The organism is Peribacillus suis, from assembly GCF_059384845.1.
On sequence record NZ_CM182019.1, the window covers coordinates 288358 to 519043 of the forward strand.

Annotated in this window: 192 protein-coding genes, 13 tRNA genes, 10 rRNA genes, 2 pseudogenes and 7 riboswitches (2 of these 224 running past the window's edge); of the genes and pseudogenes, 172 read left to right on the forward strand and 45 right to left on the reverse strand. The window is 42.3% G+C overall.

What is annotated here, in order from left to right; translation table 11 throughout:
- From cshA to AC503W_RS01460, 3 genes are all read left to right on the forward strand, one after another.
- Window positions 1-782, forward strand: partial view of a degradosome RNA helicase CshA gene (gene cshA / locus AC503W_RS01450; RefSeq protein WP_402875995.1) — the 3' portion only. 709 nt of this gene lie to the left of the window's left edge; the window shows 782 of its 1491 coding nt (coding positions 710-1491); its start codon lies beyond the left edge, outside the window; the stop codon is at window positions 780-782.
- Window positions 783-998: 216 nt separating this feature from the next.
- Window positions 999-1472 carry a PH domain-containing protein gene (locus AC503W_RS01455; protein WP_402959807.1) on the forward strand — a complete coding sequence of 158 codons (474 nt, stop codon included), beginning with the start codon at window positions 999-1001 and terminating at the stop codon, window positions 1470-1472.
- Window positions 1465-2925: a PH domain-containing protein gene (locus AC503W_RS01460; RefSeq protein WP_494915758.1), complete on the forward strand. Its 1461-nt coding sequence runs from the start codon at window positions 1465-1467 to the stop codon at window positions 2923-2925. The genes AC503W_RS01455 and AC503W_RS01460 overlap by 8 nt, the downstream gene beginning before the upstream one ends.
- A gap of 31 nt (window positions 2926-2956) precedes the next feature.
- On the opposite strand, the gene AC503W_RS01465 is transcribed toward AC503W_RS01460, so the two are convergent.
- Complete coding sequence (locus AC503W_RS01465; protein WP_402875990.1) at window positions 2957-3547, reverse strand: rhomboid family intramembrane serine protease; 591 nt, start codon at window positions 3545-3547, stop codon at window positions 2957-2959.
- 105 nt (window positions 3548-3652) lie between these two features.
- Here AC503W_RS01465 and acpS point away from each other — a divergent pair, with 105 nt between their 5' ends.
- The 14 genes from acpS to AC503W_RS01535 all read left to right on the forward strand — a co-directional run bounded on the left by acpS (window position 3653) and on the right by AC503W_RS01535 (window position 14993).
- Entirely contained in the window at window positions 3653-4006 is a 354-nt protein-coding gene (gene acpS, locus AC503W_RS01470; RefSeq protein ID WP_494915766.1) for a holo-ACP synthase, read from the forward strand.
- 236 nt (window positions 4007-4242) lie between these two features.
- A complete protein-coding gene (locus AC503W_RS01475) occupies window positions 4243-5247 on the forward strand; it encodes a LolA family protein (RefSeq protein WP_402875986.1) in 1005 nt (334 codons plus the stop codon).
- A gap of 245 nt (window positions 5248-5492) precedes the next feature.
- Window positions 5493-6650 carry an alanine racemase gene (alr, locus tag AC503W_RS01480; RefSeq protein WP_427689134.1) on the forward strand — a complete coding sequence of 386 codons (1158 nt, stop codon included), beginning with the start codon at window positions 5493-5495 and terminating at the stop codon, window positions 6648-6650.
- 162 nt (window positions 6651-6812) lie between these two features.
- The gene (locus AC503W_RS01485) at window positions 6813-7094 is read left to right on the forward strand and encodes a CopG family ribbon-helix-helix protein (RefSeq protein WP_034306380.1); all 282 of its coding nucleotides are present in this window, start codon (window positions 6813-6815) and stop codon (window positions 7092-7094) included.
- 7 nt (window positions 7095-7101) lie between these two features.
- Window positions 7102-7452, forward strand: coding sequence for a type II toxin-antitoxin system PemK/MazF family toxin (locus AC503W_RS01490; protein WP_402876030.1), 351 nt, complete (start codon window positions 7102-7104; stop codon window positions 7450-7452).
- Window positions 7453-7865: 413 nt separating this feature from the next.
- On the forward strand, window positions 7866-8699 hold the full coding sequence (locus AC503W_RS01495; protein ID WP_494915770.1) for an STAS domain-containing protein: 834 nt from the start codon (window positions 7866-7868) through the stop codon (window positions 8697-8699).
- Entirely contained in the window at window positions 8696-9052 is a 357-nt protein-coding gene (locus AC503W_RS01500) for an STAS domain-containing protein (RefSeq protein WP_402875980.1), read from the forward strand. Before AC503W_RS01495 ends, AC503W_RS01500 begins: the two co-directional genes overlap by 4 nt.
- 3 nt (window positions 9053-9055) lie before the next feature.
- The gene (locus tag AC503W_RS01505) at window positions 9056-9457 is read left to right on the forward strand and encodes an anti-sigma regulatory factor (RefSeq protein ID WP_402875978.1); all 402 of its coding nucleotides are present in this window, start codon (window positions 9056-9058) and stop codon (window positions 9455-9457) included.
- Window positions 9458-9465: 8 nt separating this feature from the next.
- Window positions 9466-10476, forward strand: coding sequence for a PP2C family protein-serine/threonine phosphatase (locus AC503W_RS01510; RefSeq protein ID WP_494915771.1), 1011 nt, complete (start codon window positions 9466-9468; stop codon window positions 10474-10476).
- 62 nt (window positions 10477-10538) lie between these two features.
- Window positions 10539-10871, forward strand: coding sequence for an anti-sigma factor antagonist (locus tag AC503W_RS01515; protein WP_402875975.1), 333 nt, complete (start codon window positions 10539-10541; stop codon window positions 10869-10871).
- Window positions 10868-11341 carry an anti-sigma B factor RsbW gene (gene rsbW, locus AC503W_RS01520; RefSeq protein ID WP_402875973.1) on the forward strand — a complete coding sequence of 158 codons (474 nt, stop codon included), beginning with the start codon at window positions 10868-10870 and terminating at the stop codon, window positions 11339-11341. Before AC503W_RS01515 ends, rsbW begins: the two co-directional genes overlap by 4 nt.
- Window positions 11319-12107: an RNA polymerase sigma factor SigB gene (sigB, locus tag AC503W_RS01525; RefSeq protein WP_402875971.1), complete on the forward strand. Its 789-nt coding sequence runs from the start codon at window positions 11319-11321 to the stop codon at window positions 12105-12107. The genes rsbW and sigB overlap by 23 nt, the downstream gene beginning before the upstream one ends.
- A gap of 62 nt (window positions 12108-12169) precedes the next feature.
- On the forward strand, window positions 12170-12715 hold the full coding sequence (locus tag AC503W_RS01530) for a PP2C family serine/threonine-protein phosphatase (protein WP_402959825.1): 546 nt from the start codon (window positions 12170-12172) through the stop codon (window positions 12713-12715).
- 100 nt (window positions 12716-12815) lie between these two features.
- Window positions 12816-14993: a Tex family protein gene (locus tag AC503W_RS01535; protein ID WP_494917243.1), complete on the forward strand. Its 2178-nt coding sequence runs from the start codon at window positions 12816-12818 to the stop codon at window positions 14991-14993.
- A 75-nt stretch (window positions 14994-15068) separates the two neighbouring features.
- Here the strand turns inward: AC503W_RS01535 and cmpA are convergent, their stop codons facing one another.
- Window positions 15069-15188, reverse strand: a complete 120-nt coding sequence (gene cmpA, locus AC503W_RS01540; RefSeq protein ID WP_402875969.1) for a cortex morphogenetic protein CmpA — start codon at window positions 15186-15188, stop codon at window positions 15069-15071.
- Between the two features lie 85 nt (window positions 15189-15273).
- Here cmpA and AC503W_RS01545 point away from each other — a divergent pair, with 85 nt between their 5' ends.
- From AC503W_RS01545 to tsaD, 22 genes are all read left to right on the forward strand, one after another.
- Entirely contained in the window at window positions 15274-15753 is a 480-nt protein-coding gene (locus tag AC503W_RS01545; RefSeq protein WP_402875966.1) for a SprT family protein, read from the forward strand.
- Window positions 15754-15884: 131 nt separating this feature from the next.
- Window positions 15885-15959 (forward strand) — tRNA-Asn (locus AC503W_RS01550).
- A gap of 7 nt (window positions 15960-15966) precedes the next feature.
- Window positions 15967-16057 (forward strand) — tRNA-Ser (locus tag AC503W_RS01555).
- 16 nt (window positions 16058-16073) lie between these two features.
- Window positions 16074-16145: transfer RNA gene (locus AC503W_RS01560), tRNA-Glu, on the forward strand.
- Window positions 16146-16169: 24 nt separating this feature from the next.
- Window positions 16170-16245, forward strand: a tRNA-Asp gene (locus tag AC503W_RS01565).
- A gap of 81 nt (window positions 16246-16326) precedes the next feature.
- Window positions 16327-16401, forward strand: a tRNA-Gln gene (locus tag AC503W_RS01570).
- 10 nt (window positions 16402-16411) lie between these two features.
- A tRNA-Lys gene (locus tag AC503W_RS01575) sits at window positions 16412-16487 on the forward strand.
- Between the two features lie 15 nt (window positions 16488-16502).
- Window positions 16503-16584, forward strand: a tRNA-Leu gene (locus AC503W_RS01580).
- Window positions 16585-16639: 55 nt separating this feature from the next.
- A tRNA-Leu gene (locus AC503W_RS01585) sits at window positions 16640-16725 on the forward strand.
- Between the two features lie 18 nt (window positions 16726-16743).
- A tRNA-Arg gene (locus AC503W_RS01590) sits at window positions 16744-16820 on the forward strand.
- Between the two features lie 7 nt (window positions 16821-16827).
- Window positions 16828-16904 (forward strand) — tRNA-Pro (locus AC503W_RS01595).
- A 32-nt stretch (window positions 16905-16936) separates the two neighbouring features.
- A tRNA-Gly gene (locus AC503W_RS01600) sits at window positions 16937-17010 on the forward strand.
- A 103-nt stretch (window positions 17011-17113) separates the two neighbouring features.
- Window positions 17114-18664, forward strand: a 16S ribosomal RNA gene (locus AC503W_RS01605).
- 173 nt (window positions 18665-18837) lie between these two features.
- Window positions 18838-21771: ribosomal RNA gene (locus AC503W_RS01610) — 23S ribosomal RNA — on the forward strand.
- A 64-nt stretch (window positions 21772-21835) separates the two neighbouring features.
- Window positions 21836-21951, forward strand: a 5S ribosomal RNA gene (gene rrf, locus AC503W_RS01615).
- A gap of 33 nt (window positions 21952-21984) precedes the next feature.
- Window positions 21985-22058, forward strand: a tRNA-Met gene (locus AC503W_RS01620).
- A gap of 193 nt (window positions 22059-22251) precedes the next feature.
- Window positions 22252-22367: ribosomal RNA gene (gene rrf / locus AC503W_RS01625) — 5S ribosomal RNA — on the forward strand.
- Together the 16S, 23S and 5S rRNA genes with 13 tRNA genes alongside form the textbook arrangement of a ribosomal RNA operon.
- Window positions 22368-22401: 34 nt before the next feature.
- Window positions 22402-22475: transfer RNA gene (locus AC503W_RS01630), tRNA-Met, on the forward strand.
- 220 nt (window positions 22476-22695) lie between these two features.
- Complete coding sequence (gene tsaE, locus AC503W_RS01635) at window positions 22696-23151, forward strand: tRNA (adenosine(37)-N6)-threonylcarbamoyltransferase complex ATPase subunit type 1 TsaE (RefSeq protein ID WP_402875439.1); 456 nt, start codon at window positions 22696-22698, stop codon at window positions 23149-23151.
- Window positions 23148-23840, forward strand: a complete 693-nt coding sequence (gene tsaB / locus AC503W_RS01640; RefSeq protein WP_402959443.1) for a tRNA (adenosine(37)-N6)-threonylcarbamoyltransferase complex dimerization subunit type 1 TsaB — start codon at window positions 23148-23150, stop codon at window positions 23838-23840. Before tsaE ends, tsaB begins: the two co-directional genes overlap by 4 nt.
- 25 nt (window positions 23841-23865) lie before the next feature.
- On the forward strand, window positions 23866-24318 hold the full coding sequence (rimI, locus tag AC503W_RS01645; RefSeq protein ID WP_402959490.1) for a ribosomal protein S18-alanine N-acetyltransferase: 453 nt from the start codon (window positions 23866-23868) through the stop codon (window positions 24316-24318).
- Complete coding sequence (gene tsaD / locus AC503W_RS01650) at window positions 24315-25331, forward strand: tRNA (adenosine(37)-N6)-threonylcarbamoyltransferase complex transferase subunit TsaD (RefSeq protein ID WP_402875442.1); 1017 nt, start codon at window positions 24315-24317, stop codon at window positions 25329-25331. The genes rimI and tsaD overlap by 4 nt, the downstream gene beginning before the upstream one ends.
- A gap of 256 nt (window positions 25332-25587) precedes the next feature.
- Here the strand turns inward: tsaD and AC503W_RS01655 are convergent, their stop codons facing one another.
- Window positions 25588-27507, reverse strand: a complete 1920-nt coding sequence (locus AC503W_RS01655) for an ABC-F family ATP-binding cassette domain-containing protein (RefSeq protein ID WP_427689042.1) — start codon at window positions 27505-27507, stop codon at window positions 25588-25590.
- Window positions 27508-27641: 134 nt separating this feature from the next.
- On the opposite strand from AC503W_RS01655, the gene moaC reads away from it, so the two are divergent.
- Together moaC and AC503W_RS01665 are read left to right on the forward strand one after the other, a co-directional pair.
- Window positions 27642-28139: a cyclic pyranopterin monophosphate synthase MoaC gene (gene moaC / locus AC503W_RS01660; RefSeq protein WP_427689040.1), complete on the forward strand. Its 498-nt coding sequence runs from the start codon at window positions 27642-27644 to the stop codon at window positions 28137-28139.
- Window positions 28140-28175: 36 nt separating this feature from the next.
- Window positions 28176-28835, forward strand: a complete 660-nt coding sequence (locus AC503W_RS01665; RefSeq protein ID WP_402875445.1) for a redox-sensing transcriptional repressor Rex — start codon at window positions 28176-28178, stop codon at window positions 28833-28835.
- A 29-nt stretch (window positions 28836-28864) separates the two neighbouring features.
- Here the strand turns inward: AC503W_RS01665 and AC503W_RS01670 are convergent, their stop codons facing one another.
- On the reverse strand, window positions 28865-29077 hold the full coding sequence (locus AC503W_RS01670; protein ID WP_402875447.1) for a YdiK family protein: 213 nt from the start codon (window positions 29075-29077) through the stop codon (window positions 28865-28867).
- Window positions 29074-29796 (reverse strand): CPBP family intramembrane glutamic endopeptidase, encoded by a 723-nt coding sequence (locus tag AC503W_RS01675; protein WP_402991579.1) that lies wholly within the window; start codon window positions 29794-29796, stop codon window positions 29074-29076. Before AC503W_RS01675 ends, AC503W_RS01670 begins: the two co-directional genes overlap by 4 nt.
- A gap of 329 nt (window positions 29797-30125) precedes the next feature.
- Between AC503W_RS01675 and groES the strand changes: the two genes are divergently transcribed.
- The 10 genes from groES (at window position 30126) to AC503W_RS01725 (ending at window position 41322) form a co-directional block, all read left to right on the forward strand.
- Window positions 30126-30410 carry a co-chaperone GroES gene (groES, locus tag AC503W_RS01680; RefSeq protein ID WP_402875451.1) on the forward strand — a complete coding sequence of 95 codons (285 nt, stop codon included), beginning with the start codon at window positions 30126-30128 and terminating at the stop codon, window positions 30408-30410.
- Between the two features lie 61 nt (window positions 30411-30471).
- Window positions 30472-32106 carry a chaperonin GroEL gene (groL, locus tag AC503W_RS01685; protein WP_427689038.1) on the forward strand — a complete coding sequence of 545 codons (1635 nt, stop codon included), beginning with the start codon at window positions 30472-30474 and terminating at the stop codon, window positions 32104-32106.
- A gap of 117 nt (window positions 32107-32223) precedes the next feature.
- Window positions 32224-32490 carry a hypothetical protein gene (locus AC503W_RS01690; RefSeq protein WP_494915781.1) on the forward strand — a complete coding sequence of 89 codons (267 nt, stop codon included), beginning with the start codon at window positions 32224-32226 and terminating at the stop codon, window positions 32488-32490.
- Between the two features lie 258 nt (window positions 32491-32748).
- On the forward strand, window positions 32749-34329 hold the full coding sequence (locus AC503W_RS01695) for a T7SS effector LXG polymorphic toxin (RefSeq protein ID WP_427689034.1): 1581 nt from the start codon (window positions 32749-32751) through the stop codon (window positions 34327-34329).
- A complete protein-coding gene (locus AC503W_RS01700) occupies window positions 34322-34672 on the forward strand; it encodes a transposase (RefSeq protein ID WP_427689032.1) in 351 nt (116 codons plus the stop codon). The genes AC503W_RS01695 and AC503W_RS01700 overlap by 8 nt, the downstream gene beginning before the upstream one ends.
- 239 nt (window positions 34673-34911) lie before the next feature.
- A riboswitch (purine riboswitch) is annotated at window positions 34912-35016 on the forward strand.
- A gap of 83 nt (window positions 35017-35099) precedes the next feature.
- A complete protein-coding gene (gene ade / locus AC503W_RS01705; RefSeq protein WP_427689030.1) occupies window positions 35100-36809 on the forward strand; it encodes an adenine deaminase in 1710 nt (569 codons plus the stop codon).
- Between the two features lie 532 nt (window positions 36810-37341).
- Window positions 37342-37689: a PadR family transcriptional regulator gene (locus AC503W_RS01710; protein WP_427689028.1), complete on the forward strand. Its 348-nt coding sequence runs from the start codon at window positions 37342-37344 to the stop codon at window positions 37687-37689.
- Window positions 37676-38674 carry an HAAS signaling domain-containing protein gene (locus AC503W_RS01715; RefSeq protein ID WP_427689026.1) on the forward strand — a complete coding sequence of 333 codons (999 nt, stop codon included), beginning with the start codon at window positions 37676-37678 and terminating at the stop codon, window positions 38672-38674. Before AC503W_RS01710 ends, AC503W_RS01715 begins: the two co-directional genes overlap by 14 nt.
- 559 nt (window positions 38675-39233) lie before the next feature.
- The gene (locus tag AC503W_RS01720) at window positions 39234-40430 is read left to right on the forward strand and encodes a M14 family zinc carboxypeptidase (protein WP_427689024.1); all 1197 of its coding nucleotides are present in this window, start codon (window positions 39234-39236) and stop codon (window positions 40428-40430) included.
- 259 nt (window positions 40431-40689) lie between these two features.
- Window positions 40690-41322, forward strand: a complete 633-nt coding sequence (locus tag AC503W_RS01725; RefSeq protein ID WP_427689022.1) for a DUF305 domain-containing protein — start codon at window positions 40690-40692, stop codon at window positions 41320-41322.
- A 117-nt stretch (window positions 41323-41439) separates the two neighbouring features.
- On the opposite strand, the gene AC503W_RS01730 is transcribed toward AC503W_RS01725, so the two are convergent.
- The 7 genes from AC503W_RS01730 to AC503W_RS01760 form a co-directional block, all read right to left on the reverse strand.
- Window positions 41440-42678, reverse strand: a complete 1239-nt coding sequence (locus AC503W_RS01730; protein WP_427689020.1) for a dihydrolipoamide acetyltransferase family protein — start codon at window positions 42676-42678, stop codon at window positions 41440-41442.
- A gap of 14 nt (window positions 42679-42692) precedes the next feature.
- Window positions 42693-43748: an alpha-ketoacid dehydrogenase subunit beta gene (locus AC503W_RS01735; protein WP_402875503.1), complete on the reverse strand. Its 1056-nt coding sequence runs from the start codon at window positions 43746-43748 to the stop codon at window positions 42693-42695.
- Window positions 43749-43765: 17 nt separating this feature from the next.
- On the reverse strand, window positions 43766-44713 hold the full coding sequence (locus AC503W_RS01740) for a thiamine pyrophosphate-dependent dehydrogenase E1 component subunit alpha (RefSeq protein WP_402875505.1): 948 nt from the start codon (window positions 44711-44713) through the stop codon (window positions 43766-43768).
- A 24-nt stretch (window positions 44714-44737) separates the two neighbouring features.
- A complete protein-coding gene (gene lpdA, locus AC503W_RS01745; RefSeq protein WP_427689018.1) occupies window positions 44738-46090 on the reverse strand; it encodes a dihydrolipoyl dehydrogenase in 1353 nt (450 codons plus the stop codon).
- Window positions 46091-46361: 271 nt separating this feature from the next.
- Complete coding sequence (locus AC503W_RS01750; RefSeq protein ID WP_427689016.1) at window positions 46362-48329, reverse strand: sigma-54-dependent Fis family transcriptional regulator; 1968 nt, start codon at window positions 48327-48329, stop codon at window positions 46362-46364.
- 333 nt (window positions 48330-48662) lie between these two features.
- Window positions 48663-49712: a 2,3-butanediol dehydrogenase gene (locus tag AC503W_RS01755; protein ID WP_402991610.1), complete on the reverse strand. Its 1050-nt coding sequence runs from the start codon at window positions 49710-49712 to the stop codon at window positions 48663-48665.
- A 303-nt stretch (window positions 49713-50015) separates the two neighbouring features.
- On the reverse strand, window positions 50016-50777 hold the full coding sequence (locus AC503W_RS01760) for a 2-keto-4-pentenoate hydratase (protein ID WP_402959466.1): 762 nt from the start codon (window positions 50775-50777) through the stop codon (window positions 50016-50018).
- Between the two features lie 1040 nt (window positions 50778-51817).
- Between AC503W_RS01760 and AC503W_RS01765 the strand changes: the two genes are divergently transcribed.
- Both AC503W_RS01765 and AC503W_RS01770 read left to right on the forward strand, forming a co-directional pair.
- Entirely contained in the window at window positions 51818-53038 is a 1221-nt protein-coding gene (locus AC503W_RS01765) for a quaternary amine ABC transporter ATP-binding protein (protein WP_402875515.1), read from the forward strand.
- Window positions 53035-54762: a glycine betaine ABC transporter substrate-binding protein gene (locus AC503W_RS01770; protein WP_402875517.1), complete on the forward strand. Its 1728-nt coding sequence runs from the start codon at window positions 53035-53037 to the stop codon at window positions 54760-54762. The genes AC503W_RS01765 and AC503W_RS01770 overlap by 4 nt, the downstream gene beginning before the upstream one ends.
- 52 nt (window positions 54763-54814) lie before the next feature.
- Here the strand turns inward: AC503W_RS01770 and AC503W_RS01775 are convergent, their stop codons facing one another.
- The 3 genes from AC503W_RS01775 to AC503W_RS01785 form a co-directional block, all read right to left on the reverse strand.
- Entirely contained in the window at window positions 54815-55009 is a 195-nt protein-coding gene (locus AC503W_RS01775) for a hypothetical protein (protein WP_402875518.1), read from the reverse strand.
- Window positions 55010-55208: 199 nt separating this feature from the next.
- Window positions 55209-57293: an SA1320 family protein gene (locus tag AC503W_RS01780; RefSeq protein WP_427689014.1), complete on the reverse strand. Its 2085-nt coding sequence runs from the start codon at window positions 57291-57293 to the stop codon at window positions 55209-55211.
- A 12-nt stretch (window positions 57294-57305) separates the two neighbouring features.
- Window positions 57306-58250 (reverse strand): DUF1672 family protein, encoded by a 945-nt coding sequence (locus AC503W_RS01785; RefSeq protein WP_427689012.1) that lies wholly within the window; start codon window positions 58248-58250, stop codon window positions 57306-57308.
- A gap of 643 nt (window positions 58251-58893) precedes the next feature.
- Here AC503W_RS01785 and AC503W_RS01790 point away from each other — a divergent pair.
- From AC503W_RS01790 to AC503W_RS01820, 7 genes are all read left to right on the forward strand, one after another.
- Window positions 58894-59184 (forward strand): WXG100 family type VII secretion target, encoded by a 291-nt coding sequence (locus tag AC503W_RS01790; RefSeq protein ID WP_402875524.1) that lies wholly within the window; start codon window positions 58894-58896, stop codon window positions 59182-59184.
- Window positions 59185-59276: 92 nt separating this feature from the next.
- Window positions 59277-59516, forward strand: a complete 240-nt coding sequence (gene yukD, locus AC503W_RS01795) for an ESX secretion system protein YukD (protein WP_402875549.1) — start codon at window positions 59277-59279, stop codon at window positions 59514-59516.
- 70 nt (window positions 59517-59586) lie between these two features.
- The gene (gene essB, locus AC503W_RS01800; protein ID WP_402991621.1) at window positions 59587-60957 is read left to right on the forward strand and encodes a type VII secretion protein EssB; all 1371 of its coding nucleotides are present in this window, start codon (window positions 59587-59589) and stop codon (window positions 60955-60957) included.
- Between the two features lie 33 nt (window positions 60958-60990).
- Window positions 60991-65439 carry a type VII secretion protein EssC gene (gene essC / locus AC503W_RS01805; RefSeq protein ID WP_427689010.1) on the forward strand — a complete coding sequence of 1483 codons (4449 nt, stop codon included), beginning with the start codon at window positions 60991-60993 and terminating at the stop codon, window positions 65437-65439.
- An 18-nt stretch (window positions 65440-65457) separates the two neighbouring features.
- Window positions 65458-68388 carry a type VII secretion protein EsaA gene (gene esaA, locus AC503W_RS01810; protein WP_402875529.1) on the forward strand — a complete coding sequence of 977 codons (2931 nt, stop codon included), beginning with the start codon at window positions 65458-65460 and terminating at the stop codon, window positions 68386-68388.
- A complete protein-coding gene (essA, locus tag AC503W_RS01815; RefSeq protein ID WP_402875530.1) occupies window positions 68375-68857 on the forward strand; it encodes a type VII secretion protein EssA in 483 nt (160 codons plus the stop codon). The genes esaA and essA overlap by 14 nt, the downstream gene beginning before the upstream one ends.
- Before the next feature lie 288 nt (window positions 68858-69145).
- The gene (locus AC503W_RS01820; RefSeq protein WP_494915797.1) at window positions 69146-70540 is read left to right on the forward strand and encodes a VWA domain-containing protein; all 1395 of its coding nucleotides are present in this window, start codon (window positions 69146-69148) and stop codon (window positions 70538-70540) included.
- A 138-nt stretch (window positions 70541-70678) separates the two neighbouring features.
- On the opposite strand, the gene AC503W_RS01825 is transcribed toward AC503W_RS01820, so the two are convergent.
- Window positions 70679-71629 (reverse strand): ABC transporter substrate-binding protein, encoded by a 951-nt coding sequence (locus AC503W_RS01825; protein WP_427689006.1) that lies wholly within the window; start codon window positions 71627-71629, stop codon window positions 70679-70681.
- A gap of 3 nt (window positions 71630-71632) precedes the next feature.
- Window positions 71633-72178 (reverse strand): cobalamin adenosyltransferase family protein, encoded by a 546-nt coding sequence (locus AC503W_RS01830; protein WP_427689004.1) that lies wholly within the window; start codon window positions 72176-72178, stop codon window positions 71633-71635.
- Window positions 72179-72340: 162 nt separating this feature from the next.
- Window positions 72341-72560: riboswitch (cobalamin riboswitch) on the reverse strand.
- Between the two features lie 188 nt (window positions 72561-72748).
- On the opposite strand from AC503W_RS01830, the gene AC503W_RS01835 reads away from it, so the two are divergent.
- From AC503W_RS01835 to rrf (AC503W_RS01880), 10 genes are all read left to right on the forward strand, one after another.
- Window positions 72749-73705 (forward strand): AAA family ATPase, encoded by a 957-nt coding sequence (locus tag AC503W_RS01835; protein WP_402875538.1) that lies wholly within the window; start codon window positions 72749-72751, stop codon window positions 73703-73705.
- Window positions 73705-74892, forward strand: a complete 1188-nt coding sequence (locus AC503W_RS01840; protein WP_427689002.1) for a DUF58 domain-containing protein — start codon at window positions 73705-73707, stop codon at window positions 74890-74892. Before AC503W_RS01835 ends, AC503W_RS01840 begins: the two co-directional genes overlap by 1 nt.
- Window positions 74882-77089 (forward strand): DUF4129 domain-containing transglutaminase family protein, encoded by a 2208-nt coding sequence (locus AC503W_RS01845; protein ID WP_427689000.1) that lies wholly within the window; start codon window positions 74882-74884, stop codon window positions 77087-77089. The genes AC503W_RS01840 and AC503W_RS01845 overlap by 11 nt, the downstream gene beginning before the upstream one ends.
- A gap of 27 nt (window positions 77090-77116) precedes the next feature.
- Window positions 77117-77218: riboswitch (purine riboswitch) on the forward strand.
- A gap of 140 nt (window positions 77219-77358) precedes the next feature.
- Window positions 77359-78915 (forward strand): glutamine-hydrolyzing GMP synthase, encoded by a 1557-nt coding sequence (gene guaA / locus AC503W_RS01850; protein ID WP_402875551.1) that lies wholly within the window; start codon window positions 77359-77361, stop codon window positions 78913-78915.
- A 207-nt stretch (window positions 78916-79122) separates the two neighbouring features.
- Window positions 79123-79224: riboswitch (purine riboswitch) on the forward strand.
- Between the two features lie 108 nt (window positions 79225-79332).
- Complete coding sequence (locus AC503W_RS01855; protein WP_402875544.1) at window positions 79333-80664, forward strand: NCS2 family permease; 1332 nt, start codon at window positions 79333-79335, stop codon at window positions 80662-80664.
- Window positions 80665-80795: 131 nt separating this feature from the next.
- Window positions 80796-81638: a glucose PTS transporter transcription antiterminator GlcT gene (glcT, locus tag AC503W_RS01860; protein ID WP_427688998.1), complete on the forward strand. Its 843-nt coding sequence runs from the start codon at window positions 80796-80798 to the stop codon at window positions 81636-81638.
- 208 nt (window positions 81639-81846) lie between these two features.
- Window positions 81847-83925, forward strand: coding sequence for a glucose-specific PTS transporter subunit IIBC (gene ptsG, locus AC503W_RS01865; RefSeq protein WP_427688996.1), 2079 nt, complete (start codon window positions 81847-81849; stop codon window positions 83923-83925).
- 397 nt (window positions 83926-84322) lie between these two features.
- A 16S ribosomal RNA gene (locus tag AC503W_RS01870) occupies window positions 84323-85873 on the forward strand.
- 173 nt (window positions 85874-86046) lie between these two features.
- Window positions 86047-88980, forward strand: a 23S ribosomal RNA gene (locus tag AC503W_RS01875).
- Between the two features lie 64 nt (window positions 88981-89044).
- Window positions 89045-89160: ribosomal RNA gene (rrf, locus tag AC503W_RS01880) — 5S ribosomal RNA — on the forward strand.
- 381 nt (window positions 89161-89541) lie between these two features.
- On the opposite strand, the gene AC503W_RS01885 is transcribed toward rrf (AC503W_RS01880), so the two are convergent.
- Both AC503W_RS01885 and AC503W_RS01890 read right to left on the reverse strand, forming a co-directional pair.
- Window positions 89542-90701 (reverse strand): IS3 family transposase gene (locus tag AC503W_RS01885; protein WP_494915460.1). Its coding sequence is split into 2 segments (ribosomal slippage): window positions 89542-90443 and window positions 90443-90701, totalling 1161 coding nucleotides; the frame shifts between segments, so codons are not numbered across the junction.
- A gap of 112 nt (window positions 90702-90813) precedes the next feature.
- A complete protein-coding gene (locus AC503W_RS01890) occupies window positions 90814-91314 on the reverse strand; it encodes a shikimate kinase (protein ID WP_402876150.1) in 501 nt (166 codons plus the stop codon).
- Window positions 91315-92017: 703 nt separating this feature from the next.
- On the opposite strand from AC503W_RS01890, the gene AC503W_RS01895 reads away from it, so the two are divergent.
- The 16 genes from AC503W_RS01895 (at window position 92018) to purD (ending at window position 110381) form a co-directional block, all read left to right on the forward strand.
- A 16S ribosomal RNA gene (locus tag AC503W_RS01895) occupies window positions 92018-93568 on the forward strand.
- A gap of 173 nt (window positions 93569-93741) precedes the next feature.
- A 23S ribosomal RNA gene (locus tag AC503W_RS01900) occupies window positions 93742-96675 on the forward strand.
- Window positions 96676-96739: 64 nt separating this feature from the next.
- Window positions 96740-96855 (forward strand): 5S ribosomal RNA (rrf, locus tag AC503W_RS01905).
- Between the two features lie 260 nt (window positions 96856-97115).
- Window positions 97116-97316 carry an NETI motif-containing protein gene (locus AC503W_RS01910; protein WP_402958642.1) on the forward strand — a complete coding sequence of 67 codons (201 nt, stop codon included), beginning with the start codon at window positions 97116-97118 and terminating at the stop codon, window positions 97314-97316.
- A gap of 74 nt (window positions 97317-97390) precedes the next feature.
- Window positions 97391-97492: riboswitch (purine riboswitch) on the forward strand.
- Window positions 97493-97624: 132 nt separating this feature from the next.
- On the forward strand, window positions 97625-98113 hold the full coding sequence (purE, locus tag AC503W_RS01915) for a 5-(carboxyamino)imidazole ribonucleotide mutase (protein WP_427688991.1): 489 nt from the start codon (window positions 97625-97627) through the stop codon (window positions 98111-98113).
- Window positions 98097-99254, forward strand: a complete 1158-nt coding sequence (purK, locus tag AC503W_RS01920; protein WP_427688990.1) for a 5-(carboxyamino)imidazole ribonucleotide synthase — start codon at window positions 98097-98099, stop codon at window positions 99252-99254. The genes purE and purK overlap by 17 nt, the downstream gene beginning before the upstream one ends.
- Window positions 99251-100543, forward strand: a complete 1293-nt coding sequence (purB, locus tag AC503W_RS01925) for an adenylosuccinate lyase (protein ID WP_402872289.1) — start codon at window positions 99251-99253, stop codon at window positions 100541-100543. The genes purK and purB overlap by 4 nt, the downstream gene beginning before the upstream one ends.
- A gap of 101 nt (window positions 100544-100644) precedes the next feature.
- Window positions 100645-101364, forward strand: coding sequence for a phosphoribosylaminoimidazolesuccinocarboxamide synthase (gene purC / locus AC503W_RS01930; RefSeq protein WP_427688988.1), 720 nt, complete (start codon window positions 100645-100647; stop codon window positions 101362-101364).
- Window positions 101357-101611, forward strand: a complete 255-nt coding sequence (purS, locus tag AC503W_RS01935) for a phosphoribosylformylglycinamidine synthase subunit PurS (RefSeq protein WP_427688986.1) — start codon at window positions 101357-101359, stop codon at window positions 101609-101611. The genes purC and purS overlap by 8 nt, the downstream gene beginning before the upstream one ends.
- Window positions 101608-102294 carry a phosphoribosylformylglycinamidine synthase subunit PurQ gene (gene purQ, locus AC503W_RS01940; protein ID WP_427688984.1) on the forward strand — a complete coding sequence of 229 codons (687 nt, stop codon included), beginning with the start codon at window positions 101608-101610 and terminating at the stop codon, window positions 102292-102294. The genes purS and purQ overlap by 4 nt, the downstream gene beginning before the upstream one ends.
- A complete protein-coding gene (gene purL / locus AC503W_RS01945; protein WP_427688982.1) occupies window positions 102278-104500 on the forward strand; it encodes a phosphoribosylformylglycinamidine synthase subunit PurL in 2223 nt (740 codons plus the stop codon). Before purQ ends, purL begins: the two co-directional genes overlap by 17 nt.
- Window positions 104485-105900 (forward strand): amidophosphoribosyltransferase, encoded by a 1416-nt coding sequence (gene purF, locus AC503W_RS01950; RefSeq protein ID WP_427688980.1) that lies wholly within the window; start codon window positions 104485-104487, stop codon window positions 105898-105900. Before purL ends, purF begins: the two co-directional genes overlap by 16 nt.
- A gap of 44 nt (window positions 105901-105944) precedes the next feature.
- Window positions 105945-106973, forward strand: coding sequence for a phosphoribosylformylglycinamidine cyclo-ligase (purM, locus tag AC503W_RS01955; RefSeq protein WP_427688978.1), 1029 nt, complete (start codon window positions 105945-105947; stop codon window positions 106971-106973).
- The gene (gene purN, locus AC503W_RS01960; protein WP_427688976.1) at window positions 106970-107548 is read left to right on the forward strand and encodes a phosphoribosylglycinamide formyltransferase; all 579 of its coding nucleotides are present in this window, start codon (window positions 106970-106972) and stop codon (window positions 107546-107548) included. The genes purM and purN overlap by 4 nt, the downstream gene beginning before the upstream one ends.
- Before the next feature lie 18 nt (window positions 107549-107566).
- On the forward strand, window positions 107567-109102 hold the full coding sequence (purH, locus tag AC503W_RS01965; protein ID WP_427688974.1) for a bifunctional phosphoribosylaminoimidazolecarboxamide formyltransferase/IMP cyclohydrolase: 1536 nt from the start codon (window positions 107567-107569) through the stop codon (window positions 109100-109102).
- Between the two features lie 19 nt (window positions 109103-109121).
- Window positions 109122-110381, forward strand: a complete 1260-nt coding sequence (purD, locus tag AC503W_RS01970; RefSeq protein ID WP_427688972.1) for a phosphoribosylamine--glycine ligase — start codon at window positions 109122-109124, stop codon at window positions 110379-110381.
- A gap of 60 nt (window positions 110382-110441) precedes the next feature.
- Here purD and AC503W_RS01975 read toward each other — a convergent pair whose 3' ends face one another.
- Entirely contained in the window at window positions 110442-110699 is a 258-nt protein-coding gene (locus AC503W_RS01975) for a YgaP-like transmembrane domain (protein ID WP_402872266.1), read from the reverse strand.
- 142 nt (window positions 110700-110841) lie between these two features.
- Between AC503W_RS01975 and AC503W_RS01980 the strand changes: the two genes are divergently transcribed.
- The 18 genes from AC503W_RS01980 to AC503W_RS02065 all read left to right on the forward strand — a co-directional run bounded on the left by AC503W_RS01980 (window position 110842) and on the right by AC503W_RS02065 (window position 131412).
- Window positions 110842-112587, forward strand: coding sequence for an adenine deaminase C-terminal domain-containing protein (locus tag AC503W_RS01980; RefSeq protein ID WP_427688970.1), 1746 nt, complete (start codon window positions 110842-110844; stop codon window positions 112585-112587).
- A 56-nt stretch (window positions 112588-112643) separates the two neighbouring features.
- Window positions 112644-113672, forward strand: a complete 1029-nt coding sequence (locus AC503W_RS01985; RefSeq protein ID WP_494915806.1) for a DUF3048 domain-containing protein — start codon at window positions 112644-112646, stop codon at window positions 113670-113672.
- Window positions 113673-113684: 12 nt separating this feature from the next.
- Window positions 113685-113999, forward strand: a complete 315-nt coding sequence (locus AC503W_RS01990; protein ID WP_402958616.1) for a YerC/YecD family TrpR-related protein — start codon at window positions 113685-113687, stop codon at window positions 113997-113999.
- Between the two features lie 232 nt (window positions 114000-114231).
- Window positions 114232-114915, forward strand: coding sequence for a heptaprenylglyceryl phosphate synthase (gene pcrB, locus AC503W_RS01995; protein WP_402872255.1), 684 nt, complete (start codon window positions 114232-114234; stop codon window positions 114913-114915).
- Window positions 114916-114981: 66 nt separating this feature from the next.
- Window positions 114982-117231, forward strand: coding sequence for a DNA helicase PcrA (pcrA, locus tag AC503W_RS02000; RefSeq protein ID WP_402989348.1), 2250 nt, complete (start codon window positions 114982-114984; stop codon window positions 117229-117231).
- Between the two features lie 100 nt (window positions 117232-117331).
- A complete protein-coding gene (gene ligA / locus AC503W_RS02005) occupies window positions 117332-119338 on the forward strand; it encodes an NAD-dependent DNA ligase LigA (RefSeq protein WP_427688966.1) in 2007 nt (668 codons plus the stop codon).
- A 12-nt stretch (window positions 119339-119350) separates the two neighbouring features.
- Window positions 119351-120520: a CamS family sex pheromone protein gene (locus AC503W_RS02010; protein WP_427688964.1), complete on the forward strand. Its 1170-nt coding sequence runs from the start codon at window positions 119351-119353 to the stop codon at window positions 120518-120520.
- A 278-nt stretch (window positions 120521-120798) separates the two neighbouring features.
- Window positions 120799-121089, forward strand: coding sequence for an Asp-tRNA(Asn)/Glu-tRNA(Gln) amidotransferase subunit GatC (gatC, locus tag AC503W_RS02015; RefSeq protein WP_402872241.1), 291 nt, complete (start codon window positions 120799-120801; stop codon window positions 121087-121089).
- A gap of 12 nt (window positions 121090-121101) precedes the next feature.
- The gene (gatA, locus tag AC503W_RS02020; RefSeq protein WP_427688962.1) at window positions 121102-122562 is read left to right on the forward strand and encodes an Asp-tRNA(Asn)/Glu-tRNA(Gln) amidotransferase subunit GatA; all 1461 of its coding nucleotides are present in this window, start codon (window positions 121102-121104) and stop codon (window positions 122560-122562) included.
- A gap of 12 nt (window positions 122563-122574) precedes the next feature.
- Window positions 122575-124002, forward strand: coding sequence for an Asp-tRNA(Asn)/Glu-tRNA(Gln) amidotransferase subunit GatB (gene gatB, locus AC503W_RS02025; RefSeq protein WP_427688960.1), 1428 nt, complete (start codon window positions 122575-122577; stop codon window positions 124000-124002).
- Between the two features lie 148 nt (window positions 124003-124150).
- On the forward strand, window positions 124151-124693 hold the full coding sequence (locus tag AC503W_RS02030) for a sigma-70 family RNA polymerase sigma factor (protein WP_494915810.1): 543 nt from the start codon (window positions 124151-124153) through the stop codon (window positions 124691-124693).
- Window positions 124690-125154 carry an anti-sigma factor gene (locus tag AC503W_RS02035; RefSeq protein ID WP_402872228.1) on the forward strand — a complete coding sequence of 155 codons (465 nt, stop codon included), beginning with the start codon at window positions 124690-124692 and terminating at the stop codon, window positions 125152-125154. Before AC503W_RS02030 ends, AC503W_RS02035 begins: the two co-directional genes overlap by 4 nt.
- Entirely contained in the window at window positions 125147-126220 is a 1074-nt protein-coding gene (locus tag AC503W_RS02040) for an NINE protein (RefSeq protein ID WP_427688956.1), read from the forward strand. The genes AC503W_RS02035 and AC503W_RS02040 overlap by 8 nt, the downstream gene beginning before the upstream one ends.
- Window positions 126217-127140, forward strand: a complete 924-nt coding sequence (locus AC503W_RS02045; RefSeq protein WP_427688954.1) for a LiaI-LiaF-like domain-containing protein — start codon at window positions 126217-126219, stop codon at window positions 127138-127140. Before AC503W_RS02040 ends, AC503W_RS02045 begins: the two co-directional genes overlap by 4 nt.
- Window positions 127141-127320: 180 nt before the next feature.
- Window positions 127321-128235 carry a diacylglycerol kinase gene (locus AC503W_RS02050; protein WP_402872220.1) on the forward strand — a complete coding sequence of 305 codons (915 nt, stop codon included), beginning with the start codon at window positions 127321-127323 and terminating at the stop codon, window positions 128233-128235.
- 64 nt (window positions 128236-128299) lie between these two features.
- Window positions 128300-128875, forward strand: a complete 576-nt coding sequence (locus tag AC503W_RS02055; RefSeq protein ID WP_427688953.1) for a GNAT family N-acetyltransferase — start codon at window positions 128300-128302, stop codon at window positions 128873-128875.
- A gap of 446 nt (window positions 128876-129321) precedes the next feature.
- Window positions 129322-130692: a 23S rRNA (uracil(1939)-C(5))-methyltransferase RlmD gene (rlmD, locus tag AC503W_RS02060; protein ID WP_402872214.1), complete on the forward strand. Its 1371-nt coding sequence runs from the start codon at window positions 129322-129324 to the stop codon at window positions 130690-130692.
- Between the two features lie 171 nt (window positions 130693-130863).
- On the forward strand, window positions 130864-131412 hold the full coding sequence (locus AC503W_RS02065; protein WP_427688952.1) for a YitT family protein: 549 nt from the start codon (window positions 130864-130866) through the stop codon (window positions 131410-131412).
- A gap of 6 nt (window positions 131413-131418) precedes the next feature.
- Here AC503W_RS02065 and AC503W_RS02070 read toward each other — a convergent pair whose 3' ends face one another.
- Window positions 131419-132276, reverse strand: a complete 858-nt coding sequence (locus AC503W_RS02070; RefSeq protein ID WP_427688950.1) for a DUF421 domain-containing protein — start codon at window positions 132274-132276, stop codon at window positions 131419-131421.
- Window positions 132277-132301: 25 nt separating this feature from the next.
- Window positions 132302-132496 carry a DUF1657 domain-containing protein gene (locus tag AC503W_RS02075; protein WP_402958596.1) on the reverse strand — a complete coding sequence of 65 codons (195 nt, stop codon included), beginning with the start codon at window positions 132494-132496 and terminating at the stop codon, window positions 132302-132304.
- Window positions 132497-132785: 289 nt separating this feature from the next.
- Here AC503W_RS02075 and AC503W_RS02080 point away from each other — a divergent pair, with 289 nt between their 5' ends.
- From AC503W_RS02080 to AC503W_RS02115, 8 genes are all read left to right on the forward strand, one after another.
- Window positions 132786-134477, forward strand: a complete 1692-nt coding sequence (locus AC503W_RS02080) for a methyl-accepting chemotaxis protein (RefSeq protein WP_402872195.1) — start codon at window positions 132786-132788, stop codon at window positions 134475-134477.
- Window positions 134478-134617: 140 nt separating this feature from the next.
- Entirely contained in the window at window positions 134618-135328 is a 711-nt protein-coding gene (locus tag AC503W_RS02085) for a GDSL-type esterase/lipase family protein (protein WP_427688948.1), read from the forward strand.
- 172 nt (window positions 135329-135500) lie between these two features.
- Window positions 135501-135728 carry a hypothetical protein gene (locus AC503W_RS02090; protein WP_402958590.1) on the forward strand — a complete coding sequence of 76 codons (228 nt, stop codon included), beginning with the start codon at window positions 135501-135503 and terminating at the stop codon, window positions 135726-135728.
- Between the two features lie 332 nt (window positions 135729-136060).
- Window positions 136061-136318: a zinc-ribbon domain-containing protein gene (locus AC503W_RS02095; RefSeq protein ID WP_427688946.1), complete on the forward strand. Its 258-nt coding sequence runs from the start codon at window positions 136061-136063 to the stop codon at window positions 136316-136318.
- A gap of 51 nt (window positions 136319-136369) precedes the next feature.
- The gene (locus AC503W_RS02100; protein ID WP_427688944.1) at window positions 136370-137938 is read left to right on the forward strand and encodes a hypothetical protein; all 1569 of its coding nucleotides are present in this window, start codon (window positions 136370-136372) and stop codon (window positions 137936-137938) included.
- 16 nt (window positions 137939-137954) lie between these two features.
- The gene (locus AC503W_RS02105; protein ID WP_427688942.1) at window positions 137955-139172 is read left to right on the forward strand and encodes an ABC transporter permease; all 1218 of its coding nucleotides are present in this window, start codon (window positions 137955-137957) and stop codon (window positions 139170-139172) included.
- Window positions 139172-140323, forward strand: a complete 1152-nt coding sequence (locus tag AC503W_RS02110; RefSeq protein WP_427688940.1) for an ABC transporter permease — start codon at window positions 139172-139174, stop codon at window positions 140321-140323. The genes AC503W_RS02105 and AC503W_RS02110 overlap by 1 nt, the downstream gene beginning before the upstream one ends.
- A complete protein-coding gene (locus tag AC503W_RS02115; protein ID WP_402872178.1) occupies window positions 140320-141063 on the forward strand; it encodes an ABC transporter ATP-binding protein in 744 nt (247 codons plus the stop codon). The genes AC503W_RS02110 and AC503W_RS02115 overlap by 4 nt, the downstream gene beginning before the upstream one ends.
- 153 nt (window positions 141064-141216) lie before the next feature.
- Here AC503W_RS02115 and AC503W_RS02120 read toward each other — a convergent pair whose 3' ends face one another.
- Complete coding sequence (locus tag AC503W_RS02120; RefSeq protein WP_402872175.1) at window positions 141217-141534, reverse strand: hypothetical protein; 318 nt, start codon at window positions 141532-141534, stop codon at window positions 141217-141219.
- A 261-nt stretch (window positions 141535-141795) separates the two neighbouring features.
- On the opposite strand from AC503W_RS02120, the gene AC503W_RS02125 reads away from it, so the two are divergent.
- The 6 genes and pseudogenes from AC503W_RS02125 to AC503W_RS02150 all read left to right on the forward strand — a co-directional run bounded on the left by AC503W_RS02125 (window position 141796) and on the right by AC503W_RS02150 (window position 146989).
- Window positions 141796-142449: a 5-bromo-4-chloroindolyl phosphate hydrolysis family protein gene (locus tag AC503W_RS02125; RefSeq protein ID WP_402872172.1), complete on the forward strand. Its 654-nt coding sequence runs from the start codon at window positions 141796-141798 to the stop codon at window positions 142447-142449.
- The gene (locus AC503W_RS02130) at window positions 142446-143618 is read left to right on the forward strand and encodes a toxic anion resistance protein (protein WP_402872169.1); all 1173 of its coding nucleotides are present in this window, start codon (window positions 142446-142448) and stop codon (window positions 143616-143618) included. The genes AC503W_RS02125 and AC503W_RS02130 overlap by 4 nt, the downstream gene beginning before the upstream one ends.
- A 13-nt stretch (window positions 143619-143631) precedes the next feature.
- Window positions 143632-144201: a nitroreductase family protein gene (locus AC503W_RS02135; RefSeq protein ID WP_402872166.1), complete on the forward strand. Its 570-nt coding sequence runs from the start codon at window positions 143632-143634 to the stop codon at window positions 144199-144201.
- A gap of 205 nt (window positions 144202-144406) precedes the next feature.
- A complete protein-coding gene (locus AC503W_RS02140) occupies window positions 144407-145027 on the forward strand; it encodes an AmiS/UreI family transporter (RefSeq protein ID WP_427688937.1) in 621 nt (206 codons plus the stop codon).
- Between the two features lie 580 nt (window positions 145028-145607).
- Window positions 145608-145715: pseudogene (locus tag AC503W_RS02145) on the forward strand (SEC-C metal-binding domain-containing protein); the annotation flags it as partial.
- A gap of 296 nt (window positions 145716-146011) precedes the next feature.
- The gene (locus AC503W_RS02150; RefSeq protein WP_402872157.1) at window positions 146012-146989 is read left to right on the forward strand and encodes a S8 family peptidase; all 978 of its coding nucleotides are present in this window, start codon (window positions 146012-146014) and stop codon (window positions 146987-146989) included.
- 46 nt (window positions 146990-147035) lie between these two features.
- Here the strand turns inward: AC503W_RS02150 and AC503W_RS02155 are convergent, their stop codons facing one another.
- The 5 genes from AC503W_RS02155 to AC503W_RS02175 form a co-directional block, all read right to left on the reverse strand.
- Window positions 147036-147698: a YcnI family copper-binding membrane protein gene (locus tag AC503W_RS02155; protein ID WP_402872155.1), complete on the reverse strand. Its 663-nt coding sequence runs from the start codon at window positions 147696-147698 to the stop codon at window positions 147036-147038.
- Window positions 147699-147718: 20 nt separating this feature from the next.
- On the reverse strand, window positions 147719-149347 hold the full coding sequence (locus tag AC503W_RS02160) for a copper resistance protein CopC (RefSeq protein ID WP_402872152.1): 1629 nt from the start codon (window positions 149345-149347) through the stop codon (window positions 147719-147721).
- Window positions 149348-149672: 325 nt separating this feature from the next.
- Entirely contained in the window at window positions 149673-151304 is a 1632-nt protein-coding gene (locus AC503W_RS02165) for an ATP-binding protein (protein ID WP_402872149.1), read from the reverse strand.
- A 108-nt stretch (window positions 151305-151412) separates the two neighbouring features.
- Window positions 151413-152072 carry a TVP38/TMEM64 family protein gene (locus tag AC503W_RS02170; protein WP_427688929.1) on the reverse strand — a complete coding sequence of 220 codons (660 nt, stop codon included), beginning with the start codon at window positions 152070-152072 and terminating at the stop codon, window positions 151413-151415.
- Between the two features lie 112 nt (window positions 152073-152184).
- On the reverse strand, window positions 152185-152670 hold the full coding sequence (locus AC503W_RS02175; RefSeq protein WP_402872143.1) for a QueT transporter family protein: 486 nt from the start codon (window positions 152668-152670) through the stop codon (window positions 152185-152187).
- A gap of 6 nt (window positions 152671-152676) precedes the next feature.
- Window positions 152677-152721: riboswitch (PreQ1 riboswitch) on the reverse strand.
- A gap of 163 nt (window positions 152722-152884) precedes the next feature.
- Between AC503W_RS02175 and AC503W_RS02180 the strand changes: the two genes are divergently transcribed.
- Together AC503W_RS02180 and AC503W_RS02185 are read left to right on the forward strand one after the other, a co-directional pair.
- A complete protein-coding gene (locus AC503W_RS02180) occupies window positions 152885-153394 on the forward strand; it encodes a YbaK/EbsC family protein (RefSeq protein ID WP_402958553.1) in 510 nt (169 codons plus the stop codon).
- 101 nt (window positions 153395-153495) lie between these two features.
- The gene (locus tag AC503W_RS02185) at window positions 153496-154308 is read left to right on the forward strand and encodes a hypothetical protein (RefSeq protein ID WP_427591643.1); all 813 of its coding nucleotides are present in this window, start codon (window positions 153496-153498) and stop codon (window positions 154306-154308) included.
- A gap of 158 nt (window positions 154309-154466) precedes the next feature.
- Here the strand turns inward: AC503W_RS02185 and AC503W_RS02190 are convergent, their stop codons facing one another.
- Window positions 154467-154763 carry a DUF3892 domain-containing protein gene (locus tag AC503W_RS02190; protein WP_402872134.1) on the reverse strand — a complete coding sequence of 99 codons (297 nt, stop codon included), beginning with the start codon at window positions 154761-154763 and terminating at the stop codon, window positions 154467-154469.
- 274 nt (window positions 154764-155037) lie between these two features.
- Between AC503W_RS02190 and adhP the strand changes: the two genes are divergently transcribed.
- Entirely contained in the window at window positions 155038-156051 is a 1014-nt protein-coding gene (gene adhP, locus AC503W_RS02195; RefSeq protein ID WP_402958646.1) for an alcohol dehydrogenase AdhP, read from the forward strand.
- A gap of 52 nt (window positions 156052-156103) precedes the next feature.
- Here adhP and AC503W_RS02200 read toward each other — a convergent pair whose 3' ends face one another.
- The 3 genes from AC503W_RS02200 to AC503W_RS02210 are packed head-to-tail and all read right to left on the reverse strand — an operon-like array spanning window position 156104 to window position 160291.
- Window positions 156104-157534, reverse strand: coding sequence for a sigma-54-dependent transcriptional regulator (locus AC503W_RS02200; protein WP_402958551.1), 1431 nt, complete (start codon window positions 157532-157534; stop codon window positions 156104-156106).
- 1 nt (window position 157535) lies between these two features.
- Window positions 157536-159131, reverse strand: a complete 1596-nt coding sequence (locus tag AC503W_RS02205; RefSeq protein ID WP_494915824.1) for a GAF domain-containing sensor histidine kinase — start codon at window positions 159129-159131, stop codon at window positions 157536-157538.
- An 11-nt stretch (window positions 159132-159142) separates the two neighbouring features.
- On the reverse strand, window positions 159143-160291 hold the full coding sequence (locus tag AC503W_RS02210) for an iron-containing alcohol dehydrogenase (protein WP_494915826.1): 1149 nt from the start codon (window positions 160289-160291) through the stop codon (window positions 159143-159145).
- Between the two features lie 253 nt (window positions 160292-160544).
- Between AC503W_RS02210 and AC503W_RS02215 the strand changes: the two genes are divergently transcribed.
- The 18 genes and pseudogenes from AC503W_RS02215 to AC503W_RS02300 all read left to right on the forward strand — a co-directional run bounded on the left by AC503W_RS02215 (window position 160545) and on the right by AC503W_RS02300 (window position 179069).
- Entirely contained in the window at window positions 160545-161945 is a 1401-nt protein-coding gene (locus tag AC503W_RS02215) for a M28 family peptidase (RefSeq protein ID WP_494915828.1), read from the forward strand.
- A 366-nt stretch (window positions 161946-162311) separates the two neighbouring features.
- Window positions 162312-162599: a YwqI/YxiC family protein gene (locus AC503W_RS02220; protein WP_403124382.1), complete on the forward strand. Its 288-nt coding sequence runs from the start codon at window positions 162312-162314 to the stop codon at window positions 162597-162599.
- Window positions 162600-162659: 60 nt separating this feature from the next.
- A pseudogene (locus AC503W_RS02225) lies at window positions 162660-164120 on the forward strand (T7SS effector LXG polymorphic toxin); the annotation flags it as partial.
- Window positions 164121-164132: 12 nt separating this feature from the next.
- Window positions 164133-164507: an immunity 22 family protein gene (locus tag AC503W_RS02230; protein ID WP_402958541.1), complete on the forward strand. Its 375-nt coding sequence runs from the start codon at window positions 164133-164135 to the stop codon at window positions 164505-164507.
- 666 nt (window positions 164508-165173) lie between these two features.
- Window positions 165174-165848 (forward strand): response regulator transcription factor, encoded by a 675-nt coding sequence (locus AC503W_RS02235; protein ID WP_402958539.1) that lies wholly within the window; start codon window positions 165174-165176, stop codon window positions 165846-165848.
- Entirely contained in the window at window positions 165848-167227 is a 1380-nt protein-coding gene (locus tag AC503W_RS02240) for a sensor histidine kinase (protein ID WP_427591639.1), read from the forward strand. Before AC503W_RS02235 ends, AC503W_RS02240 begins: the two co-directional genes overlap by 1 nt.
- 108 nt (window positions 167228-167335) lie before the next feature.
- Window positions 167336-168424, forward strand: coding sequence for an ABC transporter permease (locus AC503W_RS02245; protein ID WP_402958535.1), 1089 nt, complete (start codon window positions 167336-167338; stop codon window positions 168422-168424).
- Window positions 168421-169098: an ABC transporter ATP-binding protein gene (locus tag AC503W_RS02250; protein ID WP_402958533.1), complete on the forward strand. Its 678-nt coding sequence runs from the start codon at window positions 168421-168423 to the stop codon at window positions 169096-169098. The genes AC503W_RS02245 and AC503W_RS02250 overlap by 4 nt, the downstream gene beginning before the upstream one ends.
- 173 nt (window positions 169099-169271) lie before the next feature.
- A complete protein-coding gene (locus tag AC503W_RS02255; RefSeq protein ID WP_402872314.1) occupies window positions 169272-170111 on the forward strand; it encodes a YitT family protein in 840 nt (279 codons plus the stop codon).
- Between the two features lie 197 nt (window positions 170112-170308).
- Entirely contained in the window at window positions 170309-170494 is a 186-nt protein-coding gene (locus AC503W_RS02260; protein ID WP_402989277.1) for a hypothetical protein, read from the forward strand.
- 390 nt (window positions 170495-170884) lie between these two features.
- Window positions 170885-172180, forward strand: a complete 1296-nt coding sequence (locus AC503W_RS02265; RefSeq protein WP_402872101.1) for an ABC transporter substrate-binding protein — start codon at window positions 170885-170887, stop codon at window positions 172178-172180.
- A gap of 110 nt (window positions 172181-172290) precedes the next feature.
- On the forward strand, window positions 172291-173151 hold the full coding sequence (locus AC503W_RS02270) for a carbohydrate ABC transporter permease (RefSeq protein WP_402872097.1): 861 nt from the start codon (window positions 172291-172293) through the stop codon (window positions 173149-173151).
- Window positions 173148-173969, forward strand: coding sequence for a carbohydrate ABC transporter permease (locus tag AC503W_RS02275; RefSeq protein ID WP_402872094.1), 822 nt, complete (start codon window positions 173148-173150; stop codon window positions 173967-173969). The genes AC503W_RS02270 and AC503W_RS02275 overlap by 4 nt, the downstream gene beginning before the upstream one ends.
- 54 nt (window positions 173970-174023) lie before the next feature.
- Window positions 174024-175067 carry a LacI family DNA-binding transcriptional regulator gene (locus tag AC503W_RS02280; RefSeq protein ID WP_407407080.1) on the forward strand — a complete coding sequence of 348 codons (1044 nt, stop codon included), beginning with the start codon at window positions 174024-174026 and terminating at the stop codon, window positions 175065-175067.
- Between the two features lie 189 nt (window positions 175068-175256).
- Entirely contained in the window at window positions 175257-175979 is a 723-nt protein-coding gene (locus AC503W_RS02285) for a ThuA domain-containing protein (RefSeq protein ID WP_427591638.1), read from the forward strand.
- An 18-nt stretch (window positions 175980-175997) separates the two neighbouring features.
- On the forward strand, window positions 175998-177020 hold the full coding sequence (locus AC503W_RS02290) for a Gfo/Idh/MocA family protein (protein ID WP_427591637.1): 1023 nt from the start codon (window positions 175998-176000) through the stop codon (window positions 177018-177020).
- Between the two features lie 18 nt (window positions 177021-177038).
- Window positions 177039-178079 carry a Gfo/Idh/MocA family protein gene (locus AC503W_RS02295; RefSeq protein ID WP_402872084.1) on the forward strand — a complete coding sequence of 347 codons (1041 nt, stop codon included), beginning with the start codon at window positions 177039-177041 and terminating at the stop codon, window positions 178077-178079.
- Between the two features lie 21 nt (window positions 178080-178100).
- Window positions 178101-179069, forward strand: a complete 969-nt coding sequence (locus tag AC503W_RS02300) for a sugar phosphate isomerase/epimerase family protein (RefSeq protein ID WP_402989263.1) — start codon at window positions 178101-178103, stop codon at window positions 179067-179069.
- Between the two features lie 200 nt (window positions 179070-179269).
- On the opposite strand, the gene rluF is transcribed toward AC503W_RS02300, so the two are convergent.
- The 5 genes from rluF to brnQ form a co-directional block, all read right to left on the reverse strand.
- Window positions 179270-179977, reverse strand: coding sequence for a 23S rRNA pseudouridine(2604) synthase RluF (gene rluF / locus AC503W_RS02305; protein WP_494915835.1), 708 nt, complete (start codon window positions 179975-179977; stop codon window positions 179270-179272).
- Between the two features lie 87 nt (window positions 179978-180064).
- Window positions 180065-180958 (reverse strand): DMT family transporter, encoded by an 894-nt coding sequence (locus AC503W_RS02310; RefSeq protein WP_494915837.1) that lies wholly within the window; start codon window positions 180956-180958, stop codon window positions 180065-180067.
- A 125-nt stretch (window positions 180959-181083) separates the two neighbouring features.
- Window positions 181084-182910, reverse strand: a complete 1827-nt coding sequence (locus tag AC503W_RS02315; RefSeq protein ID WP_494915839.1) for an IS1182 family transposase — start codon at window positions 182908-182910, stop codon at window positions 181084-181086.
- Window positions 182911-183053: 143 nt separating this feature from the next.
- Window positions 183054-183986 carry an aldo/keto reductase gene (locus AC503W_RS02320; RefSeq protein WP_407408497.1) on the reverse strand — a complete coding sequence of 311 codons (933 nt, stop codon included), beginning with the start codon at window positions 183984-183986 and terminating at the stop codon, window positions 183054-183056.
- 114 nt (window positions 183987-184100) lie between these two features.
- Window positions 184101-185426 carry a branched-chain amino acid transport system II carrier protein gene (brnQ, locus tag AC503W_RS02325; protein ID WP_427689185.1) on the reverse strand — a complete coding sequence of 442 codons (1326 nt, stop codon included), beginning with the start codon at window positions 185424-185426 and terminating at the stop codon, window positions 184101-184103.
- A gap of 389 nt (window positions 185427-185815) precedes the next feature.
- On the opposite strand from brnQ, the gene AC503W_RS02330 reads away from it, so the two are divergent.
- The 5 genes from AC503W_RS02330 (at window position 185816) to AC503W_RS02350 (ending at window position 193145) form a co-directional block, all read left to right on the forward strand.
- A complete protein-coding gene (locus tag AC503W_RS02330; RefSeq protein ID WP_494915841.1) occupies window positions 185816-185992 on the forward strand; it encodes a hypothetical protein in 177 nt (58 codons plus the stop codon).
- A gap of 401 nt (window positions 185993-186393) precedes the next feature.
- A complete protein-coding gene (locus tag AC503W_RS02335; RefSeq protein WP_427689183.1) occupies window positions 186394-189135 on the forward strand; it encodes a GTP-binding protein in 2742 nt (913 codons plus the stop codon).
- An 89-nt stretch (window positions 189136-189224) separates the two neighbouring features.
- A riboswitch (SAM riboswitch) is annotated at window positions 189225-189331 on the forward strand.
- Window positions 189332-189444: 113 nt separating this feature from the next.
- Entirely contained in the window at window positions 189445-190560 is a 1116-nt protein-coding gene (locus AC503W_RS02340; protein WP_402872056.1) for a sugar ABC transporter substrate-binding protein, read from the forward strand.
- Window positions 190561-190627: 67 nt separating this feature from the next.
- Window positions 190628-192130 carry a sugar ABC transporter ATP-binding protein gene (locus AC503W_RS02345; protein ID WP_427689181.1) on the forward strand — a complete coding sequence of 501 codons (1503 nt, stop codon included), beginning with the start codon at window positions 190628-190630 and terminating at the stop codon, window positions 192128-192130.
- Between the two features lies 1 nt (window position 192131).
- The gene (locus AC503W_RS02350) at window positions 192132-193145 is read left to right on the forward strand and encodes an ABC transporter permease (RefSeq protein ID WP_402872050.1); all 1014 of its coding nucleotides are present in this window, start codon (window positions 192132-192134) and stop codon (window positions 193143-193145) included.
- 60 nt (window positions 193146-193205) lie between these two features.
- Here AC503W_RS02350 and AC503W_RS02355 read toward each other — a convergent pair whose 3' ends face one another.
- Together AC503W_RS02355 and AC503W_RS02360 are read right to left on the reverse strand one after the other, a co-directional pair.
- The gene (locus AC503W_RS02355) at window positions 193206-193586 is read right to left on the reverse strand and encodes a hypothetical protein (protein ID WP_427689179.1); all 381 of its coding nucleotides are present in this window, start codon (window positions 193584-193586) and stop codon (window positions 193206-193208) included.
- Between the two features lie 66 nt (window positions 193587-193652).
- Window positions 193653-194009: a hydrolase gene (locus AC503W_RS02360; protein ID WP_402872044.1), complete on the reverse strand. Its 357-nt coding sequence runs from the start codon at window positions 194007-194009 to the stop codon at window positions 193653-193655.
- 190 nt (window positions 194010-194199) lie between these two features.
- On the opposite strand from AC503W_RS02360, the gene AC503W_RS02365 reads away from it, so the two are divergent.
- The 8 genes from AC503W_RS02365 to qoxD all read left to right on the forward strand — a co-directional run bounded on the left by AC503W_RS02365 (window position 194200) and on the right by qoxD (window position 203256).
- Window positions 194200-194979, forward strand: coding sequence for a COG3014 family protein (locus AC503W_RS02365; RefSeq protein ID WP_427689177.1), 780 nt, complete (start codon window positions 194200-194202; stop codon window positions 194977-194979).
- A gap of 240 nt (window positions 194980-195219) precedes the next feature.
- The gene (locus AC503W_RS02370) at window positions 195220-196431 is read left to right on the forward strand and encodes a S1C family serine protease (protein ID WP_407408468.1); all 1212 of its coding nucleotides are present in this window, start codon (window positions 195220-195222) and stop codon (window positions 196429-196431) included.
- A 219-nt stretch (window positions 196432-196650) separates the two neighbouring features.
- Window positions 196651-196968, forward strand: coding sequence for a hypothetical protein (locus AC503W_RS02375; RefSeq protein WP_494915847.1), 318 nt, complete (start codon window positions 196651-196653; stop codon window positions 196966-196968).
- Window positions 196969-197062: 94 nt separating this feature from the next.
- A complete protein-coding gene (locus tag AC503W_RS02380; RefSeq protein WP_494915849.1) occupies window positions 197063-198910 on the forward strand; it encodes an IS1182 family transposase in 1848 nt (615 codons plus the stop codon).
- A gap of 529 nt (window positions 198911-199439) precedes the next feature.
- Window positions 199440-200360, forward strand: a complete 921-nt coding sequence (qoxA, locus tag AC503W_RS02385; RefSeq protein ID WP_402872032.1) for a cytochrome aa3 quinol oxidase subunit II — start codon at window positions 199440-199442, stop codon at window positions 200358-200360.
- 69 nt (window positions 200361-200429) lie between these two features.
- A complete protein-coding gene (qoxB, locus tag AC503W_RS02390; protein ID WP_402872029.1) occupies window positions 200430-202376 on the forward strand; it encodes a cytochrome aa3 quinol oxidase subunit I in 1947 nt (648 codons plus the stop codon).
- Entirely contained in the window at window positions 202376-202972 is a 597-nt protein-coding gene (qoxC, locus tag AC503W_RS02395; RefSeq protein WP_402872026.1) for a cytochrome aa3 quinol oxidase subunit III, read from the forward strand. Before qoxB ends, qoxC begins: the two co-directional genes overlap by 1 nt.
- Window positions 202972-203256: a cytochrome aa3 quinol oxidase subunit IV gene (gene qoxD, locus AC503W_RS02400; protein ID WP_402872024.1), complete on the forward strand. Its 285-nt coding sequence runs from the start codon at window positions 202972-202974 to the stop codon at window positions 203254-203256. The genes qoxC and qoxD overlap by 1 nt, the downstream gene beginning before the upstream one ends.
- A 163-nt stretch (window positions 203257-203419) precedes the next feature.
- On the opposite strand, the gene AC503W_RS02405 is transcribed toward qoxD, so the two are convergent.
- Both AC503W_RS02405 and AC503W_RS02410 read right to left on the reverse strand, forming a co-directional pair.
- Window positions 203420-203554, reverse strand: coding sequence for a BA3454 family stress response protein (locus AC503W_RS02405; protein ID WP_402958509.1), 135 nt, complete (start codon window positions 203552-203554; stop codon window positions 203420-203422).
- Window positions 203555-203833: 279 nt separating this feature from the next.
- Window positions 203834-204691: an EamA family transporter gene (locus AC503W_RS02410; RefSeq protein ID WP_494915853.1), complete on the reverse strand. Its 858-nt coding sequence runs from the start codon at window positions 204689-204691 to the stop codon at window positions 203834-203836.
- A gap of 267 nt (window positions 204692-204958) precedes the next feature.
- Between AC503W_RS02410 and queF the strand changes: the two genes are divergently transcribed.
- The 7 genes from queF to AC503W_RS02445 all read left to right on the forward strand — a co-directional run bounded on the left by queF (window position 204959) and on the right by AC503W_RS02445 (window position 212446).
- The gene (gene queF, locus AC503W_RS02415; RefSeq protein WP_494915855.1) at window positions 204959-205456 is read left to right on the forward strand and encodes a preQ(1) synthase; all 498 of its coding nucleotides are present in this window, start codon (window positions 204959-204961) and stop codon (window positions 205454-205456) included.
- Between the two features lie 244 nt (window positions 205457-205700).
- Window positions 205701-207047 (forward strand): aspartate kinase, encoded by a 1347-nt coding sequence (locus tag AC503W_RS02420; protein WP_402872014.1) that lies wholly within the window; start codon window positions 205701-205703, stop codon window positions 207045-207047.
- A gap of 124 nt (window positions 207048-207171) precedes the next feature.
- A complete protein-coding gene (locus AC503W_RS02425) occupies window positions 207172-208359 on the forward strand; it encodes a histidine kinase (protein ID WP_402872011.1) in 1188 nt (395 codons plus the stop codon).
- Window positions 208359-209018 (forward strand): response regulator, encoded by a 660-nt coding sequence (locus AC503W_RS02430; RefSeq protein ID WP_402872008.1) that lies wholly within the window; start codon window positions 208359-208361, stop codon window positions 209016-209018. The genes AC503W_RS02425 and AC503W_RS02430 overlap by 1 nt, the downstream gene beginning before the upstream one ends.
- A gap of 141 nt (window positions 209019-209159) precedes the next feature.
- A complete protein-coding gene (locus tag AC503W_RS02435) occupies window positions 209160-210095 on the forward strand; it encodes an ABC transporter ATP-binding protein (protein ID WP_427688582.1) in 936 nt (311 codons plus the stop codon).
- Between the two features lie 12 nt (window positions 210096-210107).
- Window positions 210108-211301, forward strand: a complete 1194-nt coding sequence (locus AC503W_RS02440) for an ABC transporter permease (protein ID WP_427688583.1) — start codon at window positions 210108-210110, stop codon at window positions 211299-211301.
- Window positions 211298-212446, forward strand: a complete 1149-nt coding sequence (locus AC503W_RS02445; RefSeq protein WP_427688584.1) for an ABC transporter permease — start codon at window positions 211298-211300, stop codon at window positions 212444-212446. The genes AC503W_RS02440 and AC503W_RS02445 overlap by 4 nt, the downstream gene beginning before the upstream one ends.
- A gap of 34 nt (window positions 212447-212480) precedes the next feature.
- On the opposite strand, the gene AC503W_RS02450 is transcribed toward AC503W_RS02445, so the two are convergent.
- Complete coding sequence (locus AC503W_RS02450) at window positions 212481-213647, reverse strand: ABC transporter permease (protein WP_427688586.1); 1167 nt, start codon at window positions 213645-213647, stop codon at window positions 212481-212483.
- A complete protein-coding gene (locus tag AC503W_RS02455) occupies window positions 213637-214389 on the reverse strand; it encodes an ATP-binding cassette domain-containing protein (RefSeq protein WP_427688588.1) in 753 nt (250 codons plus the stop codon). The genes AC503W_RS02450 and AC503W_RS02455 overlap by 11 nt, the downstream gene beginning before the upstream one ends.
- A gap of 162 nt (window positions 214390-214551) precedes the next feature.
- Between AC503W_RS02455 and AC503W_RS02460 the strand changes: the two genes are divergently transcribed.
- From AC503W_RS02460 to fosB, 3 genes are read left to right on the forward strand one after another with little or no spacing between them, the layout of a single operon-like run.
- On the forward strand, window positions 214552-215250 hold the full coding sequence (locus AC503W_RS02460) for a LytR/AlgR family response regulator transcription factor (RefSeq protein ID WP_427651461.1): 699 nt from the start codon (window positions 214552-214554) through the stop codon (window positions 215248-215250).
- Between the two features lie 12 nt (window positions 215251-215262).
- On the forward strand, window positions 215263-216234 hold the full coding sequence (locus AC503W_RS02465; protein WP_427688590.1) for a sensor histidine kinase: 972 nt from the start codon (window positions 215263-215265) through the stop codon (window positions 216232-216234).
- A gap of 28 nt (window positions 216235-216262) precedes the next feature.
- On the forward strand, window positions 216263-216691 hold the full coding sequence (gene fosB / locus AC503W_RS02470; protein ID WP_427688591.1) for a metallothiol transferase FosB: 429 nt from the start codon (window positions 216263-216265) through the stop codon (window positions 216689-216691).
- A gap of 148 nt (window positions 216692-216839) precedes the next feature.
- On the opposite strand, the gene AC503W_RS02475 is transcribed toward fosB, so the two are convergent.
- Window positions 216840-217400, reverse strand: a complete 561-nt coding sequence (locus AC503W_RS02475) for a nitroreductase family protein (protein ID WP_402958494.1) — start codon at window positions 217398-217400, stop codon at window positions 216840-216842.
- 453 nt (window positions 217401-217853) lie between these two features.
- Between AC503W_RS02475 and AC503W_RS02480 the strand changes: the two genes are divergently transcribed.
- Both AC503W_RS02480 and AC503W_RS02485 read left to right on the forward strand, forming a co-directional pair.
- Complete coding sequence (locus tag AC503W_RS02480; protein WP_427688593.1) at window positions 217854-219602, forward strand: ABC transporter ATP-binding protein; 1749 nt, start codon at window positions 217854-217856, stop codon at window positions 219600-219602.
- Window positions 219577-221358 (forward strand): ABC transporter ATP-binding protein, encoded by a 1782-nt coding sequence (locus AC503W_RS02485; protein ID WP_427688595.1) that lies wholly within the window; start codon window positions 219577-219579, stop codon window positions 221356-221358. The genes AC503W_RS02480 and AC503W_RS02485 overlap by 26 nt, the downstream gene beginning before the upstream one ends.
- Window positions 221359-221415: 57 nt before the next feature.
- Here the strand turns inward: AC503W_RS02485 and AC503W_RS02490 are convergent, their stop codons facing one another.
- A complete protein-coding gene (locus tag AC503W_RS02490) occupies window positions 221416-222144 on the reverse strand; it encodes a MerR family transcriptional regulator (RefSeq protein WP_427688597.1) in 729 nt (242 codons plus the stop codon).
- Between the two features lie 341 nt (window positions 222145-222485).
- Between AC503W_RS02490 and AC503W_RS02495 the strand changes: the two genes are divergently transcribed.
- From AC503W_RS02495 to AC503W_RS02530, 8 genes are all read left to right on the forward strand, one after another.
- A complete protein-coding gene (locus tag AC503W_RS02495) occupies window positions 222486-224534 on the forward strand; it encodes a carbon starvation CstA family protein (RefSeq protein ID WP_427688599.1) in 2049 nt (682 codons plus the stop codon).
- Between the two features lie 19 nt (window positions 224535-224553).
- Window positions 224554-224757: a YbdD/YjiX family protein gene (locus tag AC503W_RS02500; protein ID WP_402871969.1), complete on the forward strand. Its 204-nt coding sequence runs from the start codon at window positions 224554-224556 to the stop codon at window positions 224755-224757.
- Between the two features lie 252 nt (window positions 224758-225009).
- A complete protein-coding gene (locus AC503W_RS02505) occupies window positions 225010-226224 on the forward strand; it encodes an ammonium transporter (protein ID WP_402871966.1) in 1215 nt (404 codons plus the stop codon).
- A gap of 14 nt (window positions 226225-226238) precedes the next feature.
- Complete coding sequence (locus AC503W_RS02510; RefSeq protein ID WP_402871963.1) at window positions 226239-226598, forward strand: P-II family nitrogen regulator; 360 nt, start codon at window positions 226239-226241, stop codon at window positions 226596-226598.
- A gap of 24 nt (window positions 226599-226622) precedes the next feature.
- Window positions 226623-226799, forward strand: a complete 177-nt coding sequence (locus AC503W_RS02515; RefSeq protein WP_402871960.1) for a hypothetical protein — start codon at window positions 226623-226625, stop codon at window positions 226797-226799.
- 337 nt (window positions 226800-227136) lie between these two features.
- Window positions 227137-227787, forward strand: coding sequence for a LytTR family DNA-binding domain-containing protein (locus AC503W_RS02520; protein ID WP_402871957.1), 651 nt, complete (start codon window positions 227137-227139; stop codon window positions 227785-227787).
- Window positions 227788-227917: 130 nt separating this feature from the next.
- Window positions 227918-229444, forward strand: coding sequence for a succinyl-CoA:acetate CoA-transferase ScpC (scpC, locus tag AC503W_RS02525; protein WP_402871954.1), 1527 nt, complete (start codon window positions 227918-227920; stop codon window positions 229442-229444).
- Between the two features lie 361 nt (window positions 229445-229805).
- Window positions 229806-230686: the 5' portion of an AI-2E family transporter gene (locus AC503W_RS02530; protein ID WP_402871952.1), read on the forward strand. The gene runs 226 nt beyond the window's last position; 881 of the gene's 1107 nt are visible here — the first part of the coding sequence; its start codon is at window positions 229806-229808; its stop codon lies beyond the right edge, outside the window.

A 230686-nucleotide genomic window follows, 5' to 3' on the forward strand; every position in this document is an offset into this window, starting at 1 on the left:
TCCAAACACCAGAACTTGCCATCGTATTCGGACGTACAAAACGTCGCGTCGATGAATTGTCTTCTGCATTGAATATCCGTGGCTATAGTGCTGAAGGAATTCACGGTGACCTTAGCCAAGCGAAGCGTATTTCTGTATTGAAGAAATTCAAAGAAGGAAATCTTGATGTCCTTGTAGCTACGGACGTAGCCGCTCGTGGACTTGATATTTCCGGTGTAACACATGTATACAACTTTGATATTCCTCAAGACCCAGAAAGTTACGTTCACCGCATCGGTCGTACAGGACGTGCCGGTAAACATGGTATTGCAATCACATTTGTAACACCAAGAGAAAGAGGGCAACTTCAAGCAGTTGAACATACAACTAGAAAACGTATGGAGAGAATGAAAACTCCTACTTCAACTGAAGCGTTGCAAGGGCAACAAAAAGCAGTAACGGAGAAAGTTCTTTCTGCAATCGAGAATGACGATTTATCGTTATACCTTGGTCAAGCTGAAGAGTTATTGAAACAACACAGTGCAGCTGATTTAGTTGCAGCTATGCTTAAGTCAATGACGAAAGAACCGGATCAAACTCCAATTAAATTAACTGAAGAATCTCCTTCAATGCGTCGTAACCGTGGTGGAAGCAGTTCGTCTAACAGACCGCGTAATGGACGTAGTTCTTCAGGCAGAAAAGATTACGGTAGCGGGGCAAATAAACGTCCTAGCTCGAACCGTAAATCTAATGGCTATGGCAACCGTAGCACAAGCCAAAAAAGAGAAAAATCTAGCAATTAATTGAAATGAATTTCGATAAATAAGTCGCTCATCTGAGCGGCTTATTTTTTATTCAATAAAGTATTTAAGTGGATGTTTTTGTAATAAATAGAATTAAATGAATGAGGTAGTTGTAAGAAAAGTTTGAATTCTGTACAATGAGGTATATCAAATTGGATGCACACCAATGTGTGGAATAACAAGAGCATTCATTTTAAATCGGAAAAGGAGGGTACTATGGAACCTCAAAGCCTCATATCCGATAAGGCACTGACTGCTTGGAAATTCAGTGGGCTTATTGGCTGTTCAATCATTTGGGTTTTGAGCTTGGTCATTTTAGTGCTGACGATCATTCAAGGGTGGACTTATTGGATCTTTGGAGCGTTGCTTATCTTCTCTTTCGTTCAATGTTACCTGACCGTATTTTTGATTCCTTCTTTACGCTGGAAAAGATGGCGTTATGACGTGCGAAATACGGAGATTGATATCCAAAGTGGGATTTTTGTGATTAAAAGGACCCTCATCCCGATGATTCGGGTACAGCATGTTGAAACAAAGCAAGGCCCCTTATTAAGGAAGTATGATTTGGCATCCGTGGAAATATCCACAGCTGCAACGGTGCATATTATACCTGCTCTGGATTTAACGGAAGCGGATGAATTACGGCACTATATTTCCAGGATGGCCAGTGTGGAGGAAGAAGATGTTTGAACCGAAACGGCTTCACCCCATTGCTGTCCTTCTCAATATCATTAAATCGATAAAAGAGTTGGTTTTGCCATTCTTGATAGTGATCGTGTTACCAGGGCAAAATAATGATGTCCCGGGATGGGTCCAGCCATTAGTTATCGGCGTCGTCGTGCTCTTGCTCGTTATTCGTGCTTTCATACAATGGTTGCGCTTTACATATCGGTTAGAGTCCGGGGAGCTCAGGATAGAATCCGGCGTATTCATCAGGAAGAAGCGTTATATTAAGTTTGACCGGATACATAGTATCGATATTTCAGAGGGGATTATCCAACGCATATTCAGTCTTGTGAAAGTGAATATCGAAACGGCTGGTGGCACTCAGGCTGATGCCGTTTTGTCCGCCATTAGAAAAAGCGAAGCGAATCAGCTGAATACAATAATTATTGAGGAGAAAAAGAAAAAAACTTCTTCTGACATCCTTGAAGGGGAACGTACAGAAGAAGATTTACACGTCGTGGAAAAAGATAGGGCTTCCTCTACTTTTAAGCAAGCGTTGCCTCAACTTTTTGTTATGGCGGCAACGTCGGGGGCAATCGGTGTATTCTTATCCGGTGGAATCGCTTTTATATCACAGTTCGATGAAATCATTCCTTTTGAAAAAATCTTCAAGAATTATGAAGAGTATATCGGGCTCGGGTCAGTCATACTAACTGGTTTTGCCATTTTGGGCTTATTGGTCGTTTACGTGTTGGCCACTGTGAGTATGGTCATTAGATATGCCAACTTCACCGCTTTGAGGACAGGTGAGGAGCTTGTTATTACAAGGGGATTGTTGGAGAAAAAACAATTAACGATTCCCATCCGCAAGGTCCAGGGGATTCGGATCATGGAAAATCTCGTACGTAAGCCATTGGGATTGGCCACTGTGTATTTGGAGTATGCTGGGGGAAGTGTGGAAGATCGTGAAAGTCTTTCCATCATGCTCTTTCCGTTAATTAAAAAGAAACACTTGCCTGATAAAATCCAAGAATTTTTACCAGGCTATGAAACGGTAGTGGATATAACGCCTTTGCCTAGACGTGCTTATTATCGTTATGTCATCCGCAAAGCAATCGTATTCATCCCGATTATCGCGGTCCTCATATGGTTCTTCAGAACATGGGGATTTTTCTCCTTATTACTGATTCCACTTGCCTTCCTTTGGTCCTATTTGCAGTTCATAGAGGCCGGGTGGAAGACCCAGGGGGACTTATTGATACTGAGCAGCCGTTTAATCTCCAAGCAGACTTTAATCATGCCAAGAAACAGGATTCAATCGCTTACATATAAAAAGGGATATTTCCAGAAGCGAAGCCATTTAGCGACGATATCAGCTTCCATAAAGTCAGGAATCAGCTCCCAAGTGGGTACAGTGGTTGATATAGAAGATAAGGATTGCCATCTAATTGAAAAGTGGTACCTGCACAATAAGTAGCCGACTCCGTATTTAGAGTCGGCTGTTCGGTTTACCATTTTTTTCTCCAGAAAAGGGGCGCTGTCAAAAAACCGGCAGCCAGTCCCGCTAAATGACCGACAATGTTTATTTGTGGCTGAATAAATGTCATAATTACTGCAATGCCTGTTAACGTATAAACCGTATTTCTTTCATTGGTGGAAAAGTTGCTTTTATGAAAGAGGACAAGATAGAGGTAGAAGCCTAGTATGCCAAAAATTGCGCCGCTTGCACCTACGTGTGTATATGTGAGTGGCAGTAACAAGTAAGTGGCGATATTGGCTAGGATACCGGTCATTAAAAAAAAGATGGCGAATTTAACAAAGCCAAGGTATTTTTCGAGGGCTGGACCGAAGATGGCAAGAGAAAACCCATTAAAAAGTAAATGTGTAAACGTCCCATGCAGAAAAATAGGTGTAATCAAACGCCACCATTGGCCCTCGGCAATGTACAGGTTCACGCCTGTACCATAATAAAAAAGAACATTACCAGGAAACAAAGGGAATAGGTTGAAAACAAACACGATCATCATCATGAACATGAGGCCGGTTACGGCGCGATAAGAAGACACGTATTCGCGAAAACTTTCTGTTCTTGTAAACATGGAATTCTCCTTATTATTGGATTTCTATACATATAATATCATTTTTTAGGAGGTATCGTCCTCTGATAATATGCAAGATAGTAACTTAGTAGAAGAGGTGTTGAAGTGATTAAAGGAATTGGTGTGGATATAACGGAGTTGGATAGGATTGAATTGCTGCTTAGTCGGCAGCCTCGCTTCAAAAATCGCATATTAACCGATTCAGAAATTTTACTGTTTGATAAGTTGCAAGGCAGAAGGAAGATTGAGTATTTTGCTGGCCGTTTTGCTGCCAAGGAAGCCTTTTCAAAAGCAGTGGGGACTGGAATTGGGAGGCATCTATCTTTCTTGGATATAGAAATTGTTTCAGATGGAAATGGAAAGCCCATGATTATCAAGCCATTTTCTGAAGGTGTCCATCTTTCAATCAGTCATAGCCGTGACTATGCGATTGCCCAAGTCGTAGTTGAAGGGGACTGATTGAGTTTGTCTTATCGGGTCATAAACCTCAAGGTTGTCTCATATACATTTAGTGCTATAGGGAGACAAGGCCCGGTAAAAGGTACATGGCAGAGTAGGTGCTCTCAAAAAGGTTTTGGCAGGACGGGAAAAGTCGTGTCTAAAATCTTGGGATGCAAGTCATCAGTCGAGCCAATGTCCGGATCCTGCCTTTTCCTCTCCCTTTTACGTTCAAATGACAAAAAGGGGTTGAAAAGATGAAGAAGATGGTAATGCTTTTTGCAGGGATCATGCTCTTGCTTGCTCTTTCTGCTTGCGGCCAAAAATCACAGGGTGATGTAGTGAGCGATTTAAATGAAAAGATTGGGGAAATGAAGGGGTATAAGGCAAACGCGAAAATGACGCTGAAGATGGGGACGGAGCCTCAAGTGTACACTGTGGAAATTTGGCATAAAAATCCTGCGTTTTACCGAGTGAATCTAAAAAATGAAGAGAAGGACCAGAGTCAAATGATTTTGAAAAACGATGATGGTGTGTATGTACTGACGCCCGCTTTGAACAAAAGCTTCAAGTTTCAAAGTGAATGGCCGGAAAACAGTAGCCAGGCCTATTTGTATGAATCATTGGTGAAAGATATCACGGAAGATAAAAGCGCAACATATAAAGAAACGGATAAGCATTATGTTTTCGAGACCAAAACACGCTACCAAAACAATAAGATGCTTCCTTTTCAAGAAATCACACTCAATAAAAAGGACCTATCCCCGGTAAGTGTTAAGGTCATGGATCCGGATAAAACAGCATTAGTCCTGGTGGAATTCTCTAAAGTGAAATTTGATACGACATTCGACAAGGATGCATTCGATATGAAAAAGAACATGACAAGTGCCCAACTTGAAGCTCCTGTCATGGCAGAAGTGAAGGATGAAGGATTTTCCGTTAAATATCCATCCAATCTTGATGATATGAATCTAACAGAAGAAAAGAAAATCGCAGCTGATGGGGGAGATCGTGTCATCCTGACCTATGAAGGGTCAACTAGTTTTACATTAGTGCAAGAAAAAGCAAAAGTAGTCCAAACCTCTGTTTCTACCAATGTCAATGGAGAGCCTGTCGACTTAGGTTTTACAGTGGGGGCGATGACGGGAAATACAGTAGCCTGGACCTTTGAAGGTGTGGATTACATGTTAGCTTCGAAGGACTTAACACAGGAAAAGATGATAGAAATAGCCCGTTCTGTTGGTGGAGATTCTGTTAAGTAAGGCGAAGAATTCAATCAAGCTAGGCTTTCCCACAATTACATTGGGCTGGGAGGGCCTTGGCTTGCCATTGAATAGAAGAATATATTTTTACTGAAGTAATCGGTCGTTTAGTCGGTATATAAAATTTTGGTAAAAAAAGCACTTTATCTTTCTATCCGTTAGTAATAGAATGGGCTATAATAAAAAACAAACTTCTATAATGAGAAGAAATCGTTATTGGTGATGTCAGAAAGAAGGAACGGGTTTTGGAAACACAAGGGTTTCATCGTGATACTTGGGCAGAAGTGAACTTAGATAGTGTGTATGAAAATATTTCAACCATGAAGAACAGACTACCGTCCAGTGTTAGTCTGTTTGCTGTGGTCAAAGCGAATGCATATGGTCATGGAGATTACGAAGTGGCTCAAACTGCATTGCAAGCAGGTGCCGACTTTTTATGTGTCGCATTTCTTGATGAGGCACTAGCATTAAGAGAAAAGGGAATAACCGCTCCCATTTTAGTTCTAGGTGCTTCGAGACCCGAAAGTGCTGGGATAGCTGCCGGACATGGCATATCGTTGACTGTGTTTGATCGTGATTGGTTAATAAAGGCAAGTCATATACTCAAGGCAGGGCAGGTTCTGGACGTTCATGTGAAAGTGGATAGTGGGATGGGCAGAATTGGTGTTCGTACGACAGAACAGCTCAAGGAATTGGAAAGTTCAATTCAACAGGAAGCATGCTTCAACTTTCAAGGGGTATTCACTCATTTTGCAACGGCAGATGAACTGGATACGGATTATTATGAAAAGCAACTTGAATTATTCAAAAAAATGCTATCGGTATTGACTAGGAAACCTCCTTACATTCATGCTGCTAATAGTGCAGCGTCCTTAAGGTTCCCTGAAGCCGATTTCAATGCAATCAGAATGGGAATCTCCATGTATGGGTTAAGCCCCTCCCAAGAAATGCTTGGTCTTTTACCATTTCCGTTGAAACAGGCGATCTCTTTAAAAACCAAGATCGTCGCCGTTAAGCAACTCGCTAAGGGCGATAGTGTCAGCTACGGAGCTACGTATACGGCTAGTGAGGATGAATGGATTGCTACTTTGCCGATCGGGTATGCCGATGGTTGGATCCGTAAGCTTCAAGGGCAGGAAGTTATTGTAGAAGGACAAAGGGTCCCCATCGTAGGCAGGATTTGCATGGATCAGTGTATGATCAAATTACCTCGTCCTTTCCCGGTGGGAACGGAAGTGACCCTAATTGGCGAGAATGGAAATGAGTCAATATCGGTGGATGAAATAGCGACCAAGCTTGAAACGATCAATTATGAGGTAACATGCATGTTAGGAGCGAGAGTTCCACGGTTATATCTGAAAAACGGCATGTTTAGCCATGTACGCAATATACTATTAGGATAGACGGGATTGTAAGAAAATCCAAAGTTTGTGAATAAGAAATCCATTATTATGCTGATAATAGAATGGAGAAATGGAATATACTCTTTGCAGATAGGAATTTTAATGGTAATATTGAAAAGGATATATAATAAAGGTGTGTAGTGATGGTGGAGGTGTATGTTTGTGTCTGAATCCAGCGCAACAAGAGAGATATTAATTCGATTACCTCAAAATTTTTTAACTGAACTAGATGGGTATGCGAGTGAAGAAAATGTTAATCGCAGTGAATTTATTTATCGTGCCACAAAAATGTATCTTCGCGAACGTAAAAAGAAAGAATTTCGCGAATCAATGAAACGCGGTTATATCGAAATGGCGGCCATTAATTTGACGATTGCTTCTGAAGCTTTTCAAGCTGAGTTCGAGGCTGGGCATTGCGTTGAACGTTTAGTTAGCGGAGGCTGAGCCATTGATTGTTGTAAAGCGTGGTGACGTGTACTTCGCAGACCTTTCTCCGGTAGTAGGGTCAGAGCAAGGTGGAACCCGTCCGGTACTCATTCTACAAAATGATATTGGTAATCGCTTTAGTCCGACTGTGATAGTGGCAGCCATTACAGCTCAAATTCAAAAAGCGAAATTGCCTACACATGTTGAGATTAATGCGAAAAAGTACGGATTCGAACGTGATTCTGTCATTTTACTGGAACAGATCCGTACAATTGATAAGCAGCGTTTAACTGATAAAATAACACATCTTGACGATCCTATGATGCAAAAAGTCAATGAAGCTCTGCAAATTAGCTTAGGTCTGATTGAGTTTTAAAGAAAAAGTTTCCCGTCATTACGGGCGTTATTATAATTCGAATTCTATAAGGTAAAACTGGCGATTCCTTTTCTAAAGGAATCGTTTTTTTGCATACAAACTTTTGAGTGTATCGGTCAGTTTATCAAAAAATGATGGTGAAGCTATCGATTAAAGTTACTAAATAACCATTAAGCAGGAAATGGGAGGATTTTGACGAATAACAATTAGATAAGGGGTATAAAGTGCTTGCAACGGCATTCCATTCCATTCATGTTTCTTGATGTGAATCTTGGGTAAAATGATGTGTTAGGACTATAAGGATCGATATATAGGATAGAAATAAAACTAAAATTGGAAAAGATTACAGTTCAGTAACATTGATGTGACGCAGAGGGTAAAACATAGTAATTGTGGTAAAATGGAGGGGTATTATGAATCAATTGGTTTACAATTTTATTAAACAAAACCAAGACTACATCCTAACTGAATGGATGAACATCATGAAGGAAAATACAGATGTGAGATTGATAAAAGTTGTCTCCGATAAGATGTTCACACAAACGAGTAGTGAATTTATAGATATGATAATCGCCCATGTCGATAGTAAGGACAGGGAGTTCACGTTGAAACTTTCAGATTTTGCCGAGAAAGTGGTCCAACTAGGGTGGCCCCTTACTTTCGTCAATGAAGGATTTCAAAAATTCTTGATTATCGTCATGCAAGGTATGGTTGATAAAGGTATTGTATCTCCAGATAATCAAATGGAGCTGGTTAATTATTTAAATAAATGGTCGACTCCGATAAGTAATGAAATCGTCAATATATATTCGCAAACCTGGGAAAGGACCGTCTCGTTGCAGAGAATGGCCTTACAGGAACTTTCGGCACCTTTAATTCCCGTATTGGAGGGCATCACGGTTATGCCTTTGGTCGGTACAATTGATACGGAACGTGCAAAGCAGATCATGGAAAATCTTTTGACGGGAGTGGTCAAGCACAGATCCGAAGTCGTTCTTATCGATATTACGGGTGTGCCGGTAGTCGATACCATGGTAGCTCATCATATTATTCAAGCAGGAGAAGCGGTTCGATTGGTAGGGGCAAGATGCATATTATGCGGGATCCGGCCGGAAATTGCCCAAACAATCGTAAATCTAGGAATTAACTTGAATGAGGTAATTACAAAAAACACCTTGAAGAAGGGAATAGAGGTTGCGTTGGAATTAACGAGCCGAAAAATTGTAGAGGTGGAGAGAGACATATGAGGATTCCAATTTTAAAGCTTTATGACTGTTTGCTAGTCTCTATCCAATGGGAATTGGATGATATGACTGCCCTTCAATTTCAAGAAGATTTATTGGATAAGATCCATGAAACCAGTGCCAATGGTGTGGTGATTGATATTACTTCCATTGATTTTATAGATTCCTTTATCGCAAAGGTATTGGGAGATGTTTTCAGTATGTCAAAGCTTATGGGGGCCAAGGTTGTCATTACAGGAATCCAGCCGGCAGTTGCTATCACCTTAATAGAATTGGGAATTAGTCTCGAAGATGTCCTAACAGCTTTAGATCTAGAGAAGGGCCTGGAAAAATTACAACAGGAATTGGGGGATTAGTGTATGGGGGTCCAATCCTGCGTAAAAATTATTAATGAGTGGGACATAGTAGCTGCAAGGCAGCTTGGAAGGAACTTCGCTAAAGAACTGGGCTTTGGCACGGTAGACCAGGCTAGAATCACAACCGCCATAAGCGAATTGGCACGGAATATATACTTATATGCAGGACAAGGAAATGTGAGTCTGGAAAAATTGCTTGTAAACGGCAAGTCGGGCTTGAAAATCATTGCAGAAGATAACGGACCAGGTATACAGGATATCCGTAGAGTAATGGAGGACGGTTTTACGACCTCAGGGGGGTTGGGGGCAGGCCTGCCTGGAGCGAAACGCTTAATGGATGATTTCGATATTGAGTCGATACCGGGTGAGGGGACTAAGATTTCCGCCATCAAGTGGCTCCGTTAGGAGGGAATATGGATATAAGAGAAAAAATGGATAAAAAGTACCAGGAGGCGCTTTCTACCTATTTAAAAGATCAAAATGAACAAGCTCTCTATCAGGGTCAAAAAATCAGCAGATTAAATATTAAATATAATATATCCCCTGAAGAGATCATCAGTATGCATAAAAATAATCTAATGGCATTGTATCCGGATCTGCCAACCAAAGTGGTGGATTCATTCGATTTTCTATTAGAAGTCATGATGGGGTATGGCATTGCTTACCGTGAACATCAGAGTCTAAGGCACCAACAGCAGGAGCTGAAATCTGAAATAGAGATTGCGGCAAAGGTGCAACACACCCTTTTGGAAACGAAGATACCCGAAATCAAGAACTTGGATGTTGGCGTAATAAGTGTACCAGCCCGACAGATGAATGGGGATTACTATCACTTTGTTGAAGATGAACTTGGGTGTATTGGAATAGGCATTGCGGATGTAATCGGGAAAGGCATTCCTGCGGCCCTATGCATGTCGATGATCAAATACGCGATGGATAGCTTGCCGGAACACCGCCATGAACCGAAGAGTGTACTGGAAAGTTTAAATCGCGTCGTTGAACATAATGTGGATCCGAGCATGTTCATTACGATGTTTTATGGCTTATATAACCCTCATGATAAGCGGTTCACTTTTGCATCGGCCGGGCATGAGCCAGGGTTTTATTATGATGCGTCTGCCGGAACCTTCAGTGACTTGGATGCAAAAGGTTTACTGCTGGGCGTGGATAAAAAAACGAAATATAAACAATATGAAAAATTCGTAAAACCGGGTGACATGATTATCCTTTTATCCGATGGGGTAACGGAATGCCGTACGAGTGATGGTTTCATAGAGCGTGAAACCCTTATAGAATTCATTACTAAGAACATGCACTTACAGCCGCAGGAAATAGTGAATAATCTTTATAAACAGTTGGAGAAAATGCAGAATTTTCAACTGCGGGACGATTTTACATTAATAATTTTCAAAGCGAATGTTTAGCTTTGAAAATCAAGGGTATATATAAATAAGAATTGATGAGGATGTAAAGAGGTGGGTCAAGGATGAATATAGCAGTAGATGTTAATGAGTTAAACACGGAATATACAGTTAAGCTTCAAGGCGAAATTGATGCCTATACAGCACCAAAGCTTAGAGAATCATTATTTCCACTATCAGAGCAAGAGAATGTTTCAATTATTATTGATTTAAAGGAAGTATCCTATATGGATAGCACGGGATTGGGCGTATTCGTTGGTGCTTTTAAAAACGTAAGAGCACATAATGGCGAATTCACTTTAATAGGACTATCGGAAAGGTTACGACGTTTATTTGATATTACAGGTCTTGCAGATATTATTGATATTAAAAGTGGTACAGAGGGTGGGTTAGAATGAGTCAAGTATATGATTACATCGAAATGAAAATACCTGCAAAACCGGAATTCATCGGTGTCATTCGTTTAACACTTTCTGGGATAGGTAGCCGAATGGGATTTGCGTACGACGAAATTGAAGATTTGAAAATTGCTACAAGTGAAGCCTGTACGAATGCGGTTCAGCATGCGTATAAAGATAAAGAAAATGGCGAAGTGAAAGTAAGTTTTGGGCTCTATCCTGATCGTTTGGAAGTAATGGTTTCTGATAGTGGTGAAAGCTGTAATTTCGAAGAGGTACGTCAAGGGCTTGGACCATATGAACATGGAGAAAAAGTCGAATTCTTAAGAGAAGGAGGCTTGGGCCTTTACCTCATTGAAACCTTGATGGATGATGTGAAAATTCACCAGCATGAAGGGGTTACGGTTTTTATGACTAAGTTTTTAGAAGGAGAGCAGGTGGAGATGGATGCAAAAACAGTCTCAACCTAATCAAGCGCAAAGAGAAAAGGTAAATGAATGGATCAGAGCCTATCAGTTGAATCAGGATGATGAAGCACAAAGTAACTTAGTCATTCATTACAAGGGTTTAGTGGAGACGATTTCCAGGAAATACGCGAAGGGGAAATCGTTTCAAGAAGATATCTCTCAGGTCGGAATGATTGGTTTATTAGGTGCCATTCGCCGATATGACGAATCTTTCGGTAAAAGTTTCGAAGCTTTTGCGGTTCCTACGATAATCGGTGAAATTAAAAGATTCTTGCGGGATAAAACATGGAGTGTCCATGTTCCGAGAAGAATTAAAGAACTTGGACCGAAAATTAGAGTGACCGTTGAGGAATTAACGACCACGCTGCATCGTTCGCCAAGAATTGATGAGATAGCGGACCATATTGGGGTAGCCGAAGAAGAAGTCTTGGAAGCAATGGAGATGGGAAAAAGTTATCAAGCTTTATCCGTTGACCATTCTATCGAGGCAGATTCTGATGGCGGTACGGTTACGTTACTCGATATATTTGGAAACGTTGACGAAGGTTTCGAGCGTGTCAACCAACGATTAGTACTTGAAAAGGTTCTCCATGTATTGAGTGACCGCGAAAAGTTGATCATTCAATACACATATTTAGAGAACTTAAGCCAAAAAGAAGCGGGCGACAAGCTTGGGATATCGCAAATGCATGTTTCAAGACTTCAACGTCGTGCAATTAAAAAGCTTCAGGAGGCAATTAATGCTGAAAATTCGGAGTTAATTCCGTGATTAAAGAGATTTTGCGAGAAGAAAATATAGAAGTCCTTGTCTCTCAAACCTCTAAAAACAATATGGTTTTTTGTGGTGATGATTACTTCTTTCTTCATGAGGAAGATTACTTTATTTGTGTTTTGGCTGATGGTCTCGGTAGTGGGGAACATGCATATGAATCTTCCCACGCGGTTATAGAGCAAGTCAAAATGCATCATCATTTAGATGTAGAGTCACTTATGGATGTATGTAATCAGGTATTGATTGCTAAACGGGGGGCGGCCGTCGCCATCATGAAGATTTATTATGAAGAGAAGGAGTTTGTCTACAGTTCAGTAGGGAACATCCGCTTTTTTCTATATAATCCGATGGATGACAAGTTGGTATATCCTCTCCCTGTTACCGGGTATTTGTCAGGTAGAAAGCAAAAGTACAGGACACAGAGATTTAAATATGAACAGAACGCAAAATTTATTTTTCATTCAGATGGACTGGAACTCAAAGGAGCTAAATCGTTTCTAAAGAGGAAGGTTCCTATCGAAAAAAACGCTCGTTGTATTTTAGAAAGCTGTCCACAAACAGCGGATGATACAACTCTTATTTTAGGAAGCTTACTTTCGCCATAAACGGAAGTGGGCTTTTTTGTATGCGAATTCGCACAATGATCGTTCATTTGCTAGACTATACATAGAAGAACAAAAAGGGTGGAGGTTTTATGAATTGGTAATGGTAGAAGATTCTTTGAACGTATTGATTAAGCAAATATCCAATGAGCTAACCTTAAAGACCAATCAAGTACAGAATGTCATACAGATGCTACAGGATGGTAATACCGTGCCTTTTATAGCTCGTTATCGTAAAGAAATGACGGGTTCACTAGACGAGGTACAGATCCGTTCTATTATGGAGAGATGGAATTACCTAGAAAACCTTGGTCAGAGAAAAGTGGAAGTCATCCGATCCATCAGTGAACAGGGTAAGATGACAGACGAATTGGCTTTACAGATCGATAAGGCAGGAAAGCTACAGGAAGTCGAAGATCTTTATAGACCTTATAAACAAAAAAGAAGGACTAAAGCTACGGTTGCTAAGGAAAAAGGTCTGGAACCTCTGGCATTATGGTTACTTGAATGTAAGGTTTATGCTTCGGTCCGTGATAAAGCAGAGGGATTTTTATCAGAAGAAAAAGAAGTCTCTTCTATAGAAGAAGCAATAGCAGGTGCTCAGGATATTATTGCAGAATTACTTTCTGATGATGCTGAATTAAGAAAATGGATCAGGGATGAGATTTTTAAGGCAGGCAAGTTGACCTCGACCGTGAAAAATGCTGAAAAGGATGAGAAAGCGATTTTCGAGATGTACTATGAATATGAGGAGCCCATTCATAAAATCGTTCCGCATCGGGTTTTAGCCCTTAATAGAGGTGAAAAGGAAGACATTTTACGAATATCAATACAACCGCGAACGGATATCATCATCAGTTACTTAGAACGGAAAGTGATTAAAAATAATCAGTCCGAAGTTGCTGAATTGCTTAAAGCCGCCATAGAAGACGGCTTCAAACGATTGATTTTACCTTCTATAGAGAGGGAAATCCGAAAAGAACTAACCGAAAAAGCGGAAGACCAAGCCATTCATATCTTTTCGGAAAACCTCCGGAATTTGCTTTTACAACCTCCGCTTAAAGGGAAAGTGGTGCTAGCTCTCGATCCTGCGTATCGAACGGGCTGTAAATTGGCTGTTATTGATGAGACAGGAAAGGTGATGGACATTAGTGTAATCTATCCACATCCTCCTGTAGGTAAGAAAGAAGCAGCCCGCACGAAAACGATAGAAATCCTTCAGCGCTTCAATGTAGAGATTGTTGCCATTGGAAACGGGACCGCTTCTAGGGAGTCTGAGCAGTTCATTGCTGATATTCTAAAGGAAATGAAAGGGAACATATCCTACATCATTGTCAATGAAGCGGGAGCGAGCGTGTATTCAGCTTCAGATATTGCCCGTGAGGAGTTTCCGGACCTTCAAGTCGAGCAGAGAAGTGCTGTATCGATTGGTAGGAGGTTACAAGATCCACTTGCTGAACTTGTTAAAATAGATCCTAAATCTGTAGGGGTAGGGCAGTACCAACATGATGTTTCCCAAAAAAAACTATCTGAATCTCTTACCTTCGTGGTTGAAACTGCCGTTAACCAAGTAGGGGTGAACGTCAATACCGCTTCTCCATCCCTATTACAATATGTAGCGGGGTTATCAAAATCTGTTGCACAAAATATCGTCAAAAAGAGAGAAGAAGAAGGAAAGTTCTCAAGTAGGAAGGAATTAAAAAAGATTCCTCGACTAGGCGCAAAAACATATGAGCAATGCATAGGCTTCTTACGCATTTTAAATGGCAAGGAACCGCTCGATCAAACAGCCATCCATCCGGAGAACTATGGAGCTGTGAATAAAATGCTAAAGAAAATCGGTTTCACTTCTGATGACCTTGGTAGTGATGAGTTGAATAAACAATTAGTCAGCTTAAATCCGAAAGAATTGGCTGATGAGTTGGATATCGGGGAAATAACGATTAAAGACATCATCGATGATTTGGTCAAACCAGGAAGAGATCCGAGAGACGAGCTTTCAAAACCCTTGCTTAAAAAGGACGTTTTGAAAATGGAAGATTTAAAGACCGGCATGGAACTACAAGGTACGGTGAGAAATGTTGTAGACTTCGGTGCATTTGTGGACATTGGCGTCAAACAAGATGGCCTCGTGCATATATCCAAACTTAGTAACCGTTTTATAAAGAATCCGATGGACGTTGTGGCTGTCGGAGACGTAGTAACCGTTTGGGTGGAACAAGTTGATGCTCAAAAACAGAGAGTGTCGCTGACCATGTTACAACCTAAGGACCAAAATTAATGAATGAAAAGACTCCTTCTTTTTTAGAAGGGGTTTTTTTATAGGAGAGCGAACACTACGTAAGTAGAATCATGATCATAAATGTAGCGTTTCTTTTTTTTGATAAAAAAACCAGCATTGATTCAACATTTTCACTTGATAATAATCCTTATCATAGAAAGCTCTTCTAATTTGGTTTTGAAACCATTTCGGCATAACACTAACCTCCCCAAAGATTCCTGTTGTTTTATTAGTCTATGTTATAATAGGTTGTCTTGTTACCATGGAAGGAGTGTGGGAGATGGATAATCAACAATTGCAAAAATTGGTTGAGGAAATTTCGATGAATCACTTTCAAAGGAAGTTTAAGCATCAAGCTAGCTTTAACCCACGACTTCGCACAACAGGTGGAAGGTACTTGCTTGGTACTCATAATATAGAAATAAACAAGAAATATTTCGAGGAACGTGGTTTGGAAGAATTGATTGGGATCATCAAACATGAATTATGTCACTATCATCTCCATCTTGAGAAGAAAGGGTACCAGCACCGGGATGCAGACTTTAAGCATTTACTGAAAAAAACGGGAGCCCCAAGATTCTGTTCGCCTTTGCCTTCGAATCAAGTTAAGAGGAAAAGGAATACAATTCAATATATATGTGCACAATGTCAGCAGGTATATTTAAGAAAAAAAAGAATTGATACTTCGAGATTTGTCTGTGGAAAGTGCCGAGGAACGTTGATTTACCAAGGGATTAAAGAAAAAGAAATAAAAAAATAAAAAAAAGAAAAAGATGTCTTGACTTTAACTCTGAACCTCTTTATAATCATAAGAGTCGACAAGATAACAACTTGTTCTTCACGACAACCACTAAGGTCCTTGAGCATAAAAAGGGAACCAACTTTCACTATTCCGCAGTAGCTCAGTGGTAGAGCATTCGGCTGTTAACCGAACGGTCGTAGGTTCGAGTCCTACCTGCGGAGCCATTTTTTTGGGGAAGTACTCAAGAGGCTGAAGAGGCGCCCCTGCTAAGGGTGTAGGTCGCGCGAGCGGCGCGAGGGTTCAAATCCCTCCTTCTCCGCCAGAAACATTTTAATTAAGGCCCATTGGTCAAGCGGTTAAGACACCGCCCTTTCACGGCGGTAACACGGGTTCGAATCCCGTATGGGTCACTTTTTTTCGTAACATTATTTGCTGGTCCCGTGGTGTAGCGGTTAACATGCCTGCCTGTCACGCAGGAGATCGCGGGTTCGATTCCCGTCGGGACCGCCATTATTTTTTTAAAAATAAACTCTTGCTAAAGTGATGTTATAGTGATATAATATTAACCTAGCTGTTAATGAGTTTGATTGATGGGCTATAGCCAAGCGGTAAGGCAACGGATTTTGATTCCGTCATGCGAAGGTTCGATCCCTTCTAGCCCAGCCATTTTCATTTAGAGCCATTAGCTCAGTTGGTAGAGCATCTGACTTTTAATCAGAGGGTCGAAGGTTCGAATCCTTCATGGCTCACCATTTTCATTTTATTACGCGGGTGTGGCGGAATTGGCAGACGCACCAGACTTAGGATCTGGCGCCGCAAGGCGTGGGGGTTCAAGTCCCTTCACCCGCATAACTTTCTACTTGACAACAAGTTGAAAAGGTGTTAAACTTACGAAGTCGCTTTCGCGGTCGTGGCGGAATGGCAGACGCGCTAGGTTGAGGGCCTAGTGGGGGAAACCCCGTGGAGGTTCGACTCCTCTCGGCCGCACCAATAACATCATAGAAATTAGCGCCCGTAGCTCAATTGGATAGAGCATCTGACTACGAATCAGAAGGTTGTAGGTTCGACTCCCGCCGGGCGCACCATATTTTACGGGAAGTAGCTCAGCTTGGTAGAGCACTTGGTTTGGGACCAAGGGGTCGCAGGTTCGAATCCTGTCTTCCCGACCATTATTTCTCGGAATCATTCATAATTATATAATGCGGGTGTAGTTTAGTGGTAAAACCTCAGCCTTCCAAGCTGATGATGAGAGTTCGATTCTCTTCACCCGCTCCATTATTACCATTATTGCTCTTTGAAAACTGAACAAAACAAAGCGCCAACGTAAATTTTGAGTGAGCACACACTATAAAAAAGCAAAATGAGCAAGTCAAACATTTCTTCGGAGAGTTTGATCCTGGCTCAGGACGAACGCTGGCGGCGTGCCTAATACATGCAAGTCGAGCGAATCGATGGGAGCTTGCTCCCTGAGATTAGCGGCGGACGGGTGAGTAACACGTGGGCAACCTGCCTATAAGACTGGGATAACTTCGGGAAACCGGAGCTAATACCGGATATGTTCTTTTCTCGCATGAGAGAAGATGGAAAGACGGTTTCGGCTGTCACTTATAGATGGGCCCGCGGCGCATTAGCTAGTTGGTGAGGTAATGGCTCACCAAGGCGACGATGCGTAGCCGACCTGAGAGGGTGATCGGCCACACTGGGACTGAGACACGGCCCAGACTCCTACGGGAGGCAGCAGTAGGGAATCTTCCGCAATGGACGAAAGTCTGACGGAGCAACGCCGCGTGAACGAAGAAGGCCTTCGGGTCGTAAAGTTCTGTTGTTAGGGAAGAACAAGTACCAGAGTAACTGCTGGTACCTTGACGGTACCTAACCAGAAAGCCACGGCTAACTACGTGCCAGCAGCCGCGGTAATACGTAGGTGGCAAGCGTTGTCCGGAATTATTGGGCGTAAAGCGCGCGCAGGTGGTTCTTTAAGTCTGATGTGAAAGCCCACGGCTCAACCGTGGAGGGTCATTGGAAACTGGGGAACTTGAGTGCAGAAGAGGAAAGTGGAATTCCAAGTGTAGCGGTGAAATGCGTAGAGATTTGGAGGAACACCAGTGGCGAAGGCGACTTTCTGGTCTGTAACTGACACTGAGGCGCGAAAGCGTGGGGAGCAAACAGGATTAGATACCCTGGTAGTCCACGCCGTAAACGATGAGTGCTAAGTGTTAGAGGGTTTCCGCCCTTTAGTGCTGCAGCTAACGCATTAAGCACTCCGCCTGGGGAGTACGACCGCAAGGTTGAAACTCAAAGGAATTGACGGGGGCCCGCACAAGCGGTGGAGCATGTGGTTTAATTCGAAGCAACGCGAAGAACCTTACCAGGTCTTGACATCCTCTGACACTCCTAGAGATAGGACGTTCCCCTTCGGGGGACAGAGTGACAGGTGGTGCATGGTTGTCGTCAGCTCGTGTCGTGAGATGTTGGGTTAAGTCCCGCAACGAGCGCAACCCTTGATCTTAGTTGCCAGCATTCAGTTGGGCACTCTAAGGTGACTGCCGGTGACAAACCGGAGGAAGGTGGGGATGACGTCAAATCATCATGCCCCTTATGACCTGGGCTACACACGTGCTACAATGGATGGTACAAAGGGCTGCAAACCTGCGAAGGTAAGCGAATCCCATAAAGCCATTCTCAGTTCGGATTGTAGGCTGCAACTCGCCTGCATGAAGCCGGAATCGCTAGTAATCGCGGATCAGCATGCCGCGGTGAATACGTTCCCGGGCCTTGTACACACCGCCCGTCACACCACGAGAGTTTGTAACACCCGAAGTCGGTGAGGTAACCTTTATGGAGCCAGCCGCCTAAGGTGGGACAGATGATTGGGGTGAAGTCGTAACAAGGTAGCCGTATCGGAAGGTGCGGCTGGATCACCTCCTTTCTAAGGATAATACGAGAGCGCTTTTGTTTTGTTCAGTTTTGAATGAGTAATTCATTCAACTACGAAGGACTCATCACATCGTGATGACGATCTTTCTACATTGTTCCTTGAAAACTAGATAATAGATAGAAGGCAATTAATTTTTTTCAAAGCATCAGTAAGATCTTTTTAACGGTTAAGTTAGAAAGGGCGCACGGTGGATGCCTTGGCACTAGGAGCCGATGAAGGACGGGACTAACACCGATATGCTTCGGGGAGCTGTAAGTAAGCTTTGATCCGGAGATTTCCGAATGGGGAAACCCACTGTTCGTAATGGAACAGTATCTCTACCTGAATACATAGGGTATTGAAGGCAGACCCGGGGAACTGAAACATCTAAGTACCCGGAGGAAGAGAAAGCAATAGCGATTTCCTGAGTAGCGGCGAGCGAAACGGAATGTAGCCCAAACCAAGAGGCTTGCCTCTTGGGGTTGTAGGACACTCAATATGGAGTTACAAAGGAACGGGGTAAATGAAGTGACCTGGAAAGGTCCGTCAAAGAAGGTAAAAACCCTGTAGTTGAAACTTCGTTCCCTCCTGAGTGGATCCTGAGTACGGCGGGACACGAGAAATCCCGTCGGAAGCAGGGAGGACCATCTCCCAAGGCTAAATACTACCTAGTGACCGATAGTGAACCAGTACCGTGAGGGAAAGGTGAAAAGCACCCCGGAAGGGGAGTGAAATAGATCCTGAAACCGTGTGCCTACAAGTAGTCAAAGCCCGTTAATGGGTAATGGCGTGCCTTTTGTAGAATGAACCGGCGAGTTACGATTTCATGCGAGGTTAAGTTGATAAGACGGAGCCGCAGCGAAAGCGAGTCTGAATAGGGCGAATGAGTATGAGGTCGTAGACCCGAAACCAGGTGATCTACCCATGTCCAGGGTGAAGTTCAGGTAACACTGAATGGAGGCCCGAACCCACGCACGTTGAAAAGTGCGGGGATGAGGTGTGGGTAGCGGAGAAATTCCAATCGAACCTGGAGATAGCTGGTTCTCTCCGAAATAGCTTTAGGGCTAGCCTCAAGATGAGAGTATTGGAGGTAGAGCACTGATTGGACTAGGGGCCCCCAACGGGTTACCGAATTCAGTCAAACTCCGAATGCCAAATACTTATTCTTGGGAGTCAGACTGCGAGTGATAAGATCCGTAGTCGAAAGGGAAACAGCCCAGACCACCAGCTAAGGTCCCAAAGTATACGTTAAGTGGAAAAGGATGTGGAGTTGCTTAGACAACCAGGATGTTGGCTCAGAAGCAGCCACCATTTAAAGAGTGCGTAATAGCTCACTGGTCGAGTGACTCCGCGCCGAAAATGTACCGGGGCTAAACGTATCACCGAAGCTGTGGATTGACACCGTATGGTGTCGATGGTAGGAGAGCGTTCTAAGGGCGTTGAAGTCAGACCGTAAGGACTGGTGGAGCGCTTAGAAGTGAGAATGCCGGTATGAGTAGCGAAAGAAGGGTGAGAATCCCTTCCACCGAATGCCTAAGGTTTCCTGAGGAAGGCTCGTCCGCTCAGGGTTAGTCGGGACCTAAGCCGAGGCCGAAAGGCGTAGGCGATGGACAACAGGTTGATATTCCTGTACCACCTATACATCGTTTGAACGATGGGGGGACGCAGAAGGATAGGGTAAGCGCGCTGTTGGATATGCGCGTCCAAGCAGTTAGGCCGGAAACGAGGCAAATCCCGTTTCCATTAAGGCGGAGCTGTGATGGCGAGGGAAATATAGTACCGAAGTTCCTGATTCCACACTGCCAAGAAAAGCCTCTAGTGAGATGTAAGGTGCCCGTACCGCAAACCGACACAGGTAGGCGAGGAGAGAATCCTAAGGTGTGCGAGAGAACTCTCGTTAAGGAACTCGGCAAAATGACCCCGTAACTTCGGGAGAAGGGGTGCTTTTTAGGGTGAATAGCCCAGAAAAGCCGCAGTGAATAGGCCCAGGCGACTGTTTAGCAAAAACACAGGTCTCTGCGAAGCCGCAAGGCGAAGTATAGGGGCTGACACCTGCCCGGTGCTGGAAGGTTAAGGGGAGAGGTTAGCGCAAGCGAAGCTTTGAACCGAAGCCCCAGTAAACGGCGGCCGTAACTATAACGGTCCTAAGGTAGCGAAATTCCTTGTCGGGTAAGTTCCGACCCGCACGAAAGGTGTAACGATCTGGGCACTGTCTCAACGAGAGACTCGGTGAAATTATAGTACCTGTGAAGATGCAGGTTACCCGCGACAGGACGGAAAGACCCCGTGGAGCTTTACTGCAGCCTGATATTGAATTTTGTTACAGCTTGTACAGGATAGGTAGGAGCCTGAGAAGCCGGAGCGCTAGCTTCGGTGGAGGCGTTGGTGGGATACTACCCTGGCTGTATTGAAATTCTAACCCGCGCCCCTTATCGGGGTGGGAGACAGTGTCAGGTGGGCAGTTTGACTGGGGCGGTCGCCTCCTAAAGAGTAACGGAGGCGCCCAAAGGTTCCCTCAGAATGGTTGGAAATCATTCGCAGAGTGTAAAGGCACAAGGGAGCTTGACTGCGAGACCTACAAGTCGAGCAGGGACGAAAGTCGGGCTTAGTGATCCGGTGGTTCCGCATGGAAGGGCCATCGCTCAACGGATAAAAGCTACCCCGGGGATAACAGGCTTATCTCCCCCAAGAGTCCACATCGACGGGGAGGTTTGGCACCTCGATGTCGGCTCATCGCATCCTGGGGCTGTAGTCGGTCCCAAGGGTTGGGCTGTTCGCCCATTAAAGCGGTACGCGAGCTGGGTTCAGAACGTCGTGAGACAGTTCGGTCCCTATCCGTCGCGGGCGCAGGAAATTTGAGAGGAGCTGTCCTTAGTACGAGAGGACCGGGATGGACGCACCGCTGGTGTACCAGTTGTCTTGCCAAAGGCATAGCTGGGTAGCTACGTGCGGAAGGGATAAGTGCTGAAAGCATCTAAGCATGAAGCCCCCCTCAAGATGAGATTTCCCATGGCGCAAGCTAGTAAGATCCCTGAAAGATGATCAGGTTGATAGGTCAGAGGTGGAAGCGTGGCGACATGTGGAGCTGACTGATACTAATAGATCGAGGACTTAACCAACGCTTTAAAAAGATGAACACCTTCTGATATTATCTAGTTTTGAAGGAACAACGTTCCTGATATGTTTGGTGGCGATAGCGAAGAGGTCACACCCGTTCCCATTCCGAACACGGCAGTTAAGCTCTTCAGCGCCGATGGTAGTTGGGGGTTTCCCCCTGTGAGAGTAGGACGCCGCCAAGCTATACTTTATAATAAATGTACCATTCATACCGTCGCGGGGTAGAGCAGTCCGGTAGCTCGTCGGGCTCATAACCCGGAGGTCGCAGGTTCAAATCCTGTCCCCGCAATCATGAAAAAAACGAAACGATGTTTCGTTTTTTTATTTTTACGAATCAATTGAATATTTTTTTGTGAAATAAGCCATACTATAATTAATGTTATGTTTTATTAATCCATCTCTTTAAAAAAGGAAAAGAAATTCCTTGCTTATCAGAACGATTTGTATTATAATAATATAAGTCTTAAAGAAAAAGTATAATGTTTGGTGGCGATAGCGAAGAGGTCACACCCGTTCCCATTCCGAACACGGCAGTTAAGCTCTTCAGCGCCAATGGTAGTTGGGGGTTTCCCCCTGTGAGAGTAGGACGTCGCCAAGCTGTACTTTTTATATAAATGTATCATTCATACCGTCGCGGGGTAGAGCAGTCCGGTAGCTCGTCGGGCTCATAACCCGGAGGTCGCAGGTTCAAATCCTGTCCCCGCAATCATGAAAAAAACGAAACCTTTGTTTCGTTTTTTTTGTTTTACCGGATTTTCATCTTATAATATCCATAACTTATTTGTTTCTTCTTTTGAAACAAGGTACACTACATATAGAATCTTTTTTTGAATCAATGGTGAATGAATGCGTTTTTTATAGGTAGAATTTAGCCCTTTTTTAACTGGGGATCAATTACTTAATTGAATGATAAAGGTGACGGATATATGCAACATTTCGAATGGATTTCTGAAAATGAGGAAGAGACGGCACAGTTTGCGCAGGAATTGGCTAAGAGGCTTCGCAGTGGCGATGTACTGGCTTTAGAGGGAGATTTAGGGGCAGGGAAAACTGCATTTACTAAAGGTCTTGCTAAGGGATTAGGGGTCTCACGTACGGTGAATAGCCCTACCTTTACGATTATAAAGGAATACAACGGTCGCTTACCCTTATATCATATGGATGTATATCGGGTAGGAGAGTCAGAAGAGGATTTAGGTTTTGATGAATATTTTGATGGCGATGGTGTGACAGTCGTGGAATGGGCCCATTTAATAAAAGACCAACTCCCCGAGGACATTCTGACCATTAATATTTATCGTCTTGGTGATACGAGTCGCCGATTTGTTTTGGAAGCTCATGGCGAACGGTATGTTATGTTATGTAAGGAGATAATTTCATGAAGGTTTTAGCGATAGATACATCGAACTTTACTTTAGGGGTTGCTTTAATAAATGGTACCCAAGTGATCGGAGAGTACACGACGAATTTAAAGAAGAACCATTCCGTTCGGGTGATGCCTGCAATCGAGTCTTTATTGAAGGACTGTGATACGTCTCCTAAAGAGCTGACGAAAATCGTTGTCGCTCAGGGTCCTGGATCTTATACAGGAGTTAGAATTGGCGTAACGATAGCAAAAACATTGGCCTGGACACTGAATGTTCCATTATCCGCTGTTTCTAGTTTAGAAGTGCTAGCAGCGAATGGCCGTTATTTTGATGGTTTGGTTTCCCCATTGTTCGATGCTAGACGTGGCCAGGTATATACAGGTTTATATGAATTTGATCATGGCACGTTAAAAACGGTCACGGAAGATTGTAATATTCTAAGCTCTGAATGGGCGATGAAGGTAAAGGAATACAATCGACCAGTATTGTTTGTTGGCCAGGACGTGGAGATTCATCGTGAGGCCATTACAGAAGTACTGGGGGATTTAGCTGTCTTTGCTCCTGTACAGTTGTATAATGCGAGACCAAGCGAACTTGCTTTTATTGGTTTGAATAAGGATGAAGTCGATATACACCACTTCGTTCCCAACTATATTCGTATGGCTGAAGCCGAAGCAAAGTGGCTTGAACAGCAGGGTAAATAAAATAAAAGGAAAGCGACCGATTATGATGAGCAAAACAATGACGTTTCGTAAGATGAAAACGGAAGATATCGAGCAAGTTTTGAACGTGGAAAAACAGTCCTTCACTTTGCCTTGGAGCCGGGAAGCTTTCTTTAATGAACTGAATCATAATGAATATGCTGTTTATATGGTTATTGAAGATGAGGGGAAAATTGCCGGTTATTGCGGGGCCTGGATTGTCATTGATGAATCGCATATTACCAATATCGCCATTTTACCCGAGTATCGAGGGCAAAAGCTTGGTGAAGCCCTGCTAAGAAAAATGATAGAAATCTCGATCAGCATGGGGGTGGTCCGGATGACGCTAGAGGTTCGGGTCAGCAATGCTGTAGCCATTTCCCTCTATGAAAAACTGGGCTTTCAAAAGGGCGGAATAAGGAAAAGATATTATACAGATAATCAAGAAGATGCTTATGTTATGTGGGTGAATTTTAGATGAAAAAAGATCAATTGATATTGGGTATTGAAACGAGCTGCGATGAGACAGCTGCAGCCGTCATTAAGAATGGAACAGAGATAGTCAGCAATGTTGTGGCTTCACAAATAGAAAGCCATAAACGGTTTGGTGGTGTCGTTCCGGAAATAGCGTCTCGTCATCATGTTGAGCAGATCACCATCGTATTGGAGGAGGCCCTGCTTCAAGCTGGTGTGACATATGAGGATTTGGATGCCATAGCTGTCACTGAAGGCCCAGGGTTAGTAGGAGCCTTGTTAATAGGCGTTAATGCAGCCAAAGCCATTGCTTTCGCGCATGGAATCCCTCTTGTGGGAACGCACCATATTGCAGGACATATATATGCGAATAGACTGGTACAAGAAATACAGTATCCTGCCCTTTCTTTAGTCGTATCAGGTGGACATACCGAATTGGTGTTATTGACTGAGCCTGGTTCCTTTAAAGTAATTGGGGAAACAAGAGATGACGCGGCAGGCGAGGCTTACGATAAAGTCGCAAGAACACTGGGGCTTCCGTATCCTGGGGGTCCACATATCGATAGACTTGCTCATGAGGGGACACCATCTTTGAAACTGCCAAGGGCTTGGTTAGAAGAAGGAAGCTATGACTTTTCTTTCAGCGGCTTGAAATCAGCTGTCATTAATACCTTGCATAATGCAGAACAACGTGGCGAAAATATTGAGCCGCAGGACTTAGCGGCAAGCTTCCAGGCGAGTGTTATTGAGGTTCTTGTGAAGAAGGCCGTCAAGGCTGCCAAGGAATATGAAGTGAAACAGGTATTGCTTGCTGGAGGAGTTGCTGCCAATAAAGGGCTCAGAAATGCTCTTACGGATGCTTTTTCAGGTTTGTCAATGGACCTGGTCATTCCTCCCTTACATCTTTGTACGGATAACGCGGCGATGATCGGTGCTGCAGGCAGCATCATGTTTGAAAAGGGAAAACGCTCAGGACTAGATTTGAACGGAAATCCTGGGTTGGATATAGAAGTTTTCTAATGAAGGCAGGATACCGAACTTTGGTATCTTGTTTTTCTGTTTTTACAAATCATGCTTATTTTGTGGATAAAATTTTTTCACTATTCAAAACACCTGTGTATAAATAGTAATTTTGTGGATAAGTGGATAAATTTTTGTGGATAGTGTGGGTAAACTAAAATAATGTTGATTCAGTCGTGCTTGTTATGTGCATAAGACTGTGGATAACTTATTGCTTCATAAGAAAAAGACTGAGTCACATGACCCAGCCTTCATCTTACTCTTCTAATTCGGCCCATTCTTCCAGATACTGATCTAATGTTTCTTGTGCCTTGTCCAGTTTCGTCTGTATGTCCATCACTTTTTCATGGTCTTGGAAAACCGCTGGGTCACATAGAAGCTCATTATACTCGGTAATTTCTGTTTCCAGCAATTCCATCGCCGATTCAATCTCTTCGATTCGACGTTTGCGTTGCCGTTCTGCTTTTTTCGTTTCTTTATCCAGTTTATAATTTGTTTTTTCGACCTTTATTTCTACTGTATTTGCCTTACCCTGTTGTTCAAGGGCTTCAATTTCAGCTTGCTCTTGTTTTTTCTCAACATAGTAATCATAATCCCCAAGGAATTCTTCATTGCCGTCCTTGGATAGCTCTATGATTTTTGTAGCGATTCGATTAATGAAGTAACGGTCATGCGAGACAACAAGAATGGTTCCAGGATAATCGATCAAAGCATTTTCAAGGACTAACTTGCTCTCCAGGTCCAAATGGTTAGTCGGTTCATCCAGAATCAAAAAGTTTCCCTTTTCCATCATCATTTTCGCTAAAGCAAGGCGAGCCTTTTCCCCACCGCTCAAAGTTGAAACGGTTTTCAACACATCGTCCCCGCTAAAAAGGAAATTGCCTAGCACTGTCCGGATATCTTTCTCCGGTTTAGTCGGGTAATCATCCCATAGTTCATTCAGGACGCGTTTATTAGAAATGAGATTGGCTTGTTCTTGATCGTAATAACTGACTTCGACATTGGTTCCAAAGCGAAATTCCCCGGAAATCGGAGGGAGCTTTGAAATGACGGTTTTCAATAATGTAGATTTACCGACACCATTCGGTCCGACGAGGGCAATGCTTTCGCCTTTTGTCATCCGGGAGTTAATGTTTTGAGACACTGCTTCCCCCGCATAGCCGATGGCCAAGTTTTGAAGATGAAGCACTTCATTGCCACTTTGTTTTTCTATTTGAAAGGAAAAATTGGCGGATTTCTCATCACCCTGAGGCTTGTCCAATACGTCCATCTTTTCCAGCTGTTTACGACGGCTTTGGGCTCTTTTGGTCGTCGATGCCCTCGTTATATTACGTTGGACAAAATCTCGCAGTTTTTCTATTTCCCCTTGCTGTTTCTCGAATTGTTTCATTTCACGTTCATAGTCTTCTGCTCTTCTTTCTAAGTAGGAGCTGTAATTTCCATAGTACTTTTTCATGTTATTCCTTGAAATTTCATAGACCTGATTGACAACTTTATCAAGAAAATAGCGATCATGGGACACAATAAGTACTGCACCCTGATAGCTTTGCAAATATTGTTCAAGCCAAGAGAGTGTCTCGATATCCAGATGGTTTGTAGGCTCATCCAGTATTAAAATATCAGGTTTCTTTAAAAGTAATTTCCCCAAGGCAAGGCGTGTCTTTTGACCACCGCTCAATGTGGAAATTAAAGTGGAATGATCAAAATCTCCAAATTGGAGACCATGTAAGACAGAGCGGATATCAGCTTCATATTGATACCCGCCCTGTTCTTTGAATGTTACCTGGAGGGCATCATATTCACTTAACACCTTTTGGTAACGTATTTCATTTTCAAATGTTGCGGGATCGGCCATGGCAGCCTCGAGTCGCCGTAGTTCTTTTTCTTGTCCAATCAGTTTTTCGAATACAGTCAGCATTTCGTCCCAAATGGATAGTTCGGATTCCAATCCAGTATCCTGGGCCATATAACCGATTGTAATGTCTTTTGGCTTGATGATTTCGCCACCATCATGAGAAATTTGACCGGCTATAATTTTTAGCAAGGTCGACTTTCCTGCTCCATTTCGACCGACTAGGGCAATCCGGTCTTTATTTTGAACTTCAAGCTTCATATTTGATAAGATTAGCTCAGCACCATAATATTTAGATAGTTGATTGATTTGTAATAGAATCATGGATTTCACCTCAATTGATTATTGTTAGTGTAACGTATTATAGTATTTAACGGCAACAGCTTTGGTTTTAAAGGTGAAAAACAAGCTGTTACATAATGTAGGATAATAGTGTATGATTTAGGAGGGGTAATTTTATGAGCGATTTAACGCATTTTAATGAACAAGGCAGAGCCAAAATGGTTGATGTGAGCACGAAGCCGGAGACAATCCGGACGGCAACAGCTCAATCCAGCATCTTATTGAACGAAGAAATATATGAAAAAATCACGAATCAACAAATGAAAAAAGGTGATGTATTGGCGGTAGCACAGGTTGCAGGCATCATGGCCAGCAAAAATACATCCAATATCATTCCGATGTGTCACCCCATTTCCTTACAAGGGGTCAATATTGCTTTTGAGTGGGAAAAAGAAGAAAAAGGATACCGGCTTAAAATTGAAACACAGGTGAAAACGAAGGGTAGTACAGGTGTTGAAATGGAAGCGTTAACAGCAGCATCTGCAACCGCATTAACGGTTTACGACATGTGTAAGGCACTGGATAAAGGAATGATTATCGGGCCTACATTTTTAGTGGAGAAAACAGGTGGCGTGTCCAGCAGTGATTACAAAAGGCAGCTAAATCAAATGTAATCGTTTTAAAAGCATGTATAAAGGCGGGGAAGAACAATGAACCATGACCCAAAGATACCGCAAGCAACGGCTAAAAGGTTGCCCTTGTATTATCGATTTTTAAAAAACTTACATTCCTCAGGTAAACAAAGAGTTTCCTCAGCTGAGCTGAGTGAAGCTGTAAAGGTAGATTCAGCAACGATCCGCCGCGATTTTTCCTACTTTGGAGCACTTGGAAAGAAGGGCTACGGCTATAATGTCAATTATTTATTGTCTTTCTTCAGAAAAACATTGGATCAAGATGAACTGACAAAAGTAGCCTTAATTGGAGTGGGGAATTTAGGGACTGCCTTTTTAAATTACAATTTCATGAAAAACAATAATACAAAAATTGAAATGGCATTTGAAGTTTCTGAAGACAAGGTCGGAAAGACCATCGCTGATGTGCCGATCTATCATATGAACGAAATAGACACACTTTTGCAGGAAAACAATATTACGGTAGCGATTTTGACGGTCCCTGCCCAAGAGGCCCAGACGATAACCGATCGTTTGGTTCAGGCCGATATAAAAGGGATACTGAATTTCACTCCAGCCAGGCTGACTGTACCCCCATCCATAAGGGTTCATCATATTGATCTGGCGGTTGAGCTTCAATCGCTGATTTACTTTTTAAAGCACTATCCTGTAGTAGAAGAAGCTGTTCTAGAAGAATAAAAACACGCTGCGATTATGCAGCGTGTTTTTTATTTCTTGTTATTCTTTTGTATGGACTTAATTTTAAAGTGGATGAGAATCATACGGATCCCAGATCCCAAGTCAAGAGTCGCAATCAATACAAGGATATAGGCGAAAAATCCCCATCCGGAAGAATTGACTGTCTGGACGGCAATCGTTGTAAAGAGAATGCCCAAGCCTGCGTATACGATTCCGATGAATAAAGGTGACTGACGTTTCATAATAAACCTCCGATAAAGGCTTGTGCAGTATCTGACAATTTCTCGATATCTTCTCTATATACCACCTGAATAATGACAACAAGGGTATTCATAGCGACATGTGCGGCTATGGATACGAGAATACGGCCCGTTTTGGCATATAGGAAGGCAAAAGTGAAGCCCATTGCTGCATATAAAAGAAGATGTTCGAGTTCACCGTGTGCCAAGCCGAAAATAACCGAGCTGAGTAAAGCCGAAATGAAGAAATTAAAGCGTTTATAAAGCGATCCGAAAATAATTTTCCTGAAAATGATTTCTTCCAAAATAGGACCAATCACAGAGGTAACAAATATGACCATCGGAACTTTATAAATGAGTGAAACCAGATTTTGAGTATTTTCAGATTCAGTCTCCACCCCAAGCATCTGTTCGATGTTCCCAGCAATATTTTGAGCGAAAAAGGCTAGGAAGACACCCGCTATTGCCCATAGGAAGGACACGGGAACCGAAGTCTGTGTAAGCTCAGTATTTTCCTTCATATCTTTTCGCAACAAGAATAGAATCACTATTAGTGCTGCAAGAAAACTGAAGACGATCCAGTAAGCGGCCGATTTAACTTCGAGCTCATCACTTGGTATGCCCAGTGCAGACCCGATCACCGTGAAAATCGGCATTCCGACAATACCCGATAATTGCATGGCAATGTAAGTAATGATGACGAACCAATATTCTTTTTTCAAAAATGAAAACTCCTTTAATTAAGTCCGCCATTTTTTTAGAGTCCTGACATGGGGACAATCTATAAACGTATATAAAAAGGGTATCAAAAAACAGCCCATAACACCACTTATAGGTATATAAAAAGAGAACATTTCCAAAAAACATTTTAGGAATCATTATCCTAGAGTAGTATACCCGAAATTTATCAGAAATTAATAAAAAAAATTCAACAAGATACTTGCAAAAAGGGCTCGATTTATTTAATATTATAAATGTGTTAGCACTCGGTGTTGATGAGTGCTAATAAATCAGGCAATTGATTTAAGAGAAAATGAGGAGGTTGTTTCACTTGTTAAAACCATTAGGTGATCGCGTTATTATTGAATTAGTTCAATCTGAAGAAAAAACGGCAAGCGGTATTGTTCTTCCTGATACTGCAAAAGAAAAGCCACAAGAAGGTAAAGTCGTAGCGGTTGGTACAGGCCGTGTCCTTGAAAATGGCGAACGTGTTGCTTTAGAGGTTGCCCAAGGCGATCTAATTATCTTCTCAAAATATGCTGGTACTGAAGTTAAATACGAAAATAATGAATACTTAATCTTACGTGAAAGCGATATCTTAGCTATCATTGGCTAATTATACATCATACTTAACTGAACGAAAATTTTTCTTAAAATGATTAGGGAGGTACTTATACATGGCTAAAGAAATTAAATTTAGTGAAGAAGCTCGCCGTTCAATGCTTCGTGGCGTTGACGCTCTTGCAGATGCAGTAAAAGTAACGCTTGGACCAAAAGGACGTAACGTGGTTCTGGAGAAAAAATTCGGTTCACCGCTTATTACCAATGACGGTGTAACAATCGCTAAAGAAATCGAATTAGAAGATGCTTTCGAAAACATGGGTGCGAAATTGGTTGCTGAAGTAGCAAGCAAAACAAATGACGTAGCTGGTGACGGAACGACTACTGCAACGGTTCTTGCGCAAGCAATGATCCGTGAAGGTCTTAAGAACGTAACAGCTGGTGCTAACCCAATGGGTATCCGTAAAGGGATGGAAAAAGCGGTTAATACTGCTATTGCAGAATTAAAAGCCATTTCTCAACCTGTTGAAAACAAAGAATCGATTGCACAAGTTGCCGCTATCTCTTCAGCCGATGAAGAAGTAGGACAATTGATTGCAGAAGCTATGGAACGTGTAGGTAACGACGGCGTTATCACAATCGAAGAATCTAAAGGTTTCACAACTGAATTGGACGTTGTAGAAGGTATGCAATTCGATCGCGGATATGCGTCTCCTTACATGGTTACTGATTCAGATAAAATGGAAGCGATTCTTGAAAATCCATACATCTTAATTACCGATAAAAAAATTACGAACCTTCAAGAAATCCTTCCTGTACTTGAGCAAGTTGTACAACAAGGAAAACCACTATTGTTGATTTCTGAAGACGTGGAAGGCGAAGCACTTGCAACTCTTGTTGTGAACAAACTTCGTGGAACATTCAATGCAGTGGCAGTTAAAGCTCCTGGATTCGGTGACCGTCGTAAAGCTATGCTTGAAGACATCGCAGCTCTAACAGGCGGCGAATTGATCACGGAAGAAATCGGCCTTGACCTTAAATCTGCAACAATCGATTCTTTAGGACGCGCTTCTAAAGTCGTTGTTACAAAAGAGAACACAACAATCGTTGAAGGTGCTGGAGACACAGCTCAAATTCAAGCTCGTGTAAACCAAATCCGTGTTCAATTAGAAGAAACAACTTCTGAATTCGACCGCGAAAAACTACAAGAACGCCTTGCTAAATTAGCTGGTGGTGTAGCCGTAATCAAAGTCGGAGCAGCTACTGAAACAGAACTTAAAGAACGTAAACTTCGTATTGAAGATGCATTGAACTCTACTCGTGCTGCTGTTGAAGAAGGTATCGTAGCCGGTGGTGGTACAGCTCTTCTTAACGTATACAATAAAGTTGCAGAAATCGAAGCGGAAGGCGACGTAGCAACAGGCGTGAAAATCGTTCTTCGTGCAATCGAAGAGCCAATTCGCCAAATCGCTCACAACGCTGGACTTGAAGGATCTGTAATCGTTGAGCGCCTTAAAGGCGAATCAATTGGTACTGGCTTCAATGCCGCTACTGGAGAATGGGTGAACATGATCGAAGCTGGTATCGTCGATCCTACTAAAGTAACTCGTTCAGCTCTACAAAACGCTGGATCCGTGGCTGCTATGTTCTTAACAACAGAAGCAGTTGTTGCTGACAAACCAGAACCTGCTGGCGCTGCTGGCGGCGGAATGGGAATGCCTGATATGGGCGGAATGGGCGGCATGATGTAATAACTCATTTTTGAGAACTGGTTAACCCCATTTTTCGTCCAAAATGAGAAGCAGTTTTGCTAACTATTAATAAGTAAAATATAGACTACTTCCTCTAAAAAGGGGAGGTAGTCTTTTTTGTTGTTAAAATTTGCGTACCAAGATTTCTTAGAAGATAGGCAATTCAAAAATACTACAGAAGCAAATATTAAAAATTACAAAATGTTGCTAGGACAATTTATAGATTATTGTATTAAACAAGAAGTGGTGAATTTAGAGGGTCTTACACCTATGCAGGTGAAATCGTATTTAATGATGTGTCAGGATAAAGGGAATAAAGCAGGAACGCTTAATACGAAACTCCTTAGGAGGGACTATAGCATAATTACTTGGAACAGGAATTAGAAGAGGAGAACTTGTTGGTCTGATGTGGATTTTACCAAAGAGTATAAAACCTCTTGAACAAATTTATTATTCGGCGGGCACATATTTGCGGTATGTCGTTAAAGGACTTGTTCGCCACTATTTATTATATTAACAAAGAGCTACCATTGTACTCTAGCGTTAGGGCTTATTAGTAGTTAGAGGCTCAAGTGAAATTAGTAACAATGGGCATGTTCTAAGCAATCACTTATTGAAAAAAAGTAGAAATTTAATGGTATCGTGAACCTGGATGACGAATTTCAGGGCCAAGGTGCGGCTGCCATTAAAGGTTTTTATAAAGCGCAAGTGGATGTAGTAAATGCATGGATGGGTTTGATTGACCGTCACATCGCATTTTTTAGTGGCATTCCAGGAGATATTATTGAGGCAGACCTCAATGAAAGTATTGTTACAGTCCCTTTTTTAGAAGAAGAGTTAGTTACGGCTAGTCATAATGCTAAGGAAATGGTCCGCGCTCAGAAAACGGACTTGAAGAAAATCTTGGAAGGGATTCATGATATCATTCAATTAGAGCCCTTTTCCGATGAAGGTTTTTTAGAAAATATGGAGAAGGCGGAAAAGAAAAGGACCAAAACGATCAATAAGGTTCATAAACTAGACCATAAATGGACGACAGAATATGCTGAATCCGAAGAGGATCTGGATTCGATAGTTGCTCTCATGCAACAGTTGAAGGAATCTAGTACAAGGGGTGGGGAGACATCTCCTTTATATTTTAATTCGACCTCTTATAAAAATAGCGGAGCTTTTAAAAATGTAGAAGTAAGAAAAAAAGAGAATGAAGAATATCTGAAAGTGAAGAAAGAGGAAGCAGAAAAACGACTGATGAAAGACTTGAAAGCACAGCTTGATTCCGTTACAGATCCAGATGAGTTTTTCAAAATAGCTAATAAGATTGGGTATGAAAACTTAGAGCCTAGTCATCAGCAATATGCTTTACAATTAGAGATAAATAGACAAACGACAGAGATTGCAAAAGGAGTGGGAGAAGGCCTTTATGATGCAGGAAAAGACTTTGTAGTCGGAACATGGGATTTTGTCACGAATCCTGGAGAGAGTCTTAAAGGTACGGCTAATTCTATCGTCCACCCTGTTCAAACCTATAAGTATATTTCTAAATCTATCAAGGACTCCTACGAACGAGACATGGTAAATGGTAATGCCAATTCTCGGGCTCAATGGGTATCCTATGCACTAGGAACAACCGCGACTTCAATAGTAGGAACTAAAGGCGCAGGCGCCGTCACTAAAACCGGGGTAGCAACCACCAAAACGGCTGCAGTGAAAGGAACTGTGAAGGCGAAAGAATTATCTAGTTCTATTGCTAATCTTTTGCCTTACAATCCTAGAAACCAACTAGAATTGGCTGGAGGCGTCCCTTATAATACGGTTAATAGTAATGGGTTAAAAGAACAGCTAATTTCAATAGCGAGAGTAGAATCTGAAATTAATGGTAAGGGTACGGGTAAATATCAAGTTGTAGCATATAAGGATATTAAAGGAGTAGAAGGACTAGATGCCCATCATGCAGGCCAGAAGGCAGTAATGAAGAAATTAGTGGATAATTACGATCCATATACTGCTCCCGCAATAAATGTTCCAAAGGTCGGTCATACAATAAAAGGCCCTAATGGTATAATTTCGAGAAGTACCAAAGGAATAGAGAATCCTAGACAGCTATTGGCAAGGGATATTATCGAACTAAGAAGAGTCTATGATGATATACCAAATGCTAAATTAAAGAGTCTTATTGAATTAAACAAAAAAATGTATCCAGAAATGAGGAAATTAAATGAATGAGATTTTTGTCAAATCACTTTATGATTCAATAGTTAAAGAGAATCTTAAACTATACAAGAACTTGTATGAAACAACAAATGTTACTCCTAAAACAGATGAGTATTGGAAAAAAGCTATTAGTTTTTACGATAGTTTAACAGACGAAAATAAAGATATATTAATTAAGATAATTGAACAAACCATGATTAATACTATTTCAAACATGCTAGGAGTAATTGATGGAGGTTCAACTTTAAAAGATTGTTCGTTCGAACCTAAATTACTGCTTGATTCTATTGATACAGAAGGAGAACTACAAGATTCCTTTTTAGAATTCATAGAAGAAAGAGATAGCAACAGCTAATTGAACTTTTTATTACAGTGTTTTGTAGAACACAATTGTGATATTTTTGTTTCTATGAATCCTATTACCTTGATTGGCTAAATGCCTTTCAAGGTTTTTTACTTTTCATGAGTTCAGCGAACTCGTGGGAGGCCTCTTTTTTTCATTTGTTTAGTTACGTACAGATAAATGTAAAAGATTATCATTGACTAACATTATATGCGTTGTTAGAATGCATAAAAAGGTTTACGCATAAAAGCAATATAACATTAAAATTAACTCGTATAATCTTGGAAATATGGTCCAAGAGTTTCTACAAACTAACCACTTTAATTAGTTCGGCTACGGGAATATATAAGTACAGAATGTGTAGGTAAACAGCTATATTTTGTTTATCTCCGTTCTTCCTTGCTTATTTTTCCTTTCAAACAAAATGAGGAGGAATAAGATGAAGACCCCACAACAGATTAAATCTCAAATACTAGCAGCAAGGAATGTCATTTTACCGGAGCTAGTTATTAAAAATGTTCAAATAGTAAATGTATTTACGGATGAAATGGAGCGTGCGGACGTTGCCATTCATAATGGTAAGTTCGTAGGTATCGGCCAGTATCATGGTAAAAAAGAAATCGATGGCACTCCATATACAATGGTTCCAGGTTTAATTGATTCACACGTTCACATCGAATCTAGTATGCTTTCTCCTTCCCAATTTCAAAAAGCTGTTTTACCGCGAGGAATTACAACCATTATCACAGATCCTCATGAAATCGCAAATGTCCAAGGGTTAAAAGGAATAGAATGGATGTTGAAGGACAGTGAAAACTGTCTATTGAATTATCGCTATCAACTGCCTTCCTGTGTCCCGGCAACTTCCTTTGAGGACAATGGAGCGACTCTTGTGGCTTCGGATCTTGCGCCTCTTTATCATCATAAGCTTGTGCTTGGCTTGGCGGAAGTGATGGATTTCCCTGCAGTATTATCAGGCCAGGAAGATATACTTGCCAAGCTGTCAGATGCAATGATCAACAATGCTCCGATTGACGGACATGGTGCCAGTTTAAGCGGAAAAGATATTAATGCATATTTGACAGCGGGTATTACAACGGATCATGAATGTGTAAAACCAGAGGAAATGGTGGAACGTGTCAGAAGAGGTATGTATGTGATGCTTCGCGAAGGCTCTGCTGCCCGCAATCTTCATGATTTGTTAGCCGGCTATAGGAAAGAGCTTTCGCATCGTTTAATGTTTTGTACAGACGATAAGCATATCGATAATCTAATGGAAGAGGGAAGCATCGATTATCATGTGCGTGAATGCTTGAAGGCTGGAATCGATATCTATTCTATTATGAGAATGGCTTCTCTTAATGCTGCCCAATGCTATCATTTAAAAGGGAAAGGTGCCATTGCGCCTGGCTATGATGCTGATTTTATTTTATTGAATGGAATAGAAGAATTTGATATACATTCTGTTTGGCTAAACGGCATCCGTTACGAAGAAGAAAAAGAGCAAGCGAAAGAAGAGTCTTTTGAAAATACCGTTATATTGAGAAACTACTCTAAAGAACTTTTACGTCTGCCTTTGACTTCTGAGATAGCTAGGGTTATTGAAATCATTCCTAATTCGATCGTGACGAAAAAAGCGCAATACAAGGTACCGGTTGACAATGGCCTGTTTGTGCCAAGTGAAGAAGAGGATTTCGTGAAAATGGCTGTGGTCGAAAGACATAAAGGTACAGGAAGTGTAGGGGTTGGCATTGTAAAGGGCTTCCGTCTGCAAAAAGGAGCGATTGCTACAACAATTGCTCATGATTCGCATAATATTATCTGCATCGGAAAGAATGATGAAGATATGGATCTTGCCATCAGGGAGCTTGAGAAGATAGGCGGAGGTATCTCTATTGCTTGTGCTGGAAGGACCATCGCTTCATTATCATTGCCTGTGGCAGGATTGATGACAACCAACTCACCTGAAGAATTGAATAATCAATACAGCCAATTGCTGATTGCACTGTCATCACTTGGCATTACGGATGAATTCTCTCCTTTACTGACATTATCCTTTTTGGCCTTGCCAGTTATTCCTTCGTTAAAGCTTACTAATCAAGGATTGTTTGATGTTGATTTATTTACGTTTGTGGATGTAAGTGTATAAGTTAACCAGTGGGGCCTCTCAAAAGTCTTCAATTATTTTTGAGAGGCCCTTCTCGCTTGTTTGTGCTGAAACGTATGAATCCTCCTAGTATATTCGTTCAAAATATCCTTCGAGTGCGGCATGATGTAATCACGTCTTAGGACCCTTGATATGACTGGGTTTTGGAGTAAGATTAGAGTGGAATGCTAACATTTTGGTAACATTGAGGATTAAGAGGCTTCTCATAAATTAACTGAACTTATGGGAAGCTTCTTTTTTTGTTTCTTTCGATTGTAAGGCAAACGGGTAGAAAAGAACCCTTTAATAAATTGCAACTAAAATAGATAAGAATCCATTTTGATCAATCTTTACACAAAATGGATTCTTTTTTATTTATCGTAAAATACCGGTTTGTGATGTATTCTTTATTAAAATTCCAAAAGGTACACTTGTTATTTTCTAAAAAGGTAATAATTGTAACGATTATAGTGTATAGTACATAGTATAAACCATATAGTGTATGTCATATAGTATATAAAATTGAGGTGAGTGAATGAGTAATTTACTGAATACATTAACGACAGAGCTTAGGAGAGGAGCTTTGACATTAGCCGTGTTAAGTCAACTGCGAACACCCCAGTATGGATATTCACTTGTTCAGTTGTTGGAGGAATCGGGAATTTCCATTGATCAGAGTACCTTATATCCATTGCTTCGCCGTTTAGAAAAACAGGAGTTGGTAACCAGCAGCTGGGATAAATCTGAGAGCAGACCCCGTAAGTATTATGTTTTAAGTGAATACGGTCTGGAAATCTATTTGAAGTTAAAGAAAGAATGGATTAAAAACTCGAAAGAACTTTATGGTTTATTAAAAGGGGATGAGGAAGATGAATTTAATTGAGGTTTATATTCATGAAGTCACTCGCAGGGTGCCTGAAAAAGGTCGTGCGGATATTGCCCTCGAGCTACGTTCAACCATTGAGGATATGCTACCTGATAATTACAGCGAGAAAGATATTAAGGAGGTGCTGGGAAAATTAGGGAATCCAGCGACATTAGCGAGTGGTTATCGAGATCAGCCAATGCATCTAATAGGTCCACGATATTTTGATGTATATGTCTCGTTATTAAAAATGATTGTACCAATTGCTGCTGTAATCTCATTAATTGCTATGATTGCCGAATATTTTATTGGTTATAGTGGAGATGAAGCTATTCTAAATGTTGTTCTCAACATTATGGGTGTAGGAATAGGGAGTATCATCGAAGTGGGGATACAGGTCTTTTTCTGGTTAACACTCATTTTCGCCATTATCGAAAGAACAGATAAAGGAAAAGATCAGCAACCATTAACAGCAAGTCTTAAAAAATGGACACCGGATGATTTGAAAAACGTCTCTTTTATTCCTAAGGAAAAAGCTATTAAAAAGTTCGAAGTATTTGGAAGTTTAATGTGGACAGCGATTTGGGCAACCCTTTATTTTTATGCAAATCAACTTGTAGGTGTATATGAATCCGGCGGTGCTGGGCTTGAATTCGTGATTCCGGCATTAAATCAGGATATTTTACTTCGTTATTGGCCATTCGTCCTTGTTATCATTGCACTAGAAATTAGTTTAGCTCTCTATAAATTAATCAAAGGGCAATGGACGAAAAAGATGGTAATCTTTAATACTGTTCTTGAACTTAGCGGAACCGTTGTATGTATTGTCATAGTAAGCAATCCGAATTTAATGAACCAAGAATTTATTTCGTATATGAGTACTTTATTTAACACAACGGCTAATCAATTCGAAACATGGATAGTTGGCGGCTTAATAAGTATATATATTATATCTTCGGCAATAAATGTATTCAGTGGGTATCGCAAGGCTAGAATTCGTTAATTCGTATGTGCTTATTGAAGAGTAGAAGTAGATGCTAATGTTTAATAAAGTAGTATACTGAGGGTTTAATATTCTTCTATCTTCCACAATACCCAGCTAATTAATTTATTCAAGAAAAGGGATTGATTATGGGAGGACTAAGAAATATTATAAGTCATCATATACAAGGTGTAACCCAAAATCCATTTAGCAAGTTGGGATTAAAAGTTTTATATTATAGTAGAAGGTCGCCTATCAGTTTACTGAATTGAAGGGAGGCCTTTTTTTCTATATTGTTGTTGAATAGTAATCAAATTCCATCCTGTATGGAGCGGAGTTGTTGAAAATTAAATTCCTAATTATGCCGATAATTTCTTATTTCTAGGCTTTACGATTAAAGTCTCTTTAATGAATAAAAAGGGGAAAAATGATCTGAGTAGCTTTGATTTCTGTGATAAAGGATATAGGTGGTATTAAAATTAGCAGGCCTTTTTAGGTGTTTATTATAGTTTAAAAGGAAAAAGAAGGGAGGACTAGAATATATTCAATAATAAATATTTTTCAGAATAGGAGAATGGATGTGAAAAAGAAATTTTTAAAGGTTTTAAGTTCAACAGTAGTAGCTGCAGCATTACTTGGCCCGAATGTCGGCTTCGCTGAACGAGGACCAAATCCGACCGGTGGAACGAATCTTTCTATCGAAGCATTCCTTAATTATGATGAGCTTGTAAAAAAGTTAAATAAGCTTGAGCAAGTGAGTAAGGGGAAAGTGAAAGTGGAAGTGGCTGGACAAACAAATCAAGGTCGTTCCATTCACAAAGTGACGGTAGGGCATGGTAAAAAAGTTGTTCTTATCCAAAGTGAAATTCATGGAAATGAAAAAACAGGAACGGTTGCGTTATTAAACATTCTTGAAAACCTAGGTAAAAGTAATTCACCTGATGTGAAAAAAATGCTTGATGAACTAACAATCGTTGCTATACCAATGATGAACGTAGATGGATCAGAGCTTGATCGTCGTGGAAATGAGATGACATGGTCAGAGGTGGTAGGGAAATTCCCACAACTCTCGAATGCTAAACCAACTTGGAATTATTACACGACTCCAAGATCCGGAGACGACTATGCTAGCAAACCGGGATTTGATGTGAATCGTGACTTTAATCCAAACTTAAACTATGTGCCACAGCCTCAAGACTTCCCAGGGGCATCTGAAAAGCCAGGCTGGTTCATTACACCTGAATCACAAACGGTACGTGACATATATAAAGGGTTACAATCGAAATTCGGTAAAGTGGATGTTTTTATCGATCTTCATCACCAAGGGTTCCCGTATATCGAAGGAACGGATGACCGCGTGACGATGTCTATATCGGGAAAATTCGTCAACGATCCTAGCACACCTGCAGGGGCTAAGTATAAAGAGTATGCAGATAACTTTAAATATGATTTCTCCCGTCAGTTAACTCTTACTGCCTATAATGCATTACAAACAAAAGGAAATTCTGTGTTTACGAATATTTCACTGTACGATCAAACCGTTGATCTGCCAGGTACTGCTTTAGGAGCGTTTGCGTTAAATGGAAGTGGTACGGTTCTATTTGAAGTGAGTGGACAAACACAAAACTTTGGGCAAAAACAGAAAGGTCAGTTAGTGAAAACGGTTGAAACAGGCCTTATGGGAATAATCTCTGGTGTGACAGATGGATCGGTTCATACTCTTAATCCAACAGACTATGAAAAAATCCCTAAAAGTTCGTCTAAACCGGGAATCTAATTATATGGAAGACGGCCCTATCGTTCAGGAACAAGTAGTTCCGTCATAAGCAATCCGTTTAAGAAGTGAGAGGCAGAAATGTTGTTATAACGACATTTCTGCCTCTTTATTTTTTCTTCGGTCCAGTTTAGACACCATATTTACTCTAGAGCCAGCGTTTAGCCGACCCTGACTGAATGGAAGAAGTCATTCTACCTTGAATAAAATAAGCCCCCATTTTGCAAAATAAAAATATGCATACATATAGGAGGGGACAATCATGAGGGTATGTACTCGAACAGCCACTATAGGTTTTCTTACACTGATACTCTGCATGTTTAGTATTCAGGCACATGCAGAGGTAGGTTTAGAGGAAAAAGCGTATTATGATAATTATCAACGGATCCTGCAAGTCATGAAAAAAGGAATGGAGGAAGCACCTAAGACAGGTGACCCTAGTCTTGATTTTTTATATGAAATGATTCCCCATCACGAAGCGGCGATATCGATGGCTGAAAATGTCTTGAAATATGGCCATGATGAACAGGTCAAGCTGATAGCTTCAAAAATTATAAGAGACCAGCTTGCCGGTATAGGAAAGATGGAAGCTCTTAGAAATAAAATGAAAATGAATCCGCAAGTAAACCAGAAGGCAGAAGCATCCTACTTAAAAGCTTATCAAACAATCTATAAAACGATGATTGCCTCAATGGAAGATGCCAAACCAACGGGTAATATCGATCAAGATTTCCTGGAGGAAATGATTCCGCATCATGAAGGTGCCATCAAAATGTCCCAAAATATCTTGAAATATACGCAAAATGCCGAACTCAAAACCCTTCTCCAAAACATTATCACGACTCAACAAAAACAACTTTTAGTAATGAAAGATCTATTAAAGACGATTCACTAAAAGTACAAGAAGCTGACCTTTTTTGGTCAGCTTCTCTTTATGCTTCATCACCGGTCCATATGGTAAATGGAAGGGGATAAGATGAAATTGGAAAACATTTTTGTATGTTTTTAAAACTTAAAGAACTAATAGATAAGGAGATTCGATATATTTAATTAAAATCGTTAAGAATTCTGCGGCGCTTGCACCGTCTAGAATTTGATGGTCAAAGGTTATACTGAATGGAATTTTCTTAACCGATTTGACTGTGCCATTTTCTGTTAGGGTCAGTTCATCCTGAAAAGCTCCTACCCCTAGAATGCCTGTTTCTGGCGAATTCAAAATTGGTGTAAAGTATTCGATTCCACTGGCTCCTAAGTTGGTAATGGTGAATGTAGAGCCGGAAAGCAAGTCTCCGCCCGCTTCTCCATTTTTAGCTTTCTCCGATAAATCCTTTATTTCTTTCGCTAGGCTGCCGATTGTTTTTTGATGGGCATCCTTAATAACAGGGACTAACAAGCCATCTTTTAGCGAAGTGGCGATTCCAAGGTGAACCTCATCGAACTCTGTCAATTGACCATCATGATAGAGAGAGTTCATTTTCTTCAACTCTTGTAAAGCAAGTACGGTTGCTCTTGCAATTAACACGGTTAAAGTGAGTTTGACATCTAATTCACTTGACTCAATTTCTTTCCTCAACACTTTCTGGAAATCGATTAAGTGATCTGCATTGGCTTTACGATGTAAAGTCAATTGTGCCGTCTGTGCCAAACTTCTCCGCATATTCCGAGCAATTGCTTTTCGCATTGGAGGAAGTCCTTCTCCTACATTTTCCGCAATTGCCGGTGTAGGTGAAGGTGGGGCAGGGGGAGTATCGTCCACTCTGCTTGCTAATGCATGCTGAATATCCCGTTTGGTAATTCTACCATTGCCACCGGTACCTTTAATTAAATCAATATCCAAATCTTCAGCCTTGGCCATCTTTTTAGCTAGTGGAGTAATGAAAGTCCGGTCACCTTTACTTTTCTTTTCTTTGGTATTCGCTATATCGGCTGTATTCCCACTAGCCTCCGAACTTTCAGGGATAGCAGGGGAATCCGATTGAACGGCCTGTAAATCATTCGTTACAATTGTTTCTCCCTCGTCTCCGATCACGGCGATCGTGGCACCGACTTCCAGTTCATCTTCTACTTCACCATTCTTTGTTAACAAAACGCCCGTTATCGGGGCTTCAACGTCTTGGTTTAATTTTTCCGAACTGATCATTAAAATGGGTTCGCCTTTATTAACGGAGTCTCCCACTTCTTTATACCATTCCACAATTGTACCTTCTGTCATGGTCATTCCTAATTTAGGCATTACGATTGCTTCACTCATAGTAGGTTCACCTCCTAGTTCGTTACGTATTTTTTCAAATCAGCTATTAATTCTTCGGCAACTGTTAACACTTTTTTTGCATCTGGAATGTAGGCTTTCTCTAGGTTAGAAGCAAATGGAACTGGTGTATTTGGTGCACAAACGGTTTTGATTGGGCCATCAAGATAATCGAAAGCTTTATCTGCAACTACCGAGGCAATATCCGTAGCCGTGTTGTTATGTGGATTGGATTCATCAATGACAATGAGCCGTCCCGTTTTTTTGACAGACTTCAAAACGGTCTCCTGATCCCATGGTGCCACCGTTCTTAAATCAATTACTTCAACTGAGATTCTGTCTTTATTTAATGTTTCTGCAACTTCAAGAGCTACCTGAACCATTTTGCCGATGGCTACAATGGTAAGGTCCGTTCCTTCTCTAGTCACATTCGCTTTACCAATTTCAATCGTGTAGTATTCTTCAGGCACATCGCCTTTCATGCCATATAGCAATTTATCTTCTGAGAAAATGACTAAATTATCTTCTTCAATTGCTGCTAACATCAAACCCTTGGCATCATAGGGATTGGAAGGAACGACCACTTTAACGCCTGGAATAGAACCGAACATTCCATATAATGTTTGGGAGTGTTGAGCCGCAGCACCTGCTCCCGCGCCGTGTACGGTCCGGACAGTAAGCGGGATTTTTGCCTTTCCGCCAAACATATACCGCATCTTGGCACCCTGGTTTAGAATGGGATCCAAAGCAAACCCGATAAAGTCGTTAAACATCAATTCAGAAATAGGGCGCAAACCTGTAGCGGCAGCACCGACCGCTGCACTAAAATAACCATGTTCCGCAATAGGCGTGTCAATGATACGTCCACGGCCGAACTCTGAAACCAGTCCTTTAGATAAACCGAAAACACCGCCAAATGCATCATCATGACGACCATCATCTTGAACTAAGTGGTCTACTTTAGCACCCCCGGCAACGTCAGTACCGATTAATATAACCGTTTCATCTTTTCGCATCGCTTGTGCCATCGCTTCTGTAATAGCGGACATAAAAGTAATTTGTCTATTCGTCATTATAATTCCTCCTATTCTTATGCAAATATATCCGTATATAGAGTGGATTCATCCGGTAATGGACTCGCTTCCGCAAAAGCAGCTGCCTCTTTGATTGTTTTTTCTGCCGCTGCTTCAATGGAATCCGCTTCTTCTGCAGTCATCCAACCATTTTTAATCGCTTTTTCACGGAATTCAGGAATGGGATCACGGTCTTTATTGGGATCTTCATCCGTCTTGTATTTTTGTTCGTCCCCTTCAAAGTGACCATATTGCCGGTATGTGTCGCATTCAATTAATGTAGGACCTTTACCGGATTTGGCCCGTTCAATCGCTTCTTTTGTTGCGTTGTATACGGCTTCGACATCCATGCCATCCACACGTACACCGGGCATATTATAAGCTGGAGCCCTTTCGACCACTGTTTTAGAGGCACTTGCATATCGGAAAGGTGTGCCTTCGCCGAATTGGTTATTTTCACACACAAAGATAACAGGTAGATCTAAGATGGAAGCAAGATTTAGCCCTTCGTGGAACGTACCCTCATTTGAAGCACCATCGCCGAAGAAGCAAACAGCTACATTGTCCCGACCTAACGTTTTAATGCTAAGAGCTGCACCTGCAGCTAGTCCAAACCCACCACCAACAATCCCGTTGGCGCCTAGCATTCCTTTATCAACGTCGGCAACATGCATGGAGCCGCCTTTTCCTCCACCCAGGCCATCTTTTTTTCCCATGATTTCAGCCATCATGCCATTGATATCGCAACCTTTTGCAATGGCATGTCCATGTCCACGGTGAGTACTTGTAATATAATCCTCGTCATCCAATAAACTCATCACTCCGGTTGCAACGGCTTCTTCACCCGCGTATAAATGGACAAATCCTGGTATTAAACCTTTTCCAAAGGTGCGGTGTACATCATCTTCAAAAAATCTAATTTCATTCATCTTTTGATAAATCCAAAGTGCTTCATTCTTTTCCATTCGTAATTCCTCCTTGTTTGGTGTTTACATATGAATCGCTTGTTTGAATAATGCATTTGCGCTTTCTCCAATTGCTTCAGCCACTGCAGGATGTGCATGTATAAGGCTTGCAAGCTCATTCATCGTTCCTTCTGAGTGTTTCACAGCCAAAATTTCCCCGATTAACTCGGTTGCGTGGGCACCGACAATAACCGCCCCCAAAATTTCCTGATATGTACGATCGGAGATGATTTTAACAAAACCTTCTGTTTCTCCCATGGCAATGGCTTTTCCATTTCCAGAAAGGGGAGAGGTGGTGACGCTTACATCATAATTGTCATTCTTGGCTTGCTCTTCACTTAGCCCAAATGAAGCAATTTCGGGATGAGTATATACGCATCTAGGGATTTCAGTCTGATCTATGGGTTGGGGAGCTTCGCCATTCATTGCATGTACTGCAACTAGACCTTCTGCACTTGCCGCATGAGCCAACTGATAGCCTCCGATTAAATCTCCTACTGCATAAACATGTTTCTTACTAGTTTCATAGTATTCATTGACAGCCACAAACTTGTTGGTATCATCCATTTTTATTTTTAGGTCTTGTACCAACTCAATATTAGGGGTTCTACCGGTTGCGACTAGCAGGGTATCATAGGAGATTTCTTGGTCTGCTAATATAACCTGATCTTTTTTCACTTCCCGGATATCGGCCTTAACGATGGTTTGGATGTTTTTCCTTTTCAATTCCTTTTTGATGATTTTTCGTGCGTCCACATCTTCGGTCAATAGAATGTCAGGAGCAACTTCGACAATTGTCACTTTCGTTCCCAATGGCGCCATGGCAAAAGCCAGTTCTACCGAAATGACTCCACCACCAATGATCACCATGGCTTTCGGCAATTCCTTCAGGTCAAAAAATGAATCGGTAGTAAGGTAATCCACTTGATCCAGCCCTTTGATTGGAGGGATGAAGGGCTTGCTTCCGGTTGCCAATAAAATATCTTGGCCTTTTATTTTGTCATCACCGATTGAAACGATTAAGTTCTCCGTTATGGATGCGTCTCCTTGAAATAAAGTGATTTTATTTGTCTTTAACAAATGTTCCACACCACTCGTCAATGATTGCACTACTTGATCTTTACGCTTCATCAGTTTTGAGAAATTAATGGATAATTCACCCGTTTCAATTCCCCAGCTGTTTGCCTTTTTTATTTCTTCAATCATTTCTCCATGCTTTAAAAGTGTCTTGGAAGGGATACAGCCAACATTAAGACAGGCCCCGCCAATTTTCTTTTTTTCGATGATGGCGACTTTTTTTCCTAACTGTGCAGCCCGAATGGCAGAAACATATCCTCCAGGACCTGCGCCAATTATAATCACGTCAAATTCCTTCATCTTTACATCACCTGGCTTTCATCTTGAAGTGGAATTTTTCCTACACTAATACATTATGCAAGTGGCGTGCCAATATAGAGCAGGGGGGTGGAATTTCGTTCATCTCCATGAATATCAATGGTTATCACCCATTATTTTGATCATCATCTCCTATATAGAACTGTTCCAATGAAACAAGTAAATGTATCAATGTCTCACAGAAAAAGCCCAAACTGTATCACTCTATCAGTGAGTGGATAAGTTTGGGCTTTTATCGTTGCATGTTATTTAATTATCCAAGCCAATCTTCTGGTTTCAGTTGATACTGCTTGATTTTTCGATAGATGGTAGAGCGGGAAATGCAAAGGGTCTTTGCAACGTTGGTAATGTTTCCGTTTTCTCTGATCATGGCTTCAATAAGCGCTTCTTTCTCGTTTTCCCCTATATTTTTAACCAATTCAGGAGGAAGGTCGAATGGGAATACTATATTTCCTTCCGTATTGAATAGGGCTTGCTGGATAACATTTTTTAATTCTCTTATGTTTCCTGGCCATGTGTATTGTGTCAGGCAGTCCATGGTATCTGGGTGTATCCGGATGTCTTGTTTCCCGAATTGACCACCCATGGTCTCCATGAATTGGGTGACTAACTCAGGAACATCGTCGATTCTTTCCCGCAAAGAAGGAATTCTCATTTGGATTACGCAAAGTCGATAATATAAATCCTCGCGGAACTCTCCTTTTTTGACCGCTTCCGCTAAATTTTTATGAGTAGCAGCGATGACACGAACATCGAGAGGTATTGGTTTATCTCCGCCAATTCTTGTGACGACTCTCTCTTCGAGTATTCGAAGTAAATGAACTTGTAAATCAAGCGGCATATCTCCAATTTCATCAAGAAAGATTGTGCCTTTTTGGGCCAGCTCGAACTTCCCGGGATTGCCTTTCGCCTTAGCTCCGGTAAAGGCCCCAGATTCATAACCGAATAGTTCACTTTCAAATAATCCATGAGGGATGGCACCACAGTTTATCGCTACGAAAGGCTGATCACGGCGGTTGCTTGCCTGATGGATTGCCTGCGCGAAAACTTCTTTTCCCGTCCCGGTTTCTCCTGTTAGGAAAAGTGTGGCATCGATTAACGATGCCTTTCGCGCCTTTTTCACGACATCTACAAAATCGTTGGAGGAACCGACCATATCATCAAAGTTATAGCGTGTAGATTTAGTATGTAAGGAACGGCCTGATGAAGGCGTATGTCCGATGGAAGATGGATAGGCTGAATTCTCTCTTAGAAATATGACTGCACCTAGCCGTTCGTCTTGGAAAGTAACGGGATAGATGGAGCAAATGAATTTTTGCTTGTTTTCATCATGACTTACTTTTTCTTCTCTTATTCTCAGTCCGTAGAGTAAGACAGAATCAACAAGTCTATCTAATTCAGGGAGATGCTTGATTGATTGAACATCTTTTAGGATGGAATGCGATTTGGCCACTCTATTTTTTTCTATAATGCTTTTTCCAGTATTCACTACAAATACGGCATCTTCCACACCTTCTAGTGCTGTATTCAAAAATAAATTATTACGCAGAATATACTCATGATATTGCCGATCAATAGATTTCGATATATTGTTCACTTCTGAAATGACGAGCCCAATCGTGTGTTGGTGCACTTGATTAGAGCAACCTGCAATATTGATGATTCCTATTAGCTCGTTTGTAAAAGGATCCAAAATGGGGGAGGCGACACAATACCAATCATGATTTTTTTCACAGAAGTGTTCAGAAAACAAAACTCGAGAAGGTTGTTTCGTCTTCAACACCATTCCTACCGCGTTTGTTCCTGCAGATGTTTCACTCCATGTGCCCCCCGTGAAAATACTTATCCGCTCAGCATTTTCCAATACACCCTTTTCACCGGAGGAGTGCAGAATAGTACCATGTTTATCCGTAATGGAAAGCATTGTTTTAGAGTCATGTAGGATATCTGACAAACTGTTTATTTTCGGGGTAGCGAATGAAAGCAATTGCTGGTTTTTATCGAGCCGAGTCTTCAAAGTGTTTGGGCTAATGATCTCATTAATTTTATTCTGGAATGGGCTGATGCCTAGTTTCTTGGAATTTTCCCATGAATCGAAAATCTCAGCCCGGATGCTTTTATCAGGATACTGTCCTTTTTCTTGGTAAAGGTTCCAAGCGCTTTTCGTGGAAAGGTTGTATTCTTGGGATTCAACAATAGCTCTTCTAAGTGTCTGATTCATTGAATGTCCTCCATCATATTGTTACTTAGGTGTATCTCGTTAATTTAAAACAACTTATTCCAGCCATTTAAATTAACGATAGCTAGAAGATATTATTAAAAAGGACCAAGCTAAAGCGGGTTTTAATTTATAGAAGATGAAGTATTGGTATTGAATGAAGAAGATTAGCATTTAGCTCTTTTGGTCCATCATCACTTAGCGAAGTGATCCATAACGAAGAAGGCAAGCCATTACATATAAATAAAACAGGAAGGAATGCTAAAGATCATGTTGCTGGATAGTCGTTAGACTATCCAGTTCATCTATCCGAACATTCTTTAACGGATTTTCATCTCATTTAGCTTGTACTAATATTTTTATTTGATTTCTTTCTTTTAATAGACCTTCGAAGCCATCTTCGATTACATTATCAAGCGTGATACGCTTAGTTACTAGTTTGTCGGCCGGGAAGTATCCTTGTGCCATTAAGCTTATGACAGCTGGAAATACATCACGATAGCCAATGATACCCGTTACTGTACGTTCTTTCAGAACGATATTTTGAGGATGAATGGGGGCCTCTTTTTCAAAAATACTTACAATCATCGTCTCACCATTGAATGTAGTGGAGTTGATGGCTTGTGTTAAGACTGGTGGGATTCCTGTGACTTCATAAGAAACATCCACTCCACCATTTGAAAGGTTTTGAATTTGTTCTACAACATCTCCGTTATTTGGGTCAATTGCGATGGCTCCAAGTTCTTCTGCTTTCTGTCTACGTTGTTCCGATAACTCAACCGCATAGATTTCCGCCGCTCCGGCTGCTTTAAGGGCTTCAATAACCAATAAACCGATTGGGCCAGTTCCAAAGACGGCAGCTTTATCGCCAACTTGTAGTTTGCTTTGTTTTACAGCATGAAGAGCCACAGCTGAGGGCTCGACAAGTGCTCCTTGCTCATATGAAACAGTTTCAGGAAGTTTATGTAACATATGTTCTGGAACAGAAGTGTATTCGGAAAATCCGCCTCCGCCTCCAGCAAGTCCGTAGAACCCCATTTTGTTGCAAAGGTTGTATTTCCCTTGTTTGCATGCATCACATTCACCGCATGAATAGATGGGTTCCACAACAACGCGATCCCCGGCCTTTACTTTAGTGACGCCTTCACCAATTTCAATGACTTTTCCAGAGAACTCATGCCCCATAACAATCGGAGCTTTATCCCCGCTTAAAGGATGTGGTTCTTCCGCTGGGATGAATATGGGTCCTGCCGTATACTCATGCAAGTCACTCCCACAAATTCCACACCACTCGACTTTAAGTTTAACTTCGCCTTTTTTTGCATGTGGCTCTTCGATATTGTCTAATCTTAAATCTTTAGTATTATGCCATCTGAGCGCTTTCATATTGACACTTCCTTTTGTAGTATGGATTTTATTACCACTGAATCTCAAAATCAGTATACTATTATCGTAATTTTCTTTCAATTTTCAGTAGAGTCTAGTAAACGAGAAGTTTTGGATGATAGGGTAGTAGTCTTAAGCACTTCGAAAGTGATCTTACGAGAGTTATTGAACGGGTTCAATCAAATTGCTGGATAGGGGTATGTTGAGAAAAAATATGGGAGAGGCGTTTTCGAATGAGATGCATGGAGAGGGGAGAGGCTTTTGAGGCCTTTCCCTTTTTCACTGAGACATTGCGGTCCTTATTTATTCCGTAACCGATAACGTAACGGAGCCGATTCCTTCAAATTGACCAGTATACATCCCGATTTCTAGTGTTTTTGGTAGGATGAATGTGCCAGATGATACGAACATGCCTGGTTCGAGTGTTAAATTATGTTGCCCGAGTTTTTCAAGTAGCCACATGATGGCCTTGAGCGGATGCCCCATTACAACCGAAGATGTACCTTCATCAATGGTTTGTCCATTGAAGAGCAACTTGCCATTGATATTGTCTATATCAGTGTAGGTGTAGTCTTTTGCTTCCCCGATGGTTACTTTTCCGCCAACTGCCCCATCTGCGCAAACCTGTTCTTTTGGCATTTTAGGAAACCAATCCTCAAAGCGGGAATCAGGAACTTCTAATCCTGGAGCAATTTGTGTTTTGTTGATTATTTCTTCTTCAGTAGAAGCGGCAGTCAAGGGCTCTTTGACAATAAAGACTAACTCCAGTTCGATCAGCGGACTTAGCATTTGCTTACTTAAAGAGATCTTATTGGTTATTTGTTTATCGGTTAACTGTCCATACAACGGTTCCTTGGCGTTAAACAAGGCTTGTGTTTCGGGACTAGTCATACTGATTTTATACCCTTTCAGGCATTCATCATTTGCTCTTTTTGCGGCAGTGAAAGCATGTTGAATTCGATAGGCTTCTTCCAAACTGATATGTGATGAAAAAACGTCCTTTTTCAATGCCTTTACGTGTATGTAGGAGTCAGACAATTTGTTCAAAAAGACTTCCTTAATCATTCTATCTCATCCCTTCTAATTGAATATTAATACTATTCTAACATTTTTTAAAAGGAAGAGTTTATTCTTTCTGCCAGAAAACCAGTGAAATAGAAATCATGGAATGCCTTAAACGTTTTTGTTTGAAAAACCTGGTTAGATGGGTTGTAGAATCCATCTAATTGCCTACTAATTTTATCCAAATCAACCCGTAGGATTTACCCAAAAATGTGAAACAATTTCATTTTTTTAAAAAAACTTTTTACGTCTTCGGTACGGAACCAATTACGCGGTTTTTCGGTAAGGGCTTACACCGTTGGTACGTCAAAGTTAACCGAGGGTAATCGAAGCAAATTATCCGCGTGAGAATAGTGGGATCTTATCATGCAATTAAGCCAGGTATCATCACGGTTTACACTCCGCTTCATTTGAATCTTATTTCAATCTTTGTTAAGGTTATTAAGTACTTTAGGGATAAACGTTTAGTCCTAGGGATGGGACGAACAAAAAAATCCAAGTAAAAAACCATTTAAATGTCAGTCGGTATACACCGTTTCTGCAACTATCCTCAGTTGTGATTACTCCTTTTTTTTCTACTTGAAATGCTCAAATAATCACACGTAAATGATCAAGCGATGAATCATGGTCATTGTAAACGTGTTTTTCTTAATGGGTTGTGGTTTAGGACAACCACCGCTTAATTTGGCCACTTCTGTCTTTATTAGGGACACATACTTGATTGTGGTCTAAGGAAAACTCTAAATGATATCCATGTATTCTACTATCGCACCTCTTTTTTCTACTAAAAAAACTCAATTATTTTACACATATGACCAGGACTAATTATGTGAATGTTAAGTATTTTTCAGTGCGTTCGTTTTGGTATACAGTGTAACGTTTTACCCATTATGTTACGTCATTCCCCCTTTTGACGTTCGTGTGAAAGTGCAGGTTGGACTAGCTTAAGAGAGTAGAATTATACAATCATGATGACTCATCACAAGATGAGGAAAACAGCAGAACTGAACATCATATGGTCAACAAACTAACGAGGTGACTGAATGAAGCCATATGTAGAGGTCAGAAATGTTTCGAAAATTTTTGGGAAATCCCCAAAAGCAGCTACGGATTTATTGAAGCAAGGCAAGTCAAAGAAGGAAATTTTGAAAGAAACGGGTCAAACGGTTGGTGTGAATAACGTCAATTTTGAAATTTATCCCGGTGAAATTTTCGTGATCATGGGGTTATCCGGAAGCGGAAAATCGACTTTGATCCGTATGTTCAATCGATTGATTGATCCAACTTTAGGCGAAATCCTAATCGAAAATGAAGATATTGTAAAGATGAATGCGGCCCGCTTAAGAAAAGTAAGGCAACAGAAAATTAGCATGGTTTTTCAAAACTTTGCTTTATTCCCTCATAAAACGATACTGGAAAATGCCGAGTACGGGCTGGAAATTCAAAAGGTGGATGTGAAAATCCGACGTGAAAAAGCCATGAGTGCGCTTGAAGCGGTTGGGTTAAAGGGATATGAAGAACAGATGCCTTCACAACTTAGCGGCGGGATGCAACAAAGGGTCGGTCTTGCACGTGCGCTTGCAAGCGATACGGATGTCTTGTTGATGGATGAGGCCTTTAGTGCGCTTGATCCGTTGATCCGTAAAGACATGCAGGATGAATTGCTAGAAATTCAAGAGCAATACAAAAAGACGATCATTTTCATTACCCATGATCTTGATGAGGCATTAAGAATCGGGGATAGGATTGCGCTTATGAAAGACGGAAGCGTCATCCAACTGGGAACACCAGAACAAATCATGATGAACCCGGCTAATGAGTTTGTTGAGAAGTTTGTTGAAGATGTGGACTTATCCAAGGTGCTTACCGCATCTCACGTGATGAAGCGGCCTGAGAAAATCGCAGTGGACCGTGGTCCAAGGGTTGCCCTTGAGATCATGCGCAAACAAGGTTATTCCAGCATATTCGTCGTAGATCGTAAGCAAGTCTTATTAGGGGCTTTGTCGGCAGAGCAAGCACGCCAGGCATTGAGAAATGACCAATCTATTTCTGAGGTGATGTCAACGGATATCCCGACGGTTCCTGAGGAAGAATTACTTGTAAACCTTATGGACGTGATGGCAACTTCCAGTCTGCCGATTTCGGTCATTGATGATAAGAGAAGAATAAAAGGAATCATTGTCCGTGGTGCCGTCATTGGGGCATTGGCAGGTAATAAAGATTCATTGAATGAACTGATAGAAATGGAGAGTGAAGTTCAATGAATATACCAAAAATCCCATTAGGCGCTTGGGTCGACTCTTTAGTGGACTGGATAACGATTGCATTTGCCGGATTATTTACTCTTATAACGAATGCGATCGAAGGGTTATTGAACCTCTTAGTAGATGTGATGAGTGTTGGACCTTCCATCGTATTGATTATTGTTTTAACTCTTTTAGTTGCCTATACAAGCAAATGGCCGTTAGGAATATTTACGTTCGTTAGCTTATTATTAATTGATAATCTAGGATATTGGGACTCAAGCATACAAACGATTGCTATCGTTTTATTATCAGGGTTCCTCACCATTCTGATAGGGATCCCAGTCGGTATCTGGAGTGCACAGAGTAAGACGGTAAGAAGAATCGTGACACCCGTTCTGGATTTCATGCAAACGATGCCTGCATTCGTTTACTTGATTCCGGCCATCCTATTTTTTGGAATAGGGGTCGTGCCAGGGATCATCGCGTCGTTCATTTTTGCCATCGCACCAACGATTCGAATGACGAGTCTTGGCATTCAGGAAGTGCCCAATGATTTGATTGAAGCAACGGATGCTTTCGGTTCAACGAGTAGCCAAAAGCTATTCAAGGTACAATTGCCATTGGCGATGCCAACGATTATGGCGGGAGTTAACCAAAGCATCATGCTTGCCCTTTCTATGGTCGTTACGGCTTCCTTGGTCGGTGCACCTGGCCTTGGGGCAGATGTTTACCGGGCAGTAAGCCAAATTAACGTCGGACAAGGCTTTGAAGCGGGCTTGTCGATTGTTATCATTGCCATCATTCTCGATCGCATCACGCAAAACCTGCGTAAACCAGCGTATGGCAAGCTTCTTAGCAAGAAAGTATTTTTCTCAGTTCTAGCGATCCTTGTGGTCGGTACGGCGTTATTTACAATCTTGAAAAAAGAAGAAGTCATGCAAGGCGGTACAAATAACTTTGGTGAACAGACCAATTATGAAATCATCGGTATCGAGCCGGGAGCCGGTTTGATGAAATTAACCAAAACGGCTATCGAAGATTACGATTTGGACAACTGGAATCTTGTCGAAGGTTCTTCAGCCGCGATGGTTGCGGAATTGAAGAAAGCGATTGATAAGAAAGAACCGATTATCGTTACGGGTTGGTCACCGCATTGGATGTTCTCAACATACGATTTGAAGTATCTTGACGATCCGAATGAATCCTTTGGCGGTGCTGAAAACATTAATACCATTGCTCGACAAGGACTCGAAAAGGATGCGCCTGGGGCGTATAAAATCCTAGATCAATTCTTCTGGGAAACGGGTGATATGGAAGATGTGATGGTCGAAGTTGCTGGGGGCAAGTCTCCATCTGAAGCAGCGGAAAAATGGATCAGTGCAAATCCTGATAAAGTGTCTGAATGGACAAAAGGTGCAAAAGCAGGAAATGGTGAAAGTATCAATCTTGTGTATGTGGCCTGGGATACGGAAATAGCCAGTACAAATGTGATTGGCAAGGTTCTCGAAAAGAATGGCTATGATGTAACACTAAGCCAAGTTGAAGTGGGACCAATGTTTGCTGGCGTTGCAAATGGAAGTGCGGATGCATTTGTTGCGGCATGGCTTCCAGGAACGCATCTTGAATATTACAATAAATATAAAGAAGATATCATCGATTTAGGACCAAACCTTAAAGGAACGAAGAATGGATTGGTTGTGCCAGATTACGTCGATATTGATTCTGTTGAAGACTTGAAATAAAGGAAAGAGGGATTTTCATTGATGAAAATCCCTCTTTTTTTTGTTTTATAAACTAGTGAGGCTTCCCTTTAATGGAAACAAATTTATTCTTCAACTCATCGTCCGTTACTTCAATTTTGCCCCTCAAGTCTTCGGATAGCAATACATAGCTTTTGACACCGATAAACTCCGAATCGGAAACGACGAAGAATCTTGCTCCTTTTTTATAAAGTGAGGAAAAGTCTTCCGTTAACTTATACATTTTCATCTTTTTTCCACCTTGGCTGTTGTTGAATGGTCATTATTAGGATGGAGAACAGGATGCTTTCATTATAAAGAGATTTCCTTCTTTAAAATAGGGGAAAATGCAAAACGTGGATAAAACTCGAATGAGGAGTAAGCAATCCCAACCGTTGAATGATAGAGTAGTAGAGGCAGTGGGATTGTATCCTTGTCAATCTCATGGATTATAGTGTTCCCCGATTGACTTGTTCTTTTAAGAGCTGAATGTTTCCTAATACGTTCTTCGATATTTCCAAGGTGGCTTCAATTGCCATTGCTTTTTGACCTGATAGTTGAAAGGTAATATCCTCGAATAAAACTTCCATGTCATCCAGAACGGCTAGAGCAGAAACATTGTATAGACGAACATCACTAAATTTTCCAGGTTCGAAAATCGCTGTATCGATATATGGTTTAAAATTACTAAGCATTTCAGGAAGATTGATGATCATACGGTCCATTCCTAGACGAATGCCTTCTATGGATGTTTCCATTTCTATGATAGGTTCCAATACTTCTTGGACGGCGTTCTTTATTTTCTGTTCATAATCCGTAAATAAACTTATAAGCAAGCTCACAGGATTACCGTAAATTCCTACTGTCAAAACGGCATTAACAGCTAGAATGATGGCGTCTAATGCTGCCTCGATCAGTGTCAGTACTGTTTTTACGCTTATGAGGATCGGCATTAATACCGTCATCCCTAAAGTGTTGATTTGATTATGTGCCATTTGGACTTGAATCTCTTTGATTTTCATGCCGACCTTTAGGTAGGGGGAGGGCTCTAAAGTGATAAGAGCTGTTTTCTGGACAGAGCCTATTCCATCTGTCGGGGATACGCTGGTTTGTATGGCTTCTGCTATACTGGCGTCCTTATCGTGAAACGTATCGGCAATGTCCTGAACTTGGCGCTCGTAATCCTGTAATTGTTTATAGACGCTTTCCTTATTTCTTTCGAGTATGTCATAGTGCGCGTCAAGTTCTCCTACAACTGCATCTACAAAAAGGTCTTTTCCGCCTTTAAATAACTCCGGGATTTCATTCGAAATAATAGTCCCTACACTTGCCACTAAGTCATCGATATCCGCTTTCAATTGCTCCAAGTACTCTTTTGGAGCATCGAAAAGAGTCTCGACGCTTAGATTCACGGATGTGATATATTCGACTATCTCAACAGGTTTAGAGTTCAGGACATTATTTAGAATCCTGCATTTGTCTTCTGCCTTATCGAGGAGCCTAATTAGTTCGTCTATGCATGCCTTCATGACAAACCCCGTTGTGGTGATACCCATAAAGACAGGTTCCCCGGCAGTTTCCTCGAACTTTTGTTGAAAGGCATCCTGAAGTGCTGTTACCCGTTGATGGAATTTTTCATTTTCGGTATGGACGATACGGACTGAGTTACCGACATATTCGCTGACCTTGCCAAGACGACCTTTCACATTATCACGTATTCCATGGGACAGTAGCATCATGTTTTCTTGGTTCATTTCGATTCTCTCATTCTGGCCCCCATATAAAGGGGCGCCTGTCCAGAGACTTGTGACGATATGATCGTCAGCTCCAATATGGACAAAGCCGTGACCTGGTTCTCCTTCTATTCCTATCTCTAATGTAAATTCTCCATTTGCATCTTGCTTGATATATCCAGTATGGTTGGAGCCAAGCATGGAAAAGGAGGGGACGCCATTATTTATTCCGTACTTCTTACCAGGAATGCGGTCGCCCATCTTAATGGTCTCTTCCGTCCCCGTCAGAAAGTCAAATTTACTATAGTAATTTGTAATATTAGCATATTCTTTATCCGGATCAACCATACCAGCAGGAAGAATCGCTGGATTTAGGGTAACGGCTTTTACTCCTGGATTATCGATTCCGACCGCATTGGTTAAAGCACCAGCAAGGGAATTTCCAGAGACGGAAGATACCTCTCCCACTTCATCATTTATATGCTCAAAATAGGCTACGGCTTCTCGGACCTGAGCAGGGGGGGCATCGCTAAGCAGTTTTGTATTCGTTCCAATCCAATCCGTATCCATTTGCTCACTGCCAACGAATACCACGGTCAGCTCTCTTGTTTTAACATTTTGAACAGTAAGTGCATCAAGACCGGTATCCGTGTTATAGATGGTATCTATCACCCTGAATTTCTTTTCATTCACCTTGAACACTTCATCTATATCATAGTGAACATAAGAATGGTATCCGGCAAGCTCGACTAAATCATTATCATCGGTGGCGTGGCTTGATAGGGTATTAACAACAGCCATAGAAGATCCTCCCTAATCTTTCATGATTTCATTTGGTGCTGTTCTTTTTAACGAGTTTTCCTTCGTCCCAATTGCTCGTCTTCGGTCGATTAAGTTATCATTCAATATGATGGAATATGAACCACGTGGGATGCCTTCCATCTTTTCGATATCAGAGACGATTTTATTGAAAATGGCTTCATCAGGGGCCTTATCTTTGTCTTTCATGTATAAATAAATGGTGAAAATGATATCCTCTGGTCCAAATGCGTCTTTCTGAAGAAAATCCCTCAATTCATCCTTACTGATATCCGGGTTTTTTAGATACATTTTATAGAGGGAATCAAATGTATCTCCTACTGGATTTACATAGTAGTGAGAGGTTGCGTATCCTTTAGCGCCTACTTTTTCAATGGCCTTTATTGGTGTTCCCACTATAGGGTAACTGGCTGTGGTTTCTTTTAAGTAGCGATCTAAGTTTGTGAAATCCTCATCAAAAGCCATGGCGTATAGTGCACCAGAAAGGGCGTTTTCCACTTGTCCCTCTTGAGACCAAACTTCATCTGTTTTTACTTTTTTCCTATCGAGATCAATGGGGACGATGGCAAAGGTATAAAAATGAGGTTCGCCGATTGACTCAACAAAAACAGATGCCCCATCAACCGCACCGATTATGTTATGGACCATAACTTCCGTCTTATATGTATCGAGGAAGAATGCCTTTACTGCCTTTTGAATCTCTTCCCGGTGACTTGCAGCGAGGTGACGGATTTCCTTTCGACTATTGCGTAGGGTGTACCCAGCCCCATGATAGTCTTGAATTCGTACAAAGTGATCTTTTTCATAAGCATTTCTTTCACCACTCGTGGCGACTATTTCCTTTTCTACTTCTTTATCTTTTGAAAGATTCATATTTAAGCATCCTCCCAGCAATACGGTTACACCTATTCCTAGCGCCATGACTTTTTTGCCCTTCATTTAAATATCCCCCCTTCAAAGATGCTGTACGATTTGAATATCCAATCATCTATTTTGCATTCCGCTTATACTCGTTTTTTACACATTACCCAACTAATGTAAATAATTCTATCATAATGGGAAATGTTACTTCTGATATCATCAAATGTTTTCAAAAAATAGGTAGAAAGGAATGGGATATTCGTAAGTTTGAAGTCCTTTGGTCTATTTGTGAGCAGAAGCTTACAACCATGATCATGATATCCGGGTTGTTTATAGTGAACATCGTTCAAAGAAGTATATTACATTTCCTCCCAAGTTAGTGTGGGCCGGACCTAAAGTCTTTAATCAAACGATTGATTAAAACAATGATGGGGGTGCAAAAGTCACCTTTTATAATGGAAAGGACGAATTAATCCTATTAAAGGAAAAAATAGTAGGTATATAGAGCGGTTTGTTTGAAAATATGGAAAAAAATGATATATATTTCGCCCAAAGTGGTTTAGAAATGTATGGAAACAGGTACTTAGACTTCTATGATGGTAGATTTAGGATTATTTATATAATCATAATTTACCATTTTATGACCCGTTTGTTAATTTTTATGGCAGAATTTGTATAGTTCTATTAAAATGTAACTAAACACATTAAAGGAGGAATTGTTATGTCACAAATTCGCGTAACCCCATCGGAACTTAAGGATGTAGCTAGACAATATGATAATGAAAGCCAGCAGGTCGTTGATATTATTGGCCGTTTGGATAAAATGAGGGATCACTTAACAGGGATTTGGGAAGGTTCTTCTAGTCAAGCCTTCGTTGGACAATATGAAGAATTAAAACCTTCATTTAATGATATGGCTCGTTTATTAAATGAAGTATCTCAACAATTGACGAAATCTGCTCAAATCCTTGAAGATACAGATAATCAAATCGCTAGCCAAATTCGCGGATAAATTAGATAAAAACGAGATAGAAGCTTTAGGGAAAAGCGCCGTGAATCTGATTGTAGATCGTGGCGTTTTTTTCTTTTAATGAGGTGATTGGCATTTATATTCAATTAACCATTGATTTAAAAAGATATACGGGCGAGGTCTTTGATCTCCAAGTGTCCAATTACCGCTCCGTCAAAAAGGTTGTGGAAATTGTCTGGGAGGTAAAGGGGATTGCACAAGTGCCACGGGAAGGATATTGGGTGCGGGTTCAAAATAAGGAGTTTGTTTGTTCCGGTTATGACACATTAGTGGATAGTGGCATCACGACGGGGGATCGGCTCGAGATTCTTTAATGGTAGAGGTATGTCTTACATATAGGAAAAAAGTCTAAAGCCCTTTAGCAGGGGTAAAGGAGTACATAGAATGGGTGAGAAAAAATCATCATATTTGGAAAAGCAAATGGAAGCGGTAATGAAGAAGAATGATGATGGATATATATTCGTTTTCCAACGTGCTAAATTGCTGATGCAGAATCCCTTGGAATTACAGCTGATTCAGGAAGTGGATTCGGTTCTTCATAAAACTATAGAGGTTTCAGAGGATGAGGTGCAGATCAGCATTGTACCGCCCACCTCTTTTTTTGCTTTTAACAAGGCACGCAATAAAAGTTCTTTGAATCGATGGATGGCTTCCCATCAAATGATTAACAAGATCAGGAGACATGAGTTAACTCGGTTACGGGTAATCGTCTGCCCGGAGAATCTGGTTTTCGATCGAAGTTTTACTCCCTATTTTCTTCATTATGGCGTAAAAGAAAGCCTGCCGCCGTATGAGGAGAACGCCAACCAGCTGTTTCAGGAAACCAAGGCGACGATTGCAGCTCTTGTTGATAGTCAGTATACATTTGATCAGTACCTTCTTTACCATAAAACTCTTAAACTATCGAAAGAAACCCAAAGTATCTTAGCGGAAGAGACTTGGGAAGGGCTGATCTTGTATGTCCAGAATCAAATAGAGTTTCTGGAAAAAGAACATAAAACATTTGTGCATATTCCAGAAAAAAAGTGGAAAATGGAGCGTTACACATTATGGGGAATAGGCATAATCTTAGTCCCTCTCTTATTCTTTACGATTTATACACTATTCTTTTCCCAACCAAGGCAAGAGGCTTATGTGGAAAGCGGGGAGAATTTCCTGAAACAGGAATATAGCCAAGTCATTGATCGATTGGAACATTTCAATCCTGAGAAAATGCCATATGTTGTTCAGTATGAGCTTTCTAAATCTTATGTCACTACCCATGGGTCATTGATGGACTTTCAGAAGGAAAATATCTTAAAGGCCATTACGCTACAGACCGATAGTCAGTATCTTCTCTATTGGATATACATTGGCCGGGGCATAAGCGAGGATGCAATCAACTTAGCGAGGATCATGGAAGATCGAGAATTGATTATGTATGGACTTTTGACACAAAAGGAACAAATTAAATCTAATGAGGATTTGTCCGGTGAAGAAAAGGAGACACAAGTGAAAGAAGTGGATACGGAGCTTAAGGAGTATAAAAAGGAAATGGATGAATATCAAAAACAGCTTGAAGAGGCCACGCAATTGGAAGAACAGGAGCAGCCTACTACAGAGCCAAATAGAGAAAGCGTAGTGGAACCGGAAGCCAAACCAGCTGTAAAAGAAGAGGAAAAGAAAAAGGAACCTGCTTCTAAAGAAGAACCTGATAGCAAGGAAGCCTCGGGAAAATCAGCTGAAGAAAAAGAGAAAGAGAATAGCAAAGATTGAGTACGTATGTGCCCTTTGCGGAGGTGAGAAAGAATGAGTTCACTATGGATTTTCTGTAAGAAGACATACCAATCTTATACGATTAGGGAGAAGCAACTGGACCCAATTACGATTGGATCATCACAAAAGGATACAATCACGATTTATTCGCTTCCCTTTAACGAGGGACACATTGAGTTGAGGAAAGATGAAGAGCTTGATGAATATATGGTATTCAGGGGCGAAGAGAAGATTGGGGAGGTAAAGCCTTTCCAGTCCTATATTTTTCACGAAAATCAGGAAGCTGTGGAAATCTTTTATGCTCCCGGAGAACTGAATGAAAGCCTTTATTATATAGATAGTTTGAAAGAAATATCGATATCCGCCCAATCAGGAGCGACGATATGCAAGCAGGAACCAAGTGGAAATGGCTTTTCCCTTGTTCGTCGTCAGGGACAATGGTTGCTCGAACCTACAGCGGACCGGCTTTTTTTAAATGGTGAAAAGGTGGAAGAAATGACGGCACTGGAAAATGGCGATTTGATCTGTTGCCCATATATGGTACTGAGGTTACTAGAAGGCGACATATTAATGGTCAAAAGTGCGGATCATTATGAAACGTCCTTATCCGAAATCATGCAGCCTATATCCGAAATGAAAAAAAGCTATCCCGAGTACCGCAGGACTCCACGGATGATCTATGAATTGCCGGATGAGAAAGTGACCATCTCATTCCCAAGTCAGGAATCGGAAGACCAGAATCGTGGGCTATGGCTGATCCTAATGCCCCCATTAATGATGTTGATCGTCATGGGAGTCGTCATGATTGTTCAGCCGCGTGGAATATTCATCCTCATATCGATTGTGATGTTCACCACCACCATGGTGACTTCCACGGTTCAGTACTTTAAAGATAAAAAGAAACAGAAGCTAAGAGCTGAAAGACGGTTACGCGTCTATACAAGGTATCTAGAACAAAAGCGAGAAGAGTTGGGCGAGTTATCGGCACAGCAAAAGAAAGTATTACTCTACCATTACCCTTCTTTTGAGAAAATGAAGCAACTGACGAATCAGATTAGCGATCGAATATGGGAGCGCACAATGGAAAGTGAAGACTTTCTCCACTTCAGGGTCGGTACGGCGTCCATTCCCTCCAGTTATGAGGTCAAGGTAAACAGCAGTGATATGTCAAATCGGGATATTGATGATCTACTTGAACAGTCCCAGGAACTTGTCGATGTTTACAAAAGCCTTGACGATCTACCCTTAACGATTGATTTGTCTAGCGGCTCCATGGGCCTAGTCGGAAAGGAAACAGTCGTCAAACGCGAGCTGCAGCAGATGATTGGCCAGTTGTCTTTCTTCCATAGCTATCATGATGTCCGGTTTGTGGCGATTTTCTCAGAAAAGGATTATGAGGAATGGGAATGGATGAAATGGTTGCCTCATTTCCAGCTGCCACATGCATACGCTAAAGGCTTCATCTATAATGAACAATCTCGTGATCAACTATTATCTTCCATTTACCAGTTACTCAGAGAAAGGGACCTTGACGAGAATAAAGGAAAAGTAAGATTCACCCCTCATTTCGTATTTATTGTCACCGACCGTACATTGATTGCGGAACATGTCATTCTTGAGTATTTGGAAGGGAAGACCGAAGAGCTGGGCATATCAACCATCTTTGCAGCCGATGCCAAGGAGAGTTTATCGGAAAATGTCCATACATTAGTGAAGTATATCAATGATCATGAGGGAGAAATCTTGATTCAGCAAACAAAAGCCGTTCATACGCCTTTCCGGCTAGATGAGCACGGTAAGGAAGGAAATGAGCGGTACGCCCGGTTATTACGGTCGCTTGACCATCAAAAAGGGATGAATAATTCCATCCCTGAAACCGTTTCGTTCCTGGAACTTTTAAAAGCCCGTGAAGTGGAGGAGCTGCCAATCAGCCAGAATTGGCTGACGAATCAGTCTTCCAAGTCGTTAGCGGTGCCGATTGGATTGAAAGGAAAGACAGATAGGGTGGAGCTGAACTTACATGAAAAGGCACATGGTCCCCACGGTCTGGTTGCCGGTACGACGGGTTCAGGGAAGAGTGAATTGTTGCAGACCTATATTCTTTCATTGGCTGTTCACTATCATCCCCATGAAGTTGCCTTTCTGCTCATTGACTATAAAGGGGGAGGAATGGCACAGCCTTTCAAGCAGATTCCCCATTTACTTGGAGTCATTACGAATATTGAGGGAAGCAAGAACTTCAGTGCCCGGGCACTTGCCTCGATCAATAGCGAGCTGAAGAAACGCCAGCGCCTGTTTGATCGCTATGAGGTCAATCATATCAATGATTACACGGATTTATATAAAGAAGGAAAAGCCGACAAGCCATTGCCACACTTATTCCTGATTTCGGATGAGTTTGCCGAGCTTAAGAATGAAGAACCTGATTTCATTCGGGAATTGGTCAGTACGGCACGGATCGGCCGGAGCTTGGGTGTTCACTTGATTCTGGCCACGCAAAAGCCAGGTGGTGTGATTGATAACCAGATTTGGAGTAATGCCCGTTTTAAGATTTCCTTAAAGGTGCAGGATGCCAATGATAGTAAGGAGATCTTGAAAAATAGCGATGCTGCGAACATTACCGTCACCGGGCGTGGTTATTTACAAGTAGGCAATAATGAGGTGTACGAACTGTTTCAGTCGGCATGGAGCGGCGCCCCTTATATGGAGGATACAGTGGGATCCGAGGATGAAGTAGCACTCGTCACGGATCTAGGGCTTGTCCAGATATCCAATGTAACGGAGCAAGTCTCTCGCACACGTAAAGAGAAAATCAGTGAAATTGAAGCTGTGGCAGATCATATTGTAGCGACGCAGAAAGAAATGAAAATTCCCAAACTGGCTAGTCCTTGGCTGCCTCCTCTTTCAAATCGACTATCACGAATTGATCAAAGAAGCCAAACGGAAAACCAGTTCTATCTAGGAATGAAAGACGAGCCCGAATTGCAGAGCCAGACGGATTATGTTTACAACTGGATAGAAGATGGAAACATCGGGATTTTCGGATCTTCCGGCTATGGCAAGTCAACGACGGTATTAACGCTTCTATTCAATTTCATCGATCAATTTTCACCTGAAGAACTGCATTATTACATTTTTGATTTTGGAAATAGTGCACTGCTGCCACTTCGACAGCTGCCACACACAGGAGATTATTTCAGATTGGATGAGATGAGGAAAATCGAGAAATTCATGTTGTTCATGAGGACGGAGATGGAAAGGCGGAAACAGCTTTTCTCTGAACGGGAACTTAGCAATATCAAGCTCTATAACGCCCTAGTTGAAGATAAGTTGCCGATTATTTACATCGTCATTGACAACTTTGACTTGGTGAAGGATGAAATGCCAGACCAGGAAGCGCAATTCATCCAGTTTGCCCGTGATGGACAATCACTTGGAATCTTTATGATCTTGACCGCTACAAGAATCAATGCCATCCGTCAGCCATTGATGAATAGTTTAAAAACGAAGGTCGTTCATTACCTAATGGACAGTTCGGAACAATATTCCGTTTTAGGCAGGACGCCTTATGAAAATGAACCAGTACCTGGGCGGGCATTGGTGAAGACAGACCAGACCTATCTGATGCAGGTGTATCTGCCAGCAGATGGAGAAGACGATGTAGCCGTTTTGGAAGAAATGAAACAGGTCGTGGCTGAAAACAAGACTCGATACAAGGATTTGGCTAAGCCGCCAGCCATTCCAATGTTGCCAAATCGCCTAGACTTGGCGTCATTCAAGACGTACTATTCACCATCTACCAAGAAAGGGCTCATACCAATCGGCCTTTCAGAAGAGAGCGTATCTCCTGTATGGGTAGATTTGCATGCCAACCCATTCTTACTTATTGTCGGTCAGTCACGTAAAGGGAAAACGAACATGCTTAAAGTGGTCTTAGAAACGCTTCTTACCCAGACGGTCGGGGAAGTTGGCATATTTGATGGAGTGGATCGCGGTCTATCACCTTATGCAAGCAGGGAGACAGTACGTTACGTAGAAACGAAAGACCAAATTACAGAATGGCTCGATCACATCACGGAAATATTTGAGGCTCGTGAACGCCAGTATTTAGAGGCCTTGGAACAGAAGCCGATGAAACAGATTGATTTTTCATCCGTCATCTTTGTTATCGACAGCATTTCAAGATTCCAGCAAGCGATTGATGGAAGAATTCAGGACAAGATAAGCGGTTTAATGAAACAATACAGCCACTTAGGTTTTTCCATGCTCGTGGCTGGAAATGCGAATGACTTCACGAAGGGGTATGATTCCCTGACAACGGAATTGAAACAGATCAGGCAGGCAATCTTGCTTCTGAAAAAATCGGATCAGAGTTTATATACGCTCTCGTATTCAAGAAAAGAAGAAGAAATTCAGCCAGGGTACGGTTATTTTGTTCTAAATGGCAGGGAAAGTAAAATCCAGATTCCACTAAGTGAATAAGAAGGAGGGAGAAAGACGTTGAATAAGACAATAAAGCCGTTGTTATTAATTGGGAAGATACTTGTGATCATTGCTCTGCCCATCTTGTTTTTTTCTTATATCGGTCAAAACCCAATGAAGAAAACAGAAACGGCTTCTCGTGAGATTGCTATTGTCAATGAAGATAATGGGGCGGAATATGATAAGAACCAGATTCAAGTCGGATCAGAACTTGTCACGACTTTGGACAAGGATTCTGAATATGATTGGGTCGTCGTCAACAGAAGTGCCGCGGAAAGTGGATTGGCTAATAAAAAGTATGATGCGATCATTTATTTCCCATCGGACTTTTCCAAGAACATTTATACCTTTAATGAAGAACAACCAGTCAAAGCGGGGGTTAAATACAAGGTCCAGACAAGCTTAAATGCGGAAAATATGGAAAAGGTCCAAAAAGAGTTAGAGAAGACCAAGAATAAAATGAATAAGCATATTTCCACGCAATACTGGAGCTATGTATCTCAATCGGTAGAAGATATCCGCAAAAAATTCGATAAAGTTTTGACGAAGGAAATCGCTTTCCAAAACACGATGTATGAATTTTATACCCCAAGCTCAGAAAGCCTGGCTGGGGAAATCAAGCAACATAAGGATATGCTCAAAGGGGTTTTCGCTTCCACGAAGAGTGCAGGGGAAACCACCAATGAAACATTAGGTGAAATGGGAAAAACAAAAGCACAAATGGCCTCTTTCGTGGAGGAAGTTGTGACGTTTGAGGAATACCAGAAAGCGCAAAGTGCTCTTTTTGCTTTGACATCCACCCAAAATCAACAGCTGATCATGGATAGCATCCAAGCGTATGATGGGGTGCTGAATGAGGGAGTCCAGACGATACCGAATATCCAAAAGGATACTAAACCGGGATTTAGTCTGAATGAACAAGGCATGAATGAGAACGTGGTGATGATGCAAGAAAAAATCGAGAGCAGCACTAGTAACCTGGAGGATTTCTCCAGCAACATGAAAGAAAAACAGGTGGAACAAATCTCGAAAATAAAGGATGAACAACAAAGTTCGATTGATCAATTTAAACAATCGGAAGAGGACGGACTAAACAAGCTTCAGACAACTTTATTGGAGCAACGTGGAAGTTTGGCCAACAGCTCGGGGGATAAAGATGAAATCGGTGGAGGCGATACACCGATAGAAGATGTTGATACAGGAGGAAAAGGGGATTCAGAGGCAGCGCCTTCAAAAAAGGAAGCAATCGATGATATCTCACTTCAAGTGTTACTGGATAAAATTAACGGTATGAATACGACCCTTGAAAGTTTGGTGCCGGCAGAAGGCAGTGAAGGGGCAAAAGATCAAATTAGCTCTCTTGCAGGCAGTCTGCAAGAGGAAATCAATGGTCTGAGCGGGACCTTGAATAAAAGAACGGAAAACTATAATCAAGTTGTCGTGCAATTCAATGCATTGATAGATTCATATAATACGTTACTAACAAATTATAAGAAACTACAAACTGATTATGAAAAGCTGGGAAAAGATTATAAGGACTTGGGTAATCAATGGGAGCAATCACAGGAGGATATTCAAAAATTACAGGATATCCAAAGTATGACCATCAATGAGACCCTTACGGAAATCAAGAAAACAGAAGACGAGCTACTTAAAAAAGTGGGAGGAGAAAGACGGGCGGCATTAGTGGATGTCTTTAATCGATCCATCCTGAGCCGTGACTCAAATGCCCTTCTAGCTTATTATGGTTCGCTTTCTTCCTACGGGGAACTTGTTCAACGAGTCAATGAAACGAAAGAAAGTTTGGACGAAGTATTTACCGCCAATATGAACGAATTAGAAAATATGAAAAATGGAGTTTCTGGTATCGTCGATGAAGAGGCGAAACTTGTCCAATCAAGCCTTTTGGGAGTGGAAGAAGACTTTGGGGCTTTATCTAGCTCGATGCTCGACTTTATATCAGAATATGACGAAAATGTTGAAGTGGAACATGCAGCCACGCTGGAGGAATTAGCAGCGATATCAGCGAGGGCTCAAGAAGTAACGGCAAATCTGACCGGTAATATGGAGACTCCCGAGATGGAGGAGGCCCCTGTTGGAAGTCTTAACGGAGAAATGTTTGTATCTCTTCAGGATTCCACGGCAACCACTGTCGGTTATATTTCGGAGCTAGTCCATTCTGTCGCAGAGCGTCAAGATACCGTTACGAAAGATACATCAGACCTTCAAGCAAAAGTGGGATCCGTTCAGGAAAGAGCCGATCAGCTTAATGAAAATTGGGCTCAAAACGTGGATTCCACGAAGAAAATCAAAACCGATGTCTACAGTGTTTTGAATAATACGTTAGTGGATGATCAGTCGAACGGGTATGTGTACGAGTATTTGGCGAATCCCGTTCAAATCAGCGGGGAAGTATTGCAACAAGAAAAGGTTAATATCCCACCAATCGTGATGTTAGTGATCATCCTTATCTCAGGATTATTGATTGGTTTCTTCCTGCACCATTATGCATCCGTTCCGATGCTGGTGCATGCAGCCTTATTCGCATTACTGAACTTGATCGTCGGCTTGATCATTAGCATGTATGGGCTGAAAATTTATCCGCTTGGCGATATGCAGGCGATTAAATGGACCGTTTTCACTGTCCTGCTTCTATTCTTCTGCTCAGCTTTCACACAGCTTGCCTTTGCGATAGGACCATTTGTCGGGGCGATTCTGGTCATTGGTTTAATCAGTTTCTTTACGATTCCATTATTAGACCTGATCATGCCTAACTTCAATGTCGACCACCCGGTAGCCAATGTCTATATGTCCATTCAATTCGGGAATCAGTTGGCCTTTATCCCGGCTACTACCATTTTGATTATACTCACGCTGGTTGCTGCGGTCCTTCCTTATGTTATGAAGCGTCTTGCAGGTAAAAGAGAGATGGCCCATGAAGCGGAGTAAACAGGTAATTCTCGTGTTCTTCTTCATCCTCTTCAGCCAGCCTATTGATGGGCAAGCTGAGGAGGAACCCATCGTGGAGCCGAATGTGTATCAGGAAAAGGATATCAATATCCAAACTGAATATTTTCATGATGAGGTGTTATTAAAACAGAAGGAGAAAATTCCGGAAGAAGTAAAAGGACTTACTTTTGAAAGAGGAAAGTATGATGTCATAGATTCGATAGAAGAATCCCTTTTTCTTTCTCCTATGACGGAGGATAATAATATCATTGCTTCCAAAGCGGAAGAAATGGGGTTGTTTTCTTCAGAAGTCCCCATTCGAAAGAGAGATAGGGAAGAAGAGAACTCTTTTCTGAACTTTGATCTATCATTGTTACTGGCGATTGTTTTAGGAGTTGCCGTAGTGTGTCTGTTTGTTATCCTTATCCCAAGAATGGGTAAGTTGAATCAAGAAGGAAATAAGAAATGAAGAAGCCCGACTCCAGATTTAGGAGTCGGGTTTTTCTTTTTCCTTATTTTGAAAGGGTGATCAGGAGACCTAAAAGAAGGGCTATGGTAAAGACCCATATAAAGAATTTTTTATACATATTCATTACCTCGAATCGTCAAAATGTGATAATTCATTTTAGCATATGTATGGGGAAAGAACCGAAGTTGGATAGAAGCAAAAGATTTTTAGTGTTAAAAGAGAATGGGTTTTTTAATGAAAAAATAGGGTAATGGATGTTGTGGATAAAAATGTAAAATTGGAGGTGCGATGGTGGAGAAAAAACAGTGGAAGCTAGGGATGATATGTCTGGCCACTCTCTTCGTTTTGCTTGCTCTTTCTGGTTGTAATACGAAAGATGAAAAGATGAACGGAGAAGAAAAGGAAGAAGTACGTGGTGAGAATACCGAAAAAAAAGGGCGTTCAGAAGAAGATGAAGAGCTGGAAGAAGATTTCGAGATTGCTACCACCGTTGAAGAAATGACTAAAGAAAACCCTGGGAAGTACACAGGGAATAAATACAATAAAGCCATTATACATAGAGCATTAGACAATCAGGACTTTCAGGAAAAGGATAGCTTCGAAGTTTATCAGAGCTTATTAAAACTAATGGGCGAAGGTGCAAACTACAAAGAAAAGTATCAGTTTTTCGAAGCATTCGACCCTTCCATTGAAACGGCGGTAACAGAGATGCCAGGTGGAATCACCATCGACGGCAGTGGTGAATTGGGAATCGACGTGAATATTGCAATTTTGCTTGACGCTAGTGGAAGCATGAACCAAAAAGTAGGCGGGAAAACAAAAATGGAGCTGGCGAAAAAAGCGATTAATGAATTTGTAGCTTCCCTTCCGGAAGAGGCAAATGTCATGCTCCGTGTCTATGGGCATAAAGGAAGCAACGATGATAAAGATAAGAAGATATCCTGTGATAGTACGGAAGTGGTTTATGGTTTGGCCCCATATAATAAAGGGGACTTCAGGAAAGCTTTAGATAAATTTAAACCGACAGGATGGACACCGATTGCCAAGACCATTTCGGAAACAAAGAAAGATTTTGAAAAAGCGGGTTCAGAAGGTCAAAATATCATTTATGTCGTCAGCGATGGAATTGAAACCTGCGACGGTGATCCAGTGAAAGCAGCTAAAGACTTGCATGATTCCAATATTGAACCAGTGATTAACATCATAGGGTTCGATATGGATAGTGAGGGGCAAAAACAATTACGTGAAGTTGCTGAAGCTGGCGGAGGGAAATTCGAAATGGTCAATAATGCCGATGATTTCAATAAGATGTGGGATGAAGAGCGTAGAGATCTGTGGAACCAATGGTGGAATTGGGGCAATGAAAATTGGAGTACCGTTCGGGATGAACAAAATAAGAAGACATCGTCTTTACTTGATGAAAAAAACAGTTTTTCTAGGCTTTCCTCTGATGAAAGCAATCGCATGTATGAGGCTACGAGTTATTTAAAGGATAAGAAACAAATAAATTATGAGACTTGGGAGGAAGCTCGCAGTTTAGTCAAACAACGCCGTGAAATAATAAAAGAGTATTATGACGAAAAATATGAAGAATTGAACACGACAGTGAAAAATGAAGGGGAGGGTTTAAAAGAATCAATTAAAAAGAAAGAAGAAGAAATGAAAGAGAAATATAAAGATTAATAATCAAAGGGGCTGTCTAATAGCCCTCTTTCAAGAGGATTCATGCACAAAATAAAAGGCAGAAATGTTGTTAAATCAACGTTTCCGCCTTTTATTATATATACGATTTCGGCGTAATTACCCCTTTTGAGTGTGTCTTTATTTGAATAATTGCGGATATATGGTCTTTGCAGTTAGTTCTACGGCTTCTCCGATACGCGGTCCGGGACGTGACATGACGTCTTCGTTAAGCTGATATACTTGGTCTTCCTTCACGGCGCTGACATCTTTCCAACCTTTACGAGATTTGATTTCATCCACAGCATTGTCCACATAGCCTACGGTTGTAATGATGGCATCCGGGTTGCGCTTGACGACTTCTTCATCTGCTATTTTCGCCCAGCCCTTTTGGTCGGCAAAGATATTTTCGATACCGGCAGACGCCAAGATCTCTTGTTGGAAGGTTTCAGCTCCCGCTGTATAGATTTCCGGAGAAGGGCTGATTTCGAAATATGTTTTTTCTTTAGAATCGACACTTGCCACCTTTTCTTCAACATCTTTGATTTGTTTTTTTATGTTTTTGACTAGGTCTTCCCCTTTGTCCGTTACGCCCATGACTTTGGCAATTTGATCAATATCACTATATACATCATCAAAGGTCACTGCTGATTTAATAATGAAAATGGGGATTCCCGCATCTTCAAGCGGCTTTAATGCTGCTTCATCGCCTATTGTATAGGCAATGATAACATCCGGTTTCAAAGAGATGATTTTTTCGGAATTGATCGTCATCGAATCAGAGACACGCTCGACATCTTTAGCTTCCTCAGGATAGTTATCGAAATCCGTCGCTCCAATCACCTTATTCCCTACACCAAGGGCATATAAAATCTCCGTATTACTGGGTTGAAGTGAAATGACCGTTTCCGGAACCTTATCAAATGTGATTTCTTTTCCGCTATCATCAGTGACGGTATAGGATTTGACTTCTTCAGTTGTTGCAGGATCTTTTTTCTCTAGCGATTTCTGATCATCATTCGAGGCACATCCTGTAAGGAAAAGGGCGACCATCAGAAGGGCAATCCAACTGGATCTTACTGTTCTTATCATGTTTTATTCCTCCATTTTCTTTTTCATCGTTTTGGTTGGATAAGATTTGCTGATAAAGGGAATCTCTTCGCGACCCAGTTGTTTATTGACATAGACAGCCATCACGAATAGAACATTGGCAAGCAAATGAGCATAATCAAAAAGTATCGCGGGCACATCTTTTTCCGTACTGACTTTATGCAAGGTACGGACGGATTTCTTGGCTTCACTACGGCAAGTATGCAAAATACAGGCTGCCGTCGATCCTTGGGGTAGCACAAATGTTTCGATGCGTTCTTCCACTTCCGCGACATAATAGTCATAGATTTCACTTAGGCGGTTTAGACCGTCTTCGGTTATGGCCAATTTCCCCCGGGCAGAACCATTTAAATGATAAGCCATCGGCAACAGTTCCATTAAATCCCTGTAGACTTCAGGAATCTCTTTCGTGAACGACGCTGCCAGTCCCATTTGAGTCGTCAATGAATCGGTGCGAATTTCATAATCAACGCTTGAAACTGATTCGCGCATAAATGGGTAGCATAAAAAGCGGGCATCCTTCTTTGCCATAATTTTTCCTCCTTTTTAATAATGTGAATGACCTTCGTATTGCTTTTCGGCGCAAAAGAAAAAGCCGACCAAAGGTATTGGTCGGCAAACAATCATCTATGTATCTCGAACGGAAAAAAAGATGGAAGATTGCCGTACAATCCTCCTAACTTCCGAAGAGCAAAATACGATAAAAAAAAGGCAGGTCTCCTGGCTCGTGCATCATTTTACTCTAAGAACCTTCCCATTTGGATTGAATGAATGGTATCGTGCGTGCGGATTCATTCACAAACAGTGGCATATTTCTTATTTCATTAGCACTTACAGTTGCGGAAACAGCTTCGGTTTTACACCGAATTCCCTATTAAGCTGACAAGTCAGCACCTATTTTCTGCAAGGTTTATATTCACTTAGTACCAGTCTATCATAATTAATTACTTAAATAGTGAAAAAATTTCAAGAAATCTCTTTTATAGGGGTATTATTCTAGTAAACTCACTTTGTAAGGATAAATTGGAGGTTAATGTAAAATGGGTGTCGAATAAATAAGGGTTAAGCATGAGTGATTTACATAATCATGGGAGGTAGAGAATGGTTTATAAACAAGTGAATCAGAAACTGGATATGATTTTGGAAAACATTGAAAAGGTCATTATTGGAAAAAGAGATATAGCAGAACTAAGTCTTGTGGCGCTCCTTTCTGGTGGACATGTCTTATTGGAAGATGTCCCGGGCGTGGGGAAGACCGTCTTGGTCAGGGCGCTAGCGAAGTCCATCGGGGCGGATTTCAAACGGATTCAATTCACGCCTGACTTGCTACCGTCCGATGTAACGGGGGTATCGATTTTCAATCCGAAGGAACAAGAGTTCATCTTTAGACCGGGGCCAATCATGGGCCATATCATTTTGGCCGATGAAATTAATCGGACATCACCGAAAACGCAATCCGCCCTACTTGAAGGAATGGAAGAGGCAAGCGTGACGGTGGATGGTGTGACAAGGAAACTGGAACAACCGTTTTTCGTCATGGCCACTCAAAATCCAATTGATTACGAAGGCACATACCCACTTCCAGAAGCACAGCTAGATCGTTTTTTATTGAAAATGAAGATGGGGTATCCGGAAGTGGCAGAAGAGATAGAAGTGTTGCATCGGGCCCAATATACGGCTCCGATTGAAGAATTGGAATCCGTGATTTCGTTAGAGGAACTGATAGATTTGCAGATAGAGGCAAAGGCCGTGATCGTGGATGATACGATAAAGACGTATATCGTCGAGTTAGCCAATCAATCACGTAAGCATGAAAGTGTATATCTTGGGGTGAGCCCACGTGGATCGATTGCCCTAATGAAGGCAGCCCAAGCCTATGCGCTCCTAAAGGGAAGGGATTACGTTTTACCTGATGATGTGCAGCATTTGGTACCGTTCGTTTTTACCCATCGGCTAATCCTTAATCCGGAAGCGAATTACTCGGGGGTGAATGCTGACATGGTGATACATGAGGTAGTGGCTACGACGCAGGTACCCGTGAAGAGGGCCGTGACCTAATGCGGAATGTGCTTACCATACTGAAGAAAAACAGGAATGTCTGTGGGATCATAGTACTTATGCTCATTTCCTTTTGTTTTGCGATGTTTCAAGGCGGGTTTATCAGTTGGTTCATTTTCTATACCTTTTTGCCGTTCGGTGCGTACTCTATGATTCTGCTGTTTTATCCACTTCAGGCTTTTGAAGTGGAGAGAAGAATTAGTAAACACGAATGCCAGGCCGGAGAGTCGGTAGATATGACATTGGTATTCTCCCGGAAAAACAGACTGCCTCTTTTATATATGGTGGTAGAAGAGGATTTGCCGATGGAACTGGAAAAGAAAACATTGGTTTTTCCAGGATTTAAGCAATCCTTCCAATTGACATATACCCTGGAGAATCTGCCAAGAGGAGAACATGTCATCCAATCGGTTCGCTTCAAAATAGGGGACTTCTTTGGACTCTATGAAAAAGAAGCGACAGTGCATGCCCCTTTAAAACTCACCGTTTTCCCGGCTTATCAGGAGTTGAATTATAAACAGTTGGAGCATGTCTTCGATCAAGGACAAGTTGGTACGACGAAAAAAATACAGCGGGAACATTCGGTCGTGTCCGGAATCAGGGAGTATCAGCCGGGTGATCAATTATCCTGGATAAATTGGAAGGCAACGGCCCGAACAAGTGAAATCATGACGAAGGAATTTGAAGTGCAGAAAAACCGCGATGTATTTATTATGCTTGATGAGTACGCCTCTCCCTTCTTCGAAGAAGCTATCGTACTTGCGGCCTCTTTGGTGCATGCCTTGATAAAGAAGGGTATGGATGTTGGGTTAACCAGTACGGGATCAATGGAGGTCGTACCGGCTAAAGGAGGCAGTAAACAGAGGAGAAGACTCTTTTACCGTTTTGCAAAATCAAGGGCCACACATACAAGCGTCTGGAATGGAAAGAAGAACAAGGGAGTTGTACCATCAAACGCTTCTGTAATATTCATTGTGTCCGAATTAACGATGGAAAAGATAGAAGGTTGGAATGCATTTACCGGAAATAAAGCGATGACTGTATTTTGCGTGAAAAGTCAGGGAGACTTCACGGGTGAGGAAATACGTGCGAAGTCGGTGGCGTTGGCTCGTGGAATAAAGCTGGTCTTCTTTGAACAGGGTCACCTTCAAAATGAACGAACCGAGGTGAAGGCAAATGAACGCTGATTCTACCAAATCGGAAAGGTGGATGCATGTTCTCTTATATATATTTGGTCTTCTATTGATTACCGAATGGTTACGACCCGTAGAGAAGCTTACGGATACAGGAAATATCTTTATTTTCATTATCTTTGTGTTATTTTCCTTGCTCCTACACTATTTTGGTATCCACTGGTTTGTGCGTTTCATCCTCGTAAGTGCCTTTATATTAATTGCGGTCCATTTCTTGTATTCGTCAGATCCTTTCCTGACCTTCAAATGGCTTACTGGTGATTTGCTGGATATAACGGCTAACGTTTCGAATATGTATGAGGGGAAGTGGGAGCTGCTTTCCAACCCCTTTAGAACGCTGTTGTTTTTCGTGCTTCTTTGGCTTGTGACATACTTGATTCATTACTGGGTGACGGTGAGACGAAACATATTTTTACTTTATATATTAACGATCATTTTCCTATCGATTCTCGATACATTCACACCATATGATGGGGATATGGCCATGATCAGGATCATCATCATCGGGTTTTCGATGCTTGGTGTGTTGGCCATGCTACGCTTGTCCATACAAGAGAGATTGGTGTTTTCAGGAGGTCCATTCAGTAAATGGGCCATCATGCTAGCGGGGATGATGTTAGTAAGCGTCCTCGTTGGTTTCACTGCTCCGAAGTTCGCGTCACAATGGCCGGACCCTGTACCGTTCATTGTTTCTTATTCCGATAAGGTGACAGGAAGTGATGAAAGCTCCGTTGATAAACGGGTGGGGTACGACGAAGATGATTCATCACTTGGTGGGTCGATAGAGCCGGACAATACGGTCATTTTTTATAATACGGCCAATACCGGACACTATTGGAAAGTCGAGAACAAAGATATCTATACCGGAAAAGGATGGGTTTCCGTTGAGGGAATGGAAGACTATATCAGTTTCTCTAATGGTCAGGATTTGAAGGATATAAAAGAATTTGAGATTCCTGAAGTGTTGAAAACGGAAGACATGAATACAAGGGTAACCATGATGGAAAGTTACTCTCACCTTCTTCATCCCCAATCAGGGTACCTGAAGAAGGTAGAGGCTGAGAACGGAGATTGGTTTAAATATTATACAAATATGGACAAGTACATTTCAGTAGACGAAGGCAGTAAGCCCCTTACCACGAAAGAATATGAACTGGTTTATGAAATGCCTAGTTATGATCTGGCTGACTTACGGAAAGTTACGGAACAGGATGAAACGATGGATGTCCTCATGGAAAGCAATACACAGCTTCCGGAGGGATTGCCAACCCGTATCTATGAACTGGCCAACGAACTTACGGTGAATGAGGATAATTGGTACGATAAGGCAAAGGCGATAGAAAATCACTTCGACGGTCCTGAATTCAGCTATTCTAAAGAAGACATTCCGTATCCAGGCGATAATCAGGATTATGTGGATCAATTCTTGTTCGAGACCCAAATTGGGTATTGCGATAATTATTCAACGGCGATGGTCATTTTATTACGTGCCGCCAACATTCCGGCAAGATGGGTAAAGGGATATACGGAAGGGGAGAAATCAATTTATAAAGGTGAATCCGCCTATAAAGTGACGAATAATAATGCCCATTCATGGGTGGAGGTTTATTTTTCAGGATTGGGATGGGTACCATTTGAGCCTACGAAGGGATTCAATGGGCAAATGGATTTTTACAATTCGGATTTGAATTCGGAAAATACGGAGGAAACCGAGCAGGAAGACAAAAAACTAGTGGAGCAAGATGAGACGCAGACTAGAGAGCGCCCGGATACACCCGAAAATGAACCTGGATCAACTAAGAAAAGTGTCCTTTTAAGCCAAAATACTTTATTAATGTGGAGTGCCGGTATTATTTTATGTATTGCTTTACTTCTTGCCGTAGGGTATTTGTATAGAAGGAAATGGCTTCCTTTTGTACAAATCCTTCGGTTAAAAAAGAAAACCGGTCCATACTTTATACAGGCGTACCAATTATTATTGAAACAGTTGGTCCGGGCAGGGTTAGAGCGGCCTGATGGACAAACCTTGCGGGAATATGCAGCCTATGTAGATGCGGTTTATGAGACGAATTTAATGCAGGAAATGACAGCTCGATACGAAGTAATGACCTACCGTGGTGATCCAGAAGAAGAGGAGTGGGAGCGCTTTCGCAGTGACTGGGAAACGCTTATGAAAAAAACTAGCTCTTGACCATGTTTTTATTATATTGATACAATAACTTAAACTAATACTGTCCTTCATATATCCTCGATAATATGGATCGAAAGTTTCTACCGAATCACCGTAAATGATTTGACTATGAAGGCAGATTTACAGGAAAGCTGAAAATCTGCCTTCGTATATACTTTTTCCGTATATCGTTGTGGGTGGATTTTTAGTTTTCCTTTTTTTATGATACTATTTTTTTATATGAAAAATCACCCGTTTTTGGGTGAATTACATTGATAGAGGTGACGTTTGTGCCGGGGAAAACAGAATTGCAGAAAAACCAAGAAATGATTGTTGTACTTGATTTCGGAAGCCAATATAATCAATTGATTACGCGACGTATTCGTGAATTCGGTGTGTACAGTGAGCTTCATCCTCATACCATTACAGTGGAGGAACTACAGGAAATGAATCCTACAGGGATCATTTTTTCAGGTGGCCCTAACAGTGTATATGATGCAAGTGCATTTGGCTGCGATGAGCGTATTTTCGATTTAGGTCTTCCAATTTTCGGAATTTGTTATGGCATGCAGCTGATGACAAAACATTTTGGCGGAAAAGTGGAACGCGCCAAAAACCGTGAATATGGAAAAGCGACTCTTACGATTCAAAATGAATCTAAATTATTCAGTGATCTTCCAAAAGAACAAATCGTCTGGATGAGCCACGGTGACTTGGTCGTCGAAACACCTGAAGGTTTCACGGTCGATGGAACGAATCCGTCTTGTCCAATTTCGGCAATGAGTGATGAGTCACGTAAATTATATGCCGTTCAATTCCATCCAGAAGTACGTCACTCCGTACACGGCAATGAAATCCTGAAGAACTTCGTATTCGGAGTTTGTGGATGTAAAGGTGACTGGTCCATGGAAAATTTCGTTGAAATTGAAATGGAAAAAATCCGTCAAACAGTCGGCGATAAAAAAGTACTTTGCGCATTGAGCGGTGGAGTCGATTCATCCGTAGTGGCTGTGTTGATCCATAAAGCGATTGGCGATCAGCTAACATGTATCTTCGTTGATCATGGCTTACTTCGTAAAGGTGAAGCGGAAAGTGTTATGAAAACTTTCAGTGATGGCTTTAATATGAACGTCATTAAAGTGGATGCAAAAGAACGTTTCTTATCGAAACTTGCTGGCGTTTCCGATCCGGAACAGAAACGTAAAATCATCGGTAACGAGTTCATCTACGTGTTCGATGACGAAGCAACGAAACTAGAAGGCATCGATTTCCTTGCACAAGGTACGCTTTACACAGATATCATTGAAAGCGGTACAGCAACGGCACAAACGATTAAATCACATCATAATGTCGGCGGTCTACCGGAAGATATGCAATTCAAATTGATTGAACCATTGAATACTTTGTTCAAGGACGAAGTACGGGCATTAGGAAGCGAAATGGGCATTCCTGATGAAATCGTTTGGCGTCAGCCGTTCCCAGGTCCTGGTTTGGGAATTCGTGTATTAGGTGAAATTTCAGATGAAAAGCTTGAAATCGTCCGTGAGTCTGATTATATCTTACGCGAGGAAATCAGGAAGAATGGTTTAGAACGTGAAATTTGGCAATACTTCACAGTCCTTCCTAACATTCGTAGTGTAGGGGTAATGGGAGATGCCCGTACGTATGATTACACAATCGGTATCCGTGCTGTCACATCAATTGATGGAATGACTTCCGACTGGGCTCGAATTCCTTGGGAAGTACTTGAAATCATCTCCACAAGAATCGTCAATGAAGTGGACCATGTTAACCGCGTTGTGTATGACATAACGTCCAAGCCACCTGCAACGATTGAGTGGGAATAGTATATACATCGAACCAGTGAGGGTTTTACCTTCGCTGGTTTTTTTATGGTATTTATCTTTTTGGGTTTATTTGTGGATGATAGAGGGTGGATATTCTTCGTGAAATGGAAATGATAACTAAAAGGCGAACGTTCCATATTTTTTAATTAAAATTATTCGCTTTTTATATTGACGGCTGTTTTACGCGCTGGTACACTATACCTATAATAATAAATTGAACATAATCGTCGTATAATATCGGGAATATGGCCCGAAAGTTTCTACCAAGCTGCCGTTAACAGCTTGACTACGATGTGAATGAATGGGTGGGGTAGGTCACGCGCGCATTCTTTACATATTAGTAGTTGAGCCCCGTTCGGAAGCGAATGGGGTATTTTCATTTTGTGTTATACGAACTTATGATAGGGGAGACTCATTATGAAAAATTACTTTCGTTTTAATGAACTGGGTACTAGCTATCGTCGGGAAATACTCGGTGGTTTAACTACATTCCTCTCAATGGCTTATATACTGGTTGTGAATCCAGTGATGTTAACGTTACAGGGCATAGAGGATTACCCTGATGAATTGAGAATGGATTATGGAGCAGTGTTTGCCGCAACGGCATTGGCTGCCGCAATTGGTTCCATATTGATGGGTCTCATAGCCAGGTATCCAATCTCGCTTGCACCAGGAATGGGATTGAATGCATTTTTTGCCTTTACGGTTGTACTCGGTTTCGGAATCCCGTGGCAAACGGCTTTAACCGGTGTTTTAATTTCAGGGCTCATATTTGTCCTTCTATCCTTATCTGGTATTCGGGAAAAAATCATTAATGCCATTCCAGTCGAATTGAAATATGCGGTCGGAGCTGGTATTGGACTATTTATAACATTTGTAGGGTTTCAAAATGCAGGGATCATCACGAATGATGATAGTGTACTGGTCGGACTTGGTGATTTAACGAACGGAAGTACATTGCTCGCGGTATTCGGGATAATCGTCACCGTCATTCTAATGACCAAAGGCGTGAAAAGCGGTGTATTCATCGGAATGGTGATCACTGCCATAGCTGGCATGATTTTTGGGCAAGTGCCGGTGCCGGAGAAAATCGTTGGAGCGATTCCAAGTATCGCACCAACATTCGGAGTTGCGTTCGATGCTTTCGGAAATCCTGGTGAGCTCTTTACTGGTCAAATGCTGATCGTGATTTTGACCTTCTTGTTCGTAGCGTTTTTCGATACAGCCGGTACGTTGGTGGCTGTCGCTCAACAAGCAGGTTTAATGAAGGATAATGTTCTTCCGAGAGTTGGAAAAGGGTTGCTTGCTGACTCTCTATCCATTGTCTCAGGTGCCATCCTTGGTACATCGACGACGACATCTTATGTGGAGTCGACAGCGGGTGTCGCTGCCGGTGCTCGTAGCGGTTTTGCCGCAGTGGTTACAGGTTTACTGTTCGTCCTATCTCTTTTCTTTTTCCCGCTACTTTCCGTCGTGACGTCAGCGGTAACTGCACCAGCTTTAGTCATTGTAGGTGTACTAATGGCCTCATCGCTTAAAAACATTGACTGGCATAAATTTGAAGTAGCAGTGCCTGCCTTCTTCACAGTTATCATGATGCCCATGACATATTCGATTGCAACAGGGATTGCCTGTGGATTTATCTTTTATCCCATTACGATGACAATGAAAGGGAGAGCGAAAGAAGTTCACCCAATCATGTGGGGACTTGGAGTGGTCTTCCTTCTATACTTCATATTTTTAAAGTGAAACAACACGAGAAAAGAGGCCGATTATAGGCCTCTTTTCTCGTGTTGTAAGAAGAAGGACTTTACGTGTATAGTATAGATATAAATGTTTTGTAATGGATGGGATAATTCTTTCAAAAAAGAGGGAAAAAAATGAGCGGTTTTATCGTTGAAAAGGTATTGAACAATAATGTTGTAATTGCTAATCACCCATCATATGGTGAGGTCGTTTCTATTGGAAAGGGCCTGGGATTTAATCGAAAAAAAGGCGATGAACTAAGTCCGGAACTCGCAGAGAAAACGTTTGTTTTGAAAAGTGAGAAGGAACAGGAAAACTACAAGAAGTTATTGCCGAAAATCGATCAAAATCTTCAAGCGGCCATAATTGAATCCATTCATTTGATAAACAAAAGGGTCCCTGGAAAACTTAATGAGCATATACATGTGGGTTTAACGGATCATTTACTATTCGCCCTTCAACGGGTTTCCCAAGGGATGACCATAAAAAACCCATTTTTAAAAGAGACGATCACCCTCTATCCTTTTGAGCATAATATCGCAGTCGAGGTTGTTGACCTCATTCAAGATAAGACCGGGGTAGGACTGCCTCATGGAGAGATTGGCTTCATCACGCTTCATATCCATAGTGCCATAGCAAATAAGGATTTATCTGACGTCAATCAGTATTCCCAGCTGATTTTTCAACTGATTTCCATTATAGAAGAGCAGTTGAACGTTGAGATAAATAAAGAAAGCATCGATTATTCGCGGCTGATTCGTCATTTAAGGTTTATGATCGATCGCGTATTGGCAGGGGAAACGGTGGATGAACCTGAAAAAATCACTTTGCTATTGAAAGAAGAATATCCTGTATGCTACAATTTGTCTTGGAAACTAATAAAAATTATGCAACAGAAATTAGGCAAACCGGTTTGTGATGCGGAAGCTGTCTACTTAACGATGCATATTCAACGATTGCAAAATAAAATTAAATAAAACATTAACCTACGTGTTACTGATTCGATCAGGCATAAGTAAGGAGAATGATTGAGAGTGGAACAGGGTAATCTATACCCACATGTTCTTTTTCGGTCCTACCTTTACTTATGCCTTTTTTGCATACAAAACAGCTTAGAAGTGTATTAGCAGTTTAATGAAATGTAACCGTTTTATTAGTGTGAAAACAAAATGAGGAGGAAACCTAATGTTTAAGAAGTTGTTTGGTATCTTGCAAAAAATCGGGAAATCTTTAATGCTTCCTGTAGCAATCTTGCCTGCTGCCGGTATTTTACTCGCACTGGGTAATGCTTTACAAAACCCTGCCCTCTTGGATATCGCTCCGTTTTTAGAAAATGGCGGAGTGGAAATGGTAGCGTCCGTCATGGAAAACGCTGGGAATATTATTTTTGGAAATCTTCCGCTATTATTTGCGGTAGGTGTAGCGATTGGACTGGCAGGTGGAGATGGGGTTGCTGGTTTGGCAGCGATCATCGGATTCCTGATCATGAATGTAACGATGGGGACGGTCTTAGGAATTGATTTGAATGATATCAAGAATAATAGTGCCGTTTACAGCAATGTCCTTGGAATACCTACGTTAGGTACGGGAGTATTCGGCGGAATCATCGTCGGGGTCATGGCTGCCATTTTGTATAATAAGTTCTATGAAATTGAAATGCCTTCGTATTTAGGGTTCTTTGCGGGTAAACGTTTCGTACCTATTATTACAGCGGTAAGCGCGGTAGTTTTGGGACTGGTCATGATTGTAATTTGGCCGACCATTCAATCTGGTTTAAATGCCTTTTCAGAAAACATGCTTGGAGCTAATTTGACGCTTAGTGCATTTGTCTTTGGGGTAGTGGAACGGGCGTTAATTCCGTTTGGTTTGCATCATATCTTCTATTCACCATTCTGGTTTGAATTTGGTAGCTACATCGATTCGTCGGGTGAACCTATCAGGGGTGACCAAGCAATCTTTATGGCACAAATCAAAGATGGAGTGGAGAATTTAACGGCTGGTACGTTCATGACAGGAAAATATCCATTCATGATGTTCGGGTTACCGGCAGCGGCGTTGGCCATCTATCATGAAGCTCGTCCAGAACGTAAGAAAATTGTCGGTGGTTTAATGGCATCGGCTGCTCTTACAGCTTTCTTGACAGGTATAACAGAGCCGATTGAATTCTCATTCTTGTTTGTAGCGCCGATTCTTTTCGCTATTCACTGTGTGTTTGCAGGTCTATCATTCATGACGATGCATTTGCTTGATGTGAAAATTGGGATGACCTTCTCAGGAGGTTTAATCGACTATACATTATTCGGGTTAATCAATCCGCAAACAAATGCTTGGATTGTCATTCCGGTTGGTTTAGTGTTTGCGCTTATCTATTATTTCGGATTCCGATTTGCAATCAGGAAATTCAACTTGAAAACTCCTGGTCGCGAGGTAGAAGAAGATGATGATGACCAAGTTGGAGTATCTTCCAAGAAATCAGGTAATCTTCCTGGAGATATTTTGGAAGCGATGGGTGGAAAAGAAAACATCGCGCATTTAGATGCTTGTATCACGCGCCTTCGTGTGTCGGTCAATGATATTAAAGAAGTTGATAAAAATAGATTGAAGAAACTCGGTGCGGCAGGAGTGCTTGAAGTCGGTAACAATATCCAAGCCATCTTTGGCCCACGTTCCGAAACGATTAAAGGGCAAATGAAAGATATCATGGATGGGAAAAGACCTAGTAGGGTTGAAGCCTCACCAGAAAAAGGCGTAGAAAATCAAATAGAAGATGTGATTCCGAAACCATTACGGACGGAAGGGTCTTCTGACTCTGAAAAATTCGTTTCTCCTATTAAAGGAGAAATCAAGCCGATTACTGAAGTGCCTGATCCAGTATTTGCTGAAAAAATGATGGGCGATGGCTTTGCTATTGTGCCGGAGGATGGTCTGGTTGTTTCTCCGGTTGACGGGACGATTGTCAATCTCTTTCCAACTAAACACGCCATTGGTATCGTTTCGGAAACAGGGCGAGAAGTACTGATTCACGTCGGAATCGATACAGTTAAATTAGAAGGTAAAGGGTTTGAAGCGCTCGTCGCTCAAGATGACAAGGTGAAAATCGGCCAACCACTACTTAAAGTAGATATTGACTATGTTAAAAATAATGCGACTTCTATTATTACTCCGATTGTCTTTACGAACCTCGCTGAAGGGGAAAGCGTTAAGATAGAAAAGAGTGGAAAAGTCGATATTAAAGAAGCAAACATTATTTCTTTTAATAAATAAGCGTTATAGAAGCAGGGGGTGACTATTGAAGTTGCCCCCTGCTTCTATTTATAGATTTATGTTAACGACATGTCTTTGAAGCAGAAAGGATAAAGTGGGTATAATAGTGGAAGTTGTACTCTATAGATAGGATTTAAAAAAACAAAGAAATATCACAATTTTAATTGACTTGTATTTCTACTGGTGATATTATATTAACTACACCGAAACACGACATCATAACGAGAAAAGAAACATTCGAAACTTGTTGACAAGTTGGTTGAAAGGTGTTAAGATAATAAAGTCGCTAAGATAGCGGCAAACAAATTGCTCTTTGAAAACTGAACAAAACAAAGCGCCAACGTAAATTTTGAGTGAGCACACACTATAAAAAAGCAAAATGAGCAAGTCAAACATTTCTTCGGAGAGTTTGATCCTGGCTCAGGACGAACGCTGGCGGCGTGCCTAATACATGCAAGTCGAGCGAATCGATGGGAGCTTGCTCCCTGAGATTAGCGGCGGACGGGTGAGTAACACGTGGGCAACCTGCCTATAAGACTGGGATAACTTCGGGAAACCGGAGCTAATACCGGATATGTTCTTTTCTCGCATGAGAGAAGATGGAAAGACGGTTTCGGCTGTCACTTATAGATGGGCCCGCGGCGCATTAGCTAGTTGGTGAGGTAATGGCTCACCAAGGCGACGATGCGTAGCCGACCTGAGAGGGTGATCGGCCACACTGGGACTGAGACACGGCCCAGACTCCTACGGGAGGCAGCAGTAGGGAATCTTCCGCAATGGACGAAAGTCTGACGGAGCAACGCCGCGTGAACGAAGAAGGCCTTCGGGTCGTAAAGTTCTGTTGTTAGGGAAGAACAAGTACCAGAGTAACTGCTGGTACCTTGACGGTACCTAACCAGAAAGCCACGGCTAACTACGTGCCAGCAGCCGCGGTAATACGTAGGTGGCAAGCGTTGTCCGGAATTATTGGGCGTAAAGCGCGCGCAGGTGGTTCTTTAAGTCTGATGTGAAAGCCCACGGCTCAACCGTGGAGGGTCATTGGAAACTGGGGAACTTGAGTGCAGAAGAGGAAAGTGGAATTCCAAGTGTAGCGGTGAAATGCGTAGAGATTTGGAGGAACACCAGTGGCGAAGGCGACTTTCTGGTCTGTAACTGACACTGAGGCGCGAAAGCGTGGGGAGCAAACAGGATTAGATACCCTGGTAGTCCACGCCGTAAACGATGAGTGCTAAGTGTTAGAGGGTTTCCGCCCTTTAGTGCTGCAGCTAACGCATTAAGCACTCCGCCTGGGGAGTACGACCGCAAGGTTGAAACTCAAAGGAATTGACGGGGGCCCGCACAAGCGGTGGAGCATGTGGTTTAATTCGAAGCAACGCGAAGAACCTTACCAGGTCTTGACATCCTCTGACACTCCTAGAGATAGGACGTTCCCCTTCGGGGGACAGAGTGACAGGTGGTGCATGGTTGTCGTCAGCTCGTGTCGTGAGATGTTGGGTTAAGTCCCGCAACGAGCGCAACCCTTGATCTTAGTTGCCAGCATTCAGTTGGGCACTCTAAGGTGACTGCCGGTGACAAACCGGAGGAAGGTGGGGATGACGTCAAATCATCATGCCCCTTATGACCTGGGCTACACACGTGCTACAATGGATGGTACAAAGGGCTGCAAACCTGCGAAGGTAAGCGAATCCCATAAAGCCATTCTCAGTTCGGATTGTAGGCTGCAACTCGCCTGCATGAAGCCGGAATCGCTAGTAATCGCGGATCAGCATGCCGCGGTGAATACGTTCCCGGGCCTTGTACACACCGCCCGTCACACCACGAGAGTTTGTAACACCCGAAGTCGGTGAGGTAACCTTTATGGAGCCAGCCGCCTAAGGTGGGACAGATGATTGGGGTGAAGTCGTAACAAGGTAGCCGTATCGGAAGGTGCGGCTGGATCACCTCCTTTCTAAGGATAATACGAGAGCGCTTTTGTTTTGTTCAGTTTTGAATGAGTAATTCATTCAACCACGAAGGACTCATCACATCGTGATGACGATCTTTCTACATTGTTCCTTGAAAACTAGATAATAGATAGAAGGCAATTAATTTTTTTCAAAGCATCAGTAAGATCTTTTTAACGGTTAAGTTAGAAAGGGCGCACGGTGGATGCCTTGGCACTAGGAGCCGATGAAGGACGGGACTAACACCGATATGCTTCGGGGAGCTGTAAGTAAGCTTTGATCCGGAGATTTCCGAATGGGGAAACCCACTGTTCGTAATGGAACAGTATCTCTACCTGAATACATAGGGTATTGAAGGCAGACCCGGGGAACTGAAACATCTAAGTACCCGGAGGAAGAGAAAGCAATAGCGATTTCCTGAGTAGCGGCGAGCGAAACGGAATGTAGCCCAAACCAAGAGGCTTGCCTCTTGGGGTTGTAGGACACTCAATATGGAGTTACAAAGGAACGGGGTAAATGAAGTGACCTGGAAAGGTCCGTCAAAGAAGGTAAAAACCCTGTAGTTGAAACTTCGTTCCCTCCTGAGTGGATCCTGAGTACGGCGGGACACGAGAAATCCCGTCGGAAGCAGGGAGGACCATCTCCCAAGGCTAAATACTACCTAGTGACCGATAGTGAACCAGTACCGTGAGGGAAAGGTGAAAAGCACCCCGGAAGGGGAGTGAAATAGATCCTGAAACCGTGTGCCTACAAGTAGTCAAAGCCCGTTAATGGGTAATGGCGTGCCTTTTGTAGAATGAACCGGCGAGTTACGATTTCATGCGAGGTTAAGTTGATAAGACGGAGCCGCAGCGAAAGCGAGTCTGAATAGGGCGAATGAGTATGAGGTCGTAGACCCGAAACCAGGTGATCTACCCATGTCCAGGGTGAAGTTCAGGTAACACTGAATGGAGGCCCGAACCCACGCACGTTGAAAAGTGCGGGGATGAGGTGTGGGTAGCGGAGAAATTCCAATCGAACCTGGAGATAGCTGGTTCTCTCCGAAATAGCTTTAGGGCTAGCCTCAAGATGAGAGTATTGGAGGTAGAGCACTGATTGGACTAGGGGCCCCCAACGGGTTACCGAATTCAGTCAAACTCCGAATGCCAAATACTTATTCTTGGGAGTCAGACTGCGAGTGATAAGATCCGTAGTCGAAAGGGAAACAGCCCAGACCACCAGCTAAGGTCCCAAAGTATACGTTAAGTGGAAAAGGATGTGGAGTTGCTTAGACAACCAGGATGTTGGCTCAGAAGCAGCCACCATTTAAAGAGTGCGTAATAGCTCACTGGTCGAGTGACTCCGCGCCGAAAATGTACCGGGGCTAAACGTATCACCGAAGCTGTGGATTGACACCGTATGGTGTCGATGGTAGGAGAGCGTTCTAAGGGCGTTGAAGTCAGACCGTAAGGACTGGTGGAGCGCTTAGAAGTGAGAATGCCGGTATGAGTAGCGAAAGAAGGGTGAGAATCCCTTCCACCGAATGCCTAAGGTTTCCTGAGGAAGGCTCGTCCGCTCAGGGTTAGTCGGGACCTAAGCCGAGGCCGAAAGGCGTAGGCGATGGACAACAGGTTGATATTCCTGTACCACCTATACATCGTTTGAACGATGGGGGGACGCAGAAGGATAGGGTAAGCGCGCTGTTGGATATGCGCGTCCAAGCAGTTAGGCCGGAAACGAGGCAAATCCCGTTTCCATTAAGGCGGAGCTGTGATGGCGAGGGAAATATAGTACCGAAGTTCCTGATTCCACACTGCCAAGAAAAGCCTCTAGTGAGATGTAAGGTGCCCGTACCGCAAACCGACACAGGTAGGCGAGGAGAGAATCCTAAGGTGTGCGAGAGAACTCTCGTTAAGGAACTCGGCAAAATGACCCCGTAACTTCGGGAGAAGGGGTGCTTTTTAGGGTGAATAGCCCAGAAAAGCCGCAGTGAATAGGCCCAGGCGACTGTTTAGCAAAAACACAGGTCTCTGCGAAGCCGCAAGGCGAAGTATAGGGGCTGACACCTGCCCGGTGCTGGAAGGTTAAGGGGAGAGGTTAGCGCAAGCGAAGCTTTGAACCGAAGCCCCAGTAAACGGCGGCCGTAACTATAACGGTCCTAAGGTAGCGAAATTCCTTGTCGGGTAAGTTCCGACCCGCACGAAAGGTGTAACGATCTGGGCACTGTCTCAACGAGAGACTCGGTGAAATTATAGTACCTGTGAAGATGCAGGTTACCCGCGACAGGACGGAAAGACCCCGTGGAGCTTTACTGCAGCCTGATATTGAATTTTGTTACAGCTTGTACAGGATAGGTAGGAGCCTGAGAAGCCGGAGCGCTAGCTTCGGTGGAGGCGTTGGTGGGATACTACCCTGGCTGTATTGAAATTCTAACCCGCGCCCCTTATCGGGGTGGGAGACAGTGTCAGGTGGGCAGTTTGACTGGGGCGGTCGCCTCCTAAAGAGTAACGGAGGCGCCCAAAGGTTCCCTCAGAATGGTTGGAAATCATTCGCAGAGTGTAAAGGCACAAGGGAGCTTGACTGCGAGACCTACAAGTCGAGCAGGGACGAAAGTCGGGCTTAGTGATCCGGTGGTTCCGCATGGAAGGGCCATCGCTCAACGGATAAAAGCTACCCCGGGGATAACAGGCTTATCTCCCCCAAGAGTCCACATCGACGGGGAGGTTTGGCACCTCGATGTCGGCTCATCGCATCCTGGGGCTGTAGTCGGTCCCAAGGGTTGGGCTGTTCGCCCATTAAAGCGGTACGCGAGCTGGGTTCAGAACGTCGTGAGACAGTTCGGTCCCTATCCGTCGCGGGCGCAGGAAATTTGAGAGGAGCTGTCCTTAGTACGAGAGGACCGGGATGGACGCACCGCTGGTGTACCAGTTGTCTTGCCAAAGGCATAGCTGGGTAGCTACGTGCGGAAGGGATAAGTGCTGAAAGCATCTAAGCATGAAGCCCCCCTCAAGATGAGATTTCCCATGGCGCAAGCTAGTAAGATCCCTGAAAGATGATCAGGTTGATAGGTCAGAGGTGGAAGCGTGGCGACATGTGGAGCTGACTGATACTAATAGATCGAGGACTTAACCAACGCTTTAAAAAGATGAACACCTTCTGATATTATCTAGTTTTGAAGGAACAACGTTCCTGATATGTTTGGTGGCGATAGCGAAGAGGTCACACCCGTTCCCATTCCGAACACGGCAGTTAAGCTCTTCAGCGCCGATGGTAGTTGGGGGTTTCCCCCTGTGAGAGTAGGACGCCGCCAAGCCATTTCGAAGGTCAGCCATTAGGCTGGCCTTTTTTTGTTTTTAGTAAATCCTTTTACCTTCTCAGCCAGACAGTAGAAGAAGACCGTAAGGTCTCGAAATCGCGGAGAATACATGGCTAATTCGTTTTCTTTATATATTTTCTAATAACTTATTGGCTTGTTTTTATAAATGGTATGGGAATGCGGTGGGATATCCGTTGATTTTTCCTGGAGAGTTAGCATTCAGAAATGGCTCCTAAACCATCATCCATTTAAAATGGTCTCTTCTTTCCTAATCATCGTGAAAAGCTGTGATCTCATTTGTGAATCATTTTTATTCAACAATAAAAAAGATGATTGGTGCACATAACCCTGTCAAGTAGACAATAAAAAAAGAGTATTTCAAGCTGCGGCCTTTTCTCGATATTCAATCGGGGAAAGGCCGTTAAATTTTTCTTGGAAGCGATCCGTATTGTAGAATTCTATATACTCCTGAATAGCTATATAAGCTTCCTCTGTTGTTTTTAGGCTTACCAAATATAACTTCTCTGTTTTTAAATGCGAGAAGAAACTTTCTATACAAGCGTTATCATGACAATTGCCACGACGAGAGTGGCTTCCTTGGATACCGAGTTCTTTTATCTGCTTTTCGTATGATTTCGTCGTATATTGGAATCCTTGATCAGAGTGAAGAAGGGCACCCTTTTCGAATGACTTATCCCTTAACTGATTCAACGTATTATGAACCAATTCAAGATCGTTTCGAGAAGAAACTTCCCATGCGACAATTTCATTATTATACAAATCTAAAACGGCAGATAAGTAGGCAAACGTGTCTCCAATCCGCACATAGGTTATATCTGTTACTAACTTTTGAAACATGGACTCTGCATAGAACTCACGGTTTAAAACATTCTTAAATACTACGGATCCTCTTCTACCATAGAAAGGGCGTTTCTTTCGAATTACAGATGTAACTCCCAATTCTCTCATCAAGCGACGCACACGCTTATGATTTACAACGATTCCCTCTCTAAATAAAGCTCGAGTCATTCGCTTATATCCGTAGTATGGATGTATCTTATGAATGGCTAATATATGTTCTTTTATCCATAGGTTTTTCTCAAGTCTTAGAGATCGTTTAGACTGAGTCTTCCGCCATTTATAATAACCAGATCTTGAAACTTCACCGATTTTTATTAGCCACGTGAGTGGGTGTACTTTCCTCAATTCATCAATCACTTGAAACCTTTCGGCTTTCAGGACCATTCCTTCCCATGTAGATTTGGATTGCGCTTTTTTAAATAGTCCACCTGCGCTTTCAGATAAGCATTTTCTTCTTCTACACTAGTAAAATTCTTACGGTTCCATACACCACGTTGGTCTTCAAAAGGCTCATTATTCTGCACTTTCTTTACCCAATTCGCTATTTGTGCATCACTTTTGATACCAAATCGCTCACGAAGCCGACGATATGACCAGCCTTCCTCTAACTTCAAACGAACAACTTTTCGCTTTAATTCTTCTGTATATGTTTGAAAGATTTGCCCCTTTTTTGCCATAGAAAAATCCCCTCCCAGATAGACTGTTAAGAACATTTTATCATGTTCTCTTTTTACTCAGTCTACCTGTAGGGGATAATACCATGGCTCAGTCTAGCCAATCATCTTTTTATTAAAGTGGTTCGTGAATCTCCCAAGCAACTTTTAAAGAATCTACTATGAAATCTGCTACTTCATCAACATCCAAGTTATTTGTGTTCACTTTTGAATGATGATAGGAATAAACTTCTTGTCTGGTTTTAAAAAGGTCTTCAATTTCTTCTAGGCTTTTACTTTGCAAGACCGGTCTACTATCAATAAGTAAGCTAATTCTTTCTTTCCAATAGTCCCAAGATAAATCAAGGTAAAATACTATGCAATTGGAGAGGCATATATCTCTTATATCCTCTTGTAAAAAGGCCCCGCCTCCTAAAGAAAGTATTTTTAATTTTTGCTGGCTGAACCGTTCAATTACTTCCTTTTCTTTTTCACGAAAAGTCTTTTCCCCGAACTTCTTGAATATTTCAGTCGTGGGCATATTAAATTCTTTTTCGATTTCTTGGTCTATATCAATAAAGTCCCTATATAGTTTTTTAGCGACTTTTTGGCCTATTGTAGTTTTACCTACTCCCATAAAACCAATAAAAACGATACTTTGCAACCTCAAAGATGTATCTTTATTAACCACTTATGAATTCCTCTCCCCGCTAGATTACAATGATTTAAAGTAGTTTTCGATTTTTAAAAATAATTTCATTATAGTACATGTTGGTAGAAATGTAAAAATATTATTTAAATATTTGGAAAACTGATCAATTGATTTACCCTCATTCCTAATAATAGAAGGAATGGTCGATAATTAATAGTCCATGCTTTAATTTGTATCATTAATTTTATAATGAGAAGAGTAATGATAGGATCCAACTCAGGCTGTGCAATTGTGGATATTAATTAACGGATATGGTCATAAAAGAAAAAAACGAAAATACATTGACTTTGATGACAAAAAGGATTAATATAAATAAGCACCAAGTCAGTCAAACAAAAATTTCATCAACTTCTGGCAGATTGCTTGAAGAAATAAACAGTAAAAACTATTGACTTCTTATAATGAAAGTGATAAGATGAATTAGTTGCTGCTAACACAGTGACTAAAAAATAAGTTAAAAACTTCGTAGAAGTTGACAACTAATCGATAGTGTGTTATGATGGATTAACAAGTTGTTCTAACGAACAACGAGATAAATTGCTCTTTGAAAACTGAACAAAACAAAGCGCCAACGTAAATTTTGAGTGAGCACACACTATAAAAAAGCAAAATGAGCAAGTCAAACATTTCTTCGGAGAGTTTGATCCTGGCTCAGGACGAACGCTGGCGGCGTGCCTAATACATGCAAGTCGAGCGAATCGATGGGAGCTTGCTCCCTGAGATTAGCGGCGGACGGGTGAGTAACACGTGGGCAACCTGCCTATAAGACTGGGATAACTTCGGGAAACCGGAGCTAATACCGGATATGTTCTTTTCTCGCATGAGAGAAGATGGAAAGACGGTTTCGGCTGTCACTTATAGATGGGCCCGCGGCGCATTAGCTAGTTGGTGAGGTAATGGCTCACCAAGGCGACGATGCGTAGCCGACCTGAGAGGGTGATCGGCCACACTGGGACTGAGACACGGCCCAGACTCCTACGGGAGGCAGCAGTAGGGAATCTTCCGCAATGGACGAAAGTCTGACGGAGCAACGCCGCGTGAACGAAGAAGGCCTTCGGGTCGTAAAGTTCTGTTGTTAGGGAAGAACAAGTACCAGAGTAACTGCTGGTACCTTGACGGTACCTAACCAGAAAGCCACGGCTAACTACGTGCCAGCAGCCGCGGTAATACGTAGGTGGCAAGCGTTGTCCGGAATTATTGGGCGTAAAGCGCGCGCAGGTGGTTCTTTAAGTCTGATGTGAAAGCCCACGGCTCAACCGTGGAGGGTCATTGGAAACTGGGGAACTTGAGTGCAGAAGAGGAAAGTGGAATTCCAAGTGTAGCGGTGAAATGCGTAGAGATTTGGAGGAACACCAGTGGCGAAGGCGACTTTCTGGTCTGTAACTGACACTGAGGCGCGAAAGCGTGGGGAGCAAACAGGATTAGATACCCTGGTAGTCCACGCCGTAAACGATGAGTGCTAAGTGTTAGAGGGTTTCCGCCCTTTAGTGCTGCAGCTAACGCATTAAGCACTCCGCCTGGGGAGTACGACCGCAAGGTTGAAACTCAAAGGAATTGACGGGGGCCCGCACAAGCGGTGGAGCATGTGGTTTAATTCGAAGCAACGCGAAGAACCTTACCAGGTCTTGACATCCTCTGACACTCCTAGAGATAGGACGTTCCCCTTCGGGGGACAGAGTGACAGGTGGTGCATGGTTGTCGTCAGCTCGTGTCGTGAGATGTTGGGTTAAGTCCCGCAACGAGCGCAACCCTTGATCTTAGTTGCCAGCATTCAGTTGGGCACTCTAAGGTGACTGCCGGTGACAAACCGGAGGAAGGTGGGGATGACGTCAAATCATCATGCCCCTTATGACCTGGGCTACACACGTGCTACAATGGATGGTACAAAGGGCTGCAAACCTGCGAAGGTAAGCGAATCCCATAAAGCCATTCTCAGTTCGGATTGTAGGCTGCAACTCGCCTGCATGAAGCCGGAATCGCTAGTAATCGCGGATCAGCATGCCGCGGTGAATACGTTCCCGGGCCTTGTACACACCGCCCGTCACACCACGAGAGTTTGTAACACCCGAAGTCGGTGAGGTAACCTTTATGGAGCCAGCCGCCTAAGGTGGGACAGATGATTGGGGTGAAGTCGTAACAAGGTAGCCGTATCGGAAGGTGCGGCTGGATCACCTCCTTTCTAAGGATAATACGAGAGCGCTTTTGTTTTGTTCAGTTTTGAATGAGTAATTCATTCAACCACGAAGGACTCATCACATCGTGATGACGATCTTTCTACATTGTTCCTTGAAAACTAGATAATAGATAGAAGGCAATTAATTTTTTTCAAAGCATCAGTAAGATCTTTTTAACGGTTAAGTTAGAAAGGGCGCACGGTGGATGCCTTGGCACTAGGAGCCGATGAAGGACGGGACTAACACCGATATGCTTCGGGGAGCTGTAAGTAAGCTTTGATCCGGAGATTTCCGAATGGGGAAACCCACTGTTCGTAATGGAACAGTATCTCTACCTGAATACATAGGGTATTGAAGGCAGACCCGGGGAACTGAAACATCTAAGTACCCGGAGGAAGAGAAAGCAATAGCGATTTCCTGAGTAGCGGCGAGCGAAACGGAATGTAGCCCAAACCAAGAGGCTTGCCTCTTGGGGTTGTAGGACACTCAATATGGAGTTACAAAGGAACGGGGTAAATGAAGTGACCTGGAAAGGTCCGTCAAAGAAGGTAAAAACCCTGTAGTTGAAACTTCGTTCCCTCCTGAGTGGATCCTGAGTACGGCGGGACACGAGAAATCCCGTCGGAAGCAGGGAGGACCATCTCCCAAGGCTAAATACTACCTAGTGACCGATAGTGAACCAGTACCGTGAGGGAAAGGTGAAAAGCACCCCGGAAGGGGAGTGAAATAGATCCTGAAACCGTGTGCCTACAAGTAGTCAAAGCCCGTTAATGGGTAATGGCGTGCCTTTTGTAGAATGAACCGGCGAGTTACGATTTCATGCGAGGTTAAGTTGATAAGACGGAGCCGCAGCGAAAGCGAGTCTGAATAGGGCGAATGAGTATGAGGTCGTAGACCCGAAACCAGGTGATCTACCCATGTCCAGGGTGAAGTTCAGGTAACACTGAATGGAGGCCCGAACCCACGCACGTTGAAAAGTGCGGGGATGAGGTGTGGGTAGCGGAGAAATTCCAATCGAACCTGGAGATAGCTGGTTCTCTCCGAAATAGCTTTAGGGCTAGCCTCAAGATGAGAGTATTGGAGGTAGAGCACTGATTGGACTAGGGGCCCCCAACGGGTTACCGAATTCAGTCAAACTCCGAATGCCAAATACTTATTCTTGGGAGTCAGACTGCGAGTGATAAGATCCGTAGTCGAAAGGGAAACAGCCCAGACCACCAGCTAAGGTCCCAAAGTATACGTTAAGTGGAAAAGGATGTGGAGTTGCTTAGACAACCAGGATGTTGGCTCAGAAGCAGCCACCATTTAAAGAGTGCGTAATAGCTCACTGGTCGAGTGACTCCGCGCCGAAAATGTACCGGGGCTAAACGTATCACCGAAGCTGTGGATTGACACCGTATGGTGTCGATGGTAGGAGAGCGTTCTAAGGGCGTTGAAGTCAGACCGTAAGGACTGGTGGAGCGCTTAGAAGTGAGAATGCCGGTATGAGTAGCGAAAGAAGGGTGAGAATCCCTTCCACCGAATGCCTAAGGTTTCCTGAGGAAGGCTCGTCCGCTCAGGGTTAGTCGGGACCTAAGCCGAGGCCGAAAGGCGTAGGCGATGGACAACAGGTTGATATTCCTGTACCACCTATACATCGTTTGAACGATGGGGGGACGCAGAAGGATAGGGTAAGCGCGCTGTTGGATATGCGCGTCCAAGCAGTTAGGCCGGAAACGAGGCAAATCCCGTTTCCATTAAGGCGGAGCTGTGATGGCGAGGGAAATATAGTACCGAAGTTCCTGATTCCACACTGCCAAGAAAAGCCTCTAGTGAGATGTAAGGTGCCCGTACCGCAAACCGACACAGGTAGGCGAGGAGAGAATCCTAAGGTGTGCGAGAGAACTCTCGTTAAGGAACTCGGCAAAATGACCCCGTAACTTCGGGAGAAGGGGTGCTTTTTAGGGTGAATAGCCCAGAAAAGCCGCAGTGAATAGGCCCAGGCGACTGTTTAGCAAAAACACAGGTCTCTGCGAAGCCGCAAGGCGAAGTATAGGGGCTGACACCTGCCCGGTGCTGGAAGGTTAAGGGGAGAGGTTAGCGCAAGCGAAGCTTTGAACCGAAGCCCCAGTAAACGGCGGCCGTAACTATAACGGTCCTAAGGTAGCGAAATTCCTTGTCGGGTAAGTTCCGACCCGCACGAAAGGTGTAACGATCTGGGCACTGTCTCAACGAGAGACTCGGTGAAATTATAGTACCTGTGAAGATGCAGGTTACCCGCGACAGGACGGAAAGACCCCGTGGAGCTTTACTGCAGCCTGATATTGAATTTTGTTACAGCTTGTACAGGATAGGTAGGAGCCTGAGAAGCCGGAGCGCTAGCTTCGGTGGAGGCGTTGGTGGGATACTACCCTGGCTGTATTGAAATTCTAACCCGCGCCCCTTATCGGGGTGGGAGACAGTGTCAGGTGGGCAGTTTGACTGGGGCGGTCGCCTCCTAAAGAGTAACGGAGGCGCCCAAAGGTTCCCTCAGAATGGTTGGAAATCATTCGCAGAGTGTAAAGGCACAAGGGAGCTTGACTGCGAGACCTACAAGTCGAGCAGGGACGAAAGTCGGGCTTAGTGATCCGGTGGTTCCGCATGGAAGGGCCATCGCTCAACGGATAAAAGCTACCCCGGGGATAACAGGCTTATCTCCCCCAAGAGTCCACATCGACGGGGAGGTTTGGCACCTCGATGTCGGCTCATCGCATCCTGGGGCTGTAGTCGGTCCCAAGGGTTGGGCTGTTCGCCCATTAAAGCGGTACGCGAGCTGGGTTCAGAACGTCGTGAGACAGTTCGGTCCCTATCCGTCGCGGGCGCAGGAAATTTGAGAGGAGCTGTCCTTAGTACGAGAGGACCGGGATGGACGCACCGCTGGTGTACCAGTTGTCTTGCCAAAGGCATAGCTGGGTAGCTACGTGCGGAAGGGATAAGTGCTGAAAGCATCTAAGCATGAAGCCCCCCTCAAGATGAGATTTCCCATGGCGCAAGCTAGTAAGATCCCTGAAAGATGATCAGGTTGATAGGTCAGAGGTGGAAGCGTGGCGACATGTGGAGCTGACTGATACTAATAGATCGAGGACTTAACCAACGCTTTAAAAAGATGAACACCTTCTGATATTATCTAGTTTTGAAGGAACAACGTTCCTGATATGTTTGGTGGCGATAGCGAAGAGGTCACACCCGTTCCCATTCCGAACACGGCAGTTAAGCTCTTCAGCGCCGATGGTAGTTGGGGGTTTCCCCCTGTGAGAGTAGGACGCCGCCAAGCCATTTCGAAGGTCAGCCATTAGGCTGGCCTTTTTTGTTTTCAGACTGGTACCATTAAAATAAAATGAAATCATTCACTGTTGCTAGGACAGAACAAGTTAGATATCGAAAACAGCTTTCCGTCGATCTTTGATTAAAATCCCTGGATAAGCTGTTCAACCTATCTGAAAGAATTTATAATTAGAAAAATAGGCAAGCTGTTTAATAAGGGTGGAACAAAAATATTCATGAAAATAGTGAATGCAGGAAAGGAACGATTCTGTGAGTAAAAAGGGTAAAGAAAAGTTTGAAGTTAGAGAAGGAGAAAGCATTGATGAATGTCTTGATCGAATAAAGGCTGCAGGGTACTTTCCAGTGAGGAGAACGGAAGAACCCATTTTCGAGGAAAGAATCACGAATGGAATGGCTCATTATGAACCAATTAACAGGAAAATTGTATTTGAAGCAAAGTTATTGGAGTAAAACACGAACGATCTTTAAGTATTCTATAAAAATATTCGATTTTATCTTGACAATGAAAATGCGTGACGGTAAGATGGATGTATATTAATACCTCTCATATAATCCTGGGGATATGGCCCAAAAGTTTCTACCTGATGACCGTAAATCATCGGACTATGAGAAAAGTAGCTGACTTATTCGGAAACTATCGAAGTCTTTTTTGTGAAGACTTTTTTCCGGGCAGATTGCTTTCTCTATGAGGAAGAAGTCTGCCCGTTTTTTTTTTGAAAATTATAGATGATAGAATGGAAAGTGGGAGGGACAGTATTATGAAGTCGCAGGTCGGGGTCATTATGGGTAGCGTCTCGGATTGGGAAACGATGAAGTATGCTTGTGAATCATTGGAACAGCTTGAAATCCCCTATGAAAAAAGAGTCGTTTCGGCCCACCGCACACCAGACTTATTGTTTGAATATGCAGAGAGTGCAAGAGAGCGCGGGATTAAGGTGATAATAGCAGGTGCAGGTGGAGCTGCTCACCTACCCGGTATGACGGCAGCTAAAACAATAGTACCTGTGATTGGGGTGCCAATCCAATCCAAGGCTTTAAACGGTATGGATTCATTATTATCGATCGTTCAAATGCCAGGCGGGGTACCGGTTGCCACGGTAGCCATCGGAAAGGCAGGGGCGATTAACGCAGGTTTGCTTGCGGCGCAGGTATTGGCTGCTTTCGATTCAGAAATCGCCGATAGATTAGAGGTTCTCCGAGACGAAACTAGGGAAAAGGTGTTATTGAGCAGTGAACAACTTAAATAAGGTCATTTTACCGGGTCAGACGATTGGAATTATTGGCGGTGGACAGTTAGGCAGGATGATGGCCTTAGCGGCTAAGGCAGCAGGCTTTAAGATAGCTGTTCTTGAACCAACGACTAATGGTCCGTGTGCTCAAGTGGCAGATATAGAGATCCTTGGGGCTTATGATGACATAGATGCATTGAAAAGGCTGGCAAATGTCAGTGACGTCATTACCTATGAGTTCGAAAATATCAGTTCCAAGGCTCTTGATTGGTTGAAACAGCATGCCTATCTTCCTCAGGGGTCGGAATTATTAAAACAAACACAGGATCGGCTTACTGAAAAGAAAGCCATAGCAGGTGCCGGAGCAACGGTTGCCCCGTACCAGGAAATTCAGGATGTTTCGGAAATTTACCTACATATAGAAGAATTAGGGTACCCAAGTGTGTTAAAAACGACCCGTGGCGGTTATGATGGAAAAGGGCAGTTAGTCATAAATGAGGAAGCTGATATTAAAAAGGCTGAATCCCTGCTCCAAACAGGTGTATGTGTATTAGAAGCTTGGATACCTTTCGTTAAGGAAATCTCGGTTGTCGTGACGCGTAAAGCGAATGGTGAAACAAGTCATTTTCCGGTAGCAGAAAATATTCATATTGAAAATATACTGCATAAAAGCATCGTTCCCGCTCGCATCAGTCAGAGTGCTGAAGAAAAGGCCATTGTGGAGGCTCGACAGCTTGCCGAAAAACTAGAACTGGTCGGTACATTGGCCGTGGAGATGTTTTTAACGGCAAAGGATGAAATCATCATCAATGAGCTTGCACCAAGACCACACAATTCGGGTCATTATACATTGGAAGCATGTGCAACATCCCAATTTGAACAGCATATCCGTGCTGTCTGTAATTGGCCCCTCGGAAATACCTCCTTGTTGCAACCGGTGGTCATGGTCAACGTCCTAGGTGAACACTTGGAGCCATTACTTCATGAAATTCCGGAGCTTACAGATTGGAAGGTTCATCTTTACGGTAAAAGAGAGGCCAAGATAAAACGGAAAATGGGGCATGTTAACATTTTACGTCCAACACTCGAGGAAGCCCTTTTAGAAAGTAATCGAAGCAAAATTTGGAATCAACAGGTTGAAACGGAGGAAGCAAAATGATAGAACGTTATACCCGCCCTGAAATGGGTAACATTTGGACAGAGAAAAACCGCTTTAATGCATGGTTGGAAGTAGAAATCTTGGCATGTGAAGCGTGGTCGGAACTTGGTGTCATACCGAAAGAAGACGTGAAGCTCCTTCGTGAAAATGCGTCATTCGATGTAGAGCGCATCAATGAAATTGAAAAAGACACTCGCCATGATGTTGTGGCCTTCACACGTGCGGTTTCCGAAACATTAGGTGAAGAACGTAAATGGGTGCATTATGGGCTGACTTCAACGGATGTAGTTGATACGGCACTTTCTTATGTGATTAAACAAGCGAATGATATTCTTTCAAAGGATTTAAATAATTTTGTCGAGATCTTGAAAAACAAAGCGAAAGAACATAAATATACCGTCCAAATGGGACGTACACATGGTGTGCATGCGGAACCGACCACTTTCGGCTTGAAGCTTGCCCTTTGGTACCAAGAAATGAAACGGAATGTGGAACGTTTTGATGCTGCTCGAAAAAACATCGAGGTAGGTAAAATCTCCGGCGCTGTTGGTACATATGCAAACATCGACCCGTTCGTTGAACAATTCGTCTGTGAAAAGCTGGGCCTTGAAGCTGATCCCATTTCAACGCAAACCTTGCAACGTGATCGCCATGCACACTATATGAGTACATTGGCGTTAATTGCAACTTCCATCGAAAAATTCGCTGTGGAAATCAGAGGGTTACAAAAAAGCGAAACGCGCGAAGTGGAAGAATTCTTTGCAAAAGGACAAAAAGGATCATCAGCAATGCCTCATAAACGGAATCCTATCGGTTCTGAGAACATGACAGGAATGGCCCGGGTCATCCGTGGATACATGATGACAGCGTATGAGAATGTAGCTTTATGGCACGAACGTGATATATCCCACTCTTCTGCTGAACGAATCATCTTGCCGGATGCAACGATTGCTTTGAATTATATGTTGAACCGCTTCAGTAACATCGTGAAAAACCTTACTGTCTATCCCGAGAACATGAAGCGTAACATGGATCGTACACTTGGATTAATCTTCTCTCAACGCGTTCTGCTTGCCCTTATTGACAAGGGTCTTGTCCGTGAAGAGGCGTATGATACGGTTCAGCCACATGCGATGGACGCCTGGGAGCAACAAGTTCCATTCAGGAGCCTGATCGACAAGGATGATAAAATCACAAGTCTGCTTACTAAAGAAGAACTTGATGACTGTTTCGATCCTACCCATCATTTGAAAAACGTAGATGTGATCTTTGATCGCCTAGGCTTATAAAATAAGGCTGCAAACGTGAATCCCCATCGGGTGAAGCGTTTGCTCCTTGCCTAATGATAAGATGAAAATTCATAATATTCACAATTCGGAGGTCTTAACAGATGGAAAAGCGAGAATTGCTGTATGAAGGGAAAGCGAAACAGATTTATGCAACGGACAACAGTGAAATAGTATGGGTGGAATACAAAGATTCAGCAACGGCATTCAACGGCGAGAAGAAGTCAGAGATCGCTGGTAAAGGCCAGTTGAATAATCAAATTACTAGTTTACTATTTTCGAAGCTTGCCGAACAAAACATTCCTTCTCATTTTATAGAAAAGCTTTCCGAGCGGGAGCAACTGGTTAAAAAGGTCTCCATCATTCCTCTTGAAGTGGTCGTTAGAAACACGGCTGCCGGTAGTTTCTCTAAACGCACCGGCATGGAAGAGGGCCATCCACTAAAGAAAACGCTCGTTGAATTTTATTATAAAGACGACGCACTCGGCGATCCTCTGTTGACGGAAGACCATATTGAAGAATTGGAGCTTGCCAGCAAGGAAGATGTAGCGATCTTAAAGGAAAAGGCACGGGAAATCAGTAAGGTCCTATCAACCATATTCCAAGAGATGGGCATTAACCTGATTGATTTTAAACTGGAATTTGGCAAGACACCTGATGGGGAAATCCTGTTGGCTGATGAAATTTCACCGGATACTTGTCGCCTTTGGGACGCAGAGACACATGAAAAATTGGACAAAGACGTATTCCGCCGTGATTTAGGTAGTTTAACAGATGCATATGGAAAAATTCTAGCAAAGTTGGAGGGCACTCAACATGTATAAGGTTAAGGTATATATCACACTACGAGAAAGTGTACTGGATCCACAGGGGACAGCGGTTCAACAATCCCTTCATAGTTTGACATATAACGAAGTGAGCGATGTTCGTATCGGGAAATACATTGAACTGACGATTGATGACACCGACCGTGATTTAGATCAGCTGGTGAAGGAAATGTGTGAAAAGCTATTAGCCAATACAGTCATTGAAGCGTACCGCTATGACGTGGAGGAGGTTGTCACCCAATGAAATTCGCTGTCATCGTTTTTCCTGGCTCCAATTGTGATGTCGACATGTATCATGCGATACAGGATGCGCTTGGGGAGGAAGTGGAGTATGTATGGCATTCCACGGATAATCTAGACAAATTTGACGGGATCCTGCTTCCAGGCGGATTCTCTTATGGCGACTACCTACGTTCAGGAGCGATTGCCCGTTTTTCCAATGTGATGGCCGAAGTCGTAAAAGCGGCTCAAGCAGGAAAGCCGGTACTTGGCGTCTGCAATGGTTTTCAAATTTTGCTTGAAGCAGGGCTGTTACCGGGAGCGATGCGACGTAATGATGGACTGAAATTCATCTGTCGTAACGTAGAACTGAAAGTTGAAAATAATGAATCGATGTTTACCACGGGTTATTCATTAAACGAATCCATCACCATTCCAGTGGCCCATGGTGAAGGGAACTATTACTGTGATAAAGAAACACTGAAGGAATTAAAACAAAATAACCGCATTCTGTTCACTTATCAGGGAGAAAATCCCAACGGTAGCCTAGAACAAATCGCGGGAATCACCAATGCACAAGGCAATGTCCTCGGAATGATGCCTCATCCAGAACGTGCTGTTGACTCATTGCTAGGCAGTAAAGACGGCTTAAAGATCTTTCAATCCATCGTGAAAAACTGGAGGGAATCACATGTTGTTACAGCTTGAACCAAGTCCGGATAAAATTAAATCGGAGCGTTTATACGCAAGTATGGGGTTATCCGATGAAGAATTCGCCATGGTGGAGAAAATCTTAGGCAGACTGCCGAATTATACGGAAACTGGTTTGTTTTCCGTCATGTGGTCAGAGCATTGTTCCTACAAAAATTCAAAACCCATCTTAAGAAAATTCCCGATTACGGGGGAAAAAGTACTACAAGGTCCTGGTGAAGGGGCTGGAATCGTCGATATCGGTGATAATCAGGCCGTCGTTTTCAAGATCGAAAGCCATAACCATCCATCGGCCATTGAGCCATATCAAGGAGCGGCTACAGGTGTTGGCGGCATTATCCGTGATGTCTTCTCCATGGGAGCCCGACCTATCGCCATGTTAAACTCGTTGCGCTTCGGTGAATTGGATAACGAACGCGTGAAGTATTTATTTAAAGAAGTGGTTGCAGGAATTGCCGGCTATGGAAACTGTATTGGGATTCCCACTGTCGGCGGAGAAATTCAATTCGATCCTTCGTACGAGGGCAATCCGTTAGTCAATGCCATGTGCGTCGGGTTAATTGACCATAAGGACATCAAGAAAGGCCAGGCTCATGGTGTAGGGAATACGGTCATGTACGTGGGTGCCAAAACAGGCCGTGATGGCATTCATGGAGCAACATTTGCTTCGGAAGAACTTTCAGAGTCTTCAGAAGAGAAAAGACCAGCCGTGCAAGTTGGCGATCCATTCATGGAGAAATTACTGTTAGAAGCTTGTCTTGAGCTCATCCATAATGATGCACTTGTCGGCATTCAGGATATGGGCGCAGCGGGGCTTACTAGCTCATCGGCTGAGATGGCGAGCAAAGCTGGATCAGGGATTAAAATGAATCTTGATTTAGTACCGCAACGTGAAACAGGCATGACTGCGTATGAAATGATGTTGTCTGAGTCACAAGAACGGATGTTAATCGTCGTTACTAAAGGACGGGAACAGGAAATCGTCGATTTGTTTACGAAGTATGGCCTGGAAGCCGTTGCTGTTGGTGAAGTAACGGATGATAAAAACTTAACTCTTTCTCATCAAGGTGAAATCGTGGCCGCGGTCCCGGTCGATGCATTGGCCGAAGAAGCACCAATCTATCACAAACCATCTGCTGAACCACAATATTTCCGTGACTTCCAAAGCATGACGGCAAAAGTTCCGGTTATTAAGGATTATAAGAGTACTCTTTTAGCATTATTACAACAGCCTACCATATCAAGCAAGGAATGGGTTTACGACCAATATGATTATATGGTTCGTACGAATACTGTGGTATCCCCTGGCTCGGACGCTGCAGTCGTACGTGTGCGAGGAACGAATAAAGCGCTTGCCATGACAACGGATTGTAACTCCCGCTATATTTACCTCGACCCCGAAACAGGCGGTAAGATTGCTGTAGCGGAGGCAGCCCGTAATATTGTCTGTTCGGGTGGCGAACCTTTGGCGATTACAGATTGCTTGAATTTTGGAAATCCGGAAAAACCAGAGATATTCTGGCAACTGGAAAAAGCCGCTGACGGCATGAGCGAAGCATGTCGTAGCTTAAGTACGCCTGTCATTGGTGGAAACGTATCACTTTATAATGAAACGAATGGCGAGGCCATTTATCCAACGCCAGTAGTAGGAATGGTTGGTCTTGTACATGACCTTCAACATATCACGACTCAAACGTTCAAACATGAATCCGACTTGATATATGTGGTCGGGGAAGCGAAAGCTGAATTTGGCGGCAGTGAACTTCAAAAAATGGTGGAAGGAAAAATCTTTGGACCTGCACCGGAATTGGACTTACACGTTGAACAAAAACGTCAAGCACAAATTCTTGAAGCCATTCGAGCAGGGCATATCGCCTCCGCACATGATCTTTCAGAAGGTGGTTTGGCCGTTGCCTTAAGTGAATCTTTATTCGGTCCGGCAAAACTCGGCGCAAACGTTCAGGTTTCCGGCGAATTGGTATCCGGGTTGTTCAGCGAAACGCAATCCCGATTCTTACTATCCGTTCGTCCAGAAAACCAAGCGGCGTTTGAATCCATCGTTGAAGATGCGATCCTTATAGGGGAAGTAACGAATGATCCAAAAATAATCGTGACGGATGATGGCGATAATCTGGTATTTGAAGTGAATGTTGAAGAATTGCAATCAGCTTGGAAAGGGGCCATTCCATGCTTGCTGAAATAAGAAGTCTTAATGAGGAATGTGGCGTAGTAGGAGTCTGGGGACATCAAGATGCAGCACAGCTTGCCTATTACGGACTGCATAGCTTACAGCATCGGGGCCAAGAGGGAGCCGGCATTGTCGTGACGGACGGTAACCAAATGTCCATCACGAAAGGGGAAGGTCTTGTAACGGAAATCTTCACCGCAGAAAAAATGGAGGCACTTTCGGGTACCGGGAAATCAGCGATAGGTCATGTTCGCTATACGACGGCAGGCGGCGGCGGGTATCAAAACGTTCAGCCTTTCTTGTTCAATTCACATACAGGAGGGCTGGCTCTTGCCCATAATGGGAATATCGTCAATGCCAGTCAGTTAAAGGCACAGTTAGAGGGACAAGGGAGCATTTTTCAAACGACATCGGATACGGAAGTCCTTGCTCATTTGATTAAACGCTCTGGTTATTCCGATATTAGGGACTCTGTGAAAAATAGCTTAAGCATGCTAAAGGGCGCCTATGCATTTGTCGTCATGACGGAAAATCAAATGATTTTAGCGCGGGATCCACATGGTTTCCGCCCACTTTCCCTAGGAAAGATTGGGGATGCGTATTACGCTGCCTCTGAAACATGCGCACTTGATATCGTTGGTGCAGAATTTATCCGTGATATCGAACCAGGAGAGCTTGTCGTCATCAACAATGAGGGAATCCATTCAGAGTACTTTTCCCTATCCAGCCAACACGCCATGTGCACGATGGAATATGTATATTTTTCCCGACCGGATAGCAACATTGATGGGATCAATGTGCATACAGCCAGGAAAAACCTTGGTAAGCAGATGGCCCTGGAAGCGAAAATCGAAGCGGATGTTGTCACAGGTGTTCCGGATTCAAGCATTTCGGCAGCCATTGGTTATGCCGAAGCTGCGGGCATCCCTTATGAAATGGGCTTAATTAAGAACCGCTATGTCGGACGGACATTTATTCAACCATCACAGAGCCTTCGCGAACAGGGTGTGAAGATGAAACTATCGCCGGTAAGAGGCGTCGTGGAAGGGAAACGCGTGATCATGGTGGACGATTCGATCGTCCGAGGAACGACGAGCAGAAGGATTGTCCGCATGCTGAAAGATGCAGGAGCCAAAGAGGTCCATGTAGTGATCAGTTCGCCGCCAATTAAAAATCCATGTTTTTACGGTATTGATACATCGAAAAAAGAGGAACTGATTGCCAGCTCCAAATCGGTGGAGGAAATACGGGAAATCATTGAAGCCGATTCATTAACCTTTTTAAGTGTGGAAGGCATGGTGGAAGCGATTGGACGTCCGTTTGCTGGAGAAACACGCGGTTCATGTCTAGCATGCTTCACCGGAAATTATCCAACGGAAATTTTCGATTACGAACGGGAAAAAATTAAATGCTAAAAAAACATCGATAAGAACGAGTGGTTTTCGGAGGGGGATTTCAAATGGCTAATGCATATAAGCAGGCTGGTGTCGATATCGAAGCGGGCTACGAAGCGGTAAATCGGATGAAGAAACATGTAAAACGGACATTTCGTCCTGAAGTAATGAACGGATTGGGAGGTTTCGGAGGCATGTTCGATTTGTCTTCGTTACACCTTAAAGAGCCTGTCCTTATATCGGGAACGGATGGAGTCGGGACGAAGCTTTTACTCGCGTTCATGATGGATAAACATGATACAATTGGAATTGATTGTGTAGCGATGTGCGTCAATGATGTGGTCGTACAGGGGGCTGCGCCGTTGTACTTTTTAGATTATATAGCTTGCGGCAAAGCTGATCCCGAGAGAATTGAAATGATCGTTAAAGGAATTGCGGACGGATGTGAGCAAGCAGGCTGTGCCTTAATCGGTGGGGAAACAGCTGAAATGCCAGGGATGTACGAAACCGAAGAATATGACGTGGCTGGGTTCACGGTTGGCGCGGTTGAAAAATCACGCTTAATTACGGGTGAGGACATATCCATTGGTGATGTTGTCATCGGTCTTGCTTCAAGCGGGATCCATAGCAATGGCTATTCACTAGTCCGTAAAATCCTCCTTGAAGATGCAGGAATGGATTTACATGAACTCGTGCCGGAGTTCGGTTGCAAATTGGGTGAAGAATTATTGAAACCGACAAGGATCTATGTCCAGTCGATATTGTCGACACTTGAAAAGTTTGAAGTGAAGGGACTAGCACATATTACAGGTGGTGGGTTCATCGAAAATATTCCGCGCATCCTTCCCGAAAACTGCGGTGTTGAAATTGAGTTGGGCAGTTGGACGATTCCCAAAGTTTTCTCGTACCTTGAGGAAAAAGGAAATCTTGTTCAGGAGGAAATGTTCAATATATTCAATATGGGCATCGGGATGACGGCCGTCGTGAGAAAATCGGATGCTCCTGCAATCATTGCGCATCTACAGTCTTGTGGTGAACAGGCTTCCGTTATAGGAACGATTGTTGAGGGAGAAGGAGTGTCTTTTAAACGATGAGGCGCCTTGCTGTCTTTGCATCGGGAAATGGAAGCAACTTTCAAGCCATCGCTGATGCAATAAAAGAGGGAAATCTAGAAGCGGAAATATGCCTTGTTGTTTGTGATCGTGAGGATGCTTATGTAATGGAGAGGGCCAGATTGGAGAACATTCCGGTATACTCATTTTCAGCAAAACAGTACGAAAATAAGGCAGGATATGAACGGGAGATATTGGACGAACTTCATGTCCATGGCGTGGACTTCATTGTTCTTGCTGGGTATATGCGGTTAATAGGAGCGACGTTATTAGGGAAGTATCCGCAAAGGATTGTGAATATTCACCCTTCTCTTTTGCCTTGTTTTCCCGGTAAGGATGCTATTGGCCAGGCATTTAAGGCTGAAGTGAAGGAAACCGGGGTCACGATTCATTATGTCGATGAGGGAATGGATACAGGACCGATCATTGCTCAAGAGGCAGTACCCATTCTTAACGGAGATACAAAAGACATCCTCCAAAAAAGAATTCAGGAATTGGAACATGATCTGTATCCAAAAATTTTGAACCGGCTATGCCAAGAGAAACAACATACATAATGGAGGGAACAACATATTATGAAGAAACGTGCGTTAATTAGTGTATCGGATAAAACAGGCATCGTAGAATTTGCCAAAGGGCTGAAAGAGGCCGGTTTTGAAATCATTTCAACGGGCGGTACGAGCAAAACATTACAGGATAATGGCGTGGATGTCATCGGTATCAGTGAAATCACTGGTTTCCCGGAAATTCTGGACGGCCGCGTTAAAACGCTACATCCGAATGTCCATGCAGCAGTCTTAGCCAAGCATGGAGATGAAGGGCATAGAGCTCAACTAGCAGAGCATCATATTGAACCGATTCAGTTGGTCTGTGTGAACCTTTATCCTTTCCAATCGACGATATCGAAACCGGATGTGACGGTGGAAGATGCGATTGAGAACATCGATATCGGAGGACCGACCATGCTACGTTCGTCTGCGAAAAACCACGAGTATGTGACGGTTATCGTCGATAGTGAGGATTATGCAACGGTATTGGCTGAGCTAAAAGAAAACGGAGATGTCTCAAAAACGACGAATCGTCGTCTGGCAGCTAAAGTCTTCCGTCATACAGCGGCATACGATGCCGTGATTTCAGAATATATGACTGAGCTTGCCGAAGAAGAGAATCCAGAATCACTTACTGTTACTTATGAATTGAAACAGTCGCTTCGTTATGGGGAAAATCCTCATCAAAAAGCAGCGTTCTATAAAAAACCGCTTGGATCTACCTTCTCGATTGCGGAAGCAAAACAACTGCACGGAAAAGAACTTTCATACAATAACATCAATGATGCAGACGCAGCCCTTCAAATCGTTAAGGAATTCAAAGAACCGGCAGCCGTGGCCGTCAAGCATATGAATCCTTGTGGAGTCGGTGTTGGTGATACGATTCTGGAAGCATTCGATAAAGCGTATGAAGCGGATTCCACTTCGATTTTTGGTGGCATCATCGCCTTGAACCGTGAAGTGGATAAAGCGACTGCGGAAAAGCTTCACGAAATTTTCCTTGAAATCATCATCGCTCCAGGATTCTCTAAGGAAGCATTGGATGTATTGACAAGTAAGAAGAACCTTCGTCTATTAACGGTTAATTTCCAGGCTGCTAAAAAACCGGAACGTAAATTGACTTCAATTGAAGGTGGTTTACTCGTGCAAGAACGTGATGCTTTCGGTTTGAAGGATGCAGAAGTAAAAGTGGCAACAAAACGCGAACCGACCGCAGAAGAGTGGAAAGCTCTTGAACTTGGTTGGAAAATCGTAAAACATGTCAAATCGAATGCCATCGTTATTTGTAATGATCAGATGACATTGGGCGTGGGTGCAGGGCAAATGAACCGTGTCGGCGCAGCAAAAATAGCTCTAGAACAAGCTAGTGAAAGAGTAGCGGGAAGTGCTTTGGCATCGGATGCTTTCTTCCCTATGGACGATACCGTGGAGGCGGCGGCAAAAGCAGGCGTAACGGCAATCATCCAGCCAGGTGGATCGAAGAAAGACCAAGATTCAATTGATAAAGCCGATGAATATGGAATAGCAATGGTATTCACAGGAGTTCGCCACTTTAAACATTAATCGAAGATGAGGTGCGGTAATGAATGTACTAGTGATTGGCCGTGGAGGCAGGGAGCACGCTATCGCCCGTAAACTGTTTGAAAGCAAACGGGTTAAGAAAGTCTTCGTGGCGCCAGGGAATCCCGGCATGGCAGATGTTGCCGAACTTATATCAATCGAGGAAACCAAACATCAAGAATTGGTCGCTTTCGCAAAAGAAAATGCGATTGCTTTGACGGTGATTGGACCGGAAACGCCTTTACTTAATGGGTTGGCTGATGACTTTGAGAAAGAAAACTTGCAGGTGTTCGGACCAAACAGCCGGGCTGCGGTCATTGAAGGAAGTAAATCATTTGCTAAGAATTTAATGAGGGATTATCATATTCCAACAGCAGAATATGAGACGTTTTCTGATTATGAGCAGGCAAAGGCATATATCGAAAAAGTGGGCGCTCCCATTGTCATCAAGGCTGATGGTCTGGCTGCGGGCAAAGGCGTAGTAGTCGCCATGACGATGCAGGAAGCAATGGAAGCCATTCATGATATGCTAGTCGGTGCAAAGTTCGGGGAAGCTTCAGCAAAGGTTGTCATCGAGGAATACCTGGATGGCGAGGAGTTTTCATTGATGGCCTTCGTGAACGGGGATAAAGTATATCCAATGGTTATCGCACAGGATCATAAACGTGCCTACAATGGTGATAAAGGACCGAATACTGGTGGAATGGGTGCGTACTCCCCCGTCCCTCAAATATCCGATAGTATGGTGCAAGCAGCGGTAGATGCTATTCTGCAACCGACGGTTCATGCGATGATTTCAGAAAATCGCCGATTTTCAGGCATATTATATGCCGGGTTAATTGCAACGGAAAAGGGTACAAAAGTGATTGAATTCAATGCCCGTTTTGGGGATCCGGAAACTCAAGTAGTATTGCCCCGCTTAAAGACGGATTTCGTCGATACTCTTGAAGCGGTCCTTGCAGGGGAAGATTTAGATCTTGAATGGGATGATGAAGCGGTTCTTGGTGTAGTCGTGGCTGCAGAAGGCTATCCTGGAGCATACACGAAGGGGTCGGTAATCAAAGGGTTGGATAGGATTCAGCCGGACACCCATATTTACCATGCCGGGACGGCCAAAAACGACCAGGGAGATCTTGTTTCCAATGGAGGCAGGGTATTGCTTGTTGCGGCTAAAGGAAACGACCTTGCGTCTGCCCAAAGACAAGTCTATAAAGAAGTAGAACATATTGAAAAAGAAGGCCTGTTTTGGCGTACGGATATTGGATATCGAGCCATAGAATAGGTTCCTTGACCATAAAAAGAAGCTGGCTCAAATCTCGAGTCAGCTTCTTTTAAAATGAAATCAATACGAATCAGATTGGTCATCCCTGTTCTGCTTATCCTTCATCATGGCTTGACCATTTTCCATTACATCGACAACGGGGCAATAGCGCAATATGCCTTCGCCTATTTTCATGGCAGCAAGGATGACCACCATTAAGTAAGATTGATTTTTCCATGGTTTTTTAACCATTTTCGCTGTGGCCCAGGTAAGAAAGGTAAAGCCACAGGTAATCCGCATAAGCGCATTGACTATGCTGATATTTTGTTTGAATTTCATGATAAGTTCATCCTTTCACAAAAATTTCACAGTATTCTGGTTAACTTTACTGTGTTAATGAAATAAATATGTTACTATAAGATAAAATTGGATTGAATTGGGATTTCAATTCCTTTGTCTTACAATTCATGGAGGGATGTTTATGCTGGAACAACGTTATAGATGGAAAAATAAACATCTACGGGAACATATAGATGTGCTGGATGGAAAGAGGTCACCACACATCCTTTTGAAAAATGCTACATATTTAAACCAGGCTTTACGAAAATGGGTGAAAGCAAATATATGGATTTATGACGATCGCATTATCTATGTCGGTACAAACCTTCCTGAAAATATAGACCGCTGTGAAATGGTTGATTGTTCAGATCAGTACCTAGTCCCGGGATATATTGAGCCGCATTCACACCCTTCTCAATTATATAATCCCCTGTCTTTCTCACGCTATGCATCCCATTTTGGGACAACGACACTTATCAACGATAACCTGCCATTCCTTTTGCAATTAGGAAAAAAGAAAGCGTTTTCTCTTTTGAAGGAGCTACGTAACATCCCTGTTACGATGTATTGGTGGAGCCGTTTTGATGGACAAACGGAGTTGATCGATGAAGATACCGTATTTTCTCATGGAGCGGTTAAATCCTGGCTTGAGCATGATGCCGTTTTACAGGGCGGTGAACTGACGGGGTGGCCTAAGCTTCTTGATGGCGATGACATGATGCTGCATTGGATTCAGGAGGCCAAGCGGATGAGGAAGAAGATAGAGGGTCACTTTCCTGGTGCTTCTGAGAAAACACTTGCCAAGATGACACTATTTGGAGCCGATTGTGACCATGAGGCCATGACAGGTGATGAGGTGATGGAGCGCTTACTTCAAGGCTATTTCGTTTCATTAAGGCATTCATCCATCCGTCCGGATCTCCCAAACATATTGCAGGAAATTCATGAACTGGGTATCGATCAATATGATAAGTTCTTTTATACAACGGATGGTTCACCACCCTCTTTTTATGAAAAGGGATTCATAGATTGCTTGATTAAAATAGCAATCGAACAGGGTGTACCAGTCATTGACGCCTATAATATGGCCACTATCAATATCGCACGCTATTATAATATTGAATATCTCCATGGCAATATTGCTACGGGCAGAGTCGCCAATATCAATTTTCTGTCTGATATCGAGGAGCCCGCCCCGGTTTCTGTCATGGCTAAAGGGAAATGGGTGAAGCGGGATGGGGAAATCATTCCGGATTCACAAGAAATCAACTGGAGCGATTTTGATTTTAAACCGTTGGAAATGGACTGGGACCTTAGCTTGAAGGAAGATTTCGAATTCTCGATGCCGTTCGGAATAGAGCTGGTCAATAACGTGATCACCAAACCATATTCCCTTTCAAACGATGTGGGATATGAAGAGCTTACCTTTCAAGATGATGAGTGTTTCTTCATGCTCATCGATAAGGAAGGGAAATGGCGGATCAATACGATACTGAAGGGGTTTGCCGATAAGTTATGCGGTTTTGCAGCCACCTATACGAATACCGGAGATATCATTTTGATTGGGAAACGTAAGAAGGATATGCACCTGGCCTTCAACCGGCTGAAGGAAATCGGCGGCGGTATTGTTTTGACAGAGCAAGAAGAAGTGATTCATGAGGTGCCATTAACATTAAAAGGGATAATGTCCAATAAGGAAGTTCCTGAATTAATTATAGAAGAAAATGAATTGAAAAGATTGTTGCGTGAACGGGGTTATCGCTTCGCTGATCCCGTATATACCCTATCCTTTTTTTCTACGACCCATTTACCGTATATCAGGGTTACCCAGCGTGGGGTATATGATGTAATGAATAAAAATATACTCTTCCCTACTATAATGCGTTAAAATATAAAAGAACGCAGCAAACGACACGGTTGAGTAATCAGGAGCGTGAAAAGTGTATGAAAAAGTTTCTTTTCATCATGATAGCGATGTTACTTTTAGTAGGCTGTTCAGCGAAGGATAAGACAGAGGAAGACCAGCAAGACGAATCTGTCATGAAAGATACAGATGGTTCTTCAGGTGTTTTTCCGCTAACGGGAAAAAGCACAGATGGAGAGAAGAAGCGTAGGGCCGTAGCGGTGATGATCAATAATCACCCACAGGCGCGTCCCCAATCGGGTCTTTCTGAAGCGGACATCGTTTATGAATTGCTGGCGGAGGGTGACATTACAAGGTTGTTAGCCGTTTTCCAGAGTGAGACCCCAGATCAAATCGGTCCGATTAGAAGTGCGAGAGATTATTATATCGAACTTGCCAAAGGCTTGGACTGTCTCTATGTATGCCACGGTAATAGCCCGGAGGCAAAGACGATGCTTGACAAAGGTTATGTTGATAACTTGAATGGCTTATATTATGATGGTACTCTATTTCAGCGGACTACAGACCGAAAAGCCCCTCATAACTCCTACACCTCTTTTGAAAATATCGAAAAAGGTGCAAAGGAAAAAGGCTATGAGTTGACTGGTGCCCCCGAACCGTTTGCATTCTTGACGGAGGAAGAGGCAAAAGGTCTGCAAGGAGATGCCGCTTTGAACATCGATGTCGTCTATGGAGATGCAACATCCAATGTTCATTATGAGTATGAAAAAGCAGAAGAAAAATACACACGTTATTCGAATGGTGAGCAAACGGTTGAGTATCAATCTAAGAAACCTGTCCTGTTAGATAATATATTCATCATTGAGGCTGCTCATCAGGTGGTTGACGATAAAGGACGCCGAAAGATTGATTTGAAAAGAGGCGGAAAAGGTTACCTACTTCAAAAGGGGAAAATCAATGAAGTAGAATGGGTGAATAAAGATGACCGGATTATACCCGTGATTAATGGGAAAGAAGTAGGGTTGGTGACAGGCAAGACCTGGGTCAACGTAATTCCGAACCAACCAGGTATAGATAAGAACGTGTCATTTGATGCCCAAGAAAATTAAGGGGGAGTATGTATGCAAATTGATAAGTTAAGAGGGAAAGCGACAGATCAATTGTTTAAGTCGATTCTTTCTTTGCGCGATTTAGACGAGTGCTATCGCTTTTTTGATGATTTATGCACCGTCAATGAAATATCATCTTTGGCACAACGTCTTGAAGTGGCCCGCATGCTTGAGGAAGGTAAAACTTATCATAAGATTGAAACGGAAACCGGAGCCAGCACGGCTACGATATCCAGGGTCAAACGTTGCTTGAACTACGGGAACGACGCTTATTCCATGGCCATCAATCGCATTAAAGAAGATGTAGAGGAACCAACTGAAACGTAATGGGACGTTTCTTATAATGGATGAATCGAAAAAAACCGAGGAACTCGTTTTCTTGGTTTTTTATTTTGAGTTTATCCAGGTGGTCGGCAGCTTTTTGAGAGGAGTTGCCACGATAGAGTGGGTTTTCGATTCGTAGGTTTTTTTTGGAAAATTTTTTATCAGCACTTCTCTTTTTTTATGAAAAATCTTAATGCTATAATGGTTTAATGGGAAGTGTGAATGGAGGATTATTATGTACGATTTTCGCGAGTGGAAACATGTTTTCAAACTCGATCCAAATAAAGAAATAAGCGATGAAGCATTGGAAAAGGTTTGTGAATCTGGAACAGATGCCATTATGGTCGGCGGCACGGACGGAGTCACGCTTGAGAATGTGCTTCATTTAATGGCAAGGGTCAGGCGCTATACCGTTCCGTGCGTGATGGAGATTTCGTCAGTGGAAACGGTGACGCCGGGGTTCGATTTATATTTTATCCCAAGTGTGTTGAATAGCACCGATCCTGATTGGATGATGAAATTGCATCAGCAGGCGGTCAAGGAATACGGATATTTAATGAATTGGGACGAGATTTTTGTCGAGGGATATTGTATCCTCAACCCTGATTGCAAGGTGGCTCAATTGACGAATGCCAACACTGAATTGGATATGGATGATGTGGGTGCCTATGCGATGATGGCCGAAAAGATGTTCAATCTCCCTATTTTTTATCTGGAGTATAGCGGTATATATGGAGATGTCCGGATGCTGGAGGCCGCTAAAGAGAGCATGGAGAATAGCGTGCTATTCTATGGAGGCGGCATTAAATCAGTCGAACAGGCTAAAGAAATGGCCAAGTTTGCGGATGTTATCGTAGTTGGAAATGTAATTTATGAAGACTTGAAGGCGGCACTTGCAACGGTTGCCGCTGTTAAATAAAACGTTCATGGAATTAATGAAGTGTAGTATAATAAAAGAACAAATGTTCGTACAGGCGGTGTAATGATGCAATATTTAGCGGAAAAATTACTAACGGGTTTGAATGAACAACAACAAAAAGCAGTAAAAGCAACGGATGGCCCACTATTGATCATGGCTGGTGCAGGTAGTGGAAAGACCCGTGTTTTAACACATAGGATCGCATACTTGATGGTGGAGAAAGAAATCGCTCCTTGGAATATCCTCGCCATTACGTTTACCAACAAAGCGGCCCGAGAAATGAAAGAAAGAATCCGTGCGATTCTAGGTGGAGCATCCGAGGACATTTGGATTTCGACGTTTCACTCCATGTGTGTCCGGATTTTACGAAGAGATATCGACCGGATGGGTTTCAACCGGAACTTCTCCATTTTAGACACGACAGATCAGCAATCAGTCGTTAAGCAAATCCTGAAAGACCGCAATTTGGATCCAAAGAAATATGATTATCGGGCTATCCTTGGAAGTATCAGCTCGGCGAAAAATGAATTGGTCGGTCCGGAAGAATACCAAAAAACCGCATCGGACTTTTTCACAAAAATCACGGCGGATGTCTATACGGAATATCAAAAAAGGTTACGGAAAAACTCAGCACTTGATTTTGATGATTTGATCATGATGACGATCCAATTATTCCAGATTGTTCCGGAAGTTTTGGAATACTATCAACGCAAGTTTCAATATATCCATGTCGATGAGTATCAAGATACCAACCGTGCCCAATATATGCTTGTTAAACTACTTGCCTCACGTTTTCGTAATCTATGCGTTGTAGGGGATTCGGATCAGTCGATCTATCGGTGGCGCGGTGCGGATATAGCCAATATCCTTTCTTTTGAAAAGGATTACCCGAATGCGACGATGATTTTCCTTGAACAGAATTACCGTTCAACGAAAAAGATCCTTGAAGCGGCCAATAAGGTCATTGATAATAACCAAAACCGTAAGCCGAAGAATCTATGGACAGAGAACGTAGCGGGTAATAAGTTATCTTATTTCAGGGCAGACAATGAGCAAGGTGAAGCACAATTCGTAGCAGGGAAAATAAATGAATTAACGCTAAAAGGCGAAAGAAAGTATTCTGATATAGCTATCCTGTATCGGACAAACGCACAGTCCCGGGTAATGGAGGAAGTGCTGCTTAAGTCAAACATCAACTATGCCATTGTCGGCGGTACCAAGTTCTATGATCGTAAAGAGATCAAGGACCTGCTTGCTTATCTGCGGCTCATCGCCAATCCTGACGATGATATTAGCCTGCGCCGTGTAATCAATGTTCCAAAACGCGGCATTGGCGCAACATCGATGGATAAGGTGGCGGATTACGCCAATCAATATGATATTTCCATTTATAAAGCGCTCGAGTCGATAGAAATGATCGGGATTAGCGGGAAGGCGACGAAGGCAGCCCGTGAATTCCATACATTGATTACGAATTATACGAATCAGCAGGAATTTTTGTCCGTTACGGAATTGGTAGAAGAAGTCATCGAAAAAACGGGATACCGTGAAATGTTAAGGGCTGAAAAAACGATTGAATCACAAAGCCGCCTAGAAAATATTGATGAGTTTCTATCCGTGACGAAAGCATTTGAAAGTAATAGTGAAGATAAATCATTAGTGGGCTTTTTAACGGATTTGGCGTTGGTGGCCGATATCGATAAACTAGATGAAAACCCTGAAGACGCTAACGATGCGGTAACGCTGATGACGCTCCATTCTGCGAAGGGCCTCGAATATCCGGTCGTCTTTTTACTTGGGCTTGAGGAAGGGGTATTCCCACATAGCCGCTCCCTCATGGATGAGGAAGAGATGGAAGAAGAACGCCGTCTTGCCTACGTGGGCATTACAAGGGCTGAAAACGAATTGTTTTTAAGCAATGCCCAAATGCGGACACTTTACGGACGCACGAACATGAATCCAGTGTCCCGTTTCATTTCGGAAATCCCGGCAGAACTTCTGGAAGATTTAAAACCGAAACCCGCTCCCAAGTCTAAGCAAACTTCATTCAGTTCTTCGGCGAGGACAGGTTCTACTGCACCTACCCATGCTAGAAAAACACCTAGCTTCGGACGTGCTGTTTCTTCCCCATCTGCAACAGGCGGTGAAGAAATAGGCTGGGCTGTCGGTGATAAGGCTTCCCATAAAAAATGGGGTGTCGGAACGGTAGTCAGTGTAAAAGGGGAAGGCGAAGGAAAAGAATTGGATATCGCATTTCCTAGTCCGACCGGAATCAAGCGTTTGTTGGCGAAGTTTGCACCAATCGAAAAAGTTTAAGCTATGAATATACGCCTACTGGCAAAGGATAAAGTTACCTGCATGTACGTCGCCTTCTCATTTAGAAGGCGACCGGGTTTCTTTAGAAAGGATTGAATGTATGGATATACAAGCTGCAAAGAAAAGTGTCCTTGAATTACAAACACTATTAAATCAATACAGTTATGAATACTATGTGCTGGATCAACCTTCTGTGCCGGATGCCGAATATGACCGACTTTTACGCGATCTCATCGAGCTTGAGGAAAAATTCCCCGAGTTGAAGACTCCTGATTCTCCAACGCAGCGTGTGGGCGGGGCCATCCTGGATATGTTTGAAAAAGTGGAGCACACAACACCCATGCTTAGCCTGGGCAATGCCTTCAATGAAGATGATCTACGTGATTTTGATAGAAAGGTCCGTCAGGCCGTTGGGGAGAATTATTCCTATGTATGTGAGTTGAAAATCGATGGATTGGCCGTCACTCTTCAATATGAAAATGGTTACTTCATAAAAGGGGCGACCCGGGGGGATGGAACCATTGGTGAAGATATCACCGAGAACCTGAAAACAATCAAATCCATTCCATTGAAGATCAGGAAACCAATCGGAATCGAAGTCCGTGGAGAGGCATTCATGCCGAAGAGATCCTTTGAAGGGTTGAATGCGGCGAAAGAAGAACGTGGGGAAGAACCGTTTGCGAATCCTCGTAATGCAGCAGCTGGTTCTTTAAGGCAGCTTGATCCCAAGCTTGCGGCAAAGCGGAATCTGGACATTTTTCTTTACGCCATTTCCGATTTAGGAGAAACTGGGGTTGGTTCCCATGGTGAAGCGCTCGATTTACTGGACGAACTAGGATTTAAGACGAATAAAGAACGAAAGACCTGTTCGAATATAGATGAGGTACTCGCCTATATCGAAAATTGGACAGAACAGCGTCCAAACTTGGCGTATGATATCGATGGGATTGTCGTAAAAGTCGATTCACTTGAACAACAGGATGAATTGGGATTCACGGCCAAAAGCCCAAGATGGGCAATCGCCTACAAGTTCCCGGCAGAAGAAGTGGTCACGACGCTAAGGTCCATTGAACTGAATGTTGGTCGTACGGGTGTTTTGACGCCAACGGCTGTATTGGATCCTGTCAGAGTCGCGGGCTCTACCGTTCAACGGGCTTCACTACATAATGAAGATTTAATCCGGGAGAAAGATATTCGGATTGGAGACCAAGTGGTCGTAAAAAAGGCAGGCGATATTATACCAGAGGTCGTCAATGTACTAGTGGAACGCCGTACAGGTGAAGAAGTAGAATTCCAGATGCCGACTGAATGCCCTGAATGTGAAAGTGAGCTTGTGAGACTTGAAGGGGAAGTGGCCCTGCGTTGCATCAACCCTAAATGTCCCGCTCAGATTCGTGAAGGGTTAATTCACTTTGTATCACGTACTGCCATGAATATCGAAAGTATGGGTGAAAAGGTCATCAGCCAGCTTTTCAAGGAAGAACTGATACACGATGTAGCCGATATATATAAACTTACGTATGATCAAGTCATTGAATTGGAACGGATGGGGGAAAAATCCGTCAATAAGTTGCTTCAAGCGATAGAGGCATCTAAAAGCAATTCACTTGAAAAGTTGTTATTCGGTCTTGGTATCCGACATGTCGGTTCGAAAGCCGCGAAGACGCTAGCACGGGAGTTCGGCACCATGGATGCCCTGAGCAAGGCAAGCCGCGAACAATTAACGGGAATCAACGAAATCGGTGAAAAAATGGCCGATTCAATCGTTGCGTATTTTGAGCAAGAAGAAGTTCATGCGTTGCTAGAGGAGTTGAAATCAGCGGGTGTGAATCTGGCCTATAAAGGGGCTAGAGCCATTCCAGTGGAAGAAATCGATTCTATATTTGCAGGGAAAACGGTTGTTTTGACCGGGAAACTACATCAGCTTACACGCAATGAAGCAAAAGAGAAATTAGAAGCACTAGGTGCCAACGTCGCTGGAAGTGTCAGCAAGAAGACTGATTTGGTTGTGGCAGGCGAAGATGCTGGATCAAAGCTTGAAAAGGCAGAGAGCTTAGGTGTCCTAGTGTGGGATGAAGAGAGACTAATCGAGGAATTTACTAAATAAGAGGTGTAGGCTATGAGGAAACACTCCATTTTGGGAATGCTTCTTATCCTATTGCTTGCTGGTTGTGCACCAAGTTTCGATGATGAGCAAGAGGTAGTGAAAGATTCCAAGGACAAAGAGGAGACAGCAATCATTCCGAAATACAAAATTTCGGATGAATATTATCAAACGATTCTTCCATTTGAGCCATCCAAGGCCCGCGGTTTGGTTGTATCGAATTTAAACACTCGATACGATATAGAAGAATTTGAAAACGGACTTATGCGATTGGCGCAAAATCAGTTTAATCCAGACGATTATTTGTTCCAAGAAGGACAAATGCTTGACAGTTCGACGATTTCATCTTGGCTGAACAGAAAATACACAAAAAGCCAGTTGAAAGAAAAAGACTTGAAAGCCAGTGAGAATCTAGGCTTGAACCCTGTAGATACAGGTAAGGGTGACATTGATAAACGGAATGAAGAAAACCCAATCTATCTAGCTCATATTCTGGAACATAATTACTTGACGAAAACGGAAGATAATAAAGTCAGCCTTGGCGGTGTCGTCATCGGCCTTGCCTTGAATTCGGTTCATTATTATCAAAAAGAAGCATATGGTGCCACGTATGAAACCAAAATAGATAGTAAGGAACTGAAAAGAGAAGGAGAACAAATCGCGGAAGAAGTCCTGAAACGATTACGTAAAACGGAAAAATTAAAGAATGTGCCGATTACGATTGCCCTTTTCGAACAGAACGAGAAATCTTCCGTCGTCCCTGGGAATTTCATATCCTATACGAATATCGAAAAGAGCTCTAATGAAATCAAGAAATGGAACAGTGTAGATGAAAAATACTACCTATTCCCTTCGACAAAAGCAGAAAAAAAATATAGGGACGACATCAACACCTTCACCAATTTCAAAGAGGATGTCGAAGAGTATTTCCCTAACTTCAATGGCGTAATAGGCCGGGCCTTTTATATGGACAACCAATTACAGAAGTTGAACATCGACATACCCATTCAATTCTATGGGAATTCCGAAGCTATCGGCTTCACTCAATATGTAGCGGGTCTCGTGATGGAACGTTTTCCAAAGTATATTTCCGTGCAAGTATCAATCACTTCGGTCAACGGACCAGAAGCACTCATCGTCCGTCAGGCAAATCAAGATGAACCGACTGTGCATATATACGAATAAAGGAAAAGGAGGAGATGGAGCCTGATATGGCTCCATCTTCTTTCATGATTAGTAAGGGGTTTTGGAGAGTTACGAGGTATCTTAGGATTCCGCCAGGAAATTTCCGACAGCATTCTCATATTTCCCGGAAAATACTTCTTTTTCCTTTGAAAATTTTGAAATTCGACATTGCAACTCTTGTTGCTTTACTGTGTAATAGTTTGATATGATTTAAACGATGATTTTCTGGAGAAAAGCGACTAGATTCAGTGGCTTTGGATATTTTGGAGGTGAAGAGAATGTCACGTATAACTATGGACCAAGTTAAGCACGTTGCCCATTTGGCACGTTTGGCAATTACGGAAGAAGAAGCAGAAAAATTCCAACATCAGCTTGATCAAATGATTTCATTTGCTGAACAGTTGAATGAACTTGATACAGACCAGGTAAAACCGACTTCTCACGTTTTGGATATGAAAAATGTAATGCGTGAAGATGTAGCGAAACCAGGACTACCGGTGGAAGAAGTAGTCAAGAATGCACCAGATAGCAAAGATGGTTATATCCGCGTACCATCTATAATGGAATAAGGAGGGACAATGATGTCGTTGTTCGAACAAAAGGTTTCCGAGCTTCATGAACGTTTACATAATAAAGAAATCAGTGTTACTGATCTTGTTAACGAATCGTATGAACGGATCGGACAGGTAGAAGACAAGGTACAGGCATTTTTAACATTAGATGAAGAAAACGCCCGCAACCAAGCAAAAAAAATGGATGACCAATTAGCTAAAGGCGAGAGTCAAGGCGTCTTGTTCGGTATGCCGATTGGTGTAAAAGATAATATTGTCACAAAAGATTTACGGACTACATGTGCAAGTAAAATATTGGAGAACTTCAATCCAATATATGATGCCACTGCCGTTCAAAAATTACAAAGTGCTGAAACAGTGACGATTGGTAAGTTGAACATGGATGAATTCGCGATGGGATCTTCAAATGAGAACTCAGCCTATAAGGCGACACGCAATCCATGGAATACGGATTATGTACCAGGTGGGTCTTCAGGCGGTTCAGCTGCCTCTGTCGCTGCTGGTGAAGTCCTGTTCTCATTAGGTTCGGATACAGGTGGTTCGATTCGCCAACCGGCTGCTTATTGCGGAGTCGTTGGCTTAAAACCTACATATGGACGGGTATCCCGTTTTGGACTTGTGGCATTTGCTTCTTCATTAGACCAAATTGGTCCGATTACGAGAACGGTTGAAGATAATGCATATTTGCTTGAAGCGATTTCTGGTGTCGATCCAATGGATTCCACATCGGCTAACGTGGATGTGCCAAGTTTTGTGAACTCATTAACAGGCGATGTTAAAGGATTGAAAATTGCTGTGCCAAAGGAATACCTTGGTGAAGGCGTTGGGGAAGAGGCACGTAATTCCGTGCTTGAAGCTCTAAAAGTATTAGAAGGACTTGGAGCAGAATGGGAAGAGGTATCATTGCCGCATTCCAAATACGCTCTAGCGGCCTACTACCTGCTTTCTTCATCTGAAGCGTCTGCCAACCTTTCTCGCTTTGACGGAGTTCGTTACGGTCATCGTACGGATAACGCCGAAACACTAATCGAGATGTACAAGCAAACACGTGCGGAAGGATTCGGTGAAGAAGTAAAACGCCGTATCATGCTCGGAACGTTCTCCTTAAGCTCTGGCTATTATGATGCTTATTATAAAAAAGCTCAAAAAGTCCGTACATTAATCAAAAAAGACTTTGAAGATGTATTCGAAAAATATGATGTCATCGTGGGACCAACGACGCCTACACCAGCATTCAAAGTCGGTGAGAATATCAACGATCCATTAACGATGTATGCGAATGATATTTTGACGATTCCAGTCAATCTTGCGGGTGTACCAGGCATTTCGGTACCATGCGGATTCGCGGCTAATGGTCTTCCACTTGGTCTACAAATGATCGGGAAGCATTTTGATGAAAGCACGATTTATCGCGCAGCTCACGCTTTTGAGCAAGCAACAGATTTTCATAAACAATTTCCTAAGCTGTAAGGGGTGAAATAAATGGACTTTGAAACGGTAATTGGTCTAGAAGTACACGTAGAATTAAAGACAGATTCAAAAATCTTCTCAAGCAGCCCGAATCATTTCGGTGCCTCTCCAAATAGCAATACGACTGTCATTGATCTTGGTTATCCTGGGGTGCTGCCAGTCGTCAATAAAAAGGCTGTTGATTTTGCAATGAAGGCAGCCATTGCGCTGAATTGTGAAGTAGCAGAGATTACGAAATTCGACCGTAAAAATTATTTTTATCCAGATAATCCGAAAGCCTATCAAATTTCACAATTTGATCAACCAATCGGGGAACATGGATGGATTGAAATCGAAGTCGGCGGAAAGAAAAAGAAAATCGGCATTACCCGTATCCATATGGAAGAAGATGCAGGGAAACTTACACATAAAGGCAATCATTCTCTATGTGACTATAACCGCCAAGGTACGCCACTTGTTGAAATCGTATCCGAGCCGGATATCACGTCTCCAGAAGAGGCCTATGCCTATCTTGAAAAGTTGAAATCCATCATTCAATACACGGGTGTCAGTGATTGTAAAATGGAAGAAGGCTCACTTCGTTGTGACGCCAACATCTCCTTGAAACCGGTTGGTCAAAAGGAATTCGGTACGAAAACGGAACTGAAGAACTTGAACTCGTTCAACTTCGTTCGTAAAGGACTTGAGCATGAAGAAATCCGCCAAGCCGAAATATTGAATGAAGGTGGCGTCATTGAACAAGAAACACGCCGTTTCGATGAGGCTACTGGCAGAACGGTTCTGATGCGTGTCAAAGAGGGTTCTGATGATTATCGTTACTTCCCGGAACCGGACTTATTGACGATCCATATCGATGAGGAATGGAAAGCACGTATTGCTGCGGAAATTCCTGAACTGCCGGATGCACGGAAAAAGCGGTATGCTGAAGAGTTTGGCTTACCGGAGTATGATGCGGCTGTTCTTACCGTAACAAAAGAAATGGCCGATTTCTTTGAAGCATCGGTTGCGGCAGGTGCGGATGCGAAACTGGCGTCAAACTGGATCATGGGTGAAGTTTCTGCATTCTTAAATGCAGAAGGAAAAGAGCTTCATGATGTGGCATTGACTGCCGAGTCACTGGCAGGCATGATCAAACTTATCAAAGATGGCACAATTTCTTCTAAAATTGCGAAAAAGGTATTCAAGGAATTGATTGAAAACGGCGGTGACGCTGAAGCTATCGTTAAGGAAAAAGGACTTGTCCAGATTTCTGACGAAGGCGCGCTAAAGACAGCTGTTGAGGAAGCCTTGAATAATAACCCACAATCGATTGAAGACTTTAAAGCGGGTAAACAAAAAGCTATTGGATTCCTTGTCGGACAAATCATGAAAGCGACAAAAGGACAAGCCAATCCGCAACTTGTAAATAAAATCTTGATTGAAGAAATCAATAAACGCTAATCGATGACCGTATCACCTTCCAGGTGGTACGGTTTTCTGGTGAATAGGTACATGTACCACAAAATATTTTATTTAGGGGTTATCTGTAGGGATAACTCCTTTTTGTCTCGTCTATAACATGAGAGCTCAAATGAAAGGGGGGAGAGAAGTGACAGACGAGTTAGTAGAGAAGGTAAGAGGTGGGAATGATCATGCTTTCCGCATTTTGATTGAAACGTATAAAGAATCGGTTTTCAGGACGGTTTATTCCGTCCTGCACAATCAAAAGGATGCTGAAGATGCCACACAGGAAGTCTTCATCAAAATCTACACTTCTCTTCCCCAATATCAAAATCAAGGGTTCAAAACGTGGTTGACGCGAATAGCCGTCAATCATGCGATAGACTTGAAGAGGAAACGAGACCGGAAAAAGGAAGTATCGCATGAGGAACAGCCATCAGAGGGGCATCTAGGTTTATCCGAAGATGTTGAGGCACTATTCTTCCAGAATGAAAGAAGAAAACTGGTGCTACAAAAACTTGATGACCTTCCAGCTGGATACCGTGAAGTGGTGCACGACTTTTACATAAAGGAAAAAACCTATCAACAAATTGCCGAGGAACAGCAAATCCAAGTGAAATCGGTTGAAGTAAAGCTGTACCGGGCAAGAAATTGGATGAAAAAACATTGGAAAGAGGAGGATTTTTCATGAAACATGTTTCTGTAACAGAGTGGACTGCGTATATCGCAGATGAAATCCCGGATGCTCTAAAAGTAGAATATGAAAATCATCTGTACTCCTGTGACGATTGTTTAACGCATTATATGGAAGCGCTAGAAAGAGAGGAAAGTGTTCGGCCTAACGAGGAACTGGATATCGCGGATAGCGTGATGAACACGATTGCAGCACTCAAAACCGTGCCATCCGCAGAGGATGAAACAAAGAACACCCGTTCAATGAGGACCATTACAAAACACTATTTGATTGCGGCAGGCTTTACTGTGTTACTGATGGCGAGTGGAGCCTTTCACTCTTTGACTAAATACGTCGATAACGTGGAGTCTGGGGCTATAAAAGAAACGCCGCCGGTAACAGACGGACTGATTGATAAAACATTTAACTGGATGGATGATATCGAAAAGAAAAATAAGGAGGGGTTTAAAAATGAATAAAAGTCCGGTGTTAGCCTTTATATTGTCGTTTTTTCCCGGGGCCGGCCATTTCTACTTGGGCAGGATCTTCAAAGGGCTATTTTATTTTTTGGCTACGGTAGGATTAGGGGCTATAGGGATCCTACTAGCCGTAGTTAGTCAAGATGATGGTTTCCTTGCTATTTCGATTTTGGGAGTCTTCGTGTACCTCATCAGCATTTTTGATTTGGTGGTTACTTCTTTAAGAGGGGCAAACAATAAATCAGGCTCGGAAGGCAGTAGCATGGTTCAGCCTGAGGCCGAAAGGTTCTATGTGATCGTCTTGTCATTCGTACCGGGCCTGGGCCATTTTCAGCTCGGTCTCATGAATCGCGGGCTCACGTTTTTGATTGGGTTCCTGGGGCTCGGCGTTATGGTGATTTTCATAACGGCAATGACCCATATAGATGGCTTGTTAATATTCATGGCCCTTTTACCGGTGATTTGGGTGTACAGCTTTTTTGATGGCATCCAACAGCTGAACAAAAAGCAAAAAGGGGAAGAGCTGGTTGACCGGTCGGTTTTAGAAGATTTGGAAGAGAGAAGGGAATCCGGCAAGAAGAGTAAATCGGTTGCCACATTATTCTCCGTGTTCCCAGGTGCAGGCCACTTATATTTAGGCTTACAAAAACGCGGAATCCAATTAATGGCAGGTTTCTTATTCGCCATCTATATCCTGGATTTACTTCGATTGGGGTTTTTCTTCTTTCTCATTCCAATCATCTGGTTTTATAGCTTTTTTGATGGCTTGCAAAAAGCATCCAAAATGGATGAAGGACCACTGGTGGACACGCCAATCATTACAGGCATTGCCCATCAACAAAAGTGGTTCGGCTATGGTTTGGTGGCTATAGGCGTTTATTTCTTCGCGAGCAATATCATAGTACCCGCAGCAGTCCCATATTTACAGCAATGGCTAGGTGATAACTTTGAGTATTGGTTTAGGGATTATTTTCAAAAAGGGATTGTATGTGTCCTATTAATAGGCGGCGGAATCAAATTGCTGTCTGGAAGTAAGAAAGAGAAAGTTAGGGGGGAAACAAAATGAGAACATGGAGAGTTGGGACGGTGTCAATGGGAGTGGCCCTAATTGGGTTAGGCGTACTTTTGTTGCTCTCCCAGATTTCAGATATGAGTTTGACGATGATCCTTTTATCCTGGTGGCCGCTTCTTTTCATCATTTTAGGAGGCGAGATCCTCTTTTATATCTATTTTTCAAGGAAAGAGAGTTCTTTCGTGAAATATGATTTTATTAGTATCATTTTTGTGGGACTGCTTGGAATGATGGGCATTGCTTTACTTTTGCTAACATCAAGCGGCGTGATGGAACAGGTGACGGCAGCGGTGAAAAGCGAGGAAAAAACCGTCGATTTGCCTGGCTTCAATGAAAAAGCCGGGAAAGAAATTCAGCGGGTCGTATTGGATCCGGGATACTACCCTCTAACGGTTGAAGGAGGGAGCAATGAGAATGTTTCCATTTTTGGCACGTACGATGAACGTGTAATGGAAGATAGTGAGTCACTATTAAAAGAGGCTGAAGACTATCTAATGGTGGAAAGGAAAGGCGATACACTTTATATCAGTTTGAAAGATCTCCCCGTTCAAAATGGACTGCTGGGTGGAGATAGGATGAACCTTGAAGCAACGCTCATCATACCTGCCGACCTGGCTTTGGAAGTCGAGGGAAAAGACACAGACCTCACTTTAAAGCCGAGAGAACTAGTTAACGATTGGAATGTAGATGATGCAGGTTCTCTTACTGTCTATCTACAGGAAAAAAGCGATATAACGATACAGGCATTTGGAGTCGAAGAGCTGGAAGGGCCAAAAGATAGCTGGAAATCTGTCAGCGTGAAGACGGAAGATGATGAAGATAGCGACGTAAAGAATGGTACGTTGAAATTTGGCAAAGGACGTCATACCTTGACGATTTCAGATTCTTATAACGTGAACGTTCGGTATCATTAATTAAGACTAGATACTAGAATAAATTCATAAAAAGCTATATAATTTCTCTGATAAGATAGCAGATATGAATAAATAAGGATGGGCCAGCTTACGGTCCTTTTTTTTGAGGGAAATTGCTTTTCGTGAAGTGAAGGATTATTATGTAACTTATGGAATCAATACGTATAAGGATGATGGGAAATGAAAAGAGCGAGGTTAATTTATAACCCGACATCAGGACGGGAAGCCATCAAGAAAAGTTTACCAGCAGTGCTCGCCAAGCTAGAGGCAGCTGGATACGAGGCTTCGACACATGCAACTACCGGTGCTGGTGATGCAACGAACGCTGCCAAAATTGCCATCGAACGCGGATATGATATCGTTATCGCAGCGGGCGGAGATGGTACAATCTATGAGGTGGTAAACGGGCTTGCCGATGCAGAAAAACGCCCGAAATTAGGAATCATTCCGACGGGAACGACGAATGATTTTGCACGGGCATTGCATTTACCGAAATCCATTGAGGGTGCAGCCGATATCATTGCCAATGGGCATACGATGCCGATCGATATTGGAAAGATGAATGAGAAGTACTTCATCAATATTGCAGGCGGAGGACGATTGACCGAATTAACTTACGATGTACCAATCAAGCTCAAAACAATGCTGGGACAGCTGGCCTACTATATTAAAGGAATCGAGATGTTGCCTTCCATCAAACCGACGGAAGTCTCGATAGAATATGATGGAAAGCTTTTTGAAGGCGAAATCATGTTGTTTTTAGTAGCTAACACGAACTCTGTCGGCGGTTTTGAAAAATTGGCACCAGATGCATCGCTCAATGATGGGATGTTCACGCTGCTAATATTGAAAAAGGCAAATCTTGCAGATATCGTACGCATTGTTACGTTGGCCATGCGCGGAGAACATATCCATGATAGAAATGTCATCTATGTAAAAGCCAATAGAATCAAAATTACATCAAAAAAAGAAATGATGCTCAACCTAGATGGGGAATTCGGTGGTATGGCACCAGCTGAATTCGTTAACCAGTATCGTCATTTCGATGTTTTCATTCCACAAGGCATTTTGGCGGATGACCCGGAAAATAAATAATCAATAAAGGTCACTTCACATTGAGTGGCCTTTTCATTTTATTCTAGTAAGGAGATTGAGGAACGTGACTATCAGAAGAGCAACTAAAGAAGACGCAGAAAAGGCAGCAATATTAATACGTTTTGCCATCAAGGAAATAGCCGAAACACTTACCGGTGAAACGAAGGAAGAAAAAATACTTGCTGTTCTTGGGGATTTTTTCAGAAGCAGGGGAAACAGAATGAGTTATGAAAATACGTTGGTGTATGAACAGGATGGGCAAGTGGCTGGATTGATCATCGCCTATCATGGAAAAGATGCCGTGGCCTTGGATGAACCGATAGCGGAACGATTAAGAAGGAAAAAGAATGACCCAAGCATTAACATCGACAAAGAAGCGGAGATGGAAGACTTCTATTTGGATACAATAAGTGTGGATCCCGATTTTCGCGGCAAAGGTATTGGGACATCTTTAATTCATCAAATGGAAGCGTTCGGAGTAGAGAAGGGATATCCAAGTATTTCATTAATTGTTGAAGATGTTAATCCCGATGCAGGGCGTCTTTATAAACGATTAGGATACAAAAAGACGAAGATGATTAGAGTGAGTGACGGGGAATTTGCCTATATGGTCAAGGAACTAGAAAAAACCCCAGTATAAACTGGGGATCAGGCTTGCAGATGTAAGGATTGACCCTTCTATGTTTGCTGTCCATTCATGGCAGCCCAGTCGGCATATGCGCCGGAACCATTGCAGCCGGGACAGTCGTGGATATCTGAAAAATGATACTCCGTCGGTACAAAAGAGCTGTATCCCCGACCGTAACAATCTGGACAAAGGCCTTTTTCTTCCATGCTTGCTCGATGTTTTTCTAGCCTGTTTGAGTTCCAGTCTGATATGGAGCTGAATAAACCCATTTCTTCACCTCATTCACTTTTCCTTACTTTTCTCGATCCTGCGCCGTTTTATGCACAAAACGATGAATTAATCAGGAATTCTTTTTCTATATTTTTATGAGGAATAGCGTGAATTGGTGAGTCATTTTGTGGCAAGGCTATGTTTGTGGTAAAATACAGGTTAGCTTAAAAAAGAAAAGAGAAGATGATATGAAAACAACAACACCTGTTAATAAGAATGATATTATAGAGGTTTTATTCGAAGATTTAACGCACGAAGGTGCTGGAGTAGCTAAAGTTGATGGCTATCCGATCTTCGTTCAGAACGCGCTACCTGGTGAAAAAGCAAAAATTAAAGTCTTGAAGGCCAATAAAGGATATGGATTCGGACGTTTGATGGAAATTATCGAAAATAGTCCATATCGCGTGGAGATCCCTACTGAAGACTATAACAAGTATGGTGGCTGTCAACTGCAACATATGAGTTATGAAGGTCAATTGGAGTTTAAGGAAAAACAAGTGCGTGACGTGATGACCCGCATTGGAAAACTTGAGGATGCGACGGTTTATCCGGTTATTGGGATGGAAGATCCTACCCATTACCGTAATAAAGCGCAAGTGCCTGTCGGGGAGAAAGATGGCAAGCTGATTGCAGGGTTCTTTAAACCACGTACACATGAAATTGTGGAAACAAAAGAAAGCATCATTCAAAATGAAGTGATTAGCGAAGCGGTTCAGGTTGTGAAGGAAGTCTTTAGTCATCTGGGAATTCCCGCTTACAATGAGCAAACACATAAAGGTGTTTTGCGTCACATCATGGCTCGTTATGCTAAACAAACGGGTGAGCTAATGATCGTGCTTGTTACACGGACCAGGAGTATCCCATTCATCGAAACCATCGTGAAGGAAATCACTGACCGACTTCCACAGGTGAAATCAATCGTTCAAAACGTGAATACGAAGAAGACGAATGTCATTTTGGGAGAAAAAATGTTCGTGCTTTGGGGTAACGAAGTAATCTATGACATGATTGGCGACGTGAAATTTGCGATTTCGGCTAAATCCTTCTACCAAATCAACCCGGACCAAACGAAAGTCCTTTATGACAAGGCGCTGGAGTATGCTGGATTAACGGGAGAAGAAACCGTGATTGATGCCTATTGTGGCATTGGTACCATTTCCTTATTCTTGGCACAAAAAGCGAAAAAGGTCATTGGTGTGGAAGTGGTGGAAGAAGCCATAGAAGACGCACGCCGCAATGCAGAACTGAATGAGATTACGAATGCCGAATTCGTTGTTGGTGATGCAGGAAGCGTGATTGCTGAATACTATCAAAAAGGTAATACAGCTGACGTCATCGTCATGGACCCACCGCGCAAGGGCTGTGAAGAAACGCTTCTAAATACCATTATTGAGATGAAACCGAAGAAAGTCGTTTATGTATCTTGCAACCCAGGAACATTAGCCCGGGATCTTCATATTTTGGAAGAAGGCGGATATAAGGCTGTTCATGTCCAACCTGTTGATATGTTCCCGATGACTACGCATGTTGAAAATGTTGTGTTATTAGAGTTAAAGTGAATGTGAATAATTGTCTTTAATAGAAAATGAATGCCGAAGCAGGATCCAATAAGGGTCCTGCTTTTTGATTTTTTTTCATTTACCCATTCTTGTCCTTAAGATTTGGACATATATTAAGGAATATCGAATAGGGAGCAAGGTGGTTTTATCAATTTTCAAAAAGTAGTGGCAGTGATTGTTGGTAGCTTTTTGATTAGTGTTGGGATAAATGGATTCTTGGTCCCTTATCACTTGATAGATGGTGGGATTATCGGGATCGCTCTCGTTCTACATTACTTCTTTGACTTTCAGACAGGGCTTTCGATGTTGGTTCTTAGCATCCCTTTATTTACATATGCCTGGTGTTATGAGCGTTCCCTTTTCTATAGCAGCATCCATGGGTTACTATTGACTTCTCTTTTCATGGATTGGTTAAGCCCATTAAAAAGGGAATTTGCGGTTTCTATTTTCACCAGTTCATTGGTTGGTGGGGTAATTATCGGGGTGGGGATAGGGCTTATGCTCAGATATGAAACAAGCAGTGGAGGAACGGATTTGTTGGCAAAATTCATCTCCAAATCCTCCTCCATGGATATTGCTTTAATCATTATCATCATTGATACCGCAATCATATCAGCAGGTTTATTCATCTTAGGAATAGAAATTTTTCTGTTTTCATGTCTGACTATTATCATTATTGGTGTGATTACTTCCATAATGGAAGTGCGAATAAAAAATTAATAATTATTATTTCAATAGAAAGGCTACCTCATCGATGGCTTGTTGCAGTTTTTCGCTATTTTTGCTATACATTGCTCTGGCATCCTTTGAATCGGTAGAGAGGGAAAATACCTCTAAATCTGCTTGGCACTTTTTTAAAGTCGCAAGCAATAATGGCTTTTCTTGAGGAGAAGGGACTTTAATTTTATCGTCGTATAAATCAACCGTTAACTCTCCATTTGATTTTGCTTGCCCCAGAAAGACATTTTCAAGGAGTACATCTAGTTTCTCCAATTCCGTACTCAACCAATTACGATTCAGCCCAATGGCGGAGAGTGGTTCATCCAGGATTTCCCCATCCATGATGATCGTTTGAGGCTCCTTGATTAAATCAACCTTCATATTTATATCCTTTGGTGTGAGTGGTTGGTTTTCTTTCTTTAATAATACGGAAAAAACACCATTTGCCTCTAATAAGGCAAACTCCACCGTGGATATATCAAAAACGTCCTTACTTCTGAGTAGCCATAATAATTCATCGGTCGTATACTTTTCCTTTTTTAAATTGTCCTCCAAGATCTTGCCATCTTTAATAAACACGGTGGCTTTCCCTTCCACCAAATCACGGAAAATTTTACTTTTCAATGAAATCAAGCCAGCTATGAAAGGAGCAAATGCGAAAACGAGGATGCTGAGGACTCCATGAAAAATATTTCCTTCTACCTTTGTGGCTAACTCCGCCCCCACGTTTCCAATCGTAATCCCCGTGACATATTCGAAAAATGAAAGTTGGGAGATTTGTTTTTTCCCTAACCATTTCGTAATTAAAAAAAGAACGATCAAAAAAAATAGCGATCGTAACACCACCTGTAACCAATCAGGCATTATTTAGCACCTCCATACCCCGGTCTTATTGTAATCCTTCGCTCTCTAACTTTCCGACCCTCTTTTGAATATCTTTCCTCACTTCATTCACTTTCATCATCGTTTCGTGTAAGATTCGCTTCGATTCGTCATCCTGAGTTCGGAGTGCCAGGCTAGAGAGTCCAGCTTCCACTCCCTTAAGGTTGGCGGCACATAGTTTGACATCAGTTAAAATAGTCATCAAGAAGTCTCCTTATTCTTTTGTTGATACTTGACCTTCTAGATTATCTTGCTGAAATTCGAACAATATATCCAAGATAATATTATTCTGTCCTATTTGGTGAGCGGGCATGTTGTTCATTTTTTTCTCCTGCCATAAGTGGATAAAAGATGGAAGGGTATGACGCAAATTATTACAAAGAAGTCTAATGTAATTATTTACCAACTAAAACTAACCGTATTTTCACCGATACAATCATTATCACGTACTCGCGTAATAGAAAAATGCAACTTAAGTAGGAGATGGAAAGATGAAGATGACTGTAAAGAAAAAATTACTATGGAGCTTTTGCGGAGTATTGTCTCTTTTAGCTATCATAACGGGGATTACATTTTATCAGTTCAACAGTGTAGACGATAGTTATTCAAGTGTTATAGAAGACCGTGTCAAAAAGATTTCTCTTTCGACAAAAATGGTCGACGCGATTCGCACGGAACAAATCGCCCTCCGAGGGTACTTGGTCAATGATACGGATAAATATTTATCAGCGTTCCAACAATCGAAGGATTCCTTCAAACAAGCTTTCGATACATATAGTGGGCTTAGTCTAGATCCCGAGGCAAAGGAAATTTTGGACGAGCTAAATGGCTATGCTACCGAATATGAAACGCTGGCCGGACAGCTAATTGAATTAAAGGATCTAGATGATAAAAAAGGATACATCGACTTAATGAACAATCAAGGAGCTCCCCTTACAATAAAATTAAATGAAGTGAGTGAAGAGGCATTTAATTATCAACAGGCTGCCCTTTTAGAAAAAAGTGATGAATTGTCCGTTCAGGTTAACGGGGTGAAAAGGATTATTCTGATTATAAGCGTCCTAGCCATTATCACGGGGGTGGCGATTGCTTTAATCATAAACCGGAGCATCTCAAAACCTGTGCTGCTCGTTTCAGCTGCAGCGAAACAGATTGCAGCCGGAAATTTGACGATAGAAGATGTGAAAGTGAAGAATAGGGATGAAATCGGTGAATTGGCCAGCTCTTTTAATGAAATGAAAGGTAATTTGCGAAGTTTGATCAATACGGTGAATGTTGCAACGGATCAAGTTGCTGCTTCTTCGGAGGAACTGATGGCAAGCGCGGAACAAACCAATTCTGCGACAACACAGGTGGTAACGGCCATACAAGAAGTGGCCGGTGGGGCTGAAACTCAAAATAACTATGTAGAAGAGAGTTCAAAGGGTGTCCAAGTCATGGCCATCGGTACCAAGAAAGTTGCCTTAACGACTTCCGCTGTTACTGAATCGGCAATGGAGGCCGCAAAACAAGCCAATATCGGTAGCGAGTATCTTAACAAAGTGATTGAACAAATGAAATCCATTTCAACGTCCACAAACGAATCAAATGAAGTGGTGAAAAAACTGAATGATCAATCCAATGAAATTGGCAAGATCATCGAAGTGATCACGGGCATAGCCGACCAGACGAATCTCTTAGCCTTGAACGCGGCTATCGAATCGGCAAGAGCCGGTGAACATGGGAAAGGTTTTGCAGTCGTGGCTGATGAAGTCAAGAAATTGGCTGAACAATCTCGCCAGTCAGCTAAGCAGATTGCTGACCTCATTCAGAATATTCAAGATGATACGGTACTTGTGGTCAATACGATGAACTATGGTACCCAGGAAGTGACAGAGGGAATGAAACTTGTCGAGGAGACTGGGAAAACATTCGATTCCATCCTAGAGTCGATAGAAATGGTAAGTTCCGAAATACAAGAGGCATCCGCTGTATCGGAGGAAATGGCAGCGAGTGTAGATCAAGTGAGCGCGGCCATTGAGCAAGTAACCCGTATTGCGGAAGGATCGGTAACAAGTACGGCCGAAATTGCTTCAGCTTCAGAGGAACAGCTGGCTTCCATGGAGGAAATCACCGCCTCTGCTTCATCACTGGCGAGGATGGCCGAGGAATTGAAAGAGAAGGTCGTTGCTTTCAAAATTTAAGCAAACAAGAGATGTCCGGGAAACCGGGCTTTTTTTGTGGTTTTTTGTCAGAAAGTTATCTTCTGAACAAGAAGGAATCTACCAGGGAAAAAAGAACTATTGTAGTGAGACAAAAAAGGGTTAGGAAAAGGGGAGAGGAAATGAATAATAAGAAGAAGGCGGCAAGTATGTTATTAGCGGTGGCATTGGTGGCCACGCCATTTAGTGCAACGGCCAAACAGGCGAAAGTGGAGTATGTCGCTTTAGGGGATTCGTTGGCTGCTGGGCAAACACCGGATGGGGTCATCGATTATGGATATGCCGATTATATTGCGGATTCTTTTGTGAAGAATAAATATAAGCTGGCCGATTTCGATAATTTTGGTGTACCCGGGTATACCTCTGAAAAATTGAAGAATGATTTGGTTAAAAGCAGTAAGGTCAGAAAGGAAATTAAAGAAGCGACCCACATCACCATTGATATTGGTGCCAATGATCTCCTAGGTAAAATTAAGACGGACCCTTACAATGCACAGGAAGCAATCGATGTGGTCCGTATTAATTTGCAAAGCATTCTCCGTACGATCGATAAACTGAACCCAAAGGCCAAGGTATATGTGATGGGTTATTATAATCCCTTCCCCTACTATCCGAAAGAGCAACAGGAACTTCTTTTGCCACTATTGAAAAGTCTAAATGAACAAATCAAAGCGGTAGCAAAGAAAAATGGGGATACCTACGTATCGACTGAAACTCAAATAGGGAAAAAATATAAAGAGTATCTTCCGAATAAACAAGATATCCATCTGAGTAAGTCCGGGTATAAGGTAGTTGCCAAAGAGTTTTGGAAAGGCATAACTAAAAAGAAGTAGAAGGTCATCCTTTCAAAGACGTTAAAGTCAACATGTTAGTATGTTGGCTTTTTTTGTGATGAAGAAGAGGATGGTCCCTTTTAAAATTTAATCAATCGTTTGATTAATGGGGGGGAACGGTAGTATGCTTGGGTTTCATGATGCCATGAAAGAAATAAGGAGTGAATGATCATTGGGAGCATGCAATCTTAACCATACCAGGCAAGATGTCAGGATGAAGCTTAGTAGCCAACAGGATTTCTTGCCAAAAACGCTAGGCGAAGCTTTGAAGGAGTTGCTGGAAAAAGAGCAGACGCAAGAAATGCTTAATGAACTTTTCCATCTGCTAAAGAAGTATGATTTATCTTCCAAAGAAGAGCAAGACGCAAGAAATGAAAAATTAGCTCAACTTATAAACTGAGTTAGGTGAAACGGGAGCGCTAAGGTGCTCCCGTTTTTTTTAGCTTGATATGGGTGGTTTACCCGAAAACGGCATTTACAGTAATAATGTCAGGTTGGATGTACATAGGATAAGGCGATGTGTCATTTACACCGAGCAATAGGAATAAGAAAAAATTGAGGTAAGGGGTGATACGTAAATTGAATGGGTACTCATGCCTATTATTCCTGTAGGATTTGTCTTTTTTTGTCGAAAACATAGAATTATAGAAATATGTTGTTTATGATGATAAAGGACTAACGTTTTAGTAGTTTATGGAGTCATAAGCAGGATAAGGGAGAGAGAAATGAAAAATGAAAAATTGTAAAACATGTGGTAAGCCGGTGGATGCGGATGCAAAATTTTGTCCTTCATGCGGTGCGGTACTTCCGGGGGAAGAACAGCTCACGGAAAAAGAAATAGCCGCTGCAGAAATGAGGCAGGAGCAAGCTGAGGAAAAGCCCTCGAAGAAGCGATTTAACAAAAGAACGCTAATCATTGCGGCAATCTTAACAATCATCCTTATTTCCAGTGCAGCTGCAGCCATTATTCTTCATAAATCCCCAAAATAATTATATCTACTTTCTGAATATAAATCGTATCAATATGCAAAAGATCAATGGATGGATCAGCATGGTGATTCATTGGAATTCCAAGAGAAAACGATGCAGCAACCTTCCCGTTCGGAGATGACACTAAGTGGGGATGTCGACATGGATTCCTTAGGGAGCGATCCAGACTTCGAGATGGTCAAGGAACTATTGGGCCAGGCATCGATTTCCGCCAAAATGGATCAGGATCCCAAAACGAATCAGGGTCATTACACCGTCGCATTAAATATTGATAAGGAAAAAGCAATGGATGTGGAAATGGTCCAATCCAAGGACCAAGCCGGACTAAAGGTGCCCATGTTATATGATAAGTTCTTTTTCCTGAACTTTGATGAATATGGGGAGTTCATGCGGATTATGGATCCGTTATATGATGGACCGGAAACATTGGAAATATCAGACCTTGAATGGCAGGATTTGAAACTGACAGAGAAGGAACAGAAACATATACAAAAACGCTATGGATCTTTCCTGATGGATAATTTGGATGATGATCAATTCAAGGTTGAAAAAGGTGTGGAATATAAGCACGAAGGCGATGCCATGAAGGTAAGGAAAGTCACTCTGAAACTTTCTGCTTCTGAAACTAAAACATTCATAGACGACTTAATGGATGAAATGATTAAAGATACAGAGCTTCATAATATTCTAGTGAAACGGGCTCAAAAGGTGGCGGGTGCTGCTGCCTTAACCGAACAGGTAGATGAAGAGATGCAAGATACAAAGGCAATGAAACGCCAATTGGTTGACGGCTTGAAAGACGCTAAGGGTGAATTGAAGGATATCCGTTTTGCTGAAGGATTTACCTCCACTTTATTAATAGACAAGAAAGAGCGAATCATCGACCGTAAAGTAACGACATCAATAGGGGATAGCTCTGATCAAGTTAATGTGGTCATGAAAGGTAAAAACATTCCTTACGGGGATGATCAGGCATTCAAAGAATTCAGTATCAATTTAGCACCTGATAATGATCAGGATACAGAGGTAATGTTCAGTGTCACGAATGATGTTGCCGCAAAAAAAGAGAAGCGGACTGAAGATCTCAAGGCAGCCTTTATGTTTAAAGAGTTTGGTGATACCAATGAAATCAAGTTTACGATGAAGAGTGACATCAAAGAAGAAAAAGCTGGGAAACAGGATATCACCAGGACATTCAACCTGGACTTTGATGGTGCGGATTTCTCGGATATGCCGTCTGCATGGAAGGGAACGGTTGAACAGAAGAATGACCTGAACATAAAGGATGAGTATTCTAATTCAAAATTCAAGATGACAGTCGGACTAGAGGATGCTTCGGAATCGGGAAGCGTCACAATCAACCTGGATTCCAAGACGAAGCTGAAAGATAAAGTGGATATGCAGGATTTTAAGCTTGATTCTGGTCAGGGATTAAGTGTTGTCGACATTTCTCCTGATGAGATGTATGAAATCCAGCAAGAAGTAGGGACGAATCTTATGGAGCTCGGTATGAAATACGGGCTCATTTCTGAAGATATGTTCGATTACGATTATGGCGATGAAGCGAGTTATGATGGATATTATGATTTTGAAGATGAAGATTCTGATGATGCATTTTAAGTAGGGTGAGTTTTATATGAGGAACATGTTTGTATTTACTTCCTTTTATCTAAAGGTACTGTTGAAAAATAGGAAATCGGCCGCAGCATTGTGGCTGACTCCTATTTTCTTTTTATTGGGTGCGGGTGTGATTGGGAATCACTTTTTAAAAGAGGAGAGCCGAGTTCAAGCATTTCAGGTAGCTGTAATAAATGAAGACCCTACGGTAGAAACGAAGATGGTCATCCAGCAGCTTACGGATAGCCCGCATTTGAATGGGGTCATGACCACCGTTGATACCAGTCAACAAAAGGCATATGAACTCCTCCATAATAATAAGGTAGCGGCAGTTATTTACATTCCTAAGGGATTTAGCCGTGACGTAGCACGAGGCATCAATACACCCGTCAAAGTTACGGGAAACAGCCAAAGACCACTTCAATCCCAGCTTGTCCGTCATGTGATGGAAAGTGCGGCTGATTTTACTTCAGCTGCACAAGGCGGGATCAATACAATCGATTACTTCATGGAAGAGGCGGAGTTATCCGAGGGCATGCAGAAGAAACAATTCAAAAGGGATGTTCTTTCCTTCTCCCTCCATGTACTAAGTCGTGGGGAAATCTTTGATGAAAAAAAGCAAAAGAATCTTTTTCAGGAAAGTCTATTACATTATTATGCTATCTCTTTTTATATACTGCTTATCATGATATGGAGCTTTTTAGGGCTTCTATTACTGAAAAGAAATGAAAGTGCAGCCATAGAAAACCGTCTTTTGGGATTGGGTTTTTCTCATTTTCAATCCACCCTATCTAGAATGCTTGCGGCATATATCATGGTTTCGGTCAGTTCCATCCTGATTGCTCTTCTCTACTTATTATGGAATGGGATCTCTAAACCGATGGAGATAAGTATATGGATCGGCAGTACACTCGTGGCTGCTTTCGTATTTATAACCTTTTTTAGCTGGATGGAGGCGATGATACGGAATGAAAGATTTTATCAATTTGCCGGCATCGGCCTTATTCTTTTAGGGGCTGTCATTGGTGAGCATTTCATACCCGTCGTATATTTTCCGGATTGGTTACAAATCTTGAATTTATTTTCATTAAATGGATGGGTCCTCAAGTTCATGTTCGCAATGGTGCAGGAGGAAGCAGCCTATGCCCCTGTCGAAATTGGTTCTTGGCTCATCATTTTATCTCTGTGCAGTGTTTTCATCATAAAGGGGATTTTACAAATAAGGAGGAGTAGGTAATGGGAGTCATGATAGAGAAACTAAAGCATATGTTCAAGCCTATTACCCTCCTATTGTTTCTGCTACCGATCGTGGCCGCTGTTGGGGTGGGTTCGTTACTGGAGAAGCAACAAAAGGAATTGGTCATCCCGATTGCTATCGTAGATGAAGACCAAACGGATTTTTCAGGAAACCTCATCAAACAAATGGAGCTACAGCAACGCATCGTCGTGAAAGAGACCTCATTCGATGAGGCCGATACCCTTCTTTCCCGTAATGAGGTAGACAGTATATTCGTCTTAAAGAAAGGGTTTCAGGCGCATATATTAGATGACAAAAGAAAAGAGAGCATCGAGCTGTGGACTTCACCAACTTCCATAGCCTCGGGTATTGTTCGTGAAGTGGTAGCGAGTGAGGTTACGAAGGTGACAAGCTCCGTCAAAGCTGCCAATCGAGTGGAAAAGCTCTATCAACAAGAAAAAGGCATAAAGGCGGATGTGTGGGATGAGGCATTCGAATATACGAAAGATCAGTTGGATCCAAAACCGTTGATGACCATAAACTATGTCAGTGAAAATAGTATAGCGGGAACACAAAATAAAGATGTTCTATTTACTTCCTACCTAGGTGTTTGGAGTTTCTTCACCATGCTGTCCTGTTTCATTACATCGGATTGGGTCGTGAAGGAACGCTCCGTTTTATTTCCGAGAATAATGACGACGAATATAGGACTCGCCTCTTATTTAAGACAGACGTCAGGAGCCTATATTCTTTTTCATGTTCTTCAAGCTGCTTGCAGTTTAATGGTTTTAAGGTATTTTCAACTTATGGAAACTACACTTTTTCTATATCTTGGAATGGTTCTGTTCATCGTTTTTACAACTTCCATCAGCATGTGGACGGCGAGTCGGATGCATCATCTCGGAAGCTATTATGTGGCCGGTTCATTAATGGCATTCATTCTGGCAATTGCGGGGGGGAGTTTTTTTCCGATTGGTGATATTTCCCCAACGTTTGAATTTATATCCCTTTGGCTTCCTCAGAAAATTCTATGGGTTACGGCCTACCCGTTGTATACGTCATTTAGCGAGATTGGATGGACCGTATTATTTTCGGGAGTTTGCATAGCGTTGCTTTGGAAAACGACAAATTGGGGGCTGAACGTCAGATGATTATCATTAATAATATCGTAAAGAGATACGGAGATAACTTGCTACTTGATGATGTGTCATTGCAAATAGGAAAAGGAGAAATCTTTGGACTTTTGGGATCCAACGGGGCAGGGAAGTCAACACTCATTTCCATCCTTGCAACCGTATTACAGCCTTCTAGTGGCAACATCAGGATTAATGGGCTGGATTTAAAAAAGCAAACGAAGCAAGTTCGTCAACTCATTGGTTTTGTCCCACAGGATATCGCATTATGGGATGAGTTTACCGTCAAAGAAAATCTTCGTTTTTGGAGTAAGTTTGTAAAGGGAAAAGTAACGGAAGAACGTCTACTGGAGCTATGTGATGCCGTACAGCTTGAGGATAAGTGGGATGAAAGGGTATCGAGCCTCTCTGGAGGAATGAAGAGGAAACTGAACATTGCCGTTTCTCTGATTCACGATCCGGATATTCTCTTGATGGACGAACCAACTGTCGGGATCGACCTTCAATCCAAGCTTGAAATTAATCAATATGTAAAGAGATTGGCAGAGCAAGGGAAGACAATTGTATACATTACCCATGATATGAGTGAAATCGTGAAGTTATGTGACCGTATTGGTGTGTTGCAAAAAGGGGTCATGAAATTTACCGGGACTCTGAAGCAAGCGGCCGAGAGCTTCCGGGAAATGGGGTATTACAATATAGGGATAGAAGAAGTGGTGTATCGATTATTAAGGAAGACGGATGACACGGTTTCATAAAAGCTATACCCTGCGCTAAAGTATGCTTTACCTCTATTAATCAAACGTTTGATTAATAGATTCGGCAGGTATATCCATCCAGAATTAGTCATATGATGCCTTGGATGAAATAAATATACAACAGCAGGTGCAAGGCCCTGCTGTTTTTATGCATTAGTCTTCAACGGTATAGCGAAACGGGATAATTTCGTCGTCCCATGGATGTTTGGTGATTTTGTTATTTCGTTGCTGATCATGTTCACTGAGCCTATTCACAATCTGGTTTACCTGGTCCACGGCAGCGTTTATGCGTGAGACATCGTGATGAACCTGGCTGATTCTCTTCAGCTGTTGGCGTTCATTTTGACGTTCAAGTTCCAGGATTCTTCCTTCAATCGTTTGCGTTTGGGGGAGCTTGGCCTCGATATCCAGCTCTTGGAACTGGTGATTTCCGTTTTGTTGGGGCAACGGATAGAAACCGTGATGCTTCATTACTTCACTCTCCTTTAAAATCTGGATAGACAGATATCAATAGTCTATGTGGGAGTTAAGAAAGTGACAAAGATGGCTGCCTAGGGGATGTTCATATGAAAGGTTTCTGATTTGAGGAAAAGAAATCATTTCAATAAATTTGCAGAAATCCGCCAGTTCCTATATCGTTTAGGTAAGGAAGAAATCTTTCTTCCGTTATGAAACTAAAGTAGCGATCATCCGTATATATAGAAAAGAGTGTAAGTCAGGAGGATAATACTAATGAATCGATTTCTTGCTGATGTTGTTCCTATGCTGGTTGCAGCCCCGATAGCTTTGTTGGTGGGATTGATCAGCCTATTTGCCTTAGATCAATCCTTCATGCTTTCGGTGGTCTTTTCACTGGTCGGAGGGGGGCTCACTTACTGGTTGGGTTCACTTTATTTCACTTCACGATTTTTAAAAAAACATCAACTTACAAGGAAAGAATATCAATATATAAAGAAAAATATAGATGAAGCAAAGCCAAAAATCTGGCGGGTTCAAAAGGCACTTATTTCAGTGCGTCACCTTTCTTCCTTCAAACAGAGGAAGGATATGATTAAAATGATCAGGAAAATATATAGTCTGACTAAAAAAGAGCCGAAAAGGTTCTATAAAGCTGAATCGTTTTATTATTCTCATTTGGATTCCGCAACGGAATTGGCAGAGAAATATGTTTTTCTGGCCCAGCAACCGAGAAAGAACAAGGAGCTTGAACTGTCATTGACCGAAACTAGAAAGACGTTGAAGGATCTTACTAAAACGATAGAAAAAGATTTATATAAAGTCCTTTCCGATGATATTGATACCCTCAATTTTGAATTGGATGTTGCGAAACAAACCATTAAAACACGCAAAGAGTCACAAATAGAGGAAAGCAGGAGGCTAAAATGAATAATAAGGATTCTGATTTGTTGAATAATGCCAGTAGCTCTAATTTAATGGATGACCTTTTAGCCAATCCTTTTGCTGAGGTGAAGGAGCAAGAAACATTGTCCAAACAGGAAGCAAAGCCGGTCAAACTCATCGATGTGATTCCGGAGGAGAATCGGGAGAAGGCCTATCAGCTTGCGAAACAGATCGACCCGACGAATCATCAGGCCATGATATCGTATGGAACACCGGCCCAATCAAAGCTACTGTCCTTTTCCAATTCGATGCTTGAGCATGTGCAAAAGAAGGATGTTGGTGAGGTAGGCGACATCATCAGTGATCTAATGAAGAAATTAAACGAATTGAGCCCGGATGAACTGAAGGCCGAAAAACCCTCGTTCTTCGCTAGAATGTTCGGCAAACTGTCAGGCTCGGTACAGGAAGCCCTTTCGAAGTACCAAAAAACAGGCGCTCAAATCGACCGAATCAGCGTCAAGCTTGATCGTAGCAAGAATGTACTCCTATCGGATATTGTAATCTTGGAAAAGCTCTATGAAACGAATAAGGAGTACTTCCAAGCGTTGAATGTCTATATCGCAGCAGGGGAAATCAAGCTTGAAGAGTTATATGAGCAAACCATTCCTGCGCTTAAGAAATCTGCTGAGATGAGCAATGACCAGATGAAGTTCCAGGAAGTCAACGATATGCGCCAATTTGCTGAACGACTCGATAAAAGGCTGTATGATCTGAAATTGAGCCGCGAAATCACAATTCAAAGCGCTCCGCAGATCAGGTTGATTCAAAATACGAATCAGGCACTTGTCGAGAAGATACAATCCTCCATCATGACGGCCATCCCACTTTGGAAGAACCAGGTCGCCATTGCATTGACTTTAATCAGACAGCGTCATGCCGTGGAGGCACAAAAGCAGGTATCCAAAACGACGAATGACCTGTTATTGAAGAATTCGGAGATGTTGAAAGTCAATACGATCGAAACCGCCAAGGAAAATGAGCGGGGGCTGGTAGACATTGAAACGCTTAAGAATACACAGGCCAATTTAATTTCCACTCTTGAAGAAACGCTTAGAATTCAAGAAGAAGGAAGACATAAACGACGTCATGCTGAGCAGGAACTTGCCGTGATGGAAAATGAATTGAAGCAGAAGCTTCTGGAGATAAAAGGATAAGGGGGAATCTACGATGGATGCTTTTGAAGCCATTAAAACGAGAAGAAGTATTGGGCTGGTCAAACAAGATCCTGTGCCCAAAGAAATCATCGAACAAATTATCGAATCCGGAACTTATGCACCTAATCACTTTAGAACGGAGCCTTGGCGGTTTTTCGTACTGATGGGTGAAGGAAGAAACAAGCTTGGTCAGGTTTTTGAGGAAATCACTAAACTTGAAAATGTGGATGACACACCAGAGAGCCTAATAAGCAAAATGGAAAAAGCAAAGAAAAACCCACTGAGGGCGCCTGTCATCATTGCGGTAGGCATTGAGCCTAGCGATAAGAAAAATGTCATTCTAACTGAAGAGTATGGTGCGGTCAACAGTGCTGTTCAGAACATGCTATTAACGGCACACTCGCTGGGGCTGGGTGCGGTATGGAGAACCGGTAAAATTGCCTATCATGATAAGGTGAGGGAATTTTTCGGTTTATCGGCCAAAGGGGAAATCCTGGCTTTTATCTATCTGGGGTATCCGGATATGGAGCCCAAACCAGCAAAAAAAACGCCAATCGACCAATTGACGACTTGGATCGTATGAACAAGAAGCGGAAACGCTTCTTTTTTTTTTTTCAATTAGATTTAAAACACAAACATATGGTATTATCAAAGTAGTGGTCAATTACTATATTAGAAAACTAAAAGATCGTAAAATAGCATGTTGAATGAAGTGATGCTTTTTTGTTTGTGCAGAGTTAATAAAGAGGAGGGACATAGAGAGTGAACACACGTTCATTCTTTTAAATATGGGAAATATTATATTACTTCTTGCAGGAGCGACTTTATTCCTAAATGGAAAAATGACGTTAGGAAAAGCCGATGCAAGAAATGTTGCGGTATTTAATTTATTTGTTGGCTCGTTTCAGGTGCTCGGTGCGTTTTATTTAATTATTGTTTCAGAATCTAGCAATGCAATGTCTTTAGGACATGCATCGATATTCTTGTTTGGTTTTACCTACTTGTACTTGGGAATAACCATTCTAAAAGGGATGGATGGAAGCGGTCTCGGGTACTTTTCACTATGGGTATCCATTTTGTCCCTTGTGTACGCAACCGTAGAGTTTGCTCAATATGGTGACATGGTGAAGGGGTTGAACTGGGTATTATGGTCGTTCCTTTGGGGAATGTTCTATTTGACCAACTGTAAGAAGTTGCCCATTTCCGAATTCGTCGGGAAAATTTCGCTTGTACTATCATGGGTTACACTGACTATTCCATCATTATTGACCCTTACAGGTGTCTTTGATAACCAAACCATTTACAAAGCTTGGGCCATTGTATTGGTTGTATCTATTATCTACATCGGGTATCTGGGTTATTTATTATTTTACAAGAAAAAAGAAAAAACAAAAGCTATAGCAGCATAACTCATGGAGCAGTATCTCCGTTTGCCATAAACGGAGGTACTGCTCCTCTTATATATATACCTTTTGTAGTTGAAGAATAGGGATACGCCTTTGTCTGCTTCGTTTCAAGTGACGGTTTAGGATTTAGGTTGTACAATAAATGAGGTTAATAAATTTTGATGAATTAGGATGTGTCTAATAGATGAGAACGATTGATCCATTTGAAATTATTGATGGAAAAGCGATTAAATATTTGGATGTCTTTGGCGTTGAAAACGGCATTGCATTAAAAAGTAAGTATGAAGATAAAACGTATTGGATTTATGATTACTATTGCATGCATCAGACTTGCGATTGCCAAGAAGTCTATCTAGAGTTCGTTGAGGAAAAGAAAGATAATAAGCAAGCGGGGCAACATTTTGGAATACGTGTTTCTTTCCATGATAATCAATTTGTTCTAGAGGATTATAATACTTCCAAACAAAAGGCAATGGATATCGCCGAAGATACATTGAAATATAGCAAAGATATAATGGAGCTGTTTAAACAACGCTACGAGAAAATGAAGCAAAAGGGTACCCAGATCATTATGGAGAGTGCAAAAGCGGCGAAAATGCCACATGTACATACAGAACCTGTTATAGGTCGGAATGATCCTTGTCCTTGCGGCAGCGGGAAAAAATATAAAAAGTGCTGTGGCAGGGCTTAACTATATCGAAAAGGTGACTTCAATGGGAGTCGCCTTTTTTTATTGAAAAAATGGGAAATTTAAGTGGTATTTAAAGAACGTATGTTCTATAATGAAAAAGTAAGTAAATGGCCAGTGAGAAATAAAGGTAGTTAAATAGTTGGAATTTTATGTAAAACTATTTTTTATTTTCAAAAATCTGGTATATATAAGTTAAAGAGATTCTTTTTATCTCTTTAATGGTTAACGACAACCAGATGGGATAGGTCTCCCTCGCCGAGGATAGTCAAATTATTGACGAAGGAAGGGGTAATCAAATGTCGAAAGAAAAAAGATTAATTCCTTACAAAGTGTTAGAAATAATGGAAAAGGCCAATGAGAAAGTTCCTGAAGGTGTGGAGCTTATAAAGGCACCGGAAATATGGGAACAAGGCAATTATGGTGAAGGTGTGGTCATTGCTGTCATTGACACTGGTATAGATAAGGAACATCCCGATTTAAAAGAGAGAATCATTGACGGAAGGGATTTTACTGAAACCGGGGATTACCATGATGATAATGGGCATGGAACCCATGTCAGTGGTACGATTTTAGCGACCCTGAATGATGTAGGTGTAGTAGGTGTGGCACCGAAAGCGAGTATTCTAGCTTTGAAGGCTTTAAATGGAAAGGGCCAGGGAGATATCAACTGGATCAATGGGGCATTGGAGTATGCAATCAATTGGAAAGGGCCGCAGGGTGAAAAGGTCTCTGTCATTTCACTTTCATTGGGAGGGCCCCCGGATGATAAGGAACATCAGCTAATACAAAAAGCGATACAGAATGATATTCTTGTCGTTTGTGCAGCAGGGAACGGTGGAGATGGCCGCCATGATACGGATGAGTTAGATTATCCAGGAGCTTATTCAGAAGTGGTGGAAGTGGGGGCGGTGGACTTAAGCCGGAACTTGGCAGATTTTTCGAATACGAATGACGAAATTGACTTAGTGGCACCGGGTGTCGATATTCTCTCCACATATCCAGGAAGCAAGTATGCTAAGCTCAGTGGGACATCAATGGCTACACCACATGTGAGCGGAGCTGCAGCCCTCTTGAAAATCATCTCAGAAAAAGAATTCGGTCGTAAATTAACAGAGGCGGAACTATATGCCCAACTGGTAAAAAATACGGAAGATTTGGGGATAAGCAAGAAGGCACAAGGAAATGGAATGTTGAATTTATCAATGGTCACGCATAGTGCACAGAATGAAATTAGAAGAACCATTGAAGCAAGCAAGTCCATGGTTGTAGAATAATAAGTAAAAGATGCCCCAAGTGATTTTGGGGCATCTTCTTAAATGATTACTTCTTATTTTTACGTGCGGCTATCGTAAGGGCAATAATCGAGATGATCAAAGATAAAAGGCCAAGTATGATGATCAGTGTTTGATCGTTATTCTCTTCTTTGTCTGTGGACTCCTTCGATTTGTCTACAGAATCGGAATGAGAGTGATCACCTTCTTCGGCATGTTCATGGACTGATGAATCTTCATTGCTCTTGGAAGCTGCCGTAATTTCTGTTATGGAGTGTGGTAGGTCAGAACCTTCCTCTCCACTCCATTCGACAATCTCCCCATCGGCATAGTATTGAAATGCATCCCAAGCGATATCGGCCTCATCCTTTGGATTTTGGGCAACGAACGTGAATTGTTGGAACTGGCCTGCAGCAATGCCATCACCAGTCGCTTCCCAGGTTACTGTTTTTACATGTCCTTTTTTATCCTTTTCCGTTGTCACTTTCCAATCGGGGACTGGTTGGTAACTTGAAAAGGTGATGCCTTCAGGAACCTTTAAGGCAACCTTCGTGGTAGATGATTCTTTTTCAACCGGAACTTTCAGTGTATAGGTTTCCCAAGCTTCAGGTGCTGAAGAGCTTGGGTTGACCGTAACATGGGCATTTGCAGATCCAGCAAAGAGGAATAGAGATGCCAATGCACCGATAATTAGCTTTGTACCATTTTTCATGTTTATTTCTTCCCTTCTCATTATGAGTTTCCTACTACTATTACAAAATCCGCATCAATAGAGTGGAGTTCCCTCGTTAAACCATGAACTTGAATCTTCCATTTTCCTGACATGGTTATAAGCGACTTGGTTTTGAATATACCCTTTTCTTCTTCCTGAAGGTGCAATTTTACTTCCCCTGTGTCTTCATCTAAAGGCTCCATGACCACTGTAAGCTGTTCGATATCTGTATAAGGGATGCCCTCATTATTTATTAACTCCACTTGAATGAGGTTCTCACCGATTTCATTGGGGGTCACCGATAAAGTTACTTGATCATTATTTTCAGTCATTTCCGTTTTCTCTACAGGACCTGGAGAAGACTTGGCTGTCTGAACATTTGTTAAAAGAGCAGCAATAAGGAGAATGATGATTCCCAGGCTGAATTCTATTCCAGTACTGAGGCCCAGCTTCTTCGTTTTTCTTTTCCCACGGAGTAAATGAAATGCCCCAAACCCTAACATGATGGACATAAGTCCGATTTTTCCGAGTAATAATTGTCCATATGTCGTATTTAGCAATGAATGAAGAGTTGGGACATGTTGAAAACTACTGTAAAGTCCGCTGACGATCAGGACAATCACAAAGAGAACGGCCCATGAGGAAAACTTCTGTATGATTGACCAATAAAACGTTTTTTTATCAACATCAGTCAGCTTCGGATTATAGGACTTTGGAAGAATTATCAGTATAGCCAATAAACCGCCTAGCCATAATGCCATGGACATTACATGGAGAAAATCCATAGATACAGCCAGGTATTGATGAGTTGTATCCATGGTATGTCCGATTAAGGCCTTGCAAACCATCAAGGCAGATATAAGGATAAAGGATGTTAGGAGAGAAACCTTGTTGAAGTAATTTCTCCATATAGCCAAAATTGCCACAAGTAAGGCAATTAGCAACACCATTTCTATCATCCAAATATTTCCGAATTGGGTGGTCTGTAATACTTCTTTTAGGTAGATGCCATTGAAAGCATGCCACCAACCTACATCAGCGTCAATCGTAACTTTTAAAGGTAGACTCAATAGAATGGAAATCGCCAGTCCGGTATAAGATAGCCAGATATAGCGTCGGGCCCTATTGCTGATTTGATCAGGAGTAGGGCGTTTCACCAATGATAAATAAAAAAAGAGTGCACCAGTAAGAGCGGCAAAACAAAGATATTGAAGGCTTTGCAGGACTATTTGTGTTGTACTTGGAAAGCCTGCATGTTCTTCGCCGATCAGTTGATCGGATGGGATGTTGGATTCCCCATATTGAAAGGGAATTGTACCTTTGATGGGGTGACCATCACTAGAAACCACTCTCCATTTAATGATATAAACCCCTTCATCGAAAGAGCTTGACCATGTAGCTTCAAGGGTATTCCCTGAAACTTGGATATCTTGAAGTGGGATCTCCTTCCCCTCTTTGCTGTACATGGCAAGTGAGTGAAAGGAAGATTGTATAGTTTCACTGAATTGAATGCTGATCTTTTCAGGTATAGTATCCAAGCTCTCATTTGGGCTAGGATTCGAGCTCAAAACGGATGCATGGCCAAAGGCCGTTACCGGTAAGATAAACAAGGCAAGTAGACTGACGAACAGCCATATGTAATTCTTCATTTTGTTGTGCCAGCAACCTTTCTTAGTACTTCTATGAACTAGTATAAAATGAAAATGTGAAATAACAGTGAAAAAATGAAGAGAATCTCTCTACATTTTCTTGATCTATAAGCTAATTATTCTATTTCCTATTATGCATCATTAAGAAATAATTAAGCTTACCATGGTACTCTGACCTTACCATATTACAGGAAATGTAGGGGGGAGTACGTTGAAAAAGATAAAAAAGGCGAGAAGGTGATTTTAGCCGGTTCAATCGTGTGTATGGGGACGTTTACTTATATCCCGAACACAACAAAATAGGACAAGTAAACAAGTACTTATCCTATTTATATATCGGCAATTCAATTTTAACTTCGGTACCATGGTTTAGTTTGCTACTAAAGTGTACTTTTCCTTGGTGCGCTTCGATAATACGGCAACTTACGGTCAGACCAAGCCCAGTCCCTTTTTCTTTAGATGAAAAAAAGGGCTCCCCGAGATGTTTCATGCGATCTTTCTCGATTCCACAGCCATTATCCTTGATTGTAACGGAAATGGAATGGCTAATATGCTCAATTTCTATCGAAATATGGGATGCTGTTGCTTCCAGAGCATTTTTGACCATGTTGATGAATACTTGTTTAAGCTGGTTTGCTTCGCATAAAATAAGCGGTATATCGTTTTTTACCTCGATAGAAATTTGAGCGGAAGAAGAATCGGCTTCTACAAGAAGCAAGGCTCTGACTTCATCCATCAATTCTACGATCTGATTTTGACTGAACATGATTTCCTGAGGCTTTGCTAGGACAAGCAATTCGCTAACGATTAAGTTGATCCGGTCTAATTCGCTAAGCATGATGGTGTAATATTGATCATGGGGTTGGTCGTTTTTTTTCAGTAGTTGAACGAACCCTTTTAAGGACGTTAAAGGATTGCGCACTTCATGAGCAACACTTGCTGCAAGTTCACCGATGATCGAAAGTTTCTCGGATTTTCGTAAGCGTCTTTCTGTTTCACGAATTTGTGTTACGTCTTTTGCATACGTAATGATACCGGCTAATTCTTTGCCCACTAACATGGGAACAAAAGTACAAGAAAGTAAAATGGAATTCCCGTATTTGGTAACAAACGCTATATCTTTTCCTTTTTTAATCCCCTTTTGATTTTCCACGACATATTGACAGGATGACTGGATGAGCTCTTTAGCTTCTGCGGAAAAATCCAAATCTATAAAAGGGTCCCCTTGAACCTCACCTTTACGAAATCCAGTGACGGTTTCAAATCTAGGATTGACGTTTATGATGGTTCCTTTCAAATCAAGCATTAACATGGGGGAAGGGTTGTGATCAAACAAAGATTTATAACGCTGTTCACTAGCAAGCAATTGACTTTCCGCGGTAATTCTTTCTGAAATATCCCTACCTATGACTACTAACCCTTTTCGTGAACCATCTTCATGAAATAATGGGACTTTGATGGTATCGAAGGTCTTAAAATGACCGTTTGGCAGTGGAATATTCTCCTCACAACGGGTAATCTTCTTCATTGCCCATGTTTCTTGATCGGAATCTTCACAGTAAATCAATGAATCTCTGTAGAATTGGGAGTACTCGGCAAGCTCGCTATCTTTTTTTCCTTTATAGTCCACACTCTCCAATTGGAATAACTGAAGTCCAAACGTATTCGATTCTAGCCATCTACCTTCTCCATCCTTAAAATTCACAAAGTCTACCATTGAGTTAATAAGGGTACTTCGAAGTTGTTCTTCTTCTTTTAGTTGTTTGAACTCTTCTCTTTTAGATAAGTAGAGAAATAAAATCAAACCGATTAATAGGACAAAGATGAACCCTTCTGCTCGCTGGAGTTGAAGGAACGCCTCTTTAGTATTCAAGGAATTCGTTAAATAGTAATTGAAAACAAGTAATGTGGTCATTCCAGAAAGAATGTAGATTACTAATATGATACGTCTCGGCATATGGGTCTCCCTGAATTCTCCGACATTTCAAAGCTGAAATACATACACATTTTAACAAACTATTGGCTGAAAATATACGATTCCACACAAAAAAAACAGGCAGCAAGGTTACCTGTTTTTCTTAAAGAGTGATAGGTTCTTTTTTTTCTTGAAGCGCTTGTAGATAAGGAAAAAGGTTAAGAGCAGGAAACCGAGTACAATCAATGTATATTGATTCATCTCTACGGAAAGAAGTCCATATGGAATTAAAGAGAGAAAGAAGAAGTAGATGAGATTGCCTAATGCTGTTGCCATTAAGAAATCTTTGAAGGTGACGGAACTAACTCCAGCTGCAAGGTTTATTAAACTTGTCGGTATGAAAGGGAAAATTCTACCGGTAAAGACATACATAAACCCATGATCCTTGACGGAATCCTGCGAGTCGGTACCCATCTTTCTTAAAATCAATGACTGGAACCAGTGCCTGGCAGCATAGAAAATGGTTCCTGACGCGACCACGCTTGTTAACCAACTCCATAGATACCCGAATGCAAAGCCAAAGATCGTTACATTAATTGTTAAAAGTAAAATCAGGGGGATGACAGTAAAGGAGTTCTGAATAATCATCAAAACGAACGTCACTACAAAGGTAAGAAGGAGATTTTCTGTCAATATGGCTATCACGGATTCCAAGTCGCTATTCCAAATCATCGTGAATAATTCTGAATTTAGCCCGATGAATGTTACTACAATCAGAAGGACGAGTAACATCAGTATTTTTTTCTGCAAAAAGTCACCACCATTTATCAATTTTTTTGAGTATGGTTGAAAAAAAGAGCCGCTGCATGTAGCAGACAGCTCTTTGAATATAGAATGTTCTTTTACTTTATGCACAGTGAGTTCAAAGCAACTTTCCAAATTGAATTCTTTTATTCATCATATAAATGATGGGTGCCCCGATCAGTAGGACGAGGAATTCCCCGGCTGCTGTTGTTGCCCAACTTATTAAGAATGGCAATCCTAAGACTAAATTCAATTCTATGGCTATTAGGAACATCGTAACCGTGAATATTATGATGGTCATGGCCATTCGACCCTTAATGCCCGTTATGAAACGGGAAGAAAAGATGACAAGCAATAAGGCTATCAGAGATTGCCCGACCCCAAAAATCAAGTCATATGCCCCTAACTGTGAAAAGAAAAGGTTCGATATGAACACACCGACGACTATGCCGGATATATATTTCTTATTAAATACAATAAGATGATTCAACATTTCGGGAATGCGGAATTGAAGCACCCCAAACATAATCGGCTGAAGCACGAATGAGACAGCGATATAGATGGCAGCCAATAGACCATTTATCGCGAGCGTACGAATATTCATATTTTTCTCTCCCTAGTTTTTTATCGTGGGATGGTTACGAACCACGTTAGGCTTTTGCCCGAAGTTTAATAGTATCGTATTTTGGCCTCTTTCGTCAATTTCAAGATTTTATGCGAAATATTGAATATTTAGAATAAAGGAAAGAGATTTTGCTTTACTATAGTGAAGAATGGTACGATTCATAAAAAGAGTTAAAGGAAAGGGATGAAAGTAAATGTCAATCGAGAGTGTTAGGGCCCACTTTAAACAATGGAACAGGGAACATGATGTGATGGAATTCAAAACATCTAGTGCCACAGTAAACCAAGCTGCGGAGACAATCGGGGTTATACCCGCGCGCATTGCCAAAACGTTGTCATTTAGGGGAGAAGGAGACCAAGCAATTTTGGTCGTGGCCGCTGGAGATGCGAAAGTCGATAATAAGAAATTCCGGAAAATGTTTGGGTTCAAGGCAAGGATGTTATCTCCAGAAGAAGTTCTTGAACAGACCGGACATGCAATCGGGGGTGTCTGCCCATTTGGATTGGCAAATGAACTGGATGTTTACTTGGATGTTTCGATGAAACGGTTTGAGACAGTTTTCCCGGCTTGCGGGAGCGCGAACTCAGCCATTGAACTTTCACTCGGGGATTTATTTCAATTCTCAAAAGCAAAGGACTGGGTAGATGTTTGCAAGGACTGGGAACAAGAAGTGAATGAAGATATGCAGAAACATATCATTTGAATGAAGGAATAAAGTCCACTTCATGTGGACTTATTTCTGATAGTGGGGAGTTATTAGGTTCTAATGAATTAGGATAGAATGCTAATGATGGAGGGTCATGGATGTCCAATGTAGAGTACAAAAACAACAATAGTAGTTATCACAGTCTTAAAAATCTATATGAGGAAAATATCACGGTCAGAAGCATAGCCCAAGAGTTTGAGTTTTGTGGAAAAGATGAATCGGCCATTGATATCAAAAATGTAATGGAGGAAAAACACTTTGATACATTGGCCGTGAAAGACCAGGGGGAAATCGTTGGTTATATCGATAGACATGAACTTGGCGAAGGGAACATTTCGGATTATATGAAGCTCTTTTCCCCAAGGGAACTTGTATCGGATTCAACGCCCTTGATCCAATTGTTAGGCATTTTTAAGAAGAAAACGAGGGTATTCGTGTTAGAGAATAATTCAATCAAAAAGTTAATCACGCATGCCGACCTCCAAAAACCACCAATCAGGATGCTGATTTTTGGCTATATCACTTTATTGGAAATGAGACTTAGTGATATTATCATGCATCGATTCGGGGGTGAAAGCTGGTATCCGATGATTAGTGAGGATCGTCTACATAAGGCAAGTGAATTATATGAAAGGAGAATGGAGAAAAATGAGGAGATTAATTTAATTGAATGTCTACAAATTAGCGATAAATTCGACATTATTCATAAAGATAAAGAGTTGAGAACATTTTTTCAAATCCCATCCAAAAGTAAGGGGAAGAAAGATGCCAATGCCATCAGGAAGTTACGGGATAAGATTTCGCATGCTAATGAACTTGGGATGGATATGTCTTGGATTGAAATCATAGAAGTGGTCGAAATCTGTGGCCGCTTGCTGGAAATATCTGAGTTCTATCATTATGAATGGTAAACAGATAGAAGGATTGGAGAAAAAGGGAGAGTGCTGGTTGCTCCATTTTCAATATCCCGGAAAACCTTGAGGAAGTCGTTAGGAGAACCTGTTAGTATGCGGTTCTTTTTTTGTTGCGGAAAAAAGCTGCCTGAATGGAAGGCAGCTTTTCTCGGTCTTTAAAATTCAGGCAGTTCATCCAGATTATTTTCTTTAATGCCATCAGGCTCACTCCGCAAAATGTCCCGACCATATTTATGAAAGACATCTACGTTTGCGAGTGCACCAGCCTTGGCTTCTGAAAGAGCGGTGGGATAGTCCAGTTCCCTTCCGGTATTTGTCTTGATGGCGATGATATTATCCTCTTCATTCTTCCGTACGGCGACAATTTCTTCTTTGTCGTTCCCACCTTGTTGGTTTGCTTGTGGCGTTCCTTGTTGTTTGTAGGATTCATAGGCTTCTTCAAATGTGTCCATTGTACACCTCCTCTTTATAGGGTGAACCATTTTTCCAGCAATATACGAACTGGTTTTCGTCATCATTGAGCCGGATTTCTGTCATAATGGGCCGAATTTTCGGCTAGGATTTACGTTTGAACCTAACTTGATTGGACTTTTCTGTTTGGCATGGCACTTGCATTATAAATAAGTGGAAGTGAGAAAAACACGGACCTAAGGGAGGAATAGAATCATGAATGTAAATCAGGGGACAAGTACGGTGGAATCGAAAACATTGAAGGATGTTAAAACAATGAAGGCAGCGGTCGTCAATGAATTTAAACAAGAGCTTGAAATAAAGGATGTACCGATTCCGGATTTAGAGTATGGTGAGATTCTAGTTAAAATTAAGGCATGTGGCGTATGTCACACGGATTTACATGCAGCACATGGCGACTGGCCGGTGAAGCCAAAGCTCCCGCTTATTCCTGGACATGAAGGAGTAGGGATTATCGAGAAGGTAGCAGAGGGCGTCACAACATTGAAAGTCGGTGACCGAGTAGGGATTCCATGGCTTTATTCAGCATGTGGAGACTGTGAATACTGTTTGACGGGCCGTGAAACGCTCTGCTTGGATCAACTCAATGCAGGATATTCGGTGGACGGAGGATATGCGGAATATTGTAAGGCACCGGCAAAATATGTTGTCAAGGTTCCGGAAGGGCTAGATTTTGCCGAGGTCTCCCCAATTTTCTGTGCAGGTGTGACGACGTATAAAGCGCTTAAGGTTTCAGAAGCAAAACCAGGGGACTGGGTCGCAATCTATGGTATTGGCGGACTTGGGCATGTTGCGCTTCAATATGCGAAGGCGATGGGATTCAATGTCATTGCCGTCGATATTCAAGATGATAAGCTTGAGCTGGCAAAAGAACTAGGAGCGGATTATACAGTGAATGGGTTGAAGAATGATCCCGTTCAAGCAATTAAGGATAAAGTTGGTGGCGTACAAGCAGCTATTTCTGTTGCCGTAACGAAAAAAGCATTTGAACAGGCTTACAGTTCAGTCAAAAGAGGCGGAACACTCGTCGTGGTCGGATTGCCGAATGATGAACTTCCTATCCCTATTTTTGATACGGTATTAAATGGGGTAACTGTGCGAGGTTCAATCGTTGGTACAAGAAAAGATTTACAAGAATCTCTTCAATTTGCGGCAGATGGAAAAGTACGGACGAATATTGAAACAAGACCGCTTGATGAAATCAATGATGTGTTTAAAATGATGGAAAAGGGTGAAATTAACGGTCGTATCGTTTTAACAATGGAATAGAAAAAAATGAAAGGGTGTCCTATTAATGGGGGCACCCTTGTTCATATAAGAGTCAGGTATGTTTTTTTTCATTTAGTATATAACGTAATTTCCTCATTGAAATCTGTAGGCGCTTGGCGGCTTCATTCCGGTTTCCATACGTTTTTTGAAGGGTTTGCAGGACGAGCTCTTTTTCGATGGTAGATTCGAACTGTTTGATTTCCAAGAGTATGTTTTCAAGCGTCAGCTCATCTTTTTCATTAAAATCGGCTACAAGTTTCTTCCGCCATTCTTCGAGAGGGTTTTCAGGAGAGTGAAGATCCATTGTAGCTTGTTTCTTGGGTGAAATGACCTGATGGGTAGGGAGAACGATATCGTCCGCAGTGATATCCTGTCCATGATCTGCGAGGGTTAAGGTTCTCATCACGGTATTAGATAGCTCACGTATATTTCCGGGCCAGTCGTATAGCTGTAATTTTTCGATAGCCTCTTGTGAAAAGGATACATCTGCCTGACCATTCCTTTCGACCAGATGCTCGACAAGTAGAGGGATATCCTCTTTTCTATGACGTAATGCTGGTATTTCAAGAGTGACAACATTCAGGCGGTAAAATAGATCCTCCCGAAATTTATTGTTTTCTACTGCTTGCTGAAGATTTTCATTAGTGGCAGCTACCAATCGTGCGTTGGTCCGTAATGTCCCACTGCTTCCGACCCGCATAAATTCCCTAGTTTCCAAGACCCGCAGAAGCTTGACTTGGATGGCTGGACTGGCATCAGCAATTTCATCAAGGAAAAGGGTTCCATTTCCGGCTATTTCAAAAAAGCCTTTTCGTTGTTGGGTTGCACCGGTGAATGCGCCTTTTTCATGGCCGAATAATTCACTTTCAAGCAGGGATTCTGAAATAGCTCCACAATTAATCGCGATAAAGGGCTCGTGGTTACGCGGGCTTGCTGAGTGAATGAAGCGGGAGAGCACCTCTTTACCCGTTCCCGTTTCCCCTTCTATTAAGACATTAACCGATTTTTGAGCGACTTTGAACGCCATTTCTGTCAGTTCTTTCATTATGACACTTTCACCGACGATGAGACCGGAGTCCCTGGCCAGTTTCTGAAAGAAATGCTGATTCACATCCGTGTTTTCATTCAGGAGGTTTTCAATCTGCTTTTCTAATATCTCAATATCGGCAAAGGGTTTTTCCATATAATCACTTGCGCCAAGTTTCATTGCGCGGACGGCGGTCTTGACTGTGCTGTAACCAGTCATGATGAGTGCCTTGCAACGAGGTTGTTTTTGTTTGAGATGTTGTAAAAGGGAAAGGCCGTCACAATCGGGAAGCTTCAAATCAATCATCGCAGCATCATAATGCTCCTGATTAAAATCGATTGCATAAAAGTCCTTTCCACTATGTATGACGTGTACGTTGTATCCTTTCATCGTAAAAAGCCGGGATAAAAAGGTACCCACCTCTTTTTCATCGTCCACTACAAGTAAATGAATCATGTTATTCACTCCTCTCATCTTCTGTCGGTAGGGGAATCTTCAGTGAAAATATACTTCCTTGGCCTGGCGTACTCCATACGTCAATTTTGCCGCCATGATCTTTCGCGATGCCAAGACTAACAGACAACCCCAGTCCAGTCCCCTTGTCGCGGTCTTTTGTCGTATGAAAAGGGTGGAAAATAAGAGGGAGGCGCTCGGCTTCAATTCCTGTCCCATTATCAGCCACCTGGACGATCATATATTCCTCTTCTAAAAAGGTCTGGATGGTGATTGTTTTTGGGGCTGATTCATCAAGATCACTCAAGGCATCCTTGGCATTCAATAACAAGTTGATGATAATCTGTTCAATCTGCTGTTGGCTGCCCTTGATGTACGGCAGGTCTTCCTGTAGGGAAAGGTGAATGAATATTTGTTTCTTCTCGAGTTGGAACTTCAGCAAGTTCAAAACTTGGTGGATGGCTTCGTTCATAGAATAATAGTGGAACTTGTATTCATCCTGCCGTGAAAAGGTAAGCAGACTTTTTACGATTTGCCTGCATCGGTCGCCGCAATTTTGGATATCGGTTAGCAGGTTGTAATCATGGTGTTCCGGAAGTGTGCTTCTCAATAAAAGCTGAGAGTTACCAATGATGGCGGTTAATGGACTATTCAATTCATGGGCTATTCCCGCTGCCATTTCACCGATGGCCCCTAGCTTGTCGGCATGAAGTAATTGAGCTTCCATTTTTCTTCTTTCGGTAACATTTTTATAATAAGCGATAACACCGTATACTTGCTGTTCCTTGTTTTGAATAGGGTAGGCGTGCATTTCCATTATGACTCCTTGCTGAAGAAGGAGTTCCTGAAAACCTGGCTTATCAAGTGAGAAGGTTTCTTGAATGAGAGCTTGAGAGGCCTTTTTCAAAGGTTCTAATTCAAAAAAATCCTTGGCTGCATCATTGGATTTGTAGACCCCACCCTCCCGGTCAAAGACGACAATCATATCTTCTACCGCCTTAAAGGTATCCTCCCATTCCTGCTTAGAATGAAGTACTTCCATATAGAGCAGAGCATTTTCGAAAGTTAGCGCTAGCTGATTGGATAGTTGCTTTAGAAAATCTAACTCCTCTTTGAGCCATGCTGTGTTATTCTTCCTGCCGAAGGTTAAAATCCCGATTTCTTCATTTTTTCCGTACACAGGAATCAAGAGGAGCGTTTCTATCTGAAGGGACAGAAGTTGTTCTTTTTCTGGAAAAGCAGGGAGGATCTCGACGTTTATCTGGATCGGTTCCTTTATCGAATGTAATTGGTCTTTGGATTCAATGTTAAGCTCGCATGGTCCATTAGGGCATATATGGAGTAGAGTCGGATCTTCTTCATATAAAATAATGAAATGACAGTCATCAAATGAGACCAGTCGTTTTAGTTTATCGACTACATTTCGAAGAATAAGATGAATATCCAAGTCTCCGTTCATGTTCTTGGTAATATCATTCATGATTTCAAGTTGTAGATTCTTCTTTTTTAACTCATCGACGGTCTTCTTTAGTTCAGTGTAGTATGTTTTTTTCGAAGACCGTACACCGGTCATTAAATCTATCATTTCATTTTTGTTCATGGTTGCACCTCCTATAGGGCTGTAAGGAGCAATTGTTTAATCTGTTCTATGGACATATCACGAGGATTTGTAATCATGCAGGCATCATCAATAGCGGTCATGCCTATTAGTTCAATCATATCCGTAGTAATGCCGACATCCCCTAAACTTAGAGGCACGCCTATATCTTGGGATAACTCCCGAACGAAGGCAACAGCGGCGGCGCCTGATTGTTGCTCTGTTAAGGTCCGTGTGTCGATTCCCATGATTTCCGCAATATGGCTGAATCGCCTAGGGGAAGCAATTCGGTTGAAATCCATGACATGGGGGAGAAGGATTGCATTGATTTCACCATGTGGAAGCAGGTACTTTCCGCCGATGGCATGGGAAATCGCATGGGCGGCTCCTAAAATGGCGTTGGAAAAGGCAAGTCCGGCTTGTAGGCTAGCCATGGCCATCGCCTCTTTTGCTTCTTCATTATTTTTAGATGCAACAGAAGGGCGTAGGTAACGGGAGACGATGGAGAGGGCGTTCTGTGCTTGAACATCAGTAAGTGGTGTTGCTGCGATAGAAACATAGGCTTCAATGGCGTGAGTCAAAACGTCCATACCCGTTGCCGCAGTCAAGTCTGGATCCAAAGTTGTCAACGTAGCCGGATCGATGATGGCAATATCGGGTACGAGCGACTTTGAGATGATCGTCATTTTCTTCTCGCGGAACGAATCGACAATCACCGAAAATTGGGAGACTTCCGAGCCGGATCCAGCCGTGGTCATAATCATCACCATGGGTGGAAGAGGCGAATGGACTTTATCGACCCCTTCATAATCACTGGTGACTCCGCCGTTTGATGCCAATAAAGCGACCCCTTTGGCGACATCCAGCGCACTTCCTCCGCCAACCCCTATGATGGCATCACACTCATGATTATGAAACGTCAAACAGCCGGCTTCTATTTCACGGTCTTTAGGATTTGTCGTTGCATCGATAAAGGAAGCGTAGGCAAGTCCTGCATCTTGACAGGATTTTACGACGATATCCAGCCAGCCGGCATTGGCTACACCAGGGTCACTTACAATCAGCACCTTTTTGGCCCCTAAACGTAGGCATGCCTCTCCCGCTTGCTCTATCGAACCTTTTCCAAAAATCACTTCAGGCATCACGAATTTAGTAATGGACATTCTCGCCCCTTCTTCCCTGATTAAAGTCGTATTCTCTTTGTACTACTTTCCAGAAAAAAAGCTAAATTCCTGTATGTTCGAAAGAATTTTTATATAGGATGACAAAAAATAAATCGTATCCCAGCGTAAACGCTTATAAAAGGTATTATAGACTAGCGGGGAAATGGGATAATTAGGATGAATATACCTATTTTAAATATTCAGAATAATTTACAATGGATTATAAGAATCTATTGAAATTAGGAGGAAATCTATGAAAAAACCATTTCTATCTCTTACATTAGCTACTACGTTAGCGTTGGGAGGCGTTAGTAGTACCACTGCATTGGCGGCACCTGCTCATTCATCTCCGAGTGAAAAAGCCCCCTCCACAGATAAGCAAATTGTTAAGAGAATCAATGTCGACAAAATCTACAAGAATATTGAATACCTCTCGCAAACACCTCGCGTGGCTGGGACAGAATCGGAGTATAAAGCGGTCCAGTTCATCAAAAAGCAGTTTAAGTCATATGGCTACAAAGCGGATATTGAAGAGTTTCAATTCTTATCCTACACAGATCCTGACAAGGTGGAACTGGCTTTCGACGGATATGATGGGGAAGTTCAACCAAAACATTTAACCTATTCAGTAAATGGGGACGTTTCAGGTGATGTGGTATACGCTGGATTAGGAACGTTGGAGGAGCTTGAACAAGCCAATGTTGCCGGAAAGATTGCTCTCATACAACGAGGAAGCCTTTCTTTTGCTGAGAAAGTAGTGAATGCAGCTCAAAAAGGGGCTGTGGGAGTCATCATTTACAATAATGCAGAGGGAGATTTAAACGGGACACTCGGAGGAGTCAATGACCAATATGCACCGTCTGTCACAATTACGAAAACGGCAGGTGAAGCAGTCGTAGCAAAATTGGAAAATGGAGAAAAGGTGAAGGCCTCCTTGAAAATCGAGGGTGCTTCTTCGGGAGAAAAAACGTCCTATAATGTAGTGGCAACGAAAAAAGCAACCAAGAATATAAAGGCGAAGAAAAGTGACATCATATATGTAACCGGACATCATGATTCAGTAGCTGGGGCACCAGGTGCAAATGATGATGCATCAGGGACTTCTGTCACGCTTGAGCTTGCCCGTGTTCTGAAGGATCTGCCTACAGACACGGAAATTCGCTTCATCACCTTTGGAGCAGAGGAAAATGGATTGCTAGGTTCGCAGGATTATGTGGACAATCTATCAGAAGATGAAATCAACAGAAGTATTGCAAACTTCAATCTGGATATGGTCGGTAGTAAGGATGCTGGGGACTTGATTCTCTTGACGAACGATGGAGAACCGAATCTAGTAACGGATCTTGCACAGGCTTCTAGCAAGAGACTGAACGGTGTAGCTACCCCTTATGGAGAGGGAGGTCGAAGTGACCATGTATCCTTCTCTGAAGCAGGTATCCCTGCTGCCTTGTTCATACACAATCCATCAGAGCCTTGGTATCATTCCCCAGATGATACGATTGATAAAATCTCAAAAGAAAAGCTTCAAGATGTAGCACGAATTGCGGGGACAGCGGTCTATGACCAAGCAAAAGTGCAAGAGAAAAAACCGAAACATAAAAAAGGTAAGAAACAAAGAATGCCTCATTTACACTTCAAACAGGATATTAGATAAACAATGAAAGCCAAGAGGATGCAGATTGCATCCTTTTTTTGATTTATTTTAAAAAAAGGAGGTAAAAAGACTTAATGCTATATCGAGATTGTTGTGAGGGAATTCCTATGAAGCTACTAAAGTAGCGTGGTTATCCCTATTTATCTCTCGGACTTTAATCCTTATAATGAAAAATATGTAAAATATGACATTTGTTTATTCGAGGAATTATTTATGAGGTGATTCTTTTGGGATACGTACAAGGACGGAGTGACGCTCACTCTACGTTTTTCTTTAGTGAAATGGATAGTATGAATGGGAGGAATACCCGATTAGAACAGAAGGATACATGTAGAAGTATCCGATTTAAAGAGGTTGGTGTTGTAAATGACGACGATTAAACTGAATCATTCCGCCGTGACCAAGCAAGTCGGCCAGGTGAAAACGGCCGTGGATGGGACGACAATCGGAGCACTGCCGGTCGATCAGCTCGGCAATAACGATCTGAGCTTCACATCGAAATGGGAGGAAAGGGAAACCAATCTGGAAAAGACCTTCAATCAATATCTGACGATCGTCAAAAAGAATCTGGAAGACACCCGGGCCAACGTGGATTTACTGAAAGAGCAGGATGAAGCCATCACCCATACTGCACAGGGGTATCAGCCATTATGACGATATTCGAAGCTAAGCCTTTGAAGTCGGCCGTCAAGTCACGGGCCAAGCAAGTATGAGGACCTCAAGGGACAGGTCGAAACGCTTAAAAAGGAATTCCAGGGAATCGTCGACCTTGATGAAGAATTGGCCGGAGCCGGGGCGACGGCCATCAAGAACTTTTACCGGGCGCAGGTCACCGTGGCGAATGCCTGGATCGAATTATTCTCCACACAAATCAGTTTCCTAAAAGGCATTCCGGCCATATTGGAAGAAGCGGACCTATCCGGTGAGACCGTGGTCGAGGTGCCCTTTTTAGAGGGAGAAGTGGCCCATGGTCTTACCAATGCCAAGTCGATGGTGAACCAGCAGTCTACCGATCTCCAAAAGATTTTCCAAAACATTGAAGATATCCTTCAGCTTAGCGTATTCAAACAAGATGATTTCCATGAGAAAATGGAGAGTGCTGAAAAAGAAAAGAATACGACCATCAAGAAAGTGAAGGATGTAGACAGTAAACTGGTCGAGGAATATGAAGTGAGCGAGGACCAGGAAAAAGTGGCCATTGGACTTGTGCAGGCTCTCATTGAAGCCACCAGTCAGGACGGTACCATTTCCCCGATGAACTTCAACCAAAGCGCCTTTCAAGTGAGTGCAGCCTATCAAGTGAAGGATGAAGTGGCCGAGAACATGAAAGGCTACCGGGAGTTTAAGAAACAAGAGGCCGAAGCCCGGAAGCTCGAAAAGGAAATGGAAGCAATCTATGCAGGGCTGGCCAAACAGAATATTAAAAGCAATCGAAGCGATGATTCAATAATGGATTCAAATACTGGGGACTATGCTTTAACATTTGAAGGGAAAAGGAAGGTACTTGGTGGTAACGGTTCAGGAACTCCGGATGGCCTAGCCCCATATGCCATAGCGGCAACTGATTTCCTTCTAGGCGATATAGCTACTATGATTGGTCCCGGTTCCACTACAAATGAAAGAATAACAGCTGCAGCGTTCACTTTCATTAAACCCATAAAAGTCTTAGATAAGGGTCATGATGTGCTAAAAGGTGTTAAGATTAAGGATGCTGGTAAGGGTATAGATAATGCTAAAGATATAAACAAATTAACTGTTGATGATATACCAACTGCAAAGAGTGGGAATTTTAATAAATTCTTCAATTCCCTTACAAGTAATGAACTAGACGAACTTTGGAAAGATAAAAAGATTAGAAAGAAAATTGAACGTCAGCTTAGAGAACCTGGAGGTTTACATGAATGGCACTTAGTTTCAAGAGCTCCGCAATTTAAGTGTTGGAATATTGGTGCTGAAGAGATTAAAGACTTAAGAACAGCTATATCCGATGTCAAATTTGTCAATCCAAAGGGTGTTCACGGAGGATTAGGCTCAACTAAAGCACATAATGAATTGTTAGCAATAATAGATACTTCTAGCGACTATAATACATTTGTTAGACGGCTTAATAATTGGGCTAATTATAGATTAGAGGGTGGAGTTTCGTCTTTACCACAAGGTCTAAGATTAAAGTAGGAGGGTACTATAATGGAAAAACAAGGATGGGTTTCAATTTGGTTAGGGAATATTAACGATGAGGACCCAATAGGAGAGTATGTTGATTTAACGTATGATGAGGATGGCGAGTCTGTCCCTTCCCAATTCTTTATCGATTTTAATATTGATATGGATGAAACTGATGAGGATACAATAGAAAAAGCAGTCTATAAGAATAGTAGTAGTGATATATCAGCATTATTAGATGGGTGTTCGTATGAAGAAATTGTCATCCCAAAAATCCAGAAAAGTATAAACCTAAAGAAATCATATAATGCAGTAATTTTAATATATAATTTTGAATATAACAATGAAATTAGTTCAACTGGTGCTTTTGATTTTATTGCTACTACTAATTATGAATAAGAGAACTCTTAAAGGTTCTAATTAGTAAGTCTCCAGGCAAAGAGATTGATATACCTGAGATAATGTAATTTATGTGAAACCTTGATTGGCAAAGTTTGAAGAGATACCTAGTGACGAATGAACTATTTATTACTTACAGAATAGAGATAACCCTTGCAATCCCAAATTTGATGTTTTTACAAATTATATAGTACGTACAACACCTTTTAAACGTATGCCCAATTTACTCTTAATTTTGTTAAGTAAATAACCATAATATCATCAGTTACCACCATTTTATTCTCCAAAGCTATACCTAAGGGACAACTGATTTAGAGGATAATTTTCTAACTAAATATGATGAGGGATGTTTGGTTATCCGCAGACTTTTTAGTTTATCTTACTTGTGGACATTGAATAAATACGAAGGTAAGTAAAACATATTTGGAAGGAATAATTTTAATAGGCAAAACATAAAACCTAGACGAATAAGTGGTCTAGGTTTATATGTGTTTAATATACACTTCAAGGTTTTTAGCTTCAGAAGGATATATCACTTCTTTATAGGTTTTGATGAAGGGATAAAAACCCTCTACCTGTTTTATTTTAAATAGGCTTGGGTTGTTTTAAGAGCTCGAATATTGCTATTGTAGGGATATTCATATTAAGAAGCGGAGATGTGTTTCTTTGATACATATATTAATTGCAGATGATGATCGGCATATTCGAGAGTTACTGAAATTTCACTTAGAAAAAGAAGGATACATGGTGTTCGAAGCGAAGGATGGGAATGTGGCTTCCTTATTATTAGAGAAAGAACGGATTCATCTGGCTGTTGTGGATATCATGATGCCTTATAAAAACGGACTGGATCTTTGTAAGGAGATACGCGATCAATATGATTTACCGGTTATTTTACTTACGGCTAAGGATCAGCTCATTGATAAAGAAAAGGGATACTATGCCGGGACGGATGATTATCTCGTTAAACCCTTCGAGCCACAAGAGCTTTTATTTAGAATAAAAGCGCTTTTGCGACGGTACCGTATGGTGAATGCTGAGTTAATAACATTAAATCAAACCATCATCGACCGAAGAAGTTATGAAGTCCGAATTCAGGGAAATACATTGCTTCTTCCGCTTAAGGAGTTTGAACTGCTTGCTCAATTAGGGAGTTTTCCCGATCAGGTTTTTACGCGGGAGCAACTTATCGAACTTGTGTGGGGAGCAGATTTTGAAGGGGATGACCGGACGGTGGATGTTCATATCAAACGGTTACGTGAACGATTCACAGGACGTACGGATGATTTTGTCATCACGACTGTCAGGGGATTGGGATACAAGCTGGGGGTCAAAAAATAGTGAAAACACTCTATTTTCGAATCGTTGTCCAAACGATCTTAATCATGGTGCTTGCTAGCGTCATTGCTTTTTTACTTTCTAATGTGTATTACCATCAAGTTCTTAAACCCTACAATGGAGAGAAAATCAGCAAGGTCGCAAGGGAGATCGTTTCTTTGTATGAGGAAAATCCTGATCAGGATATTGATGCTTATTTAAACCATGTATCAGGATTGCATTACCAGCTGTACTTAATCAATGAACAGGGTAAGGCTACTTCTTATGGCAAATCGTTTCATCAAACGGATTTGGATGGGGATACGGTTTCTGATGTCTTGAACGGGAAAGTCTATGAAGGGATTGAAACCTATAATAACGGGCTGTTCATTACCGGTTTTTTTGAAGATGCATTAGAAAATAGTATTGGGGTTCCGCTGAACGTGGATGGCGAAAAATACGCCTTGTTCGTTAGGCCTGATATTGAAAAGCAGTTTGGGGAAATTCGCTTTTTCCTGGCCGTTTTGCTCGTTCTTATGATCTTACTTAGTTTCTTTTTCATTATTTTTAACACACGTTTTCTAGTTAAGCCCATTACCAAATTAACGGAAGCGACAAAAAGGATTGCTGATGGGGATTATAGTGGTGAATTGAACGTTACCCGTGGTGATGAAATTGGGGATTTGGCGAAACATTTTTCGAAAATGACTCAGAGCATCCAACGATTGGAAGACATGAGACAGGAATTCGTTTCCAATGTTTCACATGAAATTCAATCTCCGCTCGCCTCGATCCAGGGCTTCTCCCAAACCCTGCAATCGGAAGAGTTAACGAAGGAAAAACGAAAGGAGTACTTGTCCATTATTGAAAAGGAGAGTCGGCGTATGTCGGCAATGAGTAAGCAGCTTCTGATTCTCGCTTCATTGGATAAAGGAGACGATCCCCTACAGCGTACAAGCTTTGATTTAGCTCAGCAAATAAGGCAAGTGCTGTTCATGCTGGAATGGAGTTGGCGGGAAAAAGACATGGTGATTGAAATGGATCTACCATCCACCATGATTTCTGCAGACGAGAAGCTGTTAATTCAAGTATGGACAAACCTGATAACGAATAGCATTAAGTACTCTGAAAGTGGGGGTTCAATCATTATACGCATCAAAAAAATTGGCCGGATGGTCGAAGTGATCATTAAAGACACCGGTATGGGGATAGCTGATGAAGAGCTTCCTCATATTTTTGAACGGTTTTATAAAGTTGATAAAATGCGTAATCGCAGTGAGAACGGGAGCGGCATAGGTCTTTCCATTACGAAAAAGACGGTGGAACTTCACGGTGGAACGATTGCGGTTCAGAGTGAACTTGGGGAAGGGTCTACTTTTTATGTTCGTTTGCCGCTTATGTAATCAATTGTTCATCTTCCATTCATAATGATTCATTACAATCGATGTATACCACATGAACATAAGGGATTGGATGTTCAAACGGTAACAAAAGAATTGGGAGATGAAAAAATGTTTTTAGCAATACGTGAGCTGAAACATTCAAAGGTGCGTTACTTACTGATCGGGTTGATCATGGTTTTGGTCGCATGGCTGGTCTTTATCATTTCTGGATTGGCTAATGGACTTTCAGCTGAAAATGCTTCATCGATACAAGGCATGGATGCTGACTATTTCATGATGGAGTCTAACGTGGAGCATAAACTAAACCGATCTACTATTCCGCTGGATACATTAAGTGAGGTTCGTTCTTCAACGGGTGTTGAAGGAGCGGAGGCCCTGGGTCAAATGATGTTGACCTTCAATAAAGAAGGTACATCGAAAAAGACGGATGTCACGATTTTTGCAACGGATGCCAATGGGTTCCTTGCACCCAAAATCGTGGAAGGGAAAAGCTATGATAATAAGAAGAAAGGCGATATAGTAGCCAATGATTCTTTAAAAGAGGACGGCTATAAGGTAGGGGATACGGTAGTAGATGAATTATCCGGTAACAAATTCACTATCGTAGGATTCACCGAAAATCAATCCTACAGCCATACACCTGTTGTATACATGAACGTTAAGGGATGGCAGGGGATTAATCCTCGGTTGAAAAACACGGACGCAATTAGCACAATTGCGGTTCAAATGGATCAAGTAGGTCCGTTGAAGTCTGTGTCTGATGTGGATCTCATTACGAAGGATGAGATGCTTCAAAGTATCCCGGGATTTAAAGAAGAACAAGGTACATTGGCGATGATGATAGCCTTTCTGTTTGTGATTGCTGCATTTGTTCTTGCTGTGTTCTTCTATGTCATCACTTTACAGAAGACGAATCAATTTGGAGTCATGAAAGCACTCGGAGCAAGTACTGGCTACCTTGCAAAAAGTATCGTGGGCCAAGTGTTCATGCTTGCGGTGGTATGTATAGCAAGTAGTGTTGCACTAACATACGGGGTCACTTTCATCATGCCAGAAGGAATGCCTTTTGAATTAAGTACTTCTTTGGTCATTCAATATTCGATTCTTTTATTGATTGTTTCGGTATTGGGTTCCTTGTTATCACTATATCGAGTGTCAAAAATTGATGCCATTGAAGCCATTGGGAGGGTAGCATGATGAATCATAAACTATCATTCGATCACGTCAGCAAAATTTACGGTGAAGGTGAGAATATCGTGAGGGCTCTTGACGATGTTACCTTTCAAGTGAAAGCTGGGGAATTTGTGGCCGTTGTTGGTCCATCAGGTTCGGGGAAAAGTACTTTCCTCTCTATAGCAGGTGCTTTACTTTCCCCAAGTAAAGGTAGTTTGCTTTTAAATAATGAGGATATAACATCATTTTCTCCGAAGAAATTAACACGTGTCCGTCTAGAGAAAATTGGCTTTGTTTTTCAATCATCCAATCTTGTTCCGTACCTTACCGTACGTGACCAGCTTCTGCTTATTTCAGAACTGATTGGGCAACGTGACAAGAAAGCTGTGAAAAAAGCTGATGAATTACTTAGTCATCTCGGACTTAGTCATCGGTGCAATCATTTGCCAGAAGAGCTTTCAGGCGGTGAACGTCAACGGGTAGCAATTGCGCGGTCGTTGATGAATAATCCAGACATCATTTTAGCAGATGAACCCACTGCAAGCCTTGATTCAAAGCGGGGGCGAGAGGTAGTGGAAATGCTTGCGACCGAGGTGAAGTTAAGAAACAAGGCAGCCATCATGGTGACGCATGATGAGAGAATGTTAGATTTGTGTGACCGTGTCGTCAACATTACGGATGGCAAGATTCTTCTATAAAAGAGGTAGTATGCAGGCTACTGTATTCCGGTTTAGCGGGAGTACAGTGGCCTTTTACCATTCCTGATTTAAGAGATGAATTATTTTAACAGATTAAGAAAATCAATGAAGGAATCAATTACGTGTTACTATATAGCAAGGAAATTGTTTATATAAAGGCGGGTAAGTTACATATGAAAAAGACTTCTTTAGATGTTCTCATTATAATAATAGGTGCGTTCATTTTTGCGTTGGCAATCAATCTTTTCGTTATTCCCAATGATCTCGGTGAAGGTGGAGTAACGGGGATTACCATCATTTTATTCTATTTATTCCAGTGGTCACCGGGCCTGGTAAGTTTCATTATGAATGCATTCCTTCTGATTGTCGGATATAAATTTTTATCGAGGATTACAACCATTTATACGATTATTGCCGTCACCTTCCATTCTCTTTTTCTACATTTAACGGAGAATTGGAACGTTTCTTCGGATGAAATCGTAATCAATGCCATATTTGGCGGTGTGTTTGCTGGTGTAGGAATTGGTTTGATCATTCGGGTGGGCGGTACGACGGCAGGTTCTACCATTCTTGCTCGGATCACAAATAAATATTTAGGCTGGAGCATAAGTTATGGGTTATTGTTCTTTGATATAATCGTGGCCGTCTCATCCTATTTCATTATCGGTGCGGAAGGTCTCATGCTAACCATCCTTATGCTATATATTGGAACGAAAGTAATGGAGTTCATCATTGAGGGTGTAAACCCGAAAAAGGCAATCACCATCATCTCGAAAGAAGCAGATCTCATTGCGAAACAAGTAACGGTTAAAATGGATAGAGGGGTCACAGTTTTTGATGGACATGGCTACTATACGAAAGATGCGAAGGAAATTCTATATATTGTCATTAGTAAACAAGAGGTCGTCAAGTTAAAGAGAATTGTTCAGTCTACCGATAGCCAAGCTTTTATCGCGATACATGATGTAAGGGATGTATTTGGTGAGGGGTTCGTGGATATTTCGAAGTCATAAAATCATTTTGGGAGCCGGATTGGGCTCCTTTTTTTATATGGATAAACGGACTTTATTTCAAGGGGCCTAGGCAGGTCTTTTTTTATTTCCCTGAAAATGACAAAAAAATCTGTGAATTTTGAATAAATTGTTATATTATGTAAGTAAGAATCCAACCATCATGAGGAATACAGCCATTATATATGGAGGTGTTTAGCATGATTCTTTTAAAAGTGGATGACAGAAAGTTTGGGAAGAGCAATATTAAGTACAGCATAGTGGATAAGGAAACGGATGAATTACTTATTAGTGGTGTGTTCGAGGAATTTGGACAAGCAAGTGATAAATATTACGAATTGAAGGAAGAGTATGGGTCTTCCAACGTGAAAATGGTTTTGAAGTGAATGGAAGGGAAGCCTTTTGGTTTCCCATTTCTCTAATGAAATACAGCTTGCATTCTGAATGGTTGAAAAAGATGAAGAAATACCCAGAATGGATATCCGTTCAAATTATATAATCAGGAGAAGGAATAATTCTTGGGTATTCAATCATATAATTTAGAAGAAGAAACGTAATATATTCGTAGACTTATACATTTAATTGTAAGTAATGTCATTAAGTGGTAATATAAAGAAAAAGAAATGTAACCGATTACAATTAGGTTTGTAAGGTGGTGGTTTATCTTTCAATAGAATAGTGAAATGACAGTTTATAAGATATCTACTTTTCATACTTTATGCAAACGTTTTCTTAAAAGGAATAGGAAATTACGGAAAAAGGGAGAGTTGATAGGCATGAAGCGTAAAAAATGGTATGGGGGAATCTTTTCTATTTTATTGATATTTAGTGTGGTCTTGGCAGGTTGCTCTTCTTCTACTGGCGGGGACAGTGATTCCGATAATAAAGATAAAGTGACGCTGGATATTTTCCAATTTAAAGTAGAGTTTAAGCCGCAATTTGAGACTCTGGCCAAGCAGTATGAAAAAGAGAACCCAAATGTGAAAATCAAAGTATCGACAGTTGGCGGCGGGAATGATTATAAATCAGCCATTACCGCAAAATTTGCTTCCGGTGAGGAACCAGCGGTGTTTAATATTGGCGGACCGATCGATGTGGAACAATATAAAGATAGATTATCAGATTTGAAGGATACGAAAGCTGCAGAGGCAGCACTGGATGGGACGTTGGATGGCGTTGAAGAGGACGGGCAGATTCTTGGGCTTCCATTCAATCAGGAAGGGTATGGCCTGATTTATAACAAAAGGGTCTTTAAAGAAGCCGGAATCAAGGCGGAAGAACTTACAAGCTATACAGCTCTAGAGGATGCAGTGAAGAAGCTGGATTCACAGAAAGGCAAATTGAAGCTTGATGCAGTATTCGCGTATCCGGTCAAAGAGAAATGGGTAACGGGAAACCATTTATCCAATGTCTTTTTAGCACCGGAGTTTGATGGAAACGTGTTGACGGCAAGCAAGGCGGAAACCGTCAAGTTCTCGGATGGAGACAAGTTCAAACAACTGGTCGATATTCAAAATAAATATTCTGTTCAGCCAACGGCAAGCCTTGATTACTCCCAACAAGTAGAAGAGTTATTCTCCCTTGAAAAGGTTGCAATCATCCAGCAAGGGAACTGGGTGTATAACACAGTGTATGACATGGATCCCGAATTAGCTGAAAATGGCATAGGCATCATCCCTATTCCGAATGGGGACACGGCAGCCATGCCGGTCGGGGTACCGAACTATTGGGCAGTAAATAAGAAATCGGATGAGAAAGTTCAGGAAGAAGCGAGGAAATTCCTAGACTGGATGTATACATCCGATGCAGGTAAAAAAGCTGTATTAGAAGATTTTAAATTCATTCCAGCCTATGAAGGGTATGACGTTGAAAAAATTGCCGATCCGTTATCAAAAGAAATTTATAAGTATTCACAAGAGGGAAATACCATTGGATGGGTGTTCAATGGATATCCAGTCGGGTGGAACGATGATCTGGGTGCAAGTGTCCAAAAATATGTAACCGGTAAAATGACATGGGATGAACTCGTCAAACAAAACATTGAAAACTGGGAGAAAATCCACAGTAAATAGGCATTCCGTTAAATAGGGAAACAACCAATCGAGCCTAACTTGTGTCGATTGGTTGTTTGTTCTATAAATATATCCGCTACTTACACACTATATTAGGAGGTCGGTTTCAAATGCGAAATCGAGATGCTGCATATTGGCTGTTCTTGACACCTGTTCTAGCCGCGCTCATTTTGGTCGTGATCGTGCCGCTCATTTACGGGTTTTATTATTCATTTACGAATTGGAACGGTTTGGGTACGCCCGATTTCACGGGTCTCAAAAATTATATAAACCTATTCTCGGACAAGGGCTTCCTGGATACATTTTGGTTCACCATCAAATTTTCTGTAACAGCGATTGTGGTCATAAACGTTCTTGGTTTGAGCTTGGCACTTATCGTGACTTCAAAACTGAAATCGAGCAACCTTCTTCGGACCATTTTCTTTATGCCGAACTTAATCGGTGGATTGATTCTTGGTTTCATTTGGCAGTTCATCTTCATCAAAGTCTTTGGTGCCATTGGCGATGTAACCGGCATAGAGGCATTTAATGGTTGGCTTTCCACAACCGAGACTGGATTTTGGGGATTGATCATTTTAACGTCCTGGCAGATGGCGGGATATATCATGATCATTTATATCGCTTATTTACAGGCAGTTCCTGAAGACCTGATTGAAGCGGCTAAAATCGATGGGGCCAATAGCTTCCAACGTTTTCGCCATATAACTTTTCCGCTTGTGGCACCAGCCTTCACGGTTAGTTTGTTCCTGACGCTTTCACACTCTTTCAAAATATATGATCAAAACCTTTCTTTGACGAACGGTGCGCCATACAATTCAACAGAAATGGTCGCAATGAACATTGTTAAATCCGCGTTTACCGAAAATGATATGGCTTATGCACAGGCCAAGGCCGTGATCTTTTTCGTGATTGTGGCAGCCGTTTCCTTGACACAGGTATATATCAATAAGAAAAGGGAGGTTGAGCTATGATGAGAAAGAATTGGAAGCTTTGGCTGGTCGGATTGATCGGGTTTGTATTGGCCTTGTTATGGCTCACCCCTTTTTATTTAATGATCGTAAATGCTTTTAAAATGAAACGCGAGATTTTCTCTGACACATTGGGCTTGCCGGATACCTGGACACTAGAAAATTTCACTCAGGCCTTCGAACAATTGGATTTTCTTCGGACTTTATTCAATTCCATCTTTATATCGGTTGTCAGTGTCGTGATAATTATTATCTTTTCAGCAATGGCCGCATACGCGCTATCACGAAATAAAAGTAAATTTAGTTCTTTGCTGTTCTTCGTGTTTGTGGCAGCCATGCTTATTCCATTCCAATCGGTGATGATCCCGCTTGTAGCCCAATTTGGTCAGATGGGTATGTTGAATCGCACCGGATTGATCATCATGTACTTAGGGTTTGGATGCAGTCTCTCCATATTCCTATATCATGGTACTTTAAAAGGGATCCCCATCACGCTGGATGAAGCGGCTAAAATCGATGGAGCCAACCGTTTTCAAGTATTCTGGTATATCATTTTTCCATTATTGAAACCGATGTCAATCACGGTCGGGATCTTGAATGTCATCTGGATTTGGAATGATTACCTTTTGCCATCGCTTGTTATCGGGGGTGCGGGATCTGAGACCATTCCACTTAAATTATTCTTCTTTTTCGGTCAATATACGAAACAATGGCATCTTGCCTTGGCAGGACTTACCTTGTCAATCATTCCAGTTATCATTGCGTACTTTTTTGCCCAAAGACAAATTATTAAAGGAATTGCTGACGGTGCGGTTAAATAACTATTTAGATATAGGGAATAATAAGCCCTGTGCGATGAACGGGAGTAGATGAAAATGTCTGTAACGATCAAAGACGTTGCCAAGAAAGCGAATGTCGCTCCATCCACGGTATCGCGTGTTATTCATAACAGTCCTACCATTAGTGAAAAGACAAAGCGTAAAGTACGGAAGGTATTGAAGGAAATGGGCTATCATATGAATGAAAATGCCCGGAATTTGGTTACAAAATCCACGAAGACCATTGGAATCGTAATGAAAAATTCGGCTAGGGAATCCCTGTACAATCCATTCTTTCCAGAAGTGATCCGAGGCATTGGCGACTTTTGTAATAAAGAGGGGTATAGCCTTTCGCTAACGACTGGGGAAACCGAGGATGCCATTTTTGAAGATGTCGTTAAAATGGTTCAAGGTAGACGCGTGGATGGCATGATTGTTTTGTATTCGAAGCAGGATGATAAAGTGGTGCCCTATCTAGTGAAACAAAGCTTCCCATTTGTCTTGGTAGGGAAGCCAAGGACGGATATGAGTGGCATCACTTTCATTGATAACGACAATGTTCAAGCGGCTAAGGAATTATCGGAGTTCGTCATCAATCTTGGTCATCAACGAATTGCCTTTTTAGGGGGCAGTCCTGAATTCGAAGTGATCCAGGCGCGTTTAAGCGGATTCCGACAAGCAATGGAACAGGCAAGGTTAAGCGTGCCAAAGGAAAGTATTAAACTGATTCCATTGAATCGCGCCGATGGCATAAAAGCCATCGAGGAACTGCTGAATTTACCTGAATCACCAACGGCATTTATAGTCATGGACCTATTATTGGGTGTGCTGTTATTGGGCGTGTTAGCGGAAAAGAAGTTGAAAGTTCCGGAACAAATAAGTGTCGTCTGCTTTAATCACTCGGAGTTTATCGAATTCTTAAGTACACCACTAACCACGGTCGATATTCATACGTACCAACTGGGCTATGAAGCAGCAAAGTGCGTATTTGATTTAATAGCCGATCCTAAAATGATGGAAAAGAGTATCCGGGTTCCTACCAAAATCGTACAGCGTGAGTCACATTCCGCTATTGAAAAAGAAATTACAGAGAAATTGTAGAATTGTTTTAGCAATTAAAGCTTGATTTTTCCTAACATAAATTTACAATATAGATTACCAATGTATTTAATCTTATTATTCAAAATTATTTTTTTATTGTTTCTAACGCAAACGTTTGCGTAACAAAATAAGAGGTATTAGTTAAACATGCAGGGGAAGTCGCCGAAAAAACATATGGAGGAGATTCTGATGAAGGTTTTGGTATGGAACGAGTATCGCCATGAACAAACGAAGCCAGAGGTAGCAGAGATTTATCCAAATGGGATCCATGGCGCGATTGCCGAGTTCTTACAAGAAGATCAGATTGAGGTTAACACGGCTACGCTTGACGAAAAAGAGCATGGTCTGACGGAAGAGGTACTGAAGGAAACGGATGTACTCCTCTGGTGGGGGCATATTGCACATGATGAAGTGCAGGATGAAATCGTCCAACGTGTTCATAAGCGGGTGCTCGAAGGGATGGGCCTTATCGTCCTCCATTCAGGACACTTTTCGAAAATCTTCAAACAATTAATGGGAACGACCTGCGATCTGAAATGGCGCGTAGCGGATGAAAGGGAACGGCTCTGGGTCGTGGATCCCGCTCACCCCATTGTTGAAGGAATCGGTGAATATATTGAGCTTGAGAAGGAAGAAATGTACGGGGAGCATTTCGATATACCCGCACCAGATCAATTGCTCTTAATGAGCTGGTTTGAAGGCGGCGAAGTTTTCCGAAGCGGATGCACGTACCAGCGTGGAAAAGGAAGGATATTCTATTTCCGGCCTGGCCATGAAACGTATCCGACCTACTATAACCCAGAGATACAGCAGGTGATAAAGAATGCGGTCAAGTGGGTCAAGCCACGTTCTCACAACAATGTGGTTTATGGAAAAGCGGTACCATTGGAGAATATCTCATCCAAGAGATGAAGTGAAGGAGAGAGCAGAATGGTCAAAGTACAAGTGGGAGTCATTGGTTGTGGGAGCATTGCGAAAAATAGGCATTTTCCGGAATATGAAGCGCATCAGGAAACCGATATTGTAGCCGTTTGTGATATTGCGCAAGACAGGGCGAATGCAGCGGCACAAAGGTATGACGCAAAAGCATATACTGATTATATAGAACTCTTAAAGAATAAGGATATTGACGTGGTTAGTGTATGTACACCGAATTACCTGCATGCCCCCATCACGATCGCTGCTCTTGAAGCTGGAAAGCATGTTCTTTGTGAAAAGCCCATGGCGACCTCTTTAGAAGATGCGGAAAAAATGAATGAAGCAGCTATAAAAAGCGGCAAGATATTAATGATTGGTCATAATCAGCGGTTTGTCCCTTCACATCAAAAAGCCAAAAAGCTAATTGAGAGTGGGGAATTAGGAAAGATTTACAGCTTCAGGACAGCTTTTGGACATTCAGGGCCTGAAACTTGGAGTGTCGATGGGGAGAACAGCTGGTTTTTTAAAAAAGATCAAGCGGTCATCGGGGCGATGGGGGACTTAGGTGTTCATAAAGCCGATTTACTGCGATATGTGTTAGGCGAGGAATTTGTGGAAGTCGGAGCTTTTGTGGAAACGAGTGCAAAGCAACAGGCGGATGTTGATGATAGCGCTGCCTGCATCCTGCGAACGGGAAGCGGTATTATTGGTACCCTGACGGCAAGCTGGTCGTACGCAAAAGAAGACAACGCAACGGTCATTTATGCGGAAAAAGCCGTATTGCGTCTAGAAGACGACCCTAAATATTCACTGATTATCCATCATAAGAATGGGAAGACCGAAACCTTCGAATTAGGGGGCATCCAGACAAATGACTCTGGCGGACAGCATGATACTGGAGTAATCAGCCACTTTATAAAAAGTGTGGTAAACAATGAAGAGCCTCTTGTCACAGGAATTGAAGGATTACAATCACTAAAAGTCATTCTCGGCGCAATGGAATCAAATGCATCCAGACAAATCGTCCGCTTATAAAGGGGTTTAATAGTCATCATGTACAAATTGAAAATGGGTATTATCGGTGCTGGGGGGATTGCCCAAAAAAGGCATATCCCAGCCTTCCAAACATTACAGGATAAAGTGGTTTTATATGCAATTCAGGATATTGATGAATTGAAGGCGAGAGATGTCGCCAGGCAACATCATATTGAAAAAGTTTTTACCAATTATGAAGATATGTTTGCCGAAGTGGATGCGGTCACGATAGCCACACCGAACAAGTTTCATGCCGAGATTTCCATCGCGGCATTGCAGGCTGGTGTACATGTTTTATGTGAAAAGCCGATGGCCATCACGACTGAGGAATGTAAGGCAATAACCGATGCGGCAAACTTATCTGGAAAAGTGCTCTCCATTGCGTATCATTACAGGTTCATGAAGGAAGCCCAGGCTGCCAAAAAAATGATTCGAGCAGGTGAAATTGGAGAGCCATACGTGGCACGAGTTCAGGCCATTCGACGAAGGAAAGTCCCCGGTTGGGGCGTATTTACGAGCAAGGAATTGCAAGGCGGAGGCAGTGTGATCGATTATGGCTGTCACTTGCTTGACTTGGCTTTATGGCTGATGGATGACCCAGAACCAATCGAAATTGTAGGTTCGACATATAATTATGTCAGTAAGGGTGTCGATCAAGTTAATCTATGGGGCAATTTCGATGCTTCCGTTTTTGAAGTGGATGATCATGCAACGGCTTATATCAAATTTGCAAATGGAGCTTCTTTGTTATTTGAAACGTCATGGGCCGCGAATATCCGTGAAGAAGCGACAGTCTTGAGTTTATCCGGAACACAGGGCGGTCTAGATGTGTTCCCGCTCATATTGAATCAGGCGAAACACGGGATGCTTTTGAATAGTGAAGCGGTTTGGATGCCAGGTGAGGACACACCGGATCTTCAACAGGCGGCGAACTTTATCGATAGTTGCCTTGGTTTTGCCGAACCACTGGTAAAACCGGCGGAAGCCATGAAAGTATCGAAAATCATTGAAGCTATTTACCAAAGTTCCGCAAGCGGAAAAGTCATGAGCATCAATTAATGCAAAGGTGAGGTGAGGCGAGTGAAACTAGGCGTTTTTACAGTACTATTCGGACAAAAAACATTTGAGGAAATGCTTGATTATGTGGCAGCCTCTGGATTGAAAACAGTGGAAATCGGTACAGGCGGGTACCCAGGTAATGCCCATTGTCCACTGGATGAGCTATTGGAGAGTGAAGAAAAGCGGCAGGACTACATGGAAGCCATCCAATCAAGGGGGCTAGCCATCAGTGCGTTCAGCTGTCACGGCAACCCTATTTCCCCAGATGAAAGCTGGGCTAGGGAAAGTGATGAAAATCTAGTAAAGTCCATTAAGTTAGCTGCCTTGATGAATGTACCTGTCGTCAATACCTTTTCCGGTACCGCAGGTGATCACGAAGGTGCTAAATATCCGAATTGGCCGGTTGCTCCATGGCCGAACGAATATGCGGACGTCTTGAAATGGCAATGGGAAGAAAAACTGATTCCTTATTGGAAAAAAATCGCTGCGCTTGCTGATGAACATCATATTAAAATTGGACTCGAACTGCATGGAGGTTTTCTCGTCCACACACCATACACCTTGTTGAAGCTACGGGAAGCCACATCGAACGCAATCGGTGCCAACCTTGACCCAAGCCATCTCTGGTGGCAGGGAATCGAACCTGTCGGCGCCATTAAAATTCTTGGAAAAGCTGGAGCCATTTATCATTTCCATGCTAAAGACACCTATCTGGACCAAGATAATATCAATATGTACGGTCTCACCGACATGCAACCGTACGGCAACATCCAGACACGTGCCTGGAACTTCCGCTCAGTTGGTTGCGGCCATAGCCTTCAAGAATGGTCCGACATGATGAGTGCCCTTCGTACTTATGGGTATGATTACGTCGTCAGCATCGAACACGAAGATCCGCTCATGTCGATCGAAGAAGGTTTCCAACGAGCCGTGACGAACTTGAAAACCGTCCTGATCAACGAAAGTCCAACCGATCTATGGTGGGTATAACCGATAATGAGCAGCCTAATGGTTGCTTTTTATTTTGGAGTCGAATTGGACTTTGACCGAAAAAAAGCTGGATTAGACCGATATATCTTCAACTAGACCGATAAAATGTTGAAATTGACTGATATATTACGCAGTTTGACCGATAAAAGGAATGCAGCTGCTAAAAAAGATGCTCCCAAATCTGGGGGCATCCTCTTCACTCATCTTTTTCTTGGTGTGTAATTCAATTCTGCAAATAGTTCGTTTAATTCTTCTTTTGTCAGGTCGCGCCATTGACCGAGGGGTAACCTGTCCAAGTGGATGTTCATGATGCGAACGCGCTGCAGTTCACGGACTTCATAACCTAGTGCTGTACACATGCGGCGGATTTGCCGGTTCAACCCTTGCATTAAGGTAATGTTGAATGTATGGCGTGAAAGCGGCTTGACTTCACATGGAAGTGTTTTCGTATCCAAAATTTCTACGCCTGATGACATCTCTTGTAGGAAGGAATCCGTAAGTGGCTTATCAACAGTGACAATGTACTCTTTCTCATGCTTGTTCTCTGCCCGGAGGATTTCATTTACGATATCTCCGTCATTTGTAAGCAGAATCAAACCGCTTGAGTCTTTATCAAGACGACCAATATGGAAAATGCGTAGCGGATGATTAACAAAATTAACAATGTTTCCTTTGATATGTTTTTCAGTCGTGCTGGTGATGCCTGTGGGTTTATTCAGTGCAATATATACATACTGCTGCTCCACTTTTATCGGTTTGCCATCGACACAAACATCATCGCCCGGTTCAGCTTGGCTGCCAAGTTCTGCCACAGCTCCGTTTATGGTCACTCGACCTTCAGCAATCCATTTATCGGCGCCTCGTCTCGAAGTAATCCCTGATTCACTAATATATTTATTGATTCTCAACTAAAGCACACCTTTACATTCAGATTTTCTTCTATAAAGATAACGTAAATCATGCTAGATAAACAAGGGGAAAGCTAAAATGTCTACTTAAGCAGAAGCCACAGCTTTTTTATCCTTCTTTTTTTTAGTGGCTAAGTAGACACCGGAGAAGACAAGAAGGCCGCCAAGAATTTGGACTACTGTGATGCTTTGACCCAACATCAAGCTTAGAATCGCAGTGAAGACGACAATGAGATTAAGGTAAACGCCAGCTTGGCTTGCATCAATATGACGCAGTGAAATGTTCCAGAAAATGAAGGAACCAACGGATGGAAAGATTCCAATATATAAAATGCCTACCATCGCTTGAGTACTTACATCAAGGTTCAGCCCCGAACTAAAGGCGAACGGAGCAGCCAGAATCAGTCCAAGTAAAACGGATACGGCGGTGGCTGATATGGCCGGGATATTTTTTATCTTTTTGGCGATGAGTGAATAGAAGGTCCAGACAAGTATCGCCAGAATCATCAACAGATCTCCTTTATTGAAGGTAAGATGGAAAATGGTCTGAAGATGTCCATTCGTTAAGACCAATAATACTCCGAATAAGGATAGAATAAGGCCAATCACATGTAGGAATGAAATGTTCTCTTTTAATAGTAAGACGGAAAACAGGACGATGACCGCAGGGGTAATCGAATTAACGAGAGCGGCATTCATGGAAGTCGTATAGGTCAAAGCCCAATACAGGAAAAAATTATAGCCGATGATGCCGAGCATGCCCATCAGTAATAGTACTTTCCATGCTTTCCATACACTTTTCCAATCGGGTTTTTCAATCCAATGAGCAAGAGGAAATAATAGGATAACAGCAATTAGCCAGCGTGAAAACGTGAGTTGAATCGGCGAAAGTTCAGCAACGACGTATTTGCCGAAAATATAATTACCGGCCCAGAATAAGTTAGCCAAGATAAGAAATAAAAGAATATAAGATTTTTTCATGGGGTAGCCTCTTTCTTTAGTGATTGAATATTCAATAAATATACCAATATAGAAAAAGGGAAGCAATATAAATAGTGAAGATTACGTTGAGGGATTATTCTTGTCCAGGAAGGGATGCTATTCATTCATCGCGGGAAGCTTTGAATTATGAAATAAAGAAAAAAGAGGCTGTCTAATAAGTCCCTAAAATAAAACAGGTGGAGAAAAACGAGTTGTTTTTCTCCACCTGTTTTTCTATTTCTATAATAATTTACTGAAAGTAGCTGACGTAACCCAGCTATCTTCAGTAAATTATGTGCCATGGCTACGATGCCAAACTCCGTTTGTACTTTCGCTAAGCCCCGAAGCGAAAAGCGACGGAACGACCTATTGCCCTTGATATGACCAAAAACACTCTCTACCTCGATTTTTCGTCGAGCGTAAAGTTGTGCATTCGATTCAGACCAAAGGTTCACTTTTGCTTTCGCTTTTAATTCTTCATAAACTGGATTAACATGCACTTGGCGATTTCCTGTCGCCTTTGTACATTGAGATTTTAATGGGCAATCCGTACAATCCTCACATTCATAAATTTTAAAGTCACGTGTGAATCCATTTTTATCCGTACGGGTCGAGTAACGCTTAAATAAAACCTTACGGTTATTTGGACAGGTGTATTCATCCTTTTGTTCATCATATGCCCAGTTACTCGCATGACGAATATCTTTTTTATAGCTCCGTTTTTGTTCCGTTAAAAAAGTATTGTAAGGAATCAAAGCTTCAAATTCTTCTTCCAAAGAGTAGAGATAGTTTTCTTCACTGCCATAGCCGGCATCTGCGATGACGTTTTTCGGGAATGGTAGCGATGTATTCTTCAGTGCCTCTATATGCGGCTTGAAACAACGCGTATCAGTTGGGCGTTGATGTATCGTATAAAAAAGAATGAATTGATTTTCCGTTGCCATTTGAATATTATAACCAGGTTTTAGTTGTCCGTTATTCATATGATCATCTTTCATTCGCATAAATGTCGCATCCGTATCGGTTTTAGAATAACTATTTCGATCGCCAAATAGAGCATTTTGTTGTTTATATTTTACTAATCGTGGACCTAAGTCTTCGCGCACTAATTTCAATAGTTTCTTAACCGGACTGAGTTCCCGTCGTTTTTCTTTTCGTACCTGGACATCTTCTTCAAGTTGGATACCATTCGTTTCCTTTTCAACTTTTTCCACTAATGCTTTTTCTATTTGAGTTAGTTTTTCCTCTGCCGTTAATGAGGAGGTTTCATCTTGAGTAGACAGTTCAAGACCCTCTTCATTTGCAATGGTCTGAATCTGTTGGTACGTTTCTTCGATTTTTTCTTGCAGCTTCGCCTCAAATTTGGTCGTCGCCTTTTTCCACACAAATGAATACTTGTTTGCGCTTGCTTCAATCTTTGTTCCGTCTAGAAAATAGTTCTCCATTGTGACGTGCTTTTCTTCTATTAGTTGATGGATCATTTCTTCAAATAGCTTCGGAAGGAGCTTATCCATTTGTTGTGTGCGAAATCGATTAATCGTTCGATAATCCGGTTTTTGCAAGGCAGCCAGCCACATTGTTGGGATATTTTCTTTAACCAGTTTGGCGATTTCACGACAGGAATAGACTTTTTGAGAATAGGCATACAAAATGACTTTCGTCATCATTTTAGGATGGTAAGAGCTACGTCCGCCACCATTATAGTGCTCAAAAAAGACATTATCTTCTACTGATTCAATCATTTGATCAATCACACGCGCCACGTGGTGAACCGGAATGAGATCCTGAATGTCAAAAATAACAGTGGTTTGTTGGTTATCATAGGGAATAAAAGTAGGTGTAGAATTTCGTTTTTGAGGAACGGTAGTTTCCGTAGTTTCCTCTTGAATGGTGAGTGGTAGTATAGTTTGTTCCATGTTATAATTTTCTGTAGTGATCTTTGGATTGCTCATAAAAAATCGTCCTTTCGTAAATGGTGTGTGGTAACTTCATTTTACTAAAAAGGGCGATTTTTTTGTGCATAAATTTCATAAAAAAAGGGTTGCCCTAAAAGTCATTTTCCTGACTTTTGGGACAGCCCCTTCTCTCTTATCTTTTAAGCGAAAATCGCGCTGATTTCAGCAATATCATCGATGGTTAATTCAACGTCCAATGCTTTTAAATTACGCGAGACTTGCTCAGGCTTTTTGGACCCGGGTATCAAGACATCTATGGAATGACGTGTTAAATACCAGGCAAGGGCGACGTCCGCAACCTCTGCGTTTTTTCGGTTGGCGATTTCACGAAGCTCCTCGACTTTTTGCAAGTTGCTTGCATAGGCTTGTCCTTGGAAAAGGGGATCTTTAGCCCGCAGGTCGTCAAACTTGGATTCTTCATTATATTTGCCACCAAGCAGGCCGGATGCAAGTGGAAAATAAGGGACAAAGGAAATTTGATTTTCAGCTGTATATGGAAGCAAGTCTTGCTCGGCTCCCCGCTTAAACAGGTTATATTCGGATTGTAAGACGTCGACATAGCCGTCTTTATTGGCTTCTTTTAATTGCTCGAACGAAAAATTCGAGACGCCAATCGCCTTGATTTTTCCGGCATCTTTCAATTCTTTTAAAGCCCCGACAGCCTCATCCTTTGGTGTAGCTTCATCAGGGAAATGAATGTAAAATAAATCAATATAATCAGTCTGGAGCCGCTTTAAACTGGATTCTACAGACTCTCTAAGGAAAGCGGGAGAGTTGTCAATGACCATTTTACCATCCACGAATTTATGGGCACCTTTCGTAGCGAGTACCACTTCCTCGCGTTTGCCGGTATCCTTCAACACTTCGCCAATCAGTTCCTCCGAGCGTCCGGGCCCGTAAATGTAGGCTGTATCCCAAAAGTTGATGCCTTCTTCAAGAGCCGTCCGCAGGACATCTCTTCCGGTATCTTCATTCAGGTTAGGGAATAGGTTATGTCCACCAATTGCATTCGTACCAAGACCAATCTGATTCACATACAAATTCGTTTTACCAATACGTGTTTGCTTTGACATTTATTGATCATCTCCTCTATCCTTATCATAACAAAAATAGGGTGGAAATTTCCAAAAAATAAGCAATAGAAGGCGAGGAAAATGCAGATGAATCAACGGACTCATCTGCTCCACTTATTTGGTTACCATGTCTTCGGTGGGTGATGCTTTCCCTGCTTGGCTTAGTATAATGCCAATGACCGTGCCAACCAAGGCTGGTAGGACCCATTCCATTCCATGTTCAGAAAACGGAAGGGCTTCGGTGAATGTTTCCACGAGTCCTAATGGTACATCAAAAGCGCTCAGTCCATCGATCAGGGCAAAGATACCGGTGAAAATCATAGCGCTCCGGTATACTTTTTTTGGATTTTTAAAGTGACGGCTGAAGAACGTCAAAGCGACCAGGACAATTGTTAAAGGGTAGGCCATCACTAGGAAAGGTACGGATACTTTTAAGATTTGATTCAATCCTAGATTGGATAGAGTGAACCCGATTAGCGTAATGAGCAGGACGACCGTTTTGTAGCTGGCCTTAGGAATGAGATTGGAAAAATAATGTCCACAGGCTGTTGTTAATCCTACTACGGATGCGATACAGGCCAATAGGAAGATGATCCCCAAAAGGGTTTTCCCGCCTGTCCCAAGTAATAGGGTAGAAGCGGCGGTCAGGATATCGGTTCCATTTTCATAAGAACCGTTCGCAGCCATGCGTGCTCCCATGAAACCTAAGGATGTATACACAAGAGATAGGAAGATTGCTGTGACCATTCCAGCCTTTATGGTGTACTTAGTCAGCTGCTTACGGTCCGATACCCCTCTCTTTTGGATGGAGGTCAGGATGACAATCCCGAAGGCTAGGGCGGCTAAAGCATCCATCGTGTTATAACCTTCAATGAACCCTTTTGAAAAAGCACCTGTTACGTACGCCTCTGTTGGTGCCTGGAAGGGTGCATCCAGTTTTATAAAGCCAACGATACAAAGGATGACAATAGACCCTAATAGAGTGGGCGTGCTCCAACGGCTCATGATGGTCTCCATTTTTTCAGGATTCATCGATATGGCATAAACAATCAAGAAGAATGCAATCGTGAATAGGAATAAAAAGAGCGATTGGCCTATCGTGTCGCCAAGATAGGGTTTCAATCCCATTTCATAGGCGACGTTAGCATTTCTGGGTATGGCAAGGAAAGGTCCGATGCTTAAATAGATGACGATCATGAAAATCTTGCTGAAAGTTGGGTGCACACGCGACCCAATCGTTTCTGCCCCGCCTTTGACGAGGGAAACGGCGACCAGAACTAGAATCGGGAGTCCGACGCCTGTGACGATAAATCCTGCGATGGCCGGCCAGAAGGAAGTCCCTGATGAGGCTCCCAAAAATGGAGGAAAAATCAGGTTGCCCGCCCCGAAGAACATGGAGAAAAGCATAAGCCCGATAAATAATACGTCTGTTTTTTTCATGATGATGTCTCCTTTTTACGATCTAGTGAAAAACTCGCCGGATGGACTACGGGATCATGTGAAAGTATTACTAAGAAAATAAAAAAACGCCCCTACTTAGAGGGACGAGTTGTGTGCTCGCTTTACCACCCATATCCGCGTTTTTTTAAAAGCCACGGCAATCAGTCAACGTACGGTCCATACGGAGCTATTATAATCTAAAAATAATTTAGCAAATTCAGTATACTAAGTCAATAGGATGAATTCTTCTTTAGGACAGGATATTAGTCCTAGAGAATCTGCTATGGTTTAAAACGGTTTATGATCAATCGAAAGAATCGTAAAAACTCCCTATTATCTTTCTACCTTCATCTATATTATAATAGAAGTAGAACACTAAAGGAGACAATATGATGTCTGAAAATAAAAAGTTGAGCCTGGCGGATGCTGTCAAGCAGAAATTGGCGCAAAAGCAAGCTGAAACAAGTAAAGATAAACTAGAAACCGGTGTTGTGAAAAAAACAAAACCGCTTAAAAGCCAATTAACTAAAAAGCCCAATAATCAACGTAAGCGCACAGGGGTATAATCCCAATTTGTCAAAGGACAATTACTGTTCAATGCTTATCAGAGAGCAGTATCCTTCATGATCAAAGGTGCTGCTTTTTTTATATTATTTTATTTTTTACCATTTTAAGGTAGTGTGTGAACGGGGATTCTGGTAATTTAATGGTATAGGAAATATCCCTCGCATTGCTTCATATCCTGGTGAAATCCATAAAAGCATATTTTAAGGGAGAGAGTCGATTTGTTAAAAACATTACAAGCCTGGCGGTTTCTGTTTTAAACTTGTAAGAGTTATGACATGTTGTTACCATATTGTTTTGTTAAAATAATAAGTTGGAGCTTTGACAGATCATTTTCTTATCTAAAGGAACCTATTGATTTGATCCTTTACTTGAAAATATGAAATATATCGGGGGAATTACGATGGAAGAACAGCTGATTGGCAAAAAGTTCTATGAAACGATGATTGATGACATAAATAAGCATCCGATTCAAGCCTTGGGAGAAATGTTTCTCGTGGAACAAAAAAAGGAAAGATCGGATTTAACCACAATCAGGTTTGCCCAGGGGGAAGTGTACTTCCTGCATCATGACTTTGAGGCGGCCATATTTAAATGGGAGAATATAGAGGGCAATCTTGCTGAATGGGCTAAGAAGAATATTGCTGATGCCTACTTTGAGCTAGAGATGTATTCGACGGCAGAAGATATTTATAAAGCCATTAATACGAGCGAACCTGTATTAAAGACGGAAGTCCTTCTGCAACTGTTTTCACTATACATAGTAGAAACAAGAAATGATCTGGCATCCAAAGTGGTGAAGGAAGCAGTCGATTTCCAACCGGATTATCCAAATGTCACGGAAATTGCGCGTTCCTTCTTTGATGCGCAAAAGGATTGGAATAGCGCGATAGTTTTAGCGGCCAACGAAAGTATCCGTACGGAGTCAATGGCTTGGTTCGATGTTTTGAAAACATACATCCAGCAGGGCGTTGCACAATCGACGGCTCCGGATTATTTCGCGAACGTGCTTAGATCCTTATATAATCTTGACCAAGATCGTTTTGAGAAAATGACGGTAGCCCTTTGGAAGAACTATAAATATACGGATTCTTACTTTGAATGGCTTAAGGTCATCAATAAATTGATCGATGAAATCGAATTGAACAACGGGGATGTTTGGTATGAGCTTTCCGTCTATTATCGCGATGCCTATGCAGGATTACTAGAAGGTACGCATTTAGTCAAAGAGTTAAGTCCTGTCGTACCAAGACTGTTGGAAAATTGGTTAAAAATCGCTGAAGGGGAGATTTCGTTATTTGCAGCGGCATCTGTCCTTTCCTGGAATGAGATTTTCCCAGATACAGTGAGCGCACTTGTTGTTCAAGATGCAGAAAGTCTGTTAGCGAAATCCCCTAGATTGGGAGGCGGTCTCGAAGCAGGCGAAAAACTGATTCACTCCATCATTCAATGGGCAGAGAGCAATGATCTATCAGTCGGCAATAAGCTGAAATGGATGGTTGAGGGAATTAAGGATATGAGCAATTTCAATCTGCTTCTTGTTGGAAGTGCAGGAAATGGCAAGACATCCTTCATTCAATCGATAGCGGGTGAAAGCATTGCAGCGGAAGACCATTCATCTCTTGTGAGCGTTAAAGATGGCGATGACCTGGAAATCTATGAAATTACCGATACAGATCGTAAAATGGTCGAAGAGTTAACGGAGTTGGATGAAACGCGTCGTCAACGCGGAACGATTGTCGATGTGACACTCATCAGTGATTATTTGAGAAATAATCGCCTGCGTCTACTGGATACTCCAGGATTTAATGGAGAGAAAAGCGTAGACCCTGACTTCCAAAATTACTTACTGGAGAGCGATGGAGTGATGTTCGTTCTGGATGCACGGGCACCTTTCACGGGCAGTGAACGTGATTTGCTATTGGAAATGCAACAAATGGCCCCTAAACTTCCTATTCATTTCTTGCTGAATAAAATGGATACCATCTATAGTGATCAAGTGGCAGTCAGGATGGAAGATGAAACATGGGATAAGGTGAATGCTTATTTCCCGAACGCGAAGGTATTTGCTTTCTCCAAGCTTTATGACAGCAAACAGCAACTGCAGGATCTAGCTGTCTTCCTTCACGCAAACTATCAAGATAGCAATTGGAAGGAAATGAGGGCGGAGAAGCTCCTTGCCTTCACGCGTAAAACTTTATCCTATCTATTAGAAAAACGGGCAGCGAATGAACGGAAATGCGAGCATTCGATTTCTTGGAATGAACAGATGGAAGTGAAGTTGAATGGCGCTACGAATCAGTTGACTGATTTGGAAAAAGAAAAAACCGAAAACATTACAAGATCTTATCGCTTATTAAAAGAAGAAGTGAAAAAACAGCTTTCCACACGAATTCCTGAATTACTGCGTGATTGCTCTAAAACATTATCTGAGAATAGTGACTTTAGCCAAGTGCATATACAGTTGAATCAGGAAATGAACGATCGGATCCAGGCATTTATATCCGATAAAATCATGCCGCAGTATTTCCGCTCGCTTCAAGACTGGATTGCTACATCTGAGTTAGAATTCACGCAAAGCCAACAGTTCATGGATGAGATGAGCGCAGGCTTCAATGAGCTATACAAAGAAGAACGTATTGTACTGGCCGGGGACTTCCGGGTCTTGGATGACTGGCGCCGTGATGCGGACCGGATGACAAGCAGCATCCGGATAGAAAATGTAAACATATTACTAAGAAGGACCCCATCTCAGTTGATTCTTAAGGGAGCCGGGAAGCTATTTGGTGCGATTCCGCAAAATAAAGCGAATATGTACAATCGATATAAGAAGTTCTTGGAAAATGAAGACTTCCAGGATGTTGCCGATATGATCAGTGACAGATTCCTTACTCAGTTTGGATTGTTCGAAAAATCCTTGGAACGTGACATATCCCTGTTCTACCGCAGTCCATTTGCCATCCTTGAAAAAAATATCGAACAGACGAAAGCCGAAATCAAAGAACAGCAGGCTACATTGGAACATATGAGACAAAATCCTGAAGTCTACCGTGATCCGATTACCCTGTTCGAAGTGAAACTGCGCCAATTCGAACGCCTTGAAAAAATCGAGAAAAGACGCCTGGCGAAACTGCAAGGAAAATAAAACATTTAAAATATTCTAAAAACTATTGACTTAATGACTATATCCCTATAAAGTGGTACTTACCATAACGAAACGTAACACATTATATTCTCTTATCAAGAGTGGCGGAGGGACTGGCCCTACGATGCCCAGCAACCGTTCCAATTAGGAATTGGTGCTAAATCCTGCAAAACAGAAATGTTTTGACAGATAAGAGAGGGATAAGTCTGCAAACCAGCTGATTAAACCTCTCTATTTTAGAGAGGTTTTTATTTTGTGTTTATGCCGAGCTAACAGATAAGAATAATGTAAAAAATAGGGGGAATTAAAATGGGAAAATCAATTTTAAAAGGAGCTTTCGTTTCCGTCATCGCTTCGGCGTTGCTTTTGACGGGGTGTTCTTCGGGACAAAGTACAGGGGAAGCGAAAAAAGAGGAAAAGGTATCTTTTGAAAATGTTCCAGAACGATTTGCGAAAGGCGAGGGAGCTAAAATTAAAGTCATTCGTAAAATTGGCGGAGATGATCACACGGCCCAATACTTAGCAGGGGCGCAAGAAGAAGGAGAAGCACTTGGCTTCCAAGTAGATACTTTTACGGCCAATGGCGATACGGCTAAATTCCATGACGCCATCGCTCAGGCTCTGGAGGAAGACTATGATGGCTATATCATTTCCCATGGTGATGATGCAGCGACAGTGAATGACGTACAAAAGTTGGTTGATGCAGGGAAAAGCGTAGTCACATTCGATTCCATCGGCGATTTAACGAAAATTGATGGGGTAACAGTAACCTCACAAGATGACGAAGCATTGGCAACTCTTGCTTTTGACAAATTGATTGAAGAGCAAAAAGGCGAAGCGAACATTGCATACCTTTGGGTAGATGGTTTCCCTCCTATGGTGAGAAGAAATGCCGTGTATCAAGAAAAGCTGAAAGAAAATCCTGGCATTCATGAAATTGAAAGATTCGGAGTGGCATCTTCAGATACTTCTGTCCAGACGCAAAACGCGGTATCGGCGATGTTGAACAAGTATCCAAAAGGTAAAATAGACGCAATTTTCGCAACCTGGGATGCATTCGCTATCGGAGCAGCTCGTGCGATAAAAGAAGCGGGGCGCGATGAAGTGAAAATCTATGGTATTGACGTGTCCAATGCCGACCTTCAGGAGATTCAAACAAAAGGAAGCTCATGGTCGTATACCGCAGCGGTTGATCCGAAGTTGATTGGTGCAGTGAATATGAGACTGCTAGCGAAAAAACTAGCGGGGGAAGAAACGCCGCAAACCTATGATTTAGAAGCATCATTGATATCTCAAAAACAGCTTCAATCATCGAAGGACGCTGTCAATATGACCAATCTATCCGGCATTGTTCAAGGCTGGGGAGTATCAACGGAATTTGAAGAAGACTGGATGAAAGTATTGAAAGAACATTATAAGAAGTAACGATCAGAATCAGTAGACACTCTCTTTCAAGTTGAAGAGAGTGTCTGTTTAATGGGAGGGATTGGACATGGGCATTCAACTAGAAATGAAACAAATATCGATTGAGTTTCCAGGTGTAAAAGCGCTTAGTGAAGTTGATTTTTCAGTACAGTCGGGAACAGCACATGCATTGGTCGGCGCAAATGGAGCAGGGAAATCGACGCTAATGAAAGTCTTATCAGGAGCTCATGTCCATTATACCGGCGACATTTTTCTAAATGGCCAGGTACAGGATATCCGGTCGCCAAAGTCGGCACAGGAAGCTGGCATTCAAATTGTGTATCAGGAAGTGGATACGGCCCTCATTCCTTATTTAACGGTTGCGGAGAACGTGATGCTGAATGAATCCGTACAGAACATGGGGAGAAAACAAATCATCAAGTGGAAGGAATTACATAGAAAAGCGACGGAAATCTTGGAAGATATGAACATCCATGTGTCTTCGAAAAAACTGGTAAGGGACCTTACGTTGGCCGAAAAGCAGATGGTCTTGATAGCTAGGGCCGTTTCAACCGCATGTAAATTCTTGATTCTCGATGAGCCGACTGCTCCGTTAAGCCATACGGAAACAACGGAACTATTCCGGATTGTGAATGAGCTGAAGCAACGTGGTGTAGGCATTATTTTCATTTCTCATCGTCTACCCGAGATATTTGAAGTGTGTGAGGACATTACAATCATGAGAAATGGGAAGAGTGTGAGGCGCAGTAGAATTACGGATATCACACAAAACGAAGTGATTGAGCAGATGCTTGGAAAGTCAATGGAAGAACAGTTTCCCGTCGTGAATGCCGAGATTGGTGCGGTGATGTTTGAAGTGAACCGACTGTCGGATGCCGATAAAGTCAAAGATGTCAGTCTTCATGTGAGGGCCGGTGAGATAGTCGGTTTAGCGGGCCTTGTCGGGGCAGGGAAAACGGAGCTTTGTAAAACGCTTTTCGGTCATACGGCCATTATAACGGGGGAAGTTGTGCTGAATGGAAGGAAGCTTATTCTGAAAACGCCCCATCATGCTGTGAAGAGCGGCTTGGCACTAGTCCCCGAAGAACGGAGGAAAGAAGGCGTTCTCGTACAGGAGTCTGTTACTACGAACCTGACTGCTGCAAGTGTCGGGAAATTCAGTAAGGCATTCAGCTTCGTCGATCGCCAGGCAGAAAAGATAAAGGCGAAAGACCTGATAGCCACTCTTGGGATCAAAACGCCTTCAGAGGAAGCGAAGGTCGAAAACCTATCAGGGGGCAATCAGCAAAAGATCGCCATCGGAAAGTGGTTATTGGCTGATGCGGATGTATACATATTCGATGAGCCGACAAAAGGCGTCGACGTCGGGGCCAAGAAGGATATTTTTGAACTGATCGCAAAGTTAGCCCAAAAGGGGAAAGCGATTATTTATGCATCATCCGAATTGGCCGAAATCATAGGAATCACAAACAGGACCTATGTTTTATATGACGGAAGGATGGTCAAGGAGCTAGAGACAAGCAAGACAAATGAAGAAGAACTACTATTCTACTCAACAGGGGGCAAATAGGATGAGTACACCAATTCCGGTTCTTACAGAGAAACCAACAACGCCAGCCAGGAAAAAAGTTGATCTGTTCGAATTCTTTTATAAATATGGAACGATTCTGACGATCATCATCTTGATTGCCGTTTTTGCTATTGCGAATCCATCGTTCATTCAAACGAATAATCTTATTAACATTTTACGTTCCATCTCCATCGTGACGATCATCGCCATCGGGATCACGATTTCCTTGACGGTTGACGGCTTCGATTTGTCAGTTGGCTCCGTTGCCTCATTAGCCAATGCCATCGTCATCTCGATGTTTGTCTGGTTTTCCCAGGATACGTTGATTGCGATAATAGCGGCCATTGGTGCTTCGCTTGTGGTGGGCGCATTGAATTCATTCATGATTGTAAAGTTAAGGATCCCGGACATGCTGATGACATTGGCGACCATGTTCATCATTCAAGGGCTTGCCCTTACTTATACAAAAGGGGCCACGGTTTCACAAAACATGGTGATGCCTGATGGAACATTCGCTACAGGTTTAATCAGCCCATTTTTCGCCAAAATCGGACAAGTGCCTTGGATTATCCTGATCATGGGCGTCATTGTCGTTGCGACTCATATCTTTTTGACCTACACGAAGCATGGCCGTTATATGTACATCATTGGGGGAAATAAGGAGGCGGCTAGACTTTCGGGAATCTCGGTCAATAAATATAAAGTAGTGGCCTATCTTCTGTCGGCGCTGTTCGCTGCTATCGGCGGGATCGTCCTTGCTTCCCGCGTCATGACATCGGAAATCAATTCAGGTTCTCCCTATTTAATGGATGCGGTGGCGGCGGCCTTCATTGGTTCTTCTGTTCTAGGAGCAGGTAAACCGAATGCTTTCGGAACGTTCATCGGGGCCGTTTTGATTGGAATTCTGCAAAATGGGCTAATCATGATGTCGGTCCCATATTATGCAATGGACATCGTGAAAGGCGCAGTTCTCGCCCTTGCCTTGGCTGTGACCTATTATAAACAAAAACACTGAAACATTAAGGACCAGCAGTCGCCATGATTGCTGGTCTTTTGTTTCAGTGTGGCGAATTTTTCATTTGGGCTTGGATAACTTCATTTCATACTGCATATAAATCGTACCGGCCTGTTCTTGTGTAATCTCGAATTTGTTACTCGCCTTTTCCGTGATGGCGTCTTGAATATTCTGTCCTCCAGTGTTGTATAGTGACTTCATGTAAAGATAAATTTCTTTTTCTTTATCTGAACCGATTGCATCGTTTTCCCCGGGTGCCTGTGAATATCCTTCCGCCACTTGGCTGACCCCTTGCTCGAGGCCGCTTTCTTCAGAGGACTCTTCCGTTGTTGGGCTTGCTTCACTTTCCTCCACGGTTTTTTTACTGGATGGATTTTGCATGCATCCATACAGTAGACAAAGAGAGCAAGCCAATAGGACAAACTTCATCGCTCTTATCATCCCTACCTCCTTATATGAAAAAAGAAACAGAATCTTCATATATAAGATCCTGTTCTAATGGGGTGCTTATTTAAACTTCTGGATTTCACTGTCTCCCTCGAATTTGTTATCCTCCAATATGCCAATCTCCTCAATGTGATTCCGGGCGGCCTCGTCACCTAATCTGTATATGATCCGGTATAGTTTTTTCATGGCCGCATCATATTTATCATTGGCCCGGTCATGATGGTAGAGAAGATAAGGTACGTGAGAACGGGCAAAAGCTTCAAGATCATCTTTCAGATGATCGTCCAAACATTGCTTTAACTCGGCTAATTCGTCATCATTCGCTTGTATGGTGAAGCTTGGGTTTTCATCTAGTTTCTGTGCCAGAATATCCCCACTCACTAAATCCACATGATACGTCTGCTTTTCTTGACTCATTTATACCACCCCTTCAAGTGTTTAATTATGATGTACCACTATTTGTAAAAAAGTAACCCTAAAAATGAATATCCTATAAAAAAGTCGCTTTCATACATAGATGTCAGATATTTCTTATGAAATAGGGTAAGATAGATTTAGAGATTGATAGGACAACTTAGGACATTGAACAAGGATGGGGAGTGCTACTATGAAGAAATTATCCGTATGTATTTTATTGATGGTATTTATCGTTTCAGGTTGTGCAACGAGGATGTATGACTCAAACATGGAATTGGGGAAAAGCCAACTAAAGGAAGAGAATTATTTAGAAGCACATGAAGCATTTGAGTTGGCTTATGAAGATGATCCCACTGCGGAAGCGAAAGAGCTGATGGAGCTATCAGGCCTACTTTACGATGGAATGAAAAAATACGAAGAACAGGATGTAGAAGGAGCACAGGTCTTTTTCGAAGAGGCAGCCGCATATAAGGCAAAGTTTGAAGAAGGCAAGTTGATGGTTCAAAAGGCTACGGAAATGTTGGTGAAAACGGAAGAAGCCGACGTAGAACCAGTTGAAGAGGAGACGGATTTAGAGGAAACGACGGATGAACAATCGGGGGAGGAATCAGAAGCTATCCCCGAGTCGGAAGTTGAAGATAAACCGGCAGTAGAAACAGAAACGCCGAAGGAAGCACAAGAAGAGGAAAAAGCCGCTAAGGAAGAACCAGCCGAAGAAGGACCGGTTGAAGAGGAGAAGGACCAGGACCAAGCCTTTACAAAAGCGAAAGCGGAGCAGCTGGTGAAGGATTATGTGGATGCCGAAAACAATCCACATCTACAAATCCAATATGATCACGATGATGAAAAGGGAGACTATATTTTTCAAGTCTTTGAAGTCGTCAATGATAGTAACGAAGGTGGACATACTGCCACGTATGGCTGGTATGGCGTGAATAAGCAGAAAAAAGAAGTGTATGAAGTGATGTAAGGAGGGGCGCCTTTAATAGAGGCGTCTTTTTTTTGGTTGTAAGCAGTTTATCGGTCAAAACCGTATTTATATCGGTCAATTTGGATGTTTTATCGGTCAAAACCAGACCTTTATCGGTCCAAGCCGCAAATATATCGGTCCATCTAAGAAATTTATATTTTTTCAAGGTTTCTTAAGAATTTTTTAATAATTCCTGTTTATGATGGAGGCAGGTGAAAGTCATAAATAGGAGGGAAGAAGATGGAGAACTATAATGATGAAGGACAAGTCAGGGTGAAAGATAAACCGAAAAAAGTAAAGTCACATGTGTTTACTGGCCTTGTTTCAGGAGTGGTCGCTTCTTTAGTAACCTCTTCTGTATTTGTATTCGGGGGTGAGTTTGGGGATACCGAGAAAGAAGCTGTGAATGAAACCTCTCAAACCGCAGCCGTAGAGCAAACGGTCACTCCACAAAAATTGTCGACGAGTACAGATTCCAATCAGAGGGCTGATATGGTTGAAACAGCTTCAAAATCGATTGTAGGTGTCGTCAACTTTCAAGAAACACAAAGTCGTTATCCCCTCCAGCAACAAAGTACGGAAAATGAAACGGTGGAAAGTGGCACGGGATCAGGGGTCATTTATAAAAAAGACAATGGCAAAGCCTATATCATCACGAATAACCATGTAATCGAAGGAGCTAAGGAAGTGGAAATATCGTTATATGACGGGAAAAAGGCAACAGCAGAGGTGGTCGGTGCTGATGCCTTAACGGACTTAGCGGTGTTGACGATTGATGATTCAATTGCTCCGGAAGCCGTCAGTATTGGTGATTCTGATAGCATTCGACCAGGTGAGGAGGTATTGGCCATCGGGAATCCGCTCGGACTTGATTTTTCGCGCTCAGTAACACAAGGAATCATTAGTGCAACGGGAAGGGCGATTTCGGTTGATACTTCGGACGGCGAATGGGAGCTGGATGTGTTACAAACGGATGCGGCCATCAACCCTGGAAATAGCGGGGGTGCCTTAATCAATACGGCTGGTGAAGTGATTGGCATCAATAGCTTGAAAATATCGGAAAGTGGAGTGGAGGGCTTAGGCTTTGCGATTCCAAGTAACGAGGTCATTCCGATAGTAAAAGAGCTAATCGAAAAGGGAAAAATTACGCGACCCTATTTAGGTGTCAGTCTTACCAATACAGAGGAACTCCCGCAATATTATCTACAGAAAATGCCTGAGCCTGCAAAAGCCGGGGTAATGGTCAATAGTGTAGAACCAGGTTCGGCGGCTGCGGATGCAGGTCTCCAGCAACAGGATATCATCGTGGCGATTGATGGCGCCAAGATTGGCACGGCTGCTGAATTGAGAAAACAACTGTACAAAGATAAGAAAATAGGTGACAAGGTAACATTCAAGATCTATCGAGGGGCAAAAGAAAAGACGTTGACGATAACCTTGAAAGGTTCTTAATAGGAAAAGACTTCGGATTGAAAACTGTCCGAAGTCTTTTCTTTTAGAGTAGAATTTTTAGTATAGCTAATAATATAACCATGAGGGAACATATCTATATTCCCTTCCAATAAAGAGAAATGATTTGTCAAGGAAAACAACGTGTTTATAATGTAAAATAGTAGAAATGTTGACAAAAATGTGAAAATTGTTAAAATAGAAAGAAAAGGAGCTGACAGGATGGAAGCTAATCAGAAGATCATGGATGCATTGAAATGGGTATCAGGCACAGGATGTACAATCGGAATTATATTGTTTTTAATCAGTTTTTCTGTAAGCGGTTACAACGGAGGGTATGTGCTATCAACAATAGGGATAACCATAGCGTTAAGTGCAGCGAGTATTTTCTTGGTTGGTATATTATTTGTCTTGGCAGAAGAAATGACGGCGAACACCAAGAAAGGGGAAAGAATTATACCGGAAACAACGAAGCTTATAAAATTCAATTCCAAAACAAAAAGAAGGGGCTGTCCCAAAAGTCAGGAAAATGACTTTTAGGGCAACCCTTTTTTTATGAAATTTATGCACAAAAAAATCGCCCTTTTTAGTAAAATGAAGTTACCACACACCATTTACGAAAGGACGATTTTTTATGAGCAATCCAAAGATCACTACAGAAAATTATAACATGGAACAAACTATACTACCACTCACCATTCAAGAGGAAACTACGGAAACTACCGTTCCTCAAAAACGAAATTCTACACCTACTTTTATTCCCTATGATAACCAACAAACCACTGTTATTTTTGACATTCAGGATCTCATTCCGGTTCACCACGTGGCGCGTGTGATTGATCAAATGATTGAATCAGTAGAAGATAATGTCTTTTTTGAGCACTATAATGGTGGCGGACGTAGCTCTTACCATCCTAAAATGATGACGAAAGTCATTTTGTATGCCTATTCTCAAAAAGTCTATTCCTGTCGTGAAATCGCCAAACTGGTTAAAGAAAATATCCCAACAATGTGGCTGGCTGCCTTGCAAAAACCGGATTATCGAACGATTAATCGATTTCGCACACAACAAATGGATAAGCTCCTTCCGAAGCTATTTGAAGAAATGATCCATCAACTAATAGAAGAAAAGCACGTCACAATGGAGAACTATTTTCTAGACGGAACAAAGATTGAAGCAAGCGCAAACAAGTATTCATTTGTGTGGAAAAAGGCGACGACCAAATTTGAGGCGAAGCTGCAAGAAAAAATCGAAGAAACGTACCAACAGATTCAGACCATTGCAAATGAAGAGGGTCTTGAACTGTCTACTCAAGATGAAACCTCCTCATTAACGGCAGAGGAAAAACTAACTCAAATAGAAAAAGCATTAGTGGAAAAAGTTGAAAAGGAAACGAATGGTATCCAACTTGAAGAAGATGTCCAGGTACGAAAAGAAAAACGACGGGAACTCAGTCCGGTTAAGAAACTATTGAAATTAGTGCGCGAAGACTTAGGTCCACGATTAGTAAAATATAAACAACAAAATGCTCTATTTGGCGATCGAAATAGTTATTCTAAAACCGATACGGATGCGACATTTATGCGAATGAAAGATGATCATATGAATAACGGACAACTAAAACCTGGTTATAATATTCAAATGGCAACGGAAAATCAATTCATTCTTTTTTATACGATACATCAACGCCCAACTGATACGCGTTGTTTCAAGCCGCATATAGAGGCACTGAAGAATACATCGCTACCATTCCCGAAAAACGTCATCGCAGATGCCGGCTATGGCAGTGAAGAAAACTATCTCTACTCTTTGGAAGAAGAATTTGAAGCTTTGATTCCTTACAATACTTTTTTAACGGAACAAAAACGGAGCTATAAAAAAGATATTCGTCATGCGAGTAACTGGGCATATGATGAACAAAAGGATGAATACACCTGTCCAAATAACCGTAAGGTTTTATTTAAGCGTTACTCGACCCGTACGGATAAAAATGGATTCACACGTGACTTTAAAATTTATGAATGTGAGGATTGTACGGATTGCCCATTAAAATCTCAATGTACAAAGGCGACAGGAAATCGCCAAGTGCATGTTAATCCAGTTTATGAAGAATTAAAAGCGAAAGCAAAAGTGAACCTTTGGTCTGAATCGAATGCACAACTTTACGCTCGACGAAAAATCGAGGTAGAGAGTGTTTTTGGTCATATCAAGGGCAATAGGTCGTTCCGTCGCTTTTCGCTTCGGGGCTTAGCGAAAGTACAAACGGAGTTTGGCATCGTAGCCATGGCACATAATTTACTGAAGATAGCTGGGTTACGTCAGCTACTTTCAGTAAATTATTATAGAAATAGAAAAACAGGTGGAGAAAAACAACTCGTTTTTCTCCACCTGTTTTATTTTAGGGACTTATTAGACAGCCTCTTCTTTTTTATTAGGAGAGTAGAGCGTTTCTTCAATAGAAGAAACGCTTATTTACTTTAAAAAAACTGTATGCAGGTAATGATAAAAAAGTATGATTTTTTAGTTTCCACAATGGCTAAGGGAAAAACACTTACAATAATTTATATCAGAATAAAATAAGTAAGTGAAGAAAAAGGATGTTTATACCAGATTAGACATATTATCCTACTAATATTGTGAAATATTTAACATTAGAGGTGATTTTGAGGCATATTTCCCCATGATGTATAATGTTACAATTGTTTATTTCACTATATTAATATAAAATAAAATAGACATAGGTAGGGACAATCCTGTACTTTGGGAAGCTGTCTCGTTTTTCATTATAAGGATTTATTATAGGGCATAAGAAAAAAATAATACAATATAACTGCTCATTTACCACATATTTACGGTTTTTAAATGAACTTTTTATGACATTCTTCATTTCATATTGTCTTTTTTTCCACTTGGAACTAAGATATGAGAATAAGAGGTTTAAAGATTGGTAAATGTTTTCTCCGAATAATTACCAATGTCAAATATATTATACTAAGAGAGGGGTAGCACGATGAAAATAAAGTGGGCTTTTTTAACCATCCTTTTTACTGTTGCCACAGTGTTAACAGGCTGCGAACCATTAATGGTCTTAGATCCAAAAGGGCCTCAAGCTGAAACGCAAGCTAAGGACATAATGTTATCTATTGGATTAATGTCGATTATCGTTCTAGTCGTTTTTGGAATTTTAATCTATATGTTAGTCAAGTACAGAGCTTCTAAACAAAGTAAGGATTACGAACCGCCTCATATTGAAGGAAGTAAACTAGTAGAGACAATTTGTGTTGGTGTTCCAATTTTAATTGTAGGTTTCCTTTCTATTGTTTCTACTCAAAGTAACTATAAAGTAGAGGCAACACCTGAAGGATATGAAGATAAAGAGCCTTTGGTTGTTTACGCTTCAACATCTAACTGGAAATGGCATTTTAGTTATCCAGAAGAAAATATTGAAACGGTTAACTATTTATACATTCCAACAGACCGTCCGCTTGAATTCAAACTTTACTCTTATGGACCAATCACAAGTTTCTGGATTCCACAACTTGGTGGTCAAAAATACGCAATGAGCGACATGGTTAACACTCTGCACCTAGCAGCTGACGAACCAGGTGAATACATGGGTAGAAACGCAAACTTTAGTGGTAAAGGATTCGCTGAGAACACGTTCAACGTTACAGCAATGCCTGAAGCCGAGTTTGATGAATGGGTAGATGAAGTGCATCAAACTGCTAAACCTCTTACAGAAGATAAATTCGATGAGTTATTAGAACCAGGTCATCTTGGTACATCCACTTACACTGGAACTCATCTAGAATTCAGTCCTGCTCCTGAGGGTGAAAATGGTGGACATGATCATGGATCAGACGAAGGTTCACACGAAGGACATGATTCACACGAAGAGCACGAAGAGCACGAAGAACATAGCAATCATTAAGATGTGGGGTTAGTTATACAACTAACCTTACAGGGTAAACAATAAATTTCCAAAAGGAGTCACGATAGTATGGAATTCTTTGATCGATTTGCCGTACCTCATCCAAGTCTTGCGATTTACGCATCGATGGTTGCCATTGGTCTTACTACGCTTGCCATAATTGCTGGTTTGACCTATTTCAAAAAATGGGGTTATCTTTGGCGTGAATGGTTAACAACGGTTGACCATAAACGTATCGGTATCATGTATATAATTGCTGCTTTAGCCATGCTTTTCCGCGGTGGCGCAGATGCTATCATGATGCGTGCACAACTTGCCGTACCAGATAACACTCTTTTAGATGCACAGCATTATAATGAAATTTTCACGACACATGGTGTCGTAATGATCATATTCATGGCCATGCCATTTATCATGGCGTTCATGAACATCGTTGTTCCGCTTCAAATCGGTGCACGTGACGTAGCATTCCCACGTCTAAATGCACTAAGTTTCTGGTTATTCTTTATGGGTGCGATGTTAATAAACATTTCATTCGTAGTCGGTGGTTCTCCTGATGCAGGTTGGACTTCTTATTTCCCACTGGCAGGTAATGACTTCAGTGAGTCGGTAGGCTCGAATTATTACATGTTCGCTCTTCAGATTTCAGGTCTTGGTACATTGATGACGGGTATTAACTTCATCACTACAATCCTGAAAATGAGAGCACCTGGTATTACATTGATGAAAATGCCAATGTTTACTTGGTCAGCTTTAATCACTAACTTAATCATTGTTTTCGCTTTCCCTGTATTAACAGTGTTGCTTATCATGGGAACAATGGATAGATTATTCGGAACCCACTTCTTTACAACAACTGGTGGCGGTATGGATATGCTTTGGGCCAACTTCTTCTGGGTTTGGGGACATCCTGAGGTTTATATCTTAATCTTGCCGGCATTCGGTATTTATAGTGAGGTTATCTCAACCTTTGCCAAACGTAACCTATATGGTTATAAATCAATGGTAGCTTCAATGGTTCTTATCTCGCTTCTTTCATTCTTAGTATGGGTGCATCACTTCTTTACTATGGGTCAAGGAGCACTTACAAACAGTATCTTCTCTATCACAACGATGGCGATTGCTGTTCCAACCGGAGTTAAGATATTCAACTGGTTGTTCACGCTTTGGAAAGGTAAGATTACATTTACCACTCCAATGATTTATTCAGTACTATTCTTACCGATCTTTACTATCGGTGGTGTTACTGGGGTAATGCTTGGTATGTCAGCAGCCGATTACCAGTACCATAATACAATGTTCTTGGTAGCCCATTTCCATATGGTTATTATTCCTGGTGTTGTATTCGCGATGCTAGCTGGTCTGCATTTCTACTGGCCAAAAATGTTCGGTTTCATGTTAAATGAAAAGCTTGGTAAGATCTCAGCTTGGATCATTACAATGAGTACATTAGTTGCCTTTATGCCAATGTTCTTCAGTGGATTAGATGGTCAAGCACGTCGTATGTACACATATTCTGAATCAACTGGATTCGGGTTGATGAATATGATTTCATTCATTGGTGCAGCAGGACTTGCTGTAGGTTTTGTAGTAATCGTCTATAACGTGTACTACAGCGTACGTTACTCTCCAAGAAACATCGGTTCAGATCCATGGGATGCTCGTTCTCTTGAATGGTCTACTCATAACCCTGCACCGGAATATAACTTTGCCGTATTACCACAGGTTAATTCAATTGAACCTGTTTGGGATGCTAAGAAAAAGGGACATGACTTATTCCCAGGCAAGTACGAAAAAATTCATATGCCTAATAATAGCGGAATGCCGATCATCATGAGTGCGATTTTCTTTGTTTGGGGCTTCTCATTCATATTTGCACTTTGGATTCCTGCTATCGTTGCAACAATCGCGATCTTTGTTTGTATGGCGCTTCGGTCATTCGAGGAAGATCATGGTCACTACATTTCAGTTGAAGAAATTGAAGAGACAGAATCAAAATTGCGAGGTGCTAAATAATGAAAATTGATAACTCGCTGCCACTTGAATATAGTACTGAAGAGAATAGTCTGAAGATATTTGGTTTCTGGATTTTCCTTGGTGCTGAAATTATGCTTTTCGCTACACTATTTGCTGGATATTTCGTATTACAGGATCGTACTGCTGGAGGACCTGGAGTGGAGATTTTTGAAATCACTCCAGTTCTAGCTGAAACAATCTTACTTTTAACAAGTAGTTTTGTTATCGGTCTTGGTATCCACGCCATGCGTCTTGGCAGACAGAAAGCGATGATGACATTCTTTGCTATCACGCTTTTGCTAGGCCTAGGATTCTTATGCGTTGAAATTTACGAGTTTATGCACTATGTTCATATTGGGGCAGGATTACAAACTAGTGCTTTCACAGCTATGCTGATGACAACACTAGGTACACATGGAGCTCACGTAACTGCTGGTTTATTCTGGGGAACGTTCATTATCCTTCAGGTTAAAAAGCGCGGATTGACTCCGGCAACAGCTAATAAATCGTTTATCTTCTCTCTATACTGGCATTTCCTAGATGTAGTTTGGATCTTTATCTTTAGCTTCATCTATCTGAAAGGAATGATCTCATAATGTCTGAATTGTTCCCACGAAAACAAGTAATGGGTTTTGTATTCTCAATGATTCTTACTGCAGTGGCTATTGCGGTTTACTTCTTTGATATGTCATTCCCAGTTGGTATGACGGTACTTCTTGTTACTGCATTTATACAAGCAGGTCTTCAGCTTGTTGTATTCATGCATGCTGGTGAAACGAAAGATGGAAAAGCAATTTACGTAAACGTTTATTACGGTATGTTCATTGCATTATTCACGGTCTTTGGTACTTTACTAGCTATGACTTGGGGTTACTTGTAAGAGAATCTAATCAAAAGAGGGCGTCCTTCAAAAGGCGCTCTTTTTTTGTTTGTTCGGGGTAATTTCATATAGTAGGGTAAGGGGATACATTCGATAGGATTCTTTGAAGTTTCATAAAAAAAGGCAATAAAAAAAGCAGGTATCTAAGGCGATGCCTGCTTTTTTATTCCTTCCACTGTTTCTCGACTTGATGAAGCGCCGTTTGAAAAATTTCTTGCTCATTAGCACCTGGTTTTGCAAGAACATTCGTTTGATATGACTTTCCATTGTAATCCACTTTCACAGTAACTTTAACCATTTTCCATCTTCCTTTCTTTATCATGGTACCTTCAAAGTACACACTTACTATATACCCATTCTTACCGGGCAATCAAACATTTAGCCTATGCTGCTCTCTAAAATATTTAATATTCATAATTATCTGATAAATCAAATGAGATGTCAACACTTTTTGGGGTCAGACCCTATTTCCCAGAATTCATTCAAGTGAAATATGCTTGGTACGACAGGGGTCATGGCAGTTGGTTAAGGGGTCAGACCCCATTTCCCAAGGTGGCTCGGGAATGGGGTTTGAATTTTAGATTTTGGTTAGGATGATTCCGATCAGGGCTGCGAGGACGCCGGCGATTTGGTAGGTTTTTAGTTTTTCTTTGAATAGGTAGCAACCAGCGAACACGACGATCAGGCAGTTGAGGCTGACGACTGGAAAGATGATGCTTGCTATGCCGGTATTCAGGGCGAAGAAATAGCAGCCGTAGCCGATTACGCTCAAGAGGCCTACACAGGAACCAATCTTGATTTCTTTAGATTTAATTTTCTCATGTTTAATGCCCATCGCGACCATGAGGTAAACCGTTCCCCCTCCGTACATGGATACCAGGATATCAAGGGAGCTCAGGTGAAGGCGTGTCGTTGTCGTCATCAGGATGCCGAGTACGCCAAAGGAGAAGATGGCAAATAAGGTATGCATCATCCAAGGGACATACTGATGATTCCCTTTGGCATTTGGCGTGTACTGGATGATCAAGGTGGCGAGCAACATACAGATGACGCCGCTCCATTGCAACTGAGAAATGTGCTCATGAAAAATGAGCGCTGCACAGAGAATCGGGAAAATGGTATTCGCCGCGATTAAAGGGGAAGTCAGGCTTGCCGGTCCTTTTTCAAAGGCACTTGCCATTTGGATATTCCCATTAGCATTGAGGACCCCGATTGCCGCACCTAGCAGGATGGAGACCCAATTCAGGTTCAGCCCATCGACGAGCACACCATACATAATGGATAGAATGAAAGCAACAAAATAAAAGAAGAACTGGATATGTATTTTGGAATGGCCTTTTGTTCCACTCCATTTGAAAATGCTGTTATTGATGCCGAAACAAAAACTGGTGATGAGGGCTGCAAAAATCCACATGGCTGTAATCTCTTCCTTCATTTAGGATAAACTCTTTATATATTCTAGCTTAAGATAAGAAAGTTTCAAAGTTTGATATTGACAGAATTGAGTTTATCTACTATATTTACACATGATAAAATCAAATGAATTCCCGATAAACGGGAGAGGTTCATAGCATCACCCTCTTAAAAAAACTATGGCTTGATATTTTGCGAATCAACCATATCTTTAAGGAGATATGGTTTTTATTTGTGTAGAGGCCCCATTATGAACCTCCCTGGATACGTGGAAGAGGAGGACGTTTATATGTCTGGAAGAAAAGAAGAAGAATTAAAGGATATCACCCTACTAGGAAACCAGGGTACACAATATTCCTTTGATTATGCACCGGAAATTTTGGAGTCCTTTGATAATAAGCATCTGAACAGGGATTACTTCGTCAAGTTCAATTGCCCGGAGTTTACGAGTTTATGTCCGATTACGGGGCAGCCTGATTTTGCGACCATCTATATCAGCTACATTCCGAGTGTGAAAATGGTCGAAAGCAAGTCGTTGAAATTGTATTTGTTCTCTTTCCGCAATCATGGAGATTTTCACGAAGACTGCATGAATATCATCATGAATGATTTAATCGAATTGATGGATCCGAAGTATATTGAGGTCTGGGGCAAGTTCACTCCACGGGGTGGCATTTCCATTGATCCTTATACGAACTATGGAAAACCAGGGACGAAGTTTGAAGAAATGGCGAGTTACCGGTTGATGAACCATGACTTGTATCCAGAAACTGTGGATAATCGGTAAGTGAAATGTGGGCTTTAATGATTTAGCTTCTCGATTTTTCGGGAAGCTTTTTTATGTTTAGAACTTAAATTGGGCGGATAGGATAAGGCAATTTAACCATCATGAAAATTTCATTCGAATTGTCTTTATCAAAAATACATATGTCCTCATATAATGGAATTAATCCTTGATTGTTTCGTAAAAAAGCGTAATAATAGGGAGAGTTGATTTTGACAGAATATTTCTAAAAATAGGGGTTGTCGGGATGAAAGTAGCAAAGTTTGGCGGGAGCTCACTCGCGTCGGGAGAACAATTGAAGAAGGTATTCGAAATTGTGGTTTCAGATCCAGAGAGAAAAGTCATCGTTGTTTCAGCACCAGGGAAACGCAATTCTGATGATATAAAGGTGACGGATTTACTGATTGCCGCTGCGGAACGCCAGTTGCATGGGGATGATGGTGGGCTTTTAATAGAAGATGTCGTTTCTCGATATGCGAGTATTGCTGAGGAGTTAGACATTCCAGGAGAGGTCATTGCGGAGATACGTGACAATTTATATAGCCTGCTGCATGCAGACCAGAGTAAACCGAAGCGTTATTTGGATGCCTTGAAGGCGAGCGGAGAAGATAATAATGCGAAGCTGGTTTCAGCCTATTTTCGGAGTCGTGGGGTAGAGGCTCAGTATATGGACCCGATGAAAGCCGGCTTGATTGTGACGGATGAGGGCGGATATACACAGGTGCTTCCTGAATCATATGAGCGTTTATATGCACTTCGTGAGGAGCCGGGTATCGTGGTATTCCCCGGATTCTTCGGATATACAATGGATGGGGATGTTTTAACCTTTTCAAGGAGCGGATCGGATATTACGGGTTCGATTCTTGCAAATGGCGTCAAGGCAGACTTATATGAGAACTTTACGGACGTGGATGCCGTGTACGCAGTGAATCCACATGTGGTGTCCAATCCGAAGGGAATACGTGAATTGACGTATCGGGAAATGCGAGAACTGTCTTATGCCGGTTTTTCGGTCTTTCACGATGAAGCGTTAATCCCTGCATTCCGTGCTGGTATTCCAGTACATATACAGAACACGAACAATCCGAGTGCACAGGGGACAAGGATTGTGAGTACCCGTGATAATATGAATGGGCCCGTCATAGGGATTGCGAGTGACAAAGGGTTTTGCAGTATTTACATTAATAAATACTTGATGAACCGTGAAGTTGGATTCGGTCGTAAATTGCTTCATATTCTTGAAGATTACGGTGTATCTTATGAACATGCCCCATCTGGCATTGATGATGTCACGATCATCCTCCGTCAAGATCAAATGAGTGAAGAGGCCGAGGCGAAAATTGTTTCGCGCATTAAGCAGGAGCTTCATGCCGATCAAGTCATTGTTGAACATAATCTGGCCTTGATCATGGTCGTCGGTGAAGGCATGCGTCATAATGTGGGAACAACGGCTAGGGCATCGAAAGCGTTGGCCGATGCTAAGGTCAACATTGAAATGATTAACCAAGGTTCTTCCGAAGTGAGCATGATGTTCGGTGTGAAGGGTCATAGCGAAGAGACGGCCATCCAGGCGCTATATCATGAGTTCTTTTAAGAATAAGAGAATATGAGACCCTCCTGAACAGGGGGGTTTTTTCGTTTTCGGAAAAATAAGCTCTTTATTTTCTACCATAATTTAGGCATGATGGTAGAAGAGAGAAGGAAAGAGGGCGGACGGCATGGGGTGGTTAGTCAATCTACGGATTGTCATGTTCTTGATGATCAGCTTTATGTATTACTGGAGGATTCCGGATTCCAATCCATATGTAAAAGGCCTGCTCATCTTGATCGCTATTGGTTTTATCCTGAATCATTATTTGCTTTTTTATAAGGATTCAATTCAACATGATCTCCGAATCGTCTATTTCGATGGCATCCTCAGTTTTGTATATGGATTTTTGTTCCCCCAGACTACCCTTTATATGATTCTAGTCGGTGTCGTTGCGATTACTGTGTTTATCCTTGTCTCGGAGTCTAAGAAACATAGGATATTTGGCTTGTTTTTTGTATTCCTATGGGGGTTGGTTATGGTTTCGGCCTATTTACAAACAGGTACGCTGGATATCATGGATAACCTCATGAGTTTCTCATTTGTCGCCTTTACGTCTGTAGTCGGCAATTTGATCCGGAAACTCACTGAGGCCAGTGATGTGGTGAATGAGCAATACTTACAATTGAATGAGGCGCATGAAGAGCTGTCTGTGGCCCATAAACGGTTGCAGGAATATTCCCTTCAGGCAGAGGAAACGGCAAAAATCAGAGAGAGAAACCGGATTGCAAGGGAGATACATGATACGGTGGGACATAAGATGACAGCCTTATTCGTGCAGATGGAGCTAGCTTATGAACTGATTGACCATGACTTGGAAAAGGCGAAGGGTACGATGAATATTTGCAAGGATTTGGCCCAGGGTGCCTTGGAGGAGGTTCGCTATTCCGTTCAGGCATTGAATGAAGACGAGACGGCTTTCCTGACAAGTGTGAATAGGTTGCTGAATGAATTTCACCAATCGACAGGCCTGAAATCGACTGTAGAACTTTCGGGGGATTCCAGCCATATTCCCCATACCCTTCAGCCAACACTCATCCGTGTGATTCAGGAGAGTCTAACCAATGCAAAACGTCATGGAAATGCAACGGTTAGTTCAATCAGGCTGGTCTGCATTCCGGAAATGGTGAGGGTTGAGATCCAGGATAACGGCAAGGGTGCAAGCCTTATCATTCCAGGGTTCGGGTTGAAGACGATGCAAGACCGGATTAATGAAATGGGTGGGGTGTTGTCATATGGAAGCAAGGAAGCCCAAGGGTTCCATATGACCGCAGAGTTCCCGTTAAACGAGAAAAAATGGGCGATAGGAGGAACGTGATGATAAGGGTAATGGTGGTTGATGATCAGCCGCTCATCCGTGACGGTTTGGCGGCTTTGTTGAATTTGCGTCCAGAACTGGAAGTGGTTGGCGTGGCAAGTAACGGCATGGAGGCTTATGAACGGTCAGTGGAAATGAAACCGGATATTGTGTTGATGGATATCCGGATGCCACAGACGAATGGTGTGGCAGGGACAAAGTTGATTACATCAAAACTTCCCCATACAAAGGTGCTGATGCTTACAACGTTTCAAGATAGTGCCCTCATTTTCTCAGCATTGGAGGAAGGGGCGAGCGGGTATTTGCTGAAGGACATGTCAGCGGACATGATTGCAAATGCCATCAGGACCGTTCAATCAGGTGGGGTGGTGCTGCCCCCGGAAATCACCATACACATGCTTCGAGAGTTAAGGAGCGAAAAAGAAAGGAAAGCGAGTGAATCGCCTGCTGTCCTTGGTGATTTAACAAACAGGGAATATGATGTCCTTCGGGATCTTGGCCATGGAAAAAGTAACAAGGAAATCGCAGCCACTTTGTGCATCACGGAGGGCACCGTGAAAAACCATGTTTCCAATATCATTTCCAAACTTGAATTACGTGACCGCACCCAGGCTGCCGTTTTTGCCGTACGATATGGGGTCACTACGTTTACAGAGTGAAACTTCCATATCATCCAAGATAGATGACTTTCGGCATAGACGAAGGTCATTTTTTTTATGGAATTCTTCCTTGAGGCAGATGGTTTTTTTTTACTTTGGTCATAGAATTAGGGGGAAGCGTCATACGAGGGGGAATGTATCGTGTTAAAGGTGAAAGAGGTCAGGAAATCATACGGGAAGCATGTGGCCGTACAGGATGTTTCTTTTTCGGTGGATAAAGGGGAATCCTTCGGTTTGTTGGGACCAAATGGAGCAGGTAAGTCAACGACGATTGCCATGATTTGCGGGTTGTTGCCTTATGACTCGGGAGACATCCTTATCGATGGTCTTTCGGTGAAAAAACAGCCAAGGGACGTTAAAAAGAAAATTGGAATCGTTCCACAGGAAATTGCCCTGTACCCGACGATGAGCGCACAGGATAATTTACTGTTCTGGGGAAGGATGCAGGGACTGACGAGGGCACAAGGGAAACAAAGGGCAGGGGTTGTGCTTGAAATCATCGGGTTGTTGGATAGGGCCAAAGATAAAGTCGAAACCTTCTCGGGCGGGATGAAAAGAAGGCTGAATATCGGAGCCGCTTTAATGCATGAGCCTGAGCTACTGATCATGGATGAGCCAACGGTCGGAATCGATCCGCAATCGCGCAACCATATTCTAGAAACGGTGAAGCGGTTGAATAGGGAAGGGATGACGGTGATTTATACCAGTCACTATATGGAGGAAGTCGAGCACCTTTGCGACCGGATCGCCATCGTCGATGAAGGGAAAATCATTGCGCTCGGCAAGAAAGAATCCTTATGTGACACGTTGGCGGAGGGAATATTCATCAAACTACAGGTCGATACCCTCAATGGTATGTGGCTTAAGGAATTGGAAGGGATGGAGAATGTGGATAGAGTCGTGATCAATGAAGAAACACACACACTAGAAGTCATGGTGACCAATCACCCGAATATCGTCTCTGATATTATAGCTTCTGCTGTGAAGTCCACTGTTAAAGTGCTGTCCTTTGAAAGGAAGGAACCGAATTTAGAGAGTCTTTTCCTTCAATTGACGGGGAAATCGCTACGGGATTAGGAGGGGTGGAGAATGAAGAGCTTTCTGATTGCATGGAAGGATTTTAAGATACGGGCCATGGACAGGCGAGGTTTCATGACCATGCTGATTATGCCCTTAATCTTGACGTTGATTTTAGGGATGGCTTTGAAGGATATCTTTGGTGGAGATGAAGGGTTTCGGGAAACATCGGTCGGGCTGTACGTGGATAAAAAAGACCCGATGGCCGATGCATTGAAGCAAGATGTCTTAGAAAAGACGGAGTTCCTTACACTAAAAACGGTAGACAGTGAAGAGAAGCTTAAAGAAATGGTGAAAAAGGAGGAAGTTGAAGTTGGAATCCTTATCCCGGCTGAATGGGGTGCAAACCTTGATGAGGCCGTTCTTTACTCGAATCAAGATACTCAACTAAAAGCGACGGTCGTCGAATCGATCATCTCTTCTTTTACCGAGCGGGTACAGACGATTTCAAAGACATCTGAGGCTGTCATGAAAAATGCGACGCAGACACAAGCAGTCGCTACGGGCGAAGGCGCTGGCAAGGAAACTGCAGAGCGAGTATCCATGGAGTTGACGGAAAGTGGAAAGGTGGACATGGAAGTCGGGAATCAATCGGTCGGCGAAACATCCATTTCGTCGATGCAGTATTATGCGGCCGCGATGCTGGTCATGTTTTTGCTTTTTAATGTGACTCTGGGAGCCAAATCCATGATCCAGGAACGTCATACAGACACGCTGGCAAGATTGAACAGTGCCCCGATGAATCAATATTCAATCCTTATCGGGAAGTTCTTGGGCACCCTCTATTTCGCATTCATTCAATTATTGCTCTTTTACGTAGCCACTTCTCTCTTCTTCAACGTCAATTGGGGAGAAAGCCGAGGCCAGGTGGTGGCGTTCGGGTTCATGTATTCCGTCGCCGTCGCGGGTCTGTCCATGTTGTTGGCCGCCTTCATCAAGAGAGAGAAGACAGCTGACTTGATCAGCGGGATCGGCATCCAACTGTTCGCAATCGTCGGAGGGTCGATGCTGCCAATCTATGCGTTTCCTGAGCGGCTTAAAACCATTGCAGCACTAACGCCGAATAATTGGGCACTGACCGGTTTCTTGGACATCATGTCCGGCGTGGGCTGGAGTGGACTGTTGTTGCCGTTTTCGGTTTTGGGGCTAATAGGGCTTGTATCCATGCTGATTGGTGCTTGGCGCTTAAGGGGGAGATATGCTTGAGAAAAATCTGGAACATCTGCAGCTTTGAAATCCAGCGGGTCTTTAAGGAACGGCAGAGCTATCTTATCATGTTTGCTATGCCTCTTATTTTTACACTTTTATTCGGTACCTTAATGGGATCGGATGATCGAGATCCGCTAGCGGTTACATTCGTGGATGAAGATAAGTCCTTGTTATCGAAATCGCTATTTGAAGAATTGCATGAGAAGAATGCCCTGTTCACCTTGGAAAAGGGTTCTAACCAGGATGCGCTCACGGATCTTGATAATAAAAAGATCGTCGGAGTCATTCATGTCGGTAAGGGATTCGAAGCCAAAATGTTGGAGGGGGACCTTCCCAATGTCCGGTTTGAACATATTCCCGAGTTCACCACGAGTCAAACGATCACCGGGTATCTTTCAAATAAGCTTTCGAAACTGAATATTGAAATGAACGGCTCCCTCGTTTGGAGTGAACAGAGCGGCGAAGACTGGAAAAAACTATATGGAAAACTGAGAACGGAATCGGATACGGAAGAATCAGGTCTGAAACAGGTTACCCTAGGTGGAGGCCGGGTTAATGAGCAGGGCGGTTTATCGAGAAGCGCTTCCGGGTTTTCCATCATGTTTTTGATGATTACGATGATGAGTGTCACGGGTACGATTTTAGAGGCGAGAAGTAACGGCGTATGGTACCGTTTACTGTCCACCCCGGCCTCGCGTTTTGAGATAGCTTTCGGTTACCTACTTTCCTTTTTCATGATTGGCTGGATTCAATTTGGAATCTTGATGCTGGCGACTTCTATCTTTTTTGATGTTAGCTGGGGAAATCCCATCTATTTGGTGCTTCTCGTTTCTGCCATGTTGTTCGCGATTGTAGGCCTGGGCCTGATGATTTCGGGCTTTGTAAAAACGGTCGAGCAACAGTCTGCAATCGGAAACCTCGTCGTCATTTCCACCTGCATGATTGCCGGTGTGTATTGGCCACTGGAAATCGAGCCCGCCTTTATGCAGAAGATGGCGGAGTTCCTGCCTCAGAGGTGGGCCATGAAGGGGTTGACGGATATTGCAGGCAATGGGTCCCTCCCTATTGAATCAATCGCGATCTTACTGTTATTCGGACTCGTGTTTTTATTACTGGGCATACGGAGGATCCGATTTGAATAAGAAAGACGCGCTGGTAGGTCAGCGCGTCTTTTACTTAATTCAATACCCATTTGTCTTTCAAGAATAATAGTCTTGATACAGTGAAAAAGATGGCAATGGAGACGATAAGGCTACCTGCTGTCAGTACGATATTCTGGTAGTCGATAACGCCGTAAAGCAGTTCCTTAAAAAGGGCGAATATATTGAAGAATGGAATCAAGAAATGCTTGGTCGTCAATTCGTGCAGGCCAGTGCCTCCTAGGAATAGGACAGGCAGGACACCGAGCATCGTAATCGGCGATAGGTAGTTCTGCGACTCTTTCACGGTTTTGGATATGATGCTGGCTGACATTTGCAGGGCGCCAATGAATAGAGAAAATAAAATGGTGATCAGTAGGGCGGTAGGAAGAATCAACCATAGGTCGCTACCGAAATGAAAGCCCTTTTTCAATTCCTCCGTTAAAAACATAAGTTCCAAGGTGACGACAAGGATCGAGACGATTCCTGCCAGTGCGCCGATGGAAGAGATCGTCAGCCATTTGGCTAGCAGGATCTTTCCCCGGCTAACTGGTGTCATAAGTAAAGCTTCCATCGTTTTCCGGTCTTTTTCCCCGGCAAATGAGTCAGAGGCAAGCGGATAGGCACCCGTACTGATTGCCATCGTGATGATCATGGGGAGAAAGAGCGATAGTATGCTCAAGGAGGCACCATTATCGCTATCTATCCCGGCCTCTTTGAAGTCGACCTTTAGCGGGCTGATCATGTTAGTATCCACATTGATCGATTGCAAGCGCTCCTGGATGATTTGTTTTTCAAAGAGAGTTAAGGCTGACTCGACTTGTGAAAGGACGAAGGAGCCATCTTGGCTATAGGAGTCACCTGAAAGGCTGAATGTGACTTGTTCCCCCTTTTTGATTTGCTCCATGAACTTATCACTAACCTGTAGGGCAGCAGCGGCTTTTCCGTCTTGGACAGCGTCTATCGGATTCTTGAACGATTGGACATCAATTTGAGGGAAGTCCTTCAGTAGTGATTTGGCGTCCGTCGTGAATGATGGATCTACAGCAAGGGTATGGGTTTCCTCTTCATCCGTTGCCATCATGCTCTCATAAAATAACGTCAGTCCCGTCAACAAAAGGATGGGAAGAAATACACTTAATAATAGCGTCCGGCGGTCCCGTAAAGCTTCCTTCAACTCTTTTATATACATATTAAGAAACATGAGGCTGATTCCCCCTTACAAGTTTGGACATGAATATATAATTTAGATCACGGCTATTCTCTTCCTTATATAGAGATTCTAACTGGCCTTCATACACCATTTCCCCTTTGTGCATCATGGCTACAGAGTCGCATAGCAGGGTCACTTCCTCCATGATATGGCTTGAGAATATGATGGTTTTGCCTTGATTCTTTAGCCGAAGAACAAGCTGGCGGAATACATTCGATGAAGTGATATCGAGTCCTGTCGTCGGCTCGTCAAACAGGATGATTTCTGGGTCATGGATGAGCGTCCGCGATATGGCCACTTTTTGGCGCATGCCTTTCGAGAATCCGCCGACTTTACGATCGAGATAATCCTTCATCCCGAACATGACGGCCAGTTCTTCTATCCTCACCTTAGTTTCGTGCTTGCTCAAACCGTACAGAGTGGCGAAATAGGCGAGGTTTTCACGCGTGGTTAAGCGGTCGTATAGGCCGGTTTCCCCACCGAACAGGACACCGATCTTTTTCTTGATTTCATTGGGATGATCCAATGTATCGAATCCGGCCACTTTGATAGACCCTTCTGTCGGTGTCAGGAGTGTGGCAATCGAACGCAACAGCGTGGTCTTTCCGGCACCATTTTCTCCAAGTAATCCGACAATCTGGCCTTTTCCGATGGTAAGGGAAACGTGTTTAAGGGCGGTGATGAATGTTTTTTTATCTTGGAATGTTTTTGTGACTTCATGTATTTCAATCATTTTTCTAACCTCCTACATCTCTTTTGGTTAACTCAATCATACAAATAAAGGAGAGGGGAATCTGTAGTTATGTCGCGAAAGTGCCGTTTTATGTCGCGAAAGTATCGATTTTCCATATTTTGATGGTAAAATAAAGGTAATTTCAGAGAAGGAGAGTTGTAGATGAAGGTAGGCCTTGTGGATGACCGGAAGATTGATTTGGATAAGTTGAATGGGATCGTGGCCCAAATGCCTGGCATCGAATTGGTTTTTTCCACGGATTCCGCTGAATATGCGTATGAGCAGATCAAACAGGAAACGATAGATTTGCTGATTGCGGATATCGAAATGCCTAACTTGTCCGGATATGAAATGGCCGACATCATCCATTCCCATGCATTGAACATAGCGGTCATTTTCGTGACAGGTACGAGCGGGTACGCCGTCCATGCCTTTGAACTCAATGTGCATGACTATATCATGAAGCCCTATTCGAGAGACAGGCTCATCAAATCAATCGAACGGTTCCGGGAAAAGTCAAGAACCGCTGAAGTGGCGGGAAGGCTGTTTATAAAACAGAAAAATGATATTCATATTTTGCAGAAGAAGGACATTATTTTCATTGAACGTTCAGGGCGTTCAACGACCATACATACTAAAAACGGTCCTATCAAAACCTATCAAACATTGAATGAATTGGAGGGAGAACTGCGGGAAAGGGACTTTATCCGTTCACACCGTTCTTTCATCATTAATATTCATTTTGTGAAGAACTTTTCACTGTACGCCAAAAACTCGTATGTCGTCAGCTTTGACGGGATCGAGGAACAGGCGATGATCACGAAGGAAAGGGTGGACTTCCTGCAAGTCCAATACTTTTAAGGTGTGAAAACTATGCATGCATTCATTATAGCCATATTGGGGGTATGGCATCTCTACGAAATAATTAGACTATTACCTTGGCAGATCTCTCCTTCGATAGTCATCCTTCTGATTTGTCTGATTGGCATGGGACTTTACCTCAAGTTCCGCCCCTTATATAAAAAAGCTTCCCTAGGAATCTATATGGAAGGAACTCTATGGGGCATGCAGCTTGTCGTCATTCTTCTCTATTTTTCCATGCCACCCTCCCTTTCGTACTTAGGTTTAGCTGCGACTTTTATAGGAATCGAAACGGTCCGCCTCCATATGTCTGGAATGGGGGATCGTCTAGAAAGAGAGCAAAAAGGAATGGAAAAGGAGCGGTTGCAGGTCAATGAAACGTTCCGGGTGGTCCGCAGTCAGCGCCATGATTTCCTGAAACATGTATCAGCGTTGCAGTTTATGATGGAGCAGGACGAGATGGCTGCCGCGAAAGAATATATGAATGAGTTGGTGGATGGCTTTGAAGAAACGAATCTATCCATTAAAGGAGAAAAAGGGGTCGTCGCCGGGATCCTGCATCAAATGTTCCGTAAGGCCAAGGAAGAACGGATCCAGATGACCTATCACTTCGATGTGCCGCTCTCGTCCCTCCCTTTTTATGACCAGGACCTTGTCGCCTTGATTGGGAATGTGCTTGCCAATGCAGTGGAAGCGGCAAAAGGATGGCAGGAAGAAAAAGGGGATAATGCTCATGTCACGCTTCAGTTTTACAAACGAAGTGGGGTCTACATTCTGACTTGCACCAATCATTGCCTGGCGATTCCTCACTCCATCTTGGATACCATGTTTGAGAAACATGGCCAAACGACGAAGGGTGGGGAACATGAAGGAATGGGAACGAAAATCATCTATGATATCGTAAAGAAACATCAAGGCCATTTGGATTTCACATATAAGAACGAGGAATTCATATTGAAAATCAAGGTCCCGGCCATCGTGTAAGAGGTTATTTGTGCGAAAAGGGAGGAGGATGGTCATCCATATTCAAGGATTGAATCACTTATTATTTTCCGTTTCGGATTTAGAGAAGTCCATTGAATTCTATCAGGCCGTTTTTGGGGCGAAATTGTTAGTGAAAGGGAACCAAACGGCATACTTCGACCTGAATGGGATATGGCTGGCTCTTAATCTGGAAAAGGATATTCCGAGAAACGAAATAAAAGAATCGTATACGCATGTCGCATTTTCCATTACCGAAAAGGATTTTGAAGGCATCCAGGACCGGCTTGAGCGTTTACAGGTGAATATTCTTAGCGGCAGAGAGAGAAATAAGCGTGATAATAAATCCATCTATTTTACTGACTTGGATGGCCATAAGTTCGAATTCCATACGGGAACGCTAAAGGAAAGACTAGATTATTATAAACAGGAAAAGCCCCATATGAGGTTTTTCCAATAGACCGATATAATGCAGGGATTGACCGATAAATGGGACGACTTGACTGATAAAAAGTCCAGTTTGACTGATAAAGGACTTAATTTGACCGATAAAAGACAAAAACGGGTTGAAAAAGGAGCCTCCAATAAGCTTGGAGGCTCCTCCCGATTCAATCCATTATGGTGAGCAGTTCATCTATTGGTGTACGCGGACGGGGCGTAGGAATCATGTCCGGGTATCCGACGTGCAGGCTTCCTACGATTTTCTCCCCGGGTTTTACGCCTAAGGCTTCGCGGAATTCTTGGCTGTGGATCATGCCGTACGTTTCCCAAATCATGCCGATTCCTTGTTCCCAGGCAAGTAAACTGAAATTCTGGATCAAGGCGCTCGTGGCTGCATAATCCTCTTCGCGGGTCATGAGATTCGGGTTTTCCTCCATGATGACCGCAACGAACATCGGAACGCCGTTCAGTTTATTGTACCCACGCTGACCGGCTTCTTTCTTCTTTGACGGATCCTTTTCTTTACCTGCCATAAAGGCCCGTGTCGCTTCTGCTAGCTTCACGCGGCTGTCACCGTGAACAACGACGAATCGCCACGGTTGGGTCATTTTATGATTGGGTGCCCACGTGGAAGTTTCCAAAAGTGATTGAATGGTTTCGAGGGGAACGGGTTGGTCCTTGAATCGTTTGATGCTCCGTCGTTCTTTTATGATTTGTTCTAGTTTCATATTTGTATTTCTCCTTATTCTTAATGATCTATGTATAGGGATGTTTTTTGAAAAAAAAGGACCCCGGATGCCTAATATGCTTTAAATTGAATAAACTGACTTGAATAAAGAGGGGGCAATATTCTAGTGACTTGCATTCGCAACTAAGCATATAATTTTTACTAGGCACAGAGAGACCGGGGCGACATTGTATCTATGTACAATATCAAATGGGTACGATAAGAAATTATCGTAGTACTTAACAAATTTCAGAGATCGATAATGAAATTGAAAATCATTATCAATTAGAATTTTCTCTTATTTCCTGTTTTTTGTCAAGAGGATCTCGGAAAAAATTAAAAAACTTTTTCCAATGCTAACCAAGCTTGCTAATTCTTTTATTAAATCTGTATAAAAATGTATAATGAAAAGATAAAAATATTACCTACATATGAAGATTGAAGGGTGTCGTAGATGAAAAAACTGTTTTCGTTCCTTAAACCATATCGTCTCTTCATCGCTCTTGCTTTATTTTTAATGTTAGTCGAGCTCGGTGTTGAGCTATTACAGCCACTCTTCATTGCAAAAATCATTGATGATGGCATTTTACAAAAAGACCTTTCCGTCGTGATAAAGTGGGGAGCGATCATGGTCGGCCTGTCGATATTTTCTTTCCTTGGCGGAATCGTCAATTCCTTTACAGCTTCTCATGTGAGCCAAAGTTTTGGACATGAAGTAAGGAAAAATCTCTTCGGCAAAATCCAGGCCTTTTCTTTTGCCAATTTAAACAACATCCCGACCTCTTCCTTGATCACCCGGATGACGAATGATGTGACGCAGCTTCAGAATACGGTATTTATGGGATTGCGTATCATGGCAAGGGCACCGCTGATTGTCATTGGGGGCACAATCATGGCGATAACGGTCAATCTGAAGTTATCCCTTGTATTGATCATTTCGATTCCCGTTCTCGTGCTGTTCCTGGGATGGGTCATGAAACGTGCGGCAAAGCTGTTTCGACTTGTCCAAAAAAGGCTGGATAACGTCAATAGTGTCATGCGGGAAAATTTGATTGGGATGAGGTTGATCAAAGCATTTCTTCGTAAGGGTCATGAAATCGGCCGGTTTGACGGGGCAAACGATGAATTGAAAAAGAAGACCGTCCAATCGCTTCGCTTGATTGAAACGACGATGCCCGTGCTGATGCTGGTCATGAACGTGGCGATCCTTGTAGTCCTTTGGTTCGGTAGCGGCTATATCTCGACGGGAGATATCAAGGTCGGGGAAGTCGTGGCGATTGTCAATTATGCCACAAGAATCGCAGGCTCCTTATCGGTCTTTTCTTGGTTGATCATGGTCTTGTCCCGAGCAAAAGCGTCAGCGGACCGCGTGACCGAAATTTTCGAGACGCCCATTGATCTCGATGATGGTAGGGTGGAAAGCAGGGGGGACCTTATCAAAGAGGGGCATATCGAGTTCCAGGATGTGTCATTCCGCTATCCTGGCGGAGATGAACAGGTATTGAAACACTTGAATTTCACCGTCGAAGCGGGACAAACTCTCGCGATCATCGGTGCGACTGGGTCGGGGAAAACCTCCCTATTTCAGCTCATTCCACGTTTATTCGAAGTGGAGAGTGGAGCAATCACGATAGATGGACAGGATGTGAGGGACATTCCTCTGGACTCACTCCGAAAAAGGATTGGCTACGTGCCACAGGAAGCGATGCTATTTTCCGGGTCCATCCAGACCAATATCGCCTGGGGGAAAGAAGACGCGTCACTGGAGGAAATCATGATAGCGGCCCAACATGCCCAAATCCATGAAACGGTAATGAGACTGCCAAAGCAATATGAAACGCGGCTAGGACAAAAAGGAGTGAATCTCTCAGGTGGGCAAAAGCAACGGCTATCGGTTGCGAGGGCATTGGTCCGCAGGCCGAAGATCCTCCTTTTGGATGACAGCACAAGCGCCTTGGATCTAAATACGGAAAGTAGGCTGCTTACGGCATTGGAATCCTATACGTGCACGACGCTCATCATTACGCAAAAAATAAGTACAGCGATGAAAGCCGATAAAATCTTATTGCTTGAAGATGGCGAGGTACTCGCGGAAGGCAAGCATGATGAGTTGAGTAAAACGAATGCCCTTTATCGGAAAATCGTTGCATCACAATATGGGGAGGAGGAGATTTCCTATGAAACGAAAAACGTCTCCCGCTAAAAAGCCGTCCAATTCTGCAGGCACGGTCAAACGGATCCTCCCTTATTTAACGACGAATAGAAGTATGCTCGTCATGGTCCTGTTCATGGTCCTGGTCAGTTCAGTGTTAGGACTGCTTGGTCCATTTCTTGTCGGAATGGCCATCGACGATTATATCGTCACGAAGGACAGCGATGGTTTGATCAATCTGCTGTTTGGGCTCCTTGCGGTTTATGTGTTCTATTCACTGTCCATGTGGCTACAAAACTATTGGATGATCGGGATTGCCCAGGATACGGTTTATCTGATGCGCAACCAGCTGTTCAAGAAGCTCCAGCAGCTGCCGATTCCCTTTTTTGACCGTCGCCAGCATGGGGAACTGATGAGCCGGGTCACGAATGATATTGAAAATGTCAGCTCTACATTGAACAGTTCGGTCATTCAAATCTTTTCAAGCGTCCTGACTCTTGTTGGGACACTGGCTGTCATGCTGTATTTGAGTCCATTACTGACGATTCTAACCCTTTTCATTGTCCCGCTTATGTTCTTTGGGTTGAAATGGATTACGAACCGGACAGGCAGGCTTTTCAAGGAACAGCAGAAAAACCTGGGTGAATTGAATGGATTCATTGAAGAAACAATTTCCGGACAGCGCATCGTGAAGGCCTTTTCACAGGAAGAAAAAGTGATTCGTGATTTTATCACCCGCAGTGAGAACTTGAAAAAAGCCGGTTATTGGTCTCAATCCTATTCGGGATTGATACCGAAGCTGATGAATTTATTGAATAACTTAAGCTTCATCGTGATTGCTGCTGTCGGTGGCTATTTGGCCTTGGAAGGAATGGGTGGGGTCACCATTGGCGTGATTGTCATCTTCACCGAGTATTCCAGGCAATTCACGCGTCCGCTCAATGACTTGGCTAACCAGTTCAATACCCTGCTTTCGGCTGTCGCTGGTGCTGAGCGGGTATTCTCGATCCTGGATGAAGAGGAAGAGGGCGTGGATGAGAAAGATGCGGGTGAACTACGGGACATCTGTGGAGAGGTTGATTTCGAAGGGGTGTTCTTTTCCTATGATGATGACGATCAAACAATCAACGATATTAGTTTCCATGCTGAAAAAGGAGAGACCATTGCATTAGTCGGTCCGACCGGTGCGGGTAAAACGACGATCATTAATCTGCTCGCCCGGTTTTATGAACCGAACAGTGGCAGGATCCTGGTCGATGGACAAGATATCCAACACGTAACGAGGGCGAGCCTCCGTAAACATATGGGATTCGTTTTACAGGATTCCTTTCTATTTCAAGGAACAATTCGTGAAAATATCCGTTATGGCCGTTTGGAAGCCATGGATATGGAGGTAGTGGAAGCGGCCAAACTTGCCAATGCACATACCTTTATCATGAAACTGCCCAATCAATATGATACGGTTTTGACCCAAGATGGCAGTGGAATCAGCCAGGGGCAACGACAGCTCCTTTCAATTGCGAGGGCGATTTTAGCCGATCCGATTCTTTTGATTTTGGATGAGGCGACAAGCAGTATTGATACGATCACCGAAATCAAAATACAGGAGGCGTTACATCGATTGATGAAGGGGCGAACAAGTTTCGTCATTGCGCATCGACTGAATACGATTCAGCAAAGCGATCAAATACTGGTATTGGATGAGGGGAGAATCATCGAAAAAGGGTCCCATTCCGAGTTATTGAAGCAAAAAGGTTTCTATGCTGAACTTCATCGCGGTTCCTTAAATGGAAATCACACGGGATGAAAAAAAATGTGTGCCTCTTGGCGCACATTTTTTTTAGTTGGTCCAAAAAACTGGAACCTATGGGGTACATTCCGTTACCGAGGCAATTGCCTCATCCAAGAAGGTCAGCACATCTTCGTTTATCGGATACAAACCTGCGGAAGCGGATCCTTCCTTGGACTTTCGAATTTCCCAGAATTTCTCCTCAAGCTCTTTGTTTCCCTGAAATACCAACTCGGACAGCAGGAGGGAATCTTCGGCAATGAGCCGTCCTTCTTCCGATAAGGGGGAAACGCCCTTTTCAAGGGACCATTCGATTCTCTTCATGAGATTGATCCATTGCTTCATGCTGATATCATTTTGTTCCATTTTGGGTAGTTTATTGATGGTTTTCTGTTCTTCCTCGTTGAAGTGTGACCCTCGATTATGCTCTTTTCTTTTGAATAATGGAAGCAGTAACTCCCAATTGAATTCTCCTTCGATTTCGATACTGTTTAATAAAGTCTGGATGTTCTTTAATGTATTTTCCTCTTCTTTTATATCGGATTGTATTTGTTGTTGGTGCTGGAGAAGTAATTCTTTGAAGGATTCTTTATTCAATACGGTTTTGATATCGTCCAATGAAAAAGAAAGGGCTTTAAGCAGGCAGATTTTCTCAAGTCGCTTCAGGTCATTGGCCGAGTAATATCTGCGGCCATTGGCGTGCCTGTATTCAGGCGTTAATAATTGAATCTGGTCATAGTAACGGATGGTTCTTATCGTCACATTCGCTCGCTTAGACAATTGTCCAACGGTCAAAAATTCCATTGTCATACCTCCCATTCGTTCATCAGCTCAGGTGATGGCTAAACTTTCCTTTTTATTATAGCGGAATAGGCGATAGGAATTAAATAGGTAGTATGGAAATAAACGTTAAAAACGGAGTCTGGACGTAGGGGGAGGAAGTCTGGGTAGTCTGAAAAAATCGTAACGGTACATGCCGTGCTATTAATTTCGGCTAGTGAAGAAAACCTATTGCTTATTAACCATAAAATGACATATAATTCAGAATATATACAAAATTAACGTTGTTTAGTCGTTTTAAGGAGGCTGTGGAAAACGTTCAGGCACAATAATTAGTAAATACAATGGGGTAGGAGATGAAAAAAATGAAAGCGCTTAAATCAGTTATTCTTTGGGGAATCATCTCTGCGTTGGGAGCCGTGAGCTTCGGTGTTGTCGCCTTAAATCGCGGGGAAAGCATTAATGCTATGTGGATTGTTACGGCTGCTCTCTGTGTCTATTCGATTGCTTATCGCTTTTATAGTAAATTTATCGCACAGAAAGTATTCGAGCTTGATGATAAACGTAAGACTCCAGCTGAATTGAATAATGATGGTAAGGACTATGTACCGACGAATAAATGGGTACTGTTTGGTCATCATTTTGCAGCGATTGCTGGGGCAGGGCCACTTGTAGGGCCTATCTTAGCGGCACAGATGGGGTATCTGCCGGGCACGCTATGGCTTGTGGTGGGTGTCGTTTTGGCCGGTGCGGTACAGGATTTCGTCATTCTCTTCGGATCGATGCGCCGAAATGGTAAATCGCTTGGTGAAATGATAAAAGAAGAAATCGGTCCCGTCACAGGATTCATTGCCATGCTAGGGATTTTTGGCATCATGGTCATTTTATTGGCCGTGCTTGCGCTAGTAGTCGTGAAGGCCTTGGTAGGAAGCCCTTGGGGGATGTTCACGATTGCTTCGACCATACCTATTGCCGTCCTTATGGGTGTTTACATGCGGTATATCAGGCCTGGACGAGTCGGGGAAGGATCCATCATCGGGATTATCCTGTTGATGCTTGCTTTGTACTTCGGACGTTTTGTAGCGGAAAGTGCAACATTGGCTCCCATGTTTACATACTCAGGTGAAACGATTGCCATCCTCTTGATTGTGTATGGTTTTGTTGCTTCTGTGCTACCGGTTTGGATGCTTTTGGCTCCGCGGGATTATCTAAGTACCTTCTTGAAAATCGGTACGATCATCGCTCTTGCACTAGGCATCTTCATCGTCATGCCTAATCTTGAAATGCCTGCGGTCACGCAGTTCATTGATGGAACGGGGCCGGTTTTCTCGGGTAACCTATTCCCATTTTTATTCATCACGATTGCATGTGGGGCGGTGTCAGGATTCCATGCGCTCGTTTCATCGGGTACGACGCCTAAGATGATCGAACGTGAATCTCATGCACGTCCAATCGGATATGGAGCCATGCTGACTGAGTCATTCGTGGCCATCATGGCGATGGTAGCGGCCTGCGTATTAACACCGGGTATTTACTTTGCTATTAATAGTCCGGGTGCTGTCATTGGGACGGAGCCGGCTCAGGTTGCGACGACGATATCTGATTGGGGATTTGTCTTGACGCCTGATATGATTACGGACCTTGCCGATGATGTCGGGGAGGAAACGATATTATCCCGTACTGGAGGAGCTCCCACATTTGCGATTGGGATGGCGCATATTTTCTCACAAGTAGTCGGGGGTGCTTCCTTGATGGCGTTTTGGTATCATTTCGCGATACTATTCGAGGCACTGTTCATCTTGACGACGATTGATGCCGGTACCCGGGTGGGCCGTTTCATGATTCAAGATATTATCGGTACTTTTTATAAACCATTCGCGCAAACGAATAAATGGGTGCCGAACATCATCGCGACAGCCATTTGTGTTCTAGGGTGGGGATACTTCCTGTACCAGGGGGTCATTGATCCGCTTGGAGGAATCAATACACTATGGCCATTGTTCGGGATTGCGAATCAAATGCTATCTGCGATTGCGTTACTGCTTGGTACGACCGTCTTGTTCAAGATGGGCAAGAAAGCGTACACATGGGTCACACTTTTACCGACGACCTTTATATTAATTGCGACGATGACAGCGGGTTGGCAAAAGCTATTCCACGAAAACCCTGCAATTGGCTTTTTGGCGCATAAGGACAAATTCAAGGCTGCCTATGATGCAGGAGAGGTCCTTGCTCCGGCGGCGAATTTAGCGGAAATGAAACGAGTCATCTTCAATGATTATTTAGATGCAGCCCTTTGTGCCTTCTTTATGATCGTGGTCATCACTGTCTTGATTTCCGCGGTACGATTATGGATCAAAATCATCAAAAATGAAAAAATTGACATGCATGAATCTCCTTATATATCAAGGTGATAATGGAGGGAAGGAAACCATGTTAAAAAAAATTACCCGGATTCTTAGCTACCGAAAGCAATTCATTAGTCTACTTGTCGGAGTTCCTAGTTATGAAACGTATGTAGCCCATATGAAGCTGGAACATCCTGATAAAACGATTAAGACAAGGAAAGAGTTCTTCTGCGAAGCGCAGGACGAAAGGTATAATGCTAAGGATGGGAAGGTATCACGCTGTTGCTAGTCATATAGTTAGGAGGGGCCCTTATTATTAGGGCCCTTTTTTGTGCGGATTTTATAAGAAGAGTATGAAAGTATGTGAGGAAAGGACTAAGAATCTATTTTGTACCGTTCGGTTTCCGGTGCTTATTACATAGAATTCTCAAAAAAAGTAAATAAAGTTGTTGAATTTTTAGAAAATTAAGTATATGATAAATTACATCACATAACAATGTTATATAACATAACATATTAAAAATTTAAGGGGGAAAAACAAATGCAGATGGCAGATTCGGTATTCATGTTTTTAGCGACAATGATGGTTTGGCTTATGACTCCAGGAATTGCCCTATTTTATGGAGGGATGGTAAAAAGCAAGAATGTCCTCAATACGGCAATGCATAGTTATATGCCACTCGCTGTCATTTCTATTCTTTGGGTGCTGGTTGGGTATTCATTATCCTTCTCACCAGGAAATACTCTCCTAGGCGGTCTGGATTGGGTAGGTTTAAAGGATGTCGGCTTCGCTCCTGGCCCATACAGCGACACAATTCCTCATAGTTTATTCATGCTATTCCAAATGACATTCGCAGTATTGACCGTTTCCATTATCGCAGGCGGGATCGCTGAACGAATGAAATTTTCCGCTTTCTTAATTTTCACCATTCTTTGGTCTTTATTCGTATACGCACCCGTTGCTCACTGGGTATGGGGAGGCGGCTGGTTAGCTGAACTTGGTACACTTGATTTCGCCGGCGGTAACGTCGTTCATATCTCTTCAGGTGTTGCTGGTTTAGTGTTGGCTATCATGTTGGGGAAAAGGAAGGAATCAGGAAACAGTGCCCCGCATAATCTACCTTTAACATTCCTTGGTGGATCGTTGATCTGGTTTGGCTGGTACGGTTTTAATGTCGGCAGTGCCTTGACGATCGATGCAGTGGCGATGAATGTTTTCGTGAATACGGCTGTTGCAGCTGCGGCTGGTATCATTGGCTGGTTAATCGTTGAGTACATGACAAATAAGAAGGCAACCTTGCTTGGTGCAGTATCGGGTGCCATTTCTGGATTGGTGGCCATTACACCAGCCTGTGGGTTCGTGACGACAGCATCTTCCATCCTGATTGGGGTCATTGGCGGAGCGGTTTGTTACTGGGGTGTATTCTTCCTTAAAAACAAATTGGGCTATGATGATGCACTTGATGCTTTCGGCTTACATGGCATTGGAGGCACTTGGGGTGGAATCGCGACGGGATTATTCGCGACTACTTCGGTGAATGAAGGGGGAGCCAACGGTTTGTTCTACGGAGACTTCAACCTACTTTGGAAACAAGTTGTAGCGATTATCGCCACATATATCTTCGTGGCTGTAGTCACGTATATCATCGCAAAAGTCATTAGCTTGTTCGTTCCATTACGTGTCAGCGAAGAAGATGAAACAACGGGGCTCGATCTTACACTCCACGGTGAAAAGGCCTATCACGAATCAATTTAAAGGAGGGAATTCATATGTCTCAGGTATTGACGAAAATCGAAATCATTACGCGGCCAATCAAGTTTGAACAGTTCAAAGAGGAGTTGGCGAAGATTGGTGTCAGTGGTATCACGGTGTCAGATGCGAAAGGTACTGGGCTACAGAAGAGTTATGTCGAAACATATCGAGGCCGAAATCGGGAAATATCCTTACATGACCGAATGAAAATAGAGATTGTAGTATGTGAAGTCCCCGTTCAAGATGTAGTGGATGTTGCCAGGAAATTCTTAAGCACTGGAAAACCTGGAGACGGAAAGATCTTCATCTATGAATTAGCCAATGTGGTGAATATCCGGACAGGAAAAGAAGGGCACGATGCATTAAAGAACGACTGAGGAAAACATTAAAGGAGGGGACAGATGGGCAAGTTGATTGAGATTGTTTCCAGGAAAAAGCAAAAGATCGTGACTGAACTGATATCCGAAAACATTTACCAACCTACCGACAGGTCTTATTTATTAGAATTACCATTGAAGAATTTAGAATCAATCTTACTTCTCCGAACCAATTCCCCGTCTAAAAAAGCAGATGTCTAAGTTAGGAAGCCGTTTCTTCTATAAAAAGAGGAACGGTTTTTCCTGTGTTTTAGAGATAGTGGCAAACCTTTTCGGCAGCGTATTTGAATAGTTTATATCCTGGAAGTGAATTTTATAATAGAAGGACGGATTTTTTATTGGTTCCACCATAGAAATTGGTGGGAGTACCCACTATAATGAAAATGGGACAGGTAATTTAAATCCTGTTTTCTGGCTTTTTTCGACGATTTTCGCTTATTTACTTCCATTTTTCATTAATATGGGAAAAATCAGAAGAAAGTCTTTTTCTTTAGAGTGAAAATAATCAATCAATATGTTCTTTATGGGGTGGGGAAAAATGGATCAATTTACGGTTAAATCCGTTTTAAATATCATTAGTGAGTTTGTTCCAAAAAACGCTTCGATTGCAGTGGCTGATTCTGAGCAGTTTATCTATTATCAACCAAGCAAGCAAATCGATGTCGGGATTAAACCTGGAGATTTAATAAGTGAAGGGACGGCCGCTTTCAAGGCATTGCAGAGCCGGAAGAAAATTGCTGTGCAAGTTGAAAGTGATGTATTTGGCGTCCCGTATTATGGTTTGAGCGTTCCCATCCTGGAAGGTGAAAATCCAATGGGCGCCGTGACAGCCATCCTTCCCTCCAAGCCGTTCGTGTTGCCGACTTCCTTTTTAACCGTCAAGACGGAAGACAGATGGATTCCGCTTCCTTATGAGGAAATCATGTTTTTAGAAGCTCAAAATAGGAAGACAAGGATCCAGTCTGAACGCGTGAGTGGTTTCCATAAATTGAATTTAAGTGAATTGGAGTTCGTTTTACCAAGTGAAATGTTTATTCGGGTGCACCGTTCCTATATTGTCAACATTCATTTCATTGAGGAAATCTTGCCTGACTTTCACTCTACATTCTTGCTTGTGATGAAGGATCATTCGAAAATTCAAGTTAGCCAAACGTACGCAAGTCAGTTCCGAAGAGCACTTGGTTTTTAGAGTTTCTGTTTCGTGTAATAAAAATGCTGTTTTATGCTCCTTTTAAGGCTTTTCATTCATAAAAGAATGTGACAATTACACGTACTTGATAAAATTAGGTGTAAGAAAAGCGAAAATGGGGGTCTTTTGTATGAACGAAAGCGTTTTCAAAAAAATCCGCAATGAGCAACTTAAGGGGAAAGTTGTCACTGCAGAAGAAGCTGCTTCATGGATTAAAGATGGTATGAAACTAGGTATGAGTGGATTTACTCGTGCTGGTGATGCGAAAGTTATTCCAATGGCTCTAGTTGAAAGAGCGAAAACTGAAAAATTCAAAGTTGACGTATATACAGGTGCATCCTTAGGACCTGAAGTCGACCAACATATGGCGGAAGCCGGACTCATAAATAAACGTTTACCATTCCAAGCGGATAAAGGTATTCGTAATAAAATCAATGCTGATGAAATCACTTATGTCGACCAACATCTATCTCATACGGCTGAATTAGTTCGTCAAGGGATTGTTGGACCAATCGACTTTGCTATCATCGAAGCAGTGGCTATCACAGAAGACGGATTAATCATTCCGACAACTTCTGTAGGTAACTCAGCTATCTTCGTACAAGAAGCGAAGAATGTCATCATCGAATTAAACGTGTCTCATCCAGAAGGATTAGAAGGCATGCATGATATATATTTACCAGCTCAACAAGGTGAGCGCCAACCGATTCCATTGACGAGTGCAAGTGATCGTATTGGTTCGATCGGTATTCCTGTTGATCCTGAAAAAGTGAAAGGAATTGTTGTGGCAACAGTTACGGATGCACCTTCTACAATCGTGCCTCCTGATGAAGAGACTGCTGTCATGGCCAATCACCTTACTAACTTCCTTCGCGAAGAAATCAAGGCTGGTCGTTTAACTGAATCACTTGCACCACTTCAATCAGGTGTAGGTTCCGTTGCAAACGCCGTATTGAATGGTTTAATTGATTCTGAATTCAAAGATTTAGAAGTATACTCTGAAGTGTTACAAGATGCAGTATTCGATCTTATCGATGCTGGAAAAGTTAAATTCGCTTCAGGTTGCTCCATTACTTTGGCTGAAGAAAAAGGTAAGCAAGTATATGGCGAACTTGATAAATATCGTGATAAACTCGTTCTTCGTCCACAAGAAATTTCTAACCACCCGGAAGTCATCCGTCGTCTTGGTTTGATTTCTATCAACACTGCGTTAGAATGCGACATTTACGGAAACGTAAATTCAACACATGTTTCTGGTACAAGAATGATGAATGGTATCGGTGGTTCTGGAGACTATGCTCGTAATGCACGCTTGGGTATCTTCGTAACGAAGTCCTATGCAAAAGGCGGCAAAATCTCAAGTATCGTTCCTTTCGTATCTCACGTTGACCACACTGAGCATGATGTGGATGTTATCGTTACAGAACAAGGTTACGCTGATTTACGCGGTCTAGCACCAAAAGAACGTGTACATGCAATCATTGAAAACTGTGCACATCCGGATTACCGTCAACAACTTCGTGATTATTTCAACGAAGCTGTCGCTCTAACTGGTGGACACCAAACACCGCATGTTCTTGAAAAAGCATTCTCTTGGTATACAAACCTTGCCAAGAACGGTACAATGCTTGAAGCTACTCTTCAAGATCAAAAATAAGAAGATGGACCCCGCTCATTGCAGCGGGGTTTTTTTGTTTGCTGAGATGGGGTTTGACCGATAAAGTGCTGGATTTGACTGATAAATAGGTTGAATAGACCGATAAAAGCCAAGTTTGACCGATATATTGATCGTTTTGACCGATAAAAGGGTTTCCCGCTCTAAAAGACTGCCTTGAGAAGGATGATTTTTTACCAATGTAAATCCTGGAATTCATTGAAATAAATTTTATACAGAATTTTACGTTGTGGTAATGGAAGTATGGTAAACTTCTATCAATGATAGGTAGCATTATAAAATTTTACATACATAATGGATCATCTTTCTTTAGAAAAAGAAGAGTTATATAGGAGGAGATAACTTGTTCAAGGCTAAACTGCATTTTTGGACATTAGAGCTATTGCTATTGTCCGTGTTATTTTATGTGGGGACGAAGATTTCGTTTCTTTTTGAACCAATCGTAATTTTCACTTCAACTTTGTTCTTTCCAATACTCATTTCCGGTTTTCTTTATTTCTTGTTCAATCCGACGGTCGATTTGCTCGTGAAAAGGAGAGTGCCGAGGGGATTGGCGATTTTATTGCTGTATGTGATATTCCTTGGTCTAGTAAGTTTATTGGTCGGTCTTGTCGGCCCGTCCCTTTCACGTCAGGTCACGGATTTGATTAATAACCTTCCTGATTATTTTAATCAATCAAGAACGTTCATCGAAGATTTATCCAAATCAAGATGGTTCATGTGGACGATGGAACAGGATTATGTGTCTTTGAAAGAAGTGGGAGATTCCCTTCAAAGATACTTGACGGACCTACCGGGCAATATTACTAAAAGTCTGTCTTCTGTATTCAGCGTTGTCACGAATATAACCTTGGTAGTCGTAACGGTTCCATTCATCCTGTTTTATATGTTGAAGGATGGCGATAAGCTACCAAGCTCCATCATGAAATTTGTACCGGTCCGTTATCACAAACCGGCATTATCCGTTCTTAAGGAAACGGGGGAGACCCTTACGACATACATACAGGGGCAAATGCTAGTCTGCTTATTTGTTGGAATTGGGACGTTCGTGGGGTATTTAATCATTGATTTGCCTTATGCCTTCCTGTTTGCATTGATAGGTGCCGTTACCAATATCATTCCCTATGTCGGCCCATTTATTGGAGCCGCTCCTGCAGTGATCGTGGCCTTGATTCATTCGCCGACACAGGCGCTTTTGGTCATAGTGGTCATCACGATTGTTCA

Bases quoted from the DNA above. Each gene is read 5' to 3' on its own strand.
- AC503W_RS01765 (WP_402875515.1), top strand. From the start codon at position 51,818: ATGAAGCCATATGTAGAGGTCAGAAATGTTTCGAAAATTTTTGGGAAA.
- AC503W_RS02335 (WP_427689183.1), top strand. From the start codon at position 186,394: ATGGAAGAACAGCTGATTGGCAAAAAGTTCTATGAAACGATGATTGAT.
- AC503W_RS01775 (WP_402875518.1), bottom strand. From the start codon at position 55,009: ATGAAAATGTATAAGTTAACGGAAGACTTTTCCTCACTTTATAAAAAA.
- purQ (WP_427688984.1), top strand. From the start codon at position 101,608: ATGAAATTCGCTGTCATCGTTTTTCCTGGCTCCAATTGTGATGTCGAC.
- AC503W_RS01740 (WP_402875505.1), bottom strand. From the start codon at position 44,713: ATGGAAAAGAATGAAGCACTTTGGATTTATCAAAAGATGAATGAAATT.
- AC503W_RS01515 (WP_402875975.1), top strand. From the start codon at position 10,539: ATGAATATAGCAGTAGATGTTAATGAGTTAAACACGGAATATACAGTT.
- AC503W_RS02080 (WP_402872195.1), top strand. From the start codon at position 132,786: ATGAAGATGACTGTAAAGAAAAAATTACTATGGAGCTTTTGCGGAGTA.
- AC503W_RS02085 (WP_427688948.1), top strand. From the start codon at position 134,618: ATGAATAATAAGAAGAAGGCGGCAAGTATGTTATTAGCGGTGGCATTG.
- AC503W_RS02010 (WP_427688964.1), top strand. From the start codon at position 119,351: ATGAGGAAACACTCCATTTTGGGAATGCTTCTTATCCTATTGCTTGCT.
- AC503W_RS02115 (WP_402872178.1), top strand. From the start codon at position 140,320: ATGATTATCATTAATAATATCGTAAAGAGATACGGAGATAACTTGCTA.
- AC503W_RS02110 (WP_427688940.1), top strand. From the start codon at position 139,172: ATGGGAGTCATGATAGAGAAACTAAAGCATATGTTCAAGCCTATTACC.
- AC503W_RS02475 (WP_402958494.1), bottom strand. From the start codon at position 217,400: ATGAAACTAGAACAAATCATAAAAGAACGACGGAGCATCAAACGATTC.
- AC503W_RS02375 (WP_494915847.1), top strand. From the start codon at position 196,651: ATGGAAGCTAATCAGAAGATCATGGATGCATTGAAATGGGTATCAGGC.
- AC503W_RS02260 (WP_402989277.1), top strand. From the start codon at position 170,309: ATGATTCTTTTAAAAGTGGATGACAGAAAGTTTGGGAAGAGCAATATT.
- gatB (WP_427688960.1), top strand. From the start codon at position 122,575: ATGGACTTTGAAACGGTAATTGGTCTAGAAGTACACGTAGAATTAAAG.
- AC503W_RS02520 (WP_402871957.1), top strand. From the start codon at position 227,137: ATGGATCAATTTACGGTTAAATCCGTTTTAAATATCATTAGTGAGTTT.
- AC503W_RS02070 (WP_427688950.1), bottom strand. From the start codon at position 132,276: ATGCCTGATTGGTTACAGGTGGTGTTACGATCGCTATTTTTTTTGATC.
- AC503W_RS02310 (WP_494915837.1), bottom strand. From the start codon at position 180,958: ATGAAAAAATCTTATATTCTTTTATTTCTTATCTTGGCTAACTTATTC.
- pcrA (WP_402989348.1), top strand. From the start codon at position 114,982: ATGCAATATTTAGCGGAAAAATTACTAACGGGTTTGAATGAACAACAA.
- AC503W_RS01455 (WP_402959807.1), top strand. From the start codon at position 999: ATGGAACCTCAAAGCCTCATATCCGATAAGGCACTGACTGCTTGGAAA.
- AC503W_RS01760 (WP_402959466.1), bottom strand. From the start codon at position 50,777: ATGATTAAGGAAGTCTTTTTGAACAAATTGTCTGACTCCTACATACAC.
- AC503W_RS02330 (WP_494915841.1), top strand. From the start codon at position 185,816: ATGATGTCTGAAAATAAAAAGTTGAGCCTGGCGGATGCTGTCAAGCAG.
- sigB (WP_402875971.1), top strand. From the start codon at position 11,319: ATGCAAAAACAGTCTCAACCTAATCAAGCGCAAAGAGAAAAGGTAAAT.
- AC503W_RS02450 (WP_427688586.1), bottom strand. From the start codon at position 213,647: ATGTTTCTTAATATGTATATAAAAGAGTTGAAGGAAGCTTTACGGGAC.
- AC503W_RS01655 (WP_427689042.1), bottom strand. From the start codon at position 27,507: ATGATTCTATTACAAATCAATCAACTATCTAAATATTATGGTGCTGAG.
- AC503W_RS02480 (WP_427688593.1), top strand. From the start codon at position 217,854: ATGAAAAAACTGTTTTCGTTCCTTAAACCATATCGTCTCTTCATCGCT.
- AC503W_RS02255 (WP_402872314.1), top strand. From the start codon at position 169,272: ATGAAAAAGACTTCTTTAGATGTTCTCATTATAATAATAGGTGCGTTC.
- AC503W_RS02165 (WP_402872149.1), bottom strand. From the start codon at position 151,304: ATGCCGAGACGTATCATATTAGTAATCTACATTCTTTCTGGAATGACC.
- AC503W_RS01820 (WP_494915797.1), top strand. From the start codon at position 69,146: ATGGTGGAGAAAAAACAGTGGAAGCTAGGGATGATATGTCTGGCCACT.
- lpdA (WP_427689018.1), bottom strand. From the start codon at position 46,090: ATGAAGGAATTTGACGTGATTATAATTGGCGCAGGTCCTGGAGGATAT.
- AC503W_RS01465 (WP_402875990.1), bottom strand. From the start codon at position 3,547: ATGTTTACAAGAACAGAAAGTTTTCGCGAATACGTGTCTTCTTATCGC.
- AC503W_RS02290 (WP_427591637.1), top strand. From the start codon at position 175,998: ATGGTCAAAGTACAAGTGGGAGTCATTGGTTGTGGGAGCATTGCGAAA.
- AC503W_RS02455 (WP_427688588.1), bottom strand. From the start codon at position 214,389: ATGATTGAAATACATGAAGTCACAAAAACATTCCAAGATAAAAAAACA.
- AC503W_RS01670 (WP_402875447.1), bottom strand. From the start codon at position 29,077: ATGAAACGTCAGTCACCTTTATTCATCGGAATCGTATACGCAGGCTTG.
- purL (WP_427688982.1), top strand. From the start codon at position 102,278: ATGTTGTTACAGCTTGAACCAAGTCCGGATAAAATTAAATCGGAGCGT.
- AC503W_RS02355 (WP_427689179.1), bottom strand. From the start codon at position 193,586: ATGATAAGAGCGATGAAGTTTGTCCTATTGGCTTGCTCTCTTTGTCTA.
- AC503W_RS02350 (WP_402872050.1), top strand. From the start codon at position 192,132: ATGAGTACACCAATTCCGGTTCTTACAGAGAAACCAACAACGCCAGCC.
- AC503W_RS02500 (WP_402871969.1), top strand. From the start codon at position 224,554: ATGTTAAAAAAAATTACCCGGATTCTTAGCTACCGAAAGCAATTCATT.
- AC503W_RS02405 (WP_402958509.1), bottom strand. From the start codon at position 203,554: ATGGTTAAAGTTACTGTGAAAGTGGATTACAATGGAAAGTCATATCAA.
- AC503W_RS02190 (WP_402872134.1), bottom strand. From the start codon at position 154,763: ATGGACACATTTGAAGAAGCCTATGAATCCTACAAACAACAAGGAACG.
- AC503W_RS02245 (WP_402958535.1), top strand. From the start codon at position 167,336: ATGTTTTTAGCAATACGTGAGCTGAAACATTCAAAGGTGCGTTACTTA.
- AC503W_RS01505 (WP_402875978.1), top strand. From the start codon at position 9,056: ATGGGGGTCCAATCCTGCGTAAAAATTATTAATGAGTGGGACATAGTA.
- AC503W_RS01545 (WP_402875966.1), top strand. From the start codon at position 15,274: ATGGATAATCAACAATTGCAAAAATTGGTTGAGGAAATTTCGATGAAT.
- queF (WP_494915855.1), top strand. From the start codon at position 204,959: ATGTCTGGAAGAAAAGAAGAAGAATTAAAGGATATCACCCTACTAGGA.
- moaC (WP_427689040.1), top strand. From the start codon at position 27,642: ATGAGCGATTTAACGCATTTTAATGAACAAGGCAGAGCCAAAATGGTT.
- purC (WP_427688988.1), top strand. From the start codon at position 100,645: ATGGAAAAGCGAGAATTGCTGTATGAAGGGAAAGCGAAACAGATTTAT.
- rimI (WP_402959490.1), top strand. From the start codon at position 23,866: ATGAGCAAAACAATGACGTTTCGTAAGATGAAAACGGAAGATATCGAG.
- AC503W_RS01840 (WP_427689002.1), top strand. From the start codon at position 73,705: ATGCGGAATGTGCTTACCATACTGAAGAAAAACAGGAATGTCTGTGGG.
- AC503W_RS02515 (WP_402871960.1), top strand. From the start codon at position 226,623: ATGGGCAAGTTGATTGAGATTGTTTCCAGGAAAAAGCAAAAGATCGTG.
- AC503W_RS01710 (WP_427689028.1), top strand. From the start codon at position 37,342: ATGAGTAATTTACTGAATACATTAACGACAGAGCTTAGGAGAGGAGCT.
- AC503W_RS02095 (WP_427688946.1), top strand. From the start codon at position 136,061: ATGAAAAATTGTAAAACATGTGGTAAGCCGGTGGATGCGGATGCAAAA.
- AC503W_RS01855 (WP_402875544.1), top strand. From the start codon at position 79,333: ATGAAAAATTACTTTCGTTTTAATGAACTGGGTACTAGCTATCGTCGG.
- AC503W_RS02120 (WP_402872175.1), bottom strand. From the start codon at position 141,534: ATGAAGCATCACGGTTTCTATCCGTTGCCCCAACAAAACGGAAATCAC.
- AC503W_RS02215 (WP_494915828.1), top strand. From the start codon at position 160,545: ATGAAAAAACCATTTCTATCTCTTACATTAGCTACTACGTTAGCGTTG.
- AC503W_RS01460 (WP_494915758.1), top strand. From the start codon at position 1,465: ATGTTTGAACCGAAACGGCTTCACCCCATTGCTGTCCTTCTCAATATC.
- gatC (WP_402872241.1), top strand. From the start codon at position 120,799: ATGTCACGTATAACTATGGACCAAGTTAAGCACGTTGCCCATTTGGCA.
- AC503W_RS02490 (WP_427688597.1), bottom strand. From the start codon at position 222,144: ATGGAATTTTTGACCGTTGGACAATTGTCTAAGCGAGCGAATGTGACG.
- essC (WP_427689010.1), top strand. From the start codon at position 60,991: ATGAGTTCACTATGGATTTTCTGTAAGAAGACATACCAATCTTATACG.
- AC503W_RS01980 (WP_427688970.1), top strand. From the start codon at position 110,842: ATGCTGGAACAACGTTATAGATGGAAAAATAAACATCTACGGGAACAT.
- tsaB (WP_402959443.1), top strand. From the start codon at position 23,148: ATGAAGGTTTTAGCGATAGATACATCGAACTTTACTTTAGGGGTTGCT.
- gatA (WP_427688962.1), top strand. From the start codon at position 121,102: ATGTCGTTGTTCGAACAAAAGGTTTCCGAGCTTCATGAACGTTTACAT.
- AC503W_RS01715 (WP_427689026.1), top strand. From the start codon at position 37,676: ATGAATTTAATTGAGGTTTATATTCATGAAGTCACTCGCAGGGTGCCT.
- AC503W_RS01750 (WP_427689016.1), bottom strand. From the start codon at position 48,329: ATGAATCAGACACTTAGAAGAGCTATTGTTGAATCCCAAGAATACAAC.
- AC503W_RS02315 (WP_494915839.1), bottom strand. From the start codon at position 182,910: ATGAGCAATCCAAAGATCACTACAGAAAATTATAACATGGAACAAACT.
- brnQ (WP_427689185.1), bottom strand. From the start codon at position 185,426: ATGAAAAAAACAGACGTATTATTTATCGGGCTTATGCTTTTCTCCATG.
- purD (WP_427688972.1), top strand. From the start codon at position 109,122: ATGAATGTACTAGTGATTGGCCGTGGAGGCAGGGAGCACGCTATCGCC.
- ligA (WP_427688966.1), top strand. From the start codon at position 117,332: ATGGATATACAAGCTGCAAAGAAAAGTGTCCTTGAATTACAAACACTA.
- AC503W_RS01730 (WP_427689020.1), bottom strand. From the start codon at position 42,678: ATGAGTGAAGCAATCGTAATGCCTAAATTAGGAATGACCATGACAGAA.
- AC503W_RS02495 (WP_427688599.1), top strand. From the start codon at position 222,486: ATGAAAGCGCTTAAATCAGTTATTCTTTGGGGAATCATCTCTGCGTTG.
- AC503W_RS02270 (WP_402872097.1), top strand. From the start codon at position 172,291: ATGCGAAATCGAGATGCTGCATATTGGCTGTTCTTGACACCTGTTCTA.
- AC503W_RS02205 (WP_494915824.1), bottom strand. From the start codon at position 159,131: ATGAACAAAAATGAAATGATAGATTTAATGACCGGTGTACGGTCTTCG.
- AC503W_RS02200 (WP_402958551.1), bottom strand. From the start codon at position 157,534: ATGATTCATTTACTTGTAGTGGACGATGAAAAAGAGGTGGGTACCTTT.
- AC503W_RS01725 (WP_427689022.1), top strand. From the start codon at position 40,690: ATGAGGGTATGTACTCGAACAGCCACTATAGGTTTTCTTACACTGATA.
- AC503W_RS02465 (WP_427688590.1), top strand. From the start codon at position 215,263: ATGCATGCATTCATTATAGCCATATTGGGGGTATGGCATCTCTACGAA.
- essA (WP_402875530.1), top strand. From the start codon at position 68,375: ATGAAGCGGAGTAAACAGGTAATTCTCGTGTTCTTCTTCATCCTCTTC.
- AC503W_RS02160 (WP_402872152.1), bottom strand. From the start codon at position 149,347: ATGAAGAATTACATATGGCTGTTCGTCAGTCTACTTGCCTTGTTTATC.
- AC503W_RS02155 (WP_402872155.1), bottom strand. From the start codon at position 147,698: ATGAAAAATGGTACAAAGCTAATTATCGGTGCATTGGCATCTCTATTC.
- AC503W_RS02505 (WP_402871966.1), top strand. From the start codon at position 225,010: ATGCAGATGGCAGATTCGGTATTCATGTTTTTAGCGACAATGATGGTT.
- AC503W_RS02285 (WP_427591638.1), top strand. From the start codon at position 175,257: ATGAAGGTTTTGGTATGGAACGAGTATCGCCATGAACAAACGAAGCCA.
- AC503W_RS01890 (WP_402876150.1), bottom strand. From the start codon at position 91,314: ATGGGAGTAGGTAAAACTACAATAGGCCAAAAAGTCGCTAAAAAACTA.
- AC503W_RS02370 (WP_407408468.1), top strand. From the start codon at position 195,220: ATGGAGAACTATAATGATGAAGGACAAGTCAGGGTGAAAGATAAACCG.
- AC503W_RS01530 (WP_402959825.1), top strand. From the start codon at position 12,170: ATGGTTTTTTGTGGTGATGATTACTTCTTTCTTCATGAGGAAGATTAC.
- AC503W_RS02125 (WP_402872172.1), top strand. From the start codon at position 141,796: ATGAATCGATTTCTTGCTGATGTTGTTCCTATGCTGGTTGCAGCCCCG.
- glcT (WP_427688998.1), top strand. From the start codon at position 80,796: ATGAGCGGTTTTATCGTTGAAAAGGTATTGAACAATAATGTTGTAATT.
- fosB (WP_427688591.1), top strand. From the start codon at position 216,263: ATGGTCATCCATATTCAAGGATTGAATCACTTATTATTTTCCGTTTCG.
- AC503W_RS01735 (WP_402875503.1), bottom strand. From the start codon at position 43,748: ATGACGAATAGACAAATTACTTTTATGTCCGCTATTACAGAAGCGATG.
- AC503W_RS02365 (WP_427689177.1), top strand. From the start codon at position 194,200: ATGAAGAAATTATCCGTATGTATTTTATTGATGGTATTTATCGTTTCA.
- AC503W_RS02175 (WP_402872143.1), bottom strand. From the start codon at position 152,670: ATGAATATTCGTACGCTCGCGATAAATGGTCTATTGGCTGCCATCTAT.
- AC503W_RS02035 (WP_402872228.1), top strand. From the start codon at position 124,690: ATGAAACATGTTTCTGTAACAGAGTGGACTGCGTATATCGCAGATGAA.
- AC503W_RS01825 (WP_427689006.1), bottom strand. From the start codon at position 71,629: ATGATAAGAACAGTAAGATCCAGTTGGATTGCCCTTCTGATGGTCGCC.
- AC503W_RS01790 (WP_402875524.1), top strand. From the start codon at position 58,894: ATGTCACAAATTCGCGTAACCCCATCGGAACTTAAGGATGTAGCTAGA.
- AC503W_RS01990 (WP_402958616.1), top strand. From the start codon at position 113,685: ATGCAAATTGATAAGTTAAGAGGGAAAGCGACAGATCAATTGTTTAAG.
- essB (WP_402991621.1), top strand. From the start codon at position 59,587: ATGGGTGAGAAAAAATCATCATATTTGGAAAAGCAAATGGAAGCGGTA.
- AC503W_RS02425 (WP_402872011.1), top strand. From the start codon at position 207,172: ATGGGGTGGTTAGTCAATCTACGGATTGTCATGTTCTTGATGATCAGC.
- scpC (WP_402871954.1), top strand. From the start codon at position 227,918: ATGAACGAAAGCGTTTTCAAAAAAATCCGCAATGAGCAACTTAAGGGG.
- purM (WP_427688978.1), top strand. From the start codon at position 105,945: ATGGCTAATGCATATAAGCAGGCTGGTGTCGATATCGAAGCGGGCTAC.
- AC503W_RS02150 (WP_402872157.1), top strand. From the start codon at position 146,012: ATGTCGAAAGAAAAAAGATTAATTCCTTACAAAGTGTTAGAAATAATG.
- AC503W_RS02380 (WP_494915849.1), top strand. From the start codon at position 197,063: ATGAGCAATCCAAAGATCACTACAGAAAATTATAACATGGAACAAACT.
- purF (WP_427688980.1), top strand. From the start codon at position 104,485: ATGCTTGCTGAAATAAGAAGTCTTAATGAGGAATGTGGCGTAGTAGGA.
- AC503W_RS01755 (WP_402991610.1), bottom strand. From the start codon at position 49,712: ATGAAAGCGCTCAGATGGCATAATACTAAAGATTTAAGATTAGACAAT.
- AC503W_RS02510 (WP_402871963.1), top strand. From the start codon at position 226,239: ATGTCTCAGGTATTGACGAAAATCGAAATCATTACGCGGCCAATCAAG.
- qoxA (WP_402872032.1), top strand. From the start codon at position 199,440: ATGAAAATAAAGTGGGCTTTTTTAACCATCCTTTTTACTGTTGCCACA.
- rlmD (WP_402872214.1), top strand. From the start codon at position 129,322: ATGAAAACAACAACACCTGTTAATAAGAATGATATTATAGAGGTTTTA.
- AC503W_RS02280 (WP_407407080.1), top strand. From the start codon at position 174,024: ATGTCTGTAACGATCAAAGACGTTGCCAAGAAAGCGAATGTCGCTCCA.
- AC503W_RS01700 (WP_427689032.1), top strand. From the start codon at position 34,322: ATGAATGAGATTTTTGTCAAATCACTTTATGATTCAATAGTTAAAGAG.
- AC503W_RS02130 (WP_402872169.1), top strand. From the start codon at position 142,446: ATGAATAATAAGGATTCTGATTTGTTGAATAATGCCAGTAGCTCTAAT.
- AC503W_RS01975 (WP_402872266.1), bottom strand. From the start codon at position 110,699: ATGAAATTCAAACAAAATATCAGCATAGTCAATGCGCTTATGCGGATT.
- pcrB (WP_402872255.1), top strand. From the start codon at position 114,232: ATGTACGATTTTCGCGAGTGGAAACATGTTTTCAAACTCGATCCAAAT.
- groL (WP_427689038.1), top strand. From the start codon at position 30,472: ATGGCTAAAGAAATTAAATTTAGTGAAGAAGCTCGCCGTTCAATGCTT.
- purE (WP_427688991.1), top strand. From the start codon at position 97,625: ATGAAGTCGCAGGTCGGGGTCATTATGGGTAGCGTCTCGGATTGGGAA.
- qoxC (WP_402872026.1), top strand. From the start codon at position 202,376: ATGAAAATTGATAACTCGCTGCCACTTGAATATAGTACTGAAGAGAAT.
- adhP (WP_402958646.1), top strand. From the start codon at position 155,038: ATGAAGGCAGCGGTCGTCAATGAATTTAAACAAGAGCTTGAAATAAAG.
- AC503W_RS02135 (WP_402872166.1), top strand. From the start codon at position 143,632: ATGGATGCTTTTGAAGCCATTAAAACGAGAAGAAGTATTGGGCTGGTC.
- AC503W_RS02250 (WP_402958533.1), top strand. From the start codon at position 168,421: ATGATGAATCATAAACTATCATTCGATCACGTCAGCAAAATTTACGGT.
- AC503W_RS02410 (WP_494915853.1), bottom strand. From the start codon at position 204,691: ATGAAGGAAGAGATTACAGCCATGTGGATTTTTGCAGCCCTCATCACC.
- AC503W_RS01665 (WP_402875445.1), top strand. From the start codon at position 28,176: ATGAACCATGACCCAAAGATACCGCAAGCAACGGCTAAAAGGTTGCCC.
- AC503W_RS02340 (WP_402872056.1), top strand. From the start codon at position 189,445: ATGGGAAAATCAATTTTAAAAGGAGCTTTCGTTTCCGTCATCGCTTCG.
- AC503W_RS01845 (WP_427689000.1), top strand. From the start codon at position 74,882: ATGAACGCTGATTCTACCAAATCGGAAAGGTGGATGCATGTTCTCTTA.
- rsbW (WP_402875973.1), top strand. From the start codon at position 10,868: ATGAGTCAAGTATATGATTACATCGAAATGAAAATACCTGCAAAACCG.
- AC503W_RS01780 (WP_427689014.1), bottom strand. From the start codon at position 57,293: ATGGCTGTTGTTAATACCCTATCAAGCCACGCCACCGATGATAATGAT.
- AC503W_RS02100 (WP_427688944.1), top strand. From the start codon at position 136,370: ATGGATCAGCATGGTGATTCATTGGAATTCCAAGAGAAAACGATGCAG.
- purS (WP_427688986.1), top strand. From the start codon at position 101,357: ATGTATAAGGTTAAGGTATATATCACACTACGAGAAAGTGTACTGGAT.
- purH (WP_427688974.1), top strand. From the start codon at position 107,567: ATGAAGAAACGTGCGTTAATTAGTGTATCGGATAAAACAGGCATCGTA.
- AC503W_RS02105 (WP_427688942.1), top strand. From the start codon at position 137,955: ATGAGGAACATGTTTGTATTTACTTCCTTTTATCTAAAGGTACTGTTG.
- AC503W_RS02220 (WP_403124382.1), top strand. From the start codon at position 162,312: ATGACGACGATTAAACTGAATCATTCCGCCGTGACCAAGCAAGTCGGC.
- qoxD (WP_402872024.1), top strand. From the start codon at position 202,972: ATGTCTGAATTGTTCCCACGAAAACAAGTAATGGGTTTTGTATTCTCA.
- qoxB (WP_402872029.1), top strand. From the start codon at position 200,430: ATGGAATTCTTTGATCGATTTGCCGTACCTCATCCAAGTCTTGCGATT.
- AC503W_RS02185 (WP_427591643.1), top strand. From the start codon at position 153,496: ATGTCCAATGTAGAGTACAAAAACAACAATAGTAGTTATCACAGTCTT.
- ade (WP_427689030.1), top strand. From the start codon at position 35,100: ATGAAGACCCCACAACAGATTAAATCTCAAATACTAGCAGCAAGGAAT.
- AC503W_RS02360 (WP_402872044.1), bottom strand. From the start codon at position 194,009: ATGAGTCAAGAAAAGCAGACGTATCATGTGGATTTAGTGAGTGGGGAT.
- AC503W_RS01835 (WP_402875538.1), top strand. From the start codon at position 72,749: ATGGTTTATAAACAAGTGAATCAGAAACTGGATATGATTTTGGAAAAC.
- AC503W_RS01830 (WP_427689004.1), bottom strand. From the start codon at position 72,178: ATGGCAAAGAAGGATGCCCGCTTTTTATGCTACCCATTTATGCGCGAA.
- AC503W_RS02050 (WP_402872220.1), top strand. From the start codon at position 127,321: ATGAAAAGAGCGAGGTTAATTTATAACCCGACATCAGGACGGGAAGCC.
- AC503W_RS01985 (WP_494915806.1), top strand. From the start codon at position 112,644: ATGAAAAAGTTTCTTTTCATCATGATAGCGATGTTACTTTTAGTAGGC.
- AC503W_RS01770 (WP_402875517.1), top strand. From the start codon at position 53,035: ATGAATATACCAAAAATCCCATTAGGCGCTTGGGTCGACTCTTTAGTG.
- AC503W_RS02345 (WP_427689181.1), top strand. From the start codon at position 190,628: ATGGGCATTCAACTAGAAATGAAACAAATATCGATTGAGTTTCCAGGT.
- tsaE (WP_402875439.1), top strand. From the start codon at position 22,696: ATGCAACATTTCGAATGGATTTCTGAAAATGAGGAAGAGACGGCACAG.
- AC503W_RS02275 (WP_402872094.1), top strand. From the start codon at position 173,148: ATGATGAGAAAGAATTGGAAGCTTTGGCTGGTCGGATTGATCGGGTTT.
- AC503W_RS01535 (WP_494917243.1), top strand. From the start codon at position 12,816: ATGGTAGAAGATTCTTTGAACGTATTGATTAAGCAAATATCCAATGAG.
- AC503W_RS02320 (WP_407408497.1), bottom strand. From the start codon at position 183,986: ATGTCAAAGCAAACACGTATTGGTAAAACGAATTTGTATGTGAATCAG.
- purB (WP_402872289.1), top strand. From the start codon at position 99,251: ATGATAGAACGTTATACCCGCCCTGAAATGGGTAACATTTGGACAGAG.
- AC503W_RS01500 (WP_402875980.1), top strand. From the start codon at position 8,696: ATGAGGATTCCAATTTTAAAGCTTTATGACTGTTTGCTAGTCTCTATC.
- AC503W_RS01495 (WP_494915770.1), top strand. From the start codon at position 7,866: ATGAATCAATTGGTTTACAATTTTATTAAACAAAACCAAGACTACATC.
- AC503W_RS01475 (WP_402875986.1), top strand. From the start codon at position 4,243: ATGAAGAAGATGGTAATGCTTTTTGCAGGGATCATGCTCTTGCTTGCT.
- AC503W_RS02045 (WP_427688954.1), top strand. From the start codon at position 126,217: ATGAGAACATGGAGAGTTGGGACGGTGTCAATGGGAGTGGCCCTAATT.
- AC503W_RS02230 (WP_402958541.1), top strand. From the start codon at position 164,133: ATGGAAAAACAAGGATGGGTTTCAATTTGGTTAGGGAATATTAACGAT.
- AC503W_RS02420 (WP_402872014.1), top strand. From the start codon at position 205,701: ATGAAAGTAGCAAAGTTTGGCGGGAGCTCACTCGCGTCGGGAGAACAA.
- AC503W_RS02180 (WP_402958553.1), top strand. From the start codon at position 152,885: ATGTCAATCGAGAGTGTTAGGGCCCACTTTAAACAATGGAACAGGGAA.
- purN (WP_427688976.1), top strand. From the start codon at position 106,970: ATGAGGCGCCTTGCTGTCTTTGCATCGGGAAATGGAAGCAACTTTCAA.
- AC503W_RS01510 (WP_494915771.1), top strand. From the start codon at position 9,466: ATGGATATAAGAGAAAAAATGGATAAAAAGTACCAGGAGGCGCTTTCT.
- AC503W_RS02485 (WP_427688595.1), top strand. From the start codon at position 219,577: ATGAAACGAAAAACGTCTCCCGCTAAAAAGCCGTCCAATTCTGCAGGC.
- AC503W_RS02430 (WP_402872008.1), top strand. From the start codon at position 208,359: ATGATAAGGGTAATGGTGGTTGATGATCAGCCGCTCATCCGTGACGGT.
- AC503W_RS01785 (WP_427689012.1), bottom strand. From the start codon at position 58,250: ATGAAGGGCAAAAAAGTCATGGCGCTAGGAATAGGTGTAACCGTATTG.
- AC503W_RS02040 (WP_427688956.1), top strand. From the start codon at position 125,147: ATGAATAAAAGTCCGGTGTTAGCCTTTATATTGTCGTTTTTTCCCGGG.
- ptsG (WP_427688996.1), top strand. From the start codon at position 81,847: ATGTTTAAGAAGTTGTTTGGTATCTTGCAAAAAATCGGGAAATCTTTA.
- AC503W_RS02265 (WP_402872101.1), top strand. From the start codon at position 170,885: ATGAAGCGTAAAAAATGGTATGGGGGAATCTTTTCTATTTTATTGATA.
- AC503W_RS02075 (WP_402958596.1), bottom strand. From the start codon at position 132,496: ATGACTATTTTAACTGATGTCAAACTATGTGCCGCCAACCTTAAGGGA.
- AC503W_RS02460 (WP_427651461.1), top strand. From the start codon at position 214,552: ATGAAGGTAGGCCTTGTGGATGACCGGAAGATTGATTTGGATAAGTTG.
- cmpA (WP_402875969.1), bottom strand. From the start codon at position 15,188: ATGCCGAAATGGTTTCAAAACCAAATTAGAAGAGCTTTCTATGATAAG.
- AC503W_RS02295 (WP_402872084.1), top strand. From the start codon at position 177,039: ATGTACAAATTGAAAATGGGTATTATCGGTGCTGGGGGGATTGCCCAA.
- tsaD (WP_402875442.1), top strand. From the start codon at position 24,315: ATGAAAAAAGATCAATTGATATTGGGTATTGAAACGAGCTGCGATGAG.
- AC503W_RS02210 (WP_494915826.1), bottom strand. From the start codon at position 160,291: ATGTCCATTACTAAATTCGTGATGCCTGAAGTGATTTTTGGAAAAGGT.
- AC503W_RS02140 (WP_427688937.1), top strand. From the start codon at position 144,407: ATGGGAAATATTATATTACTTCTTGCAGGAGCGACTTTATTCCTAAAT.
- AC503W_RS02440 (WP_427688583.1), top strand. From the start codon at position 210,108: ATGAAGAGCTTTCTGATTGCATGGAAGGATTTTAAGATACGGGCCATG.